We start from the raw sequence: 230,686 nt of genomic DNA, 5'->3' as shown, positions 1-230,686 counted from the left end.
TCGCCTGAATATTGGCATGTTTCGCGAGATCAAAATACAGATCATCTTTCATCAGCTCCATAAACTGGATTCCCAGAAGGCGTCCTTTAGCCAGCAAAGCTCCTTTCTGCTTGATGTTGAAGGCGAAATCCGGCTGTAAATCTTTATTATTAATCACAATAGCCTCTCCTATCAATGCTCCGTTTTTTGTTCCGCCCAGATAAAAAATATCGGTCAGTTCTGCCACTCTTTCCAAAGTCAGATCACTGATTTCAGAGGTCAGTCCATGTCCTAATCTGGCACCATCCATAAACAGATACAGCCCATTCTGACGGCAAAATACTGAAAGCTCTTCCAGTTCCTGGGCCAAATAAACCGTCCCCAACTCCGTAGAATTTGATATATACACCAACTTCGGCATGACCTGATGCGGAACATTGCTGTGACTTTCCAGAACCGGAATAATGTCAGCGGGACTTATTTTACCGTCTTCGGTTTCAATGCTTAACACTTTATGACCAGTGGCTTCAATAGCTCCCGTTTCATTATTTAAAATATGTCCGGGTGCTGCGGAAATCACACATTGATAAGGTCTCAGGATGGACGAAATCACAATCAGGTTCGCCTGTGTTCCTCCGGAAACCAGATAAACATCAGAATCCTGGTTCTTAATTTTATCTTTGATCAGTTTTTTAGCCTGAGTGGAATATTCATCTTCGCCATATCCGGCCTGCTGATTCAAATTAGTTTGTACAAGTGCTTGTAGAATATTCGGGTGACACCCCTCAGAATAGTCGTTTTTAAAAGAAAATTTCATAGAGTAAAATTAAAAAAAGTTCAAATAACAAGAGCAGATTTTAAATAATATTTTGTTAGATTTGTACTGAAAATCATCTAACATTTTGAGAACAACATTAACAGAAGAAAATTATCTGAAGGCTTTGTTTCATTTAGTTGACAATGAAGGGAAAGTAACGATCAATGAACTCAGCAAATTTTTAAACGTAAAAATGCCGAGCGTAAATAACATGATGAAGAAGTTTGCGGACAAAAAATGGGTCGTTTATGAAACATACAAGCCGCTGGTAGTTACTGAAAGCGGAAAGCGCGAAGCCGCACTGGTAGTCCGTAAACACAGGCTAACCGAAATGTTTCTTGTGAAAAAAATGAATTTTGGCTGGGAAAATGTCCACGAGATTGCAGAACAGCTGGAACACGTTCATTCGCAGGTCTTTTTTGACAAAATGGACGAAATCCTTGATTATCCTAAGTTTGATCCGCACGGAGAACCTATTCCGGACAAAGACGGAAATATTATTTCGCAGGATTTGCTTAAACTGAGTGCCTGTAAACCGGGAGAAACCGTAATTTTCGCTTCCGTTACACTCTCCGATGATGGTTTCCTAAGCTACTTAAATGAAAGAAAACTCCTCCTGAATACTAAGATTAAGGTTATTAAAATTGAAGATTTTGATAAATCGATGACCATAGAAATTGGGGACAATAAAGAAATTCTGAGCAGGAAGGCTACTGAGAAGATATTGGTGAAGAAATAGAGGTTCATTGGTGGCTTCGAGTTCCTCAACCACCAATGCTCTGATTAAGGTATGGAGTGAACTATTATACAAGTTATATTGTCACAAAATTACTGGGTGGCTGAGGCTTCCGAAGCCACCTTTAACCTATCTCTCCAGTATTCTTACCACTTCCTCAATTTCCTCAGAAGTATTAAAATAATGCGGCGACAGGCGAACGGCACGATCCAGATTCTTTAATGTAAAATCAATCAGGGCATTGCTTTTATTGCTTACCGAAAAATAGACGTTATTCTCTTTCAATATTTTATAAATCCCGTCAATACTTCCGTCAGGAGCACAAAAGGTAACAATACCTGCTAAATTCCGTCCTTCATCCAATACTCTAAAACCATTGTTCCGAAGACCCATTCTTAGCTTTTCCGCTAATGTCTTAGTGTATATTTCAATATGCTGAAGGCCAATTCCAGTCGCGTATTTTGCAGCTTCGGTAAATCCTAAAATCGAGCTGACGGAAGTTTCCCAATGCTCAAATCTTTTTGCGGTTTTCAGGAGCTTATAATCAGTGAATTCCGTCCATTCTGCGCCATTCAAATCCAAAAAAACCGGAGCCATATTCTTTTCTAAAACCCTGTCCGAAACATATAAAAATCCTGTACCTCTCGGTCCACGCATAAACTTCCTGCCTGTAGCCGTGAGAAAATCGCAGCCTATTTTTTCAACATCTAACGCAAGCTGCCCTACCGACTGGCAGGCATCAACAAGATAAATCACATCATATCGACGACAGATCTCTCCCGCTCCTTCTACATTCTGAATCAATCCGGAATTGGTTGGGATATGGGTAACGGCAACAAGTTTAGGCTTGTGTTTTTTAACCAGATTTTCGAAATCCTCCAGATCCAGTTCGTGATCAGGATGATTTTTTACCCTTATAATCTTAACGCCCAGCTTTTTCTGCAGCGAAAAAAAAGCGATCTGGTTGGAGACATAATCATCATTCGTCGTAATAATAACATCATCCTTTTCAAACTGAATACTGGACAAAGCTTTAGCATAGGCATCAGTAGAACTTACGGTGAAAGCCATATTTTCAGGCTTAGCGTTAATCAGTTTCGCTGCTGCTTCATAAAACTGAATGATATTTTCTACATTCTTCTCAGCTGCTTCATATGCTCCGTATTGCTGTTCAAGATAAATGTGATCGATCATTGTTTTAACTACAATTTCAGGCATCAGTGACCCTCCTGCACTGTTTAAAAATATTTTATCCGCACAGCCGACGGTATCCTGTCTGACGATATCTAGGTCCATGTTTTACTTACTTTTAGAATGAATTGATAATTTTCTGTTCTGTTTGAGTTTTTTACGCATAAAAAATCCCGAAAATTGACGTTCGGGATTTATATTTCCAGGTGTTTCCATTAATCTAAAACGCTCCAACCTCTCTTTGGATTGGTGTTTGAAGAAACCTCTTGTTCGTTAACGATAATGTTTTCTTTTCTCTGACCGATGTAATCAAGTTCGCTTAGTTTAGAGAAAATAATTTCCAGGCTGCGAAGCATCTGCTGGATGTACAATAACGGTTCTCCACAGTTGTGATGATCGTAATTGGTTTCTGCCACGATAGAAAGCTGGTTCAGCAAGGTATGAGGAGCAATTTCACTCCACTCTAAGCTGTAGTTCAGCATTTCTTCCAGTTCGGCAGGTACCAGAAGCTGGGTAGAATTGTACAAATGAAGGGCTAATTTTGCAAAAGCCTCGATCAGAAATACAGGCGGTTGCCAAGGAATAATATTTCTGAACTGGAAATACATATCTCCAAAAGTATTGACCATGGTGGTACACAGGAACTTTACATTCTGTGCCAAAGCCGTATTCTGGTTTTTATGAGAAGCTTTCTGAATGATTTTAAAAGCGTACTGCTGCAGATTTCCAATAGATTTTGCATAACTACCGTAGTAATCCAGCAAAACAGGATGACTCTGAATAGAAGTACATGGTGGAATAAAATTAGAATCTACCTGTGCGATATTAGCCTTCAGGTCTACTTTTCCGATGATCAGATAATTCCCTCCGGAATAGCTGCTGTTCAGGGAAGTGACAGGAAGAAGCTCAATGTGGTGATTCGGCTGTGCACTTGGATGACGCGGTGGAATTTCCTCAGGGTCAATATCTCCGAAAGGCACTTTATCAAAAGGATTCACAGAGATCAGGATATAATAATCCCCATCTGCCTGCTCTTCGTTCATGGATCGCGCAAGAGACTTAACACTCACTCTCCTATCCGTTAAATCAATACGGTAACCAGCCATAGTAATAGCGCTGCATCTTTTGATGACAAGCTGTACATCATTGGTCGCGGTATTATGAACATCAAAAATGGTTTTGTCCGTAAATTCGTTTGAAATAGGCAGAAGTCCGTAATTATATGTATTGATCCCAAGCGAGCTGGAATCTCTGATTGTATCAATTAAAAAATTATCCTGATCATTAAGGTGTCTCTGGGAAACTTTCATCCCATCTACCCAATTGATCGCAAAATGTTTAATAGGCTGTATCATATGTAATACTTTTTAAATTTTCTGTGATTATGATTTTTTCAATACTCCTTCTTCCTCATGCTGGATCACTCTTTTGCAGATGACCACTTCATTTTCTGAAATGCCGTTCGTAGAGATATCCTGGTCGAAATCAATGTATTTTCTGAAACTGAAAAACGATTTTTTGGTGTAAAAAATCCAGTAATAAGGTTCTTTCTCTATATCCGAAAGGTTAATGATAGAGTTAGGATTCTTATGGTTATAGTCGTCCACTACCCTATAGAACCAGTCTCCGAAAGTGACTCCGGTCGGTAGCGTTTTAGCTTTGATCCTGAATCTGTTGGTATCTTCCAGGTTCTTGCTCAATTCAACATTCAGTACCATTAACCGGTCAAAATCGGCTCCTTCAAAATCAGGAAGTTTCTGATCAGGAGAATATCTCCACGTTTTATAGATATCAAAAGGAATGCTGATAAACTGAACATAGCAGTAATAAAACACCACGGGAACGAGAAAGATGACCATACTCGTGGCAGCCATGACAGCATATCCCGTTCCATTGCTGACCCAATTGAAGATTAATGTAAATAAAAAACCTCCGAAAGCAATACACGTCAATGAAAGTATTGATTCAAATAATATACTCATCCCTACGGAATCAATATGCTTTCTGAAATATCTGTGCAGTAAATTGACATGAATGATCCCAAAAATAAGATAAAAAATCTGGGCTATAAGGTACCAGTACGGATTAAAAAGATTTCCCGCAAAACCGAAAATCCCCGGTAATGCAAGGCATAAGCTGCAAATAAGGACGTATACAATAATTACCTTAATTTTGATAGCAGGCTTGTTTCTTCTGATTATCCCCAGAATAAACATCATGATCACTGCGATTAAAGGCATTAAAATATACCTTAAAAAAATACCTTTTACTGAAGAAATTTCCATTAGTTTTTTTTCAAATTTTTACTTGGTTGGTCGTTGTAAATATAATAAATTATTTTAGAGGAATGTAGAGTATCCGAGACGGCTGGCATTTCTTTCATCATCTTCGAGACTGAATGAATATTCCAGTTTCTCTGTGATAAAATTCTCCTCCACGTCTACCGTTACGGGAAGGAAATAATCATATAAAGCCTGCAGTACATTTCTGAACGGACTTCCCGGAATATACTTTTTCATATCCTCATAAGGAATCGGGCCTATATTGACCACCCAGTTCCGCTGTCCGTCCATATGTCTTCCGCTTGGAATGTAGGTAACTCCCAATTTTGAATTCCCCAATAACATAGAATCATCATTTCTTTCTATCTTATCAATAATATTAGGGGTAAAAGTAACTTCTACCGGTACCTGCAGAAAAGCGGTCATGCATCTTTCAAACCATCTCTTGTCTCCTCGGATCTGGTGAAAAAACGGCAATATATAGATGAAAATATATGCGCTCTGCTCATCAAGCATTTTAATAAGAGGCCAAAGTTCACTCACCGTTTCCAAAAGCGTATCTGTACTGCTTGAAATATCAAACTCCGATTCCTTAAGCAGGGAACTGATCTCTGTAAAAAAAATCTCAAGCTCAAAAGGCCGGAAAAACTTCCGGGCATCCTCTTCTACTTTCTTCTGCTTTCGGATCTCACGAACTACAGTGTCCACATTCTTTCGGGAAGCTCCCAAAGACGGCGGATGAAAAAGTCCTTCCGGGAGATAGTCATAAATGCCTTCTCTATAAGTTTCTATGGTGAAGACTTCTTCATCAAATCCCAAATAACTGCTCGAAATACTTTTGATATCTTTGAGGTAAGCACGGTCGTTGATCCCGATCCGTTCTATAAATATATTACTTACTGCCCGCTGATATTTCAAAAGATTCACCGCTACAGCTTCAGCTTTGAAGTCGGTCTGCAGTTTATTGTAATACATGTCTACAATATTATTCTCATACATAGTGTTTCCTGTGATTATGACTTGTAAAGATAATATATCTCATAAGTTTGAAAAAATAATTTAGTAATAATTTTATTTTAAAAATACTAATTTATTGACATTAAAAGGAATTATCTGTGACAAATTCCGTAAAAATACGGTAATACTGCACTTTACAGGGTTTAAGGGTGAAATGTAAAAAATAAAGGTTATCACTGACACATAGATATTTATAGTACAAAATAGGATTAATTTTCATGATTTATAGAATTTTATACCACATTTATTTTATTTAGATTAATTTTTATTAACATCTCACAGGCAATAAATTGATCATAATTGATTCAGGTTCGGAAACCGGGACGTATCTTTGCAGCTTGTAAAATGTTATTTATAATGAAAAGTATTTATTCTAAAATTCTGATTTTAGCATTCATTTCATCTTCACTGTACTCCTATGCATGGGGATTAACGGGACACCGTGTGATCGCAGAGATCGCAGAAAATCATCTATCGGGCAAAGCAAGAAGAGAGATCAAAAAAATAATGGGTAAAGAACGCCTTGCGTATTGGGCCAACTGGCCGGATTTTATCAAGTCTGACACCACCGGAGCATGGAAGCAGGCTTCATCATGGCATTATGTAAACGTTGATCCAATGGCTGATTTTAAAACGTTTGACCAAAACCTTAAAATGCAGGCAGGTCCAAGTCTTTATACACAGGTGAACACCTTGTCCAGCCAGATCAAAGACGAAAAAACCTCTGCAAAAGACAGAAAAATCGCTTTGATCTTCCTTATTCATATTATGGGTGATCTTGCCCAGCCTCTTCACGTAGGAAGAGCGGAAGATCTTGGAGGAAACAAAATCAATGTCACTTATTTCGGAGACAAAACCAATCTTCACTCTGTATGGGATGGAAAGCTCGTAGATTCACAGAAATACAGCTATACGGAATATGCTAACCTTTTAGACATTAAATCTAAGGAAGAAGTAGCACAGATCCAGACCGGAACTCTGGAAGACTGGTTATACGATTCTCATAAAATCGCCAACAAGATCTACGCACAGACTCCAAATGATTCAAAATTATCATACGATTATCAGTACAAATTCAATGATACCCTTGAAAGACAGCTTCTTTACGGAGGTCTTAGACTGGCCAAAGTATTGAATGAATTGTTTTAAAGATTATTTGGTGGCTGATTACGATTAATCGGCCCAATCATAAAAAAGAATTTTTAATTTTTAATGATTCATTTTTCACGATATAAGCGGAACTTCGGTTTCGCTTTTTTTATTAAGTCTGAGATTAAAAAAACTACATTCAATCATTATCTCTACACAATCCCTTCTAAAATCTGATGTCTGACATCTCCCATCTTGATTCTTGGCTCTTGGTTCTATCCCCCTCAATCCCACCCTTCTACCACTAAATTTAAAAAATAATTAAAACTGGTGTAACCTTTTTACCACTTCATACGTATAATATATAGTAACTCTTTTTTGAGGATAAAAATAGATGAGACAATTAAAAATCACTAAGCAGGTTACCAACAGGGAAACTGCTTCATTAGACAAGTATTTGCAGGAAATTGGTAAAGTGGAACTGATCACTGCGGACGAAGAAGTAGAATTGGCACAAAGAATACGTGCGGGCGACAGAGCAGCACTGGAGAAATTAATCAAGGCCAACCTTCGTTTCGTAGTTTCCGTATCTAAACAATACCAAAATCAAGGTCTTTCTTTACCCGATTTAATTAATGAAGGTAACTTAGGATTGATGAAAGCAGCAAAAAGGTACGATGAAACTAGAGGTTTCAAATTTATCTCTTATGCGGTATGGTGGATTCGTCAGTCAATTTTACAGGCATTAGCTGAGCAGTCAAGAATTGTAAGGCTTCCGTTGAATAAAATCGGCTCCATCAACAAAATTAATAAGGCATACGCTCACCTTGAACAGGAAAATGAAAGACCCCCTTCTCCGGAAGAATTGGCTGAAGTTCTTGACATGAGCGAGGAAGATATTAAAGAATCTATGAAAAACTCCGGAAGACACCTGTCCATGGATGCACCTTTAGTAGAAGGTGAAGATTCTAATCTTTATGATGTATTGCGTTCAGGAGAATCTCCAAGCCCGGACAAAGATTTGATGCTTGAATCTCTTCAGATTGAGATCGAAAGGGCATTGAACACTTTGACTCCAAGAGAGGCGGATCTGGTAAGATTGTACTTCGGACTGAACGGGAAACACCCGATGACTTTAGAAGAAATCGGTGAAACTTTCGATCTTACAAGAGAGAGAGTTCGTCAGATTAAAGAAAAAGCAATCAAGAGACTAAAACATAATACCAGAAGCAAGATCCTGAAATCTTACCTGGGTAAATAATTTTTAGCGTAAAAACAATGTATGCGGAGTCTGTTTTCAGGCTCCGTTTTTTTATATCGTCTATTCACAATGTAAGGATCAATAGATAAGGGTTCAAATGAAATACTATATTTACCTAGTATTACTTTTATAAGTGAAATGCCTTTGTTTATCTTAAAACTAAAGCTTTATTAATTTCCTTGTCTACCTTTGCGGTTAAAAAAATCAGTAATATTATATTTAAAATTTAAATCAGCAAAGCTTTATATATTTCAAAGACAAAACTGAAACTTTAAGATTAAGCTGTAACAATTTTTAGACTACCTTCAACTAATAAGGAACACTAAATCAAAAAATTATGAAAAAAATATTTTTCGCTTCCGCTTTGGTCCTGTCAATGCTTTCCTGTAAAGAAAATAAATCCAGAAATGCTCCGGTTGCAGAAAATGCTGTAGATAATGCCGAATCATCTGTATCAGGTTCTTTGAAAAGCTACCGCAAAGACAATATGATCGATCAAATTTATTCAGAACTGATTAAAAATGACAAAAGTTTAAAAGCTCTTGATGACAAGCTTATTCAATTATCTGAAGAAAACGGAAAAGTCTTAGCTATTTATGGAGAAACACTCCGAAAATCTGAATCTTTTTATGCTGATGCCCATTATCAGTCCGGCACCATTAAAGATTCTCTTCTAAAACAGCAGCTGGAAAAAGAAATAAAAATCAGCTCTGATACGTATGATTTAAAAATCGGCAAAGTAAAAGAACTGATCGCCAAAGTCAATAAAAACAGTGATGACATCAATAATCTGTACACCGCTTTTAAGATCAGAAAAACACTTCCTGAGATTGGAAAATACCAGAATGCGCATCCTATGAAAACGGATCAGCTGGACAATTTCATCAACAAACAGAACCAACTGCTTAACGAACTGAAAAATCAGAAGTAAAGTAATGAATTATACCACAAAATGGCTTACTGAACCTACCCGGACTGAAGAACTGGTTGATTTTTTTATCAAACACAAAACAGACTCCTATATCTCCCATGGCGAGATTATTTCCGGACGGGCTCTGGATTCAAATCACTGGAACCCTGACCTTAAGGCTATATTAACTGCACAATTCAACTCCGGCTTTGATGCTGATCAAAATTCAAAATTAAATATCCTGATCGCTGAAAATGAGGAACGAAAAATCATTGGAATGCTGGTTTTTAATGTCATCAGCGGGTTTAAAAACTATGCGGTGCTGGAAGATATGCTTCTGGATCATTCCCTGCGTGGACAATCGCTTGGAAGTACGCTGCTGGAAAAGGCTGTGGAAGAATCCAAAAACTGGAAAATAAGCTTTATGATGCTGGAAAGCGGGATTGATAATACCGGAGCTCATCATTTTTTTAATAAATATGGATTTAAAAAAGTTTCTGAAAATTATATTTTAACCTTTTAGAAAGATCAAAACCGATTTTCATGAACAGCATTTCAATTATAGGAGCCGGAATCGGCGGATTGGCTCTGGGAAATATTCTGAAACAGCAACAGCTTGATTTTACCATGTACGAGTCAGCTCCGGAAATAAAACCTGTGGGAGCCGGAATTATGATGGCCGTTAATGCCATGCAAATCTTTGACAAACTAGGATTAAAAGAAAAAATTGAAAATGCAGGTAATAGAATTCACGGAATTTCCATAACGGACGAATCTCTAAAACCGATCACAAAAACCGGTATTCTTTCCCTTGAAAAGAAATACAATTCCTGTAATGTAGCCATCCACAGGGCCGAACTGCAGAAAATCCTGGCAGAAAATATGGGTTATGAGCATATCCAGCTCAATCATTCTCTACGCAAAATAGAAAAGAATCAAAATTATGTTTTAAATTTTGAAAACGGAGTCCAGACAGAAAGCAAAATAGTCTTTGGTGCAGACGGCATAAAATCTAAAGTCCGGAACCAGATTCTGGAAACCGGAAATATCAGAAACGCAGGCCAGAAATGCTGGCGCGGACTGGCAGAATTTGATTTGCCGGAACAGCTTAACCGGGAAGCCATAGAAATGTGGGGAAAAGGAAAGCGTTTCGGTTTTGTAAAAATTTCAGAGAAAAAAGTGTACTGGTATGCGTTGGTGAATGAACGAAAACATAAACGCTATTCACCTCTTTCTGAAAACTTCAGTGAATTTCACCCTCTTATTTCAAATATTTTCGATGCTACCTTAGAAGAACATATTATTCTTAATGACATTATTGACCTCTCTCCTATTCCCACCTGGTATTCGGACCACCTATGTCTGATAGGAGATGCTGCTCATGCTACTACTCCCAATATGGGTCAGGGAGCCTGCCAGGCTATTGAAGATGCCTATATTATCGGAAAATTATTGGAAAGCAGCGGGGATTTTAACCGCGTTTTTGAAGAATTTCAAAAGATCAGAAGGAAAAAAGTAGATTATATAGTCGATACAAGTTGGAAGATAGGAAAGATCTCGCAGTGGGAAAAAGGTAATACATTACGCAATTTTTTTATGCGACTGATTCCGGAAAGTACCCATCAAAAACTGGCAGAAAAGATCATCCGGCTTGAAATGTAATTGATTTCATATCAAAGTAAACAGAATTTTCGAATTTTTTAGAATTATACGCTTCTCACTCTATTAAATGGGTAATTATATGCACACGGTTTCAAAATGATTGAGTAAAAAAATAACTGCAACCATGTTGCAAATGCTAAAAAAAACAAACAAAAAAGATCATTTAAGTTAATAATTTTCAATAACTTAATTCAAAATCATCCTTTTATTCAAAATTTCACCAATAAGTGTTTTTTTCATATATTTAAATAAAAAATGAAAAAAATCTTTTATTTACTCTTCTTATTAATGATAGGATTTCAAACAACATACGCACAGGAAGTCCCATTGCTGGACAGAGAATTATTTTATGGTAATCCTGAAATTTCCGGCGGACAGCTGAGTCCGGATGGAAAATGGATCTCTTTTATGAAACAATATGAAGGGATCATGAATATCTGGGTGAAAAAAGTGGACGAACCTTTTGATAAAGCCCGCCCATTAACCGATAGCAAACGCCCAATGGCAGGATATTTTTGGTCGGAAAACGGAAAATATATATTGTATGTAAAAGACAAAAACGGGGATGAAAATATGAATATTTTTGCAGTAGATCCCACCGCAACCGTTGTCAAAGGTGTTCCTGAATCAAGAAATTTAACACCCCTTAATGAGGTTACCGCTCAGATTCAGATGGTCAGTAAAAAAGATCCTGACCTGATGATCGTCGGACTGAATAATCGTGATAAAGCATGGCACGATCTGTATTCATTAAAAATTTCTACCGGTGAACTGAAAAAGATATACGAAAATAAAGACCGCATCACAGGGTATGATTTTGACTGGGATGAAAAATTGAGAGTATTGTCTAAAACAGACGAAAAAGGAACAACCCAATTCCTGTACAAAGAAGGAGATAAGCTTACTCCTATCTATGAAACATTAGTAACGGAAGGCGCTTATATTGCCAACTGGAATGAAGATAATTCAAAATTCTATTTAGTTACAGATAAAGGTGATCTCGATAAATCTACTTTGTTTCTGATGGATCCAAAAACCCAGCAAATAACGAAAATAGAAAGTGATCCTAAAGGAAAAGTTGATTTCGGAGGATTATTTATGGATAGAAATACAAGAAAAATGATTTCAACTTCCTATACCGGCGATAAAACTGAAAAGTACTGGAAAGACAAAACATGGGAAGCTAACTATAAATTTTTGCAAAGTAAATTCCCGGGAAGAGAGGTTGATTTTTCAAGCTCTACAAAAGACTATTCGAAATTTTTAATTACCGTTTGGGGTGACAAATATGCATCTGAAGCTTACTTTTTCGATGCCAAGACCAAAGAACTTGTATTTCAATATACCCCAAGACCCGAATTAAAAAAAGTTGAGAAATATCTGGCTCCTATGACTCCTATCACTTATAAAAGCAGTGATGGTCTGGAAATCCCGGGTTACCTTACCATTCCTACAGGATCAACAGGGAAAAACCTGCCGGTAGTTGTTGTGGTTCACGGAGGACCAAAAGGGCCAAGAGATGGTTGGGGTTATAACTCAACCGTGCAGTTTTTGGCCAACAGAGGTTATGCCGTGCTGCAGCCCAACTTCAGAGCCAGTGGAGGCTATGGTAAAAAATTCCAAAACGGTGGAGACTTACAATGGGGAAAACTAATGCAGGACGACATTACGTGGGGTGTAAAATACCTTATCGACAAGGGAATCGCTGACAAAAACAAAGTAGTCATTATGGGAGGAAGCTACGGTGGATATGCAACACTGGCAGGTTTAGCTTTCACACCGGATCTGTATGCCGGAGGGGTGGACATCGTTGGACCAAGTAATATCTTTACCCTATTGGATTCTGTTCCTGCTTACTGGGAAGCCGCACGCGCCTCTTTATATGGTATGGTAGGAGATCCTAGAACTGAAGAAGGTAAAAAGCTGATTAAAGAAGCAAGCCCGTTGTTTAGCGCAGACAAAATTGTAAAACCGCTATTAATTATTCAGGGAGCCAATGATCCTAGAGTAAAACAGGCTGAGGCTGATCAAATTGTGATCGCTCTTCGTGACAAAGGAAAAAAAGTAAGTTATATTCTGGCAGATGATGAAGGACACGGATTCAGAAAACCGGTTAATAATATGGCGATGTATGCGGAAACGGAAAAGTTCCTTTCAGAGGTCATTGGAGGAAGATACCAGAAAGACATGCCAGAAGCAGTAGCAAAAAGATTAAAGGAAATGACGGTTGATATTAAAAATGTGACCTACAAACCAACTGAAAAAGCAAAAGAGGCTGCACCAAAAGCTTCAAAATAAAATGATAAATAAATGATTATATTCATTGGCTGAATAAAGAAAGCCGGTTCATGATGAAATGAACCGGCTTTTTGTTTCTAGTTTTTAAACACAAATGCCAATAATGATTTCACAAATAACACGATTCAATACGTTAAAAGAAAAAGGACAGAGATTCTGATTTTTTATCCTTATCAAAAGCTTATCCCAAACTACGGGTAGATAAAATACATTTGTGCCTTTAGTGTAAAGCATTCGTGCCTATTTGTGTTTAAAAACCAAAAAAGGCTGCCATTATCTGACAGCCTTTTCTCTAGTAGGTTAAAGTAAGTCCGGCTCCCCAGCCCATTTCATTATCATAATTTCCGGATACTGAAAGCCATTTCTGTAAAATATATCTCAGTCCTGTTGAAAACTCTCCATCAGAATTGACACTGAAATTTCCCCTTATTCTTCTGGAAACCGGAATATCCTCTCTGCTCAATTCCAATAATACTTTTCCGTTCTGGTCTACACTTGCATCAGCAGTGATCAGCATCGGTAAAAGATATTGTACACCAACCATGAAGGCGTATTGATTTTTTGAAGCTTTCTCCTGTCCGAACCAGGTCTTTTTGCCCTGGAACTTCATGCCCATATCTTCTGTCATCTGCCGCTCCATGATCTCGTGGTTTTTCTGAATCCTGAAGCCTGCATAAGGAAGTGCCCACTGGAATTTTCCTAAGAACCTTCCAACTTTTACATTGCCTTCAAAATGATCAAAATCCCAGTTAGAATGAAACTGATTCAGATTCGCCCATCTTGGTCCGAACATCGTCATACTTTCTGCATGTACTTTATTGCTTGCAATATCCAGCATTCCCATGGAGCTGATCATTTTATTATCCTTCAGGAAATTTTTCCAGGCCAGCTTTCTGTTCGGCAGCTGTGGGTTCGGTTTTGAATTTTCATAGCTGAATATTCTTCCCATTCCCGCCATCATATGGTATAAGATATGACAGTGGAAAAACCAGTCGCCATCCTGATTGGCAGCAAATTCAATCGTATTGGTTTCCATCGGCATAATATCAACTACGTTTTTCAAAGGGGAATACTCTCCTTTTGAATTGATCAGTCTGAAATCATGGCCGTGAAGGTGCATCGGGTGGCGCATCATTGAATTATTATACATCGTAATTCTCAGGATTTCCCCTTTTTTCACCAGAATCTTATCTGTTTCTGTCACCGTTTTATTATCCAATGTCCACAGATACTGATTCATATTTCCTTCCAGGGTAAATTTCAATTCTCTCACATTTTCATCCGGAAGAATGGTCTTTTCAGGAGACTTTAAAATATTGTATGATAGCCTTTTGATCGTTTTTTCTTCCTTCATATTCATTCCCGAATGATTTTCATGACCATTGGCTGAGGCTCCCGAAGCCACTTGTGAATGATCTTCTTCCTTAGTCTTAATTCCCATCATTTCATTCATGTGCTTCATTGTCATTTTCCGCTGGCTTTCGGGGAGTTCAGGATACATCACTTCATTCATATCCATCATCTGATTGCCCATCGTCATATTCATTGGCTTCATATTACCACTCATTTCCATCATCCCGTTCATCATTTTCATACCTTCAAAAAGCAGTAGTCTTGGTAAATTCGGTGCCTCCACTTTTTCACCGGATCCAAGCCAAAGTGAAGCGTGTCCTACCCTATCTTCCGATGTGGAACGGAATTCAAAACTTTTGTTCTCAGGAATCGTAACTTCAATATCATACGTTTCGGAAACCCCGACAATCAGACGGTCTACTTCTACCGGGACCACATCATTTCCGTCATTTCCTATCACTTTTATTTTTCCACCTCCATAATTCAGCCAGAAATAGGTAGATGAACCACCATTGGCCACTCTTAGCCTTACTTTATCTCCAGCTTTCAGATTGGAATACTCAGAGCTTGGAAGCCCGTTGATCAGGAATTTATCGTAGTAAACATCACTTACATCCATCGCTTCCATTCTTTTCCATTCATTCAGGGCTTTTGTCCCGAAATTTCCAGATTTAATGGCCTCCCAGTAGCTTTGTACCGCATTTTTTTTAATCGCATACCAATCCGTGTTGGCCATATGAAGCCTTCTCGCGATCTGCATCGGGTCTTCATCACTCCAGTCACCAAGTAGTACCGGAATTTCTTTTGTATACGATATTTTAGGTTCACCTTCTCTTTTATTGAACACCAGAATTCCATTCATACCGATCTGTTCCTGTAATGCTTCATGCGAATGATACCAATACGTTCCGTTTTGTGATACTCTAAACTTATATAAATGCGTTTCACCGGGTGTTACGGGCTTTGTGGTAAGATATGGAACACCATCCTGTTCATTGGGCAGAATTACACCGTGCCAGTGAAGTCCTGTATTTTCCTTCAGCATATTGTGAAGATAGATCTCTGCGGTATCTCCTTCTGTAAAATATAAAGTGGGAGCCTGCAGCTTTCCGTTGATGGCAATCGCTCTTCTGTTTTTTCCGGTGAAATTGACAATCGTATCTTTCACGTACAGATCATATCTTACCGTCTTTCCGCCAAACGTCACTTTTCCGTTTTCCGAATTTCTTTTGAATAGAGAAGGTTCCGTTTTCGGCTCTTCTGTAACAACATGCTGATGGCTTTCTTTTTCTACCAAATCCATTCCGCATTTCGGGCATTTCCCCGGTTTGTCTGAAGTGACTTCAGGATGCATCGGACAGTTGTAGATAGACTGAGGTTGAGATTGAGGTTTAGGCTGAGAATTAGATTTTACCAAGGTTTTAACTTTTGGGGTTGCATTAACCTTTACTTTAGCCTTAGTCTTAGTTTTTTTCTCAACCTGAACTTTATTTTTAATTTCTGTTGGCTTTTGTATTGCTTTCTGTACCGGTTGCGCGGTAACTTTTGGTTTTACAACAACGGTTTTCTTTACCAGTGTCATTTTGCATTTCGGGCAGTCTCCGGGTTTTGAAGATACTACTTCAGGATGCATTGGACAGGTATAATAGGTTTTCGTTGTTTGTGAGAATGTAAAAACAGAGAACAAAAGCATCAGAAACACGATGAATTTTTTCATAATATTCCGAACTTTTTAAAAACTGCAAAGCTTAAAGTCAAATATAACCTAAGCTATGCAACTTATTATTTTAAAACTAAATACGATAATTAGTTAATCTCTGACTTTACACTTCCGCAAGAAAGCATAGATTTTCCGTAGTAAGGATTGGCGATCTGTTTTTCATCGCTTAACCAGCTTGAATCAGCCATTGGACAGTACTGTATATAAACCGGTTTTTCAGAAAGTTTAAACTCTTTTGTTAAGCCAATCATATTTTCAGAAAGGTTGGAAAACGTTTCTCTTTGTGCGGAAATATTTCTCGCATCAGAAATAACAGTGGCATCTTTTCTGAGAATATTCAAATTCCCTTCTGATACCAGTTTATAATCAACCGTTGAAGCTGTTTTGATGAATTCTGCAGCTGCCTTTGAGGTTTTATCTGCATCATCTGAAGCCAACGCTGCTTTAATAGCAATATAGTTCTGGTAAAGTTTTGAAACCTGACCGTCTTTTTTAGACTGTGCAGAAAGTGAAATAATTGAGAATAAAGATAAGGCTGCTGTAATGATATACTTTTTCATTGTTTTAAATTTTAGAATTAAATTTTATAAAGAATAATTGAAACGCATCATGCGTTGAGCCGTGTTGTCAGCGAAGGAATGATCATCTGAACAATACCAGACAACAGACGGATCTTAAATTCTAAAATTACAATGATTGAGATAGATGGGAACCGGCCTGTATTCTGGAGGTCCGTTGATTCTTATCTGGGTAAATTTTGTAGCGGAAAAAGATTTGTCGGCAAAGAAAAAATTCTGCTGTGTAAGCGTTGGAGCGATCTGACTTAAAAAGTCGATCATCAGCAGATCAGATTTTTGGGAATCATCTACTTTTACGACTTTAATCTCCGTCTTACAACATCCTTTTTTTTCTTTAACCCCACATTTACCACAGATATCCGTGGTTTTCTGGCTTACGGAAACAAATTCCTCCATACAGAAATGTACGCTGAATGCTGCTCCGGAAGAAAACCCAAAGTAGAAGACAGAGAATAATATGGCGAGAATCTTTTTCATTGATAAGACAAAGGTAAAAATATCCGTGAAAACACTGTTATAAAATTGTGTATACTTGTTATAAAATTCTGCCCAGCAAAAAAGCTCCTGAAAGATTCAGAAGCTTTTGTTTATTTTTTAATTTGAGCAAGTTTCAAAGCTACAGGAAATCCCTACTAACTTCTAATCTCTAGCTTCTAACTTCTATTTTACAATTTAAATTCCAGTTTCACATTGAAGAAACGCCCCGTAAGACGCACCGGAACGGCATACGTCGAACTTGAATTACTTGAAGTGTAATCTGTGATCCATTGGTTCGCCACCGTGTTATTGATGTTAAATGCATTGAAAACCTGAACGCCTAAAGTAAGTTCTTCAAAATTACCCCAGAAACCGTAACGGTTTTTCTTGTTTTTGGAATCGATAAATACTTTTGAAAGCCCTAAATCTACTCTCTTATAAGAAGGAAGTGTTCTCTGGTACTGATAAGGATCTGTGAAAACAGGTGCTCCGTTCGGAAGTCCCATTGCATATACCAAAGTAAGATTCACTCGCATAGACGGGAATTTCGGCATATAATCCTGGTAGAACATCGCAAATCTGAACCTCTGATCCGTAGGTCTTGGAATATTTCCTCTTCCATCAATATTTTCGTACACTCTGGCATAACTAGCAGACAACCAAGAATCTACCCCGGGAACAAATTCCCCGAATAATCTGGTGTCAATTCCATAAGCGTAACCTGACGCATTATTTTTACCTGAATAACGGATTCTCACATTATCCATATAATAAGGAATCAGATCATCCATTTTCTTGTAATATGCCTCTGTAGTCAGCTTAAATGGTCTGTCATACATATAAAACTCATAGTCGTTGGCAAGAATTAACTGCATAGAACGCTGAGATTTTATATTGGAATTAAAGTTTCCGTCTAGATCCTTGATTTCTTTGTAGAAAGGTGCCTGATAATAGATTCCTCCGGAAAGTTTGAAGAGCATATCCGTATCCCAGTCAGGTTTTATAGCAAACTGAAACCTTGGTGAAAAGATCGTTTCTTTATTGAAGCTCCAATTGGAAACTCTGGCTCCTGCATTGACAAATACTTTGCTCGCTCCCCAGTAAAATTTCTGAGAATACTGAGCATACGCGGAAAGTCTTGAAGGTTCTATTTTATTTACTCCTGCAATATGATAAAACAGCTTCAAATCTCCCGAATCTCCGGTTCTCGGATCATCAATGGGACGTGGAATGCTGTATCCTGCAGCGTCTACCAACTTCCATTCATTGGTATTGTCATTGAGGTTCTCTTTTTCGTATTTGAAACCGACTTCTATATCGGTATTGATATTAGGGGAGAACTTAGCTCTGAACTGGGTTCCATACGTTCTTACAAACAGATCGTTTCTGGCATGCTCTATCTGTCCGCCCCCATCAAAAGACGGATTGGGCGATTGAGTCACAGGATCAAAAGTCTGGATCTCGTAGCCTGAAGCGACAGAATAATACTCTTTTTCTCTGTTCTGATAAGAAAAACTATCCAATGTAAGCTTCCATTTATCGGATGGCTTATAGTTCATTGATAAAGTCCCCATCATGTTTTTATACATATCCTGCTCCTGGCCGCCATATCCGATATTTACGGTAATAGGCTGCTGAAGGCTTCCGAACGTGACACTTTTCGCTTTCGGAACCATCTCATAATCGTTCTTGGAATAATACCCAATGAATGACATGGAGAATTTATCACTGAAATGATAGTTGATGTATGACTGGAAATCCCAATACGTAGGGTTAAAATCCGTATCCTCGTTCAAAGTATTCAGAACAAGATTGGTATTTCTGTATCTCCCTGAAAATAAGGCGGTCAGTTTTTTATTTTTTGAAGCCAGACCTGTTGTCAGCCTTCCTCCGATCAAACTCGCTTCCCCGGAAACCTCAAATTTTTCAGGTTCGCGGTAGTAAATATTCAGGGCAGAAGACATTTTGTCGCCATATTTGGGTTCAAAACCTCCTGCTGAAAAGTTGACCGTAGACACCATATCCGGATTGATGATACTCATCCCTTCCTGCTGTGAATTTCTGATCAGAAAAGGTCTGTAGATCTCAATATCATTGATGTAGATCAGGTTTTCGTCATAGTTTCCACCACGCACCATATATTGGGAAGACAGCTCTGTGTTGGAGTTTACGGAAGGAAGCGTTTTAAGAAGTCCTTCAATTCCGCCACTTATAGAGGCTACATTTTTAGCATCTTTTGCTGAAATCTTGACATTGGTAATGTCGTTCGTTCTTCCGACTACTTTTTTCTGGAAAACGACTTCCTCAATATCGGTTACTTTATCTGCTGTATCTCTTTTTCTATTTTGAGAGAAAATAAGCATAGGAACCATAAGGCTCAACGGTAAAACTAGTTTTTTCAAAAGAAATGTTTTAAGAATTTCTAAAAATAGGGATTTTTTAACAATTACAAAATTGATTCTCTGATTCTTGTTAATTTTTGTAACAAATCTTCCAATAAATCTAATCTTAGCATGTTTGCTCCGTCTGACAGAGCGGTTTCCGGCGTTGGATGCGTTTCGATGAAAATTCCATCCGCTCCTACCGCAATTCCTGCTTTGGCCACTGTTTCTATAAGATCTGGTCTTCCACCGGTAATTCCGGAGCTCTGGTTAGGCTGCTGTAATGAATGGGTAACATCCAAAATCACCGGCGCATATGCTCTCATGGTAGGAATACCTCTGTAATCAACGATCAGATCTGTATAACCGAAAGAATTTCCTCTTTCAATGATAGCCACTTTCTGGTTATTGGAATCTGTAATTTTCTGAACCGCAAATTTCATCGATTCCGGAGAAAGGAACTGCCCTTTTTTCAACGTTACACATTTTCCCGTTTCAGCTGCAGCCACCAAAAGATCGGTCTGACGTACTAAAAATGCAGGAATCTGTAATACATCAACGTATTGTGCAGCCAGTGCGGCATGCTCATTTTCGTGGATATCCGTTGTGGTAGGAATATTAAAGGTCTCACCCACCTTTCTGAGGATCTCAAGAGATTTCTCCTCACCAATTGATGTGAAAGAATCTACACGGCTTCTGTTAGCCTTTTTGAAACTCCCTTTGAAGATATAAGGAATATTATATTTATCTGTGATCTGAATTACTTTTTCCGCAATTCTTAAAGCCATGTCTTCACCTTCAATGATGCACGGACCGGCAATAAGGAAAAAGTTTTTTGAATCTTTGTGTTGGATATTATCTAAATACTGAATCATTTTTATTTGAATTAAAAAGTTCAGTAAAAATACTTATAAAGTTTCAGAATCGGAAATTATTTGAGGGGTTTGATTGGGGGAAGGGTTTTAGGGATTAGGAAAGATAAAAAGTATTCTTGGAAATATTCAATAAATTAAAAATATACGCAATCATCTGTGTTCATACATGAAATCAGTGGTTAAAATATAATCTCCCACAGATCCCACAGATTATGCAGATCTAATTATATGTTTTTAAAAGAAATGTTTTTATTATCTTCAAAATCTTCTTCTATCCAAAAGAATAATGATACGCGATCATCTGTGGTTATCAGTGGTTAAAATAATAACACATGATCAACTCATTTTCTTCAAAATCTTCTCAAAAGTATTGATATTCCTGCTGGTGAACTGATCTTTAAGACTTTTCTTTCCCAAAACCTTTCCAAAAGAAGAATCTAAAGTATTCCCCTTCGGAACCTGCCAGTAAAACAGGTCATTAATGATCTCAGCCTTTTCATTTTCAGTTTTGGAAGCAGCATCGAACTCCCCCATCAAAACAGTTTCCACTCCGGGATTCCCTACAAATCCGTAGATATGCAGATCATCATTTTTTTCAAAAGGAATGCTGTTCCAGAAAACCTCTGTCTCTTCCTGTGATTTAATAAATAAGAAAGCTTCGTAAGAAAAGTGGTCAGACATCGCTTTCTCTAAGATCTTCTTTAAATCTTCAGCTTTTTTATCAGAAGAGAACACAATATTTCCGGAAGCCAATATAGAACTTACATCCAGCATTCCGGCCTCTTTAAAGACCTGACAGACATCTGCCATTTTCATATTGGTTCCTTTTACGTTCACGCCGCGGAGAAAAGCACAGTATTTCATTTTTTTAGGGATTAGGTGAGAGGGATTAGGTTGCAGGTGAGAAAGTCAGAACTCTAGAGCATTAGAGTATTAGAGTATTGAGTTTGCACCCGTCTAACTTCTAATTTCTAGCTTCTAACTTCTCTAATCCATTTTAATATACAAATTATAATCTGTTCCCGATGGTTTAAGATGATAAATCTTTTCCAGGATGGGGTTATCACTTTTCAGATTGTCTTTTATCCTGAATTCTTTCATCAGCTTGTAATGGGTCTGATAATACAGCGCATCATTTCCTTGAAATAAATTCTTGTAGGAAAGAAGGTATTTAGGTTTCCTGCTTTTAACGGTATTGATCCAGTAATGGGCCTTGTCTTTTTTCACTTCCGTCTGGATTTGTTTATCCACCAGCCCTACTTCATCAATGGTTTTTAACCCGGAAAAGTAAGGAATATATCCAGCTGGCTCCAACAGAATCCACTGACTTTTATCTTTTTCGAAAGCATCCAGAAACAATCCGATCCCTCTGCGGTAATTCCATTCTCCGTTTCCTGTAGCAATAGCATGTATGGTTTGGAAAGCCAACATCGGAATTATATAAAATACAACTAATAACGACAACCATAGATTTCTCCTCTCTTTCTGCTCCAGTACAAAAATAAGAACGGGAACGAAAAGCAGTAGCTGAGGAACCCAGTAGTACCAGTCGAATAAGCTTTTTTGAGAGAGAAAAATAAATTGCTTTACCCAGCCGAAAATAAAAATTATCCATAAAAAATAATTTCTCTTTTCTCTTTTTCTGACAAGATAGATAAAACACAGCAGTTCAAAAATCAGGACAATGACTGTCACCGGATTGAAGTTTCCTGGAAGTTTCAGCATTCCCCAGAAATTACCGAAGCTCACGAGAAAATAATTAAGATTCTGCTCAAAAGTAAAATTATGCTCGTATAAAAGTTTTTTGGCTACAATCGTATTATTCACCAGCTCTCCGAAGTACAGCCAGTTGAAGGACAATACAGATAAAAGCCCCAAAATTCCTCCGAAAACGTAATTCCATCTCATCTTTCTGTTCCAGAAAACATCCACCAGAAAAACAATTCCCAGGAAAATTACCGTATCAATTCTGGTAAACATAATCAGAACGGGCAGAAAAATAAGTGCCCATCTTTTGCCTTTACTGAAGCCATAATACAGAAGTGCCATTTCCAGAAAGAAAAGGATTCCATATTCCATTCCGAGAATAGAAATCTTTACGGCAGGCGGTAATATTCCGATTAAAAATATAAAAATAGCTTTATGCCATGGGTTTTTAAGAGTAAGATTGGCAAGAAATAACGTTCCAATCGTAAAAAGGATAGAATTGAAAATTAAAAGAGGTTCAATAAAATATTCTTTGCCGAAGATCAGATTGAACATATAGGATACAAAAACATACAGATGGGTGGTAGAAGCTGAAATTTTGGTTTCGCCGTTAAAGCCTATCACGCCGTAGTCCAGTAAATTCTGGGCTACTCTCCAGGTAATGAATGCATCTTCCTGAATATAATGAGTCAGTAAAAAAAGAAGTTTTAAAACGACCGTAAAAATTACGGCATAGATTGGGATCCTGTTAATTGTATTTTTTGCCATCACGCATTTTTAGTTTGACAAATATAATCTTAAAATTCAGGAATCCCAATAACAAAAAAACGGAACCGAAGTTCCGTTTTTGTTAAGTATTTTATTGTGTTACTTTGATAATCGCTGTGGTGATCTGCTCTTCTTTTTCTTTTGAATAAGTAGAATCAAAAGGCTGCATCACATCGAACAGATACTGGTAGAAAGGCGTGATCTTCTGTACGTTTTCAGACTCCTTCATCGCTTTTTCTTTCCCCATCTGCTGAAGCTCTTTGATGAAAGTATTGAACTTTTTATCAATCGGCTCTATGGATTTTACAAGGTATTCGTAGGCTTTATCATCCTGTCCAAGCTTCTTGTAAGCGTCTGTAACCGCAGCAACAACAAGGGAATATTCCATTGGTTTGGTTCTCATCTGTCTTCTTGCAAAGTTCTGATCTGCCGGAGCAAGGCTTAAATAATAATCATACTCTTCAAAGATTCCTTTTTTAAGGATTTCTGCCAGCTGAAGACCTTTCTTCTCCTGTCCTGCAATGATGTATCCTGTTACCATAGCACTTAGTGAACGTGGATCATTGAATTTCTCAGCAGGAATTTCTTTTGAGGCAAGATCAAGCAATTCCACTGCTTTGGCTTTCTGTCCGTTTAATGCCAGTGCTGAAGCGGCTCTGCTTGCTGACATTCTGTAGCTCATAATGTTTGAAGTAGCAGTTTCATCAAAGTGGCTCTTTAAATGTTTGAAATTCCCCCATCTGAAGTTTTTCACGACATTATATAAAGAATTAGGATCTACTCTTCCCATATCTCCGTCTACATTCTGAGCCGTATGGATAGGAACCAATCTGTAACTGAATCCATCAAACTGAAGATATTCGTTCAGATAGAAAATATTTTCATTGTCATAGATTCCTCCTGACGAGAAGTTGATTGGACGTTTCCAGTCGAAGTTCGCTAACATATCAAGCATGATCAGATTGTTTTTATAAAGTGTGTTTCCTTTATAAGTAATCATGATCTGGTTCACTACGTTCGGAAGATCTGCCTGATTGATGATTCCTGCCTTTAATGCATTTTCCTTATTCACAGGAAGAATGAATTTGTTTACCGGAAGAATATTGTATTTCTCAAACTTTTCTTCACCGAAGTACATTTTTAAAAGTTCGTCTTTTTCAGGAGATTTGAACTTTATAAAATTAACAGCCTCTTTCAGCGTTAATGAATCCTGAATAAGGTATTTTCTGAATCCTGCAAATTGCGTATCCGGAACCCCTTGTTCTTTTAACATAGAGAAAACGCCTTCCCAGTCTTCTTTCTTCATCATATAGATCTGGTCGTTGACACCGTCTCTGTAATCATCGTGAGTCAACTGGCTTGGGATTCCTGCTGCGTTATATGTTTTTCTCTTGATCTGGTCTAAATTCCATGGTGTAGAAGCAAGCGTGAAATTCACCACTTTTACATCATCTCTGAACCTTTCCGTTTCCTGGATAGCCCACACCGGATAGGTGTCATTATCTCCGTAAACAAATAGGATATCGTTTTTCGGAAGTGATTTCAATACGGAATAAGCATAGTCATAAGCTGTATATCTGTTGCTTCTGTCATGGACATTATAGTTCTGGAAGCCCATCATGAAAGGTACACCCAATAGAACTACACCAAGTGCGATATTGGCTCCGTTAGATTTTATTTTGGACTGGACAAACCATAAGATAGCGCCGGCGCCCATTCCAATCCAGATGGCAAATGCATAGAACGAACCTACCATCGCATAATCTCTTTCTCTCGGTTCAAATGGTTTTACTCCTGTATAAAAAACAATTCCTACACTGGTTAAAACAAATAAGGAAAGAAGCGCATAGAATCTTCCGAAATCTCTGTTTAACTGGAAAAAGAATCCAATCAGTCCTAAAATTAGTGGTAAAAAGAAAAACTTCACCGTACTTTCATTTTGGAATTTTGCAGGCATTTTATCCTGATTTCCTAATAAAGCATTGTCTATAAAAGAAATTCCTGAGATCCAGTTACCTTTGGTATTTTCCATGTTTCCTTCAAGGTCGTTCTGTCTTCCCACGAAGTTCCACATCAGGTATCTTACAAAATAATAACCATTCTGGAATGTAATGAAATAGTCCATATTCTGAGCTAATGAAGGCTTCTGAACATTGATTAGGTTATAAGGTTTCACTTTCAGGTAATCTGCTGCTGTGATAGATTTATCTTCATACTTCCCTCTCAATTCGTCAAAAATCTGCTTCGCCTGAGGATTATCCGCTACATCTTCATTGGCATAATTGAAGGTGAAATCAGGAGCTCCGTACATTGAAATGTAGTTCGCCATCACATCCTTATCTTCATTGAACATTCTCGGCATTAAGCTGATCTGAGATTTGCTGAAAATGTAGTTGAAACGGTCACCCGTTTTTCTGTACGTTCCGGTTTTCTCATCTTTTTCGTAGATCTCACCTGTTTTCTGAGTCTTGAAACTTCCGTCTTCATTTTTTTCAATTCCGTTCGCGTCAAGAAAAGCGGTATAGTTTTGTCCGTAAATGGTTGGCCAGTCACCGTACTGCTCTCTGTTGTAATAATCCAGCATACCAATCGCCGTATCCGGATCATTAAGGTTCATCGGAGGATTTGCATTCGCTCTGATAGGAATAACCATCCAGCATGAGAAACCGATGATCATATACACCACTGACAATGCAGCCGTCTGATAAATATTTTTCTTAGCTTTTCTTGAATATTTAATGATGAAGAAACATGCTACCGTCATTAAAATAAAGGCGACGATCGTTCCTGAATGGAAAGGAAGTCCAAGTCCGTTCACGAAGAATATTTCAAGTCTTCCGAACATCGTCATGATCAGTGGGAAAATAATTTTGAAAACAATGATCAAAATTCCCAGCGTGATCGCGTTGGCCCAGATAAAGTTTTTCCAGGTAAATTTGTAATTTCTTGCATAATATACCAGACATACTGCCGGTACTGCAAGCATCCCCATCATGTGTACTCCTACAGAAAGTCCTAATACAAAGAAAATAAGGATGATCCATCTTTCGCTGTCTTTTGCCAGGTACTCGTTTTCCCATTTCGTAATCAGCCACACCAGCAAGGCGATAAACATAGAAGCCATAGAATATACTTCCCCTTCCACTGCAGAGAACCAGAAGGTATCTGAGAACGTGAAGCACAATGCTCCTACTGCTCCTGCAAAAAGAATAGAAATTTCCTGGTGCTTCGTTACTTCATCAAAATCCTTGTTTAAAAGTCTTCTTACAAAATGTGTAATCGTCCAGAATAGGAATAAAATCGTCAGTGCACTGAACAATGCAGACATCGCATTGATGACGATAGAGTAATTTTCTCCTTTTCCTAAAGCAAAAATGGCTGCCACGGCACCCACGATCTGGAATAAAGCCGCTCCGGGAGCGTGCGTTACTTCAAGTTTTACAGCTGAGGAAATGTACTCGCCGCAGTCCCAGAAACTGAAATTGGGTTCTATGGTCGACAAGTACGTGAAAAATGCAATGACGAAAATCACCCATCCTAAAACGGTGTTCCATTGCTTAAAAGTCCAATTTTTCATAGTATTAAATCAATTACGCGAAAATAAGGCTTTTATAGCATTCTATGGTGTTTTTAACAAAATTTAAAAAATTTGGCGTAGTATTTGTGATCGTACTTCGCGTAAGATTGCAAATCAGAAAATAAATTTTGCCGAATCGCAGGTTTGAAATCAAACAAAAGTTTAGTAATTATTTATTTTTTTGTATTTTTGCGGTCAGATTTTTATTGAAAATAACAAATAATGAGTAATGTTTACGATAATATTCTTGGCCTAATAGGACATACTCCTATGGTGAAGCTTAATACTGTTACAAAAGATATTCCTGCAACCGTTTATGCCAAGTTAGAATCATATAATCCTGGACATTCCACAAAAGATAGAATAGCACTTCATATTATAGAAAACGCTGAACAAAAAGGTTTATTAAAGGAAGATTCAGTGGTTGTAGAAACTACTTCCGGAAATACCGGTTTTTCTATTGCGATGGTCTGTATTATTAAAGGATATAAATGTATTCTGGCGGTAAGCGATAAAACAAAGCCTGAGAAAATTGCTTATTTAAAAGCATTAGGGGCTACTGTATACATTTGTCCCGCCAATGTAGCGGCAGACGATCCGAGATCATACTATGAAGTAGCTAAAAGAATAGCTTCAGAGACACCAAATTCAGTTTACATCAATCAATATTTTAATGAGTTGAATATTGATGCACACTACCAGACTACAGGTCCTGAAATTTGGGAGCAGACAGAGGGTAAGATCACACACCTTTTTGCCTGCACTGGAACAGGTGGAACATTGTCCGGTTCAGGGAAATTTCTAAAAGAGAAAAATCCTGCTGTCAAGATCATCGGTGTGGATGCTGACGGGTCTATCCTGAAAAGCTATCACGAAACCGGAGAGATCCATAAAGAAGATGTACATCCTTACCAGATCGAAGGAATGGGGAAAAATTTGATCCCTGCTGCCCTACTTTTTGATAAGGTAGATGAATTCGTAAGGGTAAATGACGAGATGTCTGCTTACAGAACCCGTGAAATAGCACTTAAAGAAGCTATCATGGGTGGATATACTACAGGAGCCGTTACCCAGGCCCTGATCCAGTATGCGCAGTCTCACGAACTTACCAAAGACGATATCATTGTCCTGATATTCCCGGATCACGGTTCGAGGTATATCACGAAGGTATACAGTGACAAATGGATGGCCGAACAGGGCTTTGTGAATAACTGCGTACACAACTACGATGAAGTTTTCAAAACGGAATTCATCAAATAGAAATATATAAACCACGATACCAATAAAGTCTTTTGTGTTTTACAGAAAAGACTTTTTCACTTAAAAATTACTATACAAAATGTTAGATATTTTTGAACGTATTAAACAAAATCCAGGTCCGTTGGGACAATTTGCAGATTATGCTGAAGGGTATTTTGTTTTCCCAAAACTGGAAGGTCCAATTGGTCCAAGAATGAAATTTCAAGGTAAGGATGTAATTTTCTGGAGTGCAAACGATTATTTAGGACTTTGTAACCATCCGGAAGTTTTAGAAGCTGATGCCAAAGCGGCGGCAGAATTCGGAATGTTTTATCCGATGGGTGCAAGAGCGATGTCAGGTGAAACCCAGCAACATCAGCAATTGGAAAAAGAATTGGCAGAATTCACTCAGAAAGAAGCTGCTTATCTATTGAATTTCGGTTACCAGGGAATGGTTTCAGCTATCGATGCATTGGTGACAAGACACGACGTTATTGTATATGACGCTGATTCTCACGCATGTATCGTAGACGGAGTTCGTCTTCACATGGGGAAAAGCTTTACGTTCAAGCACAATGATATAGAAAGTTTAGAGAAAAACTTAGCCAGAGCCACTAAAGTAGCAGAAGAAAACGGAGGCGGAATTTTAGTGATTACTGAAGGTGTTTTCGGAATGAGAGGAATGCAGGGGAAACTGAAAGAAATCTGCGATTTAAAATCTAAATTCAATTTCAGACTATTAGTCGATGATGCACACGGTTTCGGAACTTTGGGTAAAACCGGGGCAGGAGCTGGTGAGGAGCAGGGATGTCAGGATCAGATTGATGTTTATTTCTCTACTTTTGCTAAATCTATGGCCGGTTTTGGAGCTTTCCTTTCCGGAGATGAAACGATCATCAGATTCTTAAAATATAATCTTCGTTCTCAGATTTTTGCTAAATCCCTGACCATGCCAATGGTAGTAGGAGGTTTAAAAAGACTGGAGCTTTTAAGAACACGTCCCGAAATTAAAGCTAAATTGTGGGAGAATGTGTATAAACTTCAAAACGGTCTGAAAGAGAGAGGTTACAACCTTGGAAACACGAATACATGCGTAACACCTGTTTTCATAGAAGGAACTACAATTGAAGCTACCCTTCTTGCTAAAGACCTTAGAGAGAATTACGGCGTTTTCACTTCAGTGGTGGTATATCCTGTAATTCCTAAGGGAATGATCTTACTAAGACTGATCCCTACTGCATCGCATACAGATTCAGAAATTAATGAAACATTAGCTGCTTTCGATGGTATCCGTGAAAAACTAACTTCCGGACACTACAGAGAAATGGAAAAACAGATGAATATCGAGTACAAACAAATGTAATATCGATATCATCATATACATCTTAAAAACCACTGAATTATTTCAGTGGTTTTTTATAAAATAAATAGCAAATGAAATTTAAGGGTTATCTGTTGGGAGTTTTGTCGTCGGTTTCATTTGGATTGATCCCGATTTTTATCCTGCCGCTGAAGAAGGCACATTTTTCAATGGACATTACTTTGTTCTACCGGTTTTTATTTTCGGCTTTGATGGTCGGAGGATATCTGCTGTATTCCAAAGAAAGTCTAAAGATCAACAAAAAAGAAATGTTGATTTTATCTGTGCTGGGAGTCTGCTATGCCCTGTCCTCAGAATTTCTGTTCATCGGCTATGATTTTCTGACACCGGGAATCGCTTCCACGGTCTTGTTCATTTACCCGGTCATTGTCGCTTTGATCATGTTCTTTTTTTATAAGGAAAAACTGACCAAACTATCTGTACTGTCACTGTTGTTCGCTTTTGCGGGAGTGATCGTTTTATGCTTAAAAGGACAAGGTCTCGAGATCAATTTTGCCGGCCTCGGAATTGTCATGCTGAGTTCATTGTTTTATGCGCTTTATATGGTGATCGTGAATAAATCCGATCTGAAGGTTTCAGGTTTTAAACTTTCCTTCTACTCCATGCTTTTCACTTCAGCCTTTTTTATGATAAAGGCATCGGCTGAAGGTGAATCTTTTGCTATTCCTTCAGTCTCTGTGTTTTTAAATTTCATTGTTTTTGCCTTCCTGACAACGGTTATTTCCAGCCTGTGTTTGGTCTACGCTATAAAATATATCGGATCTACGCCCACCGCTATTCTGGGAGCACTGGAACCGGTAGTTGCCGTATTGGTGAGTGTTTTTATGTTTCATGAACAGTTCACCACCAATTTACTCATTGGCATCACACTGATTCTTTTAGGCGTGATCCTCAATGTGATGGCGGACAACAGAAAGTCAAAACGCAATTCATATAAAACTTTAAAAAATGCCTGACGTTGGTCAGACATTTTTTTATTTCGATTGGTTAAACATGTATCTGAGCTGCCATGAAGATTTTTTTCAATACAGTTTGGATTTAGCTTCCTCTATATTGACCGTTTTCCCCAGATTTCCGAATTCATGAAGATCTCCGAAAACTTCAATACGGATCGACTGATCAATACCTCCCACTCTCAAAGGCTCAAAACCCGTTTCTCGGATCACTTCTTCAATATCATTATTGATTTCCATATCATCAGATGCATAAAATAATACGTCTTTTTCAGGTTCCTGATTAGAAGATGACGCCAATGTTCCTGCACCCAATGTTCCGAAGGCTTTTACCAATTTGGCCCCTTTAGGAAGAATTGCCTTGTTCAACTCTCCTGCTGACTCCATTTCTCCGATGATTTTTTTAAATCCGCCATTTCCGTCCGGGGCAATTGGATTAGAAACGTCAATAATGATTTTACCCTGTAAAATGTTTCCGTTGTCATTAAAGAAATCCTTAAAAGAACCAAACCATATCGCAGGTATAATAATATCCGCCGTATTGATCGCCTCTTCAATTGTTGTGCTTTTTGCAAATCCACCTGAGTGCGCAGCGAAATCATTCGCTTCGTCTACATTTCTTGTGGCTACGATAACGTTATGCTTATTGCTTACTAAATTATTCGCTACCGCTTTACCGATATTTCCCAATCCGATAACCGCTACTTTTTTCTGTGTTTCCATTTTTGTAAATTTTAATGTTTTTGTATGGGTCAAAATTAGCACAGATAACGGTGAAAAACCGGCAAACAAGTTTAAGAAAACATCTTGACATTTGGTAAGGTGAATTCTTAACATAGTTTCATAAAACGGCTTACTGTTTTATTCTTTTAGCCCGGATTTTACTTAGAAACTGAGGGGTAATTCCCAGGTATGAAGCGATTTGTGTATTGGAAAGGCGGTTGGCCAGCTGTGGGTACTGTTTAAGGAAAAATTCATACTTTTCATCTCCCGTAGCACTGATATTCTGGAGCATACGGTTCTGAAGTTCGATAAATTTGTGTTCAATGATTATTCTGAAGTTGCGGTCAAATTTTGGATAATAGGTATACAGAAACCACAGATCATTCTTTTCAATCTGCAGTACAACAGAATTTTCAAGGGCAACGATGTGTAATTTGCTGGGCTTTTTGTTGTGGAAACTGTCAATATCTACGATCCAGTCGTTTTCAGAAGCAAACTGTAGGTTATGTTCTACTCCATCCTGATCTACGCTGAACATTTTAAAACATCCGGAAACCACAAAAGTATAATACTGACACACCTCATTTTCCTGCAGGATAAACTGTTTTCTTTTGATTCTCCTCTCGGTTATTCTTTCTTCCAATACATCAATTTCTTCCTTTGACAGAGGAATATAGGTTTTAAAATAACTGATAAGCGGAGCGGTTTCTTTGGACATTGTGAATAGGTGTGTTTGATTAATAAAATCAATCTCTATGACAATATATCAAAAAAAACTGAATTAGAAATTGGGGAGACTGTTCTTAACTTAATTTTAAACTTACTTTTAATTCCTCAATGGTTTTTTAATCTATTTTTGTATCATAATCTATACAGATATATTTTGCTCATTTTATCCCGAACACCAATGACAAGAACAGAAAAACTAACAAGAGAACAATTAAATCAGAAGGTAAAAAAAACTTCAGAAAGATTATATACTACCATTGAAGAATCGTTAGAATTGATGTTCACCAGCGGAGACGATTGGGATGAAGACAGTTTATCTGAATTTCTTGAAATAATGGATGCCGAAACAGTGGAAAAAATGCGAGAAACAGCGCTGCAGCTGGACACTGAGAATGACGACCCTGATATTTTTCTTATGAAAAATGAAAGCACAACTGCTTTGGATTTAGTTACTGAACCGGGTGACGGCTTTATCATTATTCTTATTGAAAACGATATTCATTTAACCGGAAATCTTTTCGTTGAAGAATACGTTACGCTTATCGTTATGGGTGATATAAAAGCTAAAAATATTATCGTTAACGGTTCTTTATTTTCCTCGGGAAGTCTCTCCTGCAATGTCTTGTTTGGTGCCTCTGCTAATGATCATCAGACGTACATCGAAGGAAATATAAACATTTCGCTTATTGCAGAAGATGGGCAATATACTGTTTCAGAGAGTAAAATATATTCCGAATATTTACTCAGCTTTCACAATACAATAGAAGGAAGATCAGGAAGATTAATAGAAAATAAAGCCCTTGAACGTGGAAATGAAGCATCTACACTTATTCCTGAAATCCTTGATGAAAACGGATTTTTTGATGAAGAATCTTTCCTGAAATATATTGAAATCAAAGAACCGAACTCTCTATTTCTATAAATACAGTCTAAATTTCACAACTCATCAATAGGTATATTATTCAATAATGTCACTTGCAGTATACCTTACAAATTGCCTATCTTTGCATTCGCAATCTGAGGGAAGATACGGACTGTAACAATATCGTTAAAATACTGTTATACAATTATTTAAACTCCGATTAAATGTAAATAAATTTGAAAAATTTCCTGTTGAAAGATCTGCTTCTTATCACTCCGCCTTTTACCCAGCTCAATACACCTTATCCTGCAACAGCCTATATAAAAGGCTTTTTGAATACCAAAGATATTTCCAGCTATCAGACTGATCTGGGGCTGGATGTTATTTTGGAATTATTTTCAAGAAACGGGATTGAGAAAATTTTCAACACGCAGGTTAATCTTCAGGAAATCTCAGAAAATTCACAAAGAATGTATGCACTCCGGGAAGAGTATCTGAAAACGATAGATCAGGTTATTCCTTTCCTGCAGGGCAAAAATCCTACACTGGCCAGACAGATCTGCAGCATGAACTTCCTTCCTGAAGCTTCCCGTTTCAATCAGTTGGACGACATGGATTTTGCATTTGGAAATATGGGGCTTCAGGATAAGGCCAAGCACCTTGCAACGCTTTATCTGGAGGATATTTCTGATTATATTGTTGAGAATATTGACGCTGATTTTGGATTCAGCAGGTATGCGGAACGTCTTGGAAAGAGTGCGAATTCTTTTGACGAATTATATTCAAAACTATCAGGGGATCAGACATTTATTGATTATTTCACCTTAAAGATTCTGCAGGAAAAACTGGAATTGATTCAGCCCAGACTGGTGTGTTTTTCTATTCCTTTTCCGGGAAATTTATATGCCGGTTTCAGGTGTGCCCAGTTCATTAAAAAACATTATCCTCACATCAAAACCGCGATGGGCGGAGGTTTTCCGAATACCGAATTAAGGGAGGTAAAAGATCAGAGAGTCTTCGAATTTTTCGATTTTATTACCCTTGATGACGGTGAACTTCCCCTTGAGCTTCTCTGCAGCAATGTATTAAGTCCTTCAGAAGATGCGGAGTACAAAAGAACATTTTTAATTGAAAACCAAGAGGTTACCTATAAAAATAATTCAAAAAGACACGACTATAAACAAGCGGATATCGGAACTCCGGATTATACGGATTTACAGCTGGATCGATATATTTCGGTTATAGAAATTGCCAATCCGATGCACAGTTTATGGAGCGACGGACGATGGAATAAGCTCACGATGGCCCACGGCTGCTACTGGGGAAAATGTACATTCTGCGATATTTCTTTAGACTATATCAAAATCTATGAACCAATTTCAGCCAAAATTCTGGTCGACAGAATGGAAGAGCTCATCAAAACAACAGGTGAAACCGGATTCCATTTTGTAGATGAAGCGGCACCACCGGCATTGATGCGCGAAGTAGCCTTAGAAATTTTAAGGAGAAATCTAGTTGTCACCTGGTGGACGAATATCCGTTTTGAAAAAAGTTTTACCCGCGATTTATGTTACCTCTTAAAAATGTCAGGATGTGTTGCGGTTTCGGGAGGACTTGAAGTAGCCAGCGATAGGTTATTGCAATTAATTGATAAAGGTGTTTCGGTAGAACAGGTTGCCAGAGTGACCAGAAATTTCACCGAGGCCGGAATCATGGTCCATGCATATCTGATGTATGGCTACCCGACCCAGACTATTCAGGAAACTGTGGATTCTTTGGAGATGGTAAGGCAGATGTTTGAAATGGGAATTCTGCAAAGTGCTTTCTGGCATCAGTTTGCCATGACTGCCCACTCGCCTGTTGGAATTAATCCTGAAGCATTTGGAGTGACTCCCGTGAAGGAAGAAATTCTGTTTGCCAACAATGATATTGATTTTAAAGACAAAACCGGAATTGATCACAGCAAATTCAGCTTCGGGCTGAAAAAGTCTCTTTTCAATTATATGCACGGAATCAATTTTGAATTTCCACTTCAGGACTGGTTTGATTTTAAAATTCCAAGAACCCAGGTTCATCCCGATCATATTCACGACTGTCTTTTGGATGAAAATCAATTTGGCTTTAAAGGCAACTCAAAAGTAGTATTTTTAAGCAAAAACGTAATCGCTGAGAATCGTGTAAAAAATAAAAAGAAGTACTCCGGGCCATATACGCTTCTTACATTCCACTTAAAAACAAATATTGTAAAGATCGATCTGGAGCAGGATAAAGCAGAATGGCTGATGAAAGTCCTGGAAGAAAATTCTATAGAAAATCCGAAAAAAATTACAGCTCAGCAACTTAAGAATCAGTTTGAAGAAAATTTTGAAGATTTTGAACTGTTTTGGTTTTCAAAACCGATGCAGCAACTTAAGGAAAATGGTGTCATTTTAAGTCTGTAATTTTTGAACAAAATAAATCCCGGAAAATTTATTTTCCGGGATTTTATGATTTTTGACTAAAATCCAATCTATTTTTTATTTCTCAGCGCTTTCTTTCTGAACTGGACCGACCGTAACTTTTTCCTGAACTTTAATAAAATTCGGGTCCATCATCGCCATTCGTTCTGCAATAGCTTTATAGGTTGGAAATTTTAATAAGGCAGCTCTGCCCGACATTTCCCTGTAAATCGTAAAAATTTTTCCGTTGGCGGTTTTAATCTGTTTGGTCGTGGTAATATATTTTCCGATGTATTTACTTTTAGCATCATAAACCTCGATATCTATAAATGTCTTATCCATAATCGTATCTTCTGAGCCGAAACTTACGGGAAGGTTTGTAAAATATCCTACTGGAACACCATTAGACAGGATCTCTCCTACTTTATTCACCTCGATATTCATTTTATCGATTTTACTTCTGGTGGTATAAGCGTCTTTTGTCTTGGAATCCAGTTTTCTTTTGGGAACATTTTTAAAAATTTCGTCTAAATTCTTGATGTTAATCCCTTTGTTATCGATGATTTTTAAACCTTTTATCGAAGTATACACAGCTGATTTTTCTTCCCCCGAAAATGCAGACGGAGAAATATAGTCCATCTCTATGACTTTATCCCTGTTATAAACCCGATTTAACTTGATGTAACTATCTCTTACAGAATCCACTACACTTTTATCCACAAACTCGATGGTATACATCGGCGTTTCATTGAGATCCATAAAAGTATAAGTATTAGACTTATTGGCGATCTTAGCGACATGAATTCCATCTAGGCTTACAATTCCTCTCTTTGTTTTGAAATTCTGGGCGTTGGTTAAGATTCCCAGAATGGTAAAGAATATGATTGTACTTTTCTTCATAAAATCAGACTTTTACACATAAAAAAAGTGTAACCAAAGTTACACTTTCTTGAAAATATATTTAGCTTTTCATTTAATTATTCACAAAGGATGATTCCTTTATTATGATTAAATTCTACAACACCGCTTTTGATAGGATATGAGAAAACTGACTCTTTATCATTTTCCTTAGTAAGGTTTTTAGCATAAGCTTCTCCAACAGAATTGGTAAAAAGTTTCACCTTCCCCCCGATCAAAGAAGAAACGATTCCTGCGTGGTTGGTCATGATGTGAAATTCACCATTCTTTCCAGGCAATAATACTGATTCTACTTCTCCTTCAAAAACTACGTACTCTGGTGTTAAAATTTTTATATTCATATTTCTTAGATTAAAGAGAAAAGAGAAAAGAAAAAAGAATTAGACAGTGTCTTTACTCTTTTTTCTTTATTCTGTTTATCTAGTTACGCGTTTTCAGCTAACATTTTTTGTCCTGCTTCGATAGCTTCTTCGATCGTTCCTTTCAAGTTGAAAGCAGCTTCCGGTAAATGGTCTAATTCACCATCCATGATCATGTTGAAACCTTTGATAGTATCTTTGATATCTACCAATGATCCCGGAATACCTGTAAACTGTTCAGCTACGTGGAAAGGCTGAGATAAGAATCTCTGAACTTTTCTTGCACGGTAAACTACAGATTTATCTTCTTCTGAAAGTTCTTCCATACCAAGAATCGCGATGATATCCTGAAGTGCTTTATATCTCTGAAGAATTTCTTTTACTCTCTGAGCACAGTCATAATGCTCTGCACCGATAATTTCCGGAGCAAGGATTCTTGACGTAGATGCCAATGGATCCACAGCTGGATAAATACCTAATGAAGCAATTTTTCTGTCTAGTACTGTAGTTGCATCCAAGTGAGCAAACGTTGTTGCAGGAGCCGGGTCAGTTAAGTCATCCGCAGGTACATAAACGGCCTGTACTGAAGTAATTGAACCGTTTTTAGTTGAAGTAATTCTTTCCTGCATCGCTCCCATCTCAGAAGCAAGTGTTGGTTGGTAACCTACCGCAGATGGCATACGACCAAGAAGTGCAGATACCTCAGAACCAGCCTGTGTAAAACGGAAGATGTTGTCTACGAAGAAAAGTACGTCTCTACCTTGTCCGCTTTCACCACCGTCTCTGTAGTACTCAGCTAATGTAAGACCAGAAAGTGCTACTCTAGCTCTTGCTCCTGGCGGCTCGTTCATCTGTCCGAAAACGAATGCAGCTTTAGATTCTTTCATCGCCTCTAGGTCTACTTTTGAAAGATCCCAACCTCCGTTTTCCATAGAGTGCATGAAATCATCACCGTATTTAATAATACCTGATTCTAACATCTCTCTCAAAAGGTCATTTCCTTCTCTCGTTCTTTCACCTACTCCGGCGAAAACTGAAAGACCTCCGTGTCCTTTTGCAATATTGTTAATCAACTCCTGGATCAATACTGTTTTACCTACACCGGCACCACCGAACAAACCAATTTTACCCCCTTTTGCGTAAGGCTCAACTAAGTCGATTACTTTAATACCTGTGAATAAAACTTCTGCAGAAGTTGAAAGTTGATCAAATTTTGGAGCTGGTCTGTGAATAGGCAGACCACCTTCTTTAGATATATTTTGAAGTCCGTCGATAGCATCCCCAACAACGTTGAATAGTCTTCCGTTTACAGCATCACCGATTGGCATTGTAATAGGATTTCCGTATCCGATTACTTCCTGCCCTCTTTGAAGACCATCTGTAGCATCCATTGCGATACATCTTACTGTATCTTCACCAATATGTTGCTCTACTTCTAAGACTACTTTTTCACCGTTCCCTTTTGTAATTTCCAACGCATCATAGATACTTGGAATTACTTCCACATCTGTAAATACTACGTCGATTACCGGACCAATAATTTGAGAAATTTTACCTTTAATTTGGTTTGCCATTGCTAAATTTTTTCTTGGTGCAAATATAATGATTCTTGATAAACTCACAATTGGTAAAAAAAAGATTTTTATCATACTTTTTATTAATTTCTCAATCTGGCGGTTTGGCAGTATAACAATGTTCTTTAGTGAAAATATTGATACACTGGTAAATTGGTACATTGCTACATTATCTTTATATTTGCAGTCAAATTTTTCCGTTTTGAAAGTTTTCAAGAATTTTAAAGATTATTCCTCTCAAAAGCCTTTAGCACTGTCTTTAGGAATGTTTGACGGAGTACATCTCGGGCATAAAAGTATCATCGACGAACTGATAAAAGTAGGTACAGAGAATAATCTGGAGACAGCGATCCTTACTTTCTGGCCACACCCGCGATTTGTTTTTAACCCGAATGAGGATCTCAAACTTCTCAATACGATAGATGAAAAAAAGGAACTGATCGAAAAATACAACATCGATCATTTATTTCTGAAAGAATTTGATGATGAGTTCAGAAATCTTACGGGAGAAGAATTTGTACGCCAGATCCTGATTGATAAACTGAATGTAAAATACCTTATTATAGGATACGACCATTCGTTCGGAAAAAATAAAAGCGGGAATTTCGAACTTCTCCAAAAACTGTCCAAAGAACTGGACTTCGATGTGGAACAGATGGAGGCCATCAATATCCACGAAAATAATATCAGCTCAACCAAAGTACGTAATGCCCTTCTTACAGGCAATATTAAAGCAGCCAACGAAATGCTGGGGTACTCCTACTCTGTCTCCGGAACGGTAGTTCACGGGAAAAAGATCGGAAGAACCATCGGTTATCCTACCGCTAATATTGATACAGAATCTATTAAACTTCTTCCTAAGAAAGGAGCCTATATTGTAGAAACAGAGGTACAAGGCCAGCAATACAAAGGAATGCTGAGCATTGGGACCAATCCTACTGTCAATGGTGAAAAACTAACCGTTGAAGTCTACATCCTTGATTTTGAAGGAGATATTTATGACGAGAACATCACGGTGAGATTCAGGGATTTTCTTCATGATGAGATCAAGTTTGAAGGTCTTGAAAAATTGATTGAGAGACTGGATGAGGATAAAAGGCTGACCCGGGAGTTTCAATTCTAAGAATTTACAATTTCTTCTTTCGCTTTTTTCGTTAATGAATTAAAAACCAATTCATAGGACTGATCGATCATTGTAAAGATCAAATCTCTTTTTAAACCATCCAACAATACTGAGTTCCAATGGGTTTTGTTCATATGAAATGCGCCGGTGATCTGTGGATGTTGTTCGCGAAGTTCTGCACTCCATTCGGGATCGGTCTTTACATTAATTTCTAATGGCTGTCTCTCCAACCCCATCAGTAAAAACATTTTTGTCCCTACTTTCATGACAAGGGTTTCATTATCAAAAGGAAAAGTTTCTGTAACTCCTTTTTTGGCAAGACAATAGTCTAGAATTTCGTTGGCATCCATATTTTTATAAGTAATGAATAATTAGTAATGAGTAATTTATCGGAATATAGCTATACTGAGCATCTTTTGTTATATATATATGATAAGTGATTAATGATCGTTGATATTAATTTCAAATTTAGTAAATTTAAGAAAGAAAATACTATCCATACAAATCACAACTATTATGAAAGCTTTGGTAATTGGTGCTACGGGCGCTACAGGAAAAGATCTGGTGAAGCAACTGCTTAACGATAAGGAATTTGAGGAAGTCGATATTTTTGTGAGAAAACCTGTAGATGTTCAGAACGACAAACTTAAAGTGCATATCGTCAACTTTGAACATCCTGAAGAATGGAAAGATAAAGTAAAAGGTGACGTGGTATTCTCATGCCTGGGAACCACCCTGAAAGATGCCGGTAGCAAGGAAGCCCAAAGGAAAGTGGATTTCGGTTACCAATACGAATTTGCGAAAGCAGCCAGAGAAAATGATGTGGAAGATTATGTACTGGTTTCAGCCTACGGAGCTAATCCAACTTCTAAGATCTTCTATTCCAAAATGAAAGGAGAACTTGAGGAAGCGGTTAAACAGCTGCATTTCACAAAGATTACTATTTTTAAACCGGGAATGCTGGAAAGAAAAGATTCCGGAAGAACCGGAGAAGTTCTGGGCAGCAGAATCATCAAATTTGCGAATAAACTTGGACTTCTGGAAAGTCAAAAACCTCTGCCTACCGATATTTTGGCCAAAGCGATGATCAATTCTTCCAAAATAAAAAGCAATGGCTATTCCAGTATTAAGCTGGGAAATATTTTTTGTTTTGCGGATAAGAAAGTTGAAAATTAAGAGTTGTGGATTGATAAAAAATACTTTACATTCATTAAATTAAACTTTTTTTCTTTAATATCTGTATTTTATCTTAAATAATAAGCAAAATACTATTAAATACATCATTTTATTACGAAATTAATATACACTGTTTTTATATTGTATATTTGATCGAAATTAAAAAACAAATGATGAAAAATGTATTTTTAGCAGCTGGTGCAGTAGTACTAAGCCTGTTGTCCTGTAAGAATAACAATACCGAATTGGAAAAAGAATTATCTGCCGCTCACAAAAAGCTGGAATCTGAACACAAACTACTTGAAAACGTCCATTCCAAAATGGAAAAACAGCATGAGGAATTTAATAAGGCACACAGCGCATTAAAGGAGCCTGAAACAAGTGAACACAATAAAACAGAAGCTATTCATCAGACTATTTTGAAGAATCATGCTGCACTCATTGCCAGCCATTCAGAAATTATAGCACAACATGACGCTCTTGAACAGAAGCATAAAGAAGGTACACTCGCTTTAGATCAATTAATGATCGATCATGATAAGATGACTAAAAAAGATCTGGTGATATTGGCTGAGCATAAAAAACTGGAAGATGAACATCATCTCATCTTACAGCAGGATGAGAAAATCAAAAAAGAAGATCATCTGAAGTAGAATAAATAAACAATTCGACTCTGCTAAGCGTGACAGTAAAAAATAAATCCGGTATTAGATTTTGTCATGCTTGGCAGAGTCGAAGCGTTGTTGTATCGCTTTTATCTTACTTCAGATATTTAGTAATCGCGTCGTCAGTAGGCTTTGTTGTGCTGATGAAGGTATCCACCAGTTTTCCGTTTTCATCGATCAGGAACTTGGTGAAGTTCCACAAAATCGTTGTGTTTTTTACACCGTTTAATTCTTTCTCAGTCAGGTATTTGAAAATCGGGGCTGTATCATCTCCTTTAACAGAAACTTTTGCAGCCAATGGAAATGTAACTCCGTAATTTTTCTGGCAGAATACTCCGATTTCGGTATTGGTGCCAGGTTCCTGACCTCCAAAATTATTGGCAGGGAATCCTACAATGACCAATTTGTCTTTATATTCTTCATATACTTTCTCCAGATCTGCGTACTGTGGAGTAAATCCGCATTCTGATGCAGTATTGACAATAAGGATCTTTTTTCCTTTAAAATCAGCAAAGTTGATTTCACTGCCGTCCAGGCTTTCAACTTTGTAGTCATATATTGTTTTTCCCATAAGTTCGTTGGTTTTAGCTTGAGAAATTTCACTTTTCTGATTGATACAGCTCTGTAAAAATGCCACAGTGGAAAGCAGCCATAAGAAAATTTTTTTCATTTCTTTACAATTTAGTTGGCATTTTTGCCGGAGTTATTAGATCATTAATGAAACATCAGCCGTTTCACTAAGTAAATATATTTAATTAAAACTTAAAAATATTGGCAGGAAATACTTTATTGATGTCAATTCTGTTCAGGATCATCATATAATCACCGTCTTTTTTGGTGCTTGAAGATTCTATTCTGAAAGCCATGACCAGGTTTCCTACTTTTTTATAATCCGAGTATATCAATGTATCGTCTTTTTTAACCTCTTTTAAAAGCATAAACGTTTTTACATCAAAATAGTAGATGTTCTTATTGACATTTTTCGTCAGTTCCACTTTATGACAGTAGATTTCTCCTATTTTTTCTTTTCCAAGATATTTAGCTTCAAATCCTTTGCTTTCCCAGTCGATAAAATCATTATCAAAGCTTTCTGACACATACTCGGGATATACCTGAAGTTTGTTGGTTGCATAATTCATTGCATATCCTTTAGATCCGTCAAAACCTTCAATGGCCGTTTCCTTGCCGCTGATGCTGATCACCGTTTTCGTAAGATTGGGACGTTGCTGATAAATTTTTATAGGATATTCATCTTTGACTCCTAAGATAACTTTCCCTTGCAACAGGACTGAATTTAAGAGTTTCCAATTCGTCAGTCCTCCGGACAGCTCTATATTCTTTTCTATAATTTCTTTTGCAGTCTGAGAATACAGTGAAGTGGTAAGCGTTAAAAGGACTAAGTATATTATTTTTTTCATTTATTTCTTTTAAAATAAGGGTCTAAAGAGGGTCTGAAAACAAATTTTGATTCATTCTGTTTCTTTTTGGGGATCAGATTTCCATTGATAAAGGTGAAAACGGATCCCAGATCTTCTTTAAAATCTAATGGTTTTGCAAGATATACTATTTTATTTTCAAATTTATAGTTAACAGGATCTTTTACACTTTGCTGTTTTGATGGTATAGTTAAAGACGATGGATAGATTTTGTTATTTTTAAATTCCAGCACAAGAAATGTATAGATATCGATCGCTCCATTGGTGGTTGCTCGGCATCTATGATTAATTTGGGCATAAAATTTCTTATTATTCAAGTTCTGACATTTCAGATTTGAAAAGCAAAACAATACTATTATAAATAAAATCCTCATGCATAGCCTGTATATTCATTCAAATATAAGAGGAATTGGGCAAAAAAACAAAAGCGCTGCGTACAGGTAATGTTAATCTTTTCCCAATCTATTTTTAAATTAATTTCCGTGCTTTTTCCAGATCTTCCGGTGTATCGATTCCTACTCCGATGAAATTGGTTTCTATCAGTTTGATTTTCATCCCATATTCAAGATAACGGATACATTCTATCTTTTCTGATATTTCCAGCGGTTTCATTTCCAGTTTGGAGAACTGAAGCAACGCATGTTTTCTGAAAGCGTAGACTCCGATATGCTTAAAATAACTCACCTCGTAAGAAACTTCCCTGTGAAAAGGAATCACGGAACGGCTGAAATACAGTGCGAATCCATTGTTATCCGTAATAACTTTCACATTATTCGGGTTTTCAATTTCTTCTTTTTCCGTCAGTTTGATTTTTAAGGAGGCCAGAGAAATTTCCTGGTTCTCATCATCTTTAAAAACGTCGATAAGCTGTCTGAGAGGCTCTAATTTAAGGAAAGGTTCATCGCCCTGAACATTGATAACAATATCACAATCGATGTTCTGTACAGCCTCTGCAATACGGTCGCTTCCCGTTTCATGCTGTCCGGTCATCACGGCTTTTCCTCCGTTTTTCACGATTTCTTCAAAAATAATTTCTGAATCCGTAGCTACAAATACTTCATCGAACAATCCTGTTTCCACCACATTCTTATACGTTGTTGTAATAACGGTTTTATCTCCCAACATCTGCATCAGCTTTGCCGGAAAACGGCTTGCTTCGTAACGCGCAGGAATGACAGCTATGATTTTCATTGTAAAAAGTTATGATTTAGAGTTATTAATTATGAGTTTATATAATTTGCTAAAAAAATAATTCCGTAGATCCATGAGATATACAGAAATGAGTAAAAGATTCCAAAACCAATGCTTTTTAGCAGGTTTCCCTTACATTTTCCTGAATTTTTGAAGACCAGACGTAAAGCTCTGAAAAAGATCCAATACAGCATAGCTATAAGAAATAAAACAGCTGCCGAAAACAAAAATCCTAAAAAATATAAAAGAACTACCAAAACAATGGTAATCAAAAACCACAAAACAATAGACAGTACCGCTGCTGCTATACTATCGCCAACAACAGGAGGGTCAAAATCGAAACTACCTACTGCCGGAGCATTGTCAGAATATTTATCCAGCCTTTGCTTATTGAATATATTCCCTACATTTTCTTTTAATTTCAAACCATAATACAACCCTAAGCTGATAAATAGAAAAAACGCACTCGCTAAAATGGATGTTGATAAGATTGAATTCTGAAATAAAGATCTGTGAGAACCTTTTCCCGAAAGCCATACACTAAGAATCACCAAAACGATAATTCCTAAGGTTGAGAAACTCAACAGCTTGGTTTCCAGAAAGAGCTTTTTGGGGAATTTCATTAATATTACCCTATTATATTTTATTTTAAATGTAACAATGTATCAATTTAACAGTTTACCAATATTTTAAATACCGGAATTGTTACATTGATACATTGCTATACTGTTACATTAAAAATTATTTAAGATTATTCAAAGCATTTTCAAGCTTCGGAAGCATCACCTTGATCTCATCCACAGCTAAACCTCCTACAGAAGCACGGAACCAAGGTTCAGATTTTGCTTCTCCGAAAGCTGAGAATGGTACAAGAGCAACACCAGCGTCATTAATTAAATAGAAAACCAGGTCAGAAGAATTTTCAATTACAGAGCCATCCGGCTTTGTTTTTCCGATATAATCAAGTCTGATGGTAAGATATAAAGCTCCCATTGGTTCGATACTTTCCACAGATAATCCTTTCCCTTTCAGATCCTGGATTCCACCGTGAAGAACTTTTAAGCTCTCTTCCAGTTTTCCTTTGAAATCTTCCACGAAAACATTTACATTTTCAGGGTTTTCGTAGAATTTTGCGGTAGCTTCCTGTTCAGGTTTTGGTGCCCATGCTCCAACGTGCGTCAAAAGCGCTTTCATTTTATCCAAAATGTGAGCAGGACCGAATCCCCATCCTACACGTACACCCGTTGCTGCAAGGCATTTGGATATTCCATCGATATAAATGGTGTATTCCTTCAGTTCAGGGAAAAGAGAAACCGGATCTACGTGTTCTGCACCGAAAGTAAGGTTAGAATAGATCTGATCGTACATCAGGTACAATGGTTTTTCGTCTGCACCTCTTTTTTTGTTTTCTTCAAGAACCAGTTCACAGATGTCTGAAAGCTGCTGTCTTGTAAACATCGTTCCTGTAGGATTCAATGGTGAACAAAGCGCTAACAGAACGGCACCTCCTAAATGAGGCCTAAGGTCGTCTGCCGTCGGTAGGAAATTATTTTCAGGTGTGGTCTTCACTTCAACAGCTTCTGCAGAAGTAAGGTAAGCGTAATGGTTGTTGTTCCAGGATGGTGTAGGATATACTACTTTATCCCCTTCATCCACAATGGTTTTGTAAACCGCATAGATCAAAGGCCTTGATCCCGCAGTAATTAAAATATCGTTCGGTGAATACTCCAGATTCCATCTGTTTTTCAGGTCTTTGGAAACTTCTTTTCTTAAAGATAAAAGTCCGTTGGCTGGCGGATAATTCGTCAAATTATTCTGATATGCCTTCTGAATCTCTTCCTTCAGCAATGCCGGAATAGGATATAGATTAGAATTAAGGTCACCAATAGTAAGATTGGCTATCTCCGCTCCTTTTGCTTTTAAATCATTTACTTCATTACCAATTTTTACGATTTCGGAACCAATCAGGTTCGCCGCTAATTTTGAAACTTTCACTTTATTTTTATTTAAATTTACTAATATTATCTTCTCAAATTAATCCTGTCTTCTATTTGGCCCACCGGTATATGTGCGTCAAAAGCTGCTATAAGTTCTTTTGCTTTTTTTGCGGTCCGCGAATTCGGATATTTTCTTATGATCCTGCTGTATTCTTCTTTGGTGTCATCCATCAATTTCCCTTCTGTTCTGTCATAAGTCGGTGAACTGTCCATTCCAAGAATATAATCTAACAAATAATCATCATATTCTCTTTTCGCTTTCTTTATCAACGGGCTTTTAGGAAATTTATTCATAAAATTCTCCCAAGCGATCAGTCTGTCCCCTAATTCTTCCCAAGTAATCATCAGACCTCCGTTTATAGCATAATTTTCTTTGTTGTCATTTTCCAACTGCAGAATATAGCTTTCATAATCAGGAGTCACTTTATTCTTAAATACAGCATAATCATATCCGTACACTGAATGAATTTCCGTCAGTCCCTCTCCCATAACCCGAAATTCAAGACCTGCCTTACTCAGTTCGCCAGCAATTTTTTTTACGTTGTCAGGCAAACGATAAGTATCCGGTTCATTGGTATGATAATCAGTATATTGATCTAATATATCCTGATGCAAACCATTCAAACAGTCTGTATACTTTGTTCTTATTTTGAGATAATCTTCGTATAATCTGTTGTTCTTTTCCGGACTGTTTACGGCAATTTCCTTCTCAGTTTTATCTTTATACCATTGAAGAGCAGCAATATAGTCCTCAGTTTTGTTAGCTGTTGAACAGGCTGTATCAATAGGCTTAAACAGATCTTCTTTTATTTCTGTTTGAGTAATTGAATCATTGGCTGTTTTGGTTTCCGCTACTTTCTGTACTTCTTTTTTACAGGAAAAAACAAGTACAGAGAGCATACAGACTGCTAATGTCCTTTTTATCATCATCTGCAGATCTGGAATTAATCTAATTTCAAATCTTTTCTTACGTCCTCGATTTTAGCTTCCAATGATTTCAGTTTATCTTTAAAATCTGCTTCAGACGTAATCGTATCTTTTACAGAAATATAAAATTTAATTTTCGGTTCGGTTCCTGAAGGTCGTACACAAACTTTGGTTCCGTCCTGGGTATAATAAATCAGTACATTCGATTTTGGAATGTCGTTCATTACTTTTGTTTCATTTTTTGAAACGGTAAAACTGGTCTGTTCTTTAAAGTCCTTCACTTCTTCTACCGGTGATCCTGCCAGTTCTTTCGGTGGATTCTCACGGAAATTTTTCATCATATTCTGAATTTCTTCAGCACCTTCTTTTCCTTTTCTGACAATATTTACCAGTCCTTCGTAGTACATTCCCAGATCTTCATAGATCTCAATCATGTACTGATACATTGTTCTTCCGTTGGCTTTACACCACGCAGCGATTTCGCATGCGACAAGGATACTTCCGCATGAATCTTTATCGCGGACAAAATCTCCGGTCATAAAACCGAAACTCTCTTCACCCCCACAAACAAATTTTTGTGTTCCTTCTGCTTCACGGATCATTTTTCCTATCCATTTGAATCCTGTCAATCCGGACTTACATTCAACACCGAATTTCTGAGCGATATCAAAGAAAATATCCGAAGTGACAATCGTAGAACCGATGAATTCTTTTCCTGTGATTCTTCCCTTCTTTCTCCACTCATTTAAAATATAATAAGTAAGGATCGTATTGGTCTGATTCCCATTCAGAAGCTGCATGTCTCCATCCAGGTTTCTTACGGCAATCCCCAATCTGTCACCATCCGGATCTGTTCCGATGACGATATCAGCATTGGTAATTCTTGCCAGATCCATTGCCATTTCCAAGGCGGCAGGTTCTTCCGGGTTGGGAGATTCTACTGTAGTAAAATTACCGCTCGGAATCATCTGCTCTTTTACCAGATCCACTTTTTTGAATCCTGCTTTTTCCAAAGCTTTCGGAATAGTCGTATATGTTGTCCCGTGAATAGAGGTGAAAACAATATTTAAATTCTCTTTCTCTACATTCTGATAGGTAGAATTTTCAAGACAGGCATCGATGTAAACGTCGTCCTGCTCTTCCCCTATCCATTCGATCAGATCATCGTTGCCGTCAAATTTAATTTCGTCAAATTTCACAGAATATACTTCGTTGATAATAGCTTCATCATGAGGCGGAACAATTTGTGCACCATCATTCCAGTATACTTTATAACCGTTGTATTCAGGCGGGTTGTGAGATGCTGTTAATACAATTCCTCCGTTACATTTTTTGTCTCTTACGGTAAAGGATAATTCAGGAGTCGGTCTGTGATCCTTGAAAAGAAGCACTTTAATTCCGTTGGCTGTTAAAACATCAGCCACAAGTTTCCCGAATTCCTTTGAATTATGGCGAACGTCATAAGCAATCGCTACTTTGATTTCCTCTCCTTTAAACTGCTGAAGCATATAATTGGCCAGTCCCTGTGTAGCCTGTCCCAATGTATATTTATTCAAGCGGTTGGTTCCTACTCCCATGATACCTCTCATTCCTCCTGTTCCGAATTCAAGCTCTCTGTAGAAAGAATCTTCCAGATCCGGGGAATTGCTGTCGATCAATGTCTGTACGGCATCTCTTGTTTCTTTATCGAATGTATCACTTAGCCAAAGTTGCGCTTTTTCTAATGTTGTCATATGTGTATTTCGTTCTTTTATAGTTTGTAAAGTTCTAATTCTAAGTTGGGCAGTTTTTCCGTATGATAACTTCCATCTCCCTTCTTCCTTTCTAAATAATTACTCCAATTTTTTATTCTCAACCCTGGTCGTTTTATCAATTTTAAAAGCACGGATCGGGTTGTTATAATAGATGAATTTTGCGGTGTTTTGAATATTTCCTTTTAACGAATCTTTTACGTTCACTTCTGCATAGTTTCCGTTCTTAGAATCAATATTCAGGTTTTCTATTTTCCAGTACGGAGCGATCAGACTTGCTGTGTCTGAAATCTTTATCACTGCATTTTTCGTCAGTCCCAAAAAGTTGGCCCTGCTTTTATTCTGCATGCTTAATTCTGCTCTTCTTGTGTTCACCGAACCCATAAATGTAGCATTATTTTTTAAATCAAGTTTAAAATTATCGGTCTTAATTTCGCTTGAAATATTCATTTCTACAGAGTCCGCAACGGCTACTTTTTCAAGATTATATTTTGAATAAATCGTCACATTATAAAAATCTACCCCTTTCGTACCTCGCTTTTCTTTGATGAAAAGAGTCTTGTCTTTTACATCTACATCCAGATTACCGGCTATATTAGGATAGGTTTCAATTTCTACAAAATTCTTTTCTCCTCTTGCATAAAACACCCGGAATTTTCCTTCCAGATCCAGATTCACAAATTCTGAAACATCCACATCTTTCTTCTCAATATTTCCCTTCGGAGAAACTTTTCCGCAGGAAACCGCCGCTACAAGCAGGGATGTATACCATATTTTTTTCATATTCAATTTAAAATATATTATATAAAATCGTAATTACTGCAATACTTTCTATTCCCATCAGGACATAAAGTACCGATACTCTCCAAAGCAGGCCCGGTTTTGAGTATGAATTTTTAAATGCATTCCAATACGTAACTGCCGGAAAGAGAATAATAAGAACGAATGAAGCCTTGTCTAAAATACCGAAAATCTCCGCTGCAGGTTTCCACAGACCGATAAGACTTATCATATCATTAAACAAAAATAGGATTAAAATTCCTAACAGGCTTACTGTTCCAATGATAAAATGCTCGGCAATATTCAATTTTATTCTTTTGAAAATGAAATAGGCATTCACTCCAAGTATCGGGATGATCACAAAAAGAATGGTTTTGGAATATTTAGAAAAAAAATCCATAATGTTGGTGCTTCCTTCCGGAATTTCGGCCGGGTTCAGATCCAGATAGAAATGCAGGGTTAATACATTGAATCCGAACAAAATAAGCAGCAAGGAAAATAAATTATAGTATTTGATTCTCTTCCCCGAAATATAGTCCATGGCCATTCTTCCGGGTCCGAATAACACATGTTTCAGGGTTCGGAAAAATCTCGCCTCTATATGCCAGATTGATCCTAAAATATCACTTCTAATCAATGAATGGGGAGTAATTCTTGCTGTGTCTGCTTTCTGCCCGCAGTGAGAACAAAACTCACCGGAAATCTTATGACCGCAATTCAAACAGCTTTTTTCCTTCATCGTAAAGATTTTTACATTTATTTTTTTCTATAAAACCAGGTTTTCGGATCTTTTCCTGCCGACAGCAATAAATAGTCTTTGCTTAAGTAGGAAATATTCATTACAACAGTATCCAAAGCAGGATATTTCATCTTCAGTTTTTTATTTTTTCTTTGATAACTTCCCTTTTCTTCCATTGAGGTAAAGGAGCTGTCTTTATTGAAAATCAAAGTTCCTGTTCCATATCTGGAATTATTTTCTTTGGATTTTAAGGTGTCAATTTCAGTCACTGCTCCATCATATAAATCTATGAATTCCCACGAACCCAGAAGTTTTGATGATCTGCAGGAAGACAGCAAAAGAATAGAAAAACTGATTACAATGAGTTTTACCGGCCTGTTTTGTGTTGTCAATTTTATAAATTACACACAAATATAAAGAAAAATAGCTTCGGAAATGGTTCTGTGATTGCGTTTTCTGTCAATATTCTGTATTTTTTGATTTGTTGAAATGTGCTGGCTTAATGTTTTGGGTTATCGCAAAGGCGCAAAAAACTCACTGACTTTATGTTGTAAGACACAAGGATTTTATCGAATGTAAAATTGATTACTGCTCAAATCTTTATACTGTAAACCTTGCTGAAAATCTTTGATTTTCTTTCGCCTTAAAATAGCATGATTTTAAATAAAACCTTTGCGCCTTCGAGATTATCCAAAAAAGCTATTTAAAACGCTATTCCAACAAAGAAAATTGTATAAAAAATCCCCAAAAAGTTTAGAACTTTTCGGGGATTTTATGGGTTAATGATGGTGTATTTAACGTATTAAATCACTTCATCAATATTATAATTTTTATGTTCTCTGTTGGTTCTGATAATCATTTCACCTAAGAATCCGGCTATGAAAAGCAGTGTTCCCATAAGCATCATCGTCAGAGCGATAAAAAACCACGGATTGTTGGTGATCAGATGTCCGTAAATTCCTCTGGCCACATCAATCAGTTTTGAAACTCCTAACCAAAGTGCAGAAAGAAAACCTACAATGAACATTACCGTTCCTACCGCACCGAAGAAATGCATAGGCCTTCCTCCAAAACGACTTACAAACCAAAGCGTTACAAGATCCAAAAATCCTCTGATAAATCTTTCGGTTCCGAATTTTGAAGTTCCGTAAGGTCTTGCCTGGTGCTGTACTTCTTTCTCGGTAATTCTTCTGAAACCCGCATTGGCAGCCAATACAGGGATATAACGGTGCATATCTCCGTATACATCAATTGATTTCACCACCTGTTTTTTGTATGCTTTCAAGCCGCAGTTGAAGTCATGAAGATAAACGCCTGAAACTTTTCTGGCCGCCGCATTGAACAGTTTTGACGGAACATTTTTCGTCATTACATTATCAAAACGTTTCTTTTTCCAACCCGAAACGATATCGTAATTGTCTTCAATAACCATTTTGTAAAGTTCCGGAATTTCTTCAGGAAAATCCTGTAAATCAGCATCCATGGTGATCACCACATCTCCGTTTGCTCTTTCAAAAGCTGCGTGAAGGGCCTGTGATTTACCGTAATTTCTGGAAAATTTTATAGCATGGATCTGAGGGTACTGAACCTTCATATTTTCGATAATACTCCACGATAGATCTGTACTTCCGTCATCTACAAACCAGATTTCATACGATAAGCTATTGGTATAACATACATTATCAATCCTTGAAAAAAGCTCTTCCAGAGAGTCTTCTTCGTTCAATAACGGAATAACTATAGATAAATTCATTTAATTTTAATAAAAATTATTCTTGATTTTCTGTTTCCTGGTAAACGGATCTCGTTCTGAAAAACGCTCCAAAAAACACTGACAAAACTACGTAAAATATAAGAATTGCTGCAAAATATCCTGAAAAATGACTTGCCGTAAGCATATCTTTTCCTTTAATGGCTTCCGGAGAGAAGCTTGGCAGCCTTTCTTTGTACTTTTTGTCTAATTCATCAATATCTTTCTGATGCTTCATGATTTTCCTTGCAGACTGATACTCAGTATCCAATTCATTTTTCTGTCTCTGCACATACTGGTAGTTCAACAGTTTTTTAGCATCCGTATCTACGAAATTCAGGAAAGCATAGATACTGAAGATGGAAAGAATTCCTCCGATGAACATCGGAACAAACGCTCTTGAGAACGCATCTTTAAAACTTACCACTCTATTTTTGTTCCAGAACGATTTTACGGACCAGAACGCGGCTCCCGCATAAATGATCGGCAGCACGAATGCATTGATTTTCAGCGAGGTTTCAAAATAATTGATTCCTGAGAAAAAGAAATAAGCTACAAAAAAGATGATCATTGTAGCGATAAAAAGTATAATTCCTAATGTTGATGGACTTTTCGTCATGTTAGATTTTTTAAAAAAAGTTGAAAAATTATTGCACTAAATTCCAGCTGTTTAGCTTTAATACTGCATTTTTTCCACTAATTTTCTTTAATAATATTTTGAAGTTTATAAATTATTCCTACCTTTGCAACGGCAAGTCCTAAACAACCAGCTCCTGAGAACCCTCCAGGGTGGGAACACAGCAAAGGTAATTGGTCGTAGCGGTGTGATTTAGGTAGCTTGCCATTTTTTTTTAATTGAAGTTGAAGTAAGGTAATTGGAAGATTATCTTTTTTTGTTTCTATACTTTTCAACATTTCCATTCTAATTTCCGGATTACCTTTCATTTTTTATTTAAAATTCAAACTCCTCTCCTAATTTAGGAAGAACCAGTTCTACATTTTTATCTGCAAAATGCTTCAGTGCACTTTCGTGATTGATCTCAATGGCAGGGAAGGTATCAAAGTGACAACCGATCACTTTCGGGGTTTTCAATAATTCTGCTGCTGCAAAAGAAGCTTTTCTAGGACACATCGTGTAGTGGCTTCCGATGGGCAGGATAGACAGGTCAATATTCCCGTAAAGTCTTGGGAACAGCTCCATATCAGCCATTACGCCTGTATCTCCGGCCAAATAGATGTTCTTCCCTTCAGGAAGTCTGAAAATATAGCCTACAGGAACACCTCCATAGCTCCCATCGGGGAATGAACTCGTATGATGAGCCGGCACCATGGAAATTTTAAGATCGCCGATTTTTGCCGATCCTCCTAAGTTCACATCGTTTTTATTTTTCGCTGTTTTAAAATAGGCGCATACTTCAGGTACCCCAATTACGGTGGCATCCGGATGGTGCTGCAGTACTTCTGCAACATCTGCAATATGATCACCGTGAGCATGAGTCAGCAGGATATAATCGATTTTCTGCGCCGATATATCAAAACCTGATTCTGCTTTTTTGTAGTTGTAAAAAGGATCACTTAAAATTGTTTTGTCTTTGTAAGTAAACAAAAAACAGTTTTGTCCTAAAAATTGTATTTTCATTTTTAATGATTTTTTAAATTAAGAGACAATCTGGGAATCTATGATAGTGATTTCTTCAAAAGAATAAATCTCATATAACGCCCAAGTTGTTACTATGATTATGAGAGCTTGAAAGATGATGAGAATTAATTTTACTTTTATTTTTTTCGTTAAAAGTAAAATTGAAAGTAAAAGGTTAATGATCACAAAAATGGTAACCACCAAGGCAACCGAACTTATTTCTAAAAATAATTCTTTAACACCTTCAAAAGAACTCACCACTTCATAAAAATATACCGTTGCCAACAAAATGGATAAGCAGGAGGTTATTTTATAGACTAAAGTATTCTTCATTGATTATTTCTGTGGAAACTTATCCTCGATGAGATTTAATTTAACCCCATGTTCAAGATAAGCTTTACAACCGTCTAAAACTGTCGTAAAACCTCCGGTATTGTCATTAACCTCCTTCAGGAGTTCTTCTCCTGACTGGGCAAAACCATAGCTTTTAATGACCACAAGCGTTCCTTTCTCCATTTCTTTAAATTCATAATCCACCTGTACTGCCGGATCGCCCCACTCTGTTTTGATCAGTTGATCAGGAATGATTTTATGAACCTTTACATTGGATTTCACGCCATACATTTCCCATTCCCACGTCACGGACTTCCCTTCTTCCAGTTTCCCGGTAGATTTTGTAAACCAGAACTGTGTGGTCTTTTCAGGATTGATAAATGCTTCAAAAACATCCGCAACCGGTTTTCTGATCAGCATTTGAACTTCAACAAACACATCAGTACTCATAGTGGTATTATTTTAGTTAAAAAAATTAAGCCCGAATGCTGTAAGGACCGCCATCATAAAGGTCATGATACCTACCTGTTTCAGATATTGATCCAGCTCTTTTGGCTCCTTTACAGTCATGATATTTCTTCTCAGCTTCATCAATGGCAACAGAAGGATCATTACGATAAAAACGTAATAGTTCTGAGCCTGTATAAAGCCATTGACACCTAAAAACACAAGGATTAAGATCAACGGGAGCTGCAAAAGGATCATTTCATAGATCATTGCATTTTTAAAGCCAATTCTCAAGGCTAAACTGTTTTTCCCGGAAAGCCTGTCGCTTTCAATATCTCTCATGTTGTTCAGGTTCAAAACCGCCATACTCATCATTCCGATGGCTGTTCCCGGCAACAGCATGTCCCAGCTGAAGGTTTTCGTAAACAGAAAATAACTTCCGCATACCGAAACCAATCCGAAAAATACAAATACAAAAAGATCTCCCAATCCCATGTATCCATAAGGTTTCTTTCCTACCGTATAGCCAATTGCTGCCAAAATACAGGCAACACCCAATCCGACAAAAGTGTAGAATTCCTTCATGAAATCAGGAAAAAATGCTACGTATAAAAGTCCGATGGTTGCTACAAATGACAGGACAGAAAAAAGAATGACTGCATTTTTCATCTGCTTGGCCGTGATCCTTCCTGAAGCCACCGCCCTTGCTTCCGCTTCATTGATCCTTTTGGCATCAGTTCCTTTTACGCCGTCACCATAGTCATTGGCATAGTTTGATAAAATCTGGTACAAAAGCGTTACTAAAAGAGCCAGAGCAAAAATTCTCCAGTCCCATGTTCCGCCTTCACGGTAAAGCCTCCATTTGGCAATGAAAGCTCCCATAATAATTCCGCTTAATGACAGCGGTAAAGTTCTTAGCCTTGCGGCTTTTATCCAATCCGACATAATATATAAGTAATGGGTAATGAGTAATAAGTAATGGAAAAATATTGCCGATTACTTATTGCTCATTACTGATATTTAAGAGATCCACTGATTTTCTCCGAAGTCTGGTTTTCTTTTTTCAAGGAATGCATTTCTTCCTTCCTGTGCTTCTTCCGTCATGTACGCTAAACGGGTGGCTTCACCGGCAAATACCTGCTGGCCAACCATTCCGTCGTCTGTAAGGTTCATGGCGAATTTCAGCATTCTGATAGACAATGGAGATTTAGCTAAAATTTCCTGGGCCCATTCGTACGCTGTATCTTCTAATTCAGCGTGTGGAATCACTGCATTCACCATTCCCATATCCATCGCTTCCTGAGCAGAATAATTTCTTCCTAAAAAGAATATTTCACGGGCTTTTTTCTGACCTACCATTTTGGCCAGATAAGCAGAACCGTATCCACCGTCAAAACTTGTAACATCCGCATCAGTCTGCTTGAAAATACCGTGTTCTTTACTCGCTAAAGTAAGATCACAAACCACATGAAGTGAATGTCCACCACCCACAGCCCATCCCGGAACAACCGCGATCACTACTTTTGGCATGAAGCGGATCAGACGCTGAACCTCAAGAATATTCAGACGATGCCTTCCATCTTCTCCTACATATCCCTGATGCCCCCTTGCTTTCTGATCTCCTCCGCTGCAAAAGGCCCAACCTCCGTCTTTAGGACTTGGTCCTTCTCCGCTAAGCAAAACAACACCTATTGAGGAGTCCTCAGAGGCATCATAAAAAGCATCATACAGTTCGGAAGTCGTTTTTGGACGAAAAGCATTTCGAAGCTCTGGTCTGTTAAAAGCAATTCTTGCTACACCATTACATTTTTTATAGGTAATATCTTCGTATTCTTTGACGGTTTTCCACTCTATCATCTTGTAAAAAATTTTTCTCAAAGATACGGAATTGCAGAGAATTTTTAAGGTGAAATTTCACGATAATAACAGTAAAAAACAGATATGTTTTTCAGGTCCTTAAAAACAAAAACCGGAGCATTTCTGTTCCGGTTTTCATTTATTATTCAATTAAAGAATAACTATTTCGTCTGTGCTTTAAGCTCAGTTTCTTTAGCTTTCATTTCTTTAACTTTATCCATGTTTTTAGTTACTACATAAATCTCTTTCAAGGCAGTAACAGCATCGATGTTCTTTGGTGCAGCTTTGTACCATCCTTCAGCATAAGGAAGTGCTTTCGCAAACCTCTCTCTCCTCGCATCGATCAGCTTGGTCGCTTCATCTGGCTTTTCTTTTCTTGTAGCGTTGATCTGGTCTACGATTTTAGAATCGTCCCCGATCACGGTGTATACAAGATTCTGGTAAGCATTATCGAAGTCAGGCTTGATCTCGATTGCTTTTTTGAATGACGCGATAGCATCTTCCAAAGAGGCAGGATTTTTAGACTGCATTACCCCAAGATTATACCAGTTGGTCGCATCATTAGGATTTTTAGACAACTGCTCTTTAAGAGCTCCGATAAACTTCTCTGTATTTCCTGACTCGTAATACGCGGTACCCTGAGCGTCTTTAAGTTTAGCATTATTCGGATATTTAGCCAATCCTTTGTCAATAATCACTAATGCTTCATTAGGTTTCTTTGCATTAAGAAGCAGTGTAGTTAATGTTTCATATAGATCCGGTTCAACACTTGGCGTCTGTTCAGTTTTGAAATCTGAATAGTCACTGTTCTTATTCTTCATAAGATCCCAGGTCGTTTTATCCAAAGGAACTACCTGACCGGATTTTTTCTCTTTTGCAGTATACGTGGTCTGAATACCTGTAAAACCGGAATTGATAAGCTCTGTATATATTTTGATGGCTTCGTCATTGTTATTGGCTAACGCATAACTCAACCCTGCATAATACATGTAAATCTTATCATCCTGTCCGTTTGTTTTCAACAAGTTATACACTTCTATAAACTTAGGCGCAGCAACGGTGTAATTTTTTGCAGTATATGCATCCATTGCAGCTTTATTCGTTTCCTGTAACTTGGCATTTACATCGTTCTTCTGACCGAAAACGAAAGCAGAAGCTACGATGGCTATACCTAAAATGAGTTTCTTCATAATAACTATATTATATTAATTGTACTTTTTACTCTTCAGAATCAGAATTCTCATTTTCCTCAGCCGGACTTTCGTTTTCAGCCTGAGGTGCTGTATTGTTTTCGTGGTTATCGGCTACAATTTCTGTCCCTTCTTCATTTTCTTCAGAATCATCTTCAACATCTTTGTCCATTTCTACTTTTGCAATCGCTGCAATTTCGTCATTTTTCTTAAGGTTGATCATTCTTACGCCCTGTGTATTTCTACCCATCACTCTCATTTCATCCATATTCATTCTGATGGCAACACCCGACTTATTGATGATCATCAATCCGTCTTCGTCTGTCACATTCTGAATAGCAATCAGATTTCCTGTTTTTTCGGTAATGTTCAGGGTGATAACTCCTTTTCCTCCTCTGTTAGTTTCTCTATAGTCTAAAACAGCTGTTCTTTTTCCGTATCCTTTTTCAGATACAACAAGAACCGTTTCATTTTCAAGATCATTCACAACAATCATACCAATTGCTTCATCATCTTCATCCATGCTGATTCCACGAACCCCGATAGATCCTCTACCTACTTCTCTTACTTTTTCTTCAGGGAAACGGATACATTTACCGTTTTTAGTAGCGATCATGATCTGAGAAGTACCATTGGTCAAGTAAGCTCCTAATAACTGGTCATTATCTCTGATCTCGATGGCATTCACCCCATTTACCCTTGGTCTTGAATAAGCCTCAAGAGACGTTTTCTTAATAGTACCGTTCTTGGTTACCATTACTACGCTCATCTGGTTCACATATTCAGCATCTTTCAGGTTGTTGGTTCTGATATAAGCCTTGATCTTGTCATCCTGTTCGATGTTGATCAGGTTTTGTACCGCTCTTCCTTTTGAAGTTTTAGATCCTTCAGGAATTTCAAATACTCTTAACCAGTAACATCTACCTTTTTCTGTGAAGAATAACATATACTGGTGATTGGTTGCAGAAACGATGTACTCAAGGAAATCTTCATCCCTTGTTGTTGCCGCTCTGTTTCCTACCCCACCTCTGCTCTGAATTTTGTATTCAGACAGAGAAGTTCTCTTAACATATCCTGCGTGTGAAATGGTAAGAACCACTGCTTCGTTCGGGATGATATCTTCGATAGACATTTCACCTCCTGAGAAGTCAATGGCAGTTCTTCTTTCGTCACCGTATCTTTCTTTAATTTCAGCAAGCTCTTCTTTGATGATCTCGAATCTTCTCGGCTCATTCGCCAAGATGTCTTCCAAGTTCATGATCTCTTTCATAATCGCATCGTACTCGTCACGGATCTTATCAAGTTCCATTCCTGTAAGACGGGCCAATCTCAGATCAAGAATAGCCTGAGCCTGAATGTCAGAAAGGTCGAATGCTTCGATCAAACCTTCTTTTGCCCCCTGAGGGTTAGCACTGTGACGGATAATCGCAATAGCTCTGTCTAAAGAATCCTGAGCACCAATCACCTTCATGAAACCTTCTAAGATATGCGCTCTTTCTCTCGCTTTCTTAAGCTCAAAATGAGTTCTTCTTACGATCACTTCATGTCTGTGCTCTACAAAGTGATGGATGATATCCTTTAAATTCAACTGTTCCGGTCTTCCTTTAACCAATGCAATATTATTCACACTGAAAGAAGTCTGAAGCGCTGTATACTTATATAATAGGTTTAAGACAACATTTGGAATCGCATCATTTTTCAATTCATAAACGACACGCAGACCATTTCTGTCCGATTCGTCTCTGATCTCATGAATTCCTACAATTTTATCATCTTTAACCAGTTCAGCTGTTCTGGCAATCATGTCTGCCTTATTGACCTGGTAAGGAACTTCTGTAACAATAATTGCATTTCTGTTTCCGATTTCCTCGAAATTCACTTTTGCTCTTAACACTACTCTTCCTCTTCCTGTATGGAAAGCATCTCTTACTCCGTCGTAACCGTAGATAATCCCTCCTGTAGGGAAATCCGGCGCTGTAATGTGGTGCATCAATTCATCGATCGTAATATCTTTATTATCGATATAAGCAGTGATCGCATCTACAGATTCTGATAAGTTGTGTGGCGCCATATTGGTTGCCATACCTACTGCAATACCCGAGGTTCCGTTTACTAACAGAGTTGGAATTTTTGTAGGCATAACGGTAGGCTCCGTCATACTATCATCAAAGTTATTCTGAAAATCAACGGTTTCTTTATCTAAATCAGAAAGAATATCATCAGATATTTTTTTCAATCTTGCTTCCGTATAACGCATTGCTGCAGGCGGGTCACCATCCATTGAACCAAAGTTACCCTGTCCGTCCACCTGAGGATAACGCAAGCTCCAAGGCTGCGCCATTCTTACCATCGCATCGTAAACAGAAGAGTCACCATGCGGGTGGTATTTACCTAAAACATCCCCAACAATTCTGGCAGATTTTAAATATTTTCTATTAGAAAAAACCCCTAATCCATACATACCATACAGTACTCTTCTATGAACGGGTTTAAGGCCGTCTCTTACGTCCGGCAACGCTCTTGAAACGATAACCGACATCGAATAATCGATATAAGACGATTTCATTTCATCAACAATGTTGATAGGAATCAGTCTTTCTCCTTCTTTTTGCATAAACAAATTTTATTATAATGACAGTCAGACCTTTAGCTGTGCGTCTGAAAATTATTTATTTCCAATTTTTATTAACGGGCTAATTTACGAAATTTTTACCGATTTTTGCACTAGAATTTATCCACAAAATCTTAAAAATTCATAAAATATGAGCTTATTGAGTATAACTTTCCACTGCACGAAAAACAATATTGAAGAATGGGAAAATTATATTGACGAAACACTGGTCCAGATGGCGGAAAACCTGATGGATGTCAACAAATATATTCTTTCTGAAGTACACACGGATTATATAGACGAAGGTAAGAATTATAATCTTCTCTTAATCTTTGACAATGAAGACCTCAGAGAAGACTTTATTAAAAGTGAAATGCTGAATATTGCAGAAAGGGTCGAGAAAAAATTCGGAACCGAAGTGATGATCTTCAATACATTCCTGAATCCTAAGAAATCCAGATTTTAAATACAAATCAAAAGCCCTGAAAAAATCAGGGCTTTTTTATTTTTCTCAATCTCTGTGATGTTTTTTTCCTTTGTGTCTGTGGCCGCGGCCTCTGTCGTCATTGTCGTAGTAATACACTCTTTTTTTCACATGTCCCGGAGCATAGTATCTTGCGCTTCCTCCATACATTTTCTTGGCGTGTCCCGGTGGAACCCTTCTCACATGCTGATCATGCACTACACACGATGACATCATGAACAGGACCGTCACAACTCCCGTAATTTTAATCAAACTTTTCATTTTCTACTTTTTCAAATTTCAGTAGGGACATAACAAGGTTGATGCCAAAATTTAAAAAGAAGTTAGATAGTAGAGGTTAGAAGCTAGTTTTGGGATCTATTTCAAAATTTCACACTAATTTCTAATTTCTAGCTTCTCATATCTAATTAATTATTTCGCTTCTCTTTTCCATCAGAATAACATCTTTCCACTGTCCGTTCAGTTTTCCGATTTTTTTTCGTACACCTATGGTTCTGAAGCCGTTTTTCTGGTGAAATCTTATGGACGCTTCATTTTCAGGAAAGATGCTGGCCTGTAATGTCCAGAATCCGTGGCTTTCGCTATCGAGAATCATCTTTTTTAACAGAACCGACCCTAAACCTTTCCCCTGATAAGAATTCTCAAAATAAATGCTTACTTCAGCTACTCCTTTATAACATTCTCTTTTGCTTACTGGCTTCAATGCGCACCACCCTACTATTTCATTTGTTTCATTTTCCAGAACCCAACGGCAGTCGTTGAAATATTCAATATTCCAAGCTTCGGCCGTAGGAACTTCAGTTTCAAATGTAGCCATACCGCCTTCCAGTCCCTGTCTGAATATTTCCAGCACCCTTTTTTCGTCGCTGGGAAGCATTTCGCGTAATTCGTAATTCATACTATTTAATGGTATTTTCTTTTATTTCGTCTTTTTATTCTTGAATAATGCGTCTGCTTCTGCGTTTCGTCCTGAGAAACAACACTGATATTTCCGTCCACTTCAAGGATAGAGAGCTTTACATCCTGTATTCTTTCTACACCGTGTTCCCTTATCGCTTCTTCCAGTTCATCGCGGGTAATCTTTACCCTGTTCAACGCAGGCTGATCGATCACGCCATCCCTGATCAGGACCACAGGATCTTCTTCCATGAAGGTTTCAAATTTCCGGTTCGCAAACATGAGTCTTTTTAAAATAAAGTTGGCCGCAAAAAGAACGAGGGCTGCAATAAGACCTCCTTGCAGCGAAGTATCCGGTCCCACCATGGCATTCTGAACGGCATTGGAAATAAGAAGCAGCAATACAACATCCCCTGCATTAAGCTGAGAAAGTTGGTTTTTGCCAAAAAGACGGATCGCGATTACCATAAAAAGGTAAACACACAGAGAACGTACGACAACATCAAGAATAGGATTCACAAATCATGTTTTATACTCAAATGTATACATTTTTATGATTGGCTGCTCACTTTTTTTAACCAATTCAAGCAAAGAAATCAGAAAAACCGGCACAGGGTTTGAGACTTTAATGAAAAAATACACTATATGATCAAGCAATTATTTTTATACTTCAGCGGTATCCTGTTTCTGATAAGCTGCAAAAACAGTGAAAACCGCCCATCGGTATCGGCTGATACGGAAATTACCCAAAAGGCTAACCAGCTTTATACTGAATATGACGGTTCAAAAAAATCAATTTACGATCAGTCTTTTTCCGACAGTCTGTTTTCTCCGGAACTGAAAAAGACTCTGGAAGAAGCTATCCACGCATCAGAAGCTGATATTGAACGGGTGAAAAAAAGTGATCATCCTGATGAAAAACCATTATTGTTTGAAGGGGCAGTTTTATCAAGTCTTTATGAAGGATATACCGGATATAAAATAAAGTCAGTCAAAATAGATCCTTCACGAACTTCCGCAGATGTAGCTGTTGAGCTTGAATACACGCTTTCTCCACCTAAAATCAAGTGGACTGACCATGTAGAGTTGATCAATTCCGGTCAGGGCTGGAAAATTGATAACATCCGTTTTGACACTATCGGCAATGCTAAAGATTTGAAAACAAGCCTGAAAGAATTCATTAAAAATGCCACTCAGTAAAACCTCATCATAAAAAAAAGCTGCTCTGAGAGCAGCTTTACATTTTTTAAGGGCATTGAGCGATAGGAACTTCGCTGCATACTACTTTATTCATCCATTCGCAGAATACGCAGTATTTCTTTGGCTCTCCGCCGTACACAGATTTCAAATCGGTTTTTGTCAGTTTTTTTAAATTTTTCATATCGTTTTAATTTTATGTTTGGTGAATTTATAACGAATTTATCATCTTTTTATTACAGTTTAATATTTAAATTTTTCATTATTTATAGATCATTCAGAAATGTTTATGCTAAAACAAAAATAAATCTACCACCAGGGAAATACTGTTTAATATTTAATGCGTATCTTTCAATAAGCCAAAAACATACACCAAAACAATTAAAAATATGGAAATTATAACAGCAAAAGGAGCTCATGCAGGCCAACTGGATCCCATAAAAAAGACACAGATTTCTAACGGTCTTCTTTCCGGTCAGGACGATATGGGCAGTTACAACAAAGGAATATGTCATGATGTGGTAGCTTATGCTTTATACATGAGAGGCGCCGCGATATCTCCTTCTGAACTTGTACAATACTATGCACAGGGATGGCTTAATAAGTTCGATTATGCCGGAGGAGAAAAATGGAATGGATATTCTGTTATTCCCAAAGGAAAGGCCATCGGTTTTTACAGAGTAAGAGACAAGACCTGGTTTCACTCAGCGATTACTACCGGAAGCGGTTCTGAGATCAGATCTGTGAATGGATTCTCATTAGGAACAGCATGGTCGGTGCCTGTTGATATGAAATGGGTCCTGGGCAAGCGTAATTCTGATGGAACTTTTAATTACGACGGAACCAAAATAGAGGTTTACATCTCTCCATTGTAGGATCCCGCAATCCCATAAGATTTTCATTATTCAAAAAAAGTATAATGCTAAAACCTTTGAGTATTAAAGAGCGAACTCCTGTATGGATCGCTCTTTCTGATTTTTATCTGGATACGGAGCTTCAGGATTCCGATTTCCGATATATTGCAAAAACAATTCTGGAAAGCCCGTATACTTTTGAAGACGTGAAAACCATTAATACCTATGAGGTTTTTCCGGTTCTTCAGTCCAATCTGCTTCAGCCTGCAGGTGAATGGGCCTGCTTTAATGAAAAATGGCTGATTGAAGCTATTACATCTCATCTTGAAACCAAAAACAGATTTAAAAATTTGATGATCCGAATTAGTTATAAGAAATATGGGTGGATGCAGGAGGATTATTGGGTAAGGCTTGAAAGTATTTATAGTGAAATGAGAGGGAAATAAAAAAAAAGAATCTGCTTTCACAAATTCTTTTATATAATTAAATAGATATTTTCTTATTCCAGTTCTCTTTTCAAAAACTTCCCGGTTAAACTCTTCTTAGACTTTACAATCTCTTCAGGAGTTCCCTGAGCTACGATCTGTCCGCCGTGCTTTCCGCCTTCCGGTCCTACGTCGATGATATGGTCGGCTAATTTGATCACATCCATATTATGCTCGATGATAATGAATGAATTTCCAAGTTCTACCAGTTGATTGATGGCTTCCATCAGGATCTTTACATCTTCAAAGTGAAGTCCGGTGGTAGGTTCATCTAAAATATAAAGCGTATTTCCGGTCTGTCTTTTTGAAAGTTCCGTAGCAAGCTTGATACGCTGTGCCTCCCCTCCTGAAAGGGTTGTCGACTGCTGCCCAAGCGTAATGTACCCCAATCCTACATCCTGAAGTGTTTTCACCTTAGCAAAAATCTTAGGAATCGGCTGGAAGAAGTCTACGGCTTCATCAATCGTCATATCCAGGACATCGGAGATGGATTTTCCTTTATAACGCACTTCAAGAGTTTCTCTGTTGAAACGTTTTCCGTTGCACGTCTCACAGTGAACATAAACATCCGGAAGGAAATTCATTTCAATCACTTTCAATCCTCCACCCTGGCAGGTTTCGCATCTTCCGCCTTTTACGTTGAATGAGAATCTTCCCGGCTTGTATCCACGGATTTTACTTTCCGGAAGTTCCGCAAAAAGATTTCTGATATCTGTAAACATTCCCGTATATGTCGCAGGATTTGAACGCGGTGTTCTTCCGATCGGAGTCTGGTCTACATCTACAATTTTATCGATATGATCCAGTCCTTCTATCTTCTTATATGGAAGAGGTTCCTGAACAGCTCTGTAAAAATGTTTGTTAAGGATCGGGTATAAAGTTCCGTTGATCAGAGAAGATTTTCCGCTTCCTGAAATTCCCGTTACCACCACCAGTTTTCCTAATGGAATATCTAGCGTTACATTTTTAAGGTTATTTCCTGTAGCTCCCTTTAGCAGAATGCTTTTACCGTTTCCAGCTCTTCTTTCTGCGGGAACTTCAATTTTCCTTTTTCCGTTGATGTATTGTGCGGTGATTGTATCCGCCTTTAGCAGATCTTTCGGTTTTCCCTGCCACAATATTTCTCCTCCGAATTTTCCGGCTCTCGGACCGATATCCAATACCTCATCAGCTTCCAGGATCATATCTTTGTCGTGCTCTACAACGATCACGGAGTTTCCGATGTCTCTAAGGTTCTTTAATGAACTGATCAGTCTTTCATTATCTCTCTGGTGAAGTCCGATACTAGGTTCATCCAGAATATACAGAACATTCACAAGCTGTGACCCGATCTGTGTAGCAAGACGGATCCTTTGAGATTCGCCACCAGAAAGTGTTTTCGAGCTTCTGCTTAAACTCAGATAGTCCAAACCTACATCCAGCAGGAACTGAAGTCTTGTTTCGATTTCTTTTAAGATTTCGTAGGCGATGATTTTATTTTTCTCTGAGAACTTATCTTTAATGTCTGACAGCCATTCTTTTAAATCAGATAAGCTTAAAGCATTCACCTCAGCGATATTCATTCCGTCGATCTTAAAGCTTAAACTTGCCGGCTGAAGACGGGTTCCGCCACATTCCGGGCAGGTTTCTTCAGTGGTGAAGTGTCTTTCCAGCAGAACTGCTTCATAAGATTCTCTTTCGTCGATGATCTCTTCCATAAAAGTGATCAGACCATCGAAACTTATTTTTATTTTTTTAGTAATCCCTGCGTATTTCAGGTCTTTGTTAAATTCTTTGTGACATCCGTTGTAGATGTAATCCAGAGCCTCTTCAGGAATATCCTGCATGGGTGTCGCCATTCCCAGCCCGAAAATCTCAAGGATATTTTTAATCTGAGACAGGATCCATTTGTTGGATTTAATATCTTCCAATGGTAATAATCCTCCCTGATTAATAGAAAGTTTAGGGTTCTCAATAAAATAATCTGTATTAATTTTTTTAATGGTTCCCAATCCTTTACAGTCCGGACAGCTTCCTTTCGGAGAGTTGAAAGAGAATGTATTCGGTTCCGGAAGCGCTAATGAATGTCCTGTTTCAGCATCCATCAGGTTTTTCGAAAAGTATTCGATGTCTGTACTCCCCAGTTTCTGGATTCCGATGATCCCCTCGCCCATTTCCATAGCGGTGCGCAAGGATTTCTCCATTCTGGTTTCAGAAGCATTCTCCCCGATGATCCAACGGTCGATAACAATGTCGATATCGTGTGTTTTGTAACGGTCAAGTTTCAGATCGTATTCAATATCCTGAAGTTCACCGTCTATTCTTGCCTGGCCGTAGCCTTTCTTCGCCATCTGCACGAAAAGCTCATGGTAATGTCCCTTTCTGGAACGTACCACCGGGGCCATCAGCATTATTTTTTCACCTTTATAATTTTCCTTGATGGTATCAAGGATCTGGTCTTCCGTGTAGCTTACCAATCTTTTCCCTGTAGACAGAGAGTAAGCATCAGAAACTCTTGCATATAAAAGACGCAGGTAATCATAAAGCTCAGTAACGGTTCCTACCGTGGAACGTGGGTTTTTATTGGTTGTTTTCTGCTCTATGGCAATTACAGGAGAAAGTCCTTCGATCTTATCTACGTCAGGACGCTCCAGACCGCCTAAAAACTGGCGGGCATATGCTGAAAATGTTTCAATATAACGGCGCTGTCCTTCGGCAAAGATCGTATCAAAAGCCAAAGAAGATTTTCCGCTTCCGGAAAGTCCGGTAATCACTACCAGTTCGTTTCGCGGGATCTTAACATTAATATTTTTAAGGTTGTGTTCACGTGCTCCGTAAACTTCTATATATTCTGTTGATTTGCTCATAATTTGAAGTGACTCTGCCTGAAAATCACGATGTGCAAAATTACGGAATTTTATGGAATTGTATGAACCGGAAAGTTTTTATTAGAGTTTAATTTTAGTTAAATTTTTAAGTTAGAATATCTATCTCATTGAATGGCGTGTATAAGGGATATGCAGAGTGGTTATTTTGTTTGTTCGATTTCATTATCAAATGGTCTGCATTGCTTCATGATTATTTTTGAACTGATTGAACATATCTTCAATAATTTCTAAAAAACAGTTTTTTTAGCGGGTTAAGAAATAGGTTTGTTTGTAAGTCGTATTCCCTTCGGTAGCCGTATTGCTGAAAGTAAACTTGTTTTGGGTCAGTTCCAGAATTTGTTGTTCCTTTTGCCATAAAATCATCGTGTTGTTGGCCTTCACTTCATAAGAATATTCTTCTTCCCCTTCAGCATTTGTTTTTACTTTTCCGTTGGAAAAAAACTCAAAATAAATATTCTGTGGATCATTGTTGATGATTTCAGGAGGCTGGTTGCCTACTCTTGTCTCTTCTATAAATTTTACTAAATTCCAGTGACCCAGAATTTTTTGCTGCATCACCGTTATGGCATCATTTTCATCATCTTCGGAACTGCTTTTATGGCATCCGGAAGTACTTATTAAAGTTATTATTAACAAGATGAGTATGGGTAAGAATTTATTTGTTTTCATATGTATTTCTTTTATGGATTCCTAGTTATTTACTCAGGTTATAGGCTTGTTTCCTTGTATAATTGGCATTTACTTTTACAAACTGAAAAGCCAGTTTGTGCTGGGTAAGTTCTTTAATGGTAAAAGCATCATTCTCAATCTTAAGTGTGGTCTCGTTTTCGATACTGTAAGGCGCTATCTCCTCAGTATCTCCTCCTAAAACATAATAGATGTTTCCATCTGAACGAAAATCAAAGTAATCTCCTTCCACGCCATATTCCGTTGTAGTTTCAGTTGGCTCCGAAAGCACTGTGTTTTCGGTTACTACCGAAATGAATTTCCACTTACCCAGTATTCTTTCCTTTACGGGCGCTTCTGAAGGATCATTATCATCTTTGGAACAGCCTGCTGCAATAATGACTGATAGTATTGTAAGCAGGATTAATATTGCTTTTTTCATAATGTTAAGATTTAAAATAGATCATATCATTTCTATTACAAAGGTGCAGTCCGATTCATACATTTTCCAATAAAAAAGGATATACAAAACATCTACAACGACAGAAAAACAGTTTATAAAGCATATACTGCACTATTTTTCATCTATGATTCAGTATATTTCAGACCATAAAACATGTCCTTTATCAATGAACAAATTGTATTTTTGTTGTATTCAGTATTAAAATTAATAGACTGGAGGCTGAAAGGTAAAGACCTGGTGTTTTTTAACCTCAACAACTTCCCTATTCAGAATCCCTGACACATTATAATAGCATATTATGAAGTATCATATTAAGTTCATAATTATTCTGATCTTACTTTTCACCGGGCTTGATAAGGCCCGCTCACAGTCCATCATGGTTGATTCTTTGAAAAGTCTGCTTCGTACCCCCGAACTGAAACCTGAAAAAAGAGCAATGGCCCTTTCACATCTTGGCCGTAACCTTTACGAAACGGACATGCCGGCAGCTTTAAGTGCAGCCAACGAGGCATTAAAATTAGGACACAAGCTTCCTGACGGACAATACAGTGCTTTTGCTTTAGCTACCTTAACTTATCTGAACGTCCAGAGGGACAGTCTGATCCTTGCTCAAAAAAATATTGACAACGCTTTAATATATACCGAAAAATCTACCAACAAAGTAGTGAACGGCTATGTGTGGCTGAGAAAAGGATGGCTTGAATACACGGTAAACAATACGTCTAAAGCATCGGCCAGTCTGTTTAAATCTCTGCAACTGCTGGAGGGTCAGAAAGCATATGCTTATGAAAGTCTTGTCTATCATTATTTAGCGAGTATTTATGCCGATTTGAAAGATCCTGAAAAATTAAAGAAATACACCCGGCTTAGTCTGCAACGGGCTAACCAATCTCGGGATCCGGATATCATCTGCAATGCCTACCTTGCTATGGGGTCTTCATTTTTGCAAAGCTTCAGAAAAGATCCTTCACAAAAAAAGCTTCTGGATTCTGCCATTTACTACAATCAGCAGGTACTGCAGCTTTCCCAAGCACAGCCAAAGCGGATCGTTAACCATATCAATATAGCGGCAGCGGCTTTAAATATAGCCAATATGTATTGGGAGTTCTTTCCCAAAGAGTATAAAGATAGTGCCGAAAAATACATTAATCAGGCTTTGACCATTGCCCGGAAATTCAGACATGAAGAAGTGATCGCCAACTGTTATGGGATATTAAGCGAATATGCTATAGCGGACGGTAATTATGCAGAAGCAGAAAGGCTCTTCCTGGCCGGCTTCGCTGAAGTAGAAAGCAGTGCAGGCGGAAGTACCGCGGTGAAAGCTTCCATGATGAAAGGACTGGCCACTGTAGCAGAGAAAAGCGGTAACAAGATAAAAGCATTAGAATATTATAAAAAGTATATGCAGTATGAACAGGAATCGTACAATGCTGCAAAACTTTCTATAACCCAAAAACTTGAAGTGCAGTATGAAGCAGAAAAAAAGGAAAAAGAACTTGAAACCCTACAGGAACGGGCTACTTTTAACCGAAAACTTAATTTTATTTCTATCGGTCTGATCATAGCCGGTCTGCTGGCACTTGTATTTCTTTTCCGATCTTATCATTTCAGATTAAAATCATCTATCCAGCAACAGAAACTGCGAACTGAGGAAGCTGCCCGTTTAAAGGCTGAGCAGGAACTTTTGGAGGAAAGACAGGAGAAATTACAAAAAGAACTGCTGGCTGGCAACTTACAGGTGGAACAAAAAAACGAACTTTTGCAGACGATGCGGGACAAATTAGCCAATCCATCAGAAAACGGAATGTTTAAAAACCAAATGGAACGCATATTAAAAGAAGACCAACGGATGGATGAAGATTTTGAGCACGCAAAAGCCAGCCTGACAAATATACACCCGGAATTTTTTAACCGGTTACAGCAACAGGCAAACAATAAGCTTACCCGGCTGGATCTGAAGCATTGCACCTATATACTGATGGGATTTTCCAATAAAGAAATTGCTACCCGTCTGGGTGTAGATCCTAAAAGCATTATCATGGCCAGATACCGGATAAAACAAAAATTAAATCTGGAAAAAGAGGACAGTCTGGACCTTTTGATACAACAACTGAGCTGAATACATTAGACCGCGTTTAAATTATTTTTACAGATAAAAAGACAACAAAAAAGACTGACACCATGTATCAGTCTTTTTTCTATAAATTATATTCTAATCCTTATTTCACAAATGAATTGTATGAATTCAATACAGACTCATAAGAAGAATCAATCTGCTGGATATCACTGTCGGAAATTTTCCCGGTCCCTTTAGCATTACGGATCAGTTTTCTGTAGGTATCCAAAAAGCCTGAAGCCGTTTTATTGAAGCTTTCAAACTGTGATTTTTTATAAGAATACTGTGCATCTTTGACATTGAAATCTAATTTGGAATTCGCTTCTACTGTCTTCGCAAGTTCATCATACTTTTTCTGGGCTTCCGCTTCGTTGAACTTTCCTGAATACTGCTTGTCCAGAAGATCAATATTAGCATCCAGAGAATTCATTACACTCTTTGAAGAGATGATATACTCTTTCATCGGATGATCTTTCAGAATTACTTCTTCTGCAGCATCTGTTCCCGGCTTGATCTTGGCTACCACATTTTCTCCGGAAATAAATAAAGCCTGCGCCTCGGTTTCAATTTCTTTTGTGATGGCATCCGCTTTTGCACCCTTATCATCTTTATAGTCTTCAGAAGTCATATAAGATTTAAGCTCTTCAAACTTTTTCTCTATATTTTCCTTTTTGGTTTTATAGGCATTAAAGTCTGCTTCTATAGCTGCTTTGTCTTTTCCAAATCCTGACGGCACTTCTTTGATCTTTCCGAATGAATAATCCATCGAGCTGATCACAATAGGCATAATCATTACGTTCTCTCCTTTTGCTTTTGCAGCGGCGGCATCAGCATATTTAAGGATGCTTTCGATATGTCTGGATGTACTCTTATATGAATCTAAAAAGTTGTTGTTAAAATCAATGATGGCATTGGCATCATCCGCCCCTCCAAGATTCAAAACAGATTTACCCAGTTTACTGACGTCTTTTTTACAGCTGATGACACTCACCGATGTAAAGGTCAGCGCCATAGCAAGTACGATAATTTTTCTCATATTTTATAGTTTGTTTGGTTATATTTCTTCAAGGTCGATGTCTTCATTGCTTATCTTTACTACATATTCGATCCCGTCAATAGCTTTTGAAATGATCTGATTTCTGAGGATATTGGCCATATTTTCCCAGTAGGCTCTTCCGTAAAAGGAATAGTTCTGTGGAATAATCTCAACTTCAACGGTTCTTACAAAGCCTTCTTTAGGACGGTTACTGATCATGGTTCCTCTTCTTACCCTTACTTCCTTCACCTCATCTTTAAGGATCATTCTGCAGTAGTTTTTAACGTCTTCCAGGGAAATGATCTTGTCTCTTGTGGTTAAGGCATATTTATAAGCCTGAATACTGTCTGTCCCTTTCTGTTCTTCCGCACCTCCAATGGTTTCTGTAAGAAGCACCACGGTCTGCGATTTCAGTTGATTAGAAAGCTCAGTTCCCGGACGCATATGATTGGCCAGATTACAGTGTGTCACCCAGAAAGAAGCATACGTATGGTCTGTTTTCTCTACAGGTTCCATAATGACGTAATTAAGTTCCTGTCTGATATTTCTTTTGGCATTGTTCACCTTTTGTACCATCGTCTTCATTTTGTCAGACATTTCGCTCAGAACCCCTTTAACATTATCTCTGTTTAAAAGTGAAAATGCAGCGATCTCATCTCTGGTCAATTCCAGTACATTCGCGATCATATCTACAGCATTTCTGTTGGTAAAACGCTCCATGCCTCCTTTTCTTACCGTATACAGACCTTTTTTAAGATCATCTGCAGGGGTAAAAGGAATTTCTGTATATTTTCTTCCGTCTCCGTCCTGAACTTCATCTACATAAAGGAAATGCTCGCCTTCGTCTGTAACCAGAGGAATATTGTTACCCATGATATCCAGACTGTATTCCGTTTTCTTCCAGCCTCTGTTGTAGACCGGGAAAGCATTCATCACAAATGAGAAATTATCCAGGATCTCAGCAGAAAACTGCGGTGGGAATTCGAAAGTAAGCCACAGATAACGCTTGTCTCCGATCTGTTTCCTGATTTCCTCTTTTCCTTCCAGAAAATCCAGATTCTGCGGTAATTTTCCAGGCTCTGAGAAAAGACTGCTTGAAAGTCCGGTGATTTCTATGAATTTATGGCGGTAAATGCTTTTAATATCTTCAATGGCCTTATTTCGGATAGATTGTTCCCTGAACATCTGTTCATATCCTTCAGGCTGATTATTGCTCAGATAGCTAAGTCCCTCCCTTACAAATAAAGGATTCCCGTTGCTCGTCACCGTAATATAAGGAAGAAGTTTGTACACAAAATCCATATGCTCAAAAGCCGGGTTGGAGCAGAATACGCTTAAATATTTAGGGAAATTCTCGCTCACATATCTGCTGACATCCACTCCGATGGTAATTTTTCTGTAATCTTCAGGTTTTCCCTGAAATCTGGCTACGGGAATTTTATTAAGTCTGTCGTCTACGCTGTAGCAGGTATTTCCTACAAACATTACGGCAGTCTGTACTTTATTGATCCTTACATTTCCTACCGGTGTAAAAGGAATATTCAGCTGTTTGTCCGATTCTGATTTCACTGTGGAGGTCATTTGCTTACGGAAAAAGAATTCCGTATGTTCCAACAGCACTTCAGAAGAATCATAAGGCAGCGTAAAAGCCACCGCATGAGCTGGAATCGGATGGGTATAAATGGACGGTGTCAGAAGTTTGGCCAGTTTCTCGAGGATACGTGCGTTGACGGTCTGAATCTCGTTATTGGCTTTGAAGACTTCCGTACTGAATGCGTCTATCAGTAGTTTTACAAAAGGGTCCAGAGATTGCGGGCTTTTCAGTCCCCACACTTTGGTGGCGTTCTGAAGCATTCTTGCCTTTACAGATTCTTTGGAGTATATATTTTGATCTAAGTTCATAAATTTTTCTTACTGTTAAAAACATTTAGTCAATAGACATCGGACTTAAAAATAATTCTGTGGAAAAGCTGAAACGTTCTCCCGTTGCCTCCATTTTTGCATTGATGGCAATTCTTACTTTCTTTTTGATTTCTGTGTGTTCTTTGGTATCGTAGCTGTGTTCTACAAATTGAATGTGGGCATCAACCTGTGCCTGTACGATCCGGGGTTCATACTCCTGAATCTGCCTTCTCAGGCTTTTAATGAAAACGCTTTCCCATACTGCACTGGTAACCCCATTGTCGAATTCCAGGTTCCAGACGTCGTTTCCATAGTTGTCATCATATCTATTCTCGCCTTTTTTGGTGGTGATCAGCAGCATGATATTGTGCGCAATGCTTTCGCCCATGTCGCAGATATCAATGCTTCCGCCTTCAGTCATGAGTGTTGAAGGTACAAAAGGCATTCTGTAATTTGGTGTATCCATAGTCAGCTTCTTATTTTTTACTTCATGGTCTAGTTTACTTAAAAAGAGCTACCAAAATACACATTTTCATGAAATAAATCGGAAAATACCTCAAAAAATATCGCATACAATAAAGGCTTCCGGGTTTTTACGGAAGCCTTAAATAGGGTTAATACGGTTAAAATTTATGATTGATCTGCCGTCTTTTTTCTGTTAATGAAATAATAGACCGGAAGTCCCAGCAGAACCATTACAAATCCTGGCCATGTGTATTGCTGTTTGTAGATCAGAAGCAGTACACAAAAGCCTGTTCCTATCAGAAGATATATAATTGGAGTCACCGGATACAGCCATGTTTTGTATGGTCTTTCAAGATCCGGTTTTTTAAACCTTAAATAAATAACCCCGAAAACGGTAATCATATAGAATAAAACGATTACAAAAGAGATCATATCCAGCAGGTTTCCATACTGTCCGCTCAGGCATAATACCGAAGCCCAGATCCCCTGCATCCATAAAGCATTTTCAGGAACTTCATTTTGATTGTTTTTTTCTGCAGATTGAAAGAACATTCCGTCTTTGGCCATTGTTTGAAACACCCTTGCACCCGCAAGGATCAATCCGTTGTTACATCCGAATGTAGATACCATCACAAGAACGGCGATAATAATAGTCCCTGCACTTCCAAAAATATTCTGCGATGCAGCTACCGCTACCCTGTCATTGGTGGCAAATGCAATACCGTCCCTGTCCAAAGCATTTAAATAAACATAATTGACTGCTATATAAAGTATCATCACTGCGGAAGTTCCGTAGATCATCGATTTGACAATATTTCTCTTCGGATTTTCCACTTCTCCGGACACGAAAGTTACACTTTCCCACGCTACAGAACTGAAAACAGAACCTACCATTGCTGCTGCAATTCCTCCAAGCAGAGTCATTCCCCCGATAGGCTCCCAGCCTTCTTTAAGGAAATTACCGCTGATGTCTTTTTTAAGATTATTAAATGAATCCAAACCTAAACTGAAATTTTCAGCCATATGCGAAAAATCAACCAGTATGAATCCGGCAGCAATCAAACCTAATATGGCTATGATTTTTGAGCCGGTAAATACATTCTGAAGCAGTTTCCCACTCTGAACACCGCGTGTATTAATGTAAGTCAGTAAAAGGATAACGGCTATTGCCAGGATCTGTATCCAGGTGATTTTAAATTCTCCGCTCTGGAAAAGAGGCGCCGCATCATTCAATGAAGGAACGAGATAGGCTGTAAATTTACCAAAAGCCATGGCCACGGCTGCAATAGTTCCGGTCTGGATCACTGTAAACAATCCCCAACCATACAGGAATCCCATCTTTTTGCCGAAAATCTCCTTAAGATAAGTGTATTGTCCGCCCGCCTTCGGAAACAGGGCTGAAAGCTCTCCGTAGCTTATGGCTGCGGCTACTGTCATTACTCCGGTGATCACCCACACTACAATCAGCCAGTAACCTGATCCCAGATTCCGCATCATATCGGCACTTACAATAAAGATCCCACTTCCGATCATAGATCCCATTACCAGCATAATGGCATCCCAAAGTTTCAGTTTTTTTTGCATAGTCAAGTATAGGCGTCAAATATAAACAAATCTGTCTTTCGTTTTGAAATTTGTTTAAAATTTACTGCATCACCTGTTTTTTATCAACCTTTTATCAATTTAATATTCAATTTTAATTAGTACTTTTGAAAAAAATATTAAAAATGAAATTCAAGGCTATATTATTTGCAGCAGCTGTGAGTGTTTCCACTTTAGCATTTGCACAGGAGACTTCACAGAAAAAATTCGGACCACCGGAAGGTAATGCTATTGTAGGTGATACTTATGGATCTGGAGTTGTTTCGACGTCAGAGTCTAAAGCCATTACCGTAGATAAATTAAGCAAGAAGCTTAAAAAAGACAACAAAAAAGTGGAAGGCGTAGCAGTGAAAGGAAAAGTAACTGATGTATGCGAGAAAAAAGGATGCTGGCTAACAATCCAGACTGAAGATAATTCCCAGTTTTTCGTAAAAATGAAAGACTATGCGTTCTTTGTACCTACTGCTTTAAAAGGTAAAACGGTAGTCCTTGAAGGAACTGCAGAAAGAAAAGTAACTTCTATAGACGAGCAGAAACACTACGCTGAGGATGCTAAAAAACCTCAGGCTGAAATTGATGCGATCACGACTCCTAAAGAAGAGATCAGATTTGTAGCCAATGGAATCAAAGTAGTTAACTAAATTTCATTCAACCATACAATAACGTCCTCAGAAAATCATATTTCCTGAGGACGTTTTATTTTGTCTATCATAATTTAATCTAGTCTTCTATCCTAAATTCTGCCACAGCATCCAGTTTAGGATATTTGGTAGGCGCTACAAACTTCTTTCCGGTACAGTCTATCTCTACCCAGCCTTTTCTTTTTTTCACATCACCTACCTCCATTACAAAAGGCACAAAAGATATCTCATCCTTTCCTTCCTCTATTACCTCCCTGTACTGAACGGCCACATCCAGAATGCACTCATGATCCGTATTTAGTTTTACATTCCTGTAAATAATGTCGTAGTGCGTTTCCTGGTTCTCCGGAATTTCAAGGTATTTCTCCCATCCTTCAATATCGGAGTTCAATTCACTAATGGCTTTTAGAGCATAATATAAGGCCACCGTATAATATTTTCGCGTTCCTTTTCGTGGATAATCGTCTGTGAAATGCCCTCCTTCAAATAAAATCGTAGGCATTCCTGCTTTGATAAAATTATCTCCGGTAGAAGTCGGATAAAACTCATCAGAATATCTTCCGATCTGATTCGGGATTAATTCTTTTAAATGATCGTAAACTCTTCCAATAACTGCCATGCATTTTTTCCTGTTATCCGTCACCGCACGTTCTACATTTTCCGAAGGTGCCAGAAAAGAAAGTGTAGCAGGATGTATTCCGTCTGTGGTGAAGATCGTTCTCTGCTCATGCAGATTTAATGCATAATCGTAGGTATTTGAAGCAGCAGCTTTTTTAAGAAATTTAATCTCTGTACTGGACTCGTTGTGAAAGTCGCGGTTCAGATCAATATCTGCCGCATTCAGTCTCGTCCATTTTTCAGATCCGTCAGGGTTTAGCATAAAAATAAAATCCAGCCTGATCTTACTGAAAAGATCTTCCTTCATTTCCGGAGCCTTATCTAAAGTTTCTAAGAGATCCAGCATGGCGTGTGTCGCGTTGGATTCATTCCCATGCATTTGAGACCAGGCAAGAACTTTAATGGTTCCGGTTCCGATGCTTAACTGATAAATAGGTTTATCTAAATAGGATCTTCCGATCTCCTGAATGTAACCGCTGAGATTGGTCTGTAGGTAAGAAAATAATTTTTCAGGGGAAATATAGCGGTTTAAGAAATTAGGGTTTGGAAAATAGATCTGTTCAAAATTCATTATAAATAATTTACAAGAGTCAAATTTAATCATTTTTACACAAAAAATATTAGTTAACATTTGTAATTTCATCAAACATCGCCAACTGCCATTTTGTCTGTTGATAAAATTGTTAATTGAATATAAACTAAACGAATTATTTCAAACAGCTATAATTCAACACTTTACAAAGTTCATATCAATCATATTTTCAACATTGCTTTAAGTACAGAAAAGCCTGTTAATCAGTAAATAGGCATAATATAATTAAACGCGATGAATGTGGAAAACTTAGTCATTTACACTTGTATACAAATGTAAATTTATATTTTTTTACATTTATCCCTGAAATTCACTATAAATTTAGCTATACCATTTGCTCTCCTGCTGTCATTAGTAAATAAGGAAATAACTGTAGACCGATTTTAAACGAATCTATCAGCAAAACACTTATAATTAGTTACTTATGATATAAATTTACGTTTGTATACAACAAAAATCAGTCTTTTATGGCTTAGAAACCCTTCTTTAGTATTAATTTCCAGTAATGAGTAGTTTACATCTTAAAATATAATTAATCAGTCATTTACCATCTAATTATTGGGTAATTAAGAATTATTGGAATTATATCAAAGCGGAATATTTAAAAGTGATTAATCTGGGAATTTATCAGCTTAAAAATTGTGTTTACTTTGTTAAATAGGTACATAGAATGAAATAGAGCAGTATAAATAGCTATATTTAAGGGTGTTATATTAGTTTACATCTGTATATTCATAGATTTCATCTCAATTTACTTTTGTGATTTGTTTATGTATATTTTATTATTTACATTTGTAACACAATTGACAACTTATTTTTATGAGTTTAAACGAAAGAATTTCCAAAGTTATTGAGTATTCCAATCTCAGCCCTTCCGAGTTTGCAGATGAAATTGATGTGCAGCGTTCTTCCATTTCCCATATTACTTCAGGAAGAAACAAGCCGTCTCTTGAATTCATCATTAAGATTAAATCCAGTTTTCCGGAGATTCTCTGGGACTGGTTGGTAACCGGTGAAGGTGAAATGCTGAAATCCGAATTACCGGAAGTGGAATTAACCACTGAAGAAAAAATTGAGGATAGCAAAGGAAAACCTACTCCGCTTCCCGATCTTTTTACCATGATGAAGGATGATGAAGATTTTGGAGCTGAAGAGGAAATTGAGGCAGTCAAAGAGAGCCCGCGAGAATCGTTTATACCGCCCCCATATAGGAATCAGGAAAATATATCGGATTCTCAGCGATTAGAAAATTCCAATGAACAAATCATTAATCAAGTTATTGGAAATCAATCAAATAAGATAAAACGTATTGTTCTGTTCTATGAAAATGGGAAATTTGAGAGTTTTGAGCCATAAAAAACCTGGCCAAGGAAAATGGCCAGGATAAAAAATATTTGAAGAAGAAAACTAAAGCTATTGCTTTAATAGTTTTGTAATTTTTGTAAGTCCACCTTCATTCTTTATTTTCAGAATGTAGTTTCCTTTAGGTAGATCTGAAACACTGTATTCTTCCGAGCCCTGCAATGTTCTTACCAGCTTTCCGGAAGCATCTATAATTTCTACACTGCTTATCTTAAGCTTTTCAGGATTATTAATTCTGAAATTGTCTTTTGCTGGATTAGGATACACCTGAACTCTGTTGTCATACTGCATCGTTTCCTGTGTACCCAGTGTAGTTGCAGTAAATGTAATAACGAATGGCATGTCCAAAGGAACATCAGGAGCTGCTGCAGGGTTTCCGGTATCTGTGATAGGCGCCCAGGTGCTCAAAACAGCATCAAACTGTTTAGCATTAAATGTGGGAAGTCCTCTGCTTCCTACAATCGTAACAGGCGGTAAAAAGCCCCCGCTCGCAGTCACTACATTTTGCAGCTGATATTTTACCCAATAGGTTCCCGCCCCTAAAGTCTTAGGAGTGCTTGCTGTAACTTTCCATATCTTTCTTGCAGTATTAGGTACTGCAGCAACCGGCACCGAAGTATTTCCTGTTCTGTACATATTAGCATCTACTGCAGCACTGAATCTGTTGGTCGTATCATCTCCATATACACTTACAGCACCTGCTACAGAAGGGTCTGAGCTGAATATATTCACCCTCACCGTATTAAAAGGAGCAGTAGTACCCGCATAGTTGGTTTGATAGGCAAAAAAATCAATGGTAGTGATCTGCCATGAAGATCCTACCGGAACTGTAAAGTCGTCGGCAATAAAAAAGCTTGCTGCCGCTGAGCTGAAAGTTCCTCCCAATCCCAAACTGGTATTGGATTCTGTAGTATTTCCTGTATTATTCTGAAGTTCAGACCATGTATATCCGGCAGGTGCCGCAGTCCCGCCACTAGAAGTTGCGCCCGTACTTAAACCACCATTGCTGAAGGTTTGTCCGAAGGTAAAGTTAGTTGCTATAAAAGCAACAACGAGTAATGTTTTTTTCATGTATTAGTTTTTTTATGGTTTACTCAAATGTAGGAAATTACAATCAAATAAACAATAAAAAGTTAATAATTTTAAATCATACACAATATAAAGTGAATTTTATAAAATTATTATTAATAGAGTCAAACTATTGAAATCGACAGTAAGCTTTACTTTTTCATATAAAACATATTCAATAAAAAAGACCTGCATTCTTGCAGGTCTGATATATTAAATGGAATATTTACTATTTTCTTCTTCTTTCAAGCTCTTTCTTAATAAGCCCAAGTTCTCTGCCCGTCTGACCTGCCACAGAAGTGTTTTCTCTCGCTCTCCTTGTAAGATAAGGCACAACATCCTTTACAGGTCCGTATGGCAGATATTTAGCCACATTGTAGCCCTTATCCGACAAATAGAAAGAAATATTATCACTCATCCCATAAAGCTGCCCAAAATAGATATGTGTATTACCATTCTCAAGAGACTTAGCCTTCATTTTATCCATAATCAGTTCTGACGAAATCTCATTATGCGTCCCGAAAAATGATGATACTTTATCCAGATGATTCATAACGAAATCAATTCCGGCGTTATAGTTTTTGTCTGAAGCTTCCTTAGTCGGCTGGATCGGATCTGCATAGCCTTTTTCAGCAGCTCGTGCTCTTTCCTTCTCCATATAAGCTCCACGTACAATCTTATACCCGATGAAGTAATTTTTTTCTCTGGCTCTCTGAAGATTTTCCTCCATGTATTCCAGTCTTCCCGTTCTGTACATCTGGATGGTATTCCAAACAATTGGTTTTTCCTGATTGTATTTTTCCATCATCTCTTCACAAAGATGATCCGCCGCATCCTGCATCCAGGTTTCTTCAGCATCTACCATTACTTTCTTGTCGTGTTCATGGCACAGACTGCATATTTCATCAAATCTCTTGACCACTCTGGCCCATTCCTCTTTCTGGCTTGATGTAAGCTCAGCACCGTTTCCAACTGCTTCATACAGATCAATTCTTCCGAAAGCTGTCGGCTTAAATACGATAAAAGGAATAGCCGGATTTCCTACTGAAAACCGGATGATATCCTTGATCTCTTTGCACACCGCATCAAAAGTTTCTTCATCTTCCTTCCCTTCAATAGAATAATCGAAAATACTTCCCACTCCTCTCTTGAAAAGCTGTTTCACCACCTTCATACTTTCTTCACGGGTTTCACCTCCGCAGAACTGTTCAAACAAAGTGCTTTTCACAATTCCGGTCACGAAAGGAAAATTATTGTGTACCGTAAAATTAAGGACAGAAGTTCCAAGGCTGGTAAGAGCAGGCTGTTCAATCATCTTAAACATCCAGTACGCCTTTCTCAATTGTGCATCAGACTTGTCTGCAAATGCAACTTTAGTATCGTTAAAAATGGGCATTCCTTTTTATTAAATTTAGTTTTGCAAAGGTAATAATAACCTCAGTTTATTTAAAGAAAATTTTCTATAATTTGCTCTCAATTCCATTCAGCAGCATCGCAATAATCCCTACGAAAACCCAAAACCTTAATATGTTGAGTGTGAAGAATTTACTTTTTCTGGATGAATTCAATAGCAGGTAAATGCAAAGGATCATGACAAACAGCCCTCCAGTAAAATAGTAAGCCATAAAACCTGAAATACCGGTTTTAGCAATAAGCTTCATAGAGACAGCCATGGTAATGGCCAGTAAAGAAATAATGATGATCTGTGTATTTCTGCTTTTAAAATAGTTCGGAATTGTTATATAGCCAAATGCTTTGTCAACACTCTTAGTCAGCATATCCTTGACAATATCAATGCATAAAAGAATCAGAAACAGAAAAATAGCCATCAGCACTACCTTTCTGGAAAAGGTTTCGTAATAGACCATCATTCCGAAAAAAGGATACAGTGTCAGGCTTACAAAAGTGAGATTATTGATGATTAAAATTCTGCTCAGTTTATGGCTGTAAAACCACATAAAAAACTGATAGACAAGAAAAAAAGCGAAAACCTTATGGGAAATCATCCAAGCTACGCCAAGAGAAATAACCGTTAATGCAAGATAAGCATATAAAAAATATTTCTGTTTGATAAAGCTTTGAATCCTGGTCCGGAAAGGTTTTACCACATGGTCTTTTTCCAGATCATAAAACTGATTGATAATGCCGCCCGCCAGAATGGTGATCACCGTACAGAAAATGATGCCGTGAACTTTAAAATCGAAGACAAATTTTCTAAAGGTTTCATCCTGATTAAACAGGAAAAAAGTAGATACATACAGCGCAAAAGTCAGCAGCACTGCTACAAAAAAACGTGCGCCGATCAGAAAGCCCACGAATTGTGAAAATCTGTAAAATATAGATTTAGAGATATAGTTTTTAGATAGGAAAGTTTCTTTTTCAGAATTCATTCCACCCAATTTAAAATCTGTAGATCACTTCTTTCTGGAAGCCGTCAAGCATTTTTTCTGCTTTCGCATAGTCTTTGGTGAAGCCCAGAATATATCCGCCGCCGCCGCTTCCGCAGAGTTTAAGATAGTAGGCATTAGAGTCCAGTCCTTTTTTCCAGATATTGAAAATACTCTCAGGGATCATCGGACGGAAATGTTCATATGCCCAGTGAGAAAGCTTTTTCAGGTTTCTGAAGAAAGGATTCATATCTTTTTTAAGGAATGATTCGATGCAGGCATTGTTGTAACGGATGAACTCTTCTTTTAAGGTCTTACGGAAACCTTCCGTTTTCATTTTTTCAAAGAAAATCTGGATCATTGGTCCTGTTTCGCCCGTGATACCGCTGTCGATAAGGAATATGGCTCCTTTCCCTTCCTCACCATCAGGAATAGAAACTCTATCAAGGCTCTCCTTGTTTTCGATAAGGATCGGCAGATTCATATAACAGATCAAAGGATCCATCCCTGAACTTTTACCATGGAAATAGCTTTCCATTTCACCGAAAACGGTTTTTAATTTCTTCAGATTATCTTTGGAGATCTGTTCAGGATCCAGTTTACTCAGTGCATACTTTTCGAAAATAGCAGCTACCAAAGCTCCTGAACTTCCTACGCCATATCCCTGCGGAATATTGGAATCGAAGAAAAGTCCGGAGGCAATATCGTTTTTAAGGCCTTGAATATCCAATCTAAAATCATCAGAAAGGTCAAGCGCTGCAAGGAAGTCAGCGTATTTCTGCAGATGTCTGTTGGATTTAAGTTCAAATTCAGAACTCAAATCTGAGAATTTAAGGGCTCCTTTATAGAAACTGTAAGGTACTACAAGCCCCTGGGAGTCTTCAATCATCCCATATTCTCCGAACAGAATTATTTTTGCATAAAATAGAGGGTTCGTCATTTTGACAATAAATCTTTTTACAAAGTTAAAATTATTCTGCTGAATATAAGCAAAACTCACGCCGAATTCCAACTTATTTATGCAGAAAAGTATTTTTGGCTTTTATAAAGCAGAAAAGCCTAAAATAATCAGGCTTTTTTATTAGGATTGGAAGATGGTAGAAGGAGGCTGGAAGGTATGCTTATCATTTTTGATCATTGACATTATTAGAGATAGTCTAAATATTGTCTACTTTTTTTTTCTATTTTGGTTCTCCATAACTTCCTTCTTCCAGCATCATGCTTCCTTACTTTTCTTAGTGTTTAATCAATTTTTTATTCACCGTTTGTTTATCCGTTTCTATGGTCACCATATAGTTTCCTGTCTGAATCGAAGAAATATTGACTTCCTGTTTATTCCCTTTTAGTGAAGATGCAGAAATGACCAATCTTCCTGATTCATCATAAATTTTATATGATTTTAAAGCATCTTTGGATGAAATAACAATCATATTTTTAGCAGGATTCGGGTAAATACTTATTGTGTTATCATTTTTCGTAACCTCATCAATTCCTAAAGCAGCACATGAAAAACCGGCCTTCCAGCCGTTTCCTGTAACCCCGGGATCAGAAACAAACCTTACCGTAATAGCTCCCGAAGAATGAGTAGAAGTAAACGGTCCCGGCACTGTATTTCCAGTCAGATTATTTCCGTTGGCAAACAAAGGAGACGCTGTGGAAGGACCATTATAGATATACATAAAATCATAATCCTGTTCCAAAGCAAACTCCGTAAACGTCATTGTAAGTGCTCCCGAAGCAGGATAAAATGTTTTAACGATTGTTTCACTGTTCCCATAACCCGAAGTCTGACCGCCGGTATCTGTAAACAAAGCTCCTGCACACCACGATGCATCTGTAAGGAATACCTGAGTTCGCTGATAAGCGTTGGATGCTGAACAATTTGTACCTACCGACAAGTTATAATACGTTGCAGGCTGCAGACTGTTGAAATTAAGCACCTGAGAACCCGTATTTCCTGATTCTATAAGAGTTCCATCCATTTTAGTGAGTTTATATTTCCAGGAAGTGGAAACTGCATCGGTAAACGCTGCATTGGCTGAAACCTGGGTAATATTTGATATGTTCATCTGAGTGATCGTAGTTCCACATGCCGTAGTACAATTCGTTCCCAGACAAGGCTTTGAATCGATAGTATTTCTGATCAATGCAGCTGGTTGGGGTCCAAAACCATTATTAAAGCTGATTCCTACTCCTGAAACCAGATGACAGTAGCTCATAATCGATCCTTTAACCGTTGTGGAAGGAATCGGACCTGTACATCCTTCGCTGTAACCTGCCTGAGCTCCACATCCGTCAATGGCTGTATTATTTCCGTTCCATGCACAGGCATGGGTGTGTGGAGATCCTAAACTGTGTCCCATTTCGTGCGTCATGGCTTGAATAGTCCAGGAATATACCGGCACCTCAGCATAAGTTTGCGAAATTCCGGAATACGCGTGCTTGTAGGTTCCGCATAAAGAATTAAGATAAGCCACACTTGTAGTAGCCGGAGCATTAATCAAATGGGCAAGATCACCGTTAAAGGTCTGTCTGTTAGTTCTAAAGCTGGAAAGATTGGCATTGGGTGTTCCTGTGTAAGGATCCTGAGTGGTCCAGATAAAGATTTCATTCAATGCTATTCTGATCTCATCATTGTTGTAAAGTGCCGCAATATTATTATGAATAGCGGTAAGCCAGTTGGTCGTAGTGGTAGCATCGGAATTATTATTTTGATACGGTTTAAAACATACTTCATAATAAATTCTCACACAGTTTTCCGTCATTGCTTTTTTGCCTGCATCCGGATCAAATGAGATATTTTTTGCCTGATTTTCTTTCAGCTCATCTACCCCACAGACAAAGGGATTGGCTCCCGTCAGTTTAGATTCCGAATAGCTCACAAAATCTTCGGAATTTTTTGCCTTTCCAAGGACTACATTCCCCAGTTCGGACGTAGAAGCTACTCCTACAATATCATTATCGAAGAAACTGAAAGCAGCAACCGAAGTATTGTCTCCTTTTACAATTCCAATATAGTAAGCACCCGGAGTATAGTTGACGATCTCTCCTTTATTCGTAACAACTTTAAAATCATTGGTGAAGATCTGATTTTTATAGAGCTCCACAGTGATCTGCTTATCTCCATTGAAAGGAAAACTTATTTCAAGATATTCAGGTTTTTCTGTGATCAGCCTTTTAAGTTCGGCAGATTTTACGTTGATGGCCGTAATGTCTGTAGCTGCTCTTTTGTATTCAGCAAACTTAGAAGAAGTCTTATTAATCTCAAACAGATCATACTTTTGAAAAGTATTTTTCTCTGCGTGGTGTTCAGTGATTTTCTGGGCAATGGGTCTTAGACTTTGTGAGAAACCAAAGGCAAAGCATTCCATCAGACATAGAAGTAGAATTTTTTTAATCATTTTTCATTTTAATTAGATCTACAAATAAACAAAAAAAATCAATATTTAGTGAAAAATAAATAACAATTCCCTTTGACTTTCAAGTAAATCATAATAAATAAATGACAGATTACAAATATCTTAATCTGAGACAATAAAGTTATATACTAACCGAAAGAGAGCTGAATAATTAAATTCAGCTCTCTTTTTTATCTTTGGCCGGAGATATCCGACTACTTTTTCACAGCACTGTTACCTACTCCTGTTAAAGAAATATCAGCCTTTCCTGATTTTGTTGGAGAAGTCTTATAAAATACCTTATTATTAGATCCTTCCAGTTCTATACGAGAAACCTTATCGGCATATACTATATTACCGGAACCGGCTACTTCCAGCTTTGTTGTGTAACCATTGATGGTAATTATATTATTCACCCCTTCTACCGATGCATCTCCTCCATCTGACGAATACGTCTGCTTATTTCCCACACCATCCACCTCAATCTTTTTATCACTCTGTTTACTTTTACCATGAGTAGTTGTCGTTTTCGTTGTGGTTTGTGCATAGGTCATATTGATTCCAATTAAAGCAATACATAGAGCCAGTGTTTTTTTCATAATTTTCATATTATTTAATTTTTCAAATCTGATACAATTAAAATGCCAGCTATCTGACAGATCACTTTTAACATATAAAAATATTTGTTCATAAAAAAAGATGCCTTACACTTAAGACATCTTTATATTTTTTGTTACAGCCAGCTTTGAAATTATCGGCTGTTTTTATAGGGTATCTCTGTCTTTTAACATATTGACCTTAAGAAAACGGATCAGGATAAGTCCCGTCGCGAAAAATAAAGTCATGGAAAGCGCTGCGATACGCATATTATTAAAATGTTCAATCAATGTAGCAAAGATGAAGGTTCCGATAATGATCGCTATTTTTTCCAATACATCATAGAAACTGAAATACGTGGTATTTTCCATAGAGTCCTCCGGAAGAAGCTTTGAATACGTAGATCTGGACATTGCCTGAAGTCCGCCCATCACCAATCCTACTACCGCTGCTACTCCATAGAACTGATATTCTACCGTAGGGTTTTCTTTGTTCAGGAAGTATGCCCACAGACAGGCTACAATCCATAATACAATAGCAATTGAGATCACATTTCTATTTCCGATTTTCCTTGATAACCTGGAGAATATCACGGCCCCTATGATCGCTTCAATCTGAATGACCAATAATGTTCCGATCAGTTTATCCTGAGCCAGGTTGATCTCACTTTTCCCGAATAAGGTAGCCATTAAGAAAATAGTTTGCATCCCTACACTGTAAAAGAAGAAACTTGAAAGGAAGAATTTAAGGTTTTTATCTTTAAACAATACGCCCCCTACTTTGAACAGTTCATGGAAACTTTCCTTGGCGATGTCTTTATAGAAACTCATATTATCTTTCAAAACTTCAAAGAAACCTCCCTGTTCTTCATGCTTTTTGAAGATATTCTTATAGTTTAAAAGCACTAAATCTTTTGGAAGCTTTTCCTTCACATCCCCAAACTGCGGAAGATGCTTAAATGTGTATTGGGAGAACCCAAACCACCATGCACCGGTCAACAGAAAGCTGATTCTTGTAAATAAAAGCTGCTGTGCCGCTCCTTTTGCAAAAACCTGGATCAGTACCAGACAGATCACCACCAGAACTACAGAACCTAGATAACCATACACATATCCTTTGGCGGAAAGTGCATCCTGCTTATCTCGGGTCGCAATATCCGGCAGGAAGGAATTATAAAACACGAGACTTCCCCAAAACCCGACACTTGCCGTAATACTGAAAAGGAGGCCCAGAAATACATTGTGCATGCCTGTAAACATGGCCAGTCCCATACATGAAGTAGCCCCAAGATAGCAGAAAAACTGCAGGAATGATTTCTTATTTCCGATAGTATCCGCCAGTGAAGACAGGAACGGAGATAGCAACACTACAATAAAAAACGATATCGTAAGTGAATATCCGTATACCGCATCCGGCTGATATTCTTTCCCGAAAATCTTGATCATATGCCTTACGGGAACATCAATCCAGGATTTTGTTTCCTCCACATACTCCTTTTTCTCGTAAGCAGTGGTCAGTATGGAATAATAAATAGGGAAAATAGTGGACGTAATCACCAGTGAATAAACAGAATTCGCCCAGTCGTATACGGCCCAGGCTTTCATAATCCGTGGATTATTTTTTATGTTTTGAGGTTGTTGATTCTCAATTTCAGACATTTCAAATAAATATTAGTAGCACAAAAATAGAAAAACCATTAAGAAATCGATAAGAATTTAGAAAAATTATCGATTCCTTAATGGCAAAATATTCTGTAAGAGAATTTTACATATTTTCAATCACGATAGCAGAAGCTCCTCCACCACCGTTACAGATAGCTGCAGCGCCGTATTTAGCATTATTTTGCTTCAATACATTGATCAGCGTTACGATGATTCTGGATCCTGAACTTCCCAGCGGGTGTCCGATCGCAACTGCTCCTCCGTTTACGTTAACTTTTGATGCATCCAGTCCTAAGATCTTATTATTGGCAAGACCCACTACTGAGAAAGCTTCGTTAAATTCAAAGAAATCAATATCTGAAATCTCTAAACCTGCTTTTTTAAGAGCAATCGGAAGTGCCTTTGCAGGGGCAGTCGTGAAGTTTTCAGGCTCCTGAGCTGCATCTGCATAAGAAACGATTTTAGCCAAAGGCTTAAGCCCTAATTCTTCCATTTTTTCTTTAGATACAAGGATCAATGCAGAAGCACCATCATTTAATGTAGATGCATTCGCTGCTGTCACTGTCCCATTTTCTTTTTTGAATACCGTAGGAAGTGTAGGAAGTCTGTCAAAATTAACCGCTTTGTATTCCTCATCTTCAGCAAAAATAACAGGATCTCCTTTTCTCTGAGGAATTTCTACAGGAACCACTTCTTCAGTAAATTTCCCTTCGCTCCATGCTTTTGCTGATCTTTTGTAAGATTCTATCGCAAAATTATCCTGATCTTCTCTTGAAATACCATAATCTACAGCACATTTCTCAGCACATACTCCCATATGAACTTTCCCGTAAACGTCTGTAAGACCATCCAGTACCATTCCGTCCTGCATCTTGATGTCGCCTAATTTAGTAGCGATTCTGGCATTATAATAATGAGGAACTGAAGACATATTTTCCATACCTCCGGCAACGATTACATCAGCATCACCGGCTTTAATAGCCTGTGCAGCCATAGTTACCGCTTTCATCCCTGAAGCACATACTTTATTTACGGTAGTTGAAGGCGTTTCGATAGACAATCCTGCACCTAATGCTACCTGACGGGCCGGCGCCTGGCCTTCTCCTGCCTGCAGCACATTTCCCATATAAATCTCCTGAACATTCTTAGGATCAAGACTGATTTTATCTAATGCTCCTTTTACAGCAGCAGATCCCAGCTTCGTAGCAGGAACCGTTGAAAGGCTTCCCATAAAACTCCCGATAGGTGTTCTTACTGCGGAAACGATGAATACTTCTTTCATGTGTATTATATTTTACTTTTTTAACAAAATGCTGCCTTCCGGCCTCATTATACTTTTCTATTTTTTCACTTTTACGTAGATCACTTCAAACTTGTTCTTCTCAATCCTGGACTGTATCTTCAGTAAATTATCCTGAGTTTCTACAATTTGATTATTAAAAACATCCCCAACCTGCACCGGATCATTTTTATCGGATTTCTCTAACACGATCGCTTTATAATTACAGTCATCTACAAAAACAAGGGTGGATTTTATAAAATCTTTACCATTATTGAAATATTCAGTCTGAATATTATCTTTAATGGTCATATACCAGATTCCCTCAGGATAGTTTCGGCGCAAAAATTTCCCTTCTCTGATATTTTGGCATTTGGCCGGCTGATCCGACTTTCCAACTACTGCTGTCTTTTGAGATTTAGCATGCGAGAATATCACCATAAATAAAGCAGCTGCTCCTATTTTTAAATGCTTCATATCTGTGTACGTTTATTTACTTTTTTACTTCCTATAGCAAAAACCATAAGGAAAGCGCCTAAAAACTCTACAGCCCAGCCCCACTTAAGCTTTACAACTCCTGCAAAAGCTTCTCTCCAGGATTTAAACGGCAGAAAACTGAAATATTCCAGAGACTGCATCTTTACGGCCACCAATGTGAAAGCAAATAGCAGAATCAATAATACGCCAAAAAATCTTACCACTTTCGCATTGTGGTTCACAATTCCAAAAACGGCACATGCAGCAAAAATCCAGCATGCAATGGCCAGATAATGATCTAGCTTCCAGTAGTTCCAGTTTCCAATAATGGGAACATGTACGAGAGGTAGAAAGCTCCCTACTACTACTAATATCAATCCTAATAACTGAATATTTTTCATATTTACTAAAGTGCCAAAATACAAAAAAAAACACACTTATAAACAGTGTGTTTTAAAAACGGATGATTGGCGTACAAACATTCGTTAGTATCAATAAAAATCAATTAAAAATATGTTATTTTCAATAAACACCACTTTTTATTATTTAATTAAAAAATGATATTCACAAATTCTACACCGATCTGCACTCCGTATTTATTCTTCAGAAGCGCACTGTCACTGAACACCGGCGTAAAATCTTTCTGAACAAATACCTTAAGACTTCCATAGCTGATTCCGAATTTTCCACCTACGATAAAATCGTTCACACCCTGCATAATTCTTTCTCTTTCTACGATTCTTCTGGAATTTTCATTGGAATATTTTATATAATTCACACTTCCTATCTTCACTCCGCCATATACTCCCATTACAATGCTCAGCTGTCTTTTTTTGTTATCAAGATATTCAACCCCTTCATGCTCTACATACTTTGGATTCAATACAAACCTAAAATCTACCGGTACATAGAGATAGGTGTTGTTGAACTGGGTTTTCTTCAGATTGCCACGGTCAAAATCGTCTACGAACAAATTATTATTTTCCTGTTTGAAAACCTTTCCGTATTTAGGAACATACTGGTCAAATCTCATTCCTAAACCAACCCGGTAAAATACAGGACTTTTAAATCCTCCCACCTGACCTTCATATCTCAATGCCATTTGTGAAGAATTGATGATGGTATTTCTCGTGTCAGAATTTTTGTCATAAAAATTAAAAGGCTGGTCTTTAGTCGTCAGACCGGTTCCCATCATACTTACAGAGAGCTCCACCGTTTTTAAAGAATGTTTCGGACTTGTATTTCTTTTCTGTCCCAGTTTCATATTAAGTCCATTAAGTCCCACCCACATTTCATTTTTATGAATACTGTCGCGATCCACAAAGACTGCATTTTTTACCATTTCTTTTGTGGCAGCCTGAAGTTCACTTTGCTGGGCGTCTACTTTTTCATTGATGGTCTGTTGATATCTTGAAGCAATTTCAGTACGTTGTTTCTGTTTTTCTTCCGATGTGATTTTGTTGTCTTTAAAATCTTTATCAATCAGATCCAGCTCTGCATTCATTTTAGATTTCTCCGAAACCACAATGCTGTCAATTTTCTTTGAATACATTTTAATCTGTGGGTTTACATTCTGTTTTTCCTGAGCAGTACCGTATGTAAAAGCCATTACAGCAGCCATGAAGATTAGTTTTGTTCTCATATTTATTTTTTTAATTTTTAGACAATATTTCACCTCTGTCCATAATTCAGGACAGTATTTTTGTTTTATTAAAAGTTTACGATTTATTTGGATTCCAGATAAACGGTCACTCCCAGAACAGTTACATTTCCTACATTCGGAACAACTTTATCAAATTTGAAGGCTCCCAATTTCCGTTCATCCCTACTGGCTTTTTCCCGGGCTTTATCTAATTCTCTTCCCAGAAGAAGCTCATCAGGATTGATATAATTAGGTTTTGATTTATTAACTTCTGCAATTACTGGAGGATTGGATGGACTTACATTTTCAACCTTCCCCGGATTAGTGAAAATATTTTCCGGTTGGTTAAAGGTGTTCACCGGTTGTTTATTCTGTGAAGCCTGAGTTTCTGTCCTTTCTTTTCCTTTTTTCGGAAGCAAGGCTTTATCTGAGGTATCTTTTTTATGATCTTCATTGACTATTTTTACTTCACTTTCCTCGATCGGCTGATCTTTTGAAATAACTGGTGGATTTTCAACATCTTTATCTACTGGATTGACTGTTCTTTCAAGACCTTTTTTCACGGCATAATCCGTTTCTTTATAATCAAATTTCGTTTTGTAATTATTAAAATACATAAAAGTTCCGGCAGAAATGAACAGCAATATAACGGCTGCATATTTCCACCACTGAAAAGACTGTTTTACCGGCACATCAGAGGCCTCATTCAACTTCTGATCCAATCTGTCCCAAAGATCCTCAGAAGGGCTTCTTTCGAGCCTCTCGTAATCAGACTTTAACTGTTTCAGTATCTCTTTTTTCATTTTCTTTTGCTTTTAAAAATTCCGTAAGCCATTTTTTTGCTTTGCTCAGCTGGCTTTTACTGGTGCCTTCCGAAATATTCAGAATTTCTGCGATTTCCTGATGCTTTTTCTCTTCAAATACATATAAATTGAAAATCAATCTGTATCCCGCTGGCATCTGTGAAAATATTTCCTCAATATTGAGTTCTTCCAACCGCTCATCTGTATCTTCATCTGAATAATCGTCTGCGATTTCTATATCGGCATACAGGATATTCCTGCTCTTCCTGACAAAGCTAATGGAATCATTGACCACAATTTTCCTCAGCCAAAACGGAAAACTTTTCCAGTCTCTGCATTCATCCAGCTTGGTAAAGCATTTCATAAATGCGTTGATCAGGATATCTTCCGCATCATGGATATTGTTCGTATAAGAATTTGATATGGCCAGCATTTTAGCGGAAAACATCTCATAAAGAGCTTTCTGGGCCTTCCGGTCCTGCTTTTTAGCCAGTAAAAAATTCTTTTCGAGATGCTCCATGTATCGGTTTCTATCTATAAGACGGAATTTATTTTAAAAGGTTGCCTGAAAATAAAAAAAATTGCACCTTTTTTCAAAAGTGCAATTTAATATTTTATCAATCAGTCCGGTAGCATTAATGTTTCACTGAAGAAACATCTTCCGGATTGTGTTTATGCCTGAATAAAATGGCGAAGAATATAGCCAGAATCAATGCATAGATGGCAAAAGATAACCATATATTCTGCCAGTCTTTTACCATCACTACAGAAGAAAGTGTCCCGTCAGCATTTATCGCTGAATTGAAACTATTTTTAAGGATCTGCAGGAACGTTGGATTATCTGCCGTGGTATCAAGATAAGCCGTTAAGTCTGAAACGTTCGTAAACTTGTGGGTAAAAAACTTATCGATAGCCCATCCTGCGATGTAACTTCCGAAAAGCGCTCCAAAACCGTTGGTCATCATCATGAATAATCCCTGAGCAGAAGAACGGATTTTTTTATCTGTCGTTGTTTCCACGAAAAGGGAACCTGAAATATTGAAAAAATCAAATGCCATTCCGTATACGATACATGAGAAGATGATCAGCGAAAGTCCGAATCCGTCCGGAACTCCGTACGCAAAGAATCCAAATCTGAGTACCCATGCCAGCATTGACATCAGCATTACTTTTTTAATTCCGAATTTTTTCAGAAAGAAAGGAATTGCCAAAATAAATAAAGTCTCAGAAACCTGAGAGATGGACATGATAATCGTAGATCTCTGAACTACGAAAGAATCTGCATATTTCGGAAAATGAGAGAATTCACTTAAGAATACATCCCCGTACGCATTTGTCAGCTGAAGTGCCGCTCCCAAAAGCATTGAAAACAGAAAGAACAGGGCCATCTTATAGCTTCCGAAAAGCTTAAAAGCATTCAGTCCCAACTGCTCAGATAAAGGTGCACTTTTATCGATGAGTTTCTGTGGCGGACATTTTGGTAAGGTCAACGCATAGATTCCTAAAAATATAGCGATAGCACCACCGATATAGAATTGTCCTTCCGTAGCCTTGTTTCCTGTAAGATTGGTAATCCACATCGCAACAATAAACCCGATGGTTCCCCATACACGAATCGGCGGAAAATCTTTTACTACATCCAGATTGCTGTTTTTCAGAATGGTGTAGGAAATAGAATTCGCCAGAGCAATGGTTGGCATGTAAAAGCACATCGCCAGAAGCATCAGCCAGAAGAAAGAATTAGGATCAGCGGAATGAGGCAGTATAAAAAGCACAACCCCATACAGGATGTGCAGTACCGAAAAGATACGTTCTGCATTTACCCAGCGGTCGGCAATAATTCCGGTGATGGTCGGCATAAAAATAGAAGCTATTCCCATGGTTCCGAAAACGGCTCCAAACTGGGTTCCGTCCCAGTGTTTTGTCCCGAACCAAAAATTAGCCATCGTAATCAGCCATGCTCCCCAGACAAAAAACTGGAGAAAACTGAGGATGGTCAGTCGTAATTTTAAATTCATAGTTTAGTATAAAGTGTCTCTTTTAGTCAATTTTCTTTTTCCTCCTCTTAATTTCTTCCTGAATTTCCAATGCGGTATCAAAATCTTCTTCTTTTACGGCTTCATCGAGCAATTTTTGAAGTTCTTCCATAGATACGGCTTTCAGATTGTCTTCAGACTGTACCGTTTCTGAGAAAGGCTGCTCTTCTTTTGAAACATCTTCCAGCTCCAGAAGAATTCCTGCTTCGTTCAGAACTTGCTGAGTGGTAAAAATAGGCGCATCAAATCTTACGGCCATCGCCACAGCATCTGATGTTCTTGCATCAAGAATCAGTTCTTCCTCGTTAGCTTTATTTTTGAAATTAATATTGGAAAAAAATACGCCGTCTACGATCTGGTAAATGATCACTGAAACCAATTCATAATTGGCTGAAACTATAAATTTTGTGAATAAATCATGGGTAAGCGGACGAGGCGGATGGATGTCTTTTTCCAGTCCGAGAGAGATGGACTGAGCCTCGAAATTTCCTATGACAACAGGTAATTTTATATGTGTTTCTTCATGCTCCAATAACAAAGCGTACGCCCCCGATTGTGTCTGGCTGTACGATATTCCGCGAATAATTAGCTGCTTATAATCCATAGCTACAAATATAGATTAATTTTTTATTGTGATTTCAGTTTTTTACGCAAAAATAAAAGCCCGGAAAAGCCCGAGCTTTTATTTTTATGTGTGAAAATGGTGAATAGTGAATGGTCAATTTTACTTCGTAAGTGAATGCTTGCTGTAACGTATTGGTTTTATCCAATTGACAGCGTAGCGGATTGACAATTCACTATTGACTTTTTTATCCTTTAATTGCTTTAATTTTCTCTGTTAATGCAGGAATAATCTGGAAAGCATCTCCTACTACCCCATAATCTGCAGACTTGAAGAACGGTGCTTCAGCGTCATTGTTGATTACTACAATAGTTTTAGAAGAGTTTACCCCAGCTAAGTGCTGGATAGCCCCGGAAATACCTATTGCGATATAAAGGTTAGGTGAAATGGCTTTACCAGTCTGTCCTACGTGCTCTGTGTGAGGTCTCCAACCGATATCAGAAACAGGCTTAGAACAAGCTGTTGCAGCTCCAAGAACATTAGCCAGATCTTCAACCATTCCCCAGTTTTCAGGGCCTTTCATTCCTCTTCCTGCAGACACTACTACTTCTGCTTCTTTAAGGTCTAATTTACCTGAACTCTGCTCGTGAGAAATAACTTTAGTATCTTCATTCGCTACTGAAAGGTTTTTAACTTCTTCAGAACCTGATACTCCGTTTTCCTTTACTCCGAAAGCATTCTGAGAAACCGTGATGATCACCCCAGTCCCCTCCGCTTTTGCATGCATGAATCCTTTTCCTGAGAACGCTCTTCTTTTCACCTGGAACGGAGAAAGGCTTTCAGGAGCTTCCAAAACATTGGTAATTAAGGAATAGTTCTTCATTACCGCAAGCATTGGAGCTACAGAAGAAGCGTCTGTAGTATGAGGGAAAACAATCGTGTTTCCGTCTGCCACTTCACTTACAGCCTGAGCAAATGCCTTAGCTGAAAAGCTTTTAAGACCTTCGTCTTTGATATTGATCACATTTGATGCTCCATATTTGTACAATAAATCTGAAGAATCTGTAGGGTTTACAGAGATCGCCGTAACAGTGTCTCCTGCCTGATCTGCAACCGCTTTAGCATAAGAAACTGCTTCAAAAGCTGCTTTTTTGTAAACTCCGTTTATATTTTCTGCGTATACGAATACTGCCATTTTTTTAAAATTTAAGATTAAAAAATTTAAGGATTAAGATTAGATTACCTTAGCTTCTTCGTGAAGTAATCTTACCAATTCATCAAGATTGTCAGGAGAAACCATTTTCACAGCCGCTCTTGGTGGAACGCTGTCATAAGATACTCCCTGAACTTTCACTTCAGAAGAAGTTGGCTCTACCACCTGTAAAGGCTTCGTTCTTGCAGACATAATTCCTCTCATATTCGGGATGATAAGGTCTTTTTCGTCTACCAATCCTTTTTGTCCTGCGATTACGGCAGGTAATTTCACTGATATAGTTTCTTTTCCGCCTTCAATTTCTCTTACAGCAGTAGCTTCGCTTCCGTTTACATCCAATCCTACTGATGCATTTACAAAAGGCTGGTTCAGTAACTGAGCTACCATTCCCGGAACAGAACCTCCATTGTAATCAATAGATTCTTTTCCGCAAAGGATAAGGTCGTATCCTCCGTTTTGAGCTACAGAAGCAATTTCTTTCGCTGTAGAATAGCTGTCTTTAGGATCAAGGTTTACTCTTACTGCATCATTGGCACCAATAGCTAATGCTTTTCTGATTACCGGTTCTGTAGCAGCATCTCCTACGTTGATCACTGTTACAGTTGCACCCTGAGATTCCTGAAGTTTAACCGCTTTTGTCAATGCAAATTCATCTAAAGGATTGATTACCCACTGAATTCCATTTTTGTCGAAAGCAGACTTATCTGCCGTAAAGTTAATCTTGGAAGTAGTATCTGGAACACTACTGATACAAACTAATATTTTCATGTGTACTATTTTATTTTTTCCCATTTATGCATAAAAAACCTTACTGTTTTATGCTGAGATTTTGTTATATTTTACTTTGGCTAATATAATTAAAAAATATATTATGCATGCATAATACTTATTTTTTTACTATTCAATACATTAAATGCTTTTACTAAGCTGGTTTTGTTGCCCTAAACTCTATCTTGCTGGGCAATACGCGCGGATTCATTTTTAAAATATCGAGCACCAGATTCCCCATATCTTCGGGCTGTATCTTCCAGCTGTCTTTTTCAGAAGGAACGTTGCCGTTAAAATTTGTGGCTACAGATCCGGGCATAATGACGGTAGATTTGATGTTGTATTTTCTGAGATCAATCATCGCTGCCTGAGTAAATCCTACGACTCCGAATTTAGACGCATTGTAGCCTGTTCCTTTTTCGAAGAAATTGGCTCCTGCAAGACTTGATACTGTAATATAATAACCTTCCGTTTTCTTTAATTCTTCTACGGAAGCTTTTAATGTATAAAAAGCCCCGGTCAGGTTGGTCTCTATCATAACATTCCATTCTTCGGCTGTCAGCTCATCTACAGGTTTGAATATTCCTAAGCCTGCATTCGCAATAACGAAATCCAGCCTTCCGAATTTTGCAATGGTATATTGTACGGCTTCTTCTTCACTTTCGAGACTTCTTACATCCGAAACCACTCCAAGAACATGCTCTGAATACTGCCTAAGCTCTTCTTCCGCTTTCTCTACATCATCTCTTTTACGCCCTGAAAACGCCACTGAAATGCCGTTTTTCAACAATATTTTTGCGATTCCAAAACCTATTCCTTTCGTTCCCCCAGTTATATAAGCTACTTTTTGATCTGACATATTCTTCAATTTTAATGCTCTAAAATAACAAAAACGCTTCAATTGAAGCGTTTTATATCGACTAAGATTTATCAGGATTCTATTTTTTAATGAATTTTTCAGAAAACCTCTTTCCGTTGGTTTCAATATTCATCATATAGGCTCCCGGGCTAAGATCCTTTACATTTATTTTACCATGATCGTATATTATATTGATCTTTATTCCTGCTGCATCAAAGATTTCAATTTTAGTAATTAATGATTGGGATTGTATATTGATAAAATCAGTTGCAGGATTAGGATAAACTGAAATACTGTTTTCTTTCACAGCGGTATCTTTTGTCCCCAATACTACATTATTTGTAGCCGTTAGCGTATAGTTATCAAAAGAAGTGATATGAGCCACCGTATTTCCCGCATTAACAACTGAAACAAAATCCAGTTCAAAAGGATCTACACCTGCCGCAGCCGGTATGTAGTTTGCTGCAGGGCTATAAAGCATTCCTGCGGGACCTGTCCATACCACTGCCCCTGTCGTTTTATTAAATGTACATTTTAATGTAATCCATGTATTGGCAGGATACGTATAGGTAGTGGGTTCCAGATAAAAAAGGATGTTCCCTGTTACCCCAGTGGTCGTATTGGTATAGTTTGCGATGCCTACCGCTCTTTGTGTAGCATAATCATATCCGGCACCAAGCAGGGTTTTATGGGTGGTCCCATCATAAATTAAAACCGTTGCTCTACCGGCACCGCCTGTAGCACTTCCTGTGTATAAATTAAATTCCAGTTTAAGGATATCATTTCCCGCAGTTCTTGCTGCCCACGCTGCCCCAAGTCCTTTCTTCCACATATATTTTGTTCCGGCTGCATTGGCACTTCCGGTAAGCTGTAAAGATTTGTCATGAGCTGCATCTATATTTACAATCTGTGCTTCCGAATTAGACCCGTTTGCAAAATCCGTATAAAACCCACCTTGACCGGGGGAATTTGCAGTAATATCAGTACCCACATTCCCTATCGTGTAGGAATTAAAATTATCGCTTTCTAAAGATTGGGCATTCAACGTATGGAATAACACCAATAAAAAAGCGCTCAATGATAAAACTTTTTTCATAACCTATTTTTTAATTTAGTTTCATGATGTCTGCGATTCATTTCTTAGTGTACAATTCCTTCCATGAAACAGTTTCTGTGAATAAGAAAACAAAAGGTAAAAAAGTGACTATGAAATAAAAAAATACACAAAAAACTCATTATCAACAATTAAAAAACTCAATCCATCTTTTTCGGAAGGAGTTTGTATGAGTTTTCTTAATTATTTAATTCTATGATTAGCTGATTTGAATGGTTACAAAGCTATCTTCATAGGAATAGATTATCAATACTTAAAAAACAGTAATTATTTCTACCTGATTTCAGGTACTTTAAAGTGTTAAAGCTTTAATGGATAACACGAATCACAATCCCGAAACTTATAATCAGCTTTCCTTTTTTATGCTTTTATTATGTACTAGATTTTATAATAAAAAAACGCTCCCATGGGAGCGTTTTATAAGTACTGAAAGTAATAGGATATTACTTTTTGATAAATTTCTCGATAGTTTTACCTTCCTTCGTTTCAAAACTTACAAGATAAGATCCAGGATTAAGATGTTTCACATCTACTTTATTTCCTTCAAGTGCAGCAGAAATTTTTCTTCCCGCCATATCATAGATCTCAAGATGGTTAATCTTTAAATCAGTAAGGATATTTAAGTAATCCGCAGTTGGATTCGGTCCGATCGCAATAACGGAAGCTTTTTTGTTTGCAGTATCTGAAGTTCCCAGTGTAATTGAATTGGATGCTGTTACTACATAGTTATCTATTCCAAAAGTCGTAGGTCCTGCATTGATAGGCCCTGTTGCCGTAGCTCTTGTCGGAGAACTTAAAACTCTGAATCTCGCAGGATCAAGACCGGCTACCGTATCAGCTCCGTTTACAGCCAATACAAGAGGTACTTCATTACCAATCTGATATGTGATTTCTCCAGATGTTTTATTATACGTATACGCCAGAGTAACCCATGTATTGGCAGGATAGGTATTCGTTGTAATACCGGTTATATTGTAAAATCCACTTTGTCCCGGCACGTCCAGATAAGCCAGTCCATTAATTGTTTTAGTTTCTGAGTTATATCTGATTCCCACGATACCGTCTGTAACACCAAATACACCTACACCTGCAGCATGCTGATTGGTAGAGGTTCCTGTAAAAATATCCACTTTTCCTTTAACGATATTATTACCCGGAGTTCTGGCTGCCCAGGCCGCTGCAAAACTTCCTTTATACGCTGCTCTGGAAGAAACTGCAGTTCCTTCAATACCTCCAATGATCTGAAGATATTTTCCGTGTGCCGCATCTCCGGTTACAATTTGATAGTCAGCTGCTGCTCCACCTGATAGATACATACTTCCCTGTCCGGTTACCGTACCGGTTGTGTTGGACCCAACATTCCCATTGGTGTAAGAATTATAATTGTCAGATTCCAGAACCTGTGCAGAAAAAGATACTGCAGAAAGCAATGCTAAACTCAATAGTAGATTTCTTTTCATGATATTTTTTTTATTTTATTAATTACACTGGTAAATATAGAACATTTACTCTAATTAAAAAAAATATCAATTAAAAATAGAAATACAAAGCAATTTTTCAATAAAATTATTCAAAATAAGTCATTTTTATGATTTTGAAATCCATTCAATATTAAAATGATTTCCCCACAAATAGTGTATAATAAAAATATTTTAACTGAAAAATCAATAAAAAGCAACAAATTTCACCATTACAGGAAAAAATAGGCATTAAAACAATTATAATCAATCACATACAGAAATCAAGCTATTTTTTTATAAATTTTTCTGAAAAATTGCCATGCTCTGTTTTTATATTGATCAGATATACACCTGCAGACAGGCTTGCTACATCTACTTTGTCGTTTTCCACCCTCGCCTGGACTTTTTTTCCGACAGAATCAAACAGCTCTAGACTTTTTATTTTACCGGAAGAATTGATCTGAATGAAATCTGTAGCAGGATTAGGATACACCGTCAAAGTATTTTTACCGGCAGCTACGTTCGCAACAGACAGCATGGCCTCGGTGTACACCTTTACATTATCAATAAAAGCTGTCCCTGCCGTATTATCATGAACAAAACGCAGCTGATTCATCCCTACTGTTTCTGCGGCTGTCCCTGAATATATTAAAATGCCATTCAGAAAATATTTTACATAGGCAGGCGTTCCTACGACAATAATACTGTACCATAGATTTGGCAGCCATGCTGCAGAAGTATTTTCCATAACGGGAATTCCTGAAGACATTTTCAGTATATTAACACTTCCTGAAGGATCAAAATCCATTCTGACCACGAATTTCTCATCAGTGCTACTCAATCCCTGAAAGCTGAAAATTGAACCATTAAGCTGAGACATATTGATATCAAAAGAAACGGTAAAGTTGTCGTAAGCAAGCATAACTGGCAGGTTATCAAATGCCCCGATAATAGGAACAGACTGGGTTCCATAGGTGTTTTCTTTTACAATTTTCAGAGAATTTATCCCATCCGTCGCGTTATCGGTACATATCAGCTGGTTGAGCACATTGGGAGGCACGTCTCCTGTTGGCGTACTGATCCAGGTTCCCTGACCATGGATATCTCCGGTATAAAATCCATCCAGATTTTCAAAGGAAATCATCTGCTGTTGCGCAAGGGAAATTATTGAAAACAAGCAGCATGCGATAGAGTAACTTTTTTTCATAGCATTATTTTTAGGTTGAACTAAAAATAAACACATAGATTAGCTAAAAAAATATCATTTGATAGGGATATTTTCATAAAAAAGCATAAAGCGCTCCGATGTTGGAACGCTTTATAGAATATTTTTATAAAATATTAATTATTTAGAATAATTTTCGAAGAACAATGGAATACTTTCAATCCCTTTGTAGAAATTAAACAAACCGTAATGTTCATTCGGAGAGTGAATTGCATCAGAATCAAGTCCAAAGCCCATCAATACGGACTTAGCTCCCAATACCTTTTCGAACATCGCGGTGATCGGGATACTTCCCCCGCTTCTGTACGGAAGGACTTCTTTACCGAACGCAGTTTCCATAGCCTGCTTAGCCGCAAGAAATTCTTTGGTGTCACTTGGCAATACATACGGCATACCTCCGTGGTGAGGCGTCACTTTTACTTTTACGGTATCAGGTGCGATCTTTTCGAAGTATTTCGTGAATTTCTCTGTGATTTCTTCCGGAGTCTGATAAGGAACCAGACGCATTGAAATCTTAGCAGATGCTTTAGAAGGAATCACGGTTTTAGCACCTTCTCCTGTGTATCCTCCCCAAATACCATTGCAGTCTAAGGTAGGACGGATAGACGTTCTTTCAAGCGTCGTATAGCTTTTTTCACCTTCCACGCCACTCAGTCCGATAGACTTCTTGAATTCTTCAGGATTATCTTTCAGTTTATTCATATCCGCTCTTTCGGTATCAGATACTGTTTCAACGTTGTCGTAGAATCCATCGATGGTAATATGTCCGTCTTCGTCAATCAGTTTGGCGATCATTCTTGACAGTACGTGAATAGGATTTGGAACCGCTCCTCCGTAAAGCCCTGAGTGAAGATCTCTATTTGGCCCTTCGATTTCAACTTCTACATAGCTCAGCCCTCTTAAACCTGTCGTTACCGTAGGCTGTTCGTTGCTGTAGATATGTGTATCAGAAATCAGGATACAGTCGCAAGAAAGCTTTTCTTTATTTTCATTAACGAAATCTCCGAGGCTTACAGAACCCACTTCTTCTTCACCCTCAAGAATAAATTTCACGTTACAAGGAAGTGTATTGGTCTTCATCATCGCTTCAAAAGCCTTCACGTGCATGAAAAACTGTCCTTTGTCATCAGCTGAACCTCTTGCGAATATGGCTCCTTCAGGGTGAAGTTCCGTTTTCTCGATATAAGGTTCGAAAGGTGGTTTTTTCCATAATTCCAACGGATCTGCAGGCTGTACGTCATAATGTCCGTATACCAATACCGTAGGAAGGTTTTTATCTAATATTTTCTCTCCGAAAACGATCGGATAGCCTTTTGTTTGACATACTTCAACTTGATCTGCTCCTGCATTTCTAAGATGTTCTGCACACACGTCCGCACATTTCAATACATCATTTTTATAAGCCGGATCTGCAGAAATAGAAGGAATTCTCAGTAACTCAAATAATTCATCCACGAAACGCTGTTTGTTTTCGTTAATGTAATTTAATGTCTCTTGCATTTTAAAAATTTGTTTTGTTAAAAATAAAAAAATTGGTCTGCAGCAGCAAACAAAAACAGATAATTTTCTGAAGAACTGTTATTATTCAGAAGTATGCAGACTGCTGTACAAAAAATGTCCTGCATCTCGGCAGGACATTTTTTATATCGTGTACTCATAATTAGTGTTCAGCTGTCGGAGCTTTTTCAGCTTCAGCAGGCTTTGCAGCAGCAGTACTGTCTGTTTTAGGAGCTGCTACCTCATGCTTTTCAGCAGGAGCCGCTTCTTTGTGTCCTTCAGCAGCTTCATGACCGTGTGCTTCACCTCCGCCCTGTACGTCGTCAGAGTATCTTTCTACTCCTTCTTCCAGTTTCAACGTATTTTTGTTTCCTCCTGCCTGGATCTTTTTACAGCTTACGGCTACCGTTGCAACGGCTAAACATATAATTAATTTTTTCATATGTAAAATTTATTTTTTAAAGGTCATATGGAATCGCATTATTTTAGCCGGTTATGATTATTTTGACAGCAAGCGATTTCATGCTTAAATTTTTGATTGCCCAAAATTAAGAAATCCTGCTTTTTAAGGCAACATTTTTATACTGATTTTAAAATAATTTTACCTTTTTTGGATTGTGTAAAAATAAGATAGTCTTTTCCACCGTCTTTTAGCCCATATTTCTTTTTAATATCTTCCGGTTTTAATGGATAATTCTTGGCTATGATATTGAACTGCCCTTTCTTTTTAACCTGTTTAGATTCAATTACTTCCATCTCCATTACTCTTCCCGGAAAATCAGATATCTTTTGAGATGAAGTGTAAATATGGGTATTGGGATGAAGTTTTTTTAATTCAAACCTTTCAGAGAGCAGATTAAAAACTCCGGCTTTCAAAATGGCATTATTGGGAATATAAATGTATTTTTCAGGTTCAGAATAATGCGCTTGGATATTTTCTTCTTCCCCAAATGCAAAACTAAAGGCAGATTCTCCGCTTTCAAGATTTATGCAGTTGACCGAAGTTCTATCTTTTTGTTCATTGGAAAGGAAAATGACAACTTCTTTGACATCATTTTTTACTGCTATTATTTCAATCCTGAAAATGAGTGGGACCACTGAAATCAGATATTTCAGATCGATTAATGGTGAGAGTTTTACGATAATCTGATCTGCTGTGGCGAGTAATTTTTCCCTGATCTGAAGAATATCCGGTGAAAGATCTTCCAAAAGAAAGACTTTATTTTTGTTTTGATCTCTTCTTGCCGGATCCAGATAAATGATGTCAAAATGTTCCTTATTATCACTTAGGAAGTCTTCCAGATGTTGATTGATGAATGTAGCTTTTCGTTCTAAAATTCCCCAGTTATGCTCCACAATGCTCAATAGTTCCTGATTCTGCTCCACCAAAGTGATTTCCTCAAAATTTCGGGACAGATAATAGGCATCAATTCCAAAACCGCTGGTCAGATCAATAAATTTCTTTCCTTTAAGAATTTGGGATTTATAGTCTGCTGTTTTCTCTGAAGAGGACTGCTCCAGATTAAGCTGCGGTGGGAACACAATGCCTTCTTTCAGGAGAAATGGAAATTTCTTCCGTGTGGTTTGCTTTCCTTTGATCTGCTGGACGATTTCAGGCATGGAGACGTCTGGAAACGGGGATTTTTTTAATAAGAGGGCATGCAGATCTATATCTAGATTTGCATTGATATAATCTTGAATTTCTTTGTTGATTAATTTATTTTCCACAGATTTCGCCCAGAATTTTATTAATAAATAATTTAACACTAACTAAAAATGCTTCGACTACGCTCAGCAAGAAATCACTAATACAAGCTGCCCTTTAATTGGTTGTTGTGTGTTATATTACATAAAGTTGAAACATCATATGTTTTTTATCTCTTATAAAAAATATAATCTGTCAACAATGGATCAATACCATTTTGTTTCAGAAGAGAATTGATCTGACCTCTATGATAGGTGGAATGGTTGATGGCATGGAACAGCATTTCAAAAATACTGTTTTCAAACTTTGTTCCTTTTGAATTTTGATATTCTATCCTTTTATCTAGATCAGATTTTTGAATGATATCAATGCTTTTCCCGAAATTCTGATGATTGATTTCCTCAAGAGATTCAAAGGGATTGATCTGCCAGACTTCAAATGATGTTTCACCCAATATCCGTGAGTTCCAGATTTGTTGGGCATTAATGGTGTGGTTGATCAGACTGATTGTTTTTTCATCCACTTTTGTGATGTTTTCATAAATAATTTTAATCATTTCTTTGTTGAAATGATAGGTATATTCAAAAAGGTCAATCAGCTTTTCTTTCATTACTTATGTTTTATTTTTAACCACAGATTAGACAGATTTGCAAAGAAGTTTACATTTAATCATCAATGCCAATCTGTAGCATTAATAAATTCAGGAAACAAAAATAAAATTATTCAAACATTTCAGCCCAACGTACAGCCTTTATTTCTTTTTCGCTGTATAGATCTTCAATTGATCTTTTAACGTCTAATTTGGGGTATAAATTGACTCCAATCAGTTTTATTTTTCCTTCTTCCACCCATTTCTGTTCTTCAACAGCATGATCATGAATTTTTTTCTGAATAATACCCTGATTTAAAAGGGCCAGATAGCCACCTGCCTCTTCCATTTCAATGAAGAGTTCCCATGATTTTTCTGCAATCTGACGCGTAATATCTTCTACATAATAACTCCCATTCGATGCATCTTCAAATACATTGATAATGCTCTCGTAAGCCAAAACAATCTGCTGTTTGAAAGAGATCTCTTCTGAAATGTCCGTAGTTCTGTTCACAAGATAATTACTACTGAAAACAGCGTCTGCTCCTCCAATCATGGCAGCAGCAAGCTCCAGTGTTGAACGGATCAGATTGTTTTCATTGTCTGCCACAGCTTTATTTCTCAAAGAAGTTTCAGCAAAAATATAAGGAGTCTCATTTAAGCCATACTCTTTGGAAAGCTGGTTAAAGACTATTTTAAATGCTCTCAGTTTAGCCGTTTCAAAGAAATAGTTTCCTCCCACAGCAATTCTGAAGATCAGTTTATTTAAAACCTCAGGGCCATAAACTTCCACAAGCTCTTTTGTTTTTGACAAAGCAATTCCCAATTGCTGGTAAATCGCTGCCCCTGCGTTTTGGTGAAGTGAAATATCCACGCAGATATTTCTTTTGAAATCTTTGGACAAAAGTTCTTTAGCCAATTGATCATCAATACTCCCTTCGTTTTCGTTAAAAACATCAATTAAAGAAAAATACTGATCCTCTTCCTGCGGGCTGATATGACCGGCAAGGTCTTTATTGTTGACAAAAAGCGTTTTCTGTTCAAGTGTTTCTACATTATGGTCTAAAATAAATGCAAATACATCTTCCTCCAGACTTTCATGATATCTGGCTACCAAATGAGTGTTTTCTTCCACTTTTGGCAGATTGGCCAATGGTTTCTGAACTTCACTGTAAAAAGGTTTTACTTCTATTCCTTCCAGATTTTCTTTTTTCAGGATAGAGTAAATATCTTCTGTTTTAAGCTGTTTTTTAACTAAGGCTTCCCAGTTTGGAAGGATATCTGTATTGGACATTGGCTATTGGTTACTATGTGAATGGTGAATTTTGCTCCACAAGTCAATTGTAAATCTATAAAATTGACAACTGGCAATTCACGATTGACATTATTATTACTTTATCTTGTGAATGGTGAATTTTTGCTCCGCAAGTCAATGGTGAATCTATAAAAAATTGACGATTGACAATTCACTATTCACATTTCAAATTATTTTTTTGCCTCATTGGCACTATCTACCACCAGGATAAAGATTTCTTCATCCGGTTTTTTCATAAAATAGTTTTCTCTGGCGTATTTTTCTTTTTCCGATTTATTGTTCATCAGCTTCTTATAAAAGGTATCATTTTTTTCATATTCCTTTTTATAATATTCGAGCTGGTCTTCATATCGGCTGATTTCGCCGTTCAGTTCATGAATAACAAGGAAAGATGTTTTATCAAAGAATATCATCCAGACCAGAAACATACAGATGGTAATGGTGTATTTATTCAGGACATATTTCTGAATCACTTTCAATGTTTCAGACTTCGGCTGGATGTCTTTAATAAGCTTATTTTCTTCCATTTTAATGTTTTCTCAACGAATTTTTAATAACAGTAGTTAAAAAATCAATCGCTACGGAATTCTGTCTCATGTTCGGAATGATCAGATCTGCGTCATTCTTGGATGGCTCAATGAATTCCTGATGCATTGGCTTCAATGTGGTCTGATAACGGTGAAGGACTTCACTCAGGTCTCTTCCCCTTTCCTGGGTATCCCGCCTGATTCTCCTGATCAGTCTTTCGTCTGAATCTGCATGAACGAATACTTTTAAATCGAATTCCTTCAGCAGTTCTTTGTTCGTAAGTACCAGAATACCTTCTACTACCAATACATTTTTAGGTTCTACAGTGACGTGGTCGCCCGTTCTGGAATGTGTTACAAAGCTGTAAATGGGCTGTTCTATAGGCTCATTGTTTTTTAAAGCTTTCACATGTTTTATCATTAAATCGAAATCTATAGACTTTGGGTGGTCGTAGTTGAGTGCCTCTCTCTCGGTCAGTGTCAGATTCGGGTTGTCGTGATAATAATTATCCTGAGAAAGGATATTCATTCCTTCAATATCAAGCTGTTGCAGTATCTTGTCAACAACTGTAGTTTTGCCGGATCCTGTACCTCCAGCAATTCCTATTACAAGCATTCTTTTTTTGTTTCTTTATAGTTGGTACAAATATACTATTTTAGATGAATGCAAGTAAAACAATCCCTGCACAAATTGGTTTAAAACAAAAAAATCCGATGTCTGTACACCGGATTTTAATGATTTTATCTAAGATTTTTATTTTTTGATGAATTTTGCAGATAGCTCAATTCCTTTTATAGTCAGGATATAGTTTCCGGACGGAAGGTTTGAAACATTAATTTTATTTCTTTCGCTGCCTATTGTGGTCTCCATTACTTTTCTGCCTTCCATATTGAAGATTTCTGCTTTTTCTTCTTTATTTCCTTTCCACGAAACGATCAACAGATCAGAAACAGGGTTTGGATATACTGAAATCAGGTTTTCTTTCGCAGTTTCTTTGGTACTCAGTACACAGCTGTATTCAGGAAGTACGTATCCGGCTGCAGTGAATTCCTCTGTCATAGCAGTGATATCATTACAATTGAATCCGAACTGCCCCAACATATCAATTCCTGCCTGTCTTAAGGCAATAGCGGCATTCTGCTGGTTGGTAGTTGAAGTCGTTAAGTCCAGTCCTTCTAAAAAGGCTCTGTCTGTTTTCTCTTTTCCTATTCTATTCCAGATTCTCATCAATGCAGCAGACCAGATCTGTGCTTTATCATAGTAAGATCCTGATCCCGGATAAGTCATGGTTGTATTCGTTATTCTTCCTGCCCAGAAAGGATTATGCCCGTCCCAGTTAAACATCCACTGATACTCTGGAGCTGTTGAAGGCCATTGATTTAAGCTTCTGCTGTAGGAATGTGCCCAGTAGTCTCCGCATCCTTCACTCAGACCATCTGCATTGGAAATGCCTCCTGCCAGCCAGTGGTGAATTCCGTGCCCTAATTCATGCAGGATAACATCGGCATCTTCAGCATCATCTACACCGCCCTCTCCGAATCCAAGTGACTCGCTTCCTGTCAGATAATGAGAATTATCAGAACCGTTAAAGCCATGCGGATCGAATCTTAGTACTCCGTTGTTTTGTGCAGGTTTGCAAACAATTCCTAACGTTACGTTAATGTATCTAAGGCTGTTATCAAGGTGCCAGTAAGCATTAGCCGCTTCAAACCCATCATCACTTCTGTTAAACAAGAACTGGTTGGTAGACTGCGTAAAAATTCCTTTTGCAGGGGCTTCTATTTCTTTAATCTCTGCATATGTTCCTTTTAGGGTATAAACTCCTGCCGTAAGATCAATTTCAGGAATGGTCACTAAAGTTCTTGCCGCATCAAGACTGGCATTGGTAGCATCATTGTTATCTACAAAGTTGCCTGCATAAGCCGATCCTGTTTTAGACAAAGGATCCGGTTCGAAAATATAGGCGCTACCGGTTACCGGAGCTTTCTTTGGTGTTACTTTTTTATTTTTCTTTGGAGTGGGATCATTTTTATCGTGATGCTTTACAGAAATGTCCTTCATGCTTATTACACTCCCTGTTTTTGCGTCTACAATGGTTTCCCAGCTACCTGGGTTGTCGAAAGAACTCGTTACTACTCTGTAAACCAGTTTTGTTTCTCCGGCATCTGTAAGATAAACGACCAGTTTATTTTCTTCAAAAGTTACCGCACCACTTGTTTTAGAAGCTATATGAGCTTTTTGAAGTGCTTCTGATGCAGGAAAAGAAGGAGCTGTATCCACTTCCTTCAGGTTTTTTTTCAAACTTTCTGTACCGGTATAGCTTATTCTGCCCTCTTTGTTGAAATGAACAACAATGACAGACTCAAAAACCGGCACGTTTTTGATCATCTGCTGAAAACGCAGGGTCTCACCTGTATTTCCTTTACGTACCGAAGCGAGTGTAAGTTCACTGAACCCTGGAATGCCTAAATTTCTTGTGTTTTCTTTGATCCAGCTTTTAGCCGGTGTTTCAAAAGATGATTCCTGAGCGTTTAATGCAGAACAGCATAGTATACCGCAAAGGATAAGCGAAGTAATTTTTTGTTTCATTATTATATCTTTTTTAAAGGTGTCTTAATTGCGAATATAAATAAATTTAATCTTATTCTTCACTAATAAGTGTATAAATATCGGAGAAAAATACATTTTAAATAAAAAACTCTGCCATTGGCAGAGTTTTGTTTATACTATTTCGCTTGTCAATTCTCTTGAAAGCAGTTTTTCATGCATGGGTTTCAGAAGGTCCAGTGAACCTGTTTTGACGGTGCATTTGCCTTTATAATGCACCAGCATGGTGCATTGTTCTGCCTGCTCCAGGGTATGTTTGCAGATCTCAACGAGACAGTCGATTACATAATCAAATGTGTGAATCTCATCATTGTGAAGAACCAATTTATACCCTTCATCTGTGTCATCCAGGACCAGTACTTCTTCTTCATACTGACGCTTTGGATCTTCGTAATCTTTTATGCTGTTATAAAAAATCATTTTTCTTTCTCTCTTTAAACTTCTCCTAATTTATCGGCCAGGTCACTGAGTACATTCGGGCCTTCATACACTAATTCTACGAGTTCTACACTCTTATTATTCATTTTCAGAATCTTGAAATGATAGTTTTCCAGATCAAATTCATCATTCTCTTCAGGAATATCTTCCAGCTCATGCAGAATAAATCCTGCCAGGGAATTGTATTCACTTTCCTCAGAGAGCGGCAGTTTTTTAGGAAGATGTTCATTAATTTCATCCAATGGCTGTGTAGCCTGAACCCAATAAATATTATCTCCGATTTTGTCTACCAGTTTATCTTCATCATCTTCTTCATCCTGAATCTCTCCTACCAGCTCTTCCAGAATGTCTTCCAGGGTAATAATACCTTCAGTTCCTCCAAATTCATCAATAACGATGGCAAGGTGCTGTTTTTTCTGCTGGAATATTTTCAGAAGGTCTGAGATTTTTTTACTTCCCACGACAAAGAACGCGTCACGCATCAGGTCTTTAAGATCCTCATGGTTCAGGTCCCCTTTTCTTTTAACATATTCTCTGATAATTTCTTTGGTATAGAAAATACCGATCACATTGTCTATGGAATCAAGATACACTGGGATACGCGAATAACCGCTGTCCATGATCATATTGATGATTTCGTTGATATCTTCTTCAAAGTCAATTGACGTGATATTCTGTCTTGGAACCATGATCTGTTTTGCGGAATGATCTGTGAAATCAAAAGCATTTTTAATGATCTCATAGTTCTCCTCTTCAATCTCTCCGCTGTCTGCACTTTGTTTTACCAAAAGCTGAAGCTCTTCGGTAGAGTGAATTTCCTGTTCGGAAGCCGGATGTATTTTTACCAGTCTTAAGAAGGTATTAGACATCAGGTTCATCAACCAGATAAACGGTTTGAAGATCGTATAAAAAACTCTCAACGGTACTGCTGTAGCCATTGTAGTCGCTTCAGATTTTCTGATGGCAATTGATTTTGGAATAAGTTCCCCGAATACAATATGCATCACTGTGATTAAAACAAAACTGGTTACCACTGAAATCGTGGTAATGGTAGATTGAGTAAGTTCTACGCTCAAAGAGTGGAAGATACTTTCAACCACGTGATGTAAAGCGCTTTCACCTACCCAACCCAAAGCAAGAGATGCTAAGGTAATACCAAGCTGTGTAGCGGACAGGTACTCATCAAGATGCTTGATAATATGTTCTGCCTGCTTTGCCATAGAGTTACCTTCGGCGGCTTTTAACTGGATTTGTGAATAACGAACTTTAACAATTGAAAATTCTGCGGCTACGAAAAAGCCATTGAGTAAAACAAGAAATAAGGCTAGCAAAAGCCTGACTATGTCCGAGTCCATTTAGAAGTTGTATATTTTTAGGATACAAAGATAGATAAAATAAAAATAACCTGCATTGGGGTTAAGATATTTTGGGAATCTAATTTTCTAAGATAGAGGAAAGAAGCGAAAAAACGGACGCCTCCAGGCTGTTAAAAAACCAATTAAAATCTTTTTTGAACAAGGAATATATATTTGGAAATATCTTAGGTTTTAGAGGCTAAAGAACAATAAAAGGCTTATTCATTCTTCAAAAAAAACATTTAAACCCATAAAAATAAAGTCAGACTTCCATCCCGTGAATTTTAATCACAAAAAAGCACCGACTGTGTCGATGCTTAGTATGATATAGAAATAAATTCTTTATGAATTTTTTAAAGCTTCTGCTCCGGAAACGATCTCTAAGATCTCGTTGGTAATAGCAGCCTGTCTTGCTTTGTTGTAGAAAATAACTAGGTCATTCTTAAGCTCCTGCGCGTTGTCAGTTGCTTTATGCATTGCTGTCATTCTCGCCCCGTGCTCTGACGCTACGGAATCTAAAACAGCTTTGAAAACCTGAGTTTTAATAGACTTTGGAATTAAATTATCTAAAATCTCAGCTCTATTCGGCTCAAAAATATAATCTGTTTCTACCTGAGGCTCTGCAGGATTAGCTTCTGCCATAGAAATAGGCAAAACTTTTTCTGTAGTTACTTCCTGAGTAGCAGCATTAATAAATTTATTGTAGATAACATAAACTTCGTCAAATTTACCTTCTTTGAAACTGCTCATTGCTGCTTCAGTAAGGTTGGAAACTGCCTCAAAGTTCAGATTATCAAAAACGGCGCTTTCATTTGAGTACACTGCACGAGTCTTTCTTACAGCATCGTAAGCTTTTTTACCAATTGTAAGAACTTCAACCTCATACTGAGCTTTATTCTGAAACTGAATGTTTAGTTCCTTTACAACATTAGAGTTGAAAGCACCCGCCAAACCTCTGTTGGAAGTTACAGCAATGAAAAGTACTCTTTTAACCTCTCTTTTTTGAGCATAAATAGAAACCTGATCAGGATCTGAACTAGAATTTACATTCTGGATGATCTCCTGTAGCTTTTCAGAATAAGGTCTTAACATTACGATTGCATCCTGTGCTTTTTTAAGTTTCGCAGCGGAAACCATCTTCATAGCACGCGTGATTTGCATCGTAGATGAAATTGAACTGATTCTTCCTCGTATTTCTTTTAAGTTTGCCATTTTATGTTTTCAATGTATAAAGTTTAAGGTTCAAAGGCCAGCTTCAAACCTTAAACATTGAATTTTTTAGTTATATTTAGATGCCAAGTCGTTAGCCGCCTGCTTAAGAACGTTTGTAATATCGTTGTCGATTTTACCCGCTTTAATAGCTGCCATTGTATCAGGATGCTTAGATCTTAAGAATTCAATATATTCTAATTGGAATTCTTTTACTTTTTTAATAGGAACGTTTCTCATTAAGTTCTCAGTACCTGCATAAATCATAGCCACCTGACTGTCTACAGGAAGCGGAGAATTTACCGGCTGCTTAAGAAGCTCTACGTTTCTTTCTCCTTTAGAAATTACTGCTAAAGTAGAAGCATCAAGATCAGAACCGAACTTAGCGAACGCTTCCAATTCTTTATATTGAGCCTGGTCTAATTTAAGAGTACCAGACACTTTTTTCATTGATTTGATCTGAGCGTTACCTCCTACTCTCGATACAGAGATACCAACGTTGATTGCTGGACGAACCCCTGAGTTGAACAAGTCAGACTCTAGGAAGATCTGTCCGTCTGTAATAGAGATTACGTTCGTTGGAATATATGCAGAAACGTCACCAGCCTGAGTTTCAATAATTGGAAGTGCCGTTAGTGAACCTCCTCCTTTTACGATTGGTCTTAAAGACTCAGGCAGGTCATTCATCTGGCTCGCAATTTTATCATCAGCGATTACTTTTGCAGCTCTTTCCAATAATCTTGAGTGAAGATAGAAAACGTCTCCAGGATAAGCTTCACGTCCCGGTGGTCTTCTCAATAGTAGAGAAAGCTCACGGTATGCTACCGCTTGTTTGGATAAATCATCATAAACGATCAATGCAGGTCTACCAGAGTCTCTGAAGAACTCACCGATAGATGCTCCAGCCATTGCAGAATATACCTGCATCGGAACCGGATCTGATGCGTTAGCCGCAACGATTACCGTATATGCTAAAGCTCCTTTATCAGAAAGGGTTTTAACGATTTGTGCTACGGTAGAAGCTTTCTGACCGATCGCAACATATATACAATATACAGGCTGTCCTGCATCAAAGAATTCTTTTTGGTTGATGATCGTATCAATCGCAACAGTAGTTTTACCTGTCTGTCTGTCACCAATGATAAGCTCTCTCTGACCTCTTCCTACAGGGATCATAGAGTCGATCGCAACGATACCTGTCTGTAAAGGCTCAGTTACCGGCTGTCTGAAGATAACTCCAGGAGCTTTTCTTTCCAATGGCATTTCGTAAAGTTCTCCTTCAATAGGTCCTTTACCATCGATAGGATTACCAAGAGTATCTACTACTCTACCTAACATACCTTCTCCTACTTTGATAGAAGAGATTCTGTTTGTTCTTCTTACTGTATCTCCTTCTTTCACTAATTTACTTTCACCAAGTAAAGCAACACCTACGTTGTCTTCTTCAAGGTTAAGTACAATACCTTCTACATCACTAGCAAATTTAACCAACTCACCGTACTGTACATTTTCTAACCCGTATACACGAGCAATACCATCACCGATGGTTAAAACTGTACCTACTTCCTCAACGTTAGATTGAGTGTCGAAGTTGGCCAACTGTTGTTTTAAGATCGCAGATACTTCTGCCGGATTTATTTCTGCCATTATATGGTTGTTTTTTTCTTAATTTAAATGAAAATCTTTTTTAATCTGACTCAATTTGGTTTTCACAGATGCATCGATCTGCTGATCACCTACTCTTAAAATGTAACCACCCAAAATATCAGGCTTCACGTTTACATTAAGATCAAAGTTTGAATCTGCTTTTACCAGATTGGTAGATCTTAAAATCTGATCAATGTTCTCTTTAGAAAGCTGAGTCGCTGTAGTAAGAGTAATTCTCTGTACTCCGTTGATATCTTCTACCTTATTGATGAACTCCTGAGCAATATTTTTCAACTGGTTCTCACGTCCGTGCTTGATCACTAATCTGATCAGGTTCTGCGAAGAAACTGAAAAATCCTTAAAGATCTGGTCTGCTACCTCTATTTTCTTTTTTGCATCAATGTAAGGCGTAAGGAAGAACTTGTTCAAATCTACAGATTGAGACATGATCTTCACTACATCTTTCATTTCAGAAAATACAGCAGCTGTCTGACCTGATTCATTGGTGAAATCAATCAGTCCCTGTGCGTATCTTTTAGCTACTTTAGATGTAAGCATTCTTAGTTAAGGTTAGATTTGTTTAAATAATTTTGAACTAATTCGTTTTGAGCTTCGTTGTTATCCAACTTCTGCTTAAGGATAGATTCAGCGATGTTTACAGATAAAACACCGATTTGAGTTTTGATGTCTGCCATAGCAGCATTTTTCTCAGTCTGGATCGTCTGCTTAGCTGCTTCAATCATTTTGTCGCCTTCATTTTTAGCCGCATCTTTAGCCTCACCTACGATTCTATCTTTAATTTCTCTCGCTTCTTTAAGGATAGCATCTCTTTCGATTTTAGCTTCACGAATAATTCTTTCGTTATCCTCTTTTAAAGTCTCCATTTCTTTTCTTGCCAATTTAGCCTGATTAAGAGCATCAACAATAGAAGTTTCTCTGTCATTGATCGATTTTAAAATAGGTTTCCAGGCAAATTTGCCTAACAAAAATAATAATGCTAGAAAAATAACAGACTGGATAATAAATAATCCTGATGAAAACTGGTGAATTAATTCCATTATATAAATGTATAAATAATTATTACTTTTTTTCTTAAATAACCATTACCTGTAACCAACCGTTACGGGTAATGGTTTGATTTTAATTAGTTTACTGCGAATAGAGCAGCAAACGCAACACCTTCAACAAGTGCAGCAGCGATAAGCATAGCTGTTTGGATTTTTCCAGATTGCTCAGGTTGTCTAGCGATAGCTTCAAGAGCAGCAGCTCCGATTTTACCAAGACCGATACCTACACCTAGTACTACGATACCAGCACCTACAATTTTAGGGATTTCCATAATATATAATTTTAAAAAATTTGTTTTACTTTAATTTACAATTTCAATTAGTGAGCAGCATGATGTTCGTGCTCGTGCTCCTGTACTGCCATTCCGATGAACAAAGCTGATAACATGGTAAAGATATAAGCCTGTAGGAACGCAACCAATACTTCCAATAAATAGATTACTAACGTTAAGAACGGGAATGCAACACCAGCTGCGAAGTTCTTAAATACATAGATCAATCCGATCAAACTCATTACTACGATGTGTCCTGCCGTCATGTTGGCAAAAAGACGGATCATCAATGCGAAAGGCTTAGTGATTGTTCCTAACAATTCGATTGGTAACATGATCAGCTTCATCGGCACAGGTACTCCCGGCATCCAGAAGATGTGCTTCCAGTAATCTTTGTTAGCAGAGAATGTCGTGATTAAATACGTAAGGATCGCAAGGAAGAATGTCATGGTAATATTACCTGTTACATTGATTCCGAAAGGCATCAATCCTAATACGTTAAGGAATAAGATAAAGAAGAATACCGTTAACAGGTAACCCATAAATCTTTTGTATTTATGTCCGATGTTAGGGATCGCTACTTCGTCTCTTACAAAAATGATTAACGGCTCTAAGAATCTTGCAGCTCCTGTAGGAACTACTGATTTCTTATAAGACTTAGCCATTCCTGCAAATAATACCAGCATGAAAACAGATACTAATAAAAGAATAAGTACACTCTTCGTAATAGAAAGATCTAAAGGCTTTTCGTTGGTAGGATGACCATCCTCTCCAAGCGTTAAAGTTCCTGCTGCATCTGTCTTATAAATTTTCTCGTGGTGTAATGTATAGAAAGAACCGTCCACTTCAGTTGGCTCACCGTGCATGAAACCTTCTTTGTTACTCATGAAAGAGTGAATACCGTTGTCATAAAAAATAACAGGAAGAGGGAATCCGATGTGGTGACCATCTTTATCCACCATCAATGTAAAGTCGTGAGCATCCAACAAGTGATGATCGATGAACTCTTTGTTTTCTTTACTTGTTTTGTCTTTTTCTGAAAGCTCTTGTGCTGGAGCTGTTCCGGCAGCAGCCTCACCGTGCTGTGCAGACACTAAGTTTAATACAAAAATACTGTAGAATAAAACTGCGAATTTCTTAAACATTGATAGGTTTTTTTCGTTGTGCAAAAATATAATATTTTTTCTATTTTCAATAAATAATTTTACTGTTTTTTGTCATGATTAATCAGCTTAATCGCATAGTAGGTAAGCAGCGTGGTCAGGACGAAATAAGGGATAATAAAATGAAATTTATAGCCTGGAATCACTTCAAAGTTCAATTTCTTCCTGATTAAGTACATTAAACCGAATTTTAAAAGGATCAGACCAATCACAGACAGCCCTAAAAATTCCGGCACTACTCTATTGATTAAAACAATCATTGTAATCATCAGCATGAACATCACACTTAAAAAAAGATAAAATTTAACAATAATAATCTCATCTAAGTGAAAAACAAATTTCCAAAGGGAAAAGTGGATCAGAAATGTTAAAAAGAATAATACCGTAACTAAGATATTAGGATTTAATTTCATTATAAACTTATTTTCAACCTCTGTTCCTCCGAGGTTTATTTTAACTGATCGCAAAAATAGACTTTTTCTATCGTATTTTCATACGATTTGATTTTTATCATTTTTTCCATATATATAATATTACGTGTCCGAACACTTTGCATATGCTAAAAATTCCTTATTTTTGCAAACCTATAATTTACAATAAATATGTTTAATAGTTTACAGGATAAATTAGACAAGGCTCTACATAATATTTCCGGACGCGGAAAAATCACAGAGATCAACGTGGCGGAAACCGTAAAGGAAATCCGTAGAGCGCTGGTAGACGCCGACGTTAACTATAAAGTCGCAAAAGATCTTACCAAAAGAGTTCAGGATAAAGCTTTAGGGCAAAACGTTCTTACTTCCCTTACACCGGGACAGCTGATGACGAAAATCGTTCATGACGAATTAGTGGATCTGATGGGAGGTTCTCAGGAGGGAATCAATCTTTCAGGAAAACCATCCGTAATTCTTATTGCCGGTCTTCAGGGTTCTGGTAAGACGACTTTCTCCGGGAAACTGGCTCATTATTTAAAAACAAAAAGAACCAAGAAGCCTTTGTTGGTTGCCTGTGACGTTTACCGTCCTGCTGCGATTGATCAGCTTAAAGTATTGGGCGGCCAGATCGGAGTTCCGGTATTTACAGAGGAAGGTTCTACCAATCCTTCTACCATTGCTGAAAACGCGATTGCTTTCGCAAAGGCAAACGGTCATGATGTAGTGATCGTGGATACTGCAGGACGTCTTGCGATTGACGAGCAGATGATGAACGAGATCAAATCTGTCCATTATTTCATCAAACCTCAGGAAACCCTTTTCGTAGTAGACTCCATGACAGGTCAGGATGCTGTAAATACGGCGAAAGCATTCAACGATGCGCTGAACTTTGATGGTGTTGTTCTAACGAAATTAGATGGTGATACAAGAGGGGGTGCTGCTTTGACGATCCGTTCTGTAGTGGAAAAACCGATCAAATTTATCTCTACCGGTGAGAAAATGGAAGCTTTAGATCTTTTCTACCCGGAAAGAATGGCAGACAGAATCTTAGGAATGGGAGACGTAGTTTCCTTGGTAGAAAGAGCTCAGGAGCAGTTTGACGAAGAAGAAGCTAAGAAACTACACAAGAAAATCGCTAAAAACGAATTTGGTTTTGATGACTTCCTTAAGCAGATCAACCAGATCAAGAAGATGGGTAATATGAAAGACCTTATGGGAATGATTCCAGGGGTTGGAAAGGCGATCAAGGATGTTGAGATCAGTGATGATGCATTCAAGCACATTGAAGCCATTATTTACTCTATGACTCCTGACGAGAGAAGAACACCTTCTATTATCAATACTCAGAGAAAACAGAGAATTGCAAAAGGAGCCGGAAGAAAAATCGAAGATGTGAATCAACTGATGAAGCAGTTTGAGCAAATGGGGAAAATGATGAAGATGATGCAGGGGCCTCAGGGAAAACAGATGATGCAGATGATGAGCAAGATGCCAAATATGCCTGGAATGGGCGGAATGATGGGCAAATAACAAAATTTACAGTCACAACATGACATAAAAAAACTCTCAGAATTTCTGAGAGTTTTTTGTTTTATTTTATTTGAATTTGTATCCCAATCCGATCTGGAAGAAATTCATTTTCAATTTTTCATCATTTACAGGATCTTTGATCATGTTCGTCAGTCCGAAACTATAACGTGCATCTACGAAAAGACCTTTGTATACATTATAATCAGCTCCAAAAAGCAAACCGAATTCTGTTGACTTCAGATTATCATCAAAACTTTTCTCCAAAGCTCTTTCACCAGCGTTTAACACCTCCTGATTGGCAATTCCTCCGGATACATCTATATTGACTTTAGTACTTGTTCTAAAGCTTACAAAAGGTCCTGCATACAATCCTAACTCAGGAGTGGCATAATATCTGGCCGTTACAGGAACTACGATTCTATTGAAATTGAATTTTTCTGTAACCGTGATTCCCAATGTTGAAACGTCAACTTTACCCCCTAAATTGGCGTATTGAACCTCCCCTTGTAAAGCAAACTTATTATTGAACTTATGCTCAACCAAAGCCCCGACATAAAATCCTGATTTAGATTTCAAATCTCCGTTTACTCCATCCAGAACATCAATATCTTCGTTAGAATTTAACTTTGATAATGCATAACCTGCTTTTACTCCAAATGTAGTCTGTGCATTCATGCCTGCAAAAAAAGCAAGCGCTGATGCCAATAAGATTTTTTTCATGATTATTATGGTATAAAATTTTATTCTTAGTGATAAAAAAAGCCCTAAAATAAATCTTAGGGCTTTCTATTTTTACAAATGCTTTGTTAATTACTTAGCAAATACATATTTAACTCCGAAAGTTACAGCTGATAAATTCAATCCGAACTTGTAGTTGTTTACGCTTTTAGCACCATCAACATCAAATTTAGAAGTGTTGTATCCAAATTCACCGAAAGTAGCTTCAATGCTCCAGTTTTTGTTCAAGAAATAATCTAAACCTGGCTTAATGTTAACTCCGATTGAAGTGTAGTTAGATTTAGTAGAAGTAGATGCAGTAGTAGTAGCACCACCAACAGTTGTAGTTGCAGTACCTTCTTCTTTAACCTGACCAAATTCCATTGGAACTTCTAATTGACCGAAGATATATAGTTTGTCAGCAATAGTCCAGTATTTTCTTACGAAAGGAGCTACAACAAATGCAGATTCTGTATCTGTATCTTCAGAAACAATAACAGCGTTTTTTGTAGTTTCAGTATTTTTGTCATTTTTATAACCAACACCTAAACCTACTGCTAAATTAGTTCCTACGAAGTATCCTACAGTTGGAAGAACTTTGAAGCTTTCAACTTTAGAATCGTCATTATTGTTTTCTTTTTGAGAATAACCAATCTGTCCTGAAACATAAGTTGTTCCTTTTGCAATCTGTGCATTAGATAAACCGAAAAGTGCAATTGCACCAGCTAATACTAATTTTTTCATTTTATAATAATTTTAATACTTTCTGATGGCAAATTTACAGTGGGTTCGGCTAATATTAAAATTTGTTAACGTGATTAATATCATTGATGAACATTGGTGTTTTCCGAAAATAAAACGTACTAATTATAGGACGTTGTTTTTTTCACAATATTTAGAATAAAAAATCTACAATTTATCACCAGAAGCGAAATATACTTAATTTTTTAAATTTTCCATTTTCTTTCAAATCGTCAATTATTTCCAGTTATCATCAGTAAAAACAGTCTAAAACGTTAATATTTAAGAGATTAGTCTTAAAATTAAACAAATATTTATCAAATGAGATAGATTCGCTATTCTTAGCGGTCATACGAATGAATTGATCTGAAATACCTAATCATAGCAGATATTCATTCATATTCAAATAAAAAAACTCCAGCCAAAAAGCCGGAGTTTGATGTATTATTCTTAATATTCTTTATTTAAGGAAGAAGTTGTACCCGATATTAATGGCACCTACGTTCCAGCTTGAGGTGTACCAACCATAGTCACGTCTGTTGCTGATTGTCTGGTATCCTAAGTAAAGCTCACCTTTCTTCATCTGGTAGCCAAATTTAGGCTGCGCATAGAAACCACCGTCTACTCCATCTTTTACAGAAATTCCGTATCCAAGATCTAAACCTACAAAGATAGGAGCTCCTGAGAATTTGTATTTTCCGGAAACTGCTACAGGAATAAATCCGAAATCATCAAAATTATCTTTTCCGAAGAAATGAGAATATCCTGTGGTAACTCCAAGGTCAAGACCTTTTGTGATGTTCCACATATAAGCCGCATCCACTCCTAATGTAAATGATGACACATCACCCGCATCTCCTACCGGAATACCGATGTGACCTCCTAGCTTAAACCCTTCCTGCGCGTGTGCAGCACCACCTAATAGCGCAAAAGCACCTAGTAAAAATAGTTTTTTCATTTTTTAAATAGTTTGATTGATACCACAAAATTAGTAATTATTTTCTTTATTAACATAAAATTAACAAAACTCATTCGTCGCAATAATAAAAAAGCGGGACAATATTTTGTCCCGCTCTATATCTTTATAATATTCTGTAGAATTAGTTTCCTCCGAATTTGAAACCTACTCCAACCTGTAAAAAACTGTTCGTAAGTTTTCCATCTCCTGAGTCTTTAGCTAAATTAGAAACTCCCATATTGTATCTCGCGTCGAAGAACAATCCATTTTCCAATGCATATTCAGCACCTAGGAAAGGAGCAATATTTAAAGTATTGGTTTGGTCTTTAATGTCTCTTTCATCATCTGCAGAGATTTCAAATCCAGGAATCATTCCTAATCCAAGATCTGCTACCGTTTTTGTTTTTGCAGAAATAATTAGTCCGAAGCTTGCCCCAGCAGAAACTGATAAACCTTCCGTAATGAAATATTTAGCAGAAACCGGAATCAATATCGTTCCAAAAGTTGTTTTATTCTTCACATTAAAGAATGTACCTGCATCATCTTCATCCTCTACTCTTTCACTGATCTTACCTCCCAATTGAGAGTATAAAACTTCACCCTGAAGAGCAAACTTATCACTTAGTTTATGCTCTACCAAAGCACCTGCATAGAAAGTATGTGAAGGATCTGTACTTTCAGACTCGCCTCCGTCTTTAAATTTCAAAGTAGAAAGTGAATAACCAGCCTTAGCCCCAAATCTGGTTTCCTGAGCACTTAGATTAGCGCTAACTACAGCCGCTGCTGCAATAAGTAAAATTTTTTTCATGAGTTATTTTTAGTATTCGGCTGTAAAACTAAGTCTTTTTTTCAAAACACCAAATAGTGGCTAAAAATATTCTTATAAACAAATAATACCAGGTATAAAATTCAACAAAATCTTATCTCAAAAAGCAGAGTTGAAACCGTTCCAAGCTTAATCCTTAAGTCTTTTATCTTCCTCGTTGTACGCTAAAATGATCTTTTTTACTACCGGATGCCTTACAACATCCTCTTCCGTAAGGTGTACAAAACCGATTTCTTTAACGTCTTTCAGAATTCTCATGGCTTCCTTCAGCCCCGATTGTTGTTTCGGCGGTAAGTCGATCTGGGTAGGATCTCCCGTGATAATGAACTTGGCATTCATCCCCATCCTGGTCAGGAACATTTTCATCTGAGCATGCGTTGTATTCTGCGCTTCATCAAGAATCACAAACGCATCATCAAGTGTACGTCCCCTCATAAAAGCCAGCGGAGCCACTTCAATCACTTTTTTCTCCATAAAACCTTCCAGCTTTTCGTGAGGAATCATATCTCTCAGCGCGTCATATAAAGGCTGTAAATACGGATCCAGTTTCTCTTTAAGGTCTCCCGGAAGGAACCCAAGGCTCTCCCCTGCTTCCACGGCAGGTCTTGTCAGCACAATTCTTTTCACTTCCTTATCTCTCAAAGCTCTCGCCGCCAATGCCACACTGGTATACGTTTTTCCCGTTCCTGCAGGACCAATGGCAAAAACCATATCCTTTTTCTCGGTCTCTTTTACCAACCTTTTAAGGTTTGTGGTTTTAGCTTTAATGATCTTACCGTTGACTCCCTTCACAATGATATCCTGATCGAAAACCAAATGTTTTTCATTTTCATCTTTGATATTCAGGACATTTTCAACGTCTTTCAGAGCAATAGAATTGTTTTTGGAAATAAATTTTATGAGATCATCCAGTTTTAGTTTAAGTATGTCTAAAGCCTCCTGATTCCCCATCGCGAAGATGAAATGATCTCTTCCAGTGATCTTAAGCGTCGGAAAGCTTGATTTTAACAAATTGAAATATTGATTATTAACGCCATAGAAGGTCTTTACATCGACATCTTCCAAATCATATGTTAATTCAAACATGCAGTATTTTATTTTTATTAGATTTTAAAATTAAAGCTTTTTTTCAAATTTCTGTCAATTCTTTTCTACAATCTTTCGGGCTTTCTTTTTATTTTAAATAACTTTGCAGGAAACACTATTTATTCTACTACCAATTCATGTCAATTATTACCCTTACTTCGGATTTCGGAAATTTAGATTACAGAGTCGCCGCTGTGAAAGGCAAGGTTCTGTCTCTAAACCCTAAGGTGAATATTATTGATATATCTCACGATATCCAGGCATTCAACCTTATACAGACCTCGTATATCGTACGGAATGCATATAAATATTTTCCTAAAGGCACCATTCATATCCTGTCTGTAGACAGTTTTTATCATAAATCAAGAAAAAATATACTCTATAAAGCAGATGGCTCGTATTTTCTGGCGGCAGATAACGGACTTTTAGGTCTGATATTTTTCGACATTAAACCGGAAGCGATCTATGAAATCACTTTGAATACCCGATTTGACGACATCGTGAATTTCACTTCAACAGACGTTTTTGTCCCTGTGGCAGTACATCTGGCGAATGGCGGACTTCCTGAAGTCATCGGACGGAAAATAGATTCTGCCAAAGAACTTCTTTTCCCGAAACCGGTTTTCAATGAATCTGAAAAGATGATCATTGGAGAAGTTACCTATATTGATAATTTCGGAAATATAATCTCAAATATCAGTAAAGACTTTTTTGAAAGCACCGGAAAAGGCAACGAAGGTTTTACTATAAAATTCAGGAATTTAACACTTTCAAGAGTGTTTTCAAGCCATACGGAAGTCGTTTCGGACTGGGAAAGGGAAACAGAATTCCATGGACAGTCAGCAGCGATCTTCAATGACAGTCAGCTATTGGAGCTTACGATCTATAAAGGAAGCAAGAAAAACGGCGCTAAAAGCCTGTTTGGACTCAATGTAGGCGAGAATATTTATGTTGAATTTGTCTAAGATTATATATTTCATAAAAAAACCGATTTTTTTTATATATTTGTCAAAATCTAAAAATTAAAAATGGCAGAATACAAATTATTGCTTCCTTCCATGGGAGAAGGTGTTATGGAAGCGACGATTATCACTTGGTTATTTAATGAAGGTGATAATGTAAAAGAGGATGATTCCGTAGTTGAAATTGCAACAGATAAGGTAGATTCAGACGTTCCGACACCAGTTTCGGGGAAAATTGTAAAAATCCTGAAACAGAAGGACGAGGTTGCTAAAGTTGGTGAGGCCATTGCCATTTTAGAAATTGAAGGAGAAGGAGGAAATACAGTATCAGAAGAAGTGAAAACAGAAGCTACTGCAGTTGCTCCGGATACTGAAACGTTAAAAACCATTGAAGAGCCGTTACAGGCTACAGCCAATGTAGAATTCTCGGGAGACCTTTACCTGTCGCCGCTGGTAAAATCTATCGCACAACAGGAAAACATCTCTGAAACTGAACTGAAGTCCATCAAAGGAAGTGGTTTAGAAGGAAGAATTACAAAAGAAGACATATTAGCATACGTTTCCAGCAGAGGAAACCAACCGGTTCAGCAGACAGCTTCAGTAGAACAGGCAGCAGCTCCGGCAGTAAAAGCTCCGGTTTCAACACCTGTCTCTACAGTTTCTACAGCAGCAGGCGATGAGATCATTCCTATGGACAGAATGAGAAAGATCATTGCTGAGAACATGGTAAAAGCAAAACACATTGCTCCACACGTGACTTCTTTCATTGAAACAGACGTTACCAACGTTGTAAAATGGAGAAACAAGCATAAAGATATTTTCGAAAAACGTGAAGGTGAAAAACTGACGTTCATGCCGATTTTCGTGAAAGCTATCGTGAAAGCTATTCAGGATTTCCCGATGATCAACGTTTCTATCAGTGGTGAAAACATCATTAAGAAGAAAAATATCAACATCGGTATGGCAACTGCTTTACCAGACGGAAACCTTATCGTTCCTGTTATTAAAAATGCCGACCAGCTATCCCTTTCAGGTTTGGCTAAAGCGATCAATGACTTAGCGTACAGAGCAAGAAACAAGAAATTAAGACCGGAAGATACACAGGGTGCCACTTACACAATTTCTAATGTAGGAAGTTTTGGAAACCTGATGGGTACACCTATCATTCCTCAGCCTCAGGTAGCTATTTTAGCGATCGGTGCTATCGTGAAGAAGCCTGCAGTTCTTGAAACGAAAGATGGTGACGTGATTGCGATCCGTCAGTTGATGTTCATGTCGCACTCTTATGACCACAGAGTAGTAGACGGATCTTTAGGTGGAATGATGCTTAAGCATGTTCATGACTATCTTCAGAACTGGGATCTGAACACAGAAATATAAAACAAAATAATCCATAATCTAAATAAGAGCATGAAAAACGCAACATTAATTGCCATGATTTCAGTAGGAGTCATTATCCTTATTGATCTTGTTCAAATTATATCCAGTTTTTTTGAGTTCTACTCCATGGGCTTATTTAGATTATTCGGAATCTTAAACCTGATTGCTTTTGTCGGGGTATTGCAATTCTTTGTGAAACTTTACAATAAGCAAAAGGAATGAATCAGGAACTGAAAGAGCTGTTTGAAATCAAGCAGGAAGACAAAGAGAAAAAGGTCAGTCAACCCACTGATCAAAATGTTACAAATCACATTTTAATTCGTCTTGCTGTGATGATCATCGGAACACTTGGTTTTGGTATTGCAGTGAATGAATCACAAGGCTGGGAAGGATTGGCATTGCTTATATTTATGGCGATCTTTCACGGAGTTTGGCTTCTTTATATCATTATTGAAGCAGTGATTCTGCAGAATAAAAAGAAGTTTATTCTCAGGAATATTAATCTTATTTTTATTCTTATTCTATTATTAATTTATGGCATCGGGGGTATTTTCCTTTTCGGATTCGCCTGATACTCACACATACAAAGTAAAAGCTTCCTCCGGGAAGCTTTTTTTGTTTTAATTATTAGGCTTGTGACCTTTCGATGTTCAGTATAAAGACTTGGGGATTTTTCCAGAATATTTTGTTTTACGCAAAGTAAAGATGGTCATATGGCAGTTGATTAAGCGTATGGATAAAATGTATGCTTAACTATCATGGAGTATATCCCTCTTTTCATTCTCTTTTTCAATCAACCATCATTAAGCAGCTTATTTTTTACAGCAGATATTTTCAAATACCATCTAATTTTCCTATTTTTCAGTTCAATAAAATGTTCAAGTCCACAAATGCTGAAAATTTTCTCCCTCTTACGAAAAGGCCTTAAAAAGTCTTTCGATAACATAAGAAACGAACAACTGAAGAATAATCTGCTTCAGGCCATTCCTTTCTGGATTGGTTCTGTGATCACAGGCTTTTTTGCGGTGATGTACGCTAAGATATTCGCATGGGGAGAACATCTGTTGAATTTCATTATGAACTGGCATGCGTGGATGATCTTCATTATTGCCCCTATCGGCTTTGTGCTTTCCTGGTGGCTGGTCAAAGAATTTGCCCCGAATGCCAAAGGAAGTGGTATTCCACAGGTTATGGCTGCGGTAGAGCTTGCCAATCCTAAGGAGCATACCAAGATCAGGAGTCTTTTAAGTCTTAAAATCATTGTTTTTAAAATCATTTCATCTGTTGTTCTTGTTATTGGAGGCGGCGCTGTAGGACGTGAAGGACCCACAATCCAAATTGCAGGTTCCGTATTCAGAAAGGTCAATGAATATCTTCCGCACTGGTGGCCAAAAATTTCTAAGAAAAACATGATTATGACTGGTGCAGCGGCAGGACTTGCTGCAGCATTCAATACACCTTTGGGAGGAATTGTATTTGCCGTAGAAGAACTTTCAAAAACGCATATCAACTATTTCAAGACGGCATTATTTACGGCCGTAATCATTGCAGGTCTAACAGCTCAGACATTAGCAGGTTCTTATTTATATTTAGGATATCCAAAAACCAATGATGTTTCTTTAATGGTGATGTTTCCTATTATTCTTGTAGCCGGAACTGCAGGAATTCTGGCCAGTCAGCTTTCTGTAATGATGCTCAAAATGAGTGACTGGAAGAAAAGAAAACTTAAAACCGATCAGGCTAATGTCATTTTTCTTGTGATCTGCGCATTGTTTATCGCTTCTATAGCCTATTTCATCAACAGAGAGATTCTGGGCTCCGGAAAGGAGATTATGGAGCGTGTTCTTTTCACAAAGGATAAACATGAAGAATGGTATGTCCCGATCTTAAGAATGCTGGGTCCTGCCCTTTCTTTTACATCAGGTGGTGCAGGGGGAATTTTCGCTCCTGCCCTTACGGCCGGTGCCAGTATAGGTTCCGTGATTTCAGGAGCTATTCATTTAACTCCCAACGAAACCAATGTAGTCATCCTCGCTGGAATGGTCGCATTTCTTACCGGAATCACAAGAGCTCCGTTTACATCCGCCATCATTGTCCTGGAAATGACGGACAGACATTCTCTTATTTTCCATCTGATGCTGGCGGGAATGGTTTCATCTATAGCATCTATTCTCGTGAGCAAAAATTCTTTATATGATGTATTGAAAATTAACTTTTTAACAGAAATAAGAAAAAACTAAAAATTATGTCACTAAACAAACCATTTAAGAAAATAATTAGACCTTTTATTGATGACAGTTATTTAAGAACAGTTTCGAATACTTATTTACTCGAAAATGACTATTCAAATGAAAGAATAAGTTCAATTCGAGCTTTTGAGATAATTGTAAAGGACTACTTAGATATCCTTGATTATATAGAGCCACATGACAACAATAAGAATACATATTCTCATAGGATCTATGAATTATTTCTGAGAACTTGTACAGAATTTGAATCAAACTGTAAGTCTATTTTAAGTTCAAATCAATTTACAAAAGCAGGTAGCTGGAATATTCTTGATTATTACAAAATAAATAAAGCTTCAAAATTAAGTGATTATGAATTACATTTGAACATCTGGAGTCCCACTACAAAAGTTTTAAAACCTTTTATCGAATGGAATTCTGCTACACCTATATCACTAAGTTGGTATAAAGCTTACAATAATGTTAAACATGACCGAAATAATAATTTTCATGAAGCAAATCTTGATAATTTAACATTAGCATTATCGGGGTTATTTGCTATTTTATTTTCGCAATATTTTATATTTTGCTTCGACTCTCATCAAACATCAACCTCTTCTTCCACTGATGACCAAAATTTCATATCCACTCCCAAAAGCATTTTCAAGATTAAACTTCCTGAAACTTGGCTTGATACAGAAAAATACGATTTTGATTGGAATACATTAAAAGCTACTGCTGACAAGTTTGATGGTTTTAATTTTGATACTGTCTAAAATAATTATTATTAATGAAAAAGACATATATTTCCACTAGCTAGTATTGCATATTCCAAATATATTCTCTAATTTTGCACCTCGAAATAATTAACAAATTCATTTAACATTATGAACAATTACGAAACTGTTTTCATTTTAACTCCCGTTCTATCTGATGCTCAGGTAGAGGAAGCAGTGAAAAAATTTGAAGATCTTTTAAAAGAAAAGAACTGTGAAATCGTTGCCAAAGAGAACTGGGGATTAAAAAAACTAGCTTATCCAATTCAATTGAAAAAGAATGGATTCTACACTTTAATCGAGTTTAAAGGTGAAGGTACTGTAGTAGCTGATTTAGAATTAGCATTCAAACGTGACGAGAGAGTAATCCGTTACCTGACTACAAAACTTGACAAGCACGCTGTTGAGTATGCTGTAACTAGAAGAACTAAAATCAAAGCGGCTAGAGCTTAATTATTAACCCTATTTTTTAAAAAAGACAAGACATGGCAATAGATGAAATGGCTAAACAAGCCTCAGCTGGAGGAGAATCAGAAGTAAAATTCCTTACTCCACTTGATATCAATACAAAATCTGAAAAGAAATATTGTAGATTCAAAAAATACGGAATTAAGCACGTTGATTACAAAGATGCTGACTTCTTATTACAGTTCGTTAACGAGCAAGGTAAGATCTTACCAAGAAGATACACTGGAACTTCTTTAAAATACCAAAGAAAAGTTTCTGCTGCTATCAAAAGAGCAAGACACCTTTCTTTACTACCTTACGTAGCTGACTTATTAAAATAAGACAAAAAAAATAAATAGAAGAAGAGGGCAACCTCTTCTTTTGTTGCTGAATAAAATAATTTAATTCTAACGATTTTTAGATAAAAGACAGAAGATAAAAGATAAAAGATGTAACGTCTCGGTTCTTGATTCTTTAGTCTTGGCTCTAAAACTAAAAACGGACAACAACAATGGATATCATCCTAAAAAAAGACGTAGAAAACTTAGGACTTGAGTTTGATACAGTAAGCGTAAAGCCAGGTTATGCAAGAAACTTCTTACTTCCTCAAGGAATTGCTCTTTTAGCGACTCCTAAAAACAAAGCAGCTCTTGAAGCTACTTTAGAGGCTAGAAAAGAAGAAGAAGCTAAACTTATCGCTGCAGCTAACGGTGTAGTAGATCAATTGAAGAAAACTTCTATCACTATTCCTGCAAAAGTAGGTTCTGGTGACAAGTTATTCGGATCTATCAACAATTCTGATCTTTCTGACGCTCTTGCTAAAGCTGGAGTTTCTGTAGAGAAGAAATACATCAAAATCCCAGGGAACACGATTAAGAGAACTGGTAAAGTTACTGCAAACATCAGACTTCACAGAAATGTTGAGTACAATTTCGAATTCGACATCGTATCTGATGCTCCGGTAGAAGCTCCTAAACCAGCTGCTCCTAAAGCTAAAGTAGTAGAAGAAACTCCTTCTGAAGAAGCTTAATAAGCTCTGAAGAGATTTTCTCAAATATATCAACCACTTCGTTTGAAGTGGTTTTTTTGTTTTCTTTTATTTAGAAGCTTAATCCCGCTATCCACTCATACTCCTCGCGCAGCCGCTTAGCCAACTCTTACTGCGGGGTAACCGTTTCTATCGGGGCTAAGAGGCAGTCAAAAAAATCGGTTGGATTCGGCTCCCGAAGTCACCAATACAATCAATCCTCTCCTCTCAGTTTCTGCTGATACTCAGTAGGCGGTATTCCTATTACTTTTTTAAAAATATTGCTGAATGAAGACAGGCTGTTGTAGCCTACCATCATCGCTATTTCGTACATATTGTATTTTCCTTCCATCATGAGTTCCAGCGAGCGGGTAATTCTTAACGCACGCAGAAAACGCACGTAATTCATGCCTAAAATCTCTTTAAACTTTCTGGAGAGGGTTCTGGTGCTCATCCCGAATTCTTTTGCCGTAGATTCAATGGTAATAGGCTTTTCAAGATTGTCATGAATGTATTTTGCAATCTTTAAAAGGGTTTCATCTTGTGGAAACGGATGCTGAACAGGGAAAGCCAGCTTTTTATCTCTTTTTTCAGGAAGAATTCCTTTCAAAGCTTTGAGGAAAAAATATTTAGCACCGTCATTTTTTGTGATTTTTCCATTCCAGTCTTTGGTATACAAAATCATTTCCCGGAGAAGATGGCTGACAGAATAAATATTAATTTCATCAAAGAAGCCATTTTCATTTTCTTCTTTTTTAAAATAAAAATTGTAAAAATCTACTTTTGGGCTCGTTGAAAAGATATAATGCGGTGTCCCGGCAGGAATCCACATAAAGCATCTTGCTGGAAGATACCAGTGTTTCAAATCCGTAAAAATATGAACTATTCCACCCTCTGCATACACCATTTGGGCAGAACTGTGATGATGAATGTCTGTGGTTATACCTCCTGTAAATACATTATAGACATAAAATTCTGCATCCTCTTCCTCTACTGCTTTAAAATGGCTATCATTCATAGAATAAAGGTAAGAAGAAAATTTTACATTGGCGCAAATGAGCAAATCTTTTTCTGTATTAGCAAATCGGGTCCGATACTCTGCAACGTAACTTTGCAGCATCAAAATCATTTCAGCAAAAATCCTCTACTTAAATTATGAATATGACATTTAACGCCTGCCCATACAGGTACATGGCGTTGTGCTTACTGCTGACAGGCAGTTTTTTACACTCACAAATGACCGATTACCAGCATCTCAGCCTTCAACAGGCTATAGAGACCGGTTTGAAAAACAACAAAACCATCCGGATCAGCCATTTAAAACAGGAAATGGCTGTCACCAGGGAAAAAGACCTTGCTATGGAAAAACTTCCGGATATTGAATTCCATACAAGCTATAATCAGGTGACCAATCTTTTTCAGCATCAGAATGGCTTTTTCAGTAAGGCCACAAAATATGATGTCATCAACGGAATGTATGATTTTACCCTTGCAGCCTCGATTCCTGTGTATATGGGTGGAAAGATTAGAAATACAGAAAAGAAAGCAGCCATTGATACCGAAATTTCAGCTTTAAGAACCCATCAGGATGAAAGACAGCTGAAAATGGAGATAATCACCGCTTTTCTTCAGATCCATCATTTAAAGGAACAGCAAAGCCTTATTAACGATAAAATGAAGGAGGATTCCATCAACATCAGACAGGTAAAAGCTTTGAAAGCGAACGGAGTAGTTACGGTGAATGAAGTCCTGAGAACATCTTTACAGCTTTCGAACCATACGATGAGCTGGACAGAGCTGGATAACGATATTCAGATTGCAGAACATAAGCTTAAAACCATTCTTTCACTTCCGGAAAACCAGGAAATGCATGCAGATACGGAAGATCTGATCTCCGACAAAGCTTCAGTTCCTTATATTGATGAGCTTACTGAAACGGCTTTAAGTAAAAATGAATCGGTAGAGATGACGCACAAAAACCTTTCGTTAAAACAATTGGATCAGAAGATCACAAAAGCGAATTATTTACCGAGAATCACAGCCGGTGGAGAATATTTTATCAAGTACCCAAATATGATGTTTTTTCCTCCCGAGCCTTATGCCTACCGTCTTGGAATGTTGGGCGTCAATCTTACCTACCCCATCGAAAACCTGTATAAAAACAAATATAAAATGCAGGAAGCAAGGGAAAATATTGATCTGGCTAAACTTCAGATCGAGGAAAACGATGAAAATGTACGGCATCATGTTTATGAAGCGTATAAGAAGTTTGAAGAAACCGATCAGAAGGTTAAAATCGCAGAGGAAGCTATTGGCCAGGCCAAGGAAAACTACAGAATTGTAAAGACAAAATATGCCAATAAATTAAGTCTGATCACCGAGCTTATTGATGCAGACAATGCTTATCTGGAGGCTGAATCCAATCTTATCTCCGTAAAAATAAATCGACAATTAAAATATTACCAACTCCAGTACACGATTGGAAACTTATAAAAACTATGGCAAAGAAACAACTGACACAAAAGGAAAAAAGAATCAACAAAACGATCACGCTGCTGGCCTGGATTCTGATCATCAGCGGAGTGACAGGAATGGTAAGTTTCTATCTTTTCTCAAGAAAAAATGTCACCACAAATGATGCCCAGATCGAGCAATATATTACGCCCGTTTCCAGCAAGGTTTCAGGCTTCATTAAAACGATACAGTTCGAAGAAAACCAGTTTGTCCGTAAAGGAGATACACTGATTGTCATAGACAACAGAGAGTTTGTCAATCAGGTGAAAATGGCTGAAGCAGGCCTTCATGCGAATGCTGAAAATATCACCACCATTGAAAGTGGCGTCAATACCAAAGAAAATGATTCCAAAATCATCGATGCTAAAATTGCTTCAGCCAAAATTGACATATGGAGAACGGAACAGGATTTTAAGCGGTATAAAAATTTAGTTTCAGAAGATGCCGCCACAGAACAGCAGTTTGAAAACGTAAAAGCTTCTTATGAGCAAGCAAAAGCTAATCTTTTAGCCCTGGAACAGCAGAAAAATGCAGTGAAAGCGGGCGCCAATGAGCAACAGACAAAAATAGCTCCTGTCAGAAGTCAGATCCAGCAGAGCTCTGCAAGCCTGAACAATGCTAAACTTTTCCTTTCTTACACCGTGATTACAGCTCCCTATGATGGCTGGGTTGGAAAAAAGACCATTCAGGAAGGACAGCTTATTAAAGAAGGCCAGGCTCTGGTTCAGATCGTGAGCAAAGAAAAATGGATCATTGCCAATTATAAAGAAACGCAGCTTGGACAGATTGATTCAAAGCAGGAAGTAACCATTACTGCAGATGCCTATCCTGATATTGAATTTAAAGGAAAAGTCGTTTCCGTATCTCCCGCCTCAGGTTCACAGTTTTCTCTGGTAAAACCGGATAATGCCACCGGAAACTTCGTGAAAATTGAACAGCGATTTCCTGTGAAAATTATTCTTGATAACAATCAAAATAACGAAAAACTGCTTTCCGGGATGAATGTCCTTGTGAGTGCAAAAAAAATATAGTGATTTAGTGTGAATGTTAGAGAATGTAAGGGTGTGTGAGTTATTAGAGATGAATGATCGTAATGAAGAAGAATACTTTATTAATGATCACATCCTCACATTTTTAAATTCGCATATTATCATTTAATAAATAGCCTTAGATTTTTTCAGCGGAAAGACAGATTTGCAGCGACAGACTTATGATTTTTCTTAAGTATTTGTCAATTTACCTTTTACTTTTTTACACCCTGCTCCTTTGTCTTTCCGTGTTTTTTTCTCCCATCACCAAATCATCAAATCATCAAATCAACACATCAACACATCAACACATCAACACATCAACCATGCAGCATAATATAGTTTATCACAAATGGGTACCCCAATGGCTGAAACTGCCCCTTTTGGTACTCGCTCTTTTCCCCCACCTGATGTTGTTGTCGCTTTTGCATTCCAATAGTGCCTTCACCTCTTCTTTTATGGATGTTGATTCAGATGACATTCAGTATTTAATGATTTTAATGTACGGGACATTTGTGGTCACGCTTTTAGTTTTACAGCGGTTTATGGCGTATTTCAGCGTGAAATATTATATCCTTCTGATGGCCTCTGTTTCTGTGATTATATTGTATGCTTTATCGGTGACCAATAATTATCAGCTTATTCTGGTAATCCGGTTTCTGGAAGGAATTTTCGGACTGTTCGAAGGTGCCATTTTTCTCCCGCTGATCATCGCAGAATTAAAAACAAAACACGCCAAAGTAATAGCCTATCTGTTTATGTACACCATCATGCTGACCGGCGGAACCATCACCACTTCTTTACTGAAATCCAGCATTGAAGATTACGATTTCCAGCATATGATCCTGATGATGGCCTACTTTCACATCTTTGTCCTGATCATCGGAATTGCTCTTTTTAATACTAATAGATTTTTCCCAAAAATGCCTCTGTATCAACTGGACATTACCAGCTGGTTCCTCCTTTGGGCTTGTCTGCAGTCGGGAGGTTATGCTATTATTTATGGCAAAAGACTGATGTGGCTTGAATCCGACACTATTATCATGTGCTTTTTTATATTTCTACTTTCCGGTGGATTATTTATGCTAAAGCAAAGGAATTCCAAAAGACCACTTTTTCATTACGAAGTGTTCAGTTCAAAAAATGTCATTGCCGGAATGATTCTGTTCTTTATTTTCTATCTGATCCGATCCGGGCTGAATAATGTATACAGCATTATGGCTACCGTATGGAAATGGCCGTGGGATTATATTGTCAATATTCAGTACTGGAATGTAGCCGGGACTTTATTGGGCGTTATTTTATCAGGAATATGTCTGATGCGGGGCGTTTCTTCAAGGATCATTTTCTTCACAGGATTTCTGCTGCTGGCCATCGATTGTGCATGGTTTACCTACACGTTTTATCCGGACACTACGCTGTTCACGATCTGCCCGCCTCTATTTCTGCAAGGAATCGCACAAGGATTATTGTTTACGCCGCTTGTTTTCTTTTTGATTTCCGGAATGCCGGAACCATATGTCGCTAATGCAACGGCCTTAGGAACTACCACCCGTTTCTGGACCACCGCGATCGGATATGCGTTAATGCAAAATTTGATGCTGTTTTTAACGCTAAAACATTCTGACACCCTGAGTTTCAATATGACAGATACCAATCCTGTTTTCTACAGCCAGTGGAACCAGATTTTCGGAGCTAATCTGGCCAAACTCCCTGTCAATGAGTCGTTATCTATGACTGCCGGTGCATTTAAAGGAAAAATAACCGCTCAGTCGATTCTTCTTTCCAATATGGAAATTTTCACCGGACTTTTCTGGCTGGCATTGATTACGGCTTTTGCTTTACTGCTGTATCATCCTGTGAAAATTGCGGTGAGAAATATTATGTGATTGTTTAGGCCGAAAATTTGCTATACTTCAGGAAATTTGATGTTATGGACATTCAGGAAATCGTATTGAATCAACAGACTTTTTTCAAAACACAGCAGACGAAAAGCCTCAAATTCAGGAAAATGTATCTTGAAAAGTTTCGGGATATTCTTCTGAAGAATGAAGATCTTTTATATGAAGCCATTCATAAGGATTTCGGCAAATCTAGGTTTGATACATTTACCACAGAGCTTTCTTTTGTTCTGAATGATATTAAGTATTATCTGAACAACATCAACACGCTTTCAAAGCCTAAAAAGGTTACAACTAATCTTTCCAATCAGATTGGAAAAAGCAGTATTCATCCCGAACCGTTGGGCTGTGTTCTGGTAATCGGAGCCTGGAATTACCCTTATCAACTGTCGCTTTCTCCTATGATCGCCGCATTGGCTGCGGGAAACTGCTGTATTTTAAAACCCAGCGAAATAGCAGAAAACACCATGAAAGTGATGGCAAAACTTATCAACGAGAATTTCCCTGCTGAGTATTTATATGTTTATGAAGGAGGCATTGATGAAACCACAGAACTATTAAAACTGAAATTCGACAAAATTTTTTTTACAGGAAGCACGAAAGTTGGAAAAATCGTATATAAGGCGGCTGCAGAGCATTTAACTCCTGTTGTTCTGGAATTGGGAGGAAAATCTCCGGCTATTATTACCAAAGATGCAGATCTTGAAGTAGCCGCCAAAAGAATCGTCTGGGGAAAATTTCTGAATGCAGGGCAAACCTGTGTAGCACCCGATTATCTCTTGGTAGAAGAAGCCATTCATGAACAGTTTTTGGAAATGCTGAGAAAATACATCACGGAATTCAAATACGGACCGGATGCCGAACAGTATACCAAAATAATCAACCGTAGAAATTTCGACCGTCTGGCGAAGCTTATCAATAAAGGAAAAATTTATTTTGGAGGGAATTTTGACGAAGAGAAATTATATATTGAACCTACCCTTCTGAATGATGTAAACTGGGAAGATGATGTCATGCAGGAAGAGATTTTCGGTCCTATATTGCCTGTGATCAGGTTTACTCATTTTAATCTCGTTATGACAACCATCCTTGAACAGGAAAAACCGCTTGCCGCCTATCTGTTCACCAGAAATTCTGAGGAAAAAGAAGCTTTTCTATCGAAACTTTCCTTTGGTGGCGGATGCATCAATGATGTGATCATGCATTTAGGTAACGAGAGATTACCGTTTGGAGGAGTTGGAGCATCAGGTATTGGAAATTACCATGGAAAATATGGCTTTGAAGCCTTTTCGCATCAGAAGTCTGTCCTGGAAAAAGCAACCTGGGGCGAACCCAATATTAAATATCCTCCTTATTCTGAAAAGAAATTAAGCTGGATTAAAAAACTGCTTTAAATAAAAAAACCGGGAAATTTCCCGGTTGTATTTTTTATGACTTAGGCGCCCATTGGGTAAAGAATTCTTTTACTTTTTCTTTACTGTAGCCTTTACCTTCTTCTAAAACGGAGCTGTCTTTCAGGACATGAATCAATTTTCCGTTTTTATCCAGAACAATGAAAAAAGGATAACCCAGTTTTTCTTTGACATCTACATATTTAGAAAAAACTTTTTCGTTCTTGTTCTCCGGAGAAAAATTCAAATGATAATATTCGTAGTTTTTATCTACTGTTTCTTTTAATTCAGGTGTACTTTGAACAAAATTATTAAAACGGAGACACCAGATACACCAGTTTCCTCCAGCCTGGATGATTATATTTTTTCCTTCTTTTTTAGCCTTGGCAATTAATGTATTGATATCAGCCTCTGCATTGGCTTTCGGATCGTAAGGTTTAGGAAGTTTAGCCTTCTCTTCACCAGCTTTCTTCTTTGCATCCAGCTCTGCATGATCAGTTTTCACCAAAAGGGCATTATCCTGCTTTCTTCCTTCCGGTACATTTTTGGTTTCCTGTGATAAAGCAAATATACTCAGTCCCAGAAAGGCTATGATTGACAATTTTTTCATAACATAAAAATAAAAAAAATTTATACTTATTGCAAGCAAAAATAGAACTATAATTTTATTATCACTAGATTTGCATGTTTTATGAATTTCTTAATCAAAATATTATATTTCATTTCAAAACTTCCGCTTAAAGTATTGTATATTTTTTCGGACGTTATGTTCTTCCTGAACTACTACCTGGTAGGCTACCGAAAGAATGTTATTACTCAAAATCTGCAAAAATCTTTCCCTGAAAAGTCGGAAGAGGAGATCAGAATCATCCGAAAGAAATTCTATCTTAACTTCTCTGATTATCTTGTAGAGACCATTAAATCTTTCAGCATTTCTGAAACGGAAGCCAGGGTAAGAATGCAGCACATCAATCAGGATGTGTTTCATGAAGCCAAAGCTGAAGGCAAAAATGTGATTATGTTGGCAGGCCATGTGTTTAACTGGGAATGGATGAATGCTTTCGCGAGAGTTATTCCCCAAAAACATTGCCATCCGGTATACAGAAAGGTCAACAGCGATTTCTGGGAAAACCAGATGAAAAAAGTAAGAAACAAATTTGGAAATGAAGCGCTGGAGGCTAATGAAGTGATCATGAATATCTTCAGGTCTAAAAGTGACGGTGAATCAGCCTATATGTTTGTGGCAGATCAGACTCCGCATGTTGCTCATGTCAATTACGGATTAGATTTCCTTCACCAGAGAACACCTGCCTTTATAGGGTATGATAAACTGGCTACCAGAATGGACCTCGCTTTTATTTATTGCGAAATGAAGAAAGTAAAACGGGGTTATTATCAGGTCAATTACCACAGAATCTACCCGGACGGTGAAAAGTTTACAGAACATGAGGTAGTAAAAAAGTTCCATAAACTTCTCGAAAATACACTTCACAAAAATCCTGACAATTATCTTTGGTCCCACAGAAAATGGAAATACCAAAGTGCTATTAAAACATTTGATAGCGATAAAAATAAATCCTGATGCCGAAAAAATTAGCCGTTGCTATCTTAAACTGGAATGGTAAAAACTGGCTTGAGAAATTCCTTCCAAGCGTGGTCAGTTTTTCTCAAGATGCAGATATTTATGTCATCGACAATCTTTCTACCGATGATTCAATCACATTTATACAGACTCATTTTCCTGCCGTAAAAATCATTAAAAACACTCAAAACTATGGTTTTGCCGGTGGCTACAATGAAGGCTTAAAGGAAATAAAAAATGAATATTACTGTCTTCTCAACTCTGATGTAGAAGTTACTGAAAACTGGACAGGTCCTGTTCTGGAATTATTTGAGAAAGATGCTTCCATAGCAGCGATACAACCGAAAATATTGTCTTTTAACCATAAAACATTTTTTGAATTTGCCGGTGCTGCTGGTGGCCTTATTGACAATCTGGGTTATCCTTATTGCCGTGGCCGTGTATTTGATGATGTAGAAGAAGACAAAGAACAATATGATGATGAAACAGAGATTTTCTGGGCTTCAGGATGTAGTTTCTTTATCCGTTCAAAAGACTTCTGGGAACAGAAAGGTTTTGATGAAAGATTTTTCGCTCATCAGGAAGAAATCGATCTCTGCTGGCGACTGATTAATTCAGGAAGAAAAATTTTCTACACAGGAAAATCCAAAGTCTATCATGTAGGTGGCGGAACCCTGAATAAGCAAAGTGCACAGAAAACATACTTAAATATCCGCAACAACCTTTCCATGATGCTGAAAAACCTTCCGTTTCCCAAACTGATAGGATTAATTTTTTTCAGACTCTGTTTAGACGGAATTGCCGGAATTTATTTCGGATTTAAAAACGGATTTCCACATCTGTGGGCCGTTGTAAGAGCCCATTTTGGATTTTACGCCCAACTTCCGGGAACATGGAAACTCCGTCAGAATCATCAGAAAATCAAGTTCTATCAATCAAAATGGCTGATCTTCAGGTATTTTTTAGGTGGAAGGAAGTAGGTTTAGGGATTAGGGAAATAAAGTACAAGTATCTGACGGTTAAAGGACTATAGTATTTTACGTGAAAAATTCTTAACTTCAAAAAACTTTAAACCTTGAAGTTGAACATTAAATAAAACCAGCAACTAACCAACTAGCAACTAGCAACTAGCAACTAGCAACTAGCAACTAGCAACTAGCAACTAGCAACTAGCAACTAGCAACTAGCAAAAAAACACCAATTCACTCATCACTTATAATTTATAACTCAAAAAGATGGATTTCTGCGCAATAGATTTTGAAACGGCAACTCACGAGAAAAATTCAGCTTGTGAAATGGGTATTTGTGTTGTTCAGAATTCCCAAATCGTGGAAACAAAGACCTGGCTAATTAAACCGCCAAGTTTCCCCTATTTCAGCAGATTTAATATTGATGTCCACGGAATTACTCCTGAAGATGTAAAGGATGCCCCTACCTTCGATGAGATCTGGTACGAAGCTGAAGAAATGATGTACGGATCCCTGATGATTGCCCACAATGCAAGCTTTGATGCGGGGGTATTAAGAGGCTGTTTCCAGCATTACGGAATGTTTACTCCAAAGCTGAATTATCTTTGCAGCATTCAGCTGGCTAAAAAATCCTGGAATTATCTTCCAAGATATGGCCTGAAACATCTGGCAGAACATCACCAGATCAGCCTGAACCATCACCGGGCGGGAGATGATGCAGAGGCCTGTGCAAAGATTGCACTGCTCGCTTTTGAAAAATTAATTATTACTGAAAACGACGAAATCCATGAATCTTTTTTAAATAAATACATCAAAAAACTATAACCCCATGAAAAAAATTTTACTTCCTGCTACAATCATCATCAGCACTTTAATCCAGGCCCAAAGTACCGAACTTCTGAGTACAACATGGAATTTAAAGAAAGTGATCAAGAACAACACTACCTATCTGCTTCCACAAAATAGCGAAATAGGCACGCCTACGATGACTTTCACTCCTACACCGGGATCATCAGGTACCTATACCAATATGAATAGTCCTGTATGCGGAAAATCGATCTGGGGTAATATATTTTTGCAAGGTATACAACCCAATCATTTTGTTTTCTGGACTTATGGTGTAGGTAACAACCAAACCTGTACGAACCCTGAAAACATAGATTTCACCAATCAATATGTCAATTATTTTAATATTGGTTCTGACTCCCACGATTATCAAATCACTTATTCAGGAAACACAAAAAATCTGGTTCTCACCAATAATCTGGGAGACCAGGCATTTTATGAAAATGGTTTCTTAGCAATCAAAGAATCGGAGATATCCCAAACTGCAATAAAGATTTACCCTAATCCCGTTAAGGGCAGTTTCCTTGAAATTAAAGGCGTTGAGCGTATTGAATGGACAAAAATTTACAACGCTGAAGGAAAACTCGTTCAGCAGAATTCTGCAGATTCCAGAATAGATGTTTCCGGCTTGCCAAAAGGAAGCTATTTCTTAGAAATCAAATCTCAGAAAGGGATAAGCAGACATCAGTTTATCAGAGAATAATCCTAATTACTTAACACCTCAGACAACAGGTTAAACTTTGGGATTTCTATCTCAAAAGTTTCCTGTGTATCCATGTTTTTAACAAGGTATTTTCCGCTCATATTCCCTACGCCGGACCGAAGCATTACATTGGAGAAATAAGCGAAATTTTCGCCTGTGGGAATTTCCGGTGTCAATCCGATTACACCGTCGCCAATAATCTCGGTATATCCAAAACCTACATCAAAGATGAGCCATTTTCTTTTAAGTACTTTAATGGGAAAGCTTCCGTCATTTTCTATTGTAATATTGTACTTAAAGACGTAACGGTTTTCGGAAGGATAACTGTTTTTACTATCATATTCAGGTATTACTGAAACTTTGATATTGGAAGTCATTTTTGAGAACATCACCTTAGTTTTTATAATGGATACAAAAATCTCGCCTTTTTTAAGGCGAGATTGTAAGTTATCTTGAAATTTTATTAAATTTTATAGTCCAAGGCCTTTTCTTTCGTCGCCTCCCATTAAAATTTCAACAGGATTGTCGATACCTTCTTTTACCGCTACAAGGAATCCTACAGATTCTTTTCCGTCGATAATTCTGTGGTCATAAGACATCGCAACGTACATCATTGGTCTGATCACTACCTGTCCGTCTACCGCTACCGGTCTCTGGATGATATTGTGCATTCCAAGGATAGCAGACTGTGGAGGGTTGATGATCGGTGTAGACATCATAGATCCGAAAGTACCACCGTTTGTAATCGTGAATGTACCGCCAGTCATTTCATCAACTGTAATTTTACCGTCTCTTACTTTAGTCGCAAGATCTTTGATGTTCGCTTCAACTCCACTGAAAGACATGTTTTCAGCATTCCTCAATACCGGAACCATTAATCCTTTAGGACCTGATACTGCAATTGAAATATCGCAAAAATCGTAGTTGATTTTGAAGTCACCGTCGATAGATGCATTCACATCCGGGTACATTTGTAATGCTCTTGTCACCGCTTTTGTAAAGAAAGACATAAAGCCTAATCCTACTCCGTGCTTCTGAGCAAATTCTTCTTTGTATAATTTTCTTAATCTGAAAATTTCAGACATATCAACTTCGTTGAAAGTAGTCAACATCGCTGTTTCATTCTTTACAGAAACTAATCTTGAAGCGATTTTTCTTCTTAGAACTGAAAGTTTAGTTGTTGTAGTTGTACGTGCACCGGTTGCAGTAGAAGGCGTTCCACCTAAAGCAGGAACTGCAGCCAATTCTGCATCTGTTTTAGTGATTCTTCCGTCTCTTCCGCTTCCTGAAACCTGTCCAGCCTCAATACCTTTTTCGTCAAGGATTTTTTTAGCTGCAGGAGATGGAGCTCCCGTTGCATACGTTTGTGGAGCAGCTACCGGAGCAGCTGGTTTTGGAACTTCCTGTTTAGCAGGTTCAGCAGCTTTCGGAGCTTCTTCCTGTTTTGGAGCTTCAGCAGCAGGTGCGCTTCCGCCTGCAGGTTTTGGAGCATCCACATCAATTAAACAAACTACCTGGCCAACCTGTACTACATCACCCTCTTCTGCTTTTAACGTGATCACACCGCTTTGTTCTGCAGGTAATTCAAGAGTTGCTTTATCTGAGTCTACTTCTGCGATGGGCTGATCTTTTTCTACATAATCACCATCTTTCACAAGCCAAGTTGCAATTTCAACTTCTGTAATGGATTCTCCCGGTGAAGGAACTTTCATTTCTAAAACTGACATATTGAGTATTTTTTATTTTTTTAATTGGATATTATTCTTAATTATACGGTAACGGGTCTTTTTACAGGAGCATCATCTCTGTCGAAAACTCTGTTGATCACTGCATTCTGGCTTTTCTCAAACATTTTGTGACTTCCCGGAGCCGGAGCACCGCTTGGTACCGGAGCTACTACCTGGATTCCCGTATCTCTGAAGTTTCTCAGGATATAAGACCATGCCCCCATGTTTTCAGGTTCTTCCTGAGCCCAGATCAGCTGTGTTCTGCTGTCATACTTGCTGAAGATCGCTTCTATAGCATCTGTCTGAAGCGGATATAACTGCTCGAATCTTACCAGTGCAATGTTTTCACAGTTAAGTTCTTCTTTCTTCGCTAATAATTCGAAGTACAGTTTTCCTGAACACAATACTAATTTTTCTACTTTTTTAGGATCTGCTGTAGGATCGTCCAATATAGGCTGGAATGAACCGTTTGCAAAATCTTCCAGTGGAGAAACTACTTTAGGGTGTCTCAATAGTGATTTAGGGCTCATTACGATCAGCGGCTTTCTGAATGTCCATTTAAGCTGTCTCCTTAATAAGTGGAAATAGTTGGCTGGTGAAGTAACGTTGGCTACTACCATATTTTCGTTCGCACAAAGCGTTAAGAATCTTTCTAATCTTGCTGAAGAGTGTTCTGCTCCCTGACCTTCTGAACCGTGAGGCAACAGCATCACCAATCCGTCCTGGATCTTCCACTTCTCTTCTGCAGCAGCCAGATACTGGTCAACAATGATCTGAGCACCGTTTACAAAGTCTCCGAACTGAGCTTCCCAGATCGTTAAAGTATTAGGAGAAACCATTGCATATCCGTAATCGAAACCTAGAACTCCATATTCTGAAAGGTGAGAGTTGTAAACATCAAATCTGCTTTCTGATATGTGTCTTAACGGGATATATTCTTCTTCGGTATCTTCCGTTTTTACTACCGCATGTCTGTGAGAGAATGTCCCTCTTTCCACATCTTCTCCGGAGATTCTTACATTGTGACCTTCCACAAGAAGCGTAGCATAGGCTAACCATTCTCCAAGAGCCCAGTCTAATGAATTTCCTTCAATAGCTTTAACACGGTTATCAAACAGTCTTGTAATTTTATTGATGAACTTTTTGTCCGCAGGAAGAGATGACATTTTAATCGCCAGTTCTTTAAGCTTCTCTAAGTCATATTTTGTATCTACAGGAATCTGAACTGCCCCTCTTTTTCCGATAGGAAAATTAGTCCAGTCATCTGCCATGAACAAATCCATTACATTTTTTTCGATTTCTTTGGAAGCATCAAAGTCTTTATCTAAAAGCACTTTGAAATCTGATTCCATTTTTGCGATCACATCGTTGGAAGTGATACTGTCCTTAAGCAATTTATCTTTATAAATTTCTCTTGGGTTCGGGTGTTTTGAAATCAGTTTATACAGATTAGGTTGCGTGAATCTAGGCTCATCACCTTCGTTGTGACCGTATTTTCTGTATCCTAATAAATCGATATAAACGTCTTTACCGAATTTCGCTCTGAAGTCTGCAGCAAAATGCATCGCATGAACCACTGCTTCAGCATCATCAGCATTAACGTGCATTACCGGAGATTCAGTTACTTTTGCAATATCTGTACAGTATGTTGAAGATCTTGCATCTGCATAGTTGGTGGTAAACGAAACCTGGTTGTTAACAACGATATGAACCGTTCCTCCTGTTCTGTATCCTTCCAGCGTCATCATCTGAGCTACTTCATATGCAATCCCCTGGCCGGCAATAGCACCGTCACCGTGGATTACGATAGGAAGAATCTTAGAACCGTCTCCTTTGTATTTGTCATCTATCTTCGCACGGCAGATCCCTTCTACAAGAGCAGCTACGGTTTCAAGGTGAGATGGGTTCGGGGTAAGGTTGATCGCTACTTCTTCTCCTGAAGCTGTTTTCACAATTTTAGATGATCCTAAGTGGTATTTAACGTCACCTGAGAATACATCCTCTTCGAATTCTTTTCCTTCAAATTCTGAGAAGATCTGCTTGTAAGATTTTCCGAAAATGTTTGATAACACGTTCAGTCTACCTCTGTGCGCCATTCCAAGAACCACTTCGTCTACTCCCAGCTGAGAAGATCTTGAGATCAGCTGATCCAAAGCAGGAATTAAGGTTTCACCTCCTTCCAGAGAGAATCTCTTCTGTCCTACGAACTTGGTGTGAAGGTAGTTTTCGAAAGCTACTGCCTGATTTAATTTCAGTAAAATCTCAGTTTTTTCGTTGGCAGAAAGACTTGGGTGATTTTCGTTCACCTGAAGCCATTTCTTAATGAAATCTTTTTCTTCAACGTTGTTGATATACGTATACTCTACCCCGATAGAACCGCAGTAGATACTTTCTAAATGCTTGATCAGATCCTGTAGTGTTGCAGGTTCTTTCATCCCTGTTTCAACAGCACAGTTGAATTTTGTATTTAAATCCTCCTTGCTAAGACCGAAGTTCTCAATGTCTAAAGTAGGCGTATAGTGTCTTCTTTCTCTAACCGGGTTTGTTTTTGTAAACAAGTGCCCTCTCGTTCTGTAAGCCTCAATAAGGTTTACTACCTTGAACTCTTTTTTGATGTGTTCCGGAACTTCTCCACCGGCTACTGCCTGAGAGATCTGCTGCACTGCCGGAGCTGCATTGGCCGGGGCCTGAATGTATTGAATGTTATCATCATCTCCATAGTTCTCCAAAGCGAAATCGAAACCTTGAAAAAAGGCTTTCCATGATGGCTCCAAAGAATCCGGGAATTTTAAGTATTGTTGGTATAAATCCTCAATTAACTGAGAATGAGCTGCGTTTAGGAATGAAAATCTGTCCATTATTACAGTTTATCTATTATTAAAATTTATTTGTAGAATTAATCTTCAAATTTAATAAAAAAAACCGAGTTAAGACAGCCTGAGACCGTTAAAAAAAATTAAGAAAAAAATAATTGAAAAAAAATTACTTAAACACTGATAATGAGAGCTTCATGTTTACGTCCTGTCCCTCTATAGGACGTTCAATAAAGGTTTGTCGGATATCTCCGAAGCGCATCTCGTCTTTTTTGGCCTTCTGAATCAGCTGCTGAACTGCCCTTATTCTGCCTTCGTAATTTCCTTTGTAGTACATCACGTAGTTTTGGGAAGGATTTATTGTACGGAAATTGAAATTATTATCCGTAACTCCGATCTTCTTGGAAAGCGGAATTCCCAAGAAGTAAGAAATCTCTTTGTCTTTATAGTTATCCGCATCGGTGATAAGGATCGGAAAGCCGAATTCATCGTCTTTTTTGCCGAGATCCATCGTGGTATAATTGTAAATCTTACTATAATTCATCACGATATTTTTATACAGCGATTCTTTCTTGTTGGACGCGCTCACATTGATACCTAAAAGCAACTTATCCTCTTCATTTTCCACCATCAGACTGTCGTATTTGATGGAAGCCATTTGGTTGTCTTTTTCGACCTTATTACCCAGTACATTTTTCAGATTCACCATGCTTTTGTTGATGTTTTCAGCAAACCGGTCTTCTGTCCAGAAATTTTCCACTCTCCTCAACACGGAAAGTTTAGGCGTGTGAACATACCAGGTGATCTTCGTTTTTTCTGCAGAAATGACTTTAAACTGAACATCAACGACCGTAGGATTCTCGTTTCTGTCCTCAAAAAGCTGGTAACGAAGGCTATTTAGCGGATTTTCGTAACGGATGAACATTTCACCGTCCGTATCATTTTTAGGATCGACATAACTGATGGCACCGCCCTGTCCTTCATAAGGCGTATAATAATCTATGTCAATAGACTGCGAACTCGTAAAAAAGTTGTTCCAGCGCGTAAAATGCTGAAGATTATTAAACTGGGCAAAGACTTTATCGACGGGATAATCGATTTCTTTTTCTATTTTAAAGTCCTTGTTTTCATCCACAAAATAATACATGGAAGCAGCATAAGCTCCTACCAGCAAAACAAGAATCACGGCTGTAATTTTAAAAAAACGCATCGCACAAAAGTAAGACAAATAAAAAAAGTGACCAATACGTTGATCACCCTAGTTTTATGTTTAACACTTATTAACCTCATAAAGTTTAAAGGCCGGAAGATAGATGTGGGAAGGTGGAAGTTAGTGTCCGGGAATTTATTGGCTGAAATTCTTTGACAGACCATTCATAATCTAATCAATAAAAAGTTTAAAAACCAATAGTAATTCTTTTGGCTTCAAAACTTCCATCATCCGACTTCCATCTCCCTTTCTAATCATCCTATATGTGTTCCCGAAGGAAGAATCGCTCCTTTTTTCACCACTACAATTCCATCCTGAACGGAGTGGGTTCCATAGTCACCATCCGGAAGGTGTTTTCCTCCGATGATCTTAACGTTGTCACCGATGTAACAGTTTTTATCAAGGATCGCTTTTTCAATATAACAGTATTTCCCGATTCCCATATTGGGACGGCCGTTTCTGTCATTGAGGACAATCTCTGTTGTATTCTGGTAAAAATCAGCACCCATCACATATGAATTTACGATGGTACTTCCTTTATCTATTCTTGTTCTGTTTCCGATCACCGAATTCTCAATTTTATCAGCCATAATGATACATCCGTCTCCGAAAACGGCTTTGCTTACGTAAGAACCGTTGATTTTTGACGGCGGAAGCATCCTCGCCCTTGTATAAATAGGTGAAGAAGAAAACAGATTAAACTGCGGAAGATCCTGACAAAGGTCCAGATTCGCTTCGTAAAACGATTCTATGGTTCCTATATCCGTCCAGTAGCCTTCGTACTGATAGCTTAATGTTTTATATTTCCCGATTGAGTTTGGAATGATATCTTTTCCGAAATCATCACCGGCTCCATCTTCGAACATTTTTTTAAGGATCGTTCTCGTGAAAATATAAATCCCCATGGAAGCCAGATATTCTTTTCCTTTATGCTTGTTTTCCTCTGAAACTTCAGATTTTAAGCTGTCCAGAATATCGTACTCCGGCTTTTCATAGAAAGAGGTGATATTTCCATCATCATCAGACTTTAAAATTCCGAATCCAGTCGCATCTTTCGCCACTACAGGAATAGTCGCAATCGTTACATCGCCTCCGTTTTCAATGTGAAAATCCAGCATTTCCCTGAAATCCATCTGATAGAGCTGGTCGCCGGAAAGGATCAAAATATAGTCATAATCATATTTTTCCAGGTGCTTCATCGACTGGCGGACCGCATCTGCTGTTCCCTGATACCAGCTTTCGTTTTCCACATTTTGCTCGGCAGCAAGAATATCTACAAAGCCTTTGCTGAAAATATCAAAGTGATAGGAATTCTTGATATGTGAATTTAAGGAAGCTGAATTGAACTGCGTCAAAACCAGGATTTTATTCAGTCCTGAATTCAGACAGTTGGAAATAGGAATATCTACCAGCCTGTATTTTCCTGCAATAGGAACTGCCGGTTTTGATCTTGAATACGTTAACGGGAATAATCTTGTCCCTCTGCCGCCTCCCAAAACAATGGAGATTACATTTCGTTTCATAAGTATCTTGCGTTTTATTGAATTAAATTTACTGTTCTATTCTTAGTGTTTACTGCTAATCTAAAGCATTCTTTATTTTCATATTTGAGGTCATTATTGTAAACAATAACTTTAAATTCGCCCTCGTTATTAAGTTCAAATACTTCTTTATCTACATTATACGCCTTTATGTAATGCTTTTTAAGCTCATCCCTGAATAATTTATTCGTGATCAGAATATCCATAACATCTACATTTTTCATGGCAAAATCCTGCATATCTTTATCATAAGCTGCCAGCCAGCCTTTTCCATATTTTCTTTCTATTGCAGCATAGGTTCTTTTATTAATAGCATTTACACCCCTTTCTTCCTCATGACTTACCATACATCCTCCTACAGCATGATATTTAATCTTCCATTTTTCTGAAATTCCTTCTGCAGCTTCAAAAAAATCCATCCTTGGATATCCATAGGTATAAATCCAGTAATATTCTCCATAGGAACTCCCTTCATCTTTTTTACAGGAAGAAAACAGGATCATGATTACAAAAAGAAAACCGGCAATCTTCATACGATCAGTTATTGTATAAAGCTATATATTTTTCTGCAGATTTCTCCCATGCAAAATCAAAATTCATATTGGCATGAATAAGTTCTTTCATCACCCCTTTCTGATTGTAAATTCCCATCGCCCTGTTCATGGCATGAACAATGTCATCTACGCCCGGATAGGTGAAATTCAGGCCTGCTCCACCCGTGGAAATATCTTCTACGGTATCCCTCAAACCTCCGGTGTACCTCACGACAGGAACCGTGCCATATCTCATGGAATACATCTGGTTCAGTCCGCAGGGCTCTACTCTTGACGGCATCAGCAAAAAGTCCGCCGAAGCATAGATCTTATGCGAAAGATGTTCTTTATAACCCAGATCCAATGCAAAATTGGTATAGGTATGGGCATATTCCTTGAGCTTATTCTCAATATAGCTGTTTCCAGAACCGAGAATCATTATATTTAAAGCTCCATAACTCTGTTTTATACTTCTCCAGACGACATCCGGAAGAAAATCCGCCCCTTTTTCCGTGGCAAATCTTCCAATAAAAGCAAATAGCGGAAGTTCAGGTTTTAAACCATATTCTTTGCAGAGTTTTTCTTTGTTTTTCTTCTTTTGGGTGACCGCATTTTTAACATTAAAATTAAAATCCAGCATCGGGTCTGTTTCAGGATCCCAAACTTCCGTATCGATCCCGTTGATGATGCCGTACGCCTTTCCGAACTCTTCCCGCACCAGACTTTCCAGTCCACGGAAACTGATGAAAAGTTCTTCCAGATACCCTTCAGAAACGGTGGTAAAAGCATCGGCACATTTGATCATACTTGCCAATGGGTTCATATAACCGTTCCAATCCATAAGACCCCATTTATAGGAATCAAAAGAAGGCATATAGTTCGCCATATTCCAGCTCATCATTCCCTGGTATTCTCCGTTATGGATCGTTCCTATTGTTTTTACTCCTTTTAAAAATTCAAATTCCGGACAGTGCTGGGTCATAAAAGGTACCAATCCTGTATGATAATCGTGACAGTGCAGGACATCCGGACGAATCTTCATCGCCGTCAGCCAATGCAGCACACCATGTTGAAAAGCGATAAACTGAAAACTTTCATCCTGATATCCGTAAGGATTATCCCTATCTAAAAGCCCCGGAATTTTCACCATATACAGTTCAAATCCCAAAGCATCCGTTTTCTCTTTCATCACCTGAACCTGCAGCATATCCGGTCCCTGATGGATAAACCCATCAAAAACGACATCAAATTCATGATTATGAACGAAAGGCTTGTTGTACCACGGCATCACCACCTTGGCGTCTATTCCTTTTATTTTGTTCTGATACTTCGGCAATGCGCCTACAACATCTGCCAGACCGCCTACCTTGGCTACCGGATAACATTCTGTACTTAAATGATAGATTACCATAATTTCAATGTCATTTGTATTGTGTCAGATTTCTCTTTAATTCCCAACATCATCATTCTTTATTTCTTATGTTTTATTCTGTGTAATTTATACTTTTTATCTTTTTTCTGTCTTAAAACAATTCCGGCCAGCGGTGGCAGCTTTACCGTAACAGATTTCGGATGTCGCATCCATTCTTCATATTTTTCATTCAGAATTTCAGCTTCTGTCCCGCTTCCGCTGTATCTGTGATCATCAGAATTAAGGACAACCTCCCAATGGGTTCCTGCTCCCACCCCGATTTTATACTCCAAAACCTGTGGCGTTAAATTCAAAACAACCATCAGAACATCATCTTTTCTTTTCCCTTTTCTCAGATACACATATACTGAATTCTCCAAATCATCCGCTTCTACCCATTCAAAACCATTTTTATTAAATTGATTTTCATAAAAAGCAGTTTCATCCCGATAAAGATGATTAAGGTCTTTTACAAGTGTCTGCATTCCTTTATGGACAGGGTATTCCAGCAAATGCCAGTCCAGACTGCGGGTGAAATTCCATTCACCGGTTTGTGCAAACTCATCCCCCATAAAGAGAAGCTTAGCACCCGGATGGGTATACATATACACATAAAGCGCACGGAGATTGGCAAATTTCTGCCATTCGTCGCCCGGCATTTTATAGATAAGACTTGCTTTTCCGTGGACCACTTCATCATGTGACAGCGGCATCATATAATTTTCATTATGCATATACACGGATGCAAAAGTAATTTTATGGTGATGGTATTTTCTGTTTTCCGGAGCTTCTTTAAAATAATCCAGCGTATCATGCATCCATCCCATCATCCATTTCATTCCGAAGCCAACGCCACCCTCATGAACGGGTTTTGTGAGCAAAGGAAAATCTGAACTTTCTTCAGCTATCGTTATGATGCTATCGCCAAATTCTTTATAAGCCGCCGTATTGAATTCCTGCAGGAAAGCTTTGGCTTCCAGGTTTACATTTCCGCCTTCTATATTAGGCTCCCACTCCCCTTCATTCCTTGAATAATCGAGATGAAGCATTGAGGTCACTGCATCTACACGAAGTCCGTCAGCGTGATACCGGTCCAGCCAGAACATGGCGTTGGAAATCAGAAAGGATTTAACCTCATTTCTTCCATAATTGAAAATATACGATTTCCAGTCTGGATGAAAACCTTTTCTAGGATCTTCGTGCTCATAAAGATAAGAACCGTCGAAACGGTGCAATCCATTGGCATCTCCCGGAAAATGGGATGGCACCCAATCCAGAATAACCCCGATGTCATTTTTATGAAGTTCATCAATCAGAAACATCAGATCTTGCGGAGAACCGAAACGTGAAGTAGCAGCAAAAAAGCCTGTGATCTGATATCCCCAGCTCGGATCATACGGATATTCCATAACCGGCATGAATTCTACGTGTGTAAAACCCATTTCCTTTGCATAAGGAACCAGTTTTTTGGCAATATCACGGTAGTTTAAATATTGATCCGGAGCCTCTCCCTGTCTTACCCAGGAGCCCAGATGAAGCTCGTAAACGGATATCGGCGCATCCAGACTGTTATTCTTCCACCTCTTTTCCATCCAGTCTTCATCACTCCATTCATACCAGGTGGTAGAAACCATCGATGCAGCCTGTAGATTCTGCTCCCAGCTTAAAGCATAAGGATCACTTTTCTCCAGAATTTCGCCTCTCGCTGTTTCTATAGCGTATTTATATAAAGTTCCCCAGGTAAGTCCGGCAATAAAACCTTCCCAGATCCCTGAGCCGTCCCATCTTGGGAACAGTATATGATCTTTATGATTCCAGTTATTGAAATTTCCTATGACAGAAACTTTTTCAGCATAGGGAGCCCAGACCGAAAAATAGACGCCTTTTACACCGTCTTTTTCAACAGAGTGTGCTCCAAATTTCCCATACAGCTTATAATGTCTTCCTTCTTTGAAAAGGTAGACATCATGGTCCGTGAACAGCGTATAGGTTTTAACAGAATTCATCAAGATATAGTCTTCGTTTATTTTTCTCTGAAACTACGAAAATTCCCTGCAATAACGGTTAATAATTAGTCAATTTATTATTATGTTAACAGAGTTTGGAATGAGATACCACTTATTGTAGAGCCAAGAGCCAAGAACCAGGAATCAAGATGTCAGACATCAGATTTCAGATTTCAGACAAGATACTTTTAGTTTAAGCCTGAAATTGAGGTTTGATAATACTAATGGTGAGTTTTAAGCTGTAAGAGTCGAGAAACATCAGCTTGACGCGGTCAATCAAGATATTAGAAAGGAATAACCGTATCAAACCATTTACTACTAACCAGTGCAACCAGCAACACTATTTTAACTAGCAACAAACAACCCAACACTCCTAAACTCTCCGACTCTCAAACCCGCACCCCACATCCCGCAACTTTGAAACTTTTCGGCACATTGATCAAATATATTATTTTTTATATTCATTTTTTTATGATTTTAAAACAATCTTTTTTATAAATTTAGCTTCCAATTTATATTAAACACATAGGATGAGGTTTGAACTTTATACAGAAGAAAGCGATGACAGAACGGTGTACATCACCGGAAATTTCAACAACTGGAACCCCAGAGATTCCCGTTATCAGCTTAAACAGCTGGATTCACAAAATTATTTCATAGAAATCGACAATGAAATCCTTCCCGATACCGTAGAATACAAATTCACAAAAGGAGGATGGGAAAACGTAGAACTCGATAAATACGGAAACATCACTCCCAACCGGAAGGCCGACAAGGCAAAAGGGAAAACATCTGATATCATTGAAAAGTGGAGACTCAACTGGGGTCCTTTCAAAAAAGAGTTTTTCCCGATTGCAGAAGTTATTTCCGAGGAATTCTACATTCCACAGCTGGAACGTTACCGTAAAGTCTGGGCTGTGCTGCCCTACGATTATTATGTAGCCGATAAAAGTTATCCGGTCCTGTATCTTCAGGACGCCCAAAATCTTTTCAACGAGGGAAGCGGCTACGGAAACTGGGAAATCGATAAAAAGCTGTCTATTCTTGCAGAATATGGTCGTGGCGACGTCATTATCATTGCCATAGAACACGGCAGCGAAGAGCGCATCAAGGAATATATTTTTGACAACGATAATGTGGCCAACGGTTCTGAGGGCAAAAAATACATCCGCTTCATTACCGACACGTTAAAACCTTTTGTGGACGAACATTACCGGACCAAAAAAGACCGTGACAATACCGGAATCGGGGGAAGCTCTTTAGGGGCACTGATCAGCATTTATAGTGGATTCCTTTATCCGGAGGTTTATTCCAAACTACTGATCTTCTCTCCCTCACTTTGGGTAGAACCTAATAATAATTTTCCGATGATGACCTTCAGGGTTCCGTTTAAAACAAAAATCTATCTCTACGGCGGCGGTCAGGAAGGTTCTAAAATGGTCAAGAGAATTCATGTTTTTGAAGAATATTTAAAACGATGGGAAAAGAAAAATCTTTTTGATTTTGAATTCAGGACGAGCATCAATCCGGAAGGAACCCACAGCGAATTTTACTGGTCGCAGGAATTCCCGAGAGCCATTGAATGGCTGTTCTATGACAATACAGAAAACCCGTTAGAAGTAAAACCACAACAACAGAGCATTAAAAATTAAGTTTATGAAATTAATCAACAAAAAAAATAAAAACTACACCCAGATTTTCCAACTTTTCACTGAGGAAGAATGGACAAAATCCAGCAAAAATTACAATAAAAATGTTGCTGCTTTTTTTACCGGAAAGAAAAATGAGGTTTTCATCCATACTGATGCCGAAAGCGTTACCTATCTGATCGGTTTAGGAAAATCTAACTTACAGAATTTCGAGGTGCAGCAGGTAGCCGTTAAATTCTCCCAAACGCAAAAAGACAAGCTTCAGTCTGCTCCTACTCTTTTGGTAGCAGATTTCCTGAAAGAAAAAAAGTTTGAAGAATTTGTAAAAGGATTGCTCCTCGGAACGTACACCTATCCTTTTGATAAAAAACATGCCTGCTGGAATACCAAATTTGAGATCCATTTCGAAAATATAAGTCAGAAAAAACTGGATGCTATAGGTTCAAAAGCTGAAGCTTTGGCTAACGGACAAACGGCTTGTCAGGAATGGCTGAATAAACCTGCCAATCTTAAGAAGCCTGATATGCTCAGTCTGTATCTTAAGAATTTAGCCAAGAAACATGAATTGAAATACACCGTCTTCAACAGAAAAAAATGTGAAGAATTGGGACTTGGCGCTTATCTGTCTGTGAATCAAGGGAGCGCTTATGATGCCACTTTCACAATCATCGAATATAAAACCACGGTTAAAAATGCCAAAACATTTGGACTGGTAGGAAAATGCGTCCTGTTTGATACCGGAGGGGTTTCCCTGAAAAATCCGGACAATATGCACTATATGAAATCTGATATGGGCGGTGCTACAGCTGTTATCGGAACCCTCATCTATGCTGCGGAGATGAAGCTTCCGGTGAATATCATTGCGGTGCTTCCTATTACGGATAATGCCATTTCTGAAAAGGCTTTCCTTCCAAGTGATGTCATTACAGCCTACAACGGAAAAACCATCGAAGTTTTGAATACGGATGCTGAAGGCAGAATGATCCTTGCAGACGGTCTTTCTTATCTGGCTAAAAACTATAAAACAGATTTCCTGATCGATCTAGCCACACTAACGGGAAGCTCTGTAAGAATGTTCGGAGATACCTGCGGAGCAATGTTCTCCAATAATGATGAACTGAAAAATCTTCTGATAAAAACCGGAGACAGCACCAACCAAAGGGTTTGGAATCTTCCTTTGTGGGACATCTGGAAAGATGACATTCAGTCTGATGTGGCCGATCTTAAAAACATCTCTATGAAGCCTATCGGCGACTGCATTATAGCGGCTAAATTTCTGGAGCAGTTTATAGAAAACCACCCGAAATGGGCACATCTGGATATTGCCGGTGTTGCATTCGGAAGTACGGGATATGCAAAGGAAAAAGCAGCAACCGGCTACGGAGTGCAATTGCTGGCCGATTTAATTGAAAATTATCATTAAAAATTAGTTTTTTTCAAAATTTCTCTGTATACTTGATTATAGATTTTCAAAAACGCATTTAATTATGGTTTTTAACATTAATTAATCAATAAAAAATTGCTTTTATTTTTGATAATTTACTAAAAAATAAAAAACATTATATGGAGGAGAAAATTATAGTATGTATTTCGTGCTATTACAAGGGCTATGACTTCATGGATGAAATGAAGAAGCTCGGCAACAAAATAATTCTGGTAACGTCCGAGGGTCTTAAAGAAAAAAACTGGCCCTGGCATGCAATTGATGAGGTATTTTATATGGCCGAATTAAGACCATCCGTTTGGAACCTGGAGCATCTGGTTCACGGGTTTTCACATCTTATGACGACCAGGAAAATAGATGCTGTAGTAGCGCTTGATGATTACGACGTAGAAAAAGCAGCACTCATCAGAGAAACATTCCGTATTCCCGGGATGGGACAGACTACCCACCGGTATTTCAGAGATAAACTGGCGATGCGTCAGAAGGCCAAAGATTCGGGAATCAGTGTTCCGGAGTTTACTGCCGTTTTTAATAACGACGAAGTCAACCGCTTTGTAGAGAAAGTTCCTGCGCCATGGGTTTTAAAACCTCGTTCAGAAGCCTCTGCATCCGGGATCAAAAAATTCTCTTCCAAAGATGAGCTGTGGGCAGAACTCAATGCATTAGGAGAAGAACGCCATCTGTTTTTACTCGAAAGTTTTAAACCGGGCGATGTATACCATGTAGACAGTCTGACCTTTAATAAAGAAATTGTATTCACCTCTGCGTCAAAATATCTTGCCCCACCTATGCAGGTTTCTCATGAAGGCGGCGTATTCCGATCGAAGACGCTCGGAAGATATTCTGATGAATTTAAAGCTCTTGATGAAGTAAATGCTAAAGTTCTTTCCAGTTTCGGACTTCTGAACGGAGCTACCCACACTGAATTTATCCGTGGAAAAGCAGACGGGAAATGGTATTTCCTTGAAACCTCTTCCAGGGTTGGGGGTGCCCATATTCCGGATCTGGTAGAAGCTTCAAGCAATATCAACATCTGGCGGGAATGGGCTAAAATTGAAGATGCTCTCCTACGGGGGAAAAGCTATGAGGCTTCAAAACCTACGGGCTACTACTCAGGACTGATTGTTGCGCTGATCAAAGACAAACAGCCTGATTACACCGCTTTTGAAAGTGAGGAAGTCATCAAATTTCTTCCGATTGATCACCATGTCGGAATTGTCTACAAATCCACCGACCCGGATATCATTCAGGAAAGATTAGACAGCGCCGCAGAAAAGATCCAGGCCGAAATGCTGAATATTTTACCCCCAAAAAGCAAACTGACAAGCTAAAATTATAACAAAAGAAATTGATCAATGCCGCATATAGAACATACAGATTATTACTCCAATATATTAGGAACAAGCCTTAAAATAGAAGTGACCGGACATTACGGACATCCGATTATTATGTTTCCGACTTCTCAGGGGCAGTATACCCAAAATCACGATTTCCATCTTAACGGAAGCATCAACTGGTTTATAGAACAGGGAAAGGTAAAGCTTTATAATGTTCAGACCATCGATGGCTGGAGTTTTTATGACGAGAAGATTTCCCCTCAGAAAAGGATTAAGAATTATGAGCTGTACGTACAGTTCCTGATTCAGGAGTTCATCCCTTATATCCAGAAAATCCACAAAACCCACCGTGTTGCGGTGGCAGGAGCGAGTTTCGGAGGGTATCATGCCGCGAATTTCGCCTTCAGGTTTCCTGATGTGGTTTCGCATCTGTTCTGTCTTTCGGGTGCTTTCAGCATCAGGAATTTCATGGATGGATATTCTGATGAACTGGTTTATTTTAACTGCCCTAGAGAATTTGTTAAAAATGATGAAGCCTGGAAGTACCAGCATATGCACATCGTTCTGAGTACTTCAGATCAGGATATCTGCAGGGACAAAAACATCGAAATGGCTGAAATCCTAAGCTCGAAAGGCATTGATTTCTGGTATGACGAGAGAAAATGGATTAATCACGACTGGCCATTATGGAGAATGGTCTTTCCAACATTTATAAGTACTTTTTTTTCGTGAAAAGCAGTACATTTAAGAAGATAAAAAATAACTCATACACCAATTTAAAAACAGAAATTATGGCAAAAAAAGTGGGAATTCTATTCGGTATGGAAGATACATTTCCTTGGGCGTTTATTGACAAGGTGAATGAACTGGGCGGCGGCGAGATCATCGCTGAACCAGTGAATATCGACAAACTGGAACAAGGTGCTGATTACGGCTATGCAGTCATTATCGACAGAATTTCGCAGGATGTTCCTTTTTACAGAGCGTATTTAAAAAATGCAGCACTTAACGGAACTTATGTAATTAATAACCCATTCTGGTGGAGTGCAGATGAAAAATTTTTCAATAATGCATTGATGTCAAAACTGGGAATTCCGCTCCCGAAAACGGTACTTCTTCCTTCGCATGAAAGGCCTACGGATACTTCAGAAACCTCATTTAGAAATCTGAAGTTTCCTCACGACTGGGAATACATTTTCGATTATGTAGGATTTCCTGCTTATATGAAACCTCACGACGGTGGTGGATGGAAAAGCGTCTACAGAGTGGAAAATCCGGATGATCTGTGGGATAAATTAAGCGAGACAGAACAGCTGGTGATGATGGTACAGGAAGAAATTGTTTTCGACGATTATTACAGAGTGTATTGTCTGGGCAAAAAGTACGTCCATATTATGCCATATGAGCCGCGCAATCCGCATCATCTGAGATATGCCACCACACATCAGACCCAAGGAGCAGAACTGGAAAAGCTGTTAAAAACCATTCATGATTATACGATTACCATGAATGAAGCATTGGGCTATGATTTCAATACGGTAGAATTTGCCATCAGAGACGGAATTCCATATGCAATTGATTTCTGTAATCCGGCTCCTGATGCCGATAAGAACTCAGTAGGCGAAGAAAACTTCGCATGGATTGTAGAGCATTCTGCTAAACTGGCCATTGAAAAAGCAAAAGAATACGTTCCGGGAAAACCTAATATCTCCTGGGGTACATTTGTTAAAGACTCCGTAAAATAACCGTTAAAAAATAAAAAAACACGAAAAAAAATGCATCAGTTTACTATAGGAATCGAGGAAGAATATCAGATCATTGATGTTGAGAGCAGAGACTTAATATCTCATGTTTCGAAAATAATTGAGGGCGGAAAAGCAGTTTTAAGTGAAAATTTAAAACATGAGATGCACGAATCCATGATTGAAATGGAAACCGGCATCTGCCAGAATATCAAAGAAGCCAGAACGGAACTTACCAATCTGAGAAGACATCTGATCAACACAGCTCATGAACAAGGGCTTCGGGTTTCCGGAGGTGGAACTCATCCTTTTTCAAACTGGGAACATAATACGATCACAAACGGTGAACGTTACAACAAGATAGTAGATGATATGGGTGATGTGGCTCGAGGAAATCTGATTTTCGGACTTCACGTTCATATCGGAATTCCTAACCGTGAAGAAGGCGTAAGAATTCAGAATGTGATGCGTTATTTTCTGCCGCACGTCTATGCGCTTTCTACAAACTCTCCTTTCTGGATCGGAAGAAATACAGGTTTTAAATCTTACAGACAGGAAATCTTTGTTAAATTTCCGAGAACAGGAATTCCCAGCTATTTCAACTCACTGGCTGAGTTTGACAGCTATGTAGAACTTCTTGTAAAAACGGGAACCATAGATAATGCCAAGAAAATATGGTGGGATCTGCGTGTTCACCCATTCTACCCTACCATTGAGTTCAGAATCTGCGATATGCCTTTAAGGATAGAAGAAACCGTTTGTATGGCTGCCATTATGCAGAGTTTAGTGGCGAAAATCTATAAACTCCATCAACAGAACTTAAGTTTCAGAAGTTACAGAAGATTATTACTGAACGAAAACAAATGGAGAGCCTCTAAAAGTGGCATTGAAGCCCATCTGATCGATTTCGGGAAAGAAGAATCCGTGCCTTATCCGCATCTTTTGAAGGAACTTCTGGAATTCATTGATGATGTTGTAGATGAACTTGACTGCAGAAAAGAAGTTGAATACGCCTGGACGATTCTGGAAAACGGAACAGGAGCCGACAGACAGCTAAAAGTCTTTCATGAGACCGGCGATCTTACCAAAGTAGTAGACTATATGATCTCAGAAACAGAGTATGGCATAACCCATGGCGAAACCGCTTCATAATATTTTCGGTAACTTTGTAAAAAATATGAAGTAGTATGAAAGATATTCGAATCGCATTGATAGATATGAACAACAATCATGTCAATCAAGGCTTTAGAAATATTAAAGAGATTTCGGAAGCATTCCAGCAGAGCTCTGAAGAAAACGTCATCATCGAAACATTTGATGTAAGGTTTAAAAATGAAATGCCCAACATTGAAGATTTTGACATTTTTATTTCTTCGGGAGGACCGGGAAATCCACACAGAGAAGGTCTGGAATGGGAAGACCGGTATGTCGCTTTTTTAGATGCCGTATTAGAGCACAACCAATACAATGAAGATAAAAAATATCTCTTCCTGATCTGTCATTCATTCCAACTGGCAAGCATCCACTGGAAACTGGGAAATATCTGCAAAAGAAAGTCTTATTCTTTCGGAGTAATGCCCGTTCACAAAACAGAGGACGGCGAGCAGGAATTTTTATTCAAAAATCTTCAGGATCCTTTCTACGCCGTAGACTCAAGAGCTTATCAGTTCATTGAACCGGATATGAACCGTTTTGGAGAATTGGGCATGAAAATTATGGCTATCGAGAAATCCAGACCGCATATCAATCTGGAAAGAGCAGTGATGGCTGTACGTTTCTCCGATGAAATATTCGGGACCCAGTTCCACCCGGAAGCCGATCCTAAAGGCATGATTGAAAATCTGAAAGACGAAAAAAATAAAACGGCCATGATCGAGAACTTCGGAATGGAGAAATATCTTGAAACCGTGGATCGGATAGATGATGAAGACAAGATTATCCTTACCAGAAGCCAGATCTTACCGAGATTCCTTCAGTCTGCAAAAAAAAACATTTTGAAGGGAAGTGAAGTTTTAGCTTAAACTTATACAATAAATGCTTCGACTCCGCTCAGCATGACAATGCTGAAAAACAGTAAGTATTAGAGGTGTCATGCTGAGCGGAGCGAAGCATCATTAGTAAAATATTGCATTTACAACAATACAACTAAAAATCGGGCAGAAATGCTCGATTTTTTAAAATCAAATCACAAAGAAAAAATATGATCCCAAAATACAGAAAACAGTTCAATCAGGAGTTTTCACAGGAAAAATACGATCAGCTTAAAGATATCCTTACTGAAAAAGGTGGTATAACACCTGCCTTCAGAATTTCGGAAAGCCCTATTTTCCTTCCTAACGAATTTAAAAACAAACTTCTTGACGCCAGCGACAGCATTATTGACCAGATCAAAGCGCTTCCGGCTGAAGTCCTTGATAAAGCTGTTCCCGATAACTGCAGGGTTCCCAATGATACTAAACAGCCCCACTTTTTTACGATAGATTTCGGAATCTGCCGGAGCGAAAACGGGGAGATTGAGCCCCAGCTGATCGAGCTGCAGGCTTTCCCTTCACTGTATGCATTTCAAAAGACTTTTGAAGAAACATTTTGTGAAGTTTACCCTTTTCTCTCGGAGATCAAAAATAAAATGCCAAATGAGGAATTTAAAAATCATTTAAAACAACTCATTGTAGGAGACGAACATCCTGAACATGTGATTCTGCTAGAAATATTCCCTGAGAAACAGAAAACGGCCATAGATTTTGCATTAACGGAAAATTTACTTGGAATAAAAACAGTATGCCTTACCAAAGTTAAAAAAGAAGGTAGAAAGTTATTTTACGAAAACGATGGGAAACTTACTGAGATTAAAAGAATCTACAACCGGGTGATTTTTGATGAACTCGACAGAATTCCAGATTTAAAAGCCGGATTCGATTTCCGCGAAGACATTGATGTAGAATGGATCACACACCCAAACTGGTTTTTTAAGATCTCTAAATTTCTTCTTCCGATGCTGAAACACCAGTTTGTTCCTAAAAGCTACTTTCTGCATGAGTTTCCGGAGCATGAAAGTTTAGAACATTTTGTACTGAAACCTTTATTTTCATTTGCCGGAAGTGGTGTGAATTTAAATCCGACAAAAGAAATTACAGAAGCTATTGAGGACAAAGAAAACTATATTTTACAGAGAAAAGTAACCTATGAACCTATTTTTGAAGATATTAACGGAGACTTTTCAAAAGCAGAAATAAGGCTTCTTTATATATGGCACGAAAATGAAGACCGCCCTGTTCTACTTGAAAATCTGGGAAGAATGACCAAAGCCGCCATGGTGAATGTGGACTTTAATAAGAAAGATGCGATATGGATTGGTAGTTCCAATGCGTTTTTTGGAGATTAATAAGAAACAAATCAAATCTTGATTAATACAGCAAATCCTTCTGAATCCAGGAGGATTTACTACTTTTGTAAGACAGATTTTCAATAGCAATTTCTACATCTGAATAGAAAAAGAGCGAACAATAAAAATAGCACTAATGAATCTTGACCATGTTGATGAAACCATTTTTCAACCCCTTGGACTGAAACTTTTAAATGCGGAAGAAGATAGAGAAGCTAAGGATTATTCCGGTTGCAGTTTTACACTGAACCATTTAAATATTAAATTCCGTACGGCCAAAATAACACCCACGAAAACAGGTCAGTTTGTAACCATCTGGAAACGGAATGGAAAAGGAGAAACGGCTCCATTTGATTCAGAGGATGTATTTGATTTTTATCTGATCTCTGCATCCAAAGATCATGACAAAGGGATTTTTATTTTCCCAAAAGAAATTCTTATCAATAAAGGAATTGTTTCCCATGGAAAAAAGGTAGGAAAAAGAGGAATCAGAGTATATCCAAGCTGGGATCTTACAGAAAGCAGGCACGCAAAAGCAACTCAAAAATGGCAGACCGAATTCTTTCTTGATCTTTCGCAGAACTCAGAAACGTATCTTCAAAAAGCTAAATTACTATTTGATTTAAAATAAAAGGAGTTGATCTGTTTTTTTTTTAACATACAGATTTACATTCGTACTCTTCATAGAACTTTGCGTTTAAAAATCTCCCACAGATTAAACAGATTCCACAGATATGTATACTCATTTGTTTGAAAGAAAAAAACGGCTGAATTTTCAGCCGTTTTGAGTATAGAGTATGTATTATTTTATGAATTTTTATCGTCTTCGAGAAGTTCTCTTGTCTGATATTCCTGTACAAGATCTATAGCATTTGAAATAACGTCACTTAAAGCCGTGATGAAAGTTCCGTCTTCAGCCATTCCCATCGCGTGTTTTAAGGCTTCGATTTCCTTAGGAATAATCTCATAGCTTACATCTCTTCCGGCTTCATTAATCCCATCGATGATCAGCCCGTTGATCTCTTCTTCCGTTCTTCCTCTGAGGTGTTTTTCGTTTCGGATAATGATATAATCAAACATTCTTCCGGCGATTTTCCCACATTCTCTGATATCACTGTCACGTCTGTCACCCACTCCGGAAATAATCCCTATTTTCTTTGTAGATTCCACATTTTTAAGATAATCTTCGATTGCTTCATACCCTGAAGGATTGTGAGCAAAATCAATAAGTACCTTGAAACTTTTGAATTTAAACACATTCAGTCTTCCCGGTGTAAGCTGGGCACTCGGAATAAAAGTTCTTAGAGAATTAGAAATATCTTCAATAGCAAAACCGTAAAGATAACTCGCCAAACTGGCTGCTAGAACGTTTTCTATCATAAACTTGGCTTTGCCTTCCATCGTAATCGGGAAATCTTTGGCTTTTCCTATTCTGATCTTCCAGTCCCCTTTTTTAATCGTTACAAAGCCTTCTTCATAAATACAGGTGATTTTTCCTTCTTTGGCAAATTTTACAATGTGAGGATTATTTTCATCCATACTGAAAATGGCAACTTTGCTGTCAAGATCATTAATAATCCTCATAGAATATTCGTTGTCCGCATTCAATACGCTCCATCCATTTTTCTTCACGCTATCCAGAACGACTCTTTTTACTTTCGTAAGATCTTTCAGGTTGTGAATATCATTCATTCCTAAATGGTCTTCCTCGATATTGGTCAAAACCCCGATATCACACTGTGAAAATCCCAGCCCTGAACGAAGAATTCCTCCTCTGGCCGTTTCCAGCACGGCAAATTCAACAGTTGGATCTTTTAAAACAAATTCAGCAGAAATTGGTCCTGTAGTATCTCCTTTTGTAAGCATCGTATTCTGAATATAAATACCGTCAGAAGTCGTGAAACCTACTCTGTAGCCGTTGCTTTTTACAATATGAGAGATCAGTCTCGTGGTCGTTGTTTTTCCATTGGTCCCTGTTACAGCAATAATTGGAATCGTGAAAGGTTTTCCCGGAGGATACAGCATATCAACAACCGGTGCAGCTACGTTTCTCGGAAGACCTTCGCTTGGTGCCAGGTGCATTCTGAATCCTGGTGCAGCATTCACTTCTATGATCGCAGCACCACTTTCTTTCAATGGCTGCGTAAGGTTTTCCGCCATAATATCGATCCCGCAGACATCCAAGCCAATGATTTTGGAAACTCTTTCAGCCATCGTAATATTTTCCGGGTGTACCATATCGGTAACATCTATGGATGTTCCACCTGTAGAAAGATTGGCTGTTGATTTTAAATACACTATTTCTCCCTTGTGAGGAACAGTTTCAAGGGTATAATGAAGTTTTTCAAGAAGCTCTGAAGTATCCTTATCCACTTCTATTTCCGTAAGGACATTTTCATGACCGTAGCCTCTTCTCGGATCTTTATTTTCTTTATCGATCAGCTCCTGAAGATTCAGTTCACCGTCACCCACCACGTGAGCAGGAACTCTTCTTGCCGCAGCTACCATTTTATTGTTAATGACCAAAACCCTGAAGTCATAGCCTGTAACATATTTCTCTACAATTACTTTTCTGGAATATTTCTGAGCATGTTCCAACCCTATTTTGGCAGCCTCCCAATCGTTAACATTGATGGAAGACCCTTTTCCATGATTGCCGTCCAGTGGTTTCAGAACGATCGGATAACCAATCTTTCTGATAACATCGGTTAAGCCTTCTTCATCCACCACCAAATCACCGATAGGAACCGGAATAGCCGCATCATGAAGCATTCTTTTGGTCAGTTCTTTATTGCATGCAATATCTACCGCAATAGAACTTGTCTTTCCGGTAATCGTAGCCTGAAAACGTTGCTGATTCACACCGTAACCAAGCTGTACTAGCGAGTTTGTTCCTAATCTGATCCACGGAATCCTTCTGGAAACTGCTTCCTCTACAATACTTCCTGTAGAAGGGCCCAGACGTACACGTTCTCTGATCTCTTTTAATCTGTGGATACAAGCATGGATATCATATTCCTTGTCTTCAATAAGAGCTTCTGCGATTTTTACTGCTTCTTCAGCCGCATAGATCCCTGCATTCTCTTCAATATAATTAAAGACCACATTATATATTCCTGGTGATTTTGTTTCACGGGTTCTTCCGAAACCTACATCCATACCCGCAAGCGTCTGTATTTCCAGGGCGATATGTTCAATCACATGTCCCATCCAGGTTCCTGTTTCTATCCTGTGAAAAAATCCGCCCTCCACTCCTTCTGAGCATCTGTGTGTGATGAGAGATGGGATCAGTTTTTGAATTCTTTCCCTGAATCCGTCGATCTTGTTGGTAGGATAATTCTCCATTTCTTCAAGGTCCAATCTCATCTGTATCAGCTTCTTTCTTCTGATACTCCAGATATTTGGGCCGCGTAGTGCCTGTATCTTCTCAATTTTCATAATCTATTTGCATTTTTATCAGTTAACAATAACTCCTTCAAAAATCAAAGATAATGTAAAACCCTAAACGAAACTATACCACATTTAAACATTTCTCAAAAAAGAATTAAAATAAATTAACAATCCTAAAAGATTAAAAATCATTTAAATGTGGTAGGAATTTCGTCAAATGTCAATTATTTTTTAAATTTGCACACTATGATGAGACCCGTTGGAAAATTAATTATTATCGGAGGAGCTGTAAACAAAGGAAGTTTTGCAGAAACCGATTTCGATCAGAACATTGAAAAAAACCTTAATTTCTTTGAAAGAGGGATCTTGCGAAAGATCATCAATGAATCAAAACACAAGGAAAATTCGGTCATCGAAATCGTAACGACAGCCTCACAAATTCCACAAATTGTAGGTACAGAATACAAGAAAGCTTTTGAGTTTCTTGGTGCCAAAAATGTAAATATTCTTGACATCCACAACCGTGAAGAAGCCAATTCCGATGCTATGGCCGCAAGAGCCAATGCAGCAGACGTGGTGATGTTCACCGGTGGAGATCAGCTGAGACTGACCTCTATTCTTGGAGGGACCCGATTTCACGATACCATTTTACTGAAATATCAGGAACAGGACTTTATATACTCCGGAACTTCTGCCGGTGCAGCAGCCGCTTCTGAAAATATGATTTATCAGGGAAGCAGCTCTGAATCTCTTTTGAAAGGTGAAATTAAAACCACCCAGGGATTAGGTTTAATAGACAACGTCATTATTGATACCCATTTTGTACAGAGAGGCAGAATCGGACGTCTTTTCCAGGCGGTAGTCAACAATCCGAGAACACTGGGAATCGGGCTGGGTGAAGATACCGGACTTTTTATTCATGATGATGTCATGACAGCTGTAGGTTCAGGTCTTGTGATCTTGGTAGACGGAAGGTTCATTAAAGACACCAATCTTACCAATATCAACCTTGGAGAACCTATTTCTATCGATAACCTTACCGTACACGTTATGTCTATGAATGACCATTACGACCTTACTACGAAAAAACTGACGATAGAGAATTCACAGTTTAATCCGATACCGCAGGACAAATAAAAGTGAATAGTAAATGGTGAATTGTGAATTTCATCAGCTAAAATTTTTTAACTTTATCTTGACAATTGATTTCCACAATTGACACCTATAACATATGAAAATAATCATCCACGGCGGTTTTTTCTCTGAAAGCGACCAAAGCCATGAAGTAAAGACAGCCAAACAAAATTCTTTAAAACAGATCGCTCAGAAAGCCTTTGATTATCTTCAGACGCATTCTGCATTTGATACGGTGGCTTATGCTGTTTCTCTTCTGGAAGATGATCCTCTTTATAATGCAGGCATTGGTTCCCAGATACAAAGTGATGGGGTGATCCGTATGAGTGCTGCCATTATGGATGGACAAACGCAGAAATTAAGCGGTGTGATCAATCTTCAGGAAGTAAAAAATCCTGTTTTTGTAGCCAAAGAACTCATCCATGAAGATGACAGGGTTCTCGGCGGAAATGGTGCTAAAATCTACGCATCCGAACATGGTTTTGAAAACTTTTCTACTGAAATTCCTCAGAGAAGAAGCGAATATGAAGCTAAACTGAATAATGGCGGAAAAGGAACTGTAGGCTGCGTTGCTCTTGATAAGGACGGAAAACTGGCTGTAGCAACCTCTACCGGAGGAAAAGGTTTTGAAATTCCGGGAAGGATTTCAGATTCGGCTACTGTCGCAGGAAATTATGCCAATTCAGTTTGTGCTGTAAGCTGTACCGGTGTTGGAGAAGATATTGTAAGCAATGCGACTGCCGCAAAGATCGTCACAAGAGCTACCGACGGAATGACTCTTGAACAAGCCTTTACCAAGACTTTTGAGGAACTTAAGGTGATTGACGGATTCGCAGGTGCCATTGCCATAGACAAAGATGGAAATATCTATCATCAGGATTCTTATCCTACGATGGTCTTTGCCAGTTTTGATGGCGAAAGTTTTGAGGTCTTCCAATAATTTTAACATTTTTTTATCATCTGATTTATTTTTTTGGCACGTATTTTACATGTTTAGTAATAACAAATTTTAATACAACACTTAAAAATAGAAATCATGGGAAACAAGACAAAAGGTTTATTAGCTTTATTAGGAATTGGTGCTTTGGCATATTGGAAATACAAAAATTCTACACCTGAAGAGAAGCAGGCTGTAAAAGATAAAATCAATACAGCTAAGGACAATCTGAACAAATGGGGAAATGATGTAAAAAACAAAGCCAATGACGTTGCGTCTCAGGTTCAGAACAAAGTAGATGAAGCTAAAACAAAAGCAGAAGATTCTTTAAGCTAAGAGCAGATTAGTTTTTTTAACATTCATATATAGAAAGTCATCGTAGTCTCAGGATTACGATGACTTTTTTATTTTACAAACTGAAGAATATTTTCTATAATCTTATGTTTTATAGGTCCTTTTGTCTTAAAACAAAAGAACGAAAAATTCAAGACTGGAAACTTTCACTAAAAATGAAATCTATTCTCTAAAAACTCTAAACTCCTGCGGTAACAATCGATGTTAAGAATCAAATTTTGTCACGCACTCAAACAATAGCGTTTTTTTAACGTTCAAAGAATTCATTTTCTTAACGTTACAGCTTCCTAGGTCATTCCTAGCAGTCATCCATACTATTCCTATTTTTAAAAACTTCGCTTTTTTGGGATTGAAGTTAAACCCATTGACCAATAACAACTTCCAGCTTCCCTCTTTTAAATTTACTTCTGCCTTCCTCTTAAGCTATACACCATCGGGATTTTATTTCCTATGTGTGCAATTCTCCATTTTCCTCTTTCAAATTCATCCACATGGCTAAAACACGGATAAGGTGACCAGTCATGCTCCTGAAAGATTTCCAGCTCTATTTTATGGTTAATCAAATTCTGAAGAACTTCACCCAGAGAATGGTTCCACATCACATATTCCTGAACGATATCCGCAGATCTGTCAGCGTAGGTTCCTTCAAAGGTTTCTACGATAGGCTTTTCATTAAAATAGTTATAGGCTACTTTGGTAAAATCATCGTCAAACATCCAGACTGCCGGATGGAATTCTGCCATGACAAATTTCCCATCAGGTTTTAGAAAATGACTGATCACACCAGCCCATTGATCCAGATCAGGGAGCCAGCCTATGGTTCCGTAACTAGTATACACGATATCAAACTTCTGGTCCAGAATATCCGGAAGACTGTAAACATCCGAGCAAATGAATTTTGTATTGGTCCCGCATTGTTGTGCAAGATCTTTCCCAGCCTCAATAGCCTTATCCGAAAGATCGATTCCGGTAACATCCGCGCCCATTCTAGAAAGCGAAATAGAATCCTGTCCGAAATGACACTGGAGATGCAGAACACTTTTTCCTTTTATATCACCCAAAAGCTCCAGTTCTATGGAGTTAAGAGAAGTTCTTCCTTTTAAAAATTCATCTACAAAATAGAAATCCGATTTCAAATGCGGATCTACTTTGGCATTCCAGGAATTTTTATTGATTTCGAGGTAATTTTCCATGGTTTTATTATTTTAAACAAATATACCAATGTTTTTAAATCTTATTATGGGGATTTATTAAGGTTAACTTTACACCTTAAAAATTAAACATTAGGAATAACGATGGATGTATAAGGACTGTAAAGCTGCCATCCAATTGATTGATAGAGACTTTTCCCCGCTCCGGTAGCTACTAAAAAATTATTTGATATCCCTTTTGATAATGCTGTTTTTTCAAGTTCCTGCATCAGGAAAGTAGCGAGACCTTTTCTCTGGTGTTTTTCTTCTGTTATAATCCTGTCGTAAACAGCAAGATCATCCACTATAACAACCCGACCTATAGAAGCCAGTTCACCGTTTTCTGCAATGATTCTAATGACTTCCGTGGAATTATATTGTTCATACTCAATCCGGTAACCTTTACACAAACCTTTAGCTGTAGCCTTCATAGGTCCGAAACAAGACATCATATATCCGGGTGGCTGGATTACCCACTTTTCAGGGACAACGTTTTTCACTTCGTCAGGAGAAGCGCAAACTTTGAGATAGACCCAGGGTTCATTGATCTGCTTTGAAAGATCGACAAAATCATCATTCAGCTCAGAAAAAACATATCTTATTTTCTGCCTTTCCTCTCCTACTTCTACTTTAAAACCCGAGTGGTATCTTACCGGAAGAGGGAGTTTCCTCGACAGAGACCATGCTTTCAACCACTTTTCCAGGATATCATCAGATACATTGCCTGCCATGCTTAAATTATTTATGAAAGCTGATCGAGCAGTTTCTTTTTCTGTTCTGCAAATTCCAGTTCTGTGAGGATTCCATTTTCCCTCAGTTTCCCCAGTTTTTCAAGCTGTTCAAAAATAAGATTGGATGCAACTTCTTTTGTTTCCGGCGTCTGTTTTGCTGCTTTATTTTGATTATAAATTTTGCTGATGAAGTCGTAAAAACGCTCTCCATCTAATCTGTCACAGAAACATTCGAACTCAACGATTTTATTATCTGTATGCAGTTTTATAACCGGAGAAATGGAATTACTGACAAAACTTACTTCGTTGATGGTTTCGTTTGGATACTGATTTACTTTTACCGGGGCAAACATAGCCTTTGATACGGAAACGATCCTTTTTGGAGTTACCAGCAGCATTCCTGCATCTACAGTCCTTATAAACTGAGCATCGGTGGCGGCAAGAATAACCTCATCTACGGCAAGTATGTGGGGCAGTTCTTTGATTTCGCCTTTTGCAAACATGGAGAGATTGGCACCTACCTGCTCCAATTGGTATTTTATTTCTTTCAGTCTTCTTTTGTAAAGATCGCGGGACATTTCATCAGAGGCAAAAACCACCATACTTTCTATTTTATTTTCTTGGGGTTGTTCAGGTATTTCCGGCTGTATTTCACCTGTTTCCACAAGGCTTTTAATATCCCTGATGCTGAATGTATTGAGATTGTACAGAAGTTCCTGATGGGTACTGCTGACCTTATCCAGACATTTGTTGCAGAGATTTCCGCCATCCGAAAGTTTATTTTCGCCGAGAAGCGTGTCTATTGACGTCAGTTCAGCACTGCATAATGCACAGATATTGCTCATTGTATGATCTTTTTTTTAAAGTTTGGCCAGAAGTTTTTTCTTCTGTTCTGCAAATTCTTCTTCTGTCAAAACTCCCATTTCCCGAAGTTTTCCCAATCTTTCAAGCTGTTCAAATATCAGTGAAGGGGCTTCTTTTTGCTCAGAATTCTGCTGGAATTTAGGCGGTTGCTGTACGAATTGTTGCTGTTGTTGTTGTTGTTGTTGTTGTTGTTGTTGTTGTTTTGCCTGCATCTGCTGTATTCTGATCTGATCTTCGGAACGGCCGACATAATCCTTTACAGCATCGTGGAAGTTCCTTGCTGCGCTTTTTATATACAGCTTAAACTCAGCAGTGAAACCGGGTGTAAAAACCTTTAAAGTTGAAGACATCAGACTTGTATCATGCTGTACGGAACTTACTTTGTGAAGCGGGAACTCATTTTCAAAAACACCTCCGAAAAACTTTTTATCAACGAAAATAATTCTTCTCTCTGTGGAAACCACAATTCCCTCCAGATTATTATGAAGATACTTTCCTTCTGCAATGGCAATAAGTTTTTCGTTTTCATCAAGAACATTCACCAGCTCTTCTACCTCGCTGTCCACAAAAAGACTAAGCTTAGCACCCGTCGCTACGATCTGATCCTTGATTTCGTCCAACCTGCTGGGTTCATCCGGTGTATAGGTAAACTGAATACTTTGAGATGGAGTTTCAACAATTCTCGGCTGTGCTATCTGTATGGTTTCAAATGGGTTAGTTTCTATGGCCATTTCCTGTTCAGTTCCTTCATTCAGGACCATGCTTCTTATCTGTGCAATGCTGTAACTGGCTAGGTTTGATACAAGATCCGTATTGATATTGGTGGCTTTGTTCAGGCATTTATTGCATAGAATTCCGCCATCGGAAAGTTTATTTTCTCCTAAAATTGTATCCATGGAGGTAAGCGGAGTTCCGCATAAAGCGCATTCAGTGTTCATTTGGTTTTATGTTTAATAGTTTAAAGATTAATGTTCAACAAAATTTGCATTAACCCAAATTACAAATTTGGGTTTAAATTAAAGACAATATTACAATCTTTCCATCAGTTTTTTCTTCTGCAACTCAAATTCTTCTTCAGTCAGAACGCCACTCTCCCTGATTCTTCCTAACTGCTCCAATTGATCTAAAATGGTTGGCTCAGATTTATTCTGGAAATATTCTTTAGGACGGGCCATGAAGTCTCTTACCTTTTCACAAAACAGTTCTGCATAATATTTCCCTACATTATCGATCTCGAGAACATTATCCGAGATATGAATGTCTATGGAAGCCAGCATCAATGACTTTTCATATTGTATGGAACTGACTTTATCATAGGAAAAATCTTCTACTTTCAGCCCATACATGAATTCTTTATCCACAAAAATCAATCTTCTTTCTGTGGCCACCAAAATAATGTGGTGATTGGTCAGTTTATTTCTCCCCTCAATCAGATACACCAGTTTTTCATTCTCCGAAAGCACTTCCGGCAATGCGTGAATTTCTTTTCTGGCAAAAATGGTAGGATTGATATCTAAGGTTTCCAGCTCATCTTTTATTTGATCAAGTCTTGATTTTTCGCTCATTATTCGTTTTTTATCAATGGGACATATTACAAATTTAATTTTTTTTAAAATACGGAAAACCATAAGGCTGTTATTTTCCACCTAATTATTTTTGAATAAAATTATTATCATGTCATTAATTACAAAAGCAGATCTTTATTTTACAGATTATTCCTGGAGTGCTATAGATCCTGACGATCCAAAAGTAACGGGTGAACCCGACAGCACTTTATTAAACAGAAAAGAAGGCTATGAAATTCTCTATTTCATCAATAAGCTCAGTGATATCTGGAGTTTAAAAAACAAATCCTCAGCCATAAAAATTGAAAGAATGATAAGGAATGAAGTTCCTTCAGACCTGCACAGTCAGTTGAATATCCGAAATTGGATTCATGCTCACTGGAATGAAAGTAAATATTAAAAACAAAAAGCAATTCCTTTTTGTCTTAAAAAATACTATGAAATAAGAAGCCTGCTTCTGATGCAAAGCAGGCCTGTTTTTTACAGATCATACATTATGATGAAAAAATTATTTAATTTCCGACAGTAGTTTTTATTTTTGAGTCCACCCTTCTTCGATCTCCTCCAATGTTTTCCCTTTGGTTTCCGGAACTTTTTTCCATACAAAGATTAACGCCATGAAAGCAGCAGCCATGTATAACCAGAATGTATAAGCCGGCCCCAAAGATCCCATCAGCACAGGGAAAGTCTGCGAAACGGCAAAAACGGCAAGCCAGAGACAGAAAGTGGCTATAGACATAGCGGTTCCGCGGGCTCTGTTAGGAAATATCTCAGAAATAACAACAAAAGTAAGCGGCCCCAGTGACATCGCAAAACTGGCAATGTATCCAAGTATCGCCATAAGAATGAGATATCCCTGTAAATGCATAAAAAAAGCAATGCCTACGATACCCAGGCAAATAATCATCCCTGCAATCCCATATATCAATAGCGTTTTCCGTCCCCAGTGATCTACATATTTTATAGCCACAAAGGTAAATATGACATTGATAACGCCAACAATAATAGTCTGCATCAGCGCAAATCCTGAACCCACACCTGTCGATTTGAATATCTCAGGAGCATAATACATAATGGCATTGATCCCTGTAATCTGTGAAAATATCGTCAGCATAATACCTATGGCAAGGGTTTTTTTCAGTTTTGAATCTTTGAGATGGGACCATGAAAAAGGAAGTGCATCTTTTAATGACGCTTTTATAGAATCGAGTTCTACAGCTCCTTTCTTTTCTCCATGAATGAGATTCAGTATCGACAAAGCTTTTGTGTATTCTTTTTTTTCGGCCAGCCACCTTGGACTTTCCGGAACAGTAAAGAGCAATAAAATAAAGATTAATGAAGGAATAACGCCTGAACCAAACATCCATCTCCAACCGTGAGAAACATTCCAGCTTTCATCATAAATACTGGCGATGTATGCATTCACGAAATAAATAACCAGAATACCGGTTACTATCCCCAGCTGAAAAATGGAAACCAAACGACCCCGTATAGCAGCAGGTGCCATTTCTGAAATATACATCGGGGACAGGATGGATGCGATACCAATTCCCATCCCACCCACAATACGGAACACGACAAAAATCCAGAGACTTGGAGCCCAAGCCGTTCCGACAGAAGAAATGGTAAACAGCAATGCAGAAATCATCAACACTTTTTTCCGCCCTATCCGGTCACTCAGCATTCCTGAATACATAGCTCCGACAAGACATCCCAGCAGCGCACATGAAGCTGTCCAGCCCGTCATAGCATCAGACAAGTGATAATAAGTCCGCATAAAACCGATAGATCCGGAAATCACTGCAGTATCATACCCGAATAATAGGCCGCCCACCGATGCTACCAGGACAGCTTTATAAATAATGTGAGAATTTTCAGTCTGCTGCATACTCATTATTTTAAGATTTTTTCTTTCATCCTATCCAGACGGATGGATGCTTTTATCGTGACACATTCTTTTCCTTCACTTTCACCGTAAGGCGTAATGGTATAAGCTCCTATAGACGCCGGTATGATAAAGGTTTCTGCATAATGGATGATGTAAGGTTCAAACCTTTCATCCGGACTTTCTACAATGACTTGCCGCCCTTCAACCAGATTTAAAACATTAACAATCCCTTCCGTATGATGAACGACTTTTTTACTGAACCAGTGCCGTCTGGTCTCAATGAATGACAATGCATCCAGGCCGGTTCGTTCTTCTCTCCATCCGTCACCTTCTGCGACAGGCACTGTGAGATTCAGTATATTTTCTTGAGTCCATGACGTATCACGGTTCCAATGTATATTTTTTTTACCGTGTTCCAGAGATATGGGTCTTGGTTTTCCATCCAGTCCCATACGTTCCCAGTCCCAGAGTTTAAAGGTAAAAATATAAGGCGTAGCACTTATTTCCAGAACCACAGAATTCGCTCCCGAACAGTGAACTGTTCCCGCAGGAATAGACACATGATCATGTTTGCGGACAGGCCATTTCTGTACATATCGATCTGCATGAAAAGAAGTATTCCCTTGTTGGGCTTCTTCCAGATCATTCATCATATGTTCAGGGCTTATATTTTCTTTCAGCCCAAGGTAGACAAAAGCATTTTCTCCAGCGTCCAGCATATAGTAGCTTTCATCCTGTGTGTATATCATTCCGAATTTTTCCTTTATATACTCCTTCAACGGATGTACCTGAAGACTCAGATTCCCCCCTTCCATCGTATCCAGAAAGTCGAAGCGGATGGGAAATTCATCTCCAAAGCCTTCATATACCTGTTTCCCCAATAAGGCTTCAGGCTGAAGAAACACCAGATTTATCGATGGGATCTCTACAACCTCATCCCCGAATTCTAAGAGCAGACTGTTTTCTTCGGGAACGCAGTCAAATCCCCAGGCGTAATTAGTAGCATTTCTGTCGAGATCACAGACTTCCTTCAGCCACTGCCCGCCCCATGGACCCGGATCAAAAAAAGGAACAACTCTGAACGGTGAATTTACAATTTGTTTTAAGGCATCATACAACGCCTGTACACTGATCATTCTGGGCTGATGAGGCTTTGTAGTATCAAGCATAAAATGGCAACTTTCCAGTATTCTTTTTTTGTACCGGTCACAAACACGCCAGTCTACAAAATAGGCATGTTTATACTGATAAGCAAAAGAGTCTGTATAGTTTGTTTTTCCCAGATTACACGCCGTATTGTTTCGATAACGCATCTGTATTTCCCAGCGGGGCATATCTGCATAGAGGATCAATTGGGGCCGGCTGTCCAATAAAAGTGCTCCCGGGCCTACGATGATAACGCGGCCATTTGCAGAATTTATCTTTGTCTTAAGTTTTTCAATTTTTACCTCATCAAAATAATCTTCCAGTTCAAGAGACGTCATGTATCCAAACACGGGATCATCCGTGACATAAGGCTGCACCAATGCGCTGATTTCTGCTTCGGACTTCATAGCATCGGAGGTATTGATAATCAAATCCGGATTTAAAAGTTCCTTTATTTCGGCTATAATTTCTTCCACAAAAACACCCGGATAGCATTCAATAGCAATGATCTTCGGTGAATCCTGATCTAATTGACTGATGATATTTTTCCAGCCTGCAATACAGCTATGGCCTTTTACGGGTGTAACGGGAAATTTGTTGTAATTCGATTTCATTATTATTCGATTTCATTAATTTAATTTCACTTATTCTGGCTCTTGACAAGATAGCTCATCCCGTACAAGGCAGCTGAGGAAGGAAAAGCAGCGGCTTCAACTTTCACCTTTCCCCATGGCGTCCAGGCATGTTGTTCTGTCTGTTTCCTGATATACGGTATAATATGAGACCCGCTTCCCATGATGCCTCCTGTAAGGATAAGTATTTCGGGATCATAGGCGTGAATAAGATTAATAGCGCACGCTGCCCAAACGTCTAAACTCTGATCACGTATGGCCAGTGCAGCAGAATCACCTTGTTCTGCTAGCTGAAAGACCGTTTTATAGTCCGACAGTGACAATTCAACATCTGTATTATCTGAATGTGAGTTGAGTTTCCAGGTTGAAGCTTCTGTTTCTACACATCCTTTATTACCACAGTTGCAGACTGTTCCTTTGTAGTTGATCACAAAATGTCCGCCTAGTATTCCGGCAGTAAAATGCTTGCCTTTAAGCAGCTGACCTTCTATCACAGCAGCACTCCCTACTCCTGTACCCAGGCTCATTAAAACAACATTATCCATGTCTTTTGCTTTGCCATATTTCCATTCTCCCAATAATGCTGCGCGGGCATCATTTTCAATACAAAAAGGAAGCTCGAAAGTCTGTCTGCACCATTCCTCGAGATCAATATCCGGAGCATCCCCAAATTTTTTATCAATGGAAAGTATTTTCTTCTGTTTACTATCGATAATGCCCGGAGAAGCGATTCCCAAACCTGCAATGTCTTTACTGGAAAGTCCTTGCTGAGCCAGCAAATCTTTTACAGTCTGTTCTATGTAAGGCAGTCTTTGTCTGAGACCGTTCCTGGAATCAGCACTGATGGACGTTGAGGACAGTATGATGTCTTCTTTTACAATCCCTATTTTGATCATGGTTCCGCCCATGTCGATTGCAATCACTGATTTTGACATAGCTTAAGGCAAAACTTTTATTTCTACAACGTCCATTCCCGCAATCGTCATTTTTTCATCAGTAGAAAAAGCTTTTCCGGTTTTCATACTGATCAATTTTTTAGGCTTCAATTTTCCCCACAGCAAAGCAGTGGACTGTTCTTTTTCATCAGAATTATAAAGCCTGATCACAAAGCTATGATCCTTGTCCGGTGTGATCGTGGTCACGACAATTTTATCGTTACTCATTTGAAACAGGCTTCCTCCTGCAGGTAATTTTTCATTTACAGGAACTGCTATAAAAGGCTGAGTAAATGCTGCCGCTGATTTTTCATTCTCCACCGCATTAAAACCATCATGGGGACGAAGCGCATAGTGATAATGCACCGGGCCATCCTGATCAGCTTTATAATTGGTATGCCAATAATTATTCATAGCGTAGCTGAACCAGTTGGTTGTACCCGGAATTCCTTTATCTTTCCATTTTTTATGGCTGTTGTCTATGACCATTCTTTCGTCTATCATTTCGGACGCTTCAGTTAATGGAGTTTCCAACATCAACCATTGGATTCCTTTTTTTCCTGAAGAGGCATCCACCCAACGGCGGCTGTACCAATAATCCATATTGGATCCCGGAAGCTGGTCGGTGAGGTATTTCATGATTCCATAGCCTGCATCTACCGTTACATCTTTAAATCCTGCATTAAAAGGAAATCCAAAATGCACAGATTCTTTGGTACGGACAGGCTTTTTATCTACAATATTTTCCAGGGAAATTTCATTGGTATCTGAAAACAAAGTAATGATACGTTCAAGGCTGTTGGCTCCCGGAGCTTCTGATAATAAGGAGACTTTAGCCACCAAGGGACCATTTTCCAGAATCTTTACTTTAACAGCTGAATTGGATAAAGCTTCCTTAGGATCCGATCCGGGTACATACCAATAGCTGTTGATTCCCTGCTGATTAAAACTTCCGGCATGGTTCAATTCACTATTGTCTTTAATCTGCGTGATACTTCCAGTCTTTGCATCCCATGCTACTGTCACTTTTCCATTAGAAATCTGATGATCCGAAATCGAAAAGGAATTCTTTACTTTTACTGCATCTTTAATCACTTTGTACAATGTATATCCTAAAGCAGGAACATCATTCGCCACAAATGCTACCGTCCCATCATTAAGCTTCTGTATCGGAATTTTATTACCTGAAGCATCTACCAAACCGTTTCCATCTACTTTGTTTTTAATAACGACAGTCCCGCTGCGTTTCCAGGATGAGGTATTGAAAACGGCTATCGTTTTTGATTCGGAACTGATGATTGGTTTTAATAAATCTTCTTCCAGTTTGTTGGCCAGTGTATTTCCATCAGTAGAAAATTGTTTTTTCACCTTCCACTGATCAGTCACGAACGGAAGATCCGGAGCCGTAATACTATTGAATGCTCCCCAGGTATGTTCGTGAAAAAGAATGACATTTTTCCAGGCTTCATAGAATGTATCACGATTATAGAGATCCGGATTCAGAATAGAATAAAGGGTTGTCAGTTGTTGAAGTTTTAAACTGCTGTTTCTGTTGACACCTTCCTCTTTAGCTGTAGACATTGCTCCGTCTTCCCAATAAGGACTTATATCTCCTTTTACCACAGGAATCTGATCACCATATTTCTTTTCAAATGTTTCAAACATTTTTTCATTGGTACTTAGAATGATTTTCGGGGAAGTATATTTTTGGTTCCACTCTTCTACAAATTTTGACACAGACGTATCAATAGGCCCGTTATCAGCTACTATATTGTAGCGCCACTGTACCATATCGTAAGGGTATTGGGTTTTCGTAAGGTCATCAAGATATTCGGCAATTTTTTTCTTCCCGCTTTCAAAGACATCACCCGGATGGGTTCCATGCCATGAAGAGTATCCTCTGCCCGCAGTCCAGAATAATATTTTGTCTTTACCGGCGGGTGACTGCCACCATACCGGGCGATCGCCCCAGTTTTTCACAAAATTTCCCACGCGGTCTCCCAGATAAGGATTGCTCTTACCCAGATAATTCGGCCCGCTTGAAAAATATTTTACCCCGGAAGAAGTTAATGCCGGTACCAAAGACCATGCAAATCCCGGAACATCAGACATCATTGCGCTTTTAATAGAAAGGCCATATTCTTTTTCCAGTTTTTGTGCATATTCGGTATAATGGAATAATTCTTCAGGCTGACTCAGTCCTGTCAGAATATTGGCATACATCGCAGAAAGGCCGATATTACTTTCTTTTACGGCTTTTACAAATGACTGTATTTCCTGAGGAGTCGCTTTTTGCATAAAATTCTCTACATCCCAAAGCGCTTCTACATTCCATTTAAAACGGGCTTCTTCAGACAGATTGCGGGTTTCTTCAATCATTTTGAGGGCATCATAGATATTTTGAGTATGAATTTTCGCCACTTCTGCCTGCAAATGAGAATATCCTACATCCGTATGGGAATGATGAATAAAATACAGCGTACGGGGAACTACAGCTTCAATGGGAAGTATTTTTCGGTAAATCTCTTTATTGTCTGTAGTTACAGTTATCAATAATGAATTTTCCTTCTCTGAAACAGAAACAGGTATTTCAAAGCTTTTCATACCATCTTCCATGCTAAAGGAAAAGGTTTCTTTGTTGTTGATTTTGGCCGTTATCTTTTGTTGTTTTCCAAAATGCAGGGTGGTAAGATTGATCACTCTTTTACCATCTTTGAGAATAAAGGGAGTCATATCTGCATCCATTTTTTCCTGAAAAGTAAATTTATAGGTCATAAACCAGTCTCTGCTGTTTTGTGCCTGACCAGTCATTTTCAGTCGAAGTGGTTTACCGGGAGTCACTTTTTTTACGGGTATTCTTAAATAAGCAATTCCATAAGAATCTTTGAGTCCGTCTGTTTTCGTCTGATGAAATACAAAAGCTGTACTGTCGGATGCTTTAGAAATCCAGTTCTTACGCTGGTTTCCGGGATAAGTAGTAAGGGTAAGCGCCTTTTCTCCATTAACAGAAAGATCGAAATGCCTTATCCCTCCACTGGTTCCGGAAGAATGAGAGACCAGCCAGCTGAAATAAATATATGGACCTGACACTTTTCCGGGTACCGCATCAGTTTCCCATTCAATAACTTTAGCACCATCTGTAGTACGGGTCAGTAATGCCTGATTGGCATAATCGGGAAATGCAGAAAAATAGCTGATATTTTCACCACTTATTTCCCGGGCATAACCATTGACGGTTTCTATATTCCCAAAATAAGGGACTTTTTTCTGTCCGTAAACCAAATGACCCGACAGGAGAATAAACACTAATAAAGTAAAATGTCTTTTATGCATAAGCTTTATATTTTTAAAATTCATGTAAGAATGTTTGAACATATATAAATCTGAAAATGTTTTAAATTTCAGAAGATTTTGTAATGTCTATGCTGTAAGTGAATTTATCTGATCTGTAATACCCGATATTGTATTCTACCGGTTTTCCATTGATATCATACACAAAACGTTCGCGTTTCAGAATGGGGAAAGATGCTGGTACTTTTAATTTTTTCCCTATCACGGTTCCTGCATTACTGGCGCTGATATTTTCTCTGGACTGGTGTACCACTACTCCATAACGTTCCTGCAGCATCGTGTATAAAGGAATATTAAAGTCATCTTCTTTGCTGATACCGATTCGCGGATGAAAGTAGCTTTCAAAATAAACAATAGGTTCATCAGAGTTTTCTCCTTTTAACTTTGATAGTTTAAATAACTTTTTATCCGGAGTTACATTGAAAAAATTACATACCGTTTCACCAGGAGTTTCAATTTCAGTTTTTAGCAAAAGATTGATAACTTCAATCCCTTTTTCCTGCATTTCCCTCGTAAAACTATACCAGTGGTCCAGACCCGTAACCAAACTTTTCTTCTCTGCAACGCGGGTCCCGATCCCTTTTTTACGGACAATAAGGCCTTCATGCTCCAGCTTATTCGTTGCCTGGCGGATCGTATTCCGGGAAACACTCCAAAGGTTAGCCAGATCTACTTCTTTGGGAAGCAGAGCACCTTTACTGAAAGGTTCTATTTTAATAAGCTTGCGAAAAAGCTCTTCTACCTGTACATGAAGCGGCAGTTTACTTTTATGGTCAATGGTGAAATTCTTTGTAGGTATGTTCATACATATAAGATTGAAACAAATGTAATTATTTTTTCTTTTCGAAAGTAAAAATATTTCAAAAAGTTTATTTCATAGAAGACACCTTAAAGAAATCATGAAAAAACTAATAAATAATCATTTTACTTTCACAAAAAAATCCTGTTACAGAAGGTTAAACTAAGCTTTTGAATGCCCGAATAAACTTCTGTAACAGGATCTTTGTTCTCTTGAAAACTTTTTACAGACTTAAAAATTCTTCTAGAGAAAGTGTTTTCTGCTCTCCGGCTGTAAGATCTTTGAAAGTAACCGTTCCGTTTTTAATTTCTTCTTCTCCTAAGAAAACCAGGTTTTTAATTCCTTTCTTTTCAGCATAGGTAAACTGCTTGTTCAGTTTTGCATTTTCAGGGTAAAGTTCAGCGGAAACTCCTTTTTCTCTTAACTGCATAATCAGTTTTAAAGCTTCTACAATTCCTTCTCCTCCGAAATTAGCAAACAGATATTCTACCTGAGTGGTAGCTTCTTCAGGGAAAAGGTTAAGCTCTTCCATCACCAGATACACTCTGTCCAATCCAAACGAGATTCCTATTCCCGGAATGTTTTTTACGCCGAAGACTTCTGTAAGGTTGTCATATCTCCCGCCTCCGCCGATAGAGCCCATCGCCACTTCATCTGCTTTCACTTCGAAAATAGCTCCGGTATAATAATCTAAACCTCTGGCCAGCGTAATATTGAATACAAGATTCTGCATATCTACGCCAAGATTCAGAGATTGTGTCAAAACAAATTCCAGTTCTTCCACTCCCTTCAATCCAATTTCGCTGTCTGCAAATTTCTCCTTAAGCTGAAGAAGGTTTTCCAATGCATCATCTGACTGATTAAATAAGAATTCCAGTTTATCAATAGATTCCTGAGAAATCTCTCTTTCCAATAGCTCCTTCACAACACCCTCTTTCCCGATCTTATCAAGTTTGTCCAAAGCAACAGTAAATTCAATCAGTTTATCCGTGATACCCGCATATTCTGCAAGACCGGAAAGGATCTTTCTGTTGTTCATATGAATGGTAACAGGAATTTTCAGATCAGCAAACGACTTCAGATACAGCTGAACCAGATCTACTTCCTGTAAAAGGCTTTCACTTCCCACTACATCTGCATCACATTGGTAAAACTCTCTGAATCTTCCTTTCTGCGGACGGTCTGCTCTCCAAACCGGCTGGATTTGGTAACGCTTATAAGGAAATGTAAGTTTCCCATGATTCATCGCTACAAATCTTGCAAAAGGTACAGTAAGGTCATAGCGAAGGGCTTTGTCTGAAATTTGGGAGATTAGTTTCTGATGGTTTTTATTATCCCAGTCTTCCTGATTTACTTTTGAAGCATACTCTCCTGAATTTAAAATCTTAAAAATCAGTCGGTCACCTTCTTCGCCGTACTTTCCTGTCAACGTAGAAAGATTTTCAAAGCTTGGAGTCTCCAAGGGCTGAAATCCGAATAATTCAAAATTATTCTGCAATATATTGATGATATATTTTCTTCTGGACACTTCCTGTGCTGTAAAATCTCTCGTTCCTTTTGCTAAACTTGGTTTCATTTTATAATTGATAAATGATATTAATAATTAAACATGCTTAAACGACACAAAGGTTTAAACTACAAAAGACACAAAGGTAAAACACCTTAGTTTCAGTTAAGTTTTTGAAAATCTTTGATTTTCATTCTTCCTTGTTTTTAATGTGTAACTTATCAAATATTACACATAAAAGCTATTGTTAAGTCTGGGTCGAATAGATAAGCAGTGCAAAAATAAGGAATTGAAAGGACTTTTCCGAAACATAAAAAAGCTGAGGAAAAAATCTTCCCCAGCCCATAATGCATGATCATTACTAAGTCCGAAAAATCAGACGCTTTCAAGGATTTCTAAAATCTCTTCACCATAGTTTTCAATCTTATGTTTTCCGAAACCTTTGATTTCAAGCAGTTCTTCTTTTTTCACAGGCTTATACTTGGCCACAGACATCAGTTCTTTATTGCTCGCGATAAAATAAGTGGGGAGATTCTGTTCTTTCGCCTTCTCTGATCTCCAGTATTTCAGGGCATCTAAAATTTTTTCTTCATCTGAGTTTAAGACATCATTATCTGCAGAGTATTTAACTGCTTTGGGCTCCTTCACAACACTTTTAGTGGTTTTCACCTCTTCAAAATACAGGACCACGGACCAATAACTTTCATCATTTACAAAAGCGGTTTCCACTTTTATAATTTCGTTCACTTCCAGGAAGTCATCAAGCATTCTTTGATCTTTATAGAGAAATTCTTCAGGAAGTCTGATTTTAAAAACTTTTACTTTCATCATCTGTGTTTTTAAAATTATTTACTTCCCAGCAGTAGAATCTCATCGATTCTGATCTCCGTAATATATCGTTTCACACCATCTTTATCATCGTAAGATCTGTAAGTAAGCTTTCCTTCAATAGCAATTTCTTTTCCCTTAGGGACGTATTTCTGAAGGATCTCAGCTGTTTTTCCAAAGGCAATCAGATTGTGCCATTGTGTTTCTTCTACTTTTTCACCTTTTGCGTTGGTGTAATGATCGCTGGTGGCTAGAGACACACTTGCTTTTACGTTTCCATTTTCGAAGTTTACGATTTCAACTTCTTTTCCTGTGTAACCAATTAATGTTACTTTGTTTCTTAGTGACATAGCTTTAAAATTTTTAAGATTAATAATTCAGATAAGAGACGTTCACTGTCTTTCTCAAATCTCTGTTGCAAAGATGGTCACAGCACAGTAGCTTAGTCGGTTATAAACTATTTAAATTCATTTGTATCCGTTTGTTGTCGATTAATATTCTTTCTGATTTGTAAAGATTTACTCCATTAGGCATGGTGTTGAAATCAACCTTTTTTGATAAAATTTATTTATTTTTAACTGGAAAAAAATTGTGACTATTCCTTAATTCGGAGGTTAAAATTTATGATCTGCTTCCATCGATTAAAATTTTCAAATAATATGATCATTTTCTTTAATTATTCTCATCACAGTGTAGGTAAACAAACATTCAAAAAAAGGCCTTGTGTAGAACTTTACCCGTTTTCAAACGGATAATTCCGTACCTTTGAACAAATATCATTTATGAAAAGGGACATCAATATTTTTGAGTTTCCTCTCAATTTGGGATTAAAGAAAAAAGAACACGAAACCGAGCCCGGTGTCAGAAAGCTCCCCGACTGGCTCAGAAAATTTGATTTTCACAAAGAAATCAACCCTAAAAATATTTTCAGACTGGATGCGCCAGATTATTCGATGGAAATTGATCAGGAGTCAGGTGTTTTAAATGCTGCGGGCATTATTGAATATGCCAAAAAACAGGCTGATTCTATCTTAAAAAATCATACAAAAGACTCATTCAATATTATGCTTGGTGGCGACTGCAGTATTTTGATAGGAACTGCTCTCGCTTTAAAGAAGCTTGGAAATTACGGACTTTTTTATCTGGACGGACATACTGATTTTATTCCTGTAAGTCTTTCCGAAACAGCTGCCGTAGCAGGACTTGACCTTGCCATCATTACCGGAAAGGGGCATGAAAAATTAACCAATATTCAGGGATTTAAGCCTTATTTTTTGGAAGAAAACATCTATTGTGTCGGAAATGCAGAAACGGATGATGAAGAATATGTGGCTTTCGTAAAGAATTTAATTCAACTCATAAAAAATAAAGAAGATTAATGAAGAAGACGATCAAAAGAACATTCAGAGTATCAAAATACGTGATCTACAAAGAAACTCTGGTTGATTATAAAGAACATTTCTGGTCCTTTCTGGGAGCATTTGTAGGTATTGGACTCATTGCTTTCATCCAGTCCCATGCTGTTTCCGCTACTGAGAATATATTCCTGATCGGATCTTTCGGGGCCTCGAGTGTTCTGATCTATGGTGCAATTCAGAGTCCATTGGCTCAGCCCAGGAATCTTGTGGGAGGCCATGTGCTTTCAGCTATTGTCGGCGTTACCGTTTATAAAATCGTTCCCGATATTATCTGGCTTTCTGCCCCACTGGCCGTGGCATTTTCTATTGTACTGATGCAGTATACCAAAACCCTTCATCCACCCGGAGGCGCTACAGCTCTGATTGCGGTGAGCTCTGTGGGAAAGATTCCTGAATTAGGCTACTGGTATGTACTTTCTCCTGTTTTATCAGGCTGTATCATTCTTCTTCTTGCTGCCCTTTTATTCAATAATATGACGCCGAACAGAAGCTACCCTTCCCATAGCAGATTCAAACGGCTTTTAAGAAAAAAACACGAACACACCCACAAAATGAAAAAATAAAAAACATGGAATGTCTTGAATGTGGCGAAAAAATTATCGGGAGGTCTGATAAAAAATTCTGCAACGATGCCTGTCGCAACGCCTACAATAATAAGCAGAATAAAGATTCCACCAATCTGATGCGGAATGTGAATAACAAACTTCGCAAAAACTACCGAATCCTGATGGAACTGAATACAGACGGCAAAGCAAAAATTGCAAAATCAAGAATGGATGGCTTGGGTTTTGATTTCGATTACTTCACCAACCTGAAAGTTTATAAAAATGGTTCTGAATATAGATTTATTTATGATTACGGCTATAAACTTTTAGAAGAAGATTTTGTTCTGATCGTTAAAAGTCAGGCATAATCCTACACCATTCCTAAATACAGTATTATGAAAGAAATCGTTCTGATAACCGGCGCCGGCGGCATGATCGCCCGTGAATTGTCTAAAAAAATAGAAAAAGAATACACTGTTCGCTTCCTTACCCGAAAGAAAAAACATGAGCATGATTTTGAATGGGATATCAAAAAAGGAACGATAGATGAATCTGCACTGGACAATGTTTCACACATCATTCATCTGGCGGGAGCCAATATTTCTGAAAAACGCTGGACCAAAGAAAGAAAACAGGAACTGATTTCCAGCCGTGTCAATTCTGCAGGCCTTCTTCTGGAAACTGTCAGAAAGAAAAATATAAAGCTAAAATCCTTTATTTCCGCATCAGGGATCAATTATTATGGTACTGTAACGACTGATAAGATTTATACGGAAGATGATCCACCGGGTAATGACTTCCTAAGTGAAGTGGTGGTTTTATGGGAAAGAGCGGCAGATGATTTCAAAGAGCAGAATCTGGCTGAAAGAGTTGTGAAAATACGGACAGCTGTAGTACTTTCTAAAGAAGACGGGGCATTGAAGAAGATGCTTCCCACTATCCAATATGGCATAGGGTCTGCCTTAGGAAGCGGAAAGCAATACATGCCGTGGATTCATATTGAGGATATCTGTTCGATCTATGAAACTGCTTTGAAGAACTCATCTATGGATGGACCTTATAATGCGGTTTCTCCTCAACATACAACCAACGAAAATTTAACGAAGAAAATCGCTGAAGTCCTGAACAAACCTTTGTTTATGCCCAATGTACCGGCTTTCGTTTTAAAACTGATATTCGGAGAGTTGGCAGATGCATTACTGGAAGGCTCAAGAGCTTCTTCACAAAAGATTCAGAATACAGGGTTTCGGTTTAAATTTCCCGATTTGAAAGGGGCTTTGGAGGATCTTTTGAAAAAAAAGAATTGATATCGGCGAACGGTAAATCCGGGATTCCTGTGCTCTTTATATTTTGATATTCTTCAAAACTTTATTCAGCAGAGTTGTGAATGTCTGTAATTCATTATCATCTAACACAGCCGAAACCTGATCAGCAACCGTTTTCCGGAAATCTTCAGAATTGTTGATTAAAAACTGACCTTTTTCTGTGGCAGAAAGGTTAAATATTCTTCTGTCCGAGTTATTTTGTTTCTGTTCTATCAGCTCATTTTTAATCAAAAATCTGATCTGTTTGGAAACAGCTGCCTGACTTACATTAAATGCCCGGGAAATCTGCTTTCCGGTGACTTCCTCTTTTCGGTAAATATATTCTATTATATTGTAATGCGTGGCCGTTACCCCACTTATATTTCCTTTGTTCATATTGGCCAGTATAAAGCACTGCAAATCTGTAAAGGCATCAAAAAAATCATCTTTCTGTTTTTTCATAAAAAATAGTTAACTTAGTTAACTGTTAACAAAGTTAATGAAAATTATTATGAAAGAAATTATTATTACCCATGCCCGACAGAATAATTTAAAGAATATTTCATTACGCATTCCAAAGAACAAGATAACGGTATTTACGGGAGTTTCCGGTTCCGGGAAATCATCTTTGGTATTTGAAACGATTGGAGCTGAAGCCCAACGCCAGATCAACGAGACCCAAAACAGTTTTGTCAGAAACCGGCTGCAGCATTTCGGGGTTCCTAATGTTGATAAAATAGAAAATCTCAATGTTCCGTTTATTATCAATCAGAAAAGATTGGGTGGAAATGCACGTTCGACAGTGGGAACGGCCACGGATATTTATGCATCCCTCCGATTGCTTTTCTCGAGAATCGGAAAACCATTTGTCGGCTACTCTAATGTATTCTCATTTAACAATCCACAGGGAATGTGCCGCGAATGTGAAGGATTGGGCTATGTACAGACTGTAAATATTGACACTCTTTTTGATAAAAATAAATCACTGAACGAAGGCGCCATCCTGTTTCCGACATTTCAGCCAGGTGGCTGGAGGCTGACCCGTTATATTCATTCAGGCTACTTTGATAACGACAAAAAACTCAGAGATTTCACCAAAGATGAATGGGAAATACTACTCAATGCAGAAGAGCACACTCCTAAAAAACCCAATAAGGAATGGGGAAAAACCGTAAAATATAAAGGAGTCATTCCAAGAATTGAAAACTCATTTCTGAAAAAGGATTCAAAGGAGAATGTCACCCGAAAAGAGACCTTAAAGAATGTCATCATTACTAAAGAATGTCCTGTGTGCAAAGGACAGCGCCTTAATTCAAAGGTACTGACCTGTAAAATAAACGGTAAAAACATTGCAGACTGTACAGCCTTATCAGTCGATGATTTGCTCAGTTTCATCCAGAAAATACCTTCTGAAACCTATGCTTCTGTCATCGGGGAACTTGAAAAGAAACTTCAAAACCTTCTGGATGTAGGCTTACAGTATCTGAGCCTGGACCGGCAAACAGACACGCTTTCAGGAGGGGAATCCCAACGGATAAAAATGGTCAAACAGCTGGGAAACAGCCTTGTAGATCTACTCTATATTTTCGATGAACCCAGTATCGGTCTTCATCCGAAAGATATTGACCATATTGTGGATATCATTCAAAAAATACGGGACAAGGGCAATACAGTTCTGATTGTGGAGCACGATCCTGATCTCATCAAAATAGCAGACCTGATCATCGATATGGGCCCAGGTTCAGGAAAAAACGGCGGGGAAATTATGTATCAGGGTACTTTTAAAAGCTTAAAAAATGCAAAAGGTAAAACAGCCAGTTATTTCAGTAAAGAACGAATTTACAATGTAAATCCCAGATCAGCAAAAGGTTTTCTTGAAATAAAAAACGGCCATCTTCACAATCTAAAAAATGTCAGTGTCAAAATACCAACCGGAATTATGACTGTAGTAACCGGTGTGGCAGGTTCCGGAAAAAGCACATTGATCAATAAAGTTTTACCTTTATTTTACCCACAGGTAACCGTAGTAGATCAGTCTGTTTTCACAGCGAGCAGCCGCTCAAACCTTTTAACCTACCTCAATCTGTCAAATACCGTAAGGAAGCTTTTTTCAAACACCAACAATGTCTCCGAAAAACTTTTCAGCAGAAACGGAGAAGGCGCGTGCCCCAATTGCAGAGGATTGGGGATTGAAAAAATAGATCTCGCTTTTATGGATGATATTGAACAGCCTTGTGAAGTCTGCCACGGATCAGGATACAGGCCTGAAGTTCTACGATATCCATATAAAGAAAAAAATATCGCCGACATTATGAATATGACTGTTCAGGAAGCGCTTCACTTTTTCCCTAAATCCGGTTTTGAGCATGAATTTAGCCTGCTGATCAAATTAGGATTGGACTATCTGACGCTCGGACAAGGGCTGGACAGTTTTTCAGGCGGTGAAAGACAGCGTTTAAAGCTGACCAAAGAACTGAATCAAACCGATCAGATTATTATTTTAGACGAACCCAGTACTGGACTTCACCCTATTGATAATGAGAAGCTCCTTTCTTTCTTTGATGAACTGGTCAATAAGGGAAATACCCTCATCGTTATTGAACACAATCTGGATATCATTGCTCAGGCCGACTGGATTATTGATATCGGTCCCGGAGCAGGAAAACTGGGTGGGAAGATTGTATTCGAAGGAACTGTAGAAAATCTGCTATCTGCAAAACATTCTGCAACCTCCGTTTATTTAAAGAAACATTTGAAAGGCAAATAATGTATTGATATATAAGTGAAAATATCATCCCGGTCACCTTATTTTAAGGGAATTTTAAAGCCCTGTTGAAAAAGAAATATTAATTTAGCACTTATATAAATTCCATCAAAACACCCATTAATACAATACAGAAGATATCCAATGCAGAATCCTGACATCAACATTATTAAAACAGAAATTCTTTCTGATAACTGGTATACTTTAAATAAAGTTACCTACACCATTACCAAAAAAGACGGAACTACGGAAACCCAGAGCCGAGAAGCCTATGACAGAGGAAACGGAGCCGTGATCCTACTTTATAACAAAACTTCAGGCACAATCATTTTAACCAGACAGTTCAGACTGCCGACTTTCATCAACGGAAATGCTACCGGAATGCTCATTGAAGCCTGTGCCGGCCTGCTGGACAATGATAATCCTGAGGAATGCATCAAAAGGGAAACGGAAGAAGAAACCGGCTATAAAATTTCAAAAGTTGAGAAAGTATTCGAAGCTTATATGTCGCCAGGCTCAGTAACGGAGATCCTGCATTTTTTCACTGCTGAATATTCCTCTGAAATGAAAATCACAGACGGCGGAGGGCTTGAAGAAGAAGGTGAGCATATTGAAGTTCTGGAGCTGAAATTTGATCAAGCCCTTGTGATGATAGACAGCGGAGAGATCATGGATGCCAAGACCATCATGCTTCTTCAACACCTGCGTATTAAAAACATTCTATAGTAAACAGAATGAAAAAACTATTACCGGCATTAGCATTACTCACTCTCGCATCCTGTAAAGAAGATCCTAAAAAGGAGAATAAAACCTCTGTACAAAAGGAAACTGTAGCTCCAACTAAAACTGGAGTTATAGAAGATGTTTCGTATACTGAATTTAAACCTGAAAAGATTTCTGATTTAAAAATCAAAGGATTTGATATTGAACAGGCCTTTTCTGTTGAAGGAAATAAGATTGTATCAGGAAATTTCCAATTTACAGACGGTAAAATTACTCTGCCTGACACTGAAGAAGACTTCGGGAAGAGACTTTTACTGTTGAATCATAAAAACGAAATCATTTTCCAATCTCAAGGCTCAGGAGAGGCATATCTTTATGAACCTTATTTTTATAAGAACAGTCAGAATGGAAATATGATTATCGTCTGTCAGCTGGCTTATGAGTACTTTTTTGGTGGTGATGCTTATTTATTAGAAAAAGGAAAGATCAAATATCTCGGAAATCTGGATATTGAACCCGATAACGAGGAAAAAAAACTGACGGACATCTTACGAATTAAAGAATCTAAAGACGGCATCACTTTCACTTTTGATGCAGATTCCTTAGTTTTAAAACCGGGCAGTGAAGATATTACCATCAAAAATAAGGATGTGAAATATGTGTATGATTACAAGTCTCTAAAATTGTATAAATAATTTTGTGACAGATGACTAATGAAGGTTTTTAAACACAAATACCACAAATTTAAAACACAAATTTTCACAAATACGCCTATCCTATTTGTGTCATTTTTGAAAAACATTCGTGCAATTTGTGTTTAAAAGTTCAAAATATTAATTTTACAGACACATTCCATCACACAACAAATTATATGAAAAAATTAATACTAACCCTTTCTGTAGCCCTTTCTGTAGCAGCCTTTGGACAGAAAACAACTGGTAAGACCAACAATCTGGCTCTTTATGCTTACCAGACTTTCAACTGCGATAACAAAGGATATTATGATCCGGGAAAATACAAAAAAGAGGAAATAGACGGTGTTTTTAAACTTCTCTACACCCTCAACGGAGTTGCTTTTGATAATCATACGGTTTTTAAACCTTCAGATCTTGAAGATATCCGAAAAAACAAAAACACCTATTTACAGCAAATGGATAAACAATATCAGCAAAAGAAGGCAGAGCTGTACAATCTTAAAGTGATCAACCTACCGGAGTGGAAAAAACTTCATCAGGAAGCAATCAAGGCTTTTGAAGGAGAATATCAGCTCAAAAAAGAAGAGCTTAATGCCTATTCTGATCCTGCATCACTGAAAAACAGTCAGTTTTACAATACCTGCAAAGAATATATTGATGCCGTTTCTTCTCCGGATCAAGAGAAAATGTATGCGGCATGGGAAAAATTTGCAAAAGCAAGAAGCAAAAACAACGCTGATCCGCAGTCGGTGATGACCAGATTTAATGATCAGCTTAATGATCTTCAAAAAGATGATTATGCACTGATTGATCTGGTTGGCATGGGTTTTCACAACTGTGCGAACGCCAGTTTCAGAGCTGAACCGGATGATGATGGAATATTGTATAAGAAGTTTGACAAGATCTTTGTGAAGCTGAAGCAGGATTGTGATCAGCCGTAGGATTTATTTAAAGATTATAGCAGCATTCGTTTTCGGATGCTGCTTTTCTTTTTTAAATACTGACACCGTGGATGTTTTTCACTTCCGCCATGACAAAAGTACTGTGCGCGCTGCCAATCGTGTCCAATGAACCCAGCTTATTGAAGACAAAGTCCTGATAATGCTTCATATCTCTTACCTGAACTTTGAGCAGGAAATCAAAATCTCCGGAAATATTGTAACACTCCGCAACTTCGTCGATCTGTAAAATGTCTTCCACAAACTGGTTGCCTACGGAACGATCATGCATCTTAAGCTTGACCTGGCAAAAAACGGTAAATCCCCGATTGAGTTTTTCGGCTTCCAAAACAGCTGCATAGTGTTTGATATATCCGGACTGCTCCAGCCTTTTCATCCGTTCGAAAACAGGTGAAGGTGAAAGGTTAATTTCCTTGGCAAGCTCCTTTACGGTCAGTTTAGCATTCTTTTGCAGGATTCTAAGCAACTGAAGATCCTTTTCGTCAAGTCTTTCCACAGAATAATATTCTTTTTGGGATTATGTTTTTCAAATTTACAGAATAATTCGCTTTCAAATCAATACCAAACCAAATTATATTCTTATTTTATTCAGTTTAGCCAATCAATTCACTTTAATTAATATCTTTAGCCCAGATTTTGTTCTTTAAAATCCTTCATCAAACAGAAGAGGTTTTACATAACGTAGATTAATAGGGAATCGTGTGAAAATCACGAGCTGTCGCGCAACTGTAAGTAACATTCCAAAGGTTTTTATCGAAGAATATCCACTGCCAAGGCGGGAAGGATGATAAAAACTGTTACAAGTCAGGAGACCTGCCTCGTCTGAATGGACAATGCTTTCGCGGTCTGAAGCTTCGGGTCATACAGATGATACTTTTAGAACGTTCCTGTGAAAAGGAAAACTACGTCCTTATTGTGTCTCTTTATCCTCATATATTCTTTCCCAAAATAGCATTGCGAAGCATTCTAAAAGAGCTTTTACCATCATTATTGTTTAATTTAAAAGTGTAAGAACATGCAAACGCACCTACTTGGCAGCCCGCGTATTGGCCGCCACAGAGAACTCAAAAAAGCCTGCGAGCAATATTGGTCAGGCAAAACATCACTGAATGCACTCCTTGAAACCGGGAAAAATATCAGCCTGCAAAACTGGAAACTGCAGCAGGAAGCGGGAATCGATCTTATTCCCTGCAATGACTTTTCGTATTACGATCAGGTTCTGGATATGACGCTGACTGTTGGAGCCATTCCGGAACGTTATCAGGAAATCGCAGCCAGAAAATCAGCTTCAGAGCTTGACCTGTATTTTGCAATGGCAAGAGGATATCAGAAAGACGATCTGGATATTACCGCCATGGAAATGACGAAATGGTTCGACACCAATTACCACTACATCGTTCCGGAATTTCAAAAGAACCAGCCTTTCAGATTGTTCTCAAAAAAGATTATTACTGAATTCATCAGTGCAAAACAAGCCGGAGTGAATGCAAAGCCTGTAATCATCGGGCCACTTACTTATCTTCTCTTGGGAAAAGAGAAAGAAGAAGGGTTTGACAAGCTAGATTTAATTCATAATCTTCTTCCGATATATATTGAAATTTTAAAAGAACTTGAGAACCACGGTGCTCATTGGATACAGTTTGACGAACCGTTTTTAGGACTGGACCTCACTGAAAAAGCAAAAGAAATCTACCAATCGGTTTACAACGAATTACGAAATCAATTCCCCAACCTGAAATTCATTGTTGCCACTTATTTTGAAGGTTTAAAAGATAATCTTTCACTGGCAGTTTCCCTTCCGGTGAATGCCTTACATATTGACTTGGTTCGTTCTCCTGAACAGCTGGATGAGGTTTTAAATGCTATTCCGCAGACCCTGAGTTTATCCTTAGGAGTTGTAGATGGCAGGAATATCTGGAAAAATGATTTTGAAAGATCATTGGGATTCATTGAGAAGACGGTCAATACCATCGGATCTGAAAGAATTTTCATTGCTCCGTCATGTTCCCTGCTCCACTCTCCTTTCGATCTTGATCTTGAAACCAATGAAAACACCTTATCTCATGAGATCAAACAATGGATGGCTTTCGCCAAACAAAAGGTTCATGAAGTGGTTGCTTTAAAAAAACTGGCAGCCGGAAAAGCAGATTACCAGACCTTACAACAATATGCAGAAAATAAAAAAGCCATTGACAACCGTAAAATTTCATCTCTGATCCACAACCAGGCCGTAAAAGACAGAGTGGATGTAACCACTGAAAATGATTCGCAGAGAAACAGTCCTTTCAGAATAAGAAAAGAAAATCAGCAGAATGTTCTTCAGCTTCCTTTATTCCCAACAACGACTATCGGTTCGTTTCCACAGACTAAAGAAGTAAGAGCCTGGAGATCGAAATTCAAAAAAGGTGAACTGACTGCCGAACAATATGATGACCTGCTTAAAAAAGAAACGGAAAGAACCATCCGCTGGCAGGAAGAAATCGGTATTGATGTATTGGTTCATGGTGAATTTGAACGAAATGATATGGTGGAATATTTCGGGGAACAGCTTGCGGATTCGCTTTTACTCAAAACGGATGGGTTCAGAGCTATGGAAGTCGCTGTGTAAAACCTCCGGTAATCTATGGTGATGTGCACCGACCGCATCCCATGACGGTTTACTGGTCTCAATATGCTCAATCACTTACTCAAAAATGGGTAAAAGGAATGCTTACCGGCCCGGTAACGATCCTTCAATGGTCCTTTGTACGAGATGATCAGCCAAGATCTTTAACCTGCAAACAGATTGCCCTGGCGATTCGCGATGAAGTGAACGATCTGGAAAAAGCAGGAATCAGAATCATTCAAATCGATGAACCGGCCATCAGAGAAGGACTACCACTTAGAAGATCCGAATGGCAGCAGTATCTGGAATGGGCAGTAGAAGCTTTCAGAATTTCAGCTTCAGGTGTTGAAGATACAACGCAGATCCATACGCATATGTGCTATTCCGAATTCAATGATATCATTCAGAATATTGCGGATATGGATGCCGATGTAATCACCATAGAATGCTCCAGAAGCCAGATGGAACTGCTTCAGGCCTTTGCAGATTTCAAATATCCGAATGAAATTGGCCCGGGAGTTTATGATATTCACTCACCGAGAGTCCCTTCGAAAGAAGAAATGATCCATCTGTTGAAAAAGGCGCAGGCTGTCATTCCGGCTCAGCAGCTTTGGGTGAATCCGGATTGTGGTTTGAAAACCCGTCATTGGGATGAAACGGAAAAGGCGCTGATTGCGATGGTGGAAGCCTCCAGAGAAGCCGCCGCAGCTTTTGTGCTGCAGGAAAGCTAAAAAATTAATCATTATAATTTGTAAGCAGGAGTTTTGGCTCCTGCTTTTATGTTTTGGCTAAAGCCGTTTTTGTTTGAATGATAACGAGCAGGCGGGCTAAAGCCCACCCCTATTGAATCGGTTTAATGTGAATGGAATTTTTAGACGCAAAGATTTAAAATTCATGCTGTTGATTTAAGGAAAACAAAGAGGAATCAATTTTTGAAATTGATTGACTAAGCGGAAGTAAAACGAACAGTGCAATAATACATTTTCTAGAAATTTATATTTCCAAAATTTGCGCGAGACTTCTGTTCACAAAGGTTTACATCGTATTCACGAATAGATTTTGTTATCTCCAATAGGTATATTGTGTATATTTGAAGTCTATACAAACTTATGACCGAACATTCTTCTGATTATTCTAAATGGTTAATAAACTGGAAAACCAATTATTCATCTCAATCAAAATCGCGACGCGTAATTGACCTTTATGAGATCATTCTTAAGAGTGAATTTTACGACACAGATTATTGGTATTTCGCAGGTGATAAGGACATCAACTCAAGACTTGTCTCATTTACAAAAGAAGACTGGCAAAAGCTCAGAGAAGATCTCGCCAATTGGAAAAGTAATCAGATTGAAATATTAAGTCTGGTCCTTTCAACAGTTAAAAACAGCTCTGGGCTGAGTGATACGAGTCCATCGGAATCTATGAAAAGTGAATGCTACGCTTACATCCTGACTGTTTGTGATGATGATCTATTTATTGATTTAATTGATAACATCCATTTTTTAAAGCTCAACACTAACAAAGATATCAATGTTTTAAACAGAATAAAAAACAGGCTTTTAAAGTTAAAAGATTCACCAGTAATTCAAAATAGCGGTTCTTCAGAATTCTTTTATACAAAAAAGAGATATGAAGATTTCATTGTTCTGATTGATACAGAAATAGAAAAAGCAGACACGAAGAATAAATAAAACTTCATGATTCCTAAATTCAATAGAAATGGGCTTTCTCCCATTATCACAAAGTAAAATCCTACATCCGGCTTTAGCCAAAATTTATCCGGAAAACAACATTCTTTCAAAATAAAAATTTAACGTAGTTTTGATACCACATCCATAATAAACTATTTTCTGCCATGAAAAAAGCGACCGTCATTATAAGTCTGTGTTTTCTCACTACTTACTTATCTGCTCAAACCGAGATAAAATCTGATCCGCAAACCAATCAAACAGCTCAAACGAATCATGACAAAGCTTTTGAACAATGGATGACGGAAAACAAAGTTCCGAATATAGGACTCGGTGTGATTAAAAACGGGAAACTTGAAAAGGTGAAAGTGTATGGAGTATCTCCAAAAGGAACTCCTGCTCCTGATGATATGCTATTCAATGTAGCTTCTGTTACTAAACCTGTGACCGCAATGGTTGCTTTAAAATTGGTTAGTAAAGGAAAATGGAACCTGGATGAACCTCTTGCCAATTACTGGACAGATCCTGACATTGCTCAAGATCCAAGAAATAAAAAACTGACCACCAGAATCGTTCTCAGCCATCAGACTGGTTTTCCCAACTGGAGATGGATGAATGCTGATAAAAAACTGAATTTTCAGTTTGATCCCGGAACAAAATATCAATATTCCGGAGAAGGTTTTGAATACCTGAGAAGAGCTTTAGAAAAGAAATTCGGCAAAACACTGAACGAGCTTGCCGGAGAATTGATCTTTCAGCCCTTAAAAATGAACGATACTTCCTATATCTGGGATGAAAAAAAGGATGCCTCCCGATTTTCAGAAGGCTACGATAAGGATGGAAAAATGTATAAAACCGTAAAAGTATCAACAGCCAACGCAGCAGATGATCTTATGACTACGGTGTCGGATTACAGTCGTTTTTTAATCAGTGTGATGAATGGTGACGGACTTTCCAAAAAAGTTTTTGAAGATATGAAAACCAGTCAGGTGATTACTAAACAAGGAAAATCATTTGGTCTGGGCTTTGAAATCTATGATTTGGGCAATGGAAATATCGCATTGTCACACAGCGGAGCAGACAAAGGAGTACAGACAATTTTCGTTATCATCCCTAAGACGAAAGACGGGATTGTGATTTTCACTAATGTTGATGATGGTTATAAATCTTTTGAAAAATTATTGACGGAATATCTGGGGGAATATGGGAGGAAGGTTGTGGAGATTGAGACGAAGTAGGTATTGATAGCAATACAACTATTTTTTTAATAACACTCTAGAAAAAACAAAAACATCTCTGTCAGCCATTTATCTTATTAAAAGCGAAAAAACATTTGACAAATAGCTGTTTTTTAAGCATCAAATAAATTAATACTGAATAACTTACGATATTTCAAATTAAAAAGCTTAATTTTGCACCCCGAAATAAGGATTTTACAGTTATGAAAAAATTAGGCGAATACAGAAAGCTTCTTGATGTAGATAAAAATGTTACTTTAAAGGAATTAAAGACAATTTACAGAAATACGATGAAAGATTCGCATCCTGATAAATTTATCGATGATGAAGCAGGGAAACTGGAAGCAGAAGAAAAAAGTAAAGCTGTGATTGAAGCGTACCATTTCTTGGTAAGCATCAACCAGGAAACACAGGAAAAATATAAAGAAGAATATACGGAAACGATCACAAAATCTAATATTCAGGATTTTTATCTTGAAAAAGCGGTTTTGAAAGTTCAGCACCTGAACGGAAATATGTACGAATATATTGGGGTTCCAAGAAATACATATATAAAAATGGTGAACGCTGATTCCCCAAGCCGTTTTGCAAGAAGACACATCTACGGAAGTTTCGTCTACAGAAAAGCCGGTGAGGCTATGGCAGATTAATTCTCCACCTATAAGATAATAAAGGCTTTCAGTTCATTCTGGAAGCTTTTTTCATGCTTAATTTTGCTCTCGCAGATGATTCAGATATAGCCAGATCAGCAAACCTAGAAATCTGCGTTATCTGATTAATCCGCGTGAAATTTTAAAATCAAGCAATTTGTATTAACTTCATCATAATCAAATAAATTAATTCTCTCTTTACACTTCTTATACTATTAGACTTTGCATAAAAAAATAGATGGAAATACTTCAAAAATCAAAAAAGCGCATCAGAAATCTGATGCGCTTTTCGGTTAATTATGGTTGTTATATTAATCTACGTGTTTCGGAGTGTATCCGTCTTCACTTAGTTCTTTATGTTCATATTCCGCTTTCATTTCAGCTTCGTAGTCTACTTTTTCACCTTTACCCATTCTTCTTAGAATTGAATCAAATAATGAGTATACTACCGGTACAATGATCAGCGTCAGGAATAATGATGAGGTCAAACCACCGATAATTACCCAGGCCAATCCGTTGTTCATCTCTGCTCCCGCTCCTTTTGCAATCGCAATTGGGATCATACCGAAGATCATCGCAATCGTGGTCATCAGGATCGGACGAAGACGTGCGTGGTTCGCCTGAATCAAAGCATCATGTGTACTTGCACCAGCTTCTTTTCTCATATTCGCAAAGTCGACAATCATAATCGCGTTCTTCGCTACCAAACCAATCAACATGATCATTCCCAGCATCGTAAAGATGTTTAATGAATTTCCGGTGATGGCAAGGATAACCATTACCCCGATCAATGCCAGAGGAATAGAGAACAATACCACAAACGGATATACAAATGAATCATACAGTGAAACCATTACCAGGTAAACCAATACGATAGCTGCCATCAATGCAATACCTAAGGTACCGAAACCTTCCGTCTGGTTTTCCATATCACCACTCCAGATATAGCTTACTCCAGCCGGTTTGGTCTTCTCGTTATCCATAAATTTAGCGGCCCATTCGTTGGCAACATCTCCTACAGGACGACCTACTACTTTAGATTTTACCTTTACAGAAGGTGATTTATCTCTACGTTCAAGCAAACTCGGTCCTGAACCCATTTTTACATCTGCAAACTGGCTCAGTCTGATCTGCTCACCCTGAGGATTCGTAAACATCAGGTTTCTTACATCATCAATAGACTGTCTGTTGGCATCACCAAAACGGATGTTGATATCATATTCGTATTCTCCGGCTCTGAATTTTCCGTCTGTATTTCCACTGAATGCAGTCTGCATCGTTTGTCCTACACTGGAAAGATTTAAACCTAAAGACGCCATTTTATCTCTGTCGATATTCACCTGAACTTCCGGGTTACCAGAGTCAGTAGATAATTCCGCATCCACAGAACCTGGAACTTTTTTAAGCAATTCAAGAATTCTGTTGGCTTCTTTGTTGGCTGTTTCGTTATCCTGAGCCGTCACTACCATTTCAATCGGTGCATTATCCGCTCCCATTAATCCGATTGGTGCCGTTTTAAATTCAACACCTGTGAATTTCTCTTCTAATGCTCTCTTGATTTTTGCAGATTTGATATCTGTACTTTCATTACGCTCAGATTTATCTACCAAAATCACCTGAATCTCTGACTGATACAATGTAGCCTGCGCCCCACCAAAACCTGATGACTGCTGACCAACCGTGGTGATCATATCTACTACATCTTTATCATTTCTAAGGTATCTTTCAACCGCTAAAGTAATCTGATTGGTTTTTTCTACGGAAGCATCTTTTGGTAATTCCATCTGAACAAGGAACTGGCCTCTATCCATTTTAGGGAAGAATTCACCACCGATAAATCCGAAAGCCACCAACATAAATGAAGAAATCAGGATAATGAATGTTACAACCACTGTCATAACTCTTCTTAGTGTTGTTTTTAAAGCCCACTCAAGAATTCCTGTGATCCAGTGCGTGAATTTTTCCAACTGCTTTTCAAACCAAAGGATAAATTTCTCAAAAGGATTTTTACCTGTCAAATGCACCAGTTTACCATATCTTGAAGATAACCAAGGAATGATGGTAAATGAAGCCAGTAACGAGAATAATGTCGCAATAACTACCGTGACACAGAACTGCGCCAGGATATCAGACACCAACCCGGAACTCATCGCAATCGGTAAGAATACCACCACGATTACAAGGGTAATAGCCGTTACCGTAAATCCAATTTCCGAAGCTCCGTCAAAGGCTGCACGGATTCTGCTTTTCCCCATCTCCATGTGACGGTAAACGTTCTCCAGTACTACAATCGCATCATCCACAAGAATACCCACAACCAGTGAAAGTCCAAGTAAACTCATTAAATTCAAGGTATATCCCATCAGATACATCCCGATTACCGTTGCAATCAATGACATCGGAATAGAAACCATTACGATAAATGCGTTTCTGATGTTATGAAGGAACAATAGCATTACTACTGCTACCAGGATAATCGCCAGGAATAAATCGAAAATTACGTGGTCTGCAGCTTCAAGCGTAAAGTCTGTAGAGTCATCTACGATATTGATTTTAATCGCCTGCGTTTTATAATCTTTCTGAACATTTTCAATTGTTTTCTGAATGGCTTCTGAAACCGAAACTGCATTGGCGTCAGATTGTTTTTTAACCTGAAGTAAAATCGTTGAATTCTGATTGTATCTTGCCACTTTCTCCACATCTTTCTGAGTATCGAAAACGGTTGCAATATCAGACAAACGGACCTGAGCTCCATTTTTATTGGAAACCACAAGGCTGTTCATCTCGTCTACACTTTTATACTTTCCGGAAAGTCTGATCGTAGATCTTGAAGTTCTTGTCTTCAAAGCTCCCGTCGGGAAATCCAGGTTGGAGGAAAGAATGGCCTGCTGTACATCTGCGATGGCAATACCATACCCCTGCATTTTATTTTCATCTAAGTTCACCTGAATCTCTCTCTCCTGTCCTCCTACAAGGTCAACCTGAGCTACACCATTTACACGGGAGAAAATAGGCTCTATCTTTTTATCTAAAAGGTCATAAAGATCTTTATTATTCAGCTTGTTACTGGAAATACTCAAAGTCATGATCGGAAGATCATCCAATGAGAACTTTTGCAGAGAGGGTGGATCTGCATCGTCCGGCAGGTCTGCCAGAATAGCATTTACCTTTCTTTGTGCATCATTCAAAGCGTAGTTTACATCGGCACCGGTATTCAACTGAACCATGATTACCGATAAACTTTCGTAAGATGAAGATTCTACTTTTTTCACGTTTTCCAGGGAACCCACGGCATCTTCAATCTTTCGGGTTACCGAAGTTTCCACCTCAGCAGGCGAAGCTCCCGGATATACCGTAGAAATGGTTACCATATTGGTTTCAAACTTTGGAATCAACTCGTACCCCATCATGGAGTAACTTAATAAACCACCCAATGTAAGTATCGTAAACAATACGATAACAAGGGACGGCCTTTTAATGGATATTTCTGCTAACTTCATCTTATCTTACTTTACGATGTTGATTTTCGAACCGTTATCAAGGTTGATCTGTCCGCTGGTAATTACCTGTTCTCCGCCATTAAGTCCGCTTAAGATCTGAACTTTGTCACCGTATACTTTTCCGGTTTGTACTTTAATCAGTTTAGCCGTTCCGTTGCTTACGACAAATAGCTGTCCTGAGCTTACTCCGTTCACAAAAGCTTCTGCTGGAACGGTCAGCATATTCTGAGTTTCAGCACCGTGATTGGTTTTAAATAAAGCCGTTGCATACATACCTGCTTTTAAGTTTCCTCTGTTCTGAACTTCAATTTCAACCGGGAAATTTAAAGATGCATCACTCTTAGGAGCAATAAATGTAATTCTACCGCTGAAAGAATCTTCCGGTAAAACATTCACATTGATCGGAACTTCCTGACCTAATGCAATTCTTCCCACCTGGCTTTCGTCTACTAATACAGATAGTTTCAGACTGTTGATATTAACGATTTCAAACATAGAAGTTCCGATAGAAACTACTGTTCCCGGCTCAACCATTTTCTTGTTGATTGTACCGCTGATTCCAGCACGGATGCTGGTGTCATTGACTCTTACACCCTGAGCTCTTACGGCTGCCTGTGCATTTTTCAGCTGCAGTCTTGAGTTGTCAACCTGCTGCTTCGTAACTCCTCCTGTTTTGAAGGCGCTTTCGTAACGCTGATTGTCGATAATTGCATTCTGTAAATTATTCTGAGCCTGAGAAACGTCAACTTCGATCGCGTCTTTTTTGATCACGGCCAAAGTCTGACCTGCAGAAACTCTTGATCCTTCTTTTACCAGAACGCTTACAATACGTCCTGCGATTTCAGAAGACTGGTTCATTTCCTGTTTTGGAATAAAAGTTCCGTTGGCTGAGTAATCCGTATTGATATTTTCTCTGGAAACCGTTACTACATTCACGTTGATCTTGTCAACCTGCTTAGCAACTTCCTTTACTTCTTTGGTCTGTTTCTCTTTATTATCTACAATCTTGTAAGCCGCTAAACCGACTAAGACCGCTGCTACGATGATGTATATTAAAGTTTTTTTCATTTTAGTTTATTATAAGTTTTGTAGTGTGTTCAGTTCCCCTTTAGCTTTTATGAGTTTAATCTCAGCCTGTTTGTAGTCGAGTAATGCGTTTGAATAGTTCTGTTTTGCCTGTGTTAAAGCATTTTCAGAATCCAGCACTTCGGTAAGTGTAGCCAAACCGTACTGGTAATTGGACTGTGTATTCTTCTGCACTCTTTCCGCAAGCTCAACGTTATCTTTCATGCTCTGAATATTGATGATGGCATTTTCCATATTGGTAACGGCATTTTTATGATCCAAATCTAAAGTCAACTGTTTATTTTGGATATCCTGATCAAGATCCTGAATATCTATTTCTGCCTGCTGAATTTTAGCTTTTGTAGCACCACCTGTGAAAATCGGAACATTGATGTTCAACCCTATCGCTGAATAGTCGCTCCAAAGAACTCCGTTATTAAGACCATTGGTCAAAGGAAATTTTTTCCCCATACCGGCCCAACCATAATTGGCAGTAAGGCTAACGGTAGGATAAAGGTAAGCTTCTGTTGCTTTTTTGTTAAACTGAAGAAGTTCTCTGTTTTTATTTAAAACTTTGATTTCTGTACGGTCATCCAGGTTTACTGTGCTTGCAATAAGTTCAGGTTTTGGCTCGATCGTTTTTTCTTCAAGCTCGATATCTGTTCCGATAGGCACTCCCATATAAAATTTCAAAGCATTTTTTGAAAGTTCAACGGAATTGATCAGCTGCTGCTTATTGGAACCGATATTGGTAAGCTGTACATTCGTACGATCTAGGTCGATGGCTTTTGCAAGACCATTATCCACTAAACTTTTGATGACGTTTCTTACTCTTTCCGTATTGGCGTAACTGGCTTCTACCGTTTTCAGATTTTCTACCTGTACAAATACCTGGTAATAAGCGGTCGCTACGTTTTCAATGATCTGTTCGTTCGTCAGCTGAGCATTCAGGACATAGAATTCTCTGGTAGATTTTGCCGCTTTAAGACCTGTAAAAACTCTCTGGTCAAATAAAGCCTGCTGAAGCTGTACGGAAGCTGTTGAGCTCCAAGGCTGTCCCAGCTGTGCTCTGATTCTTTCTCCACCAAATTCAAGCAAAGACTCCTGAATAACAGGATTGTAGGTTAAACCCGCCGTGGCCGTTATCTGAGGTAAAGCACCCGCTCTGGCCTCATCAATCTTGTATTCAGCCTTTTTGATCTGTAATGCTGCTTTTTTAGCTTCTGCTTTATTCTGCAGTGCCTGCTTGATGGCTTCCTGTAAAGAAACCTGCTGCTGGGCAGATACCGATGAAAAGCCGAAAATCATAAATGCTGCAGCTATCCCAATTTTTAGCTTATTAGCAGTTATACGTTTTCTTTTCATAATTGTATACTTCGTTTATTTTTTTTAATGTAATTTTTCTCGTCAAGGTTTTTGTTTCTAAAGGACGTATCATTTCTTAAAATACTTTAACATTTTTTTAATTTTTAAAAAGCATGTTGATAATGATCTCTTTTCTTTCAGAAATAATCTGGTCATATTCTTTATCACTAATCATCAGATTCTCCATAAACAAAGGCCTTACAGCACTTGGGAATACAAGTAACGAAACCATATTAAGTATAAACTGCACGGGTGCCATTTTTTCTATATTTCCCAATTCCATTTCTTTTTCGATGTCTTTATACAGAGTTTCCAGTACATCTTCTTCAATTTCTCTCTGATGACAGTTTCCCTTATTGATCTGGGAAACAATATAGGTTTCCAGATACGGATACTGCAGACTCGTGGAAAGACTGCCTTCTATGAATTTGCTCATCTTTACCTTAAAAGGAAGATCTGCATTCTGAATGATCTTAGATTTTTCCTGTTCCACTCGCTGAGCTTCATCAAAGATGATCTGAATCAGATTATCCCTGGAACGGAAATAATAGTTGATCAATGTTCTGTTCACTCCGGCTTCATCGGCAATCTCCTGGGTAGTAGCATCAAACTTCCCCTTCACAAAGAATAAATTCTTCGCTGTCTCCTTGATCAATTCCTGTGTTTGGTCTTTTTTCGCTTGATTTGACATTATTGTTAAACAATTTTGTGCAAATGTAAATTAAATTCTGTTTTTGACAAAATTGTTAAACAAAATAATTAAACAAATTTGTTATGATTTACATCATGTTTTTGATGCTCAGTTTGAGATTATTATGAATTAATATTGGCTGGGAAAGGCATTTTTATATCTTTGCCGCAAAAAATTAATAACTGATGCGAAAGATTTTATTTCTGTTCACGGTTTTCCACTGTGCCCTGTCATATTCACAAAACAAAACCAAAAGCAGCGAATATTATTTCTATGAAAATAAAGGACAGATCGTTGATCAGGAAGGAAAAAGTAATAAGAACATTAAGTATCTGTACCATTCTTCGGGATTAAATGTGCAATTGCGATCCAATGGTTTCTCATATGATGTGTACGAAACCAGAAAAACACCAAACCTCAATTCTTCAAAATATCTGAAAAACACAGTTTCTGATTCCAAACCCTACCATTTAGATGAGTTTAATTATGAACAGCTTTTTCATAGAATAGACATTGAGCTGATCAATTCCAATAAAAATACACCGCTTATCACAGAAGGAAGATCTCCGGATTATGACAACTATTATAATCTTTCTGAAAAGCCGGAAGGTATTACCAATGTTCATCGTTATCAAAAGCTCATATATAAAGATATATACCCTCATATTGATTTGGTATTTTTCAAGCCAAAGGACACTTTAAAGCCCATTGAGTATAATTTTATCATCAATCCGGGTGGAAAAATATCCGACATCAAAATGAAATTCAGTGGCGCCCCCACTTCCATCAAAGCCGGGACGCTTGCGATGGATGTACGTTTCGGAGAAATTCATGAAAATATTCCCAACAGCTGGATTCTGGGCAATAAAAAAGAAAATATTGATGTATCTTTTAAAGATTTGGGTGATCACACATACGGTTTCAATGCACCCTTGAATCTATCCGATAAAACAATCGTTATTGATCCTGTTCCTACAAGAATTTGGGGGAGCTATGCAGGGGGTACCGGTGAAGATTATGGAAAGATCAAAACAGATATACAGAATACCGCTTACCTCATTGGAGCTACTTCCAGTAACACGAATTTTGCCACAACCGGAACTTACCAGCAGAATATAGCAGGAAATTTTGATGCTTATGTAATGAAGCTGACCAAAACCGGACAAAGACTCTGGGGAACCTACTACGGATCAGGAATGGCAGATACATTTGAAGATGTGGATTTCGACGAAAATTTCAATGTTTTTGCGGGAGGTACTGTTCAAAGAGGACCCAATAATAAAAACATTGTTCTTGTAAAATTCAGCGGTACAGGAACCTTACTTTTTCAAAAGGAATTTAACTCAAGCAGAAATGAGGGGCTATATACAGTCTCGTACAATCAAAATCATGTGTATTTGGGTGGTGATACATTCAGTGATGATTTTCCTACGGTAAATGCCATGCAGCCAACTAAACTCACTCCTTTAGGAATGACTGATGGTATTCTGGCATCTTTGGATTCAACAAGTGGGGCTGTAGACTGGGCTACCCATTTTGGAAAAGCAGATGGCTCAACAACGATTGTACACATCATGTCTTCTGTTGATCATCTTGAGATGCTCGGATTGACACAGTCTGCCAACATTCCAATGATCAATGCATTTCAGCCCGTGAAAGGAGGAAGTGTAGACGGTATCTATTTAAAACTCTCAAAAGACGGAAGTACGCTTCTAAGATCCAGCTATTATGGAAATGAATATGCAGAAGTAATATGGAAGGGTGCCATGGTAAACAACACTTTAATTCTGCCGGGAAAATATACCACACCTGCTTTTCCTTCTGGACAGCCGGGCGTTTGGAGAGTTAATTTAACGAACAATACTATTATTAAAAATTACTTTAATTTTCAAGACGGCTACCAGCTGAATGCTTATCCCGACTCATCAGGAAATATTTTTTTCACGGGTCTTCATTCAAGCGGTCAGTCGGATATCTCTACTCCAGGAGCCTACATGGGAATGCCTCCGATGTATATTTCTACCTTTCTCATCAAGTACAATCAAAATGATGTAAAAGAATGGGGAACGTATTACACAGGAAACGGAGCGACTCAATTGGGACTGGTAACCAAAGATAACGAGGGAGCTATCTATTTTACTGGAATGTCCAGCGGAAATACAGCCGGTATCGCAACTCCCGGAACATTTCAGCAGCAACCAGGAGGCGGAAATGATATTTTCATTGCCAAATTTCAAGACTGTACTTCAACCTCTGTTGTCACTTCCAACTCACCAGTCTGCACCAACTCTACCCTCCAATTAAATGCTACCGGAGGATCTACCTACAGCTGGACAGGACCAAACGGATTTATTTCAAACCTGCAAAATCCTGCTATTCCTAATGCTACAAACGCTAATTCGGGAATTTATATCTGTCAGGTTTCAGGTTCCGGAGCCTGTGATGGAAGTTTTACCGTCAATGTCGTGGTTGGAGACAATGCAGCTCCCGTTCCAAATATAGCCACCTTACCGGGTGTCACAGGCGACTGCCATACGGTTATTACCAATATCCCAACCGCAGCAGACCATTGCGCCGGAACTATTATGGCTACAACTGCGGATCCTCTTTCTTATTCAGTTCCGGGAACTTATACCATTCACTGGAATTATGACGATGGAAACGGAAATATTGCCACACAAAACCAAACCGTTACTGTAAATGCTGTTCAAACTCCTGCTGCAAATGCTACACAGACTTTCTGTGCTTCCAATACTCCAAAGGTTTCCGATCTTCAGAGTACAGGTCAGAATATCAAATGGTATGATGCTTCAGGAAATCTACTGGTTGGTACAACTCCACTTGTCAATGGACAGACTTACCATGCATCCCAAACAGTTAACGGCTGCGAAAGTGCTAAAACAGCTGTTCAGGTAACGATAAACAGTACGCCAAAACCAACAGCAAATACGGCCCAGGACCTCTGCGCATCAGCATCGCCTACGCTGGACAAACTGGTTGTAACCGGAACGTCTATTGTATTTTACAATGCTGCAGGAACTGTTCTTCCGATTACAACACCTCTTGTTCACGGGCTGACTTATTATGTGACCCAAACCATCAACGGATGTGAGTCTGAAAAACTGGCTATTGCTGTTACACTTTCAGTCAATAATGTTCCTGCAACCAATTATACCGCTGTATTTTGTAACAGCACCACCGCAAATACGATGAATGTGAACCTTCATTCGTATGAAAGCAATATCATCAATAATCCCGGAAGTTATATTTTCACCTACACAGACATTGCTGGAAACGTAATTACTAATCCGGCTAATTATACTTTGAATAATGGAACTACGGTTATCATAGTAAAAGTAGCAACGGCCGACGGATGTTTTATAACTGTAAGACTGACTTTAACATTAAATCCAAAACCTTTTATTGAACTTTCTGATCAAGCAGATTTCTGTGAAGGCAAGACTGCTAAACTGGATGCCGGACCGGGCTTTGCTTCTTACCTTTGGAGCACTGGGGCAACCACTCAATCCATTACCGTTTCTACGCCCGGAACTTATACGGTGACTGTGAAAAATACTTTTGGATGTGAGAATACGAAATCTGTTCAGGTGACTTATTCTGTGTTGGCAACAATTGTCGCAGTGAATATAAATAATAATACAGCGACTGTTGTTCTTTCTGCAGCAGGCAGCTATGAATATTCTTTAGATAATTTCATTTGGCAGGATTCCAGCACCTTTACCAATCTAAGTTCAGGAGAATATACAGTGTATGTAAGAACGAAATCTGGATGTATCATCGGACAGAAAAAGTTTTCTATTTTCAATATTCAGAATGCGATAACTCCAAATGGCGATGGAAACAATGATACCTGGAAAATTGCCGGACTGGAAAACTATCCGGGAACAGAGATCTATTTATATGACAGAAAAGGATTTGTTATTTTGAAAGAGGTGATCGCAAAGAAACCTTTCATATGGGATGGGAAATACCATCAACAGCCTCTAGCTACAGGCAATTATTGGTATACCATAAAGGTTTCAGACGGAAGAACGTACAACGGATGGCTTCTGGTGAAGAACAGAGATTAAACAAAACGGGCAGAAAATTCTGCCCGTTTATTATTTTTATAATAATTTTATTTTGTCTTCTATAATATCTACGATCTTATCTTTATAAAGTCCGCCAAGTGCCTTTTTAAAGTTCTTCTTGCTCATCTGAAGCTCATCTTTGATTTCTTCAGGAGAAGACTTGTCTGAAAGATAAAGAAGTCCGTAGTTGTCATTCAGTTTGTCAAGAATTCTCTGTTTGAATTCGTCTATGTTTTCAAAACCTTCCGGCTGTAAAGAAACATCGATCTTACCATCTTCACGGATATCTTTGATATAGCCCCCTTCCTCTGATAATGGATACAGTTTTTTGAACACATCAGATGCATAAATAAGTCCGATATATTTCTTATTGATCACCACATTCCAGCCCAGTTCGCTTTCATTCATCATGATCAGATCTACTTTGTCCCCTTTTTGGAAAGGAAGATCCTGGTACTGTGGATTTCTTTTGAACTTTGTAGTTCCGGTAATCAGATCAAGGGCTTCATCTACATAAAGATAAACCAGATATCTTTTCCCTTCAATAATTTTGGATTTCTGCTGTTTGTAAGGAATAAAAAGATCTTTAATGATTCCCCAATCCATAAATGCCCCGCTCGGAAGACTCTGCACACAGCTCATTACAGCATACTCGCCTACTTCCGCTAATGGAATTTCAGTGGTCGCCTTTAATTTACCGTCATCCTGATAAACAAAAACTTCAACGTCATCATCAATTTCTTTTTCATCGCTGGTGAAAACCTTAGGCAGGAAAGCCTTTTCTCCTGATTCATCCTTAAGGATCCATCCTGAATAGTTTTTGTCTGAAATTTTTAAAGTCTGGGTTTTTCCGAGTTGCATTGAATATAAAATTAGCCACAAAGGTACGGAAAATTGAAGATTTTAAAACTACATATGCTGCTTAACCTGAACTTAGGTCAAGAAAATTAAGGTTATGAGAGCTTCGAAGCCGGAAAAGGGAGGCTTGGAGTTACTATTCGTCATTCATTTTATAGGTTCTTTTAAAATTTGATGAGATGATAGTCTAAAAAAATAACAAAGAGCATAATAGTTATGCTTTTGGGCTTCAACAACTTCCCTCATCCAGCTTCAAACTTCCTTAAATCAAAGAATTTTGAGGTTGTCAGACTGAGAATAAAACCTGTACATTTGACCCCACAAAATACCGCCATGAAACTCTATTCTTTTCTTATTCTTTGTCTGATTGCCACCACTGCTCATGCACAGGTATTGGACAAAACTGTCTTTAATGTAGCCTATCGATATACAGGACGAAATATAATACAAGGCGGGTTATCTTATAGAATCAACAGCTCGGCAAAAAAGTCATTTGTCGTTGGTACCTCAATCCTGTACACTCCCATAGAAAGCAAAGCTCAATTTTTACCGGAAGCCAATTTTTATTATGTCAACAGAGATGGCTATTTATTTGACCTTTCTTTAAACCCCTATTCCATAGAGCCACGGTTGGGAATTTCGCTCTTTAATTTTATCTATCTCAATACAGGATATGCACTGCCCATTCACAGGGAAAAATATTTCAAAGGACTAACTTTTGGCGTACAGTTTAATATTGCTCCCGTAAAAAATTCAGATTTTTATGAGCGTATGAGAATCGTACAATAAAAAAGAGAAGCCTTAACTTCTCTTTTAATATCGGGCTCAATTCCTATTGTGTTACACTGAAATGAGCTTTAATTTCTTTCAGTTTTCCGTATATTTTTTCCAACAGCTCATCCGAAAGATGATGAAGATTAAAATACGTTTTAAGAATAAAAGCCAGCTGATCCGGCTCTGTAATCTCTGAGGTTTCTTTTCTTCCGTCGTTCCAGCGGATATTAAATGTACTGTTAAAAAGGGCATATCTGGCCTCTTCATCCACTCTGGTAATCATTAAAAACCGGTTAAACACAGAACCCTGGCCAGTTGCAATATACCAGTTAGCCATTTCCAGATCTGATAGCTCCACTTCTTCCAGCGAAAACTTATAAATAGGCAACCATTCATCCTTTAAAACTTCCAATCTGTAAAAATCTTCTGTTTTTACCAGACGGAACAAACCATTCGGTGTTTCCTGCTCGATATCTGTATTCAATATGATCGGGGAAGTAAGGGTCATAGAGCCGAAGCCCACGTCTACAAGGTATTTCACACCATCTATCTCTGTGGTGAGCATCATATGAGTGCGGGCGGTTCCGGTTCCGTCTTTACTGCCCCACACGACTCTGGCCAGATGCATTTTAATGGTAAAACCTAACGTTTCCAAAACATCTTTGAACAATGAATTCTGCTCATAACAATATCCTCCTCTCTGAAGCGTAACCAATTTATTTAAAACATCGTCCAACTTCAATGAAGGCGTTTTTCCGGTAAAGGTTTCTATATTTTCAAAGGTGATATTTTTCGGGTGCAGCTGATGCAGTCTTTTCAAAAGCTCTAATTTTTCTATATTTTCTGCCGGTTGTTCTGCTTGTATTCTATTTAGGTACAGATCCAGTTGCTGGTTTTCCATAATGTTGAATTTTAAATTTATTTTTTTCAAATATCGGGATTGTTCAGATCTCAAAAATAGGTCAAAAGAGAGAATTACGAGGACAAATCAATCATTGTCCCTTTTCTTCGTATTGTTATAGCAAAAAAGAGAAGCACTTTGCTTCTCTTTTATCTATTTTGGCAGCTGTGGTGCCCTCATTTTGTATTGATAGCTGTGCAGCGTTTTCAGGAAATTTTCCAGGTCTGTGAGTTCAGCGTCTGTAAGATTCAGTTTTTCCAGCATCCCTGATTTTTTCGGGGCCAGCGGGCTGTCTCTGTTTCTCTTTTCATTAGGCATTCCGGCATTATACAGATTCAGGACTCCTCTCATGTTAGGAAATAATCCATTGTGCATATAAGGCGCCGTCTGTGAAATTTCTCTCAGGGTAGCTGTTTTAAATTTCCCTACATCTTCATTCTTCTTACTGATATTATAAAGTCCCAGATCTTCATATTCCCTTCCGAAATAGGTAAGTCCTACATTGTGAAACTTCTGATCTGAGAAATAAGGTGTATTGTGACAGTTGATACAGTTCGCTTTTGTTCTGAATAAATGCAGTCCATTAATTTCAGAATCCGTGAGTGCATCCTTTTTCCCTTCTACAAACTTATCAAATTTCGACTTCGGGCTGATGATCGTTCTTTCAAAAGTAGCAATAGCCTTGACAATGTTCTCTTCAGTGATTTTCTCTGTTCCGAAAGCTTTTTGAAAATAGTCTCTGTATCCTTTGATCTTTGCAATTCTTTTCACCGCCAGTCTCGAATGCAGATTCATTTCTAAAGGGTTTTCTATCGGTGCTTTGGCCTGTTCTTCCAGACTTGCCGCTCTTCCGTCCCAGAAATATTCTTTGGCATAAACGATATTCAGAATCGTAGGGGTATTTCTTGTTCCCTGCTGCCTGTCGTGACCATACGCTACTCTTCTTCCGTCTGCCCAGGCCAATTCAGGATCATGACAATTCGCACACGAGATCTGTCCCGATTTGGAAAGCCTAGGGTCAAAGAAAAGTACCTTCCCCAGTTCTTCCTTATCTTTGGAATAAGGATTGTCTTTTGGAAATTCAGGTTTAGACAGAGATCCTATATCCTGAAAACCTTCTTTGGCTTCATCAAACAAATGAGGTTTCGGCCAGAGATCATGATTTCCGCTTCCATAAAGATCTCTCAGTTCCTGATGGGTGTAGCCTTTCTGAATACTTCCAAAATCAGAAAAAGAATAAATGGCAAACAATACTGCCGACAGCGGCAAAAAATACTTCATAATTTTCTAATAAAACAGGGATATTCCCGCATTGAAATACAGATTCGGAGTTCCGTTGTAGTCCGTATTTTCTTCCAGTCTTTTATTCAACGGGAACAATGTCGCAAAATTAGTAAATATTTTCAGGTCTGTCTTAGCGCTCACCTTCTGATAAAACTGAAGTCCCAACTGAGGTCCCATTTTTGAAGTGCTGTCAAACTCATGATCGTTTCGGATCACATTGTCATACAGCAAAGTATTGGAAGATGCCGCTTTATAATCCAGGCTTGTATCCAAAGGAAAATAAGACATCGCTCCTACTTCCAGATTCACTTTCTGCTTATCGGTAAAGAAAATATCTTTGTTGAATTTTAAATTCAGATTCAGGCTTTTGACATACTTATAAGTGGCTCCGAGAAGATCAATCGCAGAAAAATCACTGTAAACGGCTTCAAGCGTTGTTCCCAGCTTTATTTTTTCTCCGTCTCTCAGAAGAAAGTGGTTCGCCGTTGCGAGTCTGTCCATCGTCATTCTGTAGTTTTGCCCGAATTCCGAATTGTTATAATTATCTCCCGTTATGCTCTGGAAATTGGCATTAGACATAAAATCCATCCTGTCACCTTTGTACCAGTAATTGGCATCAGTGCGGTAGTTGACCAGTCTGTATTTCATTTTCTCCAGGCTTTCGTCGAAATAGGTAGATCCTGAGGCTGAATTTCTTTTTTCTCCATCATTTCCGTAAAGATTCTGCATTTTTTTACTGTAGGAGAAATTAATATTGAAGAAATTTCTCTTATTTTCAAATGCATAGCCTCCACCAAAATTACGGTCTATCGTTCTGTAGCTATAGTCTGTATAAGACGGGAAATAGATGAGTCTTCCGTAACCGTTGGAAAATCTCACGTAGTATTCATTATTGGCCGGCGCATTTACAGATTCGTTGACAGCCATCAGATCATAAGTTTCAGATCTCCTTCCCATCCCTCCGAAAACAGAAAGCTGGTGTTTCCCCAAACGGTATCCTGCAAATAATTTCCCTGAATAATCTGCTGTATTGATATGCGGTCTCGGATCAGATTTCCTGTAAGAGCTTTGGTTTTTGTAATCGATTAAAGTTCCAAGCTCAAGGCCCTTCCAAGGATTGTAAGACATACCTCCCTGTACACGGTAGTTCTGAGTTTCCCAATTTGCTTTTTTAGGGACGAAAAGGTAATTCGGGTTCAGTACCAGTTCATCTTCCGTTCTTCCATTGGTCAGATTAAAACCGAGATTTTTCTCCGTGACAAACTGATAATCGAAGCTTCCTAAAAGCCTTAGCTTTTCAGAAATATTAAAGATGCCCTGTGTTTTAAAGGCATACTCATAGGATTCTTCTGCCGTCTGTACCCTTTTCATAGTAAGGTCTTTTACCGTTGCCTTCAGTTCTGTTTCTGTAAAATCTGAAAACTTCTGCTTTGAAAACTGAATCGGGTTATCCCAGATTCTGCCCAGCTGATTATAGTAGATCTGATTTCTCGGGATAAAAATGCTGTCATGCAGCTGCGCCGAGGCACAACCGAATGACAGTATAGGAATGATATATAAAGTCTTGAATTTCATTATAAGTTATTGCTGGAAACCTCTTGGGTTTGCCGTTTGTTTTACAAAATCGTTTGCTGAATTGTTGGTATCTGCCAATACTCTTCTCTTACCACCGTTATTTGGCATATCGACAAGTTCTTTTGTTTTTCTGATCACCGCCTGGGAATTGAATGAGCCGTCACATGCGATAGATGCAGCATCAATGGAAGCACTCAGCATTTTCGGTCTCTGAGAGTTCGGGTTATTGTGCTGAAGATCTACCCCATCTATAATAGCGCTGTTCGGGATCTGTTTAAAGTATCTTGTATTGGAATTAACAGTCACTACCGATGGATCAGAATAATCAGCAAGTGCATCCAGATCATTCACTCTGAAGATCACAAAGCTGTCTCTTCCCAAATTGTCCATAATAAAGTCATTATTCGGGCTCCAGTATCCGGTTCTTCCCCAATAGGCAATTTTCATATCCGGTACGGCAGGATTCTGAATATCAAATTTATAAACCGGCTGCCCGATAGAAAGGTTGTAGTCTCCTAAATAAACTTCAAAATTAGAGGTACTCAGATCTACCGTCAATGCTGGATTTTGGATATTAATGGGATTTCCGGTATTGTCTACCAGCGGTGATTTGTGATTCACCCCGTTTTGTGCAATTACGATGCTTCCTCCTGGTAAAATCGGGTACTGGGTTCCGTTACCCGGAATTTTCAATATATAATCTGCATAGGCATAGTCTGTATTGGCAGCGTTCCCTATCGTCATACCGATAGATTTACTCCAGTCGAACTGTCCATTCGCCTGAGAATAGGTATTGTTGGTGGCGGTATTCACTTTACCGTAAAGCTGTCCTATGTACAATCCGTCTGCATAGATCACCTGATCGGAATTATTATAAATTTCAATGAACTGATCTCTGAAACTTGCACCCTGTATAGCATGAGATCCTGCATAATAGATCTGTTTGATCAGAAGATCCCCTACTCTTGCTCCTTTTACTTCTACAGAAGTTTTCTGGATATTAGCACTGATGATCGCATTTTCCTGAACACCGTTGAAGCTCATTTCAGCAGATGCAGATTGGTATCCAAAGGTGGCAAGAAATTCATCAGCCAGCATTTTTTTGGATACGGTAATCTTGTATGTTCCCGGAATAACGTTTTGAAAATTGGCATATCCGTTCGCATCTGTATCTAAAGTATACGTATCTCCGGAATTGTTGTTGGTCATTACAACCGTTGCTTTTTTAGTACGCTGATCACCATAGACTGCTTTCTCGTAAGATACCTCCACCTGATATGCAACAGGCTGTAATGTGGAAGTGCTTCCATTTCCGAAATCATCATCACGACAGGAAACCAGCATCAGTAGTAGGGTTAAAAAGCTCAGTAACTGTTTCATAGTGTTTATGTTTATCATCATGTTTAAAATTGATATTCTATTTTGGCCCCGAAAGAAAGTTTCAGAAGATCTGTTTTCAGGGTTTCAATTGTTCTTCCGTTTTCCGTTTTAGACTGAATCTGTTTCAAGTCAAGGAAGTTATTGGCGTAGAAAGAAAATTTAAATCCGTTCTGAAAGTCTTTGGAAATTTTAAGGTTGAAATTATGGAAGACCTTCCCCAGCTTTGTGTTTTCTTCATCCACATCATTGTCTTTAATGCTGGCAAACTGTTTCGGATCATTGATCTGTTCAGGGGTCATCTCCACTTTCTCCATATTCGTATTGATGTAGGCATAGAGTGATTTTGGGTTGATGATCAGTTTATCATCAACGAAGAAATGCTGGGTACGGAAGGAAATCACCAGTCCTGCTTTTGGCAGATGGTAATTCACAGCTGCACTTACCGTCATCTGTTTGTATTGGGATTCTACCGATCTGTATAAGCCGTAAATAGCCCCGTCAGCAAGCGTTTTGGAATCTTTATAACGGTCTACATTGGAATTGTTTTTCGTTTCCACGTAACTTCCGTTGATGTCCAGACTGATATTTCTGATGGGAAGCTTATTAAGGTTCATCATTAATTCCAAACCTTTATCCTCAGATTTAAGACTGTTTACAATCCTGTTCTGCAGATAAAAATAGTTACTGTATCCCGTAATATCGTAGGTAGGCGTATTGTTTCCGTTATAATTGATCTGAAGCTTGGCCTGCTGCCTTTTTGAGGCATAATATTCGTTGGTAAAACCATCATAAAGCTTGTTGTAATAAGCTGTAAGTCCCACATTTCCGTAAGCGAATTTATAATCAACACCCACTTCGGAACGGACACTTCTTGAAGGCTTCAGATCTTTATTGTCGGCATAATCTACAAAAGTCTGTACCACTCCCACATTATAATATCCCGGAAGACGCACGTCTGCAAGAATCTGGTCATAATATCTCGGACCTGTATAGATCATGTTGATGGAAGGCGCTTTGGATGCAATACCGAAACCTCCTCTGAACTTAAAGTTTTTATAAATTAAATAGGAATTGATTCTTGGCTGCAGCACAGAAGAGCCGAACTGGTTGTCAAATCTTACCCCCGCATTTAAATTAAAGATATAATTCCCAAATCTTTTGAAAACATTGTCTTCTGCATACACGGAATATTGGTACTCAGCTCTTACGTTCTGTCCGAAGTTATATGGTCTGAAAGACTGCCCTCCGCCTGCAAAAGTAGTAATCAGCGTTTCCGGAGTTCCCAATCTTCCTCGCCCTTTATTATCACTGCTTCTTAATGATGTTCCTACTAAGAAATTATGCGTCCAGTCACTTTTGGTTCTGAAATTCTTTTTCAGCTCGGCAGAAAGAAATACAGAGATTGGCTTTCCTTCCACTTCCTGTACCTGTCTGTAGTTGATGGGCGTATAAGAACCAGTATAAACATCGTTTGTGGTACTAGTTCCTACAATTTTACCCCCGGAATTCACAAGCTTGGAATCATAGGTGTTTTGGTAAGACCGGCTGTAATTGGCATTGATGCTCAGGTTATCAAAAAATGATTCTTTAAATCTCCAGTTAAAGCGGTTCGAGATTCTTACAGACCTGTTTTTATTTTTAATGATTTGTTTGGAATCATCTTCTTCCTCAAAATTGGCATTGTCGAAATTATCCCCATAATCTAAGGAAAGGGAGTTACTGATGTTTTTATTTTTGTTGTAAACGGTCCACATCAGGCTGGTAGTAACCCTTTGGTATCTGTTGAACTTCGTTCTCGGATCTGAGTTTGAGCTTAAATAATTCACGTTTACATTCAGAAAACCCAGTTTATCATTGATCTTTACGCCTTTATTAAGGTTAAATTCCTGAGTTCCTTCTCTTAAAGCAATATAGGCTCTGTAAGGTGTCTTTCCGCTTTTCTGTTGAATATTTACAAGACCTGAAGTAAGATCCCCGTATTTTGCAGATGGAATTCCCTGAACCACTTCCACGCTTTCGATGTTTTCCACCGGAATTTCTCTTAAGTCAACTCCGAAATTGGCATTGGAAAAATAACCATTGTACCCGTTTGATTTACCAAAGCCCAACATATTGGGATTGAATAGTGATCCTTCATAATTTAGTGAATTAGCAATAGGAGAATAATTCCCTGTATATCCCTGCATATTTTCATTATTGGAAATAGGAATACCATCTACCACGACAGCTGTACCAAAGGATTTATTTCCAAAACCTTCTGCACCAGTTCTCATCAAAGATCCAAGATTGGTAGAACGGAAAACGATGGGTTTAAATTCATTCAGAGAAAGGTTTCTCTGCTTCTGTCCCGGAATCTGTTCCAAAACCTCGTTCAGAGAGAACGCCTGAATATTTTTCAAGGCTTCCTCTTTGATTTCAATTTCGGAATAGTTTTTCTTTTTGGCAGCCAATGCAATTTCCTTGATGCGGATAGATGCAGCCTGCATTTCTACCGTGATCCTGTCAGCAGGAACTGTGATATAGGTTTGTCTCTCTTCCAAAAGACCGGATCTTGAAAATACCAGCGTCTCATTAGAATGATAATTGATCTTAAATAGCCCTGAATTATCCGTTACCGTCCATATTCCGGTGTTTTCCACACCGACCTTGACTCCCGAAACAGGCTTCTTACTGTCTGCTGCCACTACTATCCCGGTCACAGTCTGACCACTCACGGATAGGATAACAAACTGAAAAGCAAGGAATAATACTTTCTTCTTCAATTTTAACAATTTTTGGCAAAATTATTTATAATTTTTCTAAATAAAAATAAAAGCATTGTGATTTTTCATGATTTTTTACTTCACAAATTGTGGACTTATTTAAAAGAAGAATAAATTTACATGAAATATATAAGCAGAAAAAGATTAGAATACCCGTTCTAAGGCTGATATATGCAGAATAATGCCAATTTTAAATAACAAAAAAGAGAAGCATTTTGCTTCTCTTTATGTATTAAGATTTTGCGACAAACTCCATGAGTTCCCTCTTGCTGTTTTCAAAATCAAATGCATCGTAGACTAAGAAATACCTGTTTTTATCTGCACATCTTTTGTACATCGATTTAGCCAGTGCCAGTTTATTTTTATCAAAACTGATATATTTCACCAGATCTCTGATTTGTGCTGAAGTGAACATAGAACTGCGCATCTGCTGATTGATCATAGCCAGTTTACCATCATCGAACTTTTCGTTATTCTGTAACCTATCAAAAAACTGACGGAAAGTATTATTATCCATCACGTTTCCTGAATTATATCCGTCTCCCGGATGATTTCCATAGGGATTATTCCAGACATCATTCCAGTCATTAAAACCATAAGACTGGCTTTTAACAGGGTAAAGATCCAGTAAGTAAAGGCCTTCGTTGGTGAAGAAATCCAGAACCATTCTGTTGTTGTTACGCAGTATTAACGTTGTTCTGTACAGCAAAAACCCATTTTCATAGATCGACACAGGTATTTTACCGGATTGAAGATCAAAAAAACGGTATTTTCCGGAACCGTTTGAAATCATCTGATCACCAATTTCAACCGTGAAAAAGCCCTGTTCCGGGATTCTCAGAAAAACTTCTGCGTACCCATAGTTTTTATTCCACTGATAGTTTGGATTTTTTGATGTATTGTTTGAATTACCTGTCTGATTATATTTTGACTGATCAAAACCCTTCGCTTTTGTCTTTGCATTTCCGGAAACCTGCATTTCTGCTGCGGAAGCTTCATTTTTTAAAAGCTCACCCGCCTTTCCTGCTTCCTGAGCAAACGAGTATATTGCTGCAAAAAACGCTAAACCTATAAAAAATTTCTTCATAAAATAAATTTGCTTTGTCGATCTCCATTTTTATGCCAAAAAAAAGAGAAGTGTTTCACTTCTCTTTTAATATTTAAATTTTTAAATCTTTCAATTAAAAATTAGATATGGATCGGTCTCTTACCTGTAGCATCCAATGCAGCTTCTTTAATCGCTTCTGCATAGGTCGGGTGAGCGTGAGAACTTCTTGCCACATCTTCAGCACTTGCACGGAACTCCATTGCAATAACTCCTTCAGCGATAAGGTCGGCTGCTCTTGCTCCAATAATATGCATTCCTAAAATCTCATCTGTTTTCTCGTCTGCAATGATTTTCACAAGACCGTCGATATCACCACTTGCACGGCTTCTACCTAACGCTCTCATTGGGAAAGAACCTACCTTAATGGCAACTCCTTCTTCTTTCAATTGCTCTTCTGTTTTACCAACTCCGGCAACTTCAGGCCAAGTGTATACAACACCAGGGATTAAGTTATAGTTGATATGTGGTTTTTGACCTGCAATGATTTCAGCAACCAAAGTTCCTTCTTCACTGGCTTTGTGTGCAAGCATTGCTCCTTTGATCACATCTCCAATTGCGTAGATGTTTGCAACGTTAGTCTGTAAATGGTCGTTTGTTTTTACTCTCCCTCTTTCATCAAGTTCAACACCAGCTTTTTCAAGACCAAGACCGTCTGTATAAGGCTTTCTTCCTACTGAAACTAAACAGTAATCTCCTTCTACAACTACCTCTTCTCCTTTTTTATCTTTAGCAGTAACTTTTACACTATCTCCATTTCTTTCCACGGCAGATACAGCGGTAGAAAGCATGAACTTCATTCCCTGCTTTTTAAGAACTTTAGTCAATTCTTTACTCAATGCACCGTCCATTCCAGGGATGATTTTATCCATGAATTCAACAACAGTTACCTGAGCTCCCAATCTTAAATATACAGAACCTAGCTCAAGACCGATTACCCCACCACCAATTACTACCAGGTGCTTAGGAATTTCTTTAAGGTTTAACGCTTCTGTAGAAGTGATCACTCTTTCTTTATCAAGATTGATGAAAGGAAGTGAAGACGGTTTAGAACCTGTTGCAATGATGGTATATTTAGATTCAATAGTTTCAGAAGAACCATCGTTTTTCGTGATTTTGATCTGAGTAGCAGATTCGAAGCTTCCCAAACCTTCAAAAACAGTGATTTTGTTTTTGTCCATCAAAAACTGGATTCCTTTAGTCGTCTGATCTACCACCTCGTTTTTACGGGCAACCATTCTTGCAATATCGGCCTGTGGCTCATTGATAATGATTCCGTGACCTGCAAAATTGTGTTTTGCATTTTCGAAATGTTCAGAACTGTCTAAAAGTGCTTTTGACGGAATACATCCAACGTTAAGACAAGTTCCGCCTAAAGTTGAATATTTTTCAATAATTGCTGTTTTGAAACCTAACTGAGCTGCACGGATAGCAGCTACATAACCTCCAGGACCAGAACCGATTACGGTAACATCGAATTGACTCATGTTATTGTATGAATTTGTTTGTTATTATCTTACTTAGTAATCACAAATTTACTGATTAATTGCCACACACCCAAGTGAGTTTTATCAAGTTTACAGATGAATTTGGAATTTGCAAAAAACAAGTGTTATCTGTTTGCATTGATCCATATAATGACGGCAAGAATAATCAAAGGAATTCCAATTTTAATTCCTCCTAAAGTAATCACTACCATCCCTGCTAAGAGAACCACAGTACCTACTATATATAATATGATGCTTATAACAGAACGGTATTTATTTTTTTGTTTTATGGCTTTTTGTTTCTCAGCATGAATGTCTTTCATGACTTCATCTACATCTTGTTGATCATACCCCTCCTGAATGATGAGTCGATAGATGTATTTTTCATTATAATTTTCAGCAAGATAACTTCTATACTTATTGTATATTTCCTGTTTTAATTCGCTAGTCATGGTTAAAAAATTTTAATTATTTTATGGAATTTATTGTCATCCTAAAATAATCAATAGAACCTATATGCTTATTTATATTTTCACTTTATAACAGAAATCACGCATCTACGTTCATTTTTCCGGATCCAAACATTCCGGCACTTTCAAAAAACGAGCCCCCATACACATACCATTCAAGGCTTTCCAAATAGTCCACTGTATTTTCTGGGGTCATCTGTAAGCGGTCTTTTTTCGTAACGATGCCTTTGTACCATCTTCCCGATTTGGAAAAATGCTCGAATTCAACGAAATAACGAACCCATATTCTTTGACATAGTTTGCACTGTTGAATCGTTACTTCTGCATATCTTCCGTTCGTATGGTCTATACCTAATTCAGAACTTCTGTATTCCGTATAGTCCGAAGTCGGTTTTTCACAGGCACATCCAATTTTGGGGATTGTATTCATTGATGAATATTGATTTTAAATAAAATTAATGAAGGCCAAATGTAAAGAAATATGAAGTCATAACGCAAATCCTGGACTTATTTCTTCATCAGATCCATCAGAACCTTTTCATATTTATCGAGAATGATATTCTTTGAGAATCTTGATCGGATAGAGTTTTTTATAGCATCACGGTTATAATTTCCCTGAAGAACCTTCATTATTTTCTGAGAGAAATCTTCATAGTCTTCGATATTGGAAACTTCCCCATTGATCTGATGCTGAATGATCTCGTTGATCCCTCCGGGACAATTATTGGCCAGAGAATAGGTTCCGCACGCTCCGGCTTCCAGAAGGACATTCGGAAAACCTTCATATCTTGAAGAAAGAATAAAAAGATCGGCATATTTCAGATACTGGTAAGGGTTATCTTTCCTGCCGTGAAAAATGACATTTTTTAATCCCAGAAAATCTTTCGTCTGCAGCAAGACATCTTTGTCTTTGCCGTCACCCAGAATATGAAGCAGGATATTTTCGTTTTTAAGTCTTGAAAACACTTTCAGAAGATTGTCGAAGCCTTTTCTCGAAGACAGATTACCGATTGCCACTACATTTTTATAATTGTATTTAAAGCAGTCCGGCTTGGTAGAGCTGGCTAATTTTTCATTGATAAAATCAAAATCAACAGGATTATTTATTTTGACAATTTTCTTTTTCTTAATATTGAAATTATCGACAAGATCATTCATCATATCATCACTTTGCGCAATGATCTTCTGATAGTTATTGTAAAAGTTATAGAAGAATTTAATTTCTTTTCTGGTCACATGCTGCGTCACCACATTGGTTTCCCTGGCGATGAATTTCGTCCTCGGGAAAAGTTTGATAAATAAAGCCAGATAGGCATTCACCTCACCAAACCCTGAGAATACAATATCCGGTTTCCGTCTGTAGATTTCTCCCAGAATAGGTTTTAAAGAATGTCTGATCCGCTCCGTATTGATGTCGATGATTTCAACATCTTTTTTCAAAAAATTAAGATATCCGCCCTGTTTGCGGAGCAACAGGATTTTGGGTTCAAACCGGTCTCTGGACAGGTGATTCGCGATGGTGGTAACAATCCTTTCTGCACCACCGGTTTCCAGATCCGGCAGAATAAATATGACAGAAATCTTTTTCATCAGTTAAAGTTAGTAAAAAGTTTTATTAACCTTTAATTTTAAGTTTTCGAAGATGGGAATAATCTCATTGATATTTTCAACACTTAAAAAGACATATTTGTCTTCATCAAAGTTCATCCCACTTCTTTTAAAAAAAGAAAAAGGATCATCGTTTCTTCCAAAAATAGTCTCCGGTTCACCAAAAATAATATTTCCAAAAAAATTATTATTCATTTCGATGTTGATCTGATCTATTTCTTCCAATTTTTTTTCCTCCAAAATTTCTTTAGTTGACTTTTCAGCAATAATAATTCGCTCATTGGTAATGAGATAATAGTTATTTTTTAAATCTGAATATCTTAGAATCCATCTGAAAAATGCTAAATACAACCCCGTTCCAAACATAAATATTGCAAAAAAGAAAAAGAAAGAAGTCATATTTAAAAGAAATAGTGCGGAAATTCCCAAATAAAAAAAAGAGAAAACAATTCTCAGTTTCTCCGTCATATTAAAAAAGAAACCCTTCTTTGGAAGAATTTCTTTTAAAATTATTTCGTTATTCTGTAAATTCATTCTTAGTTAGCTACGTCACTGATGAATTTTATTCTCAGCATTCTCACTTCTTCATCAGACAGTTCATCTCCAAATTCATCCAGAAGCACTTTCATGCTGTCGCTTTCAGATTCGGTCATGAATTCCATGAAGCCGTCTACAATATCTTCATCGAAGTTATCTTCAATATAATAATCGATATTCAGCTTTGTTCCCTGATAAACAATACTTTCCATTTCCTTTAAAAGCTCGTTCATCGAAAGATTTTTGGCCCTTGCAATATCTTCAAGATCTATCTTTTTATCGGTACTCTGAATGATGAAAACCTTGTGACTGGATTTATTCGCCACCTGCTTAAGCACCATATCCTGGGTACGCTCAATATTGTTATCCTCAACGTAAGTTTTAATGAAGTCTGCGAATTCTTTACCGTATTTTTTGGCTTTTCCTTCTCCTACTCCATAAATTTTCGCAATTTCATCCACCGAAACAGGATACTGAACCGTCATATCTTCCAAACTCGGATCCATGAAAACGGTATAAGGCGGAATCCCATATTTCTTGGCTACTTTCTTTCTCAAATCTTTCAGCTGACCGAATAAATTCTGATCGAGTCCGCTGCTGGCCTGCATCTGCACCTGTTCGCTCTCCGCTTTGGTCTGGGAAAGATCGAATTCGCGGTCTTCAGCGATTAGGAATGGTTCTTTAGGCTGATGATCTAAGAAGTTTCTCGCTTTGTCTGACATTTTTAAAACGCCATACGTTTCAATATCTTTTTGCAGAAACCCCTGAACGGTAGCCTGTCTTAAAATGGTTTTCCAGTAATTATCTTTTTCCTCTTTTCCAAAACCGAAATGAGAAGTCTGTTCCAGTTTGTAGGATTTTGTAACGGCATTTTCTTTTCCGACGATGACGGAGATCAGATCTTTAGATTTGAATTTTTCCTGAGTATCTCTGATGAGTTCCAGCACTTTTCTCAGATCTGCCGTAGCTTCTTTTAATTTTGGAGGATTGGATGAATTGTCGCACATGTCTGCACCATCTCCTTTGACCGGATCGAAATTTTCTCCAAAATAATAGAGAATATACTGTCTTCGGCTCATGGAAGTTTCCGCATAGCCTACCACTTCATTTAAAAGCTGAAGCCCGATTTCTCTTTCAGAAACAGGTTTCTGGGCAAGGAATTTTTCCAGCTTTTCAATATCCTTAGGGTCATAAAATGCAAGACAATAGCCTTCGCCGCCATCTCTTCCTGCTCTTCCGGTTTCCTGGTAGTAGCTTTCAAGAGATTTAGGAAAATCATAATGGATAACAAAACGCACATCCGGCTTGTCAATTCCCATCCCGAATGCGATAGTGGCTACGATCACATCTACTTCTTCCATCAGGAATTTGTCCTGATTGGCCACTCTTACTTTCTGGTCGAGACCGGCATGGTAAGGAAGGGCATTAATTCCGTTGACCTGCAACAGCTGCGCAAATTCTTCCACCTTTCTTCGGCTCAAACAGTATATAATTCCCGATTTTCCTTTATGATGATTGATAAATCTCACAATCTCCTTATCTACATTGACTTTCGGGCGTACCTCATAATATAGATTCGGACGGTTGAAACTTTCCTTAAAAACCAGTGCATCGGACATTCCCAAAGTTTTCTGGATATCATCCTGAACTTTTGGTGTTGCTGTTGCGGTCAAAGCGATCACCGGAACATCAGCAATCCTGTCAATAATAGATTTCAGGTTCCGGTACTCAGGTCTGAAATCGTGTCCCCACTCTGAAATACAGTGTGCTTCATCTATGGCTACGAAAGAAATTTTTACATCTTTCAGAAAATCCAGATAATCATCTTTGATCAATGATTCCGGAGCTACGTACAAAAGCTTGGTTTTACCGCCTCTGATATCATCAAAGACCTGTTTTGTCTGTGTTTTGTTTAATGATGAATTTAAAACGTGTGCCACCCCGTCATCAGATGAAAGACCGTTTACCGCATCTACCTGATTCTTCATTAACGCTATTAAAGGCGAAACAACTATTGCCGTGCCTTCTGAAATAAGTGCCGGAAGTTGGTAACACAATGATTTACCTCCTCCTGTTGGCATTAAGACAAATATATCCTTCCCACTAAGTAGGTTTTCTATAATTTCTTCCTGCTGGCCTTTAAATGTAGAAAACCCGAAATACTTTTTCAATTCGCCTGATAAATTGGCTTTTTTTGCGCTCATCTAATTTTCTATTGCTAAATTTGCATCCAACCCAAAGTTATAAAAATTCTGCTTAAAATAAAAGCGAACGAATTTATAAAAAATAAAACTTATATTAAATATTCTTTTTTAAATATAACGTTTTTCATTGGATTTTTTGTATACCTTATACTTATAAAATGGAAAGAAGCGACATTATTTCAATTGCCAAGAGCACATTAGAGATAGAAATTTCAGAACTTGAGAAATTAAAGAACAGGATAGATGGAGATTTCGCCAAAGCAGTGGAGATTATTCATTCGGCAAAAGGGAAATTAATTGTTGTGGGAATCGGGAAATCTGCCCATGTAGGCAATAAAATAGTAGCCACTTTAAATTCTACGGGAACACCTTCACAATTCCTCCATGCTTCAGAAGCGATCCACGGAGATTTGGGTGTGATTCAGAAACAGGATGTCGTTTTATGCATCTCCAACTCCGGAAATTCACCCGAAATAGCGAATCTTGTCCCTTTTCTGAAAGATTATTCTTCCGCATTGATAGGGATGACCGGAAATAAGAAGAGTAAGCTTGCTGAATTCTCTGAAATTGTCCTGGACACCCACGTAGATGTGGAAGCCTGCCCGAACAAACTGGCTCCTACAAGTTCTACCACCATTCAGATGGCGCTTGGAGATGCGATGGCTGTTGCTTTAATGGAACTTAATGACTTCAGGGAAAATGATTTTGCGAAATTTCATCCGGGAGGTAGTTTAGGAAAGAACCTTGTTTCAAAGGTAGATCAGTTCTTGTCCCCGCAAAAACCTCAGGTAGAGGAAAACGCACCGGTAAGAGACGTCATCATCTCGATCAGTGCATCCAGCCACGGAATCACAGTGGTCACCGATGAGGAAAAGATCATCGGAGTGATTACAGATGGTGATTTAAGAAGAATGCTGATGAAGGGAGATGATATTTCTAAAGTTCAGGCAAGAGACATCATGTCTGCCCATCCTAAAACCATTGAAAGAGATACGCTGGCCAAAGATGCCATGAAAATTCTGAAAGAAAACAACATAGGCCAACTGATTGTCACAGAAAACGGAAAATATTTCGGGATTATTGACTTGCATAAGCTCCTGGATGAGGGGATCAATTAATTCTAACCGAAGTCATCTTCAACACTAATAAATCAACAGGCGGTATTCATTATACCGTCTGTTTCTTTTCTGAAAATCAAACATCAAGGTATTGCCCTTATAAACTTGCACAAAATCCTACCCAATAATTCTGAATACTGATTATTATTTCATAATTTCGCAGACTTAAACAGCTTTACGCTGACAAGTTTACTATTTTAGATAGACTGTACTATATGGACGAAAAAAAAGACATGTCCTTTTTGGGGCATATTGGAGAATTAAGAGGTCATCTTGTCCGCTCAATTATTGCTATTATAGTGGTAGCTTTTGCCGTAGGATTCAATATCAACTGGATCATGGACCATATCTTTTTTGGGCCTACAAGAAATGATTTTCCAACTTTCAGGGTAGTCAACCACTTCTCTAGAATGCTTTTGGGAGAAGACAGTATTCATCTTCCAAAAGAATTTCCCGTTCGTGTACAGAGACTTTATCAGCAGTTCAACGTCATGATGGCTGTGTCTGTTTTCGGAGGTATCGTAGGAGCTTTTCCTTATATTGTATGGGAACTGTGGAGATTTATCGGACCTGCACTTCATCCGAAAGAAAGAAAAAACTCAATCTTTATTATCAATGCTGTTTGGATTCTTTTTATGACCGGCGTTTTATGCGGTTATTTCTTAATCCTACCATTTGCTGTTAATTTTGGAGTTATTTTCAAAATCTCAGATATTATTATTCCGCTTTATGACTTAAGCGACTATACAACACTCTTTTTACAAGTGATTTTAGGAATGGGAATTATCTTCCTCTTTCCTATTCTGATCTATTTCCTTACGAGTATAGGGATTCTGACACCTATGTTTATGAAGACCTATCGTCGTCACGCAATCGTTCTGATCATGGTTGTAGCCGCGATCATTACACCGGCCGATGTGTTAAGTATGATGATGGCTGCTTTCCCGTTGCTTATTCTGTATGAATTCAGTATTATCATGTGTAGTTTTACCTACAAAAAAGTTCAGAAAAATGCAGCAAATCTGCCAACTGTTCTATAACAAAGATTAAATTTAAATTACAAAATACTATCAAACAACTCTTTACACCAAAAGAGTTGTTTTTTTTAATACTTTATTTTCAATAATTACTGAAAGTTCAAAAATATTTTTATCTTTGAATAGAAATTAATAAGACAAATCCCTCATACCATGAAAAGCATTTATAACACAATTAATTACGGTATTGCTACAGTCTGGATGATCAATGGGCTCTTCTGTAAAGTATTGAATTTCGTTCCGCGACATGAAGAGATTGTTGCCAGAATTTTAGGCGGTGATTATTCAAGACTGTTCACTATTCTGATCGGATGTTCGGAAGTTGTGATGGCGGTGTGGATTTTAACAGGAATCAATTCCAGATTCAATGCACTTGCTCAAATTACAATCATTGCAGCGATGAATCTGCTTGAATTTATATTGGCTCCCGATTTACTGCTATGGGGCCGATTCAATTCACTGTTTGCGTTTCTCTTTATCTTACTTATTTATTTCAATGAATTTCACCTGAATCCAAAAAAACTGAATCATCATGTTTAACTTTTTAAAAAACCACCCGTTTGCTGTTGAAGCTTTTTTCGAAAGTTCTCTGGTTCTGACCTTTGCACTTCCGAAAGAACAATTGCAGCACCTTATTCCTGAATGTCTGGAGCTTGACACCTTTCAGGATCAATGGGCTTTTGTAGCGGCAGCCATGGTTCAGACGAAAGATTTACGTCCGAAAGGCTTTCCAAAATTGATGGGAAATGATTTTTTCCTGATCGGCTACCGGGTATTTGTACGATACAGGAGCAATACCGGTAAAAGATTGCGCGGACTGTACATTCTTAAATCTGAAACAGATAAAAAGAAAATGGAATTCATGGGTAATATATTCACTCATTACAATTATTCTACGACAGACATTCTTCAAACGGAAAAAGAAAATGTAAAAGAAATACAGTCAGTGAAGTCCGGATTTAAAGTCAGCATCAGCAAAACGGAAGAAAATATATCGCTCCCTCCCCATTCTCCCTTTTCAGACTGGAAAGAAGCAAGAAGATTTGCAGGACCATTGCCTTTTACTTTTACCTACAATAAAGAAACCAAGGAAGTTCTAATCATAGAAGGCGTCAGACAAAACTGGACCCCTGAACCGATACAGATTCTAGATTATCATTTCGGGTTTTTAGATACGCTGAAACTGGAAAACCCTGTTTTAGCCAATGCTTTCATCATTAAAAACATTCCATACTACTGGAAAAAAGGAAAAATTGAACCATGGAAACAACAAGAAGAAAATTTCAGGGCGTCTTAAATATTTTAAGCTTTAACCGACATTTTTATATTGTAGGAATCGGAGTTTTAGCTTTAGTTACCATCAGCCACCAAATATTTGAATGGTCAGATCTTCCGTATTGGATCATCATCGCTGCATTTCTTTACGGATTAATCATGCCATTAATCGTATCAGCCTATGTGTATGATTTTTCGGGATATTACAATTTTCAATGGCTGAAAGACTGTTCTATTGATGAATCTAAAGTAAAAAGGATTATAAATATCAATGCCGGCTTTGATGAAACGAGCTATATTATCAAAAACAATTTCCCACAGGCTGATTTAAAAGTATTTGATTTCTATGACGCAAAACGGCATACGGAACCGGCCATAGTAAGAGCTCGGAAAGTGAGTATTATATATCCTGATACACAACAGATACAGTCCAATTCGATTCCTGTACCTGACCAGTCTGTTGATCTAATTTTCCTTCTTTCTGCCGTACATGAAATAAGGTCACATGAGGAAAAGATACTGTTCCTGAAAGAATGTCACCGCTTATGCAAACCCGAAGGAAAAATAATTATGGTAGAACACCTTAGAGATTTCTCGAATTTTCTGGCTTTTTCTGTAGGTTTCACTCATTTTTTCTCAAAAGCTGTCTGGAAAAATGCTTTTAGTCAGGCAGGTTTTACATCATTCAAAGAGGTAAAATTCACCGCTTTTATGTCAATTTTCATTTGTACCCCATAACCATCTCATACTATGGAACTGCATTTACAAATAACCGGAATGCTGCTGATCGCTTTGGCATTCGTACATATCATTTTTCCTAAGTATTTTAACTGGGAAAAGGAACTTCAGTCATTGAGCCTGATGAACCGGGAAATGATGAGGGTCCATACCATTTTTATTGCTTTAACGGTATTTCTCATGGGTTTGCTCTGCTTAACCTCTCCACATGAGCTTACTGAAACGGGTTTAGGTAAAAAAATAACCCTTGGATTGGCGGTCTTCTGGACCACTAGACTGCTAATTCAGTTTTTCGGATATTCTTCAGAATTATGGAAGGGAAAAGCTTTTGAAACTTTTATCCATATCATTTTCTCTTTATTCTGGATATACATCAGCGGTTTGTTTTGGATCATCTGGTTCCAATAAGCAGAATAAAATTATTTGTGCTTAAATCTAAATTATTGACATTAATTTTTCTATTTTTGGTTGAATTTAATTTGAATTTAAATGAAAAAGTTGACATATACACTTTTATTCGCTTCGGGGCTGGTCTTCGGGCAGTTCTTTGAAAAGGATAAAGTTTTCACCAAACAGGATACTCTGAAAGGGTCTGATACGCAATTCAGGAATTTTTGGGATGTCAAAAAATATGATCTTTCCGTAGAACCGGATTTTGCCAAGAAAAGCATTAAAGGATATAATAAAATCAGCTTTGAGATCACCAAAGATATTACGGATCCTGTCTTCCAGATCGACCTTCAACAGCCGATGAAAGCAGATAAAGTAGACGCTAATTTCCCTGTTGCCAACTATAAGCAGGACGGTGATTTTATTTTCGTTACTACCAAAAAGAAATTCAAAAAAGGTGAAAAATACACCATTGATGTTATCTATTCCGGAAACCCTGTAATTGCAAAAAATGCACCGTGGGACGGAGGCTGGGTTTTCGCTAAGGATGAAAAAGGAAATCCATGGATGAGTGTTGCCGATGAAGGAATCGGAGCATCGATCTGGCTTCCGACAAAAGATATCTGGAGCGATGAACCTGAAAATGGGATCATTATGAAGATCATTACTCCGAATGACCTTGTAGGGGTAGGAAACGGGAGACTGATCAATAAAAAAACAGAAGGTGGTAAAACGGCATATACCTGGGAAGTAAAGAATGCAATCAATGCCTACTCCATCATCCCGAATATCGGTAAGTATGTCAATTTTAAAGATACATTTACTGGTGAAAAAGGAAAACTGGATCTGGATTACTGGGTACTGGATTACAACCTTGAAAAAGCAAAAAAACAGTTTCAGCAGGTAAAACCTATGATGTCTGCATTTGAATACTGGTTCGGGCCTTATCCTTTCTACGAAGATTCTTACAAGCTTGTTGATTCCCCGTATCTGGGCATGGAACACCAGAGTAATGTAGCGTACGGAAATGGCTATATGAACGGTTACCGGGGTTCAGATCTCTCGGGAACCGGTGTAGGTCTTAACTGGGATTACATCATCATTCACGAAAGCGGCCATGAATGGTATGCCAATAATATTACGGCAAAAGATCAGGCAGATATGTGGATTCATGAGAGCTTCACCATGTATTCCGAAGTTCTTTTCACAGAAAAATACATGGACAAAAAATCAGCTGACCAGTATGCTATAGGCATCCGTGGAAACATCCAGAATGATGTTCCTATCATCGGTAAATACGGTGTGAGAAACGAAGGCAGCGGTGATATGTATCCAAAAGGAGCGAGTATGCTTCACACCATCAGGCAGATCATCAACAATGATGAAAAATTCAGACAGATTCTGAGAGGAATGAACAAAGATTTCTATCATCAAACCGTTACTACAAAACAGATTGAAGATTATATGTCTTCAAAATCAGGCATGGATTTATCCAGTATTTTCGATCAATACTTAAGAACGGTTAAAATCCCTACGCTTGAGTATTCGCAAAACGGAGAGTCTTTAAAATTCAGATATACCAATGTAGTGAAGGACCTTAAACTTCCGGTGATCATTAATGGAGATCAGACCATTAATCCGACAGAAACCTGGCAGACCGTAAAACTGAAAAAATCTGCACCAATAGAATTCAATAAGAACTATTATATCAATTATAAAAACGTTCAGTAATTATATTATAAAAAGGCAAATTCGTTACTCCCGGATTTGTCTTTTTTATTTCCTTTCTTTTCGTCTTTTAAAATTTTAAGAAAAATTTAATAGGACATCCCGTAACAAAACTATTAAAAAAACTACTATTTAACTATAAAATTTAAACCTAATGAGAAAAACAGCAATCAGCCTGGGTCTATTCGCCGCATTTCTGGCCAATGCCCAATCCATAAAAACGACGATTGATCTTGTGAATGTAAAAGACGACAAGGTAGCCGTTACCATGGAATTTCCGAAAATGAAATCCGGAGACCTCAAGTTTCATTTTCCGAAAACCGTTCCGGGTACCTATTCTGTAGATGACTACGGAAGATTTGTGGAAGGCATCAAGTTTTACGATAATAAAGGAAGAGAACTTACC

210 protein-coding genes, 1 other RNA gene, 2 pseudogenes and 1 riboswitch (1 of these 214 cut by a window edge) are annotated in these 230,686 nt (G+C 38.0%); of the genes and pseudogenes, 76 read left to right on the top strand and 137 right to left on the bottom strand.

Going from position 1 to position 230,686, the window contains the following annotated elements; translation table 11 throughout:
• Nucleotides 1–796, bottom strand: the 5' portion of a protein-coding gene (locus tag LC419_RS13190; protein WP_223607794.1) for a low specificity L-threonine aldolase. The gene continues 236 nt to the left of window position 1, outside the view; only the first 796 of its 1,032 coding nucleotides appear in the window; it begins with the start codon at nucleotides 794–796; the stop codon falls past the left edge of the window.
• Nucleotides 797–881: 85 nt separating this feature from the next.
• Between LC419_RS13190 and LC419_RS13185 the strand changes: the two genes are divergently transcribed.
• On the top strand, nucleotides 882–1,535 hold the full coding sequence (locus LC419_RS13185; protein WP_223607793.1) for a metal-dependent transcriptional regulator: 654 nt from the start codon (nucleotides 882–884) through the stop codon (nucleotides 1,533–1,535).
• A 126-nt stretch (nucleotides 1,536–1,661) separates the two neighbouring features.
• Here the strand turns inward: LC419_RS13185 and LC419_RS13180 are convergent, their stop codons facing one another.
• From LC419_RS13180 to LC419_RS13165, 4 genes are all read right to left on the bottom strand, one after another.
• Nucleotides 1,662–2,828, bottom strand: coding sequence for an aminotransferase class V-fold PLP-dependent enzyme (locus LC419_RS13180; protein ID WP_223607792.1), 1,167 nt, complete (start codon nucleotides 2,826–2,828; stop codon nucleotides 1,662–1,664).
• Nucleotides 2,829–2,938: 110 nt separating this feature from the next.
• Nucleotides 2,939–4,078, bottom strand: a complete 1,140-nt coding sequence (locus LC419_RS13175; protein WP_223607791.1) for a hypothetical protein — start codon at nucleotides 4,076–4,078, stop codon at nucleotides 2,939–2,941.
• A gap of 27 nt (nucleotides 4,079–4,105) precedes the next feature.
• Nucleotides 4,106–5,008, bottom strand: coding sequence for a TssN family type VI secretion system protein (locus tag LC419_RS13170; protein WP_223607790.1), 903 nt, complete (start codon nucleotides 5,006–5,008; stop codon nucleotides 4,106–4,108).
• Nucleotides 5,009–5,062: 54 nt separating this feature from the next.
• The gene (locus LC419_RS13165; RefSeq protein WP_223607789.1) at nucleotides 5,063–6,004 is read right to left on the bottom strand and encodes a type VI secretion system baseplate subunit TssG; all 942 of its coding nucleotides are present in this window, start codon (nucleotides 6,002–6,004) and stop codon (nucleotides 5,063–5,065) included.
• A gap of 375 nt (nucleotides 6,005–6,379) precedes the next feature.
• Here LC419_RS13165 and LC419_RS13160 point away from each other — a divergent pair, with 375 nt between their 5' ends.
• The 6 genes from LC419_RS13160 to LC419_RS13135 all read left to right on the top strand — a co-directional run bounded on the left by LC419_RS13160 (nucleotide 6,380) and on the right by LC419_RS13135 (nucleotide 13,242).
• Complete coding sequence (locus LC419_RS13160; RefSeq protein WP_223607788.1) at nucleotides 6,380–7,171, top strand: S1/P1 nuclease; 792 nt, start codon at nucleotides 6,380–6,382, stop codon at nucleotides 7,169–7,171.
• Between the two features lie 334 nt (nucleotides 7,172–7,505).
• Nucleotides 7,506–8,372, top strand: coding sequence for an RNA polymerase sigma factor RpoD/SigA (locus tag LC419_RS13155; protein WP_002979276.1), 867 nt, complete (start codon nucleotides 7,506–7,508; stop codon nucleotides 8,370–8,372).
• 337 nt (nucleotides 8,373–8,709) lie between these two features.
• Entirely contained in the window at nucleotides 8,710–9,303 is a 594-nt protein-coding gene (locus LC419_RS13150) for a hypothetical protein (RefSeq protein WP_223607787.1), read from the top strand.
• Between the two features lie 4 nt (nucleotides 9,304–9,307).
• Nucleotides 9,308–9,805, top strand: a complete 498-nt coding sequence (locus LC419_RS13145; protein ID WP_223607786.1) for a GNAT family N-acetyltransferase — start codon at nucleotides 9,308–9,310, stop codon at nucleotides 9,803–9,805.
• A gap of 20 nt (nucleotides 9,806–9,825) precedes the next feature.
• Nucleotides 9,826–10,944 (top strand): FAD-dependent monooxygenase, encoded by a 1,119-nt coding sequence (locus LC419_RS13140; protein ID WP_223607785.1) that lies wholly within the window; start codon nucleotides 9,826–9,828, stop codon nucleotides 10,942–10,944.
• Nucleotides 10,945–11,199: 255 nt separating this feature from the next.
• Nucleotides 11,200–13,242: an alpha/beta fold hydrolase gene (locus LC419_RS13135; RefSeq protein ID WP_223607784.1), complete on the top strand. Its 2,043-nt coding sequence runs from the start codon at nucleotides 11,200–11,202 to the stop codon at nucleotides 13,240–13,242.
• A 292-nt stretch (nucleotides 13,243–13,534) separates the two neighbouring features.
• Here LC419_RS13135 and LC419_RS13130 read toward each other — a convergent pair whose 3' ends face one another.
• The 8 genes from LC419_RS13130 to LC419_RS13095 all read right to left on the bottom strand — a co-directional run bounded on the left by LC419_RS13130 (nucleotide 13,535) and on the right by LC419_RS13095 (nucleotide 26,678).
• Nucleotides 13,535–16,312 carry a multicopper oxidase domain-containing protein gene (locus LC419_RS13130; protein ID WP_223607783.1) on the bottom strand — a complete coding sequence of 926 codons (2,778 nt, stop codon included), beginning with the start codon at nucleotides 16,310–16,312 and terminating at the stop codon, nucleotides 13,535–13,537.
• 89 nt (nucleotides 16,313–16,401) lie between these two features.
• Complete coding sequence (locus LC419_RS13125; protein WP_223607782.1) at nucleotides 16,402–16,875, bottom strand: DUF3347 domain-containing protein; 474 nt, start codon at nucleotides 16,873–16,875, stop codon at nucleotides 16,402–16,404.
• A 114-nt stretch (nucleotides 16,876–16,989) separates the two neighbouring features.
• Complete coding sequence (locus LC419_RS13120) at nucleotides 16,990–17,370, bottom strand: hypothetical protein (protein ID WP_223607781.1); 381 nt, start codon at nucleotides 17,368–17,370, stop codon at nucleotides 16,990–16,992.
• Between the two features lie 188 nt (nucleotides 17,371–17,558).
• Nucleotides 17,559–19,772: a TonB-dependent siderophore receptor gene (locus tag LC419_RS13115; protein ID WP_223607780.1), complete on the bottom strand. Its 2,214-nt coding sequence runs from the start codon at nucleotides 19,770–19,772 to the stop codon at nucleotides 17,559–17,561.
• A gap of 44 nt (nucleotides 19,773–19,816) precedes the next feature.
• The gene (kdsA, locus tag LC419_RS13110; RefSeq protein ID WP_223607779.1) at nucleotides 19,817–20,626 is read right to left on the bottom strand and encodes a 3-deoxy-8-phosphooctulonate synthase; all 810 of its coding nucleotides are present in this window, start codon (nucleotides 20,624–20,626) and stop codon (nucleotides 19,817–19,819) included.
• 336 nt (nucleotides 20,627–20,962) lie between these two features.
• On the bottom strand, nucleotides 20,963–21,490 hold the full coding sequence (locus LC419_RS13105) for a DUF1697 domain-containing protein (RefSeq protein WP_223607778.1): 528 nt from the start codon (nucleotides 21,488–21,490) through the stop codon (nucleotides 20,963–20,965).
• 123 nt (nucleotides 21,491–21,613) lie between these two features.
• Nucleotides 21,614–23,101 carry a hypothetical protein gene (locus LC419_RS13100; RefSeq protein WP_223607777.1) on the bottom strand — a complete coding sequence of 496 codons (1,488 nt, stop codon included), beginning with the start codon at nucleotides 23,099–23,101 and terminating at the stop codon, nucleotides 21,614–21,616.
• Between the two features lie 91 nt (nucleotides 23,102–23,192).
• Nucleotides 23,193–26,678: a DUF2723 domain-containing protein gene (locus tag LC419_RS13095; protein WP_223607776.1), complete on the bottom strand. Its 3,486-nt coding sequence runs from the start codon at nucleotides 26,676–26,678 to the stop codon at nucleotides 23,193–23,195.
• A 222-nt stretch (nucleotides 26,679–26,900) separates the two neighbouring features.
• Between LC419_RS13095 and LC419_RS13090 the strand changes: the two genes are divergently transcribed.
• From LC419_RS13090 to LC419_RS13080, 3 genes are all read left to right on the top strand, one after another.
• On the top strand, nucleotides 26,901–27,938 hold the full coding sequence (locus LC419_RS13090) for a PLP-dependent cysteine synthase family protein (protein ID WP_223607775.1): 1,038 nt from the start codon (nucleotides 26,901–26,903) through the stop codon (nucleotides 27,936–27,938).
• Between the two features lie 79 nt (nucleotides 27,939–28,017).
• On the top strand, nucleotides 28,018–29,280 hold the full coding sequence (locus LC419_RS13085) for a pyridoxal phosphate-dependent aminotransferase family protein (protein ID WP_034725487.1): 1,263 nt from the start codon (nucleotides 28,018–28,020) through the stop codon (nucleotides 29,278–29,280).
• A gap of 71 nt (nucleotides 29,281–29,351) precedes the next feature.
• The gene (locus LC419_RS13080) at nucleotides 29,352–30,254 is read left to right on the top strand and encodes a DMT family transporter (protein ID WP_223607774.1); all 903 of its coding nucleotides are present in this window, start codon (nucleotides 29,352–29,354) and stop codon (nucleotides 30,252–30,254) included.
• A 66-nt stretch (nucleotides 30,255–30,320) separates the two neighbouring features.
• On the opposite strand, the gene LC419_RS13075 is transcribed toward LC419_RS13080, so the two are convergent.
• Nucleotides 30,321–30,974, bottom strand: a complete 654-nt coding sequence (locus tag LC419_RS13075) for an NADPH-dependent F420 reductase (protein ID WP_223607773.1) — start codon at nucleotides 30,972–30,974, stop codon at nucleotides 30,321–30,323.
• Between the two features lie 130 nt (nucleotides 30,975–31,104).
• Nucleotides 31,105–31,692, bottom strand: a complete 588-nt coding sequence (locus tag LC419_RS13070; RefSeq protein WP_223607772.1) for a Crp/Fnr family transcriptional regulator — start codon at nucleotides 31,690–31,692, stop codon at nucleotides 31,105–31,107.
• Between the two features lie 189 nt (nucleotides 31,693–31,881).
• On the opposite strand from LC419_RS13070, the gene LC419_RS13065 reads away from it, so the two are divergent.
• Both LC419_RS13065 and LC419_RS13060 read left to right on the top strand, forming a co-directional pair.
• Nucleotides 31,882–32,625, top strand: a complete 744-nt coding sequence (locus LC419_RS13065) for a hypothetical protein (RefSeq protein WP_223607771.1) — start codon at nucleotides 31,882–31,884, stop codon at nucleotides 32,623–32,625.
• Between the two features lie 191 nt (nucleotides 32,626–32,816).
• Nucleotides 32,817–35,006 (top strand): radical SAM protein, encoded by a 2,190-nt coding sequence (locus tag LC419_RS13060; protein WP_223608241.1) that lies wholly within the window; start codon nucleotides 32,817–32,819, stop codon nucleotides 35,004–35,006.
• Nucleotides 35,007–35,081: 75 nt separating this feature from the next.
• On the opposite strand, the gene LC419_RS13055 is transcribed toward LC419_RS13060, so the two are convergent.
• From LC419_RS13055 to atpD, 3 genes are all read right to left on the bottom strand, one after another.
• Nucleotides 35,082–35,903, bottom strand: coding sequence for a hypothetical protein (locus LC419_RS13055; protein ID WP_223607770.1), 822 nt, complete (start codon nucleotides 35,901–35,903; stop codon nucleotides 35,082–35,084).
• Between the two features lie 77 nt (nucleotides 35,904–35,980).
• Entirely contained in the window at nucleotides 35,981–36,262 is a 282-nt protein-coding gene (locus tag LC419_RS13050; RefSeq protein ID WP_223607769.1) for a F0F1 ATP synthase subunit epsilon, read from the bottom strand.
• An 83-nt stretch (nucleotides 36,263–36,345) separates the two neighbouring features.
• Nucleotides 36,346–37,854: a F0F1 ATP synthase subunit beta gene (atpD, locus tag LC419_RS13045; protein ID WP_223607768.1), complete on the bottom strand. Its 1,509-nt coding sequence runs from the start codon at nucleotides 37,852–37,854 to the stop codon at nucleotides 36,346–36,348.
• Nucleotides 37,855–38,056: 202 nt separating this feature from the next.
• On the opposite strand from atpD, the gene LC419_RS13040 reads away from it, so the two are divergent.
• The gene (locus LC419_RS13040) at nucleotides 38,057–38,977 is read left to right on the top strand and encodes a bifunctional riboflavin kinase/FAD synthetase (RefSeq protein WP_223607767.1); all 921 of its coding nucleotides are present in this window, start codon (nucleotides 38,057–38,059) and stop codon (nucleotides 38,975–38,977) included.
• On the opposite strand, the gene LC419_RS13035 is transcribed toward LC419_RS13040, so the two are convergent.
• A complete protein-coding gene (locus LC419_RS13035) occupies nucleotides 38,974–39,327 on the bottom strand; it encodes an MmcQ/YjbR family DNA-binding protein (RefSeq protein ID WP_223607766.1) in 354 nt (117 codons plus the stop codon). The genes LC419_RS13040 and LC419_RS13035 overlap by 4 nt on opposite strands.
• A gap of 166 nt (nucleotides 39,328–39,493) precedes the next feature.
• Here LC419_RS13035 and LC419_RS13030 point away from each other — a divergent pair, with 166 nt between their 5' ends.
• A complete protein-coding gene (locus LC419_RS13030; RefSeq protein ID WP_223607765.1) occupies nucleotides 39,494–40,153 on the top strand; it encodes an NAD(P)H-binding protein in 660 nt (219 codons plus the stop codon).
• Nucleotides 40,154–40,326: 173 nt separating this feature from the next.
• Nucleotides 40,327–40,806, top strand: a complete 480-nt coding sequence (locus tag LC419_RS13025; protein WP_223607764.1) for a hypothetical protein — start codon at nucleotides 40,327–40,329, stop codon at nucleotides 40,804–40,806.
• A 106-nt stretch (nucleotides 40,807–40,912) separates the two neighbouring features.
• On the opposite strand, the gene LC419_RS13020 is transcribed toward LC419_RS13025, so the two are convergent.
• From LC419_RS13020 to LC419_RS12960, 13 genes are all read right to left on the bottom strand, one after another.
• Nucleotides 40,913–41,488 (bottom strand): glutathione peroxidase, encoded by a 576-nt coding sequence (locus tag LC419_RS13020; protein WP_223607763.1) that lies wholly within the window; start codon nucleotides 41,486–41,488, stop codon nucleotides 40,913–40,915.
• A gap of 85 nt (nucleotides 41,489–41,573) precedes the next feature.
• A complete protein-coding gene (locus tag LC419_RS13015; protein ID WP_223607762.1) occupies nucleotides 41,574–42,236 on the bottom strand; it encodes an outer membrane lipoprotein-sorting protein in 663 nt (220 codons plus the stop codon).
• Nucleotides 42,233–42,571 carry a hypothetical protein gene (locus tag LC419_RS13010; protein WP_223607761.1) on the bottom strand — a complete coding sequence of 113 codons (339 nt, stop codon included), beginning with the start codon at nucleotides 42,569–42,571 and terminating at the stop codon, nucleotides 42,233–42,235. The genes LC419_RS13015 and LC419_RS13010 overlap by 4 nt, the downstream gene beginning before the upstream one ends.
• Nucleotides 42,572–42,722: 151 nt before the next feature.
• The gene (kdsB, locus tag LC419_RS13005) at nucleotides 42,723–43,445 is read right to left on the bottom strand and encodes a 3-deoxy-manno-octulosonate cytidylyltransferase (protein WP_223607760.1); all 723 of its coding nucleotides are present in this window, start codon (nucleotides 43,443–43,445) and stop codon (nucleotides 42,723–42,725) included.
• Between the two features lie 29 nt (nucleotides 43,446–43,474).
• Nucleotides 43,475–44,068, bottom strand: a complete 594-nt coding sequence (locus tag LC419_RS13000) for a hypothetical protein (protein ID WP_223607759.1) — start codon at nucleotides 44,066–44,068, stop codon at nucleotides 43,475–43,477.
• Between the two features lie 118 nt (nucleotides 44,069–44,186).
• On the bottom strand, nucleotides 44,187–45,440 hold the full coding sequence (locus LC419_RS12995) for an aminotransferase class I/II-fold pyridoxal phosphate-dependent enzyme (protein WP_223607758.1): 1,254 nt from the start codon (nucleotides 45,438–45,440) through the stop codon (nucleotides 44,187–44,189).
• 26 nt (nucleotides 45,441–45,466) lie between these two features.
• Nucleotides 45,467–46,372, bottom strand: coding sequence for a hypothetical protein (locus LC419_RS12990; RefSeq protein WP_223607757.1), 906 nt, complete (start codon nucleotides 46,370–46,372; stop codon nucleotides 45,467–45,469).
• A gap of 14 nt (nucleotides 46,373–46,386) precedes the next feature.
• Entirely contained in the window at nucleotides 46,387–48,102 is a 1,716-nt protein-coding gene (locus tag LC419_RS12985; protein ID WP_223607756.1) for a phospho-sugar mutase, read from the bottom strand.
• Nucleotides 48,103–48,201: 99 nt separating this feature from the next.
• Entirely contained in the window at nucleotides 48,202–48,903 is a 702-nt protein-coding gene (locus tag LC419_RS12980; protein WP_223607755.1) for a DUF2807 domain-containing protein, read from the bottom strand.
• 7 nt (nucleotides 48,904–48,910) lie between these two features.
• Nucleotides 48,911–49,639 (bottom strand): DUF3667 domain-containing protein, encoded by a 729-nt coding sequence (locus LC419_RS12975; protein ID WP_223607754.1) that lies wholly within the window; start codon nucleotides 49,637–49,639, stop codon nucleotides 48,911–48,913.
• Between the two features lie 17 nt (nucleotides 49,640–49,656).
• On the bottom strand, nucleotides 49,657–50,031 hold the full coding sequence (locus LC419_RS12970) for a hypothetical protein (protein ID WP_223607753.1): 375 nt from the start codon (nucleotides 50,029–50,031) through the stop codon (nucleotides 49,657–49,659).
• Between the two features lie 410 nt (nucleotides 50,032–50,441).
• Nucleotides 50,442–51,392, bottom strand: coding sequence for a glycosyltransferase family 2 protein (locus tag LC419_RS12965; protein ID WP_034725454.1), 951 nt, complete (start codon nucleotides 51,390–51,392; stop codon nucleotides 50,442–50,444).
• A 16-nt stretch (nucleotides 51,393–51,408) separates the two neighbouring features.
• Nucleotides 51,409–52,008, bottom strand: coding sequence for a DUF4199 domain-containing protein (locus LC419_RS12960; RefSeq protein WP_223607752.1), 600 nt, complete (start codon nucleotides 52,006–52,008; stop codon nucleotides 51,409–51,411).
• Nucleotides 52,009–52,138: 130 nt separating this feature from the next.
• Here LC419_RS12960 and ffs point away from each other — a divergent pair.
• Nucleotides 52,139–52,236, top strand: an RNA gene (ffs, locus tag LC419_RS12955) — signal recognition particle sRNA small type.
• A 105-nt stretch (nucleotides 52,237–52,341) separates the two neighbouring features.
• On the opposite strand, the gene LC419_RS12950 is transcribed toward ffs, so the two are convergent.
• From LC419_RS12950 to gyrA, 7 genes are all read right to left on the bottom strand, one after another.
• Entirely contained in the window at nucleotides 52,342–53,028 is a 687-nt protein-coding gene (locus tag LC419_RS12950; RefSeq protein ID WP_223607751.1) for a metal-dependent hydrolase, read from the bottom strand.
• 18 nt (nucleotides 53,029–53,046) lie between these two features.
• Nucleotides 53,047–53,361, bottom strand: coding sequence for a hypothetical protein (locus LC419_RS12945; RefSeq protein ID WP_223607750.1), 315 nt, complete (start codon nucleotides 53,359–53,361; stop codon nucleotides 53,047–53,049).
• A gap of 3 nt (nucleotides 53,362–53,364) precedes the next feature.
• Nucleotides 53,365–53,811 carry an SRPBCC family protein gene (locus LC419_RS12940; RefSeq protein ID WP_223607749.1) on the bottom strand — a complete coding sequence of 149 codons (447 nt, stop codon included), beginning with the start codon at nucleotides 53,809–53,811 and terminating at the stop codon, nucleotides 53,365–53,367.
• Between the two features lie 12 nt (nucleotides 53,812–53,823).
• On the bottom strand, nucleotides 53,824–54,753 hold the full coding sequence (gene menA, locus LC419_RS12935; RefSeq protein ID WP_223607748.1) for a 1,4-dihydroxy-2-naphthoate octaprenyltransferase: 930 nt from the start codon (nucleotides 54,751–54,753) through the stop codon (nucleotides 53,824–53,826).
• A gap of 75 nt (nucleotides 54,754–54,828) precedes the next feature.
• Nucleotides 54,829–55,665, bottom strand: coding sequence for a 1,4-dihydroxy-2-naphthoyl-CoA synthase (locus tag LC419_RS12930; RefSeq protein ID WP_223607747.1), 837 nt, complete (start codon nucleotides 55,663–55,665; stop codon nucleotides 54,829–54,831).
• 161 nt (nucleotides 55,666–55,826) lie between these two features.
• A complete protein-coding gene (locus LC419_RS12925; RefSeq protein ID WP_223607746.1) occupies nucleotides 55,827–56,855 on the bottom strand; it encodes a M48 family metallopeptidase in 1,029 nt (342 codons plus the stop codon).
• A 28-nt stretch (nucleotides 56,856–56,883) separates the two neighbouring features.
• Nucleotides 56,884–59,469: a DNA gyrase subunit A gene (gene gyrA / locus LC419_RS12920; protein ID WP_223607745.1), complete on the bottom strand. Its 2,586-nt coding sequence runs from the start codon at nucleotides 59,467–59,469 to the stop codon at nucleotides 56,884–56,886.
• Between the two features lie 148 nt (nucleotides 59,470–59,617).
• On the opposite strand from gyrA, the gene LC419_RS12915 reads away from it, so the two are divergent.
• Nucleotides 59,618–59,932, top strand: a complete 315-nt coding sequence (locus tag LC419_RS12915) for a DUF4286 family protein (RefSeq protein WP_034725437.1) — start codon at nucleotides 59,618–59,620, stop codon at nucleotides 59,930–59,932.
• 45 nt (nucleotides 59,933–59,977) lie between these two features.
• Here the strand turns inward: LC419_RS12915 and LC419_RS12910 are convergent, their stop codons facing one another.
• The 3 genes from LC419_RS12910 to LC419_RS12900 form a co-directional block, all read right to left on the bottom strand.
• The gene (locus LC419_RS12910; protein WP_223607744.1) at nucleotides 59,978–60,211 is read right to left on the bottom strand and encodes a hypothetical protein; all 234 of its coding nucleotides are present in this window, start codon (nucleotides 60,209–60,211) and stop codon (nucleotides 59,978–59,980) included.
• Between the two features lie 142 nt (nucleotides 60,212–60,353).
• Nucleotides 60,354–60,848, bottom strand: a complete 495-nt coding sequence (locus LC419_RS12905; RefSeq protein ID WP_223607743.1) for a GNAT family N-acetyltransferase — start codon at nucleotides 60,846–60,848, stop codon at nucleotides 60,354–60,356.
• A gap of 5 nt (nucleotides 60,849–60,853) precedes the next feature.
• Nucleotides 60,854–61,366 carry a YetF domain-containing protein gene (locus LC419_RS12900; protein WP_223607742.1) on the bottom strand — a complete coding sequence of 171 codons (513 nt, stop codon included), beginning with the start codon at nucleotides 61,364–61,366 and terminating at the stop codon, nucleotides 60,854–60,856.
• Between the two features lie 126 nt (nucleotides 61,367–61,492).
• Between LC419_RS12900 and LC419_RS12895 the strand changes: the two genes are divergently transcribed.
• The gene (locus tag LC419_RS12895) at nucleotides 61,493–62,047 is read left to right on the top strand and encodes a DUF3828 domain-containing protein (RefSeq protein WP_223607741.1); all 555 of its coding nucleotides are present in this window, start codon (nucleotides 61,493–61,495) and stop codon (nucleotides 62,045–62,047) included.
• A gap of 46 nt (nucleotides 62,048–62,093) precedes the next feature.
• Here the strand turns inward: LC419_RS12895 and LC419_RS12890 are convergent, their stop codons facing one another.
• Nucleotides 62,094–62,228, bottom strand: a complete 135-nt coding sequence (locus LC419_RS12890; protein WP_034725432.1) for a bacteriocin — start codon at nucleotides 62,226–62,228, stop codon at nucleotides 62,094–62,096.
• A 205-nt stretch (nucleotides 62,229–62,433) separates the two neighbouring features.
• On the opposite strand from LC419_RS12890, the gene LC419_RS12885 reads away from it, so the two are divergent.
• Nucleotides 62,434–62,919: a hypothetical protein gene (locus tag LC419_RS12885; RefSeq protein ID WP_223607740.1), complete on the top strand. Its 486-nt coding sequence runs from the start codon at nucleotides 62,434–62,436 to the stop codon at nucleotides 62,917–62,919.
• Nucleotides 62,920–62,963: 44 nt separating this feature from the next.
• Entirely contained in the window at nucleotides 62,964–63,344 is a 381-nt protein-coding gene (locus LC419_RS12880) for a hypothetical protein (RefSeq protein ID WP_223607739.1), read from the top strand.
• 53 nt (nucleotides 63,345–63,397) lie between these two features.
• Here the strand turns inward: LC419_RS12880 and uvrA are convergent, their stop codons facing one another.
• From uvrA to LC419_RS12865, 3 genes are all read right to left on the bottom strand, one after another.
• Nucleotides 63,398–66,229 carry an excinuclease ABC subunit UvrA gene (gene uvrA, locus LC419_RS12875; RefSeq protein WP_223607738.1) on the bottom strand — a complete coding sequence of 944 codons (2,832 nt, stop codon included), beginning with the start codon at nucleotides 66,227–66,229 and terminating at the stop codon, nucleotides 63,398–63,400.
• Nucleotides 66,230–66,493: 264 nt separating this feature from the next.
• Nucleotides 66,494–66,919 carry a hypothetical protein gene (locus tag LC419_RS12870; RefSeq protein WP_223607737.1) on the bottom strand — a complete coding sequence of 142 codons (426 nt, stop codon included), beginning with the start codon at nucleotides 66,917–66,919 and terminating at the stop codon, nucleotides 66,494–66,496.
• Nucleotides 66,920–66,944: 25 nt separating this feature from the next.
• Nucleotides 66,945–67,358 carry a hypothetical protein gene (locus LC419_RS12865; RefSeq protein ID WP_223607736.1) on the bottom strand — a complete coding sequence of 138 codons (414 nt, stop codon included), beginning with the start codon at nucleotides 67,356–67,358 and terminating at the stop codon, nucleotides 66,945–66,947.
• 319 nt (nucleotides 67,359–67,677) lie between these two features.
• On the opposite strand from LC419_RS12865, the gene LC419_RS12860 reads away from it, so the two are divergent.
• Entirely contained in the window at nucleotides 67,678–69,498 is a 1,821-nt protein-coding gene (locus LC419_RS12860) for a hypothetical protein (RefSeq protein ID WP_223607735.1), read from the top strand.
• Between the two features lie 100 nt (nucleotides 69,499–69,598).
• Here the strand turns inward: LC419_RS12860 and LC419_RS12855 are convergent, their stop codons facing one another.
• The 4 genes from LC419_RS12855 to LC419_RS12840 form a co-directional block, all read right to left on the bottom strand.
• The gene (locus LC419_RS12855; RefSeq protein ID WP_223607734.1) at nucleotides 69,599–70,531 is read right to left on the bottom strand and encodes a YiiG family protein; all 933 of its coding nucleotides are present in this window, start codon (nucleotides 70,529–70,531) and stop codon (nucleotides 69,599–69,601) included.
• Between the two features lie 18 nt (nucleotides 70,532–70,549).
• Nucleotides 70,550–72,433 (bottom strand): type VI secretion system baseplate subunit TssF, encoded by a 1,884-nt coding sequence (locus LC419_RS12850; protein WP_223607733.1) that lies wholly within the window; start codon nucleotides 72,431–72,433, stop codon nucleotides 70,550–70,552.
• Between the two features lie 25 nt (nucleotides 72,434–72,458).
• Nucleotides 72,459–72,899 carry a GPW/gp25 family protein gene (locus LC419_RS12845; RefSeq protein ID WP_034725422.1) on the bottom strand — a complete coding sequence of 147 codons (441 nt, stop codon included), beginning with the start codon at nucleotides 72,897–72,899 and terminating at the stop codon, nucleotides 72,459–72,461.
• A 164-nt stretch (nucleotides 72,900–73,063) separates the two neighbouring features.
• Nucleotides 73,064–74,482 carry an APC family permease gene (locus tag LC419_RS12840; RefSeq protein ID WP_223607732.1) on the bottom strand — a complete coding sequence of 473 codons (1,419 nt, stop codon included), beginning with the start codon at nucleotides 74,480–74,482 and terminating at the stop codon, nucleotides 73,064–73,066.
• A gap of 143 nt (nucleotides 74,483–74,625) precedes the next feature.
• Between LC419_RS12840 and LC419_RS12835 the strand changes: the two genes are divergently transcribed.
• Nucleotides 74,626–75,141 carry a DUF4920 domain-containing protein gene (locus LC419_RS12835; RefSeq protein WP_223607731.1) on the top strand — a complete coding sequence of 172 codons (516 nt, stop codon included), beginning with the start codon at nucleotides 74,626–74,628 and terminating at the stop codon, nucleotides 75,139–75,141.
• Between the two features lie 79 nt (nucleotides 75,142–75,220).
• Here the strand turns inward: LC419_RS12835 and LC419_RS12830 are convergent, their stop codons facing one another.
• Nucleotides 75,221–76,330 carry a M14 family zinc carboxypeptidase gene (locus LC419_RS12830; protein WP_223607730.1) on the bottom strand — a complete coding sequence of 370 codons (1,110 nt, stop codon included), beginning with the start codon at nucleotides 76,328–76,330 and terminating at the stop codon, nucleotides 75,221–75,223.
• Nucleotides 76,331–77,170: 840 nt separating this feature from the next.
• Between LC419_RS12830 and LC419_RS12825 the strand changes: the two genes are divergently transcribed.
• Nucleotides 77,171–77,707: a helix-turn-helix transcriptional regulator gene (locus LC419_RS12825; RefSeq protein ID WP_223607729.1), complete on the top strand. Its 537-nt coding sequence runs from the start codon at nucleotides 77,171–77,173 to the stop codon at nucleotides 77,705–77,707.
• 57 nt (nucleotides 77,708–77,764) lie between these two features.
• Here the strand turns inward: LC419_RS12825 and LC419_RS12820 are convergent, their stop codons facing one another.
• The 38 genes from LC419_RS12820 to LC419_RS12635 all read right to left on the bottom strand — a co-directional run bounded on the left by LC419_RS12820 (nucleotide 77,765) and on the right by LC419_RS12635 (nucleotide 116,067).
• A complete protein-coding gene (locus tag LC419_RS12820; protein ID WP_223607728.1) occupies nucleotides 77,765–78,784 on the bottom strand; it encodes a T9SS type A sorting domain-containing protein in 1,020 nt (339 codons plus the stop codon).
• A gap of 226 nt (nucleotides 78,785–79,010) precedes the next feature.
• The gene (locus LC419_RS12815) at nucleotides 79,011–80,177 is read right to left on the bottom strand and encodes a proline dehydrogenase family protein (RefSeq protein WP_223607727.1); all 1,167 of its coding nucleotides are present in this window, start codon (nucleotides 80,175–80,177) and stop codon (nucleotides 79,011–79,013) included.
• 64 nt (nucleotides 80,178–80,241) lie between these two features.
• Nucleotides 80,242–81,171, bottom strand: coding sequence for a UbiA family prenyltransferase (locus tag LC419_RS12810; RefSeq protein ID WP_223607726.1), 930 nt, complete (start codon nucleotides 81,169–81,171; stop codon nucleotides 80,242–80,244).
• 10 nt (nucleotides 81,172–81,181) lie between these two features.
• Nucleotides 81,182–82,108, bottom strand: coding sequence for a mevalonate kinase (locus tag LC419_RS12805; RefSeq protein ID WP_223607725.1), 927 nt, complete (start codon nucleotides 82,106–82,108; stop codon nucleotides 81,182–81,184).
• Nucleotides 82,109–82,403: 295 nt separating this feature from the next.
• On the bottom strand, nucleotides 82,404–84,569 hold the full coding sequence (locus tag LC419_RS12800) for a M12 family metallo-peptidase (protein ID WP_223607724.1): 2,166 nt from the start codon (nucleotides 84,567–84,569) through the stop codon (nucleotides 82,404–82,406).
• 212 nt (nucleotides 84,570–84,781) lie between these two features.
• Nucleotides 84,782–85,174: a DUF3060 domain-containing protein gene (locus LC419_RS12795; protein WP_223607723.1), complete on the bottom strand. Its 393-nt coding sequence runs from the start codon at nucleotides 85,172–85,174 to the stop codon at nucleotides 84,782–84,784.
• A 156-nt stretch (nucleotides 85,175–85,330) separates the two neighbouring features.
• A complete protein-coding gene (locus tag LC419_RS12790) occupies nucleotides 85,331–86,821 on the bottom strand; it encodes an MFS transporter (protein WP_090021737.1) in 1,491 nt (496 codons plus the stop codon).
• 106 nt (nucleotides 86,822–86,927) lie between these two features.
• Entirely contained in the window at nucleotides 86,928–88,106 is a 1,179-nt protein-coding gene (locus tag LC419_RS12785) for an acetyl-CoA C-acyltransferase (protein ID WP_223607722.1), read from the bottom strand.
• A 57-nt stretch (nucleotides 88,107–88,163) separates the two neighbouring features.
• Entirely contained in the window at nucleotides 88,164–88,580 is a 417-nt protein-coding gene (locus LC419_RS12780) for a hypothetical protein (protein WP_223607721.1), read from the bottom strand.
• Nucleotides 88,577–88,981: a hypothetical protein gene (locus LC419_RS12775; RefSeq protein ID WP_223607720.1), complete on the bottom strand. Its 405-nt coding sequence runs from the start codon at nucleotides 88,979–88,981 to the stop codon at nucleotides 88,577–88,579. The genes LC419_RS12780 and LC419_RS12775 overlap by 4 nt, the downstream gene beginning before the upstream one ends.
• Nucleotides 88,982–89,130: 149 nt before the next feature.
• A complete protein-coding gene (locus tag LC419_RS12770; protein WP_223607719.1) occupies nucleotides 89,131–90,222 on the bottom strand; it encodes a hypothetical protein in 1,092 nt (363 codons plus the stop codon).
• Between the two features lie 83 nt (nucleotides 90,223–90,305).
• Complete coding sequence (locus LC419_RS12765; protein WP_223607718.1) at nucleotides 90,306–91,025, bottom strand: hypothetical protein; 720 nt, start codon at nucleotides 91,023–91,025, stop codon at nucleotides 90,306–90,308.
• Nucleotides 90,991–91,545, bottom strand: a complete 555-nt coding sequence (locus LC419_RS12760; protein WP_223607717.1) for an RNA polymerase sigma factor — start codon at nucleotides 91,543–91,545, stop codon at nucleotides 90,991–90,993. The genes LC419_RS12765 and LC419_RS12760 overlap by 35 nt, the downstream gene beginning before the upstream one ends.
• 115 nt (nucleotides 91,546–91,660) lie before the next feature.
• A complete protein-coding gene (locus tag LC419_RS12755) occupies nucleotides 91,661–93,043 on the bottom strand; it encodes a nucleoside permease (protein ID WP_223607716.1) in 1,383 nt (460 codons plus the stop codon).
• 22 nt (nucleotides 93,044–93,065) lie between these two features.
• Entirely contained in the window at nucleotides 93,066–93,665 is a 600-nt protein-coding gene (locus tag LC419_RS12750) for a bifunctional nuclease family protein (RefSeq protein WP_034725399.1), read from the bottom strand.
• Nucleotides 93,666–93,870: 205 nt separating this feature from the next.
• Complete coding sequence (locus LC419_RS12745) at nucleotides 93,871–94,818, bottom strand: electron transfer flavoprotein subunit alpha/FixB family protein (protein ID WP_223607715.1); 948 nt, start codon at nucleotides 94,816–94,818, stop codon at nucleotides 93,871–93,873.
• A 39-nt stretch (nucleotides 94,819–94,857) separates the two neighbouring features.
• Complete coding sequence (locus tag LC419_RS12740) at nucleotides 94,858–95,604, bottom strand: electron transfer flavoprotein subunit beta/FixA family protein (protein WP_034745136.1); 747 nt, start codon at nucleotides 95,602–95,604, stop codon at nucleotides 94,858–94,860.
• 154 nt (nucleotides 95,605–95,758) lie between these two features.
• Nucleotides 95,759–96,463 (bottom strand): SDR family oxidoreductase, encoded by a 705-nt coding sequence (locus tag LC419_RS12735; protein WP_223607714.1) that lies wholly within the window; start codon nucleotides 96,461–96,463, stop codon nucleotides 95,759–95,761.
• A gap of 79 nt (nucleotides 96,464–96,542) precedes the next feature.
• On the bottom strand, nucleotides 96,543–97,559 hold the full coding sequence (locus tag LC419_RS12730) for a T9SS type A sorting domain-containing protein (RefSeq protein WP_223607713.1): 1,017 nt from the start codon (nucleotides 97,557–97,559) through the stop codon (nucleotides 96,543–96,545).
• A 461-nt stretch (nucleotides 97,560–98,020) separates the two neighbouring features.
• Nucleotides 98,021–99,037, bottom strand: a complete 1,017-nt coding sequence (locus LC419_RS12725) for a T9SS type A sorting domain-containing protein (protein ID WP_223607712.1) — start codon at nucleotides 99,035–99,037, stop codon at nucleotides 98,021–98,023.
• Nucleotides 99,038–99,323: 286 nt separating this feature from the next.
• Entirely contained in the window at nucleotides 99,324–100,244 is a 921-nt protein-coding gene (locus tag LC419_RS12720; protein ID WP_223607711.1) for a T9SS type A sorting domain-containing protein, read from the bottom strand.
• Between the two features lie 138 nt (nucleotides 100,245–100,382).
• Nucleotides 100,383–101,762, bottom strand: a complete 1,380-nt coding sequence (locus tag LC419_RS12715) for a dipeptidase (RefSeq protein WP_223607710.1) — start codon at nucleotides 101,760–101,762, stop codon at nucleotides 100,383–100,385.
• A gap of 160 nt (nucleotides 101,763–101,922) precedes the next feature.
• A complete protein-coding gene (locus tag LC419_RS12710; protein WP_223607709.1) occupies nucleotides 101,923–102,201 on the bottom strand; it encodes a hypothetical protein in 279 nt (92 codons plus the stop codon).
• Nucleotides 102,202–102,338: 137 nt separating this feature from the next.
• On the bottom strand, nucleotides 102,339–103,487 hold the full coding sequence (locus LC419_RS12705) for a class I SAM-dependent methyltransferase (protein ID WP_223607708.1): 1,149 nt from the start codon (nucleotides 103,485–103,487) through the stop codon (nucleotides 102,339–102,341).
• A gap of 146 nt (nucleotides 103,488–103,633) precedes the next feature.
• Nucleotides 103,634–104,074: a DinB family protein gene (locus LC419_RS12700; RefSeq protein WP_223607707.1), complete on the bottom strand. Its 441-nt coding sequence runs from the start codon at nucleotides 104,072–104,074 to the stop codon at nucleotides 103,634–103,636.
• Nucleotides 104,075–104,183: 109 nt separating this feature from the next.
• Nucleotides 104,184–105,347, bottom strand: a complete 1,164-nt coding sequence (locus LC419_RS12695; protein ID WP_223607706.1) for a methylmalonyl-CoA mutase family protein — start codon at nucleotides 105,345–105,347, stop codon at nucleotides 104,184–104,186.
• 191 nt (nucleotides 105,348–105,538) lie between these two features.
• A complete protein-coding gene (locus LC419_RS12690) occupies nucleotides 105,539–105,895 on the bottom strand; it encodes a septum formation initiator family protein (protein ID WP_223607705.1) in 357 nt (118 codons plus the stop codon).
• 1 nt (nucleotide 105,896) lies between these two features.
• Nucleotides 105,897–106,511, bottom strand: coding sequence for a uridine kinase (gene udk, locus LC419_RS12685; RefSeq protein ID WP_034725384.1), 615 nt, complete (start codon nucleotides 106,509–106,511; stop codon nucleotides 105,897–105,899).
• A gap of 138 nt (nucleotides 106,512–106,649) precedes the next feature.
• Nucleotides 106,650–108,485, bottom strand: a complete 1,836-nt coding sequence (locus LC419_RS12680) for a T9SS type A sorting domain-containing protein (RefSeq protein ID WP_223607704.1) — start codon at nucleotides 108,483–108,485, stop codon at nucleotides 106,650–106,652.
• 132 nt (nucleotides 108,486–108,617) lie between these two features.
• The gene (locus tag LC419_RS12675) at nucleotides 108,618–108,923 is read right to left on the bottom strand and encodes an ATP-dependent Clp protease adaptor ClpS (RefSeq protein WP_223607703.1); all 306 of its coding nucleotides are present in this window, start codon (nucleotides 108,921–108,923) and stop codon (nucleotides 108,618–108,620) included.
• Between the two features lie 14 nt (nucleotides 108,924–108,937).
• The gene (locus LC419_RS12670; protein WP_223607702.1) at nucleotides 108,938–110,296 is read right to left on the bottom strand and encodes a hemolysin family protein; all 1,359 of its coding nucleotides are present in this window, start codon (nucleotides 110,294–110,296) and stop codon (nucleotides 108,938–108,940) included.
• Between the two features lie 342 nt (nucleotides 110,297–110,638).
• Nucleotides 110,639–111,508 (bottom strand): ATP synthase F1 subunit gamma, encoded by an 870-nt coding sequence (atpG, locus tag LC419_RS12665; RefSeq protein ID WP_223607701.1) that lies wholly within the window; start codon nucleotides 111,506–111,508, stop codon nucleotides 110,639–110,641.
• A 66-nt stretch (nucleotides 111,509–111,574) separates the two neighbouring features.
• Nucleotides 111,575–113,152: a F0F1 ATP synthase subunit alpha gene (atpA, locus tag LC419_RS12660; protein ID WP_223607700.1), complete on the bottom strand. Its 1,578-nt coding sequence runs from the start codon at nucleotides 113,150–113,152 to the stop codon at nucleotides 111,575–111,577.
• Nucleotides 113,153–113,170: 18 nt separating this feature from the next.
• Nucleotides 113,171–113,710, bottom strand: a complete 540-nt coding sequence (atpH, locus tag LC419_RS12655; RefSeq protein WP_223607699.1) for an ATP synthase F1 subunit delta — start codon at nucleotides 113,708–113,710, stop codon at nucleotides 113,171–113,173.
• 2 nt (nucleotides 113,711–113,712) lie between these two features.
• The gene (locus LC419_RS12650) at nucleotides 113,713–114,210 is read right to left on the bottom strand and encodes a F0F1 ATP synthase subunit B (protein WP_223607698.1); all 498 of its coding nucleotides are present in this window, start codon (nucleotides 114,208–114,210) and stop codon (nucleotides 113,713–113,715) included.
• An 86-nt stretch (nucleotides 114,211–114,296) separates the two neighbouring features.
• Nucleotides 114,297–114,491, bottom strand: coding sequence for an ATP synthase F0 subunit C (atpE, locus tag LC419_RS12645; RefSeq protein WP_002979108.1), 195 nt, complete (start codon nucleotides 114,489–114,491; stop codon nucleotides 114,297–114,299).
• Nucleotides 114,492–114,538: 47 nt separating this feature from the next.
• Complete coding sequence (gene atpB / locus LC419_RS12640; protein WP_090021786.1) at nucleotides 114,539–115,636, bottom strand: F0F1 ATP synthase subunit A; 1,098 nt, start codon at nucleotides 115,634–115,636, stop codon at nucleotides 114,539–114,541.
• Between the two features lie 59 nt (nucleotides 115,637–115,695).
• Entirely contained in the window at nucleotides 115,696–116,067 is a 372-nt protein-coding gene (locus LC419_RS12635; RefSeq protein ID WP_034725372.1) for a hypothetical protein, read from the bottom strand.
• Between the two features lie 189 nt (nucleotides 116,068–116,256).
• On the opposite strand from LC419_RS12635, the gene ffh reads away from it, so the two are divergent.
• Nucleotides 116,257–117,618 carry a signal recognition particle protein gene (ffh, locus tag LC419_RS12630; protein WP_223607697.1) on the top strand — a complete coding sequence of 454 codons (1,362 nt, stop codon included), beginning with the start codon at nucleotides 116,257–116,259 and terminating at the stop codon, nucleotides 117,616–117,618.
• A gap of 66 nt (nucleotides 117,619–117,684) precedes the next feature.
• On the opposite strand, the gene LC419_RS12625 is transcribed toward ffh, so the two are convergent.
• The 5 genes from LC419_RS12625 to LC419_RS12605 all read right to left on the bottom strand — a co-directional run bounded on the left by LC419_RS12625 (nucleotide 117,685) and on the right by LC419_RS12605 (nucleotide 121,946).
• On the bottom strand, nucleotides 117,685–118,338 hold the full coding sequence (locus LC419_RS12625) for a porin family protein (protein ID WP_223607696.1): 654 nt from the start codon (nucleotides 118,336–118,338) through the stop codon (nucleotides 117,685–117,687).
• A 90-nt stretch (nucleotides 118,339–118,428) separates the two neighbouring features.
• Complete coding sequence (locus LC419_RS12620; protein ID WP_223607695.1) at nucleotides 118,429–119,079, bottom strand: outer membrane beta-barrel protein; 651 nt, start codon at nucleotides 119,077–119,079, stop codon at nucleotides 118,429–118,431.
• A 457-nt stretch (nucleotides 119,080–119,536) separates the two neighbouring features.
• The gene (locus tag LC419_RS12615; protein WP_223607694.1) at nucleotides 119,537–120,034 is read right to left on the bottom strand and encodes a hypothetical protein; all 498 of its coding nucleotides are present in this window, start codon (nucleotides 120,032–120,034) and stop codon (nucleotides 119,537–119,539) included.
• A 142-nt stretch (nucleotides 120,035–120,176) separates the two neighbouring features.
• Complete coding sequence (locus LC419_RS12610; RefSeq protein WP_223607693.1) at nucleotides 120,177–120,842, bottom strand: porin family protein; 666 nt, start codon at nucleotides 120,840–120,842, stop codon at nucleotides 120,177–120,179.
• 147 nt (nucleotides 120,843–120,989) lie between these two features.
• Nucleotides 120,990–121,946: a PhoH family protein gene (locus tag LC419_RS12605; RefSeq protein ID WP_090021803.1), complete on the bottom strand. Its 957-nt coding sequence runs from the start codon at nucleotides 121,944–121,946 to the stop codon at nucleotides 120,990–120,992.
• A 137-nt stretch (nucleotides 121,947–122,083) separates the two neighbouring features.
• On the opposite strand from LC419_RS12605, the gene LC419_RS12600 reads away from it, so the two are divergent.
• The 9 genes from LC419_RS12600 to rplI all read left to right on the top strand — a co-directional run bounded on the left by LC419_RS12600 (nucleotide 122,084) and on the right by rplI (nucleotide 128,769).
• The gene (locus LC419_RS12600) at nucleotides 122,084–122,911 is read left to right on the top strand and encodes an S-adenosyl-l-methionine hydroxide adenosyltransferase family protein (RefSeq protein WP_223607692.1); all 828 of its coding nucleotides are present in this window, start codon (nucleotides 122,084–122,086) and stop codon (nucleotides 122,909–122,911) included.
• 63 nt (nucleotides 122,912–122,974) lie between these two features.
• A complete protein-coding gene (locus tag LC419_RS12595; protein WP_223607691.1) occupies nucleotides 122,975–124,288 on the top strand; it encodes a dihydrolipoamide acetyltransferase family protein in 1,314 nt (437 codons plus the stop codon).
• Nucleotides 124,289–124,318: 30 nt separating this feature from the next.
• The gene (locus LC419_RS12590) at nucleotides 124,319–124,510 is read left to right on the top strand and encodes a hypothetical protein (protein ID WP_072923960.1); all 192 of its coding nucleotides are present in this window, start codon (nucleotides 124,319–124,321) and stop codon (nucleotides 124,508–124,510) included.
• Nucleotides 124,507–124,860: a hypothetical protein gene (locus LC419_RS12585; RefSeq protein ID WP_223607690.1), complete on the top strand. Its 354-nt coding sequence runs from the start codon at nucleotides 124,507–124,509 to the stop codon at nucleotides 124,858–124,860. Before LC419_RS12590 ends, LC419_RS12585 begins: the two co-directional genes overlap by 4 nt.
• A gap of 318 nt (nucleotides 124,861–125,178) precedes the next feature.
• Nucleotides 125,179–126,528, top strand: a complete 1,350-nt coding sequence (locus tag LC419_RS12580; RefSeq protein ID WP_223607689.1) for a chloride channel protein — start codon at nucleotides 125,179–125,181, stop codon at nucleotides 126,526–126,528.
• Nucleotides 126,529–126,533: 5 nt separating this feature from the next.
• Complete coding sequence (locus LC419_RS12575; RefSeq protein WP_223607688.1) at nucleotides 126,534–127,292, top strand: hypothetical protein; 759 nt, start codon at nucleotides 126,534–126,536, stop codon at nucleotides 127,290–127,292.
• Nucleotides 127,293–127,403: 111 nt separating this feature from the next.
• Complete coding sequence (gene rpsF / locus LC419_RS12570; protein WP_034706729.1) at nucleotides 127,404–127,745, top strand: 30S ribosomal protein S6; 342 nt, start codon at nucleotides 127,404–127,406, stop codon at nucleotides 127,743–127,745.
• A gap of 32 nt (nucleotides 127,746–127,777) precedes the next feature.
• A complete protein-coding gene (gene rpsR / locus LC419_RS12565; RefSeq protein ID WP_034706728.1) occupies nucleotides 127,778–128,080 on the top strand; it encodes a 30S ribosomal protein S18 in 303 nt (100 codons plus the stop codon).
• Between the two features lie 170 nt (nucleotides 128,081–128,250).
• Nucleotides 128,251–128,769 carry a 50S ribosomal protein L9 gene (rplI, locus tag LC419_RS12560; protein ID WP_090021821.1) on the top strand — a complete coding sequence of 173 codons (519 nt, stop codon included), beginning with the start codon at nucleotides 128,251–128,253 and terminating at the stop codon, nucleotides 128,767–128,769.
• A gap of 211 nt (nucleotides 128,770–128,980) precedes the next feature.
• Here rplI and LC419_RS12555 read toward each other — a convergent pair whose 3' ends face one another.
• Nucleotides 128,981–129,886, bottom strand: coding sequence for an AraC family transcriptional regulator (locus LC419_RS12555; protein ID WP_223607687.1), 906 nt, complete (start codon nucleotides 129,884–129,886; stop codon nucleotides 128,981–128,983).
• A 35-nt stretch (nucleotides 129,887–129,921) separates the two neighbouring features.
• On the opposite strand from LC419_RS12555, the gene LC419_RS12550 reads away from it, so the two are divergent.
• The 4 genes from LC419_RS12550 to LC419_RS12535 all read left to right on the top strand — a co-directional run bounded on the left by LC419_RS12550 (nucleotide 129,922) and on the right by LC419_RS12535 (nucleotide 135,603).
• A complete protein-coding gene (locus LC419_RS12550) occupies nucleotides 129,922–131,259 on the top strand; it encodes a TolC family protein (RefSeq protein WP_223607686.1) in 1,338 nt (445 codons plus the stop codon).
• Nucleotides 131,260–131,264: 5 nt separating this feature from the next.
• Nucleotides 131,265–132,311 carry an HlyD family secretion protein gene (locus LC419_RS12545; protein ID WP_223607685.1) on the top strand — a complete coding sequence of 349 codons (1,047 nt, stop codon included), beginning with the start codon at nucleotides 131,265–131,267 and terminating at the stop codon, nucleotides 132,309–132,311.
• 323 nt (nucleotides 132,312–132,634) lie between these two features.
• The gene (locus LC419_RS12540) at nucleotides 132,635–134,197 is read left to right on the top strand and encodes a hypothetical protein (RefSeq protein ID WP_223607684.1); all 1,563 of its coding nucleotides are present in this window, start codon (nucleotides 132,635–132,637) and stop codon (nucleotides 134,195–134,197) included.
• A 17-nt stretch (nucleotides 134,198–134,214) separates the two neighbouring features.
• Nucleotides 134,215–135,603 (top strand): aldehyde dehydrogenase, encoded by a 1,389-nt coding sequence (locus tag LC419_RS12535; protein ID WP_223607683.1) that lies wholly within the window; start codon nucleotides 134,215–134,217, stop codon nucleotides 135,601–135,603.
• Nucleotides 135,604–135,637: 34 nt separating this feature from the next.
• Here LC419_RS12535 and LC419_RS12530 read toward each other — a convergent pair whose 3' ends face one another.
• A complete protein-coding gene (locus tag LC419_RS12530) occupies nucleotides 135,638–136,210 on the bottom strand; it encodes a thioredoxin family protein (RefSeq protein ID WP_223607682.1) in 573 nt (190 codons plus the stop codon).
• Between the two features lie 81 nt (nucleotides 136,211–136,291).
• On the opposite strand from LC419_RS12530, the gene LC419_RS12525 reads away from it, so the two are divergent.
• From LC419_RS12525 to LC419_RS12510, 4 genes are all read left to right on the top strand, one after another.
• On the top strand, nucleotides 136,292–137,182 hold the full coding sequence (locus LC419_RS12525; protein ID WP_223607681.1) for a lysophospholipid acyltransferase family protein: 891 nt from the start codon (nucleotides 136,292–136,294) through the stop codon (nucleotides 137,180–137,182).
• Nucleotides 137,182–138,162 carry a glycosyltransferase family 2 protein gene (locus tag LC419_RS12520; RefSeq protein WP_223607680.1) on the top strand — a complete coding sequence of 327 codons (981 nt, stop codon included), beginning with the start codon at nucleotides 137,182–137,184 and terminating at the stop codon, nucleotides 138,160–138,162. The genes LC419_RS12525 and LC419_RS12520 overlap by 1 nt, the downstream gene beginning before the upstream one ends.
• Before the next feature lie 255 nt (nucleotides 138,163–138,417).
• Nucleotides 138,418–138,975 (top strand): 3'-5' exonuclease, encoded by a 558-nt coding sequence (locus LC419_RS12515; protein WP_223607679.1) that lies wholly within the window; start codon nucleotides 138,418–138,420, stop codon nucleotides 138,973–138,975.
• 4 nt (nucleotides 138,976–138,979) lie between these two features.
• Nucleotides 138,980–139,699, top strand: coding sequence for a T9SS type A sorting domain-containing protein (locus LC419_RS12510; protein WP_223607678.1), 720 nt, complete (start codon nucleotides 138,980–138,982; stop codon nucleotides 139,697–139,699).
• Between the two features lie 2 nt (nucleotides 139,700–139,701).
• Here the strand turns inward: LC419_RS12510 and apaG are convergent, their stop codons facing one another.
• The 8 genes from apaG to glgB all read right to left on the bottom strand — a co-directional run bounded on the left by apaG (nucleotide 139,702) and on the right by glgB (nucleotide 150,940).
• Entirely contained in the window at nucleotides 139,702–140,076 is a 375-nt protein-coding gene (gene apaG, locus LC419_RS12505; RefSeq protein WP_223607677.1) for a Co2+/Mg2+ efflux protein ApaG, read from the bottom strand.
• 93 nt (nucleotides 140,077–140,169) lie between these two features.
• A complete protein-coding gene (gene odhB / locus LC419_RS12500; RefSeq protein ID WP_223607676.1) occupies nucleotides 140,170–141,426 on the bottom strand; it encodes a 2-oxoglutarate dehydrogenase complex dihydrolipoyllysine-residue succinyltransferase in 1,257 nt (418 codons plus the stop codon).
• Between the two features lie 41 nt (nucleotides 141,427–141,467).
• A complete protein-coding gene (locus tag LC419_RS12495; RefSeq protein ID WP_223607675.1) occupies nucleotides 141,468–144,284 on the bottom strand; it encodes a 2-oxoglutarate dehydrogenase E1 component in 2,817 nt (938 codons plus the stop codon).
• Between the two features lie 124 nt (nucleotides 144,285–144,408).
• Nucleotides 144,409–145,449, bottom strand: a complete 1,041-nt coding sequence (locus LC419_RS12490) for an SRPBCC family protein (RefSeq protein ID WP_223607674.1) — start codon at nucleotides 145,447–145,449, stop codon at nucleotides 144,409–144,411.
• A 254-nt stretch (nucleotides 145,450–145,703) separates the two neighbouring features.
• A complete protein-coding gene (locus LC419_RS12485) occupies nucleotides 145,704–146,972 on the bottom strand; it encodes a glucose-1-phosphate adenylyltransferase (protein ID WP_223607673.1) in 1,269 nt (422 codons plus the stop codon).
• A 14-nt stretch (nucleotides 146,973–146,986) separates the two neighbouring features.
• Nucleotides 146,987–147,523 carry a hypothetical protein gene (locus LC419_RS12480; RefSeq protein ID WP_223607672.1) on the bottom strand — a complete coding sequence of 179 codons (537 nt, stop codon included), beginning with the start codon at nucleotides 147,521–147,523 and terminating at the stop codon, nucleotides 146,987–146,989.
• Between the two features lie 4 nt (nucleotides 147,524–147,527).
• The gene (locus LC419_RS12475; protein WP_223607671.1) at nucleotides 147,528–148,934 is read right to left on the bottom strand and encodes a glycogen synthase; all 1,407 of its coding nucleotides are present in this window, start codon (nucleotides 148,932–148,934) and stop codon (nucleotides 147,528–147,530) included.
• Nucleotides 148,935–148,993: 59 nt separating this feature from the next.
• Nucleotides 148,994–150,940: a 1,4-alpha-glucan branching protein GlgB gene (glgB, locus tag LC419_RS12470; RefSeq protein WP_223607670.1), complete on the bottom strand. Its 1,947-nt coding sequence runs from the start codon at nucleotides 150,938–150,940 to the stop codon at nucleotides 148,994–148,996.
• Nucleotides 150,941–151,470: 530 nt separating this feature from the next.
• On the opposite strand from glgB, the gene LC419_RS12465 reads away from it, so the two are divergent.
• From LC419_RS12465 to LC419_RS12425, 9 genes are all read left to right on the top strand, one after another.
• Nucleotides 151,471–152,592, top strand: a complete 1,122-nt coding sequence (locus LC419_RS12465; protein ID WP_223607669.1) for an alpha/beta hydrolase-fold protein — start codon at nucleotides 151,471–151,473, stop codon at nucleotides 152,590–152,592.
• 4 nt (nucleotides 152,593–152,596) lie between these two features.
• On the top strand, nucleotides 152,597–154,012 hold the full coding sequence (locus LC419_RS12460) for a M17 family metallopeptidase (RefSeq protein WP_223607668.1): 1,416 nt from the start codon (nucleotides 152,597–152,599) through the stop codon (nucleotides 154,010–154,012).
• 140 nt (nucleotides 154,013–154,152) lie between these two features.
• Nucleotides 154,153–155,364, top strand: a complete 1,212-nt coding sequence (locus tag LC419_RS12455; protein WP_223607667.1) for an acetyl-CoA carboxylase biotin carboxylase subunit family protein — start codon at nucleotides 154,153–154,155, stop codon at nucleotides 155,362–155,364.
• Nucleotides 155,365–155,388: 24 nt separating this feature from the next.
• Nucleotides 155,389–156,102, top strand: a complete 714-nt coding sequence (locus LC419_RS12450) for an alpha/beta hydrolase-fold protein (protein ID WP_223607666.1) — start codon at nucleotides 155,389–155,391, stop codon at nucleotides 156,100–156,102.
• A 59-nt stretch (nucleotides 156,103–156,161) separates the two neighbouring features.
• Entirely contained in the window at nucleotides 156,162–157,115 is a 954-nt protein-coding gene (locus tag LC419_RS12445; protein WP_223607665.1) for a RimK family alpha-L-glutamate ligase, read from the top strand.
• Between the two features lie 30 nt (nucleotides 157,116–157,145).
• Nucleotides 157,146–158,264 carry a carboxylate-amine ligase gene (locus tag LC419_RS12440; protein WP_223607664.1) on the top strand — a complete coding sequence of 373 codons (1,119 nt, stop codon included), beginning with the start codon at nucleotides 157,146–157,148 and terminating at the stop codon, nucleotides 158,262–158,264.
• A 35-nt stretch (nucleotides 158,265–158,299) separates the two neighbouring features.
• Nucleotides 158,300–159,133, top strand: a complete 834-nt coding sequence (locus tag LC419_RS12435) for a type 1 glutamine amidotransferase (RefSeq protein WP_223607663.1) — start codon at nucleotides 158,300–158,302, stop codon at nucleotides 159,131–159,133.
• 179 nt (nucleotides 159,134–159,312) lie between these two features.
• Nucleotides 159,313–160,494: a hypothetical protein gene (locus LC419_RS12430; protein WP_223607662.1), complete on the top strand. Its 1,182-nt coding sequence runs from the start codon at nucleotides 159,313–159,315 to the stop codon at nucleotides 160,492–160,494.
• Between the two features lie 136 nt (nucleotides 160,495–160,630).
• The gene (locus tag LC419_RS12425) at nucleotides 160,631–161,125 is read left to right on the top strand and encodes a MepB family protein (RefSeq protein ID WP_223607661.1); all 495 of its coding nucleotides are present in this window, start codon (nucleotides 160,631–160,633) and stop codon (nucleotides 161,123–161,125) included.
• 176 nt (nucleotides 161,126–161,301) lie between these two features.
• Here LC419_RS12425 and cphA read toward each other — a convergent pair whose 3' ends face one another.
• Nucleotides 161,302–163,932, bottom strand: a complete 2,631-nt coding sequence (gene cphA, locus LC419_RS12420) for a cyanophycin synthetase (RefSeq protein WP_223607660.1) — start codon at nucleotides 163,930–163,932, stop codon at nucleotides 161,302–161,304.
• 201 nt (nucleotides 163,933–164,133) lie between these two features.
• On the opposite strand from cphA, the gene LC419_RS12415 reads away from it, so the two are divergent.
• The 3 genes from LC419_RS12415 to LC419_RS12405 all read left to right on the top strand — a co-directional run bounded on the left by LC419_RS12415 (nucleotide 164,134) and on the right by LC419_RS12405 (nucleotide 166,291).
• On the top strand, nucleotides 164,134–165,021 hold the full coding sequence (locus tag LC419_RS12415; protein ID WP_034725657.1) for a cyanophycinase: 888 nt from the start codon (nucleotides 164,134–164,136) through the stop codon (nucleotides 165,019–165,021).
• Between the two features lie 94 nt (nucleotides 165,022–165,115).
• Nucleotides 165,116–165,958 carry an isoaspartyl peptidase/L-asparaginase gene (locus tag LC419_RS12410; protein ID WP_223607659.1) on the top strand — a complete coding sequence of 281 codons (843 nt, stop codon included), beginning with the start codon at nucleotides 165,116–165,118 and terminating at the stop codon, nucleotides 165,956–165,958.
• 96 nt (nucleotides 165,959–166,054) lie between these two features.
• Nucleotides 166,055–166,291 carry a YtxH domain-containing protein gene (locus tag LC419_RS12405; protein ID WP_223607658.1) on the top strand — a complete coding sequence of 79 codons (237 nt, stop codon included), beginning with the start codon at nucleotides 166,055–166,057 and terminating at the stop codon, nucleotides 166,289–166,291.
• 419 nt (nucleotides 166,292–166,710) lie between these two features.
• Here LC419_RS12405 and LC419_RS12400 read toward each other — a convergent pair whose 3' ends face one another.
• The 5 genes from LC419_RS12400 to LC419_RS12380 form a co-directional block, all read right to left on the bottom strand.
• Complete coding sequence (locus LC419_RS12400) at nucleotides 166,711–167,502, bottom strand: bifunctional 2-polyprenyl-6-hydroxyphenol methylase/3-demethylubiquinol 3-O-methyltransferase UbiG (protein ID WP_223607657.1); 792 nt, start codon at nucleotides 167,500–167,502, stop codon at nucleotides 166,711–166,713.
• An 83-nt stretch (nucleotides 167,503–167,585) separates the two neighbouring features.
• The gene (locus LC419_RS12395; protein WP_223607656.1) at nucleotides 167,586–168,230 is read right to left on the bottom strand and encodes a GNAT family N-acetyltransferase; all 645 of its coding nucleotides are present in this window, start codon (nucleotides 168,228–168,230) and stop codon (nucleotides 167,586–167,588) included.
• 11 nt (nucleotides 168,231–168,241) lie between these two features.
• Nucleotides 168,242–169,075, bottom strand: a complete 834-nt coding sequence (locus tag LC419_RS12390; protein ID WP_223607655.1) for a PH domain-containing protein — start codon at nucleotides 169,073–169,075, stop codon at nucleotides 168,242–168,244.
• Nucleotides 169,076–169,090: 15 nt separating this feature from the next.
• The gene (locus tag LC419_RS12385) at nucleotides 169,091–170,032 is read right to left on the bottom strand and encodes a PH domain-containing protein (RefSeq protein WP_223607654.1); all 942 of its coding nucleotides are present in this window, start codon (nucleotides 170,030–170,032) and stop codon (nucleotides 169,091–169,093) included.
• A gap of 90 nt (nucleotides 170,033–170,122) precedes the next feature.
• Complete coding sequence (locus tag LC419_RS12380) at nucleotides 170,123–170,659, bottom strand: PH domain-containing protein (RefSeq protein ID WP_223607653.1); 537 nt, start codon at nucleotides 170,657–170,659, stop codon at nucleotides 170,123–170,125.
• 109 nt (nucleotides 170,660–170,768) lie between these two features.
• On the opposite strand from LC419_RS12380, the gene LC419_RS12375 reads away from it, so the two are divergent.
• Nucleotides 170,769–171,059: a hypothetical protein gene (locus LC419_RS12375; RefSeq protein ID WP_223607652.1), complete on the top strand. Its 291-nt coding sequence runs from the start codon at nucleotides 170,769–170,771 to the stop codon at nucleotides 171,057–171,059.
• A 132-nt stretch (nucleotides 171,060–171,191) separates the two neighbouring features.
• Here the strand turns inward: LC419_RS12375 and LC419_RS12370 are convergent, their stop codons facing one another.
• The 8 genes from LC419_RS12370 to LC419_RS12335 form a co-directional block, all read right to left on the bottom strand.
• The gene (locus tag LC419_RS12370; protein ID WP_223607651.1) at nucleotides 171,192–172,547 is read right to left on the bottom strand and encodes a sugar porter family MFS transporter; all 1,356 of its coding nucleotides are present in this window, start codon (nucleotides 172,545–172,547) and stop codon (nucleotides 171,192–171,194) included.
• 5 nt (nucleotides 172,548–172,552) lie between these two features.
• Complete coding sequence (locus tag LC419_RS12365; RefSeq protein ID WP_223607650.1) at nucleotides 172,553–174,307, bottom strand: class I mannose-6-phosphate isomerase; 1,755 nt, start codon at nucleotides 174,305–174,307, stop codon at nucleotides 172,553–172,555.
• Between the two features lie 26 nt (nucleotides 174,308–174,333).
• Nucleotides 174,334–175,260 carry an ROK family protein gene (locus LC419_RS12360; RefSeq protein ID WP_223607649.1) on the bottom strand — a complete coding sequence of 309 codons (927 nt, stop codon included), beginning with the start codon at nucleotides 175,258–175,260 and terminating at the stop codon, nucleotides 174,334–174,336.
• 3 nt (nucleotides 175,261–175,263) lie between these two features.
• Nucleotides 175,264–178,593, bottom strand: a complete 3,330-nt coding sequence (locus tag LC419_RS12355) for a glycoside hydrolase family 38 C-terminal domain-containing protein (RefSeq protein ID WP_223607648.1) — start codon at nucleotides 178,591–178,593, stop codon at nucleotides 175,264–175,266.
• 61 nt (nucleotides 178,594–178,654) lie between these two features.
• Nucleotides 178,655–179,416 carry a GntR family transcriptional regulator gene (locus LC419_RS12350; protein ID WP_223607647.1) on the bottom strand — a complete coding sequence of 254 codons (762 nt, stop codon included), beginning with the start codon at nucleotides 179,414–179,416 and terminating at the stop codon, nucleotides 178,655–178,657.
• 217 nt (nucleotides 179,417–179,633) lie between these two features.
• On the bottom strand, nucleotides 179,634–180,986 hold the full coding sequence (gene hisS / locus LC419_RS12345; RefSeq protein ID WP_223607646.1) for a histidine--tRNA ligase: 1,353 nt from the start codon (nucleotides 180,984–180,986) through the stop codon (nucleotides 179,634–179,636).
• A gap of 306 nt (nucleotides 180,987–181,292) precedes the next feature.
• A complete protein-coding gene (locus tag LC419_RS12340) occupies nucleotides 181,293–181,748 on the bottom strand; it encodes an HRDC domain-containing protein (protein WP_223607645.1) in 456 nt (151 codons plus the stop codon).
• Between the two features lie 14 nt (nucleotides 181,749–181,762).
• The gene (locus tag LC419_RS12335) at nucleotides 181,763–182,095 is read right to left on the bottom strand and encodes a single-stranded DNA-binding protein (protein WP_223607644.1); all 333 of its coding nucleotides are present in this window, start codon (nucleotides 182,093–182,095) and stop codon (nucleotides 181,763–181,765) included.
• A gap of 432 nt (nucleotides 182,096–182,527) precedes the next feature.
• Here LC419_RS12335 and LC419_RS12330 point away from each other — a divergent pair, with 432 nt between their 5' ends.
• Genes LC419_RS12330 through LC419_RS12315 form a run of 4 tightly spaced genes read left to right on the top strand, consistent with a single transcriptional unit; the run spans nucleotide 182,528 to nucleotide 185,015 of the window.
• Nucleotides 182,528–183,124, top strand: a complete 597-nt coding sequence (locus tag LC419_RS12330; RefSeq protein ID WP_223607643.1) for an arginase family protein — start codon at nucleotides 182,528–182,530, stop codon at nucleotides 183,122–183,124.
• A complete protein-coding gene (locus LC419_RS12325; protein WP_223607642.1) occupies nucleotides 183,124–183,726 on the top strand; it encodes an HPP family protein in 603 nt (200 codons plus the stop codon). The genes LC419_RS12330 and LC419_RS12325 overlap by 1 nt, the downstream gene beginning before the upstream one ends.
• A 5-nt stretch (nucleotides 183,727–183,731) precedes the next feature.
• Nucleotides 183,732–184,076 (top strand): hypothetical protein, encoded by a 345-nt coding sequence (locus tag LC419_RS12320; protein WP_223607641.1) that lies wholly within the window; start codon nucleotides 183,732–183,734, stop codon nucleotides 184,074–184,076.
• A gap of 27 nt (nucleotides 184,077–184,103) precedes the next feature.
• Entirely contained in the window at nucleotides 184,104–185,015 is a 912-nt protein-coding gene (locus LC419_RS12315; RefSeq protein ID WP_223607640.1) for a TIGR01777 family oxidoreductase, read from the top strand.
• 36 nt (nucleotides 185,016–185,051) lie between these two features.
• Here the strand turns inward: LC419_RS12315 and LC419_RS12310 are convergent, their stop codons facing one another.
• Nucleotides 185,052–185,474, bottom strand: a complete 423-nt coding sequence (locus LC419_RS12310) for a MarR family winged helix-turn-helix transcriptional regulator (RefSeq protein ID WP_223607639.1) — start codon at nucleotides 185,472–185,474, stop codon at nucleotides 185,052–185,054.
• A 49-nt stretch (nucleotides 185,475–185,523) separates the two neighbouring features.
• On the opposite strand from LC419_RS12310, the gene LC419_RS12305 reads away from it, so the two are divergent.
• From LC419_RS12305 to LC419_RS12290, 4 genes are all read left to right on the top strand, one after another.
• Nucleotides 185,524–187,779, top strand: a complete 2,256-nt coding sequence (locus LC419_RS12305) for an excinuclease ABC subunit UvrA (protein WP_223607638.1) — start codon at nucleotides 185,524–185,526, stop codon at nucleotides 187,777–187,779.
• 141 nt (nucleotides 187,780–187,920) lie between these two features.
• A complete protein-coding gene (gene nudK, locus LC419_RS12300; protein WP_223607637.1) occupies nucleotides 187,921–188,502 on the top strand; it encodes a GDP-mannose pyrophosphatase NudK in 582 nt (193 codons plus the stop codon).
• An 8-nt stretch (nucleotides 188,503–188,510) separates the two neighbouring features.
• Entirely contained in the window at nucleotides 188,511–189,194 is a 684-nt protein-coding gene (locus LC419_RS12295; RefSeq protein ID WP_223607636.1) for a hypothetical protein, read from the top strand.
• Between the two features lie 176 nt (nucleotides 189,195–189,370).
• The gene (locus LC419_RS12290) at nucleotides 189,371–190,135 is read left to right on the top strand and encodes a hypothetical protein (RefSeq protein WP_223607635.1); all 765 of its coding nucleotides are present in this window, start codon (nucleotides 189,371–189,373) and stop codon (nucleotides 190,133–190,135) included.
• A gap of 52 nt (nucleotides 190,136–190,187) precedes the next feature.
• On the opposite strand, the gene LC419_RS12285 is transcribed toward LC419_RS12290, so the two are convergent.
• On the bottom strand, nucleotides 190,188–190,649 hold the full coding sequence (locus LC419_RS12285) for an Lrp/AsnC family transcriptional regulator (protein WP_223607634.1): 462 nt from the start codon (nucleotides 190,647–190,649) through the stop codon (nucleotides 190,188–190,190).
• Nucleotides 190,650–190,803: 154 nt separating this feature from the next.
• Nucleotides 190,804–190,989, top strand: a riboswitch (cobalamin riboswitch).
• 179 nt (nucleotides 190,990–191,168) lie between these two features.
• Between LC419_RS12285 and metE the strand changes: the two are divergent.
• From metE to LC419_RS12265, 4 genes and pseudogenes are all read left to right on the top strand, one after another.
• Nucleotides 191,169–193,489 (top strand): annotated as a pseudogene (gene metE / locus LC419_RS12280) (5-methyltetrahydropteroyltriglutamate--homocysteine S-methyltransferase).
• A 378-nt stretch (nucleotides 193,490–193,867) separates the two neighbouring features.
• Nucleotides 193,868–194,452: a hypothetical protein gene (locus tag LC419_RS12275; protein ID WP_223607633.1), complete on the top strand. Its 585-nt coding sequence runs from the start codon at nucleotides 193,868–193,870 to the stop codon at nucleotides 194,450–194,452.
• A gap of 164 nt (nucleotides 194,453–194,616) precedes the next feature.
• Entirely contained in the window at nucleotides 194,617–195,687 is a 1,071-nt protein-coding gene (locus LC419_RS12270; RefSeq protein ID WP_306666577.1) for a serine hydrolase, read from the top strand.
• Between the two features lie 203 nt (nucleotides 195,688–195,890).
• Nucleotides 195,891–196,337 carry a KTSC domain-containing protein gene (locus tag LC419_RS12265; RefSeq protein WP_223607632.1) on the top strand — a complete coding sequence of 149 codons (447 nt, stop codon included), beginning with the start codon at nucleotides 195,891–195,893 and terminating at the stop codon, nucleotides 196,335–196,337.
• A gap of 311 nt (nucleotides 196,338–196,648) precedes the next feature.
• On the opposite strand, the gene LC419_RS12260 is transcribed toward LC419_RS12265, so the two are convergent.
• The 4 genes from LC419_RS12260 to LC419_RS12245 all read right to left on the bottom strand — a co-directional run bounded on the left by LC419_RS12260 (nucleotide 196,649) and on the right by LC419_RS12245 (nucleotide 202,958).
• Complete coding sequence (locus LC419_RS12260) at nucleotides 196,649–199,837, bottom strand: efflux RND transporter permease subunit (RefSeq protein ID WP_223607631.1); 3,189 nt, start codon at nucleotides 199,835–199,837, stop codon at nucleotides 196,649–196,651.
• Nucleotides 199,838–199,843: 6 nt separating this feature from the next.
• Entirely contained in the window at nucleotides 199,844–200,905 is a 1,062-nt protein-coding gene (locus tag LC419_RS12255) for an efflux RND transporter periplasmic adaptor subunit (RefSeq protein WP_223607630.1), read from the bottom strand.
• Between the two features lie 9 nt (nucleotides 200,906–200,914).
• The gene (locus LC419_RS12250) at nucleotides 200,915–202,267 is read right to left on the bottom strand and encodes a TolC family protein (protein WP_223607629.1); all 1,353 of its coding nucleotides are present in this window, start codon (nucleotides 202,265–202,267) and stop codon (nucleotides 200,915–200,917) included.
• 97 nt (nucleotides 202,268–202,364) lie between these two features.
• The gene (locus tag LC419_RS12245) at nucleotides 202,365–202,958 is read right to left on the bottom strand and encodes a TetR/AcrR family transcriptional regulator (RefSeq protein ID WP_223607628.1); all 594 of its coding nucleotides are present in this window, start codon (nucleotides 202,956–202,958) and stop codon (nucleotides 202,365–202,367) included.
• Nucleotides 202,959–203,143: 185 nt separating this feature from the next.
• On the opposite strand from LC419_RS12245, the gene LC419_RS12240 reads away from it, so the two are divergent.
• Complete coding sequence (locus LC419_RS12240) at nucleotides 203,144–207,049, top strand: T9SS type B sorting domain-containing protein (protein WP_223607627.1); 3,906 nt, start codon at nucleotides 203,144–203,146, stop codon at nucleotides 207,047–207,049.
• A 36-nt stretch (nucleotides 207,050–207,085) separates the two neighbouring features.
• On the opposite strand, the gene LC419_RS12235 is transcribed toward LC419_RS12240, so the two are convergent.
• Nucleotides 207,086–207,910, bottom strand: a complete 825-nt coding sequence (locus tag LC419_RS12235) for a S1 RNA-binding domain-containing protein (RefSeq protein WP_223607626.1) — start codon at nucleotides 207,908–207,910, stop codon at nucleotides 207,086–207,088.
• Between the two features lie 330 nt (nucleotides 207,911–208,240).
• Here LC419_RS12235 and LC419_RS12230 point away from each other — a divergent pair, with 330 nt between their 5' ends.
• Nucleotides 208,241–208,696 carry a hypothetical protein gene (locus LC419_RS12230; protein ID WP_223607625.1) on the top strand — a complete coding sequence of 152 codons (456 nt, stop codon included), beginning with the start codon at nucleotides 208,241–208,243 and terminating at the stop codon, nucleotides 208,694–208,696.
• Nucleotides 208,697–208,739: 43 nt separating this feature from the next.
• On the opposite strand, the gene LC419_RS12225 is transcribed toward LC419_RS12230, so the two are convergent.
• The 12 genes from LC419_RS12225 to recQ form a co-directional block, all read right to left on the bottom strand.
• A complete protein-coding gene (locus tag LC419_RS12225) occupies nucleotides 208,740–209,582 on the bottom strand; it encodes an arylamine N-acetyltransferase (RefSeq protein WP_223607624.1) in 843 nt (280 codons plus the stop codon).
• Between the two features lie 153 nt (nucleotides 209,583–209,735).
• A complete protein-coding gene (locus LC419_RS12220; RefSeq protein WP_223607623.1) occupies nucleotides 209,736–210,863 on the bottom strand; it encodes a cytochrome-c peroxidase in 1,128 nt (375 codons plus the stop codon).
• 6 nt (nucleotides 210,864–210,869) lie between these two features.
• The gene (locus tag LC419_RS12215; protein ID WP_223607622.1) at nucleotides 210,870–212,441 is read right to left on the bottom strand and encodes a DUF6850 family outer membrane beta-barrel protein; all 1,572 of its coding nucleotides are present in this window, start codon (nucleotides 212,439–212,441) and stop codon (nucleotides 210,870–210,872) included.
• Between the two features lie 6 nt (nucleotides 212,442–212,447).
• A complete protein-coding gene (locus LC419_RS12210; protein WP_223607621.1) occupies nucleotides 212,448–213,821 on the bottom strand; it encodes a DUF4876 domain-containing protein in 1,374 nt (457 codons plus the stop codon).
• Between the two features lie 23 nt (nucleotides 213,822–213,844).
• Nucleotides 213,845–216,583, bottom strand: coding sequence for a TonB-dependent receptor (locus tag LC419_RS12205; protein ID WP_223607620.1), 2,739 nt, complete (start codon nucleotides 216,581–216,583; stop codon nucleotides 213,845–213,847).
• A 232-nt stretch (nucleotides 216,584–216,815) separates the two neighbouring features.
• Entirely contained in the window at nucleotides 216,816–217,670 is an 855-nt protein-coding gene (locus LC419_RS12200; protein WP_223607619.1) for a DUF4476 domain-containing protein, read from the bottom strand.
• A gap of 101 nt (nucleotides 217,671–217,771) precedes the next feature.
• On the bottom strand, nucleotides 217,772–219,175 hold the full coding sequence (gene lpdA / locus LC419_RS12195; protein ID WP_223607618.1) for a dihydrolipoyl dehydrogenase: 1,404 nt from the start codon (nucleotides 219,173–219,175) through the stop codon (nucleotides 217,772–217,774).
• Between the two features lie 125 nt (nucleotides 219,176–219,300).
• Complete coding sequence (locus LC419_RS12190; RefSeq protein ID WP_223607617.1) at nucleotides 219,301–219,627, bottom strand: hypothetical protein; 327 nt, start codon at nucleotides 219,625–219,627, stop codon at nucleotides 219,301–219,303.
• Between the two features lie 97 nt (nucleotides 219,628–219,724).
• Nucleotides 219,725–220,075 (bottom strand): hypothetical protein, encoded by a 351-nt coding sequence (locus LC419_RS12185; protein ID WP_223607616.1) that lies wholly within the window; start codon nucleotides 220,073–220,075, stop codon nucleotides 219,725–219,727.
• 77 nt (nucleotides 220,076–220,152) lie between these two features.
• The gene (locus LC419_RS12180) at nucleotides 220,153–221,235 is read right to left on the bottom strand and encodes a glycosyltransferase (RefSeq protein WP_223607615.1); all 1,083 of its coding nucleotides are present in this window, start codon (nucleotides 221,233–221,235) and stop codon (nucleotides 220,153–220,155) included.
• 9 nt (nucleotides 221,236–221,244) lie between these two features.
• Entirely contained in the window at nucleotides 221,245–221,652 is a 408-nt protein-coding gene (locus LC419_RS12175) for a hypothetical protein (protein WP_223607614.1), read from the bottom strand.
• A gap of 137 nt (nucleotides 221,653–221,789) precedes the next feature.
• Nucleotides 221,790–223,994 (bottom strand): DNA helicase RecQ, encoded by a 2,205-nt coding sequence (gene recQ, locus LC419_RS12170; RefSeq protein WP_223607613.1) that lies wholly within the window; start codon nucleotides 223,992–223,994, stop codon nucleotides 221,790–221,792.
• Between the two features lie 158 nt (nucleotides 223,995–224,152).
• Here recQ and LC419_RS12165 point away from each other — a divergent pair, with 158 nt between their 5' ends.
• The 8 genes and pseudogenes from LC419_RS12165 to LC419_RS12130 all read left to right on the top strand — a co-directional run.
• Nucleotides 224,153–225,112 (top strand): SIS domain-containing protein, encoded by a 960-nt coding sequence (locus LC419_RS12165; protein ID WP_223607612.1) that lies wholly within the window; start codon nucleotides 224,153–224,155, stop codon nucleotides 225,110–225,112.
• A 215-nt stretch (nucleotides 225,113–225,327) separates the two neighbouring features.
• A complete protein-coding gene (tatC, locus tag LC419_RS12160; protein WP_223607611.1) occupies nucleotides 225,328–226,152 on the top strand; it encodes a twin-arginine translocase subunit TatC in 825 nt (274 codons plus the stop codon).
• A 150-nt stretch (nucleotides 226,153–226,302) separates the two neighbouring features.
• Nucleotides 226,303–226,689, top strand: a complete 387-nt coding sequence (locus LC419_RS12155) for a DoxX-like family protein (protein ID WP_223607610.1) — start codon at nucleotides 226,303–226,305, stop codon at nucleotides 226,687–226,689.
• Nucleotides 226,682–227,446, top strand: a complete 765-nt coding sequence (locus LC419_RS12150) for a DUF2071 domain-containing protein (RefSeq protein WP_223607609.1) — start codon at nucleotides 226,682–226,684, stop codon at nucleotides 227,444–227,446. The genes LC419_RS12155 and LC419_RS12150 overlap by 8 nt, the downstream gene beginning before the upstream one ends.
• Nucleotides 227,410–228,162, top strand: coding sequence for a methyltransferase domain-containing protein (locus LC419_RS12145; protein ID WP_223607608.1), 753 nt, complete (start codon nucleotides 227,410–227,412; stop codon nucleotides 228,160–228,162). Before LC419_RS12150 ends, LC419_RS12145 begins: the two co-directional genes overlap by 37 nt.
• Nucleotides 228,163–228,174: 12 nt before the next feature.
• Nucleotides 228,175–228,570: a hypothetical protein gene (locus LC419_RS12140; protein WP_223607607.1), complete on the top strand. Its 396-nt coding sequence runs from the start codon at nucleotides 228,175–228,177 to the stop codon at nucleotides 228,568–228,570.
• Between the two features lie 81 nt (nucleotides 228,571–228,651).
• On the top strand, nucleotides 228,652–230,283 hold the full coding sequence (locus tag LC419_RS12135; RefSeq protein ID WP_223607606.1) for a M1 family metallopeptidase: 1,632 nt from the start codon (nucleotides 228,652–228,654) through the stop codon (nucleotides 230,281–230,283).
• 151 nt (nucleotides 230,284–230,434) lie between these two features.
• Nucleotides 230,435–230,686, top strand: a pseudogene (locus LC419_RS12130) (peptidase M61); the annotation flags it as partial.

It is taken from the genome of Chryseobacterium sp. OSA05B, assembly GCF_019970065.1.
In the GTDB taxonomy this organism is placed as follows: Bacteria; Bacteroidota; Bacteroidia; order Flavobacteriales; family Weeksellaceae; genus Chryseobacterium.
The sequence above is the reverse complement of the archived record's forward strand: the minus strand, read 5'-3'. Positions and strand labels throughout refer to the sequence as shown.

What these genes read in the sequence shown, in the direction of transcription:
- LC419_RS12895 (WP_223607741.1), top strand. Translation starts at nt 61,493, where the DNA reads ATGATCAAGCAATTATTTTTATACTTCAGCGGTATCCTGTTTCTGATA.
- LC419_RS12605 (WP_090021803.1), bottom strand. Translation starts at nt 121,946, where the DNA reads ATGTTTGAATTAACATATGATTTGGAAGATGTCGATGTAAAGACCTTC.
- LC419_RS12525 (WP_223607681.1), top strand. Translation starts at nt 136,292, where the DNA reads ATGAATTTCTTAATCAAAATATTATATTTCATTTCAAAACTTCCGCTT.
- LC419_RS12395 (WP_223607656.1), bottom strand. Translation starts at nt 168,230, where the DNA reads ATGGCAGGCAATGTATCTGATGATATCCTGGAAAAGTGGTTGAAAGCA.
- LC419_RS12940 (WP_223607749.1), bottom strand. Translation starts at nt 53,811, where the DNA reads ATGAGTACTGATGTGTTTGTTGAAGTTCAAATGCTGATCAGAAAACCG.
- LC419_RS12700 (WP_223607707.1), bottom strand. Translation starts at nt 104,074, where the DNA reads ATGAAAGAAAAGCTGATTGACCTTTTTGAATATACCTATCATTTCAAC.
- LC419_RS13155 (WP_002979276.1), top strand. Translation starts at nt 7,506, where the DNA reads ATGAGACAATTAAAAATCACTAAGCAGGTTACCAACAGGGAAACTGCT.
- atpA (WP_223607700.1), bottom strand. Translation starts at nt 113,152, where the DNA reads ATGGCAGAAATAAATCCGGCAGAAGTATCTGCGATCTTAAAACAACAG.
- LC419_RS12590 (WP_072923960.1), top strand. Translation starts at nt 124,319, where the DNA reads ATGAAAAACGCAACATTAATTGCCATGATTTCAGTAGGAGTCATTATC.
- LC419_RS12330 (WP_223607643.1), top strand. Translation starts at nt 182,528, where the DNA reads ATGAAAAGGGACATCAATATTTTTGAGTTTCCTCTCAATTTGGGATTA.
- LC419_RS12350 (WP_223607647.1), bottom strand. Translation starts at nt 179,416, where the DNA reads ATGAACATACCTACAAAGAATTTCACCATTGACCATAAAAGTAAACTG.
- LC419_RS13135 (WP_223607784.1), top strand. Translation starts at nt 11,200, where the DNA reads ATGAAAAAAATCTTTTATTTACTCTTCTTATTAATGATAGGATTTCAA.
- LC419_RS13150 (WP_223607787.1), top strand. Translation starts at nt 8,710, where the DNA reads ATGAAAAAAATATTTTTCGCTTCCGCTTTGGTCCTGTCAATGCTTTCC.
- LC419_RS13020 (WP_223607763.1), bottom strand. Translation starts at nt 41,488, where the DNA reads ATGAAAAAAATTTTCTTATGGCTGCTTTCCACTGTGGCATTTTTACAG.
- LC419_RS12860 (WP_223607735.1), top strand. Translation starts at nt 67,678, where the DNA reads ATGAAGTATCATATTAAGTTCATAATTATTCTGATCTTACTTTTCACC.
- LC419_RS12440 (WP_223607664.1), top strand. Translation starts at nt 157,146, where the DNA reads ATGCATCAGTTTACTATAGGAATCGAGGAAGAATATCAGATCATTGAT.
- LC419_RS12370 (WP_223607651.1), bottom strand. Translation starts at nt 172,547, where the DNA reads ATGCAGCAGACTGAAAATTCTCACATTATTTATAAAGCTGTCCTGGTA.
- LC419_RS12220 (WP_223607623.1), bottom strand. Translation starts at nt 210,863, where the DNA reads ATGAAGTATTTTTTGCCGCTGTCGGCAGTATTGTTTGCCATTTATTCT.
- LC419_RS12710 (WP_223607709.1), bottom strand. Translation starts at nt 102,201, where the DNA reads ATGAAAAAATTAATTATATGTTTAGCCGTTGCAACGGTAGCCGTAAGC.
- kdsB (WP_223607760.1), bottom strand. Translation starts at nt 43,445, where the DNA reads ATGAAAATCATAGCTGTCATTCCTGCGCGTTACGAAGCAAGCCGTTTT.
- rpsF (WP_034706729.1), top strand. Translation starts at nt 127,404, where the DNA reads ATGAACAATTACGAAACTGTTTTCATTTTAACTCCCGTTCTATCTGAT.
- LC419_RS12925 (WP_223607746.1), bottom strand. Translation starts at nt 56,855, where the DNA reads ATGAAGAAACTCATTTTAGGTATAGCCATCGTAGCTTCTGCTTTCGTT.
- LC419_RS12315 (WP_223607640.1), top strand. Translation starts at nt 184,104, where the DNA reads ATGAAAGAAATCGTTCTGATAACCGGCGCCGGCGGCATGATCGCCCGT.
- LC419_RS12620 (WP_223607695.1), bottom strand. Translation starts at nt 119,079, where the DNA reads ATGAAAAAATTAGTATTAGCTGGTGCAATTGCACTTTTCGGTTTATCT.
- LC419_RS12180 (WP_223607615.1), bottom strand. Translation starts at nt 221,235, where the DNA reads ATGAAAAAGATTTCTGTCATATTTATTCTGCCGGATCTGGAAACCGGT.
- LC419_RS12755 (WP_223607716.1), bottom strand. Translation starts at nt 93,043, where the DNA reads ATGAATTTAAAATTACGACTGACCATCCTCAGTTTTCTCCAGTTTTTT.
- LC419_RS12975 (WP_223607754.1), bottom strand. Translation starts at nt 49,639, where the DNA reads ATGAAGGAAAAAAGCTGTTTGAATTGCGGTCATAAGATTTCCGGTGAG.
- LC419_RS12805 (WP_223607725.1), bottom strand. Translation starts at nt 82,108, where the DNA reads ATGACGAACCCTCTATTTTATGCAAAAATAATTCTGTTCGGAGAATAT.
- hisS (WP_223607646.1), bottom strand. Translation starts at nt 180,986, where the DNA reads ATGAAACCAAGTTTAGCAAAAGGAACGAGAGATTTTACAGCACAGGAA.
- LC419_RS12320 (WP_223607641.1), top strand. Translation starts at nt 183,732, where the DNA reads ATGGAATGTCTTGAATGTGGCGAAAAAATTATCGGGAGGTCTGATAAA.
- LC419_RS12885 (WP_223607740.1), top strand. Translation starts at nt 62,434, where the DNA reads ATGGAAATTATAACAGCAAAAGGAGCTCATGCAGGCCAACTGGATCCC.
- LC419_RS12360 (WP_223607649.1), bottom strand. Translation starts at nt 175,260, where the DNA reads ATGTCAAAATCAGTGATTGCAATCGACATGGGCGGAACCATGATCAAA.
- LC419_RS12810 (WP_223607726.1), bottom strand. Translation starts at nt 81,171, where the DNA reads ATGAATTCTGAAAAAGAAACTTTCCTATCTAAAAACTATATCTCTAAA.
- LC419_RS12520 (WP_223607680.1), top strand. Translation starts at nt 137,182, where the DNA reads ATGCCGAAAAAATTAGCCGTTGCTATCTTAAACTGGAATGGTAAAAAC.
- LC419_RS12635 (WP_034725372.1), bottom strand. Translation starts at nt 116,067, where the DNA reads ATGAAATTAAATCCTAATATCTTAGTTACGGTATTATTCTTTTTAACA.
- LC419_RS12460 (WP_223607668.1), top strand. Translation starts at nt 152,597, where the DNA reads ATGAAATTAATCAACAAAAAAAATAAAAACTACACCCAGATTTTCCAA.
- LC419_RS12790 (WP_090021737.1), bottom strand. Translation starts at nt 86,821, where the DNA reads ATGTCTGAAATTGAGAATCAACAACCTCAAAACATAAAAAATAATCCA.
- LC419_RS13035 (WP_223607766.1), bottom strand. Translation starts at nt 39,327, where the DNA reads ATGGATGCCAACGAAATTCTAGACTATTGTCTTGCCAAAAAAGGAGTT.
- LC419_RS12680 (WP_223607704.1), bottom strand. Translation starts at nt 108,485, where the DNA reads ATGAAACAAAAAATTACTTCGCTTATCCTTTGCGGTATACTATGCTGT.
- LC419_RS12400 (WP_223607657.1), bottom strand. Translation starts at nt 167,502, where the DNA reads ATGGAAAATTACCTCGAAATCAATAAAAATTCCTGGAATGCCAAAGTA.
- LC419_RS12575 (WP_223607688.1), top strand. Translation starts at nt 126,534, where the DNA reads ATGTCACTAAACAAACCATTTAAGAAAATAATTAGACCTTTTATTGAT.
- LC419_RS12365 (WP_223607650.1), bottom strand. Translation starts at nt 174,307, where the DNA reads ATGAAATCGAATTACAACAAATTTCCCGTTACACCCGTAAAAGGCCAT.
- LC419_RS12550 (WP_223607686.1), top strand. Translation starts at nt 129,922, where the DNA reads ATGAATATGACATTTAACGCCTGCCCATACAGGTACATGGCGTTGTGC.
- LC419_RS12480 (WP_223607672.1), bottom strand. Translation starts at nt 147,523, where the DNA reads ATGAAGATTGCCGGTTTTCTTTTTGTAATCATGATCCTGTTTTCTTCC.
- LC419_RS12735 (WP_223607714.1), bottom strand. Translation starts at nt 96,463, where the DNA reads ATGTCAGATCAAAAAGTAGCTTATATAACTGGGGGAACGAAAGGAATA.
- LC419_RS12980 (WP_223607755.1), bottom strand. Translation starts at nt 48,903, where the DNA reads ATGAAAAAAATATGGTATACATCCCTGCTTGTAGCGGCGGTTTCCTGC.
- LC419_RS13065 (WP_223607771.1), top strand. Translation starts at nt 31,882, where the DNA reads ATGACAAGAACAGAAAAACTAACAAGAGAACAATTAAATCAGAAGGTA.
- LC419_RS12405 (WP_223607658.1), top strand. Translation starts at nt 166,055, where the DNA reads ATGGGAAACAAGACAAAAGGTTTATTAGCTTTATTAGGAATTGGTGCT.
- LC419_RS12785 (WP_223607722.1), bottom strand. Translation starts at nt 88,106, where the DNA reads ATGAAAGAAGTATTCATCGTTTCCGCAGTAAGAACACCTATCGGGAGT.
- LC419_RS12720 (WP_223607711.1), bottom strand. Translation starts at nt 100,244, where the DNA reads ATGAAAAAAAGTTACTCTATCGCATGCTGCTTGTTTTCAATAATTTCC.
- LC419_RS12140 (WP_223607607.1), top strand. Translation starts at nt 228,175, where the DNA reads ATGGAACTGCATTTACAAATAACCGGAATGCTGCTGATCGCTTTGGCA.
- LC419_RS12945 (WP_223607750.1), bottom strand. Translation starts at nt 53,361, where the DNA reads ATGAAGAATACTTTAGTCTATAAAATAACCTCCTGCTTATCCATTTTG.
- LC419_RS13140 (WP_223607785.1), top strand. Translation starts at nt 9,826, where the DNA reads ATGAACAGCATTTCAATTATAGGAGCCGGAATCGGCGGATTGGCTCTG.
- LC419_RS12600 (WP_223607692.1), top strand. Translation starts at nt 122,084, where the DNA reads ATGTCAATTATTACCCTTACTTCGGATTTCGGAAATTTAGATTACAGA.
- LC419_RS12335 (WP_223607644.1), bottom strand. Translation starts at nt 182,095, where the DNA reads ATGTCACTAAGAAACAAAGTAACATTAATTGGTTACACAGGAAAAGAA.
- odhB (WP_223607676.1), bottom strand. Translation starts at nt 141,426, where the DNA reads ATGTCAGTTTTAGAAATGAAAGTTCCTTCACCGGGAGAATCCATTACA.
- LC419_RS12150 (WP_223607609.1), top strand. Translation starts at nt 226,682, where the DNA reads ATGTTTAACTTTTTAAAAAACCACCCGTTTGCTGTTGAAGCTTTTTTC.
- LC419_RS12800 (WP_223607724.1), bottom strand. Translation starts at nt 84,569, where the DNA reads ATGATTAAAAAAATTCTACTTCTATGTCTGATGGAATGCTTTGCCTTT.
- LC419_RS13050 (WP_223607769.1), bottom strand. Translation starts at nt 36,262, where the DNA reads ATGAATATAAAAATTTTAACACCAGAGTACGTAGTTTTTGAAGGAGAA.
- LC419_RS13000 (WP_223607759.1), bottom strand. Translation starts at nt 44,068, where the DNA reads ATGAAATTCCCCAAAAAGCTCTTTCTGGAAACCAAGCTGTTGAGTTTC.
- LC419_RS12670 (WP_223607702.1), bottom strand. Translation starts at nt 110,296, where the DNA reads ATGGACTCGGACATAGTCAGGCTTTTGCTAGCCTTATTTCTTGTTTTA.
- nudK (WP_223607637.1), top strand. Translation starts at nt 187,921, where the DNA reads ATGCAGAATCCTGACATCAACATTATTAAAACAGAAATTCTTTCTGAT.
- LC419_RS12625 (WP_223607696.1), bottom strand. Translation starts at nt 118,338, where the DNA reads ATGAAAAAAATCTTATTGGCATCAGCGCTTGCTTTTTTTGCAGGCATG.
- LC419_RS12690 (WP_223607705.1), bottom strand. Translation starts at nt 105,895, where the DNA reads ATGGAAGAAAATAAGCTTATTAAAGACATCCAGCCGAAGTCTGAAACA.
- LC419_RS12515 (WP_223607679.1), top strand. Translation starts at nt 138,418, where the DNA reads ATGGATTTCTGCGCAATAGATTTTGAAACGGCAACTCACGAGAAAAAT.
- LC419_RS12275 (WP_223607633.1), top strand. Translation starts at nt 193,868, where the DNA reads ATGACCGAACATTCTTCTGATTATTCTAAATGGTTAATAAACTGGAAA.
- LC419_RS12425 (WP_223607661.1), top strand. Translation starts at nt 160,631, where the DNA reads ATGAATCTTGACCATGTTGATGAAACCATTTTTCAACCCCTTGGACTG.
- LC419_RS12730 (WP_223607713.1), bottom strand. Translation starts at nt 97,559, where the DNA reads ATGAAAAAAGTTTTATCATTGAGCGCTTTTTTATTGGTGTTATTCCAT.
- LC419_RS12835 (WP_223607731.1), top strand. Translation starts at nt 74,626, where the DNA reads ATGAAATTCAAGGCTATATTATTTGCAGCAGCTGTGAGTGTTTCCACT.
- LC419_RS13165 (WP_223607789.1), bottom strand. Translation starts at nt 6,004, where the DNA reads ATGTATGAGAATAATATTGTAGACATGTATTACAATAAACTGCAGACC.
- LC419_RS12540 (WP_223607684.1), top strand. Translation starts at nt 132,635, where the DNA reads ATGCAGCATAATATAGTTTATCACAAATGGGTACCCCAATGGCTGAAA.
- LC419_RS12265 (WP_223607632.1), top strand. Translation starts at nt 195,891, where the DNA reads ATGAAAAAATTAGGCGAATACAGAAAGCTTCTTGATGTAGATAAAAAT.
- LC419_RS12595 (WP_223607691.1), top strand. Translation starts at nt 122,975, where the DNA reads ATGGCAGAATACAAATTATTGCTTCCTTCCATGGGAGAAGGTGTTATG.
- LC419_RS13080 (WP_223607774.1), top strand. Translation starts at nt 29,352, where the DNA reads ATGAAATTTAAGGGTTATCTGTTGGGAGTTTTGTCGTCGGTTTCATTT.
- LC419_RS12430 (WP_223607662.1), top strand. Translation starts at nt 159,313, where the DNA reads ATGATCCCAAAATACAGAAAACAGTTCAATCAGGAGTTTTCACAGGAA.
- LC419_RS12775 (WP_223607720.1), bottom strand. Translation starts at nt 88,981, where the DNA reads ATGAAAAATATTCAGTTATTAGGATTGATATTAGTAGTAGTAGGGAGC.
- LC419_RS13175 (WP_223607791.1), bottom strand. Translation starts at nt 4,078, where the DNA reads ATGATACAGCCTATTAAACATTTTGCGATCAATTGGGTAGATGGGATG.
- LC419_RS12255 (WP_223607630.1), bottom strand. Translation starts at nt 200,905, where the DNA reads ATGAAAAAAACTTTAATATACATCATCGTAGCAGCGGTCTTAGTCGGT.
- LC419_RS12235 (WP_223607626.1), bottom strand. Translation starts at nt 207,910, where the DNA reads ATGCAACTCGGAAAAACCCAGACTTTAAAAATTTCAGACAAAAACTAT.
- LC419_RS12340 (WP_223607645.1), bottom strand. Translation starts at nt 181,748, where the DNA reads ATGATGAAAGTAAAAGTTTTTAAAATCAGACTTCCTGAAGAATTTCTC.
- LC419_RS12165 (WP_223607612.1), top strand. Translation starts at nt 224,153, where the DNA reads ATGGAAAGAAGCGACATTATTTCAATTGCCAAGAGCACATTAGAGATA.
- LC419_RS13030 (WP_223607765.1), top strand. Translation starts at nt 39,494, where the DNA reads ATGAAAGCTTTGGTAATTGGTGCTACGGGCGCTACAGGAAAAGATCTG.
- LC419_RS12905 (WP_223607743.1), bottom strand. Translation starts at nt 60,848, where the DNA reads ATGAATTACGAATTACGCGAAATGCTTCCCAGCGACGAAAAAAGGGTG.
- LC419_RS12715 (WP_223607710.1), bottom strand. Translation starts at nt 101,762, where the DNA reads ATGCAAGAGACATTAAATTACATTAACGAAAACAAACAGCGTTTCGTG.
- LC419_RS12185 (WP_223607616.1), bottom strand. Translation starts at nt 220,075, where the DNA reads ATGAATACAATCCCCAAAATTGGATGTGCCTGTGAAAAACCGACTTCG.
- LC419_RS13105 (WP_223607778.1), bottom strand. Translation starts at nt 21,490, where the DNA reads ATGAAATACTGTGCTTTTCTCCGCGGCGTGAACGTAAAAGGAACCAAT.
- LC419_RS12780 (WP_223607721.1), bottom strand. Translation starts at nt 88,580, where the DNA reads ATGAAGCATTTAAAAATAGGAGCAGCTGCTTTATTTATGGTGATATTC.
- LC419_RS12930 (WP_223607747.1), bottom strand. Translation starts at nt 55,665, where the DNA reads ATGATAGAGTGGAAAACCGTCAAAGAATACGAAGATATTACCTATAAA.
- LC419_RS12950 (WP_223607751.1), bottom strand. Translation starts at nt 53,028, where the DNA reads ATGAAAATACAATTTTTAGGACAAAACTGTTTTTTGTTTACTTACAAA.
- LC419_RS12610 (WP_223607693.1), bottom strand. Translation starts at nt 120,842, where the DNA reads ATGAAAAAAATTTTACTTATTGCAGCAGCGGCTGTAGTTAGCGCTAAT.
- LC419_RS12310 (WP_223607639.1), bottom strand. Translation starts at nt 185,474, where the DNA reads ATGAAAAAACAGAAAGATGATTTTTTTGATGCCTTTACAGATTTGCAG.
- LC419_RS12250 (WP_223607629.1), bottom strand. Translation starts at nt 202,267, where the DNA reads ATGAAAAGAAAACGTATAACTGCTAATAAGCTAAAAATTGGGATAGCT.
- LC419_RS13070 (WP_223607772.1), bottom strand. Translation starts at nt 31,692, where the DNA reads ATGTCCAAAGAAACCGCTCCGCTTATCAGTTATTTTAAAACCTATATT.
- atpH (WP_223607699.1), bottom strand. Translation starts at nt 113,710, where the DNA reads ATGCTTACATCTAAAGTAGCTAAAAGATACGCACAGGGACTGATTGAT.
- menA (WP_223607748.1), bottom strand. Translation starts at nt 54,753, where the DNA reads ATGTCGGATTGGATAAAAGCCGCAAGGCTAAGAACTTTACCGCTGTCA.
- LC419_RS12985 (WP_223607756.1), bottom strand. Translation starts at nt 48,102, where the DNA reads ATGACAACATTAGAAAAAGCGCAACTTTGGCTAAGTGATACATTCGAT.
- LC419_RS12830 (WP_223607730.1), bottom strand. Translation starts at nt 76,330, where the DNA reads ATGAATTTTGAACAGATCTATTTTCCAAACCCTAATTTCTTAAACCGC.
- LC419_RS12475 (WP_223607671.1), bottom strand. Translation starts at nt 148,934, where the DNA reads ATGGTAATCTATCATTTAAGTACAGAATGTTATCCGGTAGCCAAGGTA.
- LC419_RS12765 (WP_223607718.1), bottom strand. Translation starts at nt 91,025, where the DNA reads ATGAAAAAAGAGATACTGAAACAGTTAAAGTCTGATTACGAGAGGCTC.
- LC419_RS12585 (WP_223607690.1), top strand. Translation starts at nt 124,507, where the DNA reads ATGAATCAGGAACTGAAAGAGCTGTTTGAAATCAAGCAGGAAGACAAA.
- LC419_RS13160 (WP_223607788.1), top strand. Translation starts at nt 6,380, where the DNA reads ATGAAAAGTATTTATTCTAAAATTCTGATTTTAGCATTCATTTCATCT.
- LC419_RS12230 (WP_223607625.1), top strand. Translation starts at nt 208,241, where the DNA reads ATGAAACTCTATTCTTTTCTTATTCTTTGTCTGATTGCCACCACTGCT.
- LC419_RS13090 (WP_223607775.1), top strand. Translation starts at nt 26,901, where the DNA reads ATGAGTAATGTTTACGATAATATTCTTGGCCTAATAGGACATACTCCT.
- LC419_RS13055 (WP_223607770.1), bottom strand. Translation starts at nt 35,903, where the DNA reads ATGAAGAAAAGTACAATCATATTCTTTACCATTCTGGGAATCTTAACC.
- LC419_RS12745 (WP_223607715.1), bottom strand. Translation starts at nt 94,818, where the DNA reads ATGGCAGTATTCGTATACGCAGAAAATATAAACGGAGTTTACAAAAAA.
- uvrA (WP_223607738.1), bottom strand. Translation starts at nt 66,229, where the DNA reads ATGAGCAAATCAACAGAATATATAGAAGTTTACGGAGCACGTGAACAC.
- LC419_RS13180 (WP_223607792.1), bottom strand. Translation starts at nt 2,828, where the DNA reads ATGGACCTAGATATCGTCAGACAGGATACCGTCGGCTGTGCGGATAAA.
- LC419_RS12960 (WP_223607752.1), bottom strand. Translation starts at nt 52,008, where the DNA reads ATGACGAAAAGTCCATCAACATTAGGAATTATACTTTTTATCGCTACA.
- LC419_RS12295 (WP_223607636.1), top strand. Translation starts at nt 188,511, where the DNA reads ATGAAAAAACTATTACCGGCATTAGCATTACTCACTCTCGCATCCTGT.
- LC419_RS12200 (WP_223607619.1), bottom strand. Translation starts at nt 217,670, where the DNA reads ATGAAGAAATTTTTTATAGGTTTAGCGTTTTTTGCAGCAATATACTCG.
- atpE (WP_002979108.1), bottom strand. Translation starts at nt 114,491, where the DNA reads ATGGAAATCCCTAAAATTGTAGGTGCTGGTATCGTAGTACTAGGTGTA.
- LC419_RS12815 (WP_223607727.1), bottom strand. Translation starts at nt 80,177, where the DNA reads ATGCCCATTTTTAACGATACTAAAGTTGCATTTGCAGACAAGTCTGAT.
- LC419_RS12410 (WP_223607659.1), top strand. Translation starts at nt 165,116, where the DNA reads ATGAAAATAATCATCCACGGCGGTTTTTTCTCTGAAAGCGACCAAAGC.
- LC419_RS12555 (WP_223607687.1), bottom strand. Translation starts at nt 129,886, where the DNA reads ATGCTGCAAAGTTACGTTGCAGAGTATCGGACCCGATTTGCTAATACA.
- ffh (WP_223607697.1), top strand. Translation starts at nt 116,257, where the DNA reads ATGTTTAATAGTTTACAGGATAAATTAGACAAGGCTCTACATAATATT.
- LC419_RS12750 (WP_034725399.1), bottom strand. Translation starts at nt 93,665, where the DNA reads ATGGATTATAAGCAGCTAATTATTCGCGGAATATCGTACAGCCAGACA.
- rpsR (WP_034706728.1), top strand. Translation starts at nt 127,778, where the DNA reads ATGGCAATAGATGAAATGGCTAAACAAGCCTCAGCTGGAGGAGAATCA.
- rplI (WP_090021821.1), top strand. Translation starts at nt 128,251, where the DNA reads ATGGATATCATCCTAAAAAAAGACGTAGAAAACTTAGGACTTGAGTTT.
- LC419_RS12375 (WP_223607652.1), top strand. Translation starts at nt 170,769, where the DNA reads ATGTCATTAATTACAAAAGCAGATCTTTATTTTACAGATTATTCCTGG.
- LC419_RS12545 (WP_223607685.1), top strand. Translation starts at nt 131,265, where the DNA reads ATGGCAAAGAAACAACTGACACAAAAGGAAAAAAGAATCAACAAAACG.
- atpB (WP_090021786.1), bottom strand. Translation starts at nt 115,636, where the DNA reads ATGTTTAAGAAATTCGCAGTTTTATTCTACAGTATTTTTGTATTAAAC.
- LC419_RS12825 (WP_223607729.1), top strand. Translation starts at nt 77,171, where the DNA reads ATGAGTTTAAACGAAAGAATTTCCAAAGTTATTGAGTATTCCAATCTC.
- LC419_RS12435 (WP_223607663.1), top strand. Translation starts at nt 158,300, where the DNA reads ATGAAAGATATTCGAATCGCATTGATAGATATGAACAACAATCATGTC.
- tatC (WP_223607611.1), top strand. Translation starts at nt 225,328, where the DNA reads ATGGACGAAAAAAAAGACATGTCCTTTTTGGGGCATATTGGAGAATTA.
- LC419_RS13130 (WP_223607783.1), bottom strand. Translation starts at nt 16,312, where the DNA reads ATGAAAAAATTCATCGTGTTTCTGATGCTTTTGTTCTCTGTTTTTACA.
- LC419_RS12650 (WP_223607698.1), bottom strand. Translation starts at nt 114,210, where the DNA reads ATGGAATTAATTCACCAGTTTTCATCAGGATTATTTATTATCCAGTCT.
- LC419_RS12880 (WP_223607739.1), top strand. Translation starts at nt 62,964, where the DNA reads ATGCTAAAACCTTTGAGTATTAAAGAGCGAACTCCTGTATGGATCGCT.
- LC419_RS12855 (WP_223607734.1), bottom strand. Translation starts at nt 70,531, where the DNA reads ATGAGAAAAATTATCGTACTTGCTATGGCGCTGACCTTTACATCGGTG.
- LC419_RS12890 (WP_034725432.1), bottom strand. Translation starts at nt 62,228, where the DNA reads ATGAAAAATTTAAAAAAACTGACAAAAACCGATTTGAAATCTGTGTAC.
- LC419_RS12820 (WP_223607728.1), bottom strand. Translation starts at nt 78,784, where the DNA reads ATGAAAAAAACATTACTCGTTGTTGCTTTTATAGCAACTAACTTTACC.
- LC419_RS12385 (WP_223607654.1), bottom strand. Translation starts at nt 170,032, where the DNA reads ATGAACACTGAATGCGCTTTATGCGGAACTCCGCTTACCTCCATGGAT.
- LC419_RS12290 (WP_223607635.1), top strand. Translation starts at nt 189,371, where the DNA reads ATGAAAAAATTAATACTAACCCTTTCTGTAGCCCTTTCTGTAGCAGCC.
- LC419_RS12530 (WP_223607682.1), bottom strand. Translation starts at nt 136,210, where the DNA reads ATGAAAAAATTGTCAATCATAGCCTTTCTGGGACTGAGTATATTTGCT.
- LC419_RS12795 (WP_223607723.1), bottom strand. Translation starts at nt 85,174, where the DNA reads ATGAAAATTATGAAAAAAACACTGGCTCTATGTATTGCTTTAATTGGA.
- LC419_RS13025 (WP_223607764.1), top strand. Translation starts at nt 40,327, where the DNA reads ATGAAAAATGTATTTTTAGCAGCTGGTGCAGTAGTACTAAGCCTGTTG.
- LC419_RS12190 (WP_223607617.1), bottom strand. Translation starts at nt 219,627, where the DNA reads ATGACTAGCGAATTAAAACAGGAAATATACAATAAGTATAGAAGTTAT.
- udk (WP_034725384.1), bottom strand. Translation starts at nt 106,511, where the DNA reads ATGCTTGTAATAGGAATTGCTGGAGGTACAGGATCCGGCAAAACTACA.
- LC419_RS12865 (WP_223607736.1), bottom strand. Translation starts at nt 67,358, where the DNA reads ATGAAAAAAGCAATATTAATCCTGCTTACAATACTATCAGTCATTATT.
- LC419_RS12465 (WP_223607669.1), top strand. Translation starts at nt 151,471, where the DNA reads ATGAGGTTTGAACTTTATACAGAAGAAAGCGATGACAGAACGGTGTAC.
- LC419_RS13075 (WP_223607773.1), bottom strand. Translation starts at nt 30,974, where the DNA reads ATGGAAACACAGAAAAAAGTAGCGGTTATCGGATTGGGAAATATCGGT.
- glgB (WP_223607670.1), bottom strand. Translation starts at nt 150,940, where the DNA reads ATGAATTCTGTTAAAACCTATACGCTGTTCACGGACCATGATGTCTAC.
- LC419_RS12415 (WP_034725657.1), top strand. Translation starts at nt 164,134, where the DNA reads ATGAGACCCGTTGGAAAATTAATTATTATCGGAGGAGCTGTAAACAAA.
- LC419_RS12725 (WP_223607712.1), bottom strand. Translation starts at nt 99,037, where the DNA reads ATGAAAAGAAATCTACTATTGAGTTTAGCATTGCTTTCTGCAGTATCT.
- LC419_RS12240 (WP_223607627.1), top strand. Translation starts at nt 203,144, where the DNA reads ATGCGAAAGATTTTATTTCTGTTCACGGTTTTCCACTGTGCCCTGTCA.
- LC419_RS12215 (WP_223607622.1), bottom strand. Translation starts at nt 212,441, where the DNA reads ATGAAATTCAAGACTTTATATATCATTCCTATACTGTCATTCGGTTGT.
- LC419_RS12495 (WP_223607675.1), bottom strand. Translation starts at nt 144,284, where the DNA reads ATGGACAGATTTTCATTCCTAAACGCAGCTCATTCTCAGTTAATTGAG.
- LC419_RS12580 (WP_223607689.1), top strand. Translation starts at nt 125,179, where the DNA reads ATGCTGAAAATTTTCTCCCTCTTACGAAAAGGCCTTAAAAAGTCTTTC.
- LC419_RS12870 (WP_223607737.1), bottom strand. Translation starts at nt 66,919, where the DNA reads ATGAAAACAAATAAATTCTTACCCATACTCATCTTGTTAATAATAACT.
- LC419_RS13085 (WP_034725487.1), top strand. Translation starts at nt 28,018, where the DNA reads ATGTTAGATATTTTTGAACGTATTAAACAAAATCCAGGTCCGTTGGGA.
- LC419_RS12175 (WP_223607614.1), bottom strand. Translation starts at nt 221,652, where the DNA reads ATGACTTCTTTCTTTTTCTTTTTTGCAATATTTATGTTTGGAACGGGG.
- atpD (WP_223607768.1), bottom strand. Translation starts at nt 37,854, where the DNA reads ATGGCAAACCAAATTAAAGGTAAAATTTCTCAAATTATTGGTCCGGTA.
- LC419_RS12740 (WP_034745136.1), bottom strand. Translation starts at nt 95,604, where the DNA reads ATGAAAATATTAGTTTGTATCAGTAGTGTTCCAGATACTACTTCCAAG.
- lpdA (WP_223607618.1), bottom strand. Translation starts at nt 219,175, where the DNA reads ATGAGTCAATTCGATGTTACCGTAATCGGTTCTGGTCCTGGAGGTTAT.
- LC419_RS12270 (WP_306666577.1), top strand. Translation starts at nt 194,617, where the DNA reads ATGAAAAAAGCGACCGTCATTATAAGTCTGTGTTTTCTCACTACTTAC.
- LC419_RS13120 (WP_223607781.1), bottom strand. Translation starts at nt 17,370, where the DNA reads ATGAAAAAGATTCTCGCCATATTATTCTCTGTCTTCTACTTTGGGTTT.
- gyrA (WP_223607745.1), bottom strand. Translation starts at nt 59,469, where the DNA reads ATGCAAAAAGAAGGAGAAAGACTGATTCCTATCAACATTGTTGATGAA.
- LC419_RS12770 (WP_223607719.1), bottom strand. Translation starts at nt 90,222, where the DNA reads ATGAGAACAAAACTAATCTTCATGGCTGCTGTAATGGCTTTTACATAC.
- LC419_RS12260 (WP_223607631.1), bottom strand. Translation starts at nt 199,837, where the DNA reads ATGAAGTTAGCAGAAATATCCATTAAAAGGCCGTCCCTTGTTATCGTA.
- LC419_RS12490 (WP_223607674.1), bottom strand. Translation starts at nt 145,449, where the DNA reads ATGCGTTTTTTTAAAATTACAGCCGTGATTCTTGTTTTGCTGGTAGGA.
- LC419_RS12850 (WP_223607733.1), bottom strand. Translation starts at nt 72,433, where the DNA reads ATGAACTTAGATCAAAATATATACTCCAAAGAATCTGTAAAGGCAAGA.
- LC419_RS12675 (WP_223607703.1), bottom strand. Translation starts at nt 108,923, where the DNA reads ATGATTTTTTATAACAGCATAAAAGATTACGAAGATCCAAAGCGTCAG.
- LC419_RS12210 (WP_223607621.1), bottom strand. Translation starts at nt 213,821, where the DNA reads ATGAAACAGTTACTGAGCTTTTTAACCCTACTACTGATGCTGGTTTCC.
- LC419_RS12615 (WP_223607694.1), bottom strand. Translation starts at nt 120,034, where the DNA reads ATGAAAAAACTATTTTTACTAGGTGCTTTTGCGCTATTAGGTGGTGCT.
- LC419_RS12910 (WP_223607744.1), bottom strand. Translation starts at nt 60,211, where the DNA reads ATGAAAAGTTTGATTAAAATTACGGGAGTTGTGACGGTCCTGTTCATG.
- LC419_RS12760 (WP_223607717.1), bottom strand. Translation starts at nt 91,545, where the DNA reads ATGGAGCATCTCGAAAAGAATTTTTTACTGGCTAAAAAGCAGGACCGG.
- LC419_RS12245 (WP_223607628.1), bottom strand. Translation starts at nt 202,958, where the DNA reads ATGTCAAATCAAGCGAAAAAAGACCAAACACAGGAATTGATCAAGGAG.
- LC419_RS13095 (WP_223607776.1), bottom strand. Translation starts at nt 26,678, where the DNA reads ATGAAAAATTGGACTTTTAAGCAATGGAACACCGTTTTAGGATGGGTG.
- LC419_RS12355 (WP_223607648.1), bottom strand. Translation starts at nt 178,593, where the DNA reads ATGCATAAAAGACATTTTACTTTATTAGTGTTTATTCTCCTGTCGGGT.
- LC419_RS12225 (WP_223607624.1), bottom strand. Translation starts at nt 209,582, where the DNA reads ATGGAAAACCAGCAACTGGATCTGTACCTAAATAGAATACAAGCAGAA.
- LC419_RS12840 (WP_223607732.1), bottom strand. Translation starts at nt 74,482, where the DNA reads ATGCAAAAAAAACTGAAACTTTGGGATGCCATTATGCTGGTAATGGGA.
- kdsA (WP_223607779.1), bottom strand. Translation starts at nt 20,626, where the DNA reads ATGATTCAGTATTTAGATAATATCCAACACAAAGATTCAAAAAACTTT.
- LC419_RS12455 (WP_223607667.1), top strand. Translation starts at nt 154,153, where the DNA reads ATGGAGGAGAAAATTATAGTATGTATTTCGTGCTATTACAAGGGCTAT.
- LC419_RS12695 (WP_223607706.1), bottom strand. Translation starts at nt 105,347, where the DNA reads ATGTCCAATACAGATATCCTTCCAAACTGGGAAGCCTTAGTTAAAAAA.
- cphA (WP_223607660.1), bottom strand. Translation starts at nt 163,932, where the DNA reads ATGAAAATTGAGAAGATACAGGCACTACGCGGCCCAAATATCTGGAGT.
- apaG (WP_223607677.1), bottom strand. Translation starts at nt 140,076, where the DNA reads ATGACTTCCAATATCAAAGTTTCAGTAATACCTGAATATGATAGTAAA.
- LC419_RS12485 (WP_223607673.1), bottom strand. Translation starts at nt 146,972, where the DNA reads ATGAAACGAAATGTAATCTCCATTGTTTTGGGAGGCGGCAGAGGGACA.
- LC419_RS12145 (WP_223607608.1), top strand. Translation starts at nt 227,410, where the DNA reads ATGGAAACAACAAGAAGAAAATTTCAGGGCGTCTTAAATATTTTAAGC.
- LC419_RS12445 (WP_223607665.1), top strand. Translation starts at nt 156,162, where the DNA reads ATGGCAAAAAAAGTGGGAATTCTATTCGGTATGGAAGATACATTTCCT.
- LC419_RS12390 (WP_223607655.1), bottom strand. Translation starts at nt 169,075, where the DNA reads ATGAGCAATATCTGTGCATTATGCAGTGCTGAACTGACGTCAATAGAC.
- LC419_RS12990 (WP_223607757.1), bottom strand. Translation starts at nt 46,372, where the DNA reads ATGATGATAAAAAGGACATTAGCAGTCTGTATGCTCTCTGTACTTGTT.
- LC419_RS13170 (WP_223607790.1), bottom strand. Translation starts at nt 5,008, where the DNA reads ATGGAAATTTCTTCAGTAAAAGGTATTTTTTTAAGGTATATTTTAATG.
- LC419_RS12305 (WP_223607638.1), top strand. Translation starts at nt 185,524, where the DNA reads ATGAAAGAAATTATTATTACCCATGCCCGACAGAATAATTTAAAGAAT.
- LC419_RS12135 (WP_223607606.1), top strand. Translation starts at nt 228,652, where the DNA reads ATGAAAAAGTTGACATATACACTTTTATTCGCTTCGGGGCTGGTCTTC.
- LC419_RS12845 (WP_034725422.1), bottom strand. Translation starts at nt 72,899, where the DNA reads ATGGATACACCAAATTACAGAATGCCTTTTGTACCTTCAACACTCATG.
- LC419_RS12325 (WP_223607642.1), top strand. Translation starts at nt 183,124, where the DNA reads ATGAAGAAGACGATCAAAAGAACATTCAGAGTATCAAAATACGTGATC.
- LC419_RS13125 (WP_223607782.1), bottom strand. Translation starts at nt 16,875, where the DNA reads ATGAAAAAGTATATCATTACAGCAGCCTTATCTTTATTCTCAATTATT.
- LC419_RS13100 (WP_223607777.1), bottom strand. Translation starts at nt 23,101, where the DNA reads ATGGCAAAAAATACAATTAACAGGATCCCAATCTATGCCGTAATTTTT.
- LC419_RS13015 (WP_223607762.1), bottom strand. Translation starts at nt 42,236, where the DNA reads ATGAAAAAAATAATATACTTAGTCCTTTTAACGCTTACCACTTCACTG.
- atpG (WP_223607701.1), bottom strand. Translation starts at nt 111,508, where the DNA reads ATGGCAAACTTAAAAGAAATACGAGGAAGAATCAGTTCAATTTCATCT.
- recQ (WP_223607613.1), bottom strand. Translation starts at nt 223,994, where the DNA reads ATGAGCGCAAAAAAAGCCAATTTATCAGGCGAATTGAAAAAGTATTTC.
- LC419_RS12380 (WP_223607653.1), bottom strand. Translation starts at nt 170,659, where the DNA reads ATGAGCGAAAAATCAAGACTTGATCAAATAAAAGATGAGCTGGAAACC.
- LC419_RS12450 (WP_223607666.1), top strand. Translation starts at nt 155,389, where the DNA reads ATGCCGCATATAGAACATACAGATTATTACTCCAATATATTAGGAACA.
- LC419_RS12915 (WP_034725437.1), top strand. Translation starts at nt 59,618, where the DNA reads ATGAGCTTATTGAGTATAACTTTCCACTGCACGAAAAACAATATTGAA.
- LC419_RS13145 (WP_223607786.1), top strand. Translation starts at nt 9,308, where the DNA reads ATGAATTATACCACAAAATGGCTTACTGAACCTACCCGGACTGAAGAA.
- LC419_RS12155 (WP_223607610.1), top strand. Translation starts at nt 226,303, where the DNA reads ATGAAAAGCATTTATAACACAATTAATTACGGTATTGCTACAGTCTGG.
- LC419_RS12510 (WP_223607678.1), top strand. Translation starts at nt 138,980, where the DNA reads ATGAAAAAAATTTTACTTCCTGCTACAATCATCATCAGCACTTTAATC.
- LC419_RS12965 (WP_034725454.1), bottom strand. Translation starts at nt 51,392, where the DNA reads ATGAATTTATCTATAGTTATTCCGTTATTGAACGAAGAAGACTCTCTG.